This is a genomic window from Sanguibacter sp. HDW7 (genome assembly GCF_011300875.1).
In the GTDB taxonomy this organism is placed as follows: domain Bacteria; phylum Actinomycetota; class Actinomycetes; order Actinomycetales; family Cellulomonadaceae; genus Flavimobilis.
This window is the reverse complement of sequence record NZ_CP049862.1, coordinates 793,848-1,024,533: the sequence shown is the minus strand read 5'-3', so window position 1 is coordinate 1,024,533 and position 230,686 is coordinate 793,848. Positions and strand designations below refer to the sequence as shown.

General features: G+C 72.5%; 196 protein-coding genes and 1 riboswitch (2 of these 197 only partly in view). Of the genes, 90 read left to right on the top strand and 106 right to left on the bottom strand.

Going from position 1 to position 230,686, the window contains the following annotated elements:
- The 5 genes from G7063_RS04670 to G7063_RS04650 all read left to right on the top strand — a co-directional run.
- On the top strand, positions 1–398 hold the 3' portion of the coding sequence (locus G7063_RS04670) for a hypothetical protein (RefSeq protein WP_166413358.1). It extends 133 nt beyond the left edge of the window; 398 of the gene's 531 nt are visible here — the last part of the coding sequence; the start codon falls outside the window, past its left edge; its stop codon occupies positions 396–398.
- Between the two features lie 154 nt (positions 399–552).
- Complete coding sequence (locus tag G7063_RS04665; RefSeq protein ID WP_166413357.1) at positions 553–1,053, top strand: helix-turn-helix domain-containing protein; 501 nt, start codon at positions 553–555, stop codon at positions 1,051–1,053.
- A complete protein-coding gene (locus G7063_RS04660; protein ID WP_240916192.1) occupies positions 1,050–2,309 on the top strand; it encodes a PBSX family phage terminase large subunit in 1,260 nt (419 codons plus the stop codon). Before G7063_RS04665 ends, G7063_RS04660 begins: the two co-directional genes overlap by 4 nt.
- Positions 2,310–2,325: 16 nt before the next feature.
- Positions 2,326–3,873: a hypothetical protein gene (locus tag G7063_RS04655; RefSeq protein WP_166413356.1), complete on the top strand. Its 1,548-nt coding sequence runs from the start codon at positions 2,326–2,328 to the stop codon at positions 3,871–3,873.
- A gap of 11 nt (positions 3,874–3,884) precedes the next feature.
- On the top strand, positions 3,885–4,967 hold the full coding sequence (locus tag G7063_RS04650; RefSeq protein ID WP_166413355.1) for a phage minor capsid protein: 1,083 nt from the start codon (positions 3,885–3,887) through the stop codon (positions 4,965–4,967).
- A 1-nt stretch (position 4,968) separates the two neighbouring features.
- Here G7063_RS04650 and G7063_RS04645 read toward each other — a convergent pair whose 3' ends face one another.
- Positions 4,969–5,127, bottom strand: coding sequence for a hypothetical protein (locus G7063_RS04645; protein ID WP_166413354.1), 159 nt, complete (start codon positions 5,125–5,127; stop codon positions 4,969–4,971).
- 105 nt (positions 5,128–5,232) lie between these two features.
- On the opposite strand from G7063_RS04645, the gene G7063_RS04640 reads away from it, so the two are divergent.
- From G7063_RS04640 to G7063_RS04565, 16 genes are all read left to right on the top strand, one after another.
- Positions 5,233–5,886: a hypothetical protein gene (locus tag G7063_RS04640; protein WP_166413353.1), complete on the top strand. Its 654-nt coding sequence runs from the start codon at positions 5,233–5,235 to the stop codon at positions 5,884–5,886.
- Positions 5,887–5,898: 12 nt separating this feature from the next.
- Positions 5,899–6,903: a major capsid protein gene (locus G7063_RS04635; RefSeq protein ID WP_166413352.1), complete on the top strand. Its 1,005-nt coding sequence runs from the start codon at positions 5,899–5,901 to the stop codon at positions 6,901–6,903.
- A 2-nt stretch (positions 6,904–6,905) separates the two neighbouring features.
- Positions 6,906–7,184 (top strand): hypothetical protein, encoded by a 279-nt coding sequence (locus tag G7063_RS04630; RefSeq protein ID WP_166413351.1) that lies wholly within the window; start codon positions 6,906–6,908, stop codon positions 7,182–7,184.
- Positions 7,185–7,392: 208 nt separating this feature from the next.
- Positions 7,393–7,797, top strand: coding sequence for a hypothetical protein (locus G7063_RS04625; protein WP_166413350.1), 405 nt, complete (start codon positions 7,393–7,395; stop codon positions 7,795–7,797).
- Positions 7,794–8,108: a hypothetical protein gene (locus tag G7063_RS04620; protein ID WP_166413349.1), complete on the top strand. Its 315-nt coding sequence runs from the start codon at positions 7,794–7,796 to the stop codon at positions 8,106–8,108. The genes G7063_RS04625 and G7063_RS04620 overlap by 4 nt, the downstream gene beginning before the upstream one ends.
- A gap of 11 nt (positions 8,109–8,119) precedes the next feature.
- Positions 8,120–8,470, top strand: coding sequence for a hypothetical protein (locus G7063_RS04615; RefSeq protein ID WP_166413348.1), 351 nt, complete (start codon positions 8,120–8,122; stop codon positions 8,468–8,470).
- On the top strand, positions 8,467–8,886 hold the full coding sequence (locus G7063_RS04610) for a minor capsid protein (protein ID WP_166413347.1): 420 nt from the start codon (positions 8,467–8,469) through the stop codon (positions 8,884–8,886). The genes G7063_RS04615 and G7063_RS04610 overlap by 4 nt, the downstream gene beginning before the upstream one ends.
- A gap of 91 nt (positions 8,887–8,977) precedes the next feature.
- Positions 8,978–9,730 (top strand): phage tail tube protein, encoded by a 753-nt coding sequence (locus G7063_RS04605; RefSeq protein WP_166413346.1) that lies wholly within the window; start codon positions 8,978–8,980, stop codon positions 9,728–9,730.
- 77 nt (positions 9,731–9,807) lie between these two features.
- The gene (locus G7063_RS04600; RefSeq protein ID WP_166413345.1) at positions 9,808–10,200 is read left to right on the top strand and encodes a hypothetical protein; all 393 of its coding nucleotides are present in this window, start codon (positions 9,808–9,810) and stop codon (positions 10,198–10,200) included.
- Between the two features lie 324 nt (positions 10,201–10,524).
- Positions 10,525–14,871: a phage tail tape measure protein gene (locus G7063_RS04595; RefSeq protein WP_166413344.1), complete on the top strand. Its 4,347-nt coding sequence runs from the start codon at positions 10,525–10,527 to the stop codon at positions 14,869–14,871.
- Positions 14,872–14,922: 51 nt separating this feature from the next.
- Positions 14,923–15,684: a hypothetical protein gene (locus tag G7063_RS04590; protein WP_166413343.1), complete on the top strand. Its 762-nt coding sequence runs from the start codon at positions 14,923–14,925 to the stop codon at positions 15,682–15,684.
- On the top strand, positions 15,681–18,833 hold the full coding sequence (locus tag G7063_RS04585) for a hypothetical protein (RefSeq protein ID WP_166413342.1): 3,153 nt from the start codon (positions 15,681–15,683) through the stop codon (positions 18,831–18,833). The genes G7063_RS04590 and G7063_RS04585 overlap by 4 nt, the downstream gene beginning before the upstream one ends.
- Positions 18,830–18,994, top strand: a complete 165-nt coding sequence (locus G7063_RS04580) for a hypothetical protein (RefSeq protein ID WP_166413341.1) — start codon at positions 18,830–18,832, stop codon at positions 18,992–18,994. The genes G7063_RS04585 and G7063_RS04580 overlap by 4 nt, the downstream gene beginning before the upstream one ends.
- A gap of 18 nt (positions 18,995–19,012) precedes the next feature.
- A complete protein-coding gene (locus G7063_RS04575) occupies positions 19,013–19,516 on the top strand; it encodes a hypothetical protein (RefSeq protein ID WP_166413340.1) in 504 nt (167 codons plus the stop codon).
- A 69-nt stretch (positions 19,517–19,585) separates the two neighbouring features.
- Positions 19,586–20,431, top strand: a complete 846-nt coding sequence (locus G7063_RS04570) for a M15 family metallopeptidase (protein ID WP_166413339.1) — start codon at positions 19,586–19,588, stop codon at positions 20,429–20,431.
- 14 nt (positions 20,432–20,445) lie between these two features.
- The gene (locus G7063_RS04565) at positions 20,446–20,982 is read left to right on the top strand and encodes a hypothetical protein (protein ID WP_166413338.1); all 537 of its coding nucleotides are present in this window, start codon (positions 20,446–20,448) and stop codon (positions 20,980–20,982) included.
- Between the two features lie 66 nt (positions 20,983–21,048).
- On the opposite strand, the gene G7063_RS04560 is transcribed toward G7063_RS04565, so the two are convergent.
- The 3 genes from G7063_RS04560 to G7063_RS04550 form a co-directional block, all read right to left on the bottom strand.
- Positions 21,049–22,128 (bottom strand): ImmA/IrrE family metallo-endopeptidase, encoded by a 1,080-nt coding sequence (locus G7063_RS04560; RefSeq protein WP_166413337.1) that lies wholly within the window; start codon positions 22,126–22,128, stop codon positions 21,049–21,051.
- Positions 22,125–22,724, bottom strand: coding sequence for a hypothetical protein (locus G7063_RS04555; protein ID WP_166413336.1), 600 nt, complete (start codon positions 22,722–22,724; stop codon positions 22,125–22,127). The genes G7063_RS04560 and G7063_RS04555 overlap by 4 nt, the downstream gene beginning before the upstream one ends.
- 173 nt (positions 22,725–22,897) lie before the next feature.
- Complete coding sequence (locus tag G7063_RS04550; protein WP_166413335.1) at positions 22,898–23,560, bottom strand: GNAT family N-acetyltransferase; 663 nt, start codon at positions 23,558–23,560, stop codon at positions 22,898–22,900.
- A gap of 94 nt (positions 23,561–23,654) precedes the next feature.
- Here G7063_RS04550 and G7063_RS04545 point away from each other — a divergent pair, with 94 nt between their 5' ends.
- Positions 23,655–23,906 (top strand): hypothetical protein, encoded by a 252-nt coding sequence (locus G7063_RS04545; protein ID WP_166413334.1) that lies wholly within the window; start codon positions 23,655–23,657, stop codon positions 23,904–23,906.
- A 71-nt stretch (positions 23,907–23,977) separates the two neighbouring features.
- Here G7063_RS04545 and G7063_RS04540 read toward each other — a convergent pair whose 3' ends face one another.
- The 6 genes from G7063_RS04540 to G7063_RS04515 form a co-directional block, all read right to left on the bottom strand.
- On the bottom strand, positions 23,978–24,232 hold the full coding sequence (locus G7063_RS04540) for a hypothetical protein (protein WP_166413333.1): 255 nt from the start codon (positions 24,230–24,232) through the stop codon (positions 23,978–23,980).
- A 52-nt stretch (positions 24,233–24,284) separates the two neighbouring features.
- Positions 24,285–25,217 carry a type II secretion system F family protein gene (locus tag G7063_RS04535; protein ID WP_166413332.1) on the bottom strand — a complete coding sequence of 311 codons (933 nt, stop codon included), beginning with the start codon at positions 25,215–25,217 and terminating at the stop codon, positions 24,285–24,287.
- Positions 25,214–26,059 (bottom strand): type II secretion system F family protein, encoded by an 846-nt coding sequence (locus G7063_RS04530; RefSeq protein WP_370520742.1) that lies wholly within the window; start codon positions 26,057–26,059, stop codon positions 25,214–25,216. Before G7063_RS04530 ends, G7063_RS04535 begins: the two co-directional genes overlap by 4 nt.
- A gap of 10 nt (positions 26,060–26,069) precedes the next feature.
- Complete coding sequence (locus G7063_RS04525) at positions 26,070–27,293, bottom strand: CpaF family protein (RefSeq protein ID WP_166413330.1); 1,224 nt, start codon at positions 27,291–27,293, stop codon at positions 26,070–26,072.
- Positions 27,294–27,663: 370 nt separating this feature from the next.
- Complete coding sequence (locus G7063_RS04520; RefSeq protein ID WP_166413329.1) at positions 27,664–28,137, bottom strand: Rrf2 family transcriptional regulator; 474 nt, start codon at positions 28,135–28,137, stop codon at positions 27,664–27,666.
- A gap of 68 nt (positions 28,138–28,205) precedes the next feature.
- Entirely contained in the window at positions 28,206–29,429 is a 1,224-nt protein-coding gene (locus G7063_RS04515) for a multidrug effflux MFS transporter (RefSeq protein ID WP_166413328.1), read from the bottom strand.
- Positions 29,430–29,498: 69 nt separating this feature from the next.
- On the opposite strand from G7063_RS04515, the gene G7063_RS04510 reads away from it, so the two are divergent.
- Complete coding sequence (locus G7063_RS04510) at positions 29,499–30,233, top strand: SOS response-associated peptidase (protein ID WP_166413327.1); 735 nt, start codon at positions 29,499–29,501, stop codon at positions 30,231–30,233.
- Positions 30,234–30,374: 141 nt separating this feature from the next.
- Here the strand turns inward: G7063_RS04510 and G7063_RS04505 are convergent, their stop codons facing one another.
- Positions 30,375–31,415 carry an adenylate/guanylate cyclase domain-containing protein gene (locus G7063_RS04505; protein ID WP_166413326.1) on the bottom strand — a complete coding sequence of 347 codons (1,041 nt, stop codon included), beginning with the start codon at positions 31,413–31,415 and terminating at the stop codon, positions 30,375–30,377.
- Between the two features lie 9 nt (positions 31,416–31,424).
- Entirely contained in the window at positions 31,425–32,294 is an 870-nt protein-coding gene (locus G7063_RS04500) for a biotin--[acetyl-CoA-carboxylase] ligase (protein ID WP_166413325.1), read from the bottom strand.
- Between the two features lie 351 nt (positions 32,295–32,645).
- Here G7063_RS04500 and G7063_RS04495 point away from each other — a divergent pair, with 351 nt between their 5' ends.
- The 4 genes from G7063_RS04495 (at position 32,646) to G7063_RS04480 (ending at position 37,179) form a co-directional block, all read left to right on the top strand.
- Positions 32,646–34,334 (top strand): HNH endonuclease signature motif containing protein, encoded by a 1,689-nt coding sequence (locus tag G7063_RS04495; protein WP_166413324.1) that lies wholly within the window; start codon positions 32,646–32,648, stop codon positions 34,332–34,334.
- Positions 34,335–34,547: 213 nt separating this feature from the next.
- On the top strand, positions 34,548–36,176 hold the full coding sequence (locus G7063_RS04490; RefSeq protein ID WP_166413323.1) for an acyl-CoA carboxylase subunit beta: 1,629 nt from the start codon (positions 34,548–34,550) through the stop codon (positions 36,174–36,176).
- Positions 36,173–36,943, top strand: a complete 771-nt coding sequence (locus G7063_RS04485) for a hypothetical protein (RefSeq protein WP_166413322.1) — start codon at positions 36,173–36,175, stop codon at positions 36,941–36,943. Before G7063_RS04490 ends, G7063_RS04485 begins: the two co-directional genes overlap by 4 nt.
- Positions 36,944–36,954: 11 nt before the next feature.
- Positions 36,955–37,179 (top strand): acyl-CoA carboxylase subunit epsilon, encoded by a 225-nt coding sequence (locus G7063_RS04480; protein ID WP_240916189.1) that lies wholly within the window; start codon positions 36,955–36,957, stop codon positions 37,177–37,179.
- On the opposite strand, the gene G7063_RS04475 is transcribed toward G7063_RS04480, so the two are convergent.
- Positions 37,176–38,321, bottom strand: coding sequence for an acyltransferase family protein (locus G7063_RS04475; RefSeq protein WP_166413321.1), 1,146 nt, complete (start codon positions 38,319–38,321; stop codon positions 37,176–37,178). The two genes, G7063_RS04480 and G7063_RS04475, sit on opposite strands and share 4 nt — an antisense overlap.
- 185 nt (positions 38,322–38,506) lie before the next feature.
- Here G7063_RS04475 and G7063_RS04470 point away from each other — a divergent pair, with 185 nt between their 5' ends.
- The 6 genes from G7063_RS04470 to G7063_RS04445 are packed head-to-tail and all read left to right on the top strand — an operon-like array spanning position 38,507 to position 46,229.
- The gene (locus G7063_RS04470; RefSeq protein WP_240916188.1) at positions 38,507–39,958 is read left to right on the top strand and encodes an acylneuraminate cytidylyltransferase; all 1,452 of its coding nucleotides are present in this window, start codon (positions 38,507–38,509) and stop codon (positions 39,956–39,958) included.
- Positions 39,955–40,857, top strand: a complete 903-nt coding sequence (locus G7063_RS04465) for an N-acetylneuraminate synthase family protein (RefSeq protein ID WP_166413320.1) — start codon at positions 39,955–39,957, stop codon at positions 40,855–40,857. The genes G7063_RS04470 and G7063_RS04465 overlap by 4 nt, the downstream gene beginning before the upstream one ends.
- Positions 40,858–40,895: 38 nt before the next feature.
- Positions 40,896–41,945 (top strand): glycosyltransferase family 2 protein, encoded by a 1,050-nt coding sequence (locus tag G7063_RS04460; protein WP_166413319.1) that lies wholly within the window; start codon positions 40,896–40,898, stop codon positions 41,943–41,945.
- Positions 41,942–43,462 (top strand): polysialyltransferase family glycosyltransferase, encoded by a 1,521-nt coding sequence (locus G7063_RS04455; protein ID WP_166413318.1) that lies wholly within the window; start codon positions 41,942–41,944, stop codon positions 43,460–43,462. Before G7063_RS04460 ends, G7063_RS04455 begins: the two co-directional genes overlap by 4 nt.
- Positions 43,459–44,646: a hypothetical protein gene (locus G7063_RS04450; RefSeq protein ID WP_166412507.1), complete on the top strand. Its 1,188-nt coding sequence runs from the start codon at positions 43,459–43,461 to the stop codon at positions 44,644–44,646. Before G7063_RS04455 ends, G7063_RS04450 begins: the two co-directional genes overlap by 4 nt.
- Positions 44,643–46,229, top strand: a complete 1,587-nt coding sequence (locus G7063_RS04445) for a DUF6716 putative glycosyltransferase (RefSeq protein WP_166413317.1) — start codon at positions 44,643–44,645, stop codon at positions 46,227–46,229. The genes G7063_RS04450 and G7063_RS04445 overlap by 4 nt, the downstream gene beginning before the upstream one ends.
- A 116-nt stretch (positions 46,230–46,345) precedes the next feature.
- On the opposite strand, the gene G7063_RS04440 is transcribed toward G7063_RS04445, so the two are convergent.
- Positions 46,346–47,533 (bottom strand): glycosyltransferase family 2 protein, encoded by a 1,188-nt coding sequence (locus tag G7063_RS04440; RefSeq protein ID WP_240916187.1) that lies wholly within the window; start codon positions 47,531–47,533, stop codon positions 46,346–46,348.
- 137 nt (positions 47,534–47,670) lie between these two features.
- On the bottom strand, positions 47,671–48,324 hold the full coding sequence (locus G7063_RS04435; protein WP_166413316.1) for a vitamin K epoxide reductase family protein: 654 nt from the start codon (positions 48,322–48,324) through the stop codon (positions 47,671–47,673).
- 143 nt (positions 48,325–48,467) lie between these two features.
- Between G7063_RS04435 and G7063_RS04430 the strand changes: the two genes are divergently transcribed.
- From G7063_RS04430 to G7063_RS04420, 3 genes are all read left to right on the top strand, one after another.
- On the top strand, positions 48,468–50,219 hold the full coding sequence (locus tag G7063_RS04430; protein WP_166413315.1) for a DUF885 domain-containing protein: 1,752 nt from the start codon (positions 48,468–48,470) through the stop codon (positions 50,217–50,219).
- Between the two features lie 343 nt (positions 50,220–50,562).
- Positions 50,563–51,234 carry a nucleoside triphosphate pyrophosphatase gene (locus G7063_RS04425; RefSeq protein ID WP_166413314.1) on the top strand — a complete coding sequence of 224 codons (672 nt, stop codon included), beginning with the start codon at positions 50,563–50,565 and terminating at the stop codon, positions 51,232–51,234.
- A 245-nt stretch (positions 51,235–51,479) separates the two neighbouring features.
- The gene (locus G7063_RS04420) at positions 51,480–53,255 is read left to right on the top strand and encodes a biotin carboxylase N-terminal domain-containing protein (RefSeq protein ID WP_166413313.1); all 1,776 of its coding nucleotides are present in this window, start codon (positions 51,480–51,482) and stop codon (positions 53,253–53,255) included.
- Positions 53,256–53,457: 202 nt separating this feature from the next.
- Here the strand turns inward: G7063_RS04420 and G7063_RS04415 are convergent, their stop codons facing one another.
- Positions 53,458–57,411: a glycosyl hydrolase gene (locus G7063_RS04415; RefSeq protein ID WP_166413312.1), complete on the bottom strand. Its 3,954-nt coding sequence runs from the start codon at positions 57,409–57,411 to the stop codon at positions 53,458–53,460.
- Positions 57,412–57,666: 255 nt separating this feature from the next.
- On the opposite strand from G7063_RS04415, the gene pgi reads away from it, so the two are divergent.
- From pgi to G7063_RS04380, 7 genes are all read left to right on the top strand, one after another.
- Entirely contained in the window at positions 57,667–59,349 is a 1,683-nt protein-coding gene (gene pgi / locus G7063_RS04410) for a glucose-6-phosphate isomerase (protein ID WP_166413311.1), read from the top strand.
- 416 nt (positions 59,350–59,765) lie between these two features.
- Positions 59,766–60,617: an iron uptake transporter permease EfeU gene (gene efeU / locus G7063_RS04405; protein ID WP_166413310.1), complete on the top strand. Its 852-nt coding sequence runs from the start codon at positions 59,766–59,768 to the stop codon at positions 60,615–60,617.
- Positions 60,618–60,652: 35 nt separating this feature from the next.
- Positions 60,653–61,864: an iron uptake system protein EfeO gene (gene efeO / locus G7063_RS04400; RefSeq protein WP_166413309.1), complete on the top strand. Its 1,212-nt coding sequence runs from the start codon at positions 60,653–60,655 to the stop codon at positions 61,862–61,864.
- A 57-nt stretch (positions 61,865–61,921) separates the two neighbouring features.
- Positions 61,922–63,340, top strand: coding sequence for an iron uptake transporter deferrochelatase/peroxidase subunit (efeB, locus tag G7063_RS04395; protein ID WP_166413308.1), 1,419 nt, complete (start codon positions 61,922–61,924; stop codon positions 63,338–63,340).
- A gap of 117 nt (positions 63,341–63,457) precedes the next feature.
- Complete coding sequence (locus G7063_RS04390; RefSeq protein WP_166413307.1) at positions 63,458–65,491, top strand: endonuclease/exonuclease/phosphatase family protein; 2,034 nt, start codon at positions 63,458–63,460, stop codon at positions 65,489–65,491.
- 13 nt (positions 65,492–65,504) lie between these two features.
- Complete coding sequence (locus G7063_RS04385) at positions 65,505–66,002, top strand: hypothetical protein (protein ID WP_166413306.1); 498 nt, start codon at positions 65,505–65,507, stop codon at positions 66,000–66,002.
- Between the two features lie 223 nt (positions 66,003–66,225).
- On the top strand, positions 66,226–66,924 hold the full coding sequence (locus G7063_RS04380) for an HAD hydrolase-like protein (RefSeq protein WP_240916186.1): 699 nt from the start codon (positions 66,226–66,228) through the stop codon (positions 66,922–66,924).
- A 252-nt stretch (positions 66,925–67,176) separates the two neighbouring features.
- Here the strand turns inward: G7063_RS04380 and G7063_RS04375 are convergent, their stop codons facing one another.
- Positions 67,177–68,634 carry an NAD(P)H-quinone dehydrogenase gene (locus tag G7063_RS04375; protein WP_166413305.1) on the bottom strand — a complete coding sequence of 486 codons (1,458 nt, stop codon included), beginning with the start codon at positions 68,632–68,634 and terminating at the stop codon, positions 67,177–67,179.
- A gap of 81 nt (positions 68,635–68,715) precedes the next feature.
- Here G7063_RS04375 and G7063_RS04370 point away from each other — a divergent pair, with 81 nt between their 5' ends.
- Positions 68,716–69,543 carry a purine-nucleoside phosphorylase gene (locus G7063_RS04370; protein WP_166413304.1) on the top strand — a complete coding sequence of 276 codons (828 nt, stop codon included), beginning with the start codon at positions 68,716–68,718 and terminating at the stop codon, positions 69,541–69,543.
- Positions 69,543–71,297 carry a phospho-sugar mutase gene (locus G7063_RS04365; RefSeq protein ID WP_166413303.1) on the top strand — a complete coding sequence of 585 codons (1,755 nt, stop codon included), beginning with the start codon at positions 69,543–69,545 and terminating at the stop codon, positions 71,295–71,297. Before G7063_RS04370 ends, G7063_RS04365 begins: the two co-directional genes overlap by 1 nt.
- 158 nt (positions 71,298–71,455) lie before the next feature.
- On the opposite strand, the gene G7063_RS04360 is transcribed toward G7063_RS04365, so the two are convergent.
- Entirely contained in the window at positions 71,456–72,202 is a 747-nt protein-coding gene (locus G7063_RS04360) for a DUF4352 domain-containing protein (RefSeq protein WP_240916184.1), read from the bottom strand.
- 202 nt (positions 72,203–72,404) lie between these two features.
- On the opposite strand from G7063_RS04360, the gene G7063_RS04355 reads away from it, so the two are divergent.
- Together G7063_RS04355 and G7063_RS04350 are read left to right on the top strand one after the other, a co-directional pair.
- Positions 72,405–73,748, top strand: a complete 1,344-nt coding sequence (locus tag G7063_RS04355) for a sensor histidine kinase (RefSeq protein ID WP_166413302.1) — start codon at positions 72,405–72,407, stop codon at positions 73,746–73,748.
- Between the two features lie 143 nt (positions 73,749–73,891).
- Positions 73,892–74,548: a response regulator transcription factor gene (locus G7063_RS04350; protein ID WP_166413301.1), complete on the top strand. Its 657-nt coding sequence runs from the start codon at positions 73,892–73,894 to the stop codon at positions 74,546–74,548.
- Here the strand turns inward: G7063_RS04350 and G7063_RS04345 are convergent.
- The 8 genes from G7063_RS04345 to G7063_RS15405 all read right to left on the bottom strand — a co-directional run bounded on the left by G7063_RS04345 (position 74,545) and on the right by G7063_RS15405 (position 80,332).
- Positions 74,545–75,360, bottom strand: a complete 816-nt coding sequence (locus G7063_RS04345; RefSeq protein WP_166413300.1) for a siderophore-interacting protein — start codon at positions 75,358–75,360, stop codon at positions 74,545–74,547. The genes G7063_RS04350 and G7063_RS04345 overlap by 4 nt on opposite strands.
- A 3-nt stretch (positions 75,361–75,363) precedes the next feature.
- Positions 75,364–76,149 carry a siderophore-interacting protein gene (locus tag G7063_RS04340; RefSeq protein WP_240916183.1) on the bottom strand — a complete coding sequence of 262 codons (786 nt, stop codon included), beginning with the start codon at positions 76,147–76,149 and terminating at the stop codon, positions 75,364–75,366.
- Positions 76,150–76,848 (bottom strand): deoxyribose-phosphate aldolase, encoded by a 699-nt coding sequence (gene deoC, locus G7063_RS04335; RefSeq protein ID WP_166413299.1) that lies wholly within the window; start codon positions 76,846–76,848, stop codon positions 76,150–76,152. It lies immediately after the preceding gene.
- A complete protein-coding gene (locus G7063_RS04330) occupies positions 76,845–77,975 on the bottom strand; it encodes an adenosine deaminase (RefSeq protein WP_166413298.1) in 1,131 nt (376 codons plus the stop codon). The genes deoC and G7063_RS04330 overlap by 4 nt, the downstream gene beginning before the upstream one ends.
- Before the next feature lie 175 nt (positions 77,976–78,150).
- Positions 78,151–78,381 carry a hypothetical protein gene (locus G7063_RS04325; RefSeq protein WP_166413297.1) on the bottom strand — a complete coding sequence of 77 codons (231 nt, stop codon included), beginning with the start codon at positions 78,379–78,381 and terminating at the stop codon, positions 78,151–78,153.
- A 116-nt stretch (positions 78,382–78,497) separates the two neighbouring features.
- Positions 78,498–79,514 carry a hypothetical protein gene (locus G7063_RS04320; protein ID WP_166413296.1) on the bottom strand — a complete coding sequence of 339 codons (1,017 nt, stop codon included), beginning with the start codon at positions 79,512–79,514 and terminating at the stop codon, positions 78,498–78,500.
- Positions 79,511–79,855, bottom strand: a complete 345-nt coding sequence (locus G7063_RS04315; RefSeq protein ID WP_166413295.1) for a hypothetical protein — start codon at positions 79,853–79,855, stop codon at positions 79,511–79,513. Before G7063_RS04315 ends, G7063_RS04320 begins: the two co-directional genes overlap by 4 nt.
- A 24-nt stretch (positions 79,856–79,879) precedes the next feature.
- The gene (locus G7063_RS15405; protein ID WP_166413294.1) at positions 79,880–80,332 is read right to left on the bottom strand and encodes a YidH family protein; all 453 of its coding nucleotides are present in this window, start codon (positions 80,330–80,332) and stop codon (positions 79,880–79,882) included.
- A gap of 302 nt (positions 80,333–80,634) precedes the next feature.
- Between G7063_RS15405 and G7063_RS04305 the strand changes: the two genes are divergently transcribed.
- The 5 genes from G7063_RS04305 to G7063_RS04285 all read left to right on the top strand — a co-directional run bounded on the left by G7063_RS04305 (position 80,635) and on the right by G7063_RS04285 (position 85,638).
- Positions 80,635–81,552 (top strand): ABC transporter ATP-binding protein, encoded by a 918-nt coding sequence (locus G7063_RS04305; protein ID WP_240916182.1) that lies wholly within the window; start codon positions 80,635–80,637, stop codon positions 81,550–81,552.
- Positions 81,553–81,602: 50 nt separating this feature from the next.
- Positions 81,603–82,613, top strand: a complete 1,011-nt coding sequence (locus tag G7063_RS04300; protein ID WP_166413292.1) for an ABC transporter substrate-binding protein — start codon at positions 81,603–81,605, stop codon at positions 82,611–82,613.
- 61 nt (positions 82,614–82,674) lie between these two features.
- The gene (locus G7063_RS04295; RefSeq protein ID WP_166413291.1) at positions 82,675–83,574 is read left to right on the top strand and encodes a siderophore-interacting protein; all 900 of its coding nucleotides are present in this window, start codon (positions 82,675–82,677) and stop codon (positions 83,572–83,574) included.
- 22 nt (positions 83,575–83,596) lie between these two features.
- Positions 83,597–84,577 (top strand): iron ABC transporter permease, encoded by a 981-nt coding sequence (locus tag G7063_RS04290; RefSeq protein WP_166413290.1) that lies wholly within the window; start codon positions 83,597–83,599, stop codon positions 84,575–84,577.
- On the top strand, positions 84,574–85,638 hold the full coding sequence (locus G7063_RS04285; RefSeq protein WP_166413289.1) for an iron chelate uptake ABC transporter family permease subunit: 1,065 nt from the start codon (positions 84,574–84,576) through the stop codon (positions 85,636–85,638). The genes G7063_RS04290 and G7063_RS04285 overlap by 4 nt, the downstream gene beginning before the upstream one ends.
- A 168-nt stretch (positions 85,639–85,806) precedes the next feature.
- Here the strand turns inward: G7063_RS04285 and G7063_RS04280 are convergent, their stop codons facing one another.
- The 8 genes from G7063_RS04280 to G7063_RS04245 all read right to left on the bottom strand — a co-directional run bounded on the left by G7063_RS04280 (position 85,807) and on the right by G7063_RS04245 (position 95,805).
- On the bottom strand, positions 85,807–87,117 hold the full coding sequence (locus G7063_RS04280) for a thymidine phosphorylase (protein WP_166413288.1): 1,311 nt from the start codon (positions 87,115–87,117) through the stop codon (positions 85,807–85,809).
- A gap of 116 nt (positions 87,118–87,233) precedes the next feature.
- Positions 87,234–87,638, bottom strand: coding sequence for a cytidine deaminase (locus tag G7063_RS04275; RefSeq protein WP_255454243.1), 405 nt, complete (start codon positions 87,636–87,638; stop codon positions 87,234–87,236).
- A 56-nt stretch (positions 87,639–87,694) separates the two neighbouring features.
- Complete coding sequence (locus G7063_RS04270) at positions 87,695–88,990, bottom strand: ABC transporter permease (RefSeq protein WP_166413286.1); 1,296 nt, start codon at positions 88,988–88,990, stop codon at positions 87,695–87,697.
- Positions 88,987–90,291: an ABC transporter permease gene (locus G7063_RS04265; protein WP_166413285.1), complete on the bottom strand. Its 1,305-nt coding sequence runs from the start codon at positions 90,289–90,291 to the stop codon at positions 88,987–88,989. The genes G7063_RS04270 and G7063_RS04265 overlap by 4 nt, the downstream gene beginning before the upstream one ends.
- A complete protein-coding gene (locus tag G7063_RS04260; protein WP_166413284.1) occupies positions 90,288–91,805 on the bottom strand; it encodes an ABC transporter ATP-binding protein in 1,518 nt (505 codons plus the stop codon). Before G7063_RS04260 ends, G7063_RS04265 begins: the two co-directional genes overlap by 4 nt.
- A gap of 82 nt (positions 91,806–91,887) precedes the next feature.
- Positions 91,888–92,994, bottom strand: a complete 1,107-nt coding sequence (locus tag G7063_RS04255) for a BMP family protein (protein ID WP_206188207.1) — start codon at positions 92,992–92,994, stop codon at positions 91,888–91,890.
- Between the two features lie 371 nt (positions 92,995–93,365).
- A complete protein-coding gene (locus tag G7063_RS04250) occupies positions 93,366–94,559 on the bottom strand; it encodes an amidohydrolase (RefSeq protein WP_166413283.1) in 1,194 nt (397 codons plus the stop codon).
- Positions 94,560–94,635: 76 nt separating this feature from the next.
- Positions 94,636–95,805 (bottom strand): mannose-1-phosphate guanylyltransferase, encoded by a 1,170-nt coding sequence (locus tag G7063_RS04245; protein WP_166413282.1) that lies wholly within the window; start codon positions 95,803–95,805, stop codon positions 94,636–94,638.
- Between the two features lie 216 nt (positions 95,806–96,021).
- Between G7063_RS04245 and sdhC the strand changes: the two genes are divergently transcribed.
- From sdhC to G7063_RS04225, 4 genes are read left to right on the top strand one after another with little or no spacing between them, the layout of a single operon-like run.
- Positions 96,022–96,396: a succinate dehydrogenase, cytochrome b556 subunit gene (gene sdhC / locus G7063_RS04240; protein WP_240916181.1), complete on the top strand. Its 375-nt coding sequence runs from the start codon at positions 96,022–96,024 to the stop codon at positions 96,394–96,396.
- A gap of 2 nt (positions 96,397–96,398) precedes the next feature.
- Entirely contained in the window at positions 96,399–96,851 is a 453-nt protein-coding gene (locus G7063_RS04235) for a succinate dehydrogenase hydrophobic membrane anchor subunit (protein ID WP_166413280.1), read from the top strand.
- A 52-nt stretch (positions 96,852–96,903) separates the two neighbouring features.
- The gene (gene sdhA / locus G7063_RS04230; protein WP_166413279.1) at positions 96,904–98,703 is read left to right on the top strand and encodes a succinate dehydrogenase flavoprotein subunit; all 1,800 of its coding nucleotides are present in this window, start codon (positions 96,904–96,906) and stop codon (positions 98,701–98,703) included.
- Positions 98,703–99,470 carry a succinate dehydrogenase iron-sulfur subunit gene (locus G7063_RS04225; protein WP_166413278.1) on the top strand — a complete coding sequence of 256 codons (768 nt, stop codon included), beginning with the start codon at positions 98,703–98,705 and terminating at the stop codon, positions 99,468–99,470. The genes sdhA and G7063_RS04225 overlap by 1 nt, the downstream gene beginning before the upstream one ends.
- A gap of 181 nt (positions 99,471–99,651) precedes the next feature.
- Here G7063_RS04225 and G7063_RS04220 read toward each other — a convergent pair whose 3' ends face one another.
- The 6 genes from G7063_RS04220 to sigE all read right to left on the bottom strand — a co-directional run bounded on the left by G7063_RS04220 (position 99,652) and on the right by sigE (position 104,719).
- Positions 99,652–100,188 carry a 2'-5' RNA ligase family protein gene (locus tag G7063_RS04220; protein ID WP_166413277.1) on the bottom strand — a complete coding sequence of 179 codons (537 nt, stop codon included), beginning with the start codon at positions 100,186–100,188 and terminating at the stop codon, positions 99,652–99,654.
- The gene (gene trpS, locus G7063_RS04215) at positions 100,185–101,216 is read right to left on the bottom strand and encodes a tryptophan--tRNA ligase (RefSeq protein ID WP_166413276.1); all 1,032 of its coding nucleotides are present in this window, start codon (positions 101,214–101,216) and stop codon (positions 100,185–100,187) included. The genes G7063_RS04220 and trpS overlap by 4 nt, the downstream gene beginning before the upstream one ends.
- A gap of 98 nt (positions 101,217–101,314) precedes the next feature.
- On the bottom strand, positions 101,315–101,719 hold the full coding sequence (locus tag G7063_RS04210; protein WP_166413275.1) for a twin-arginine translocase TatA/TatE family subunit: 405 nt from the start codon (positions 101,717–101,719) through the stop codon (positions 101,315–101,317).
- On the bottom strand, positions 101,719–103,272 hold the full coding sequence (locus tag G7063_RS04205) for a S1C family serine protease (protein ID WP_166413274.1): 1,554 nt from the start codon (positions 103,270–103,272) through the stop codon (positions 101,719–101,721). The genes G7063_RS04210 and G7063_RS04205 overlap by 1 nt, the downstream gene beginning before the upstream one ends.
- Entirely contained in the window at positions 103,269–104,168 is a 900-nt protein-coding gene (locus G7063_RS04200; protein WP_166413273.1) for an anti-sigma factor, read from the bottom strand. Before G7063_RS04200 ends, G7063_RS04205 begins: the two co-directional genes overlap by 4 nt.
- Positions 104,165–104,719: an RNA polymerase sigma factor SigE gene (gene sigE, locus G7063_RS04195; RefSeq protein ID WP_166413272.1), complete on the bottom strand. Its 555-nt coding sequence runs from the start codon at positions 104,717–104,719 to the stop codon at positions 104,165–104,167. The genes G7063_RS04200 and sigE overlap by 4 nt, the downstream gene beginning before the upstream one ends.
- 183 nt (positions 104,720–104,902) lie before the next feature.
- Between sigE and G7063_RS04190 the strand changes: the two genes are divergently transcribed.
- The gene (locus G7063_RS04190) at positions 104,903–105,538 is read left to right on the top strand and encodes an O-methyltransferase (RefSeq protein WP_370520741.1); all 636 of its coding nucleotides are present in this window, start codon (positions 104,903–104,905) and stop codon (positions 105,536–105,538) included.
- Positions 105,539–105,656: 118 nt separating this feature from the next.
- On the opposite strand, the gene G7063_RS04185 is transcribed toward G7063_RS04190, so the two are convergent.
- The 5 genes from G7063_RS04185 to dapE all read right to left on the bottom strand — a co-directional run bounded on the left by G7063_RS04185 (position 105,657) and on the right by dapE (position 110,606).
- Positions 105,657–107,258: a M17 family metallopeptidase gene (locus G7063_RS04185; protein ID WP_166413271.1), complete on the bottom strand. Its 1,602-nt coding sequence runs from the start codon at positions 107,256–107,258 to the stop codon at positions 105,657–105,659.
- A 4-nt stretch (positions 107,259–107,262) separates the two neighbouring features.
- Positions 107,263–107,430 carry a DUF3117 domain-containing protein gene (locus G7063_RS04180; protein ID WP_166413270.1) on the bottom strand — a complete coding sequence of 56 codons (168 nt, stop codon included), beginning with the start codon at positions 107,428–107,430 and terminating at the stop codon, positions 107,263–107,265.
- A 187-nt stretch (positions 107,431–107,617) separates the two neighbouring features.
- Positions 107,618–108,526: a dihydropteroate synthase gene (gene folP, locus G7063_RS04175; protein WP_166415190.1), complete on the bottom strand. Its 909-nt coding sequence runs from the start codon at positions 108,524–108,526 to the stop codon at positions 107,618–107,620.
- Between the two features lie 74 nt (positions 108,527–108,600).
- Positions 108,601–109,434 (bottom strand): TIGR00730 family Rossman fold protein, encoded by an 834-nt coding sequence (locus G7063_RS04170; protein ID WP_166413269.1) that lies wholly within the window; start codon positions 109,432–109,434, stop codon positions 108,601–108,603.
- Positions 109,435–109,487: 53 nt separating this feature from the next.
- Positions 109,488–110,606: a succinyl-diaminopimelate desuccinylase gene (gene dapE, locus G7063_RS04165; RefSeq protein WP_166413268.1), complete on the bottom strand. Its 1,119-nt coding sequence runs from the start codon at positions 110,604–110,606 to the stop codon at positions 109,488–109,490.
- A 125-nt stretch (positions 110,607–110,731) separates the two neighbouring features.
- Between dapE and dapD the strand changes: the two genes are divergently transcribed.
- Together dapD and G7063_RS04155 are read left to right on the top strand one after the other, a co-directional pair.
- Positions 110,732–111,691, top strand: coding sequence for a 2,3,4,5-tetrahydropyridine-2,6-dicarboxylate N-succinyltransferase (gene dapD, locus G7063_RS04160; protein ID WP_166413267.1), 960 nt, complete (start codon positions 110,732–110,734; stop codon positions 111,689–111,691).
- 1 nt (position 111,692) lies between these two features.
- The gene (locus G7063_RS04155) at positions 111,693–112,628 is read left to right on the top strand and encodes a hypothetical protein (RefSeq protein WP_206188206.1); all 936 of its coding nucleotides are present in this window, start codon (positions 111,693–111,695) and stop codon (positions 112,626–112,628) included.
- A 37-nt stretch (positions 112,629–112,665) separates the two neighbouring features.
- Here G7063_RS04155 and G7063_RS04150 read toward each other — a convergent pair whose 3' ends face one another.
- Together G7063_RS04150 and G7063_RS04145 are read right to left on the bottom strand one after the other, a co-directional pair.
- Positions 112,666–112,935: an anti-sigma factor gene (locus tag G7063_RS04150; RefSeq protein WP_166413266.1), complete on the bottom strand. Its 270-nt coding sequence runs from the start codon at positions 112,933–112,935 to the stop codon at positions 112,666–112,668.
- On the bottom strand, positions 112,932–113,555 hold the full coding sequence (locus tag G7063_RS04145) for a sigma-70 family RNA polymerase sigma factor (protein ID WP_166413265.1): 624 nt from the start codon (positions 113,553–113,555) through the stop codon (positions 112,932–112,934). Before G7063_RS04145 ends, G7063_RS04150 begins: the two co-directional genes overlap by 4 nt.
- A 176-nt stretch (positions 113,556–113,731) precedes the next feature.
- Here G7063_RS04145 and G7063_RS04140 point away from each other — a divergent pair, with 176 nt between their 5' ends.
- The 4 genes from G7063_RS04140 (at position 113,732) to hisN (ending at position 117,537) form a co-directional block, all read left to right on the top strand.
- Positions 113,732–114,199: a DoxX family membrane protein gene (locus G7063_RS04140; protein WP_166413264.1), complete on the top strand. Its 468-nt coding sequence runs from the start codon at positions 113,732–113,734 to the stop codon at positions 114,197–114,199.
- Between the two features lie 59 nt (positions 114,200–114,258).
- A complete protein-coding gene (aroA, locus tag G7063_RS04135) occupies positions 114,259–115,602 on the top strand; it encodes a 3-phosphoshikimate 1-carboxyvinyltransferase (protein ID WP_166413263.1) in 1,344 nt (447 codons plus the stop codon).
- A gap of 5 nt (positions 115,603–115,607) precedes the next feature.
- Positions 115,608–116,648, top strand: a complete 1,041-nt coding sequence (gene rsgA / locus G7063_RS04130; protein ID WP_166413262.1) for a ribosome small subunit-dependent GTPase A — start codon at positions 115,608–115,610, stop codon at positions 116,646–116,648.
- Between the two features lie 94 nt (positions 116,649–116,742).
- Entirely contained in the window at positions 116,743–117,537 is a 795-nt protein-coding gene (gene hisN, locus G7063_RS04125; RefSeq protein WP_166413261.1) for a histidinol-phosphatase, read from the top strand.
- Positions 117,538–117,585: 48 nt separating this feature from the next.
- On the opposite strand, the gene G7063_RS04120 is transcribed toward hisN, so the two are convergent.
- The 3 genes from G7063_RS04120 to G7063_RS04110 are packed head-to-tail and all read right to left on the bottom strand — an operon-like array spanning position 117,586 to position 120,133.
- Positions 117,586–118,071, bottom strand: a complete 486-nt coding sequence (locus tag G7063_RS04120; protein WP_166413260.1) for a hypothetical protein — start codon at positions 118,069–118,071, stop codon at positions 117,586–117,588.
- 8 nt (positions 118,072–118,079) lie between these two features.
- Complete coding sequence (locus G7063_RS04115; RefSeq protein ID WP_166413259.1) at positions 118,080–119,426, bottom strand: ParA family protein; 1,347 nt, start codon at positions 119,424–119,426, stop codon at positions 118,080–118,082.
- Positions 119,423–120,133 carry an SAF domain-containing protein gene (locus tag G7063_RS04110; RefSeq protein ID WP_166413258.1) on the bottom strand — a complete coding sequence of 237 codons (711 nt, stop codon included), beginning with the start codon at positions 120,131–120,133 and terminating at the stop codon, positions 119,423–119,425. Before G7063_RS04110 ends, G7063_RS04115 begins: the two co-directional genes overlap by 4 nt.
- A 121-nt stretch (positions 120,134–120,254) precedes the next feature.
- On the opposite strand from G7063_RS04110, the gene G7063_RS04105 reads away from it, so the two are divergent.
- Positions 120,255–120,455, top strand: coding sequence for a helix-turn-helix domain-containing protein (locus G7063_RS04105; protein ID WP_166413257.1), 201 nt, complete (start codon positions 120,255–120,257; stop codon positions 120,453–120,455).
- 80 nt (positions 120,456–120,535) lie between these two features.
- On the opposite strand, the gene G7063_RS04100 is transcribed toward G7063_RS04105, so the two are convergent.
- Positions 120,536–121,084: a hypothetical protein gene (locus G7063_RS04100; RefSeq protein ID WP_166413256.1), complete on the bottom strand. Its 549-nt coding sequence runs from the start codon at positions 121,082–121,084 to the stop codon at positions 120,536–120,538.
- A 94-nt stretch (positions 121,085–121,178) separates the two neighbouring features.
- Here G7063_RS04100 and G7063_RS04095 point away from each other — a divergent pair, with 94 nt between their 5' ends.
- Complete coding sequence (locus G7063_RS04095) at positions 121,179–122,048, top strand: LysM peptidoglycan-binding domain-containing protein (protein ID WP_166413255.1); 870 nt, start codon at positions 121,179–121,181, stop codon at positions 122,046–122,048.
- The gene (locus G7063_RS04090) at positions 122,045–122,590 is read left to right on the top strand and encodes an Rv3235 family protein (protein ID WP_166413254.1); all 546 of its coding nucleotides are present in this window, start codon (positions 122,045–122,047) and stop codon (positions 122,588–122,590) included. The genes G7063_RS04095 and G7063_RS04090 overlap by 4 nt, the downstream gene beginning before the upstream one ends.
- 105 nt (positions 122,591–122,695) lie before the next feature.
- On the opposite strand, the gene G7063_RS15435 is transcribed toward G7063_RS04090, so the two are convergent.
- The 12 genes from G7063_RS15435 to mtrA form a co-directional block, all read right to left on the bottom strand.
- Positions 122,696–125,755, bottom strand: a complete 3,060-nt coding sequence (locus G7063_RS15435; RefSeq protein WP_304610654.1) for a glycosyl hydrolase 53 family protein — start codon at positions 125,753–125,755, stop codon at positions 122,696–122,698.
- A 236-nt stretch (positions 125,756–125,991) separates the two neighbouring features.
- Entirely contained in the window at positions 125,992–126,870 is an 879-nt protein-coding gene (locus G7063_RS04065) for a sugar ABC transporter permease (protein ID WP_166413253.1), read from the bottom strand.
- Positions 126,870–128,501 (bottom strand): ABC transporter permease subunit, encoded by a 1,632-nt coding sequence (locus G7063_RS04060; protein WP_166413252.1) that lies wholly within the window; start codon positions 128,499–128,501, stop codon positions 126,870–126,872. The genes G7063_RS04065 and G7063_RS04060 overlap by 1 nt, the downstream gene beginning before the upstream one ends.
- A 90-nt stretch (positions 128,502–128,591) precedes the next feature.
- Positions 128,592–129,857, bottom strand: coding sequence for an extracellular solute-binding protein (locus G7063_RS04055; RefSeq protein WP_166413251.1), 1,266 nt, complete (start codon positions 129,855–129,857; stop codon positions 128,592–128,594).
- A 68-nt stretch (positions 129,858–129,925) separates the two neighbouring features.
- Complete coding sequence (locus G7063_RS04050) at positions 129,926–131,974, bottom strand: beta-galactosidase (RefSeq protein WP_166413250.1); 2,049 nt, start codon at positions 131,972–131,974, stop codon at positions 129,926–129,928.
- A 250-nt stretch (positions 131,975–132,224) separates the two neighbouring features.
- Positions 132,225–134,987 (bottom strand): preprotein translocase subunit SecA, encoded by a 2,763-nt coding sequence (secA, locus tag G7063_RS04045; protein WP_166413249.1) that lies wholly within the window; start codon positions 134,985–134,987, stop codon positions 132,225–132,227.
- A gap of 100 nt (positions 134,988–135,087) precedes the next feature.
- Positions 135,088–136,344, bottom strand: coding sequence for a winged helix-turn-helix domain-containing protein (locus tag G7063_RS04040; RefSeq protein ID WP_166413248.1), 1,257 nt, complete (start codon positions 136,342–136,344; stop codon positions 135,088–135,090).
- A gap of 170 nt (positions 136,345–136,514) precedes the next feature.
- Positions 136,515–137,132, bottom strand: coding sequence for a ribosome hibernation-promoting factor, HPF/YfiA family (gene hpf, locus G7063_RS04035; protein WP_166413247.1), 618 nt, complete (start codon positions 137,130–137,132; stop codon positions 136,515–136,517).
- Positions 137,133–137,349: 217 nt separating this feature from the next.
- On the bottom strand, positions 137,350–138,072 hold the full coding sequence (locus G7063_RS04030; protein WP_240916180.1) for a ComF family protein: 723 nt from the start codon (positions 138,070–138,072) through the stop codon (positions 137,350–137,352).
- A gap of 106 nt (positions 138,073–138,178) precedes the next feature.
- The gene (locus tag G7063_RS04025; RefSeq protein ID WP_166413245.1) at positions 138,179–140,074 is read right to left on the bottom strand and encodes an LpqB family beta-propeller domain-containing protein; all 1,896 of its coding nucleotides are present in this window, start codon (positions 140,072–140,074) and stop codon (positions 138,179–138,181) included.
- Positions 140,071–141,753: an MtrAB system histidine kinase MtrB gene (gene mtrB, locus G7063_RS04020; protein ID WP_166413244.1), complete on the bottom strand. Its 1,683-nt coding sequence runs from the start codon at positions 141,751–141,753 to the stop codon at positions 140,071–140,073. Before mtrB ends, G7063_RS04025 begins: the two co-directional genes overlap by 4 nt.
- Positions 141,750–142,433, bottom strand: a complete 684-nt coding sequence (mtrA, locus tag G7063_RS04015; protein WP_166413243.1) for an MtrAB system response regulator MtrA — start codon at positions 142,431–142,433, stop codon at positions 141,750–141,752. Before mtrA ends, mtrB begins: the two co-directional genes overlap by 4 nt.
- 138 nt (positions 142,434–142,571) lie before the next feature.
- On the opposite strand from mtrA, the gene G7063_RS04010 reads away from it, so the two are divergent.
- The 5 genes from G7063_RS04010 to G7063_RS03990 are packed head-to-tail and all read left to right on the top strand — an operon-like array spanning position 142,572 to position 148,076.
- On the top strand, positions 142,572–143,816 hold the full coding sequence (locus G7063_RS04010; RefSeq protein ID WP_166413242.1) for a glycerophosphoryl diester phosphodiesterase membrane domain-containing protein: 1,245 nt from the start codon (positions 142,572–142,574) through the stop codon (positions 143,814–143,816).
- Between the two features lies 1 nt (position 143,817).
- Complete coding sequence (locus G7063_RS04005; RefSeq protein ID WP_166413241.1) at positions 143,818–144,486, top strand: DUF4129 domain-containing protein; 669 nt, start codon at positions 143,818–143,820, stop codon at positions 144,484–144,486.
- Positions 144,483–145,691: a DUF4350 domain-containing protein gene (locus G7063_RS04000; RefSeq protein WP_166413240.1), complete on the top strand. Its 1,209-nt coding sequence runs from the start codon at positions 144,483–144,485 to the stop codon at positions 145,689–145,691. Before G7063_RS04005 ends, G7063_RS04000 begins: the two co-directional genes overlap by 4 nt.
- 17 nt (positions 145,692–145,708) lie before the next feature.
- Positions 145,709–146,749 carry a MoxR family ATPase gene (locus tag G7063_RS03995; protein WP_166415188.1) on the top strand — a complete coding sequence of 347 codons (1,041 nt, stop codon included), beginning with the start codon at positions 145,709–145,711 and terminating at the stop codon, positions 146,747–146,749.
- Positions 146,750–146,783: 34 nt separating this feature from the next.
- Entirely contained in the window at positions 146,784–148,076 is a 1,293-nt protein-coding gene (locus G7063_RS03990) for a DUF58 domain-containing protein (protein WP_166413239.1), read from the top strand.
- A 209-nt stretch (positions 148,077–148,285) separates the two neighbouring features.
- Here the strand turns inward: G7063_RS03990 and G7063_RS03985 are convergent, their stop codons facing one another.
- Entirely contained in the window at positions 148,286–149,272 is a 987-nt protein-coding gene (locus tag G7063_RS03985; protein ID WP_166413238.1) for a stage II sporulation protein M, read from the bottom strand.
- 57 nt (positions 149,273–149,329) lie between these two features.
- Between G7063_RS03985 and G7063_RS03980 the strand changes: the two genes are divergently transcribed.
- A complete protein-coding gene (locus G7063_RS03980; RefSeq protein ID WP_166413237.1) occupies positions 149,330–150,139 on the top strand; it encodes an RDD family protein in 810 nt (269 codons plus the stop codon).
- Positions 150,140–150,177: 38 nt separating this feature from the next.
- Positions 150,178–152,913 (top strand): CDP-glycerol glycerophosphotransferase family protein, encoded by a 2,736-nt coding sequence (locus G7063_RS03975; protein ID WP_166413236.1) that lies wholly within the window; start codon positions 150,178–150,180, stop codon positions 152,911–152,913.
- A 73-nt stretch (positions 152,914–152,986) separates the two neighbouring features.
- Here G7063_RS03975 and ahcY read toward each other — a convergent pair whose 3' ends face one another.
- The gene (gene ahcY, locus G7063_RS03970; protein ID WP_166413235.1) at positions 152,987–154,471 is read right to left on the bottom strand and encodes an adenosylhomocysteinase; all 1,485 of its coding nucleotides are present in this window, start codon (positions 154,469–154,471) and stop codon (positions 152,987–152,989) included.
- 187 nt (positions 154,472–154,658) lie between these two features.
- Between ahcY and G7063_RS03965 the strand changes: the two genes are divergently transcribed.
- Positions 154,659–156,998 carry a SpoIID/LytB domain-containing protein gene (locus G7063_RS03965; protein WP_166413234.1) on the top strand — a complete coding sequence of 780 codons (2,340 nt, stop codon included), beginning with the start codon at positions 154,659–154,661 and terminating at the stop codon, positions 156,996–156,998.
- A 78-nt stretch (positions 156,999–157,076) separates the two neighbouring features.
- Here the strand turns inward: G7063_RS03965 and G7063_RS03960 are convergent, their stop codons facing one another.
- From G7063_RS03960 to G7063_RS03930, 7 genes are all read right to left on the bottom strand, one after another.
- Positions 157,077–157,403, bottom strand: coding sequence for a CDP-glycerol glycerophosphotransferase family protein (locus G7063_RS03960; RefSeq protein ID WP_166413233.1), 327 nt, complete (start codon positions 157,401–157,403; stop codon positions 157,077–157,079).
- Positions 157,400–157,597, bottom strand: a complete 198-nt coding sequence (locus tag G7063_RS03955) for a hypothetical protein (protein ID WP_166413232.1) — start codon at positions 157,595–157,597, stop codon at positions 157,400–157,402. Before G7063_RS03955 ends, G7063_RS03960 begins: the two co-directional genes overlap by 4 nt.
- A 30-nt stretch (positions 157,598–157,627) precedes the next feature.
- Positions 157,628–157,783, bottom strand: a complete 156-nt coding sequence (locus G7063_RS03950) for a hypothetical protein (protein WP_166413231.1) — start codon at positions 157,781–157,783, stop codon at positions 157,628–157,630.
- An 81-nt stretch (positions 157,784–157,864) separates the two neighbouring features.
- A complete protein-coding gene (locus G7063_RS03945) occupies positions 157,865–158,506 on the bottom strand; it encodes a hypothetical protein (protein ID WP_166413230.1) in 642 nt (213 codons plus the stop codon).
- A gap of 124 nt (positions 158,507–158,630) precedes the next feature.
- Positions 158,631–158,879 carry a hypothetical protein gene (locus tag G7063_RS03940; RefSeq protein WP_166413229.1) on the bottom strand — a complete coding sequence of 83 codons (249 nt, stop codon included), beginning with the start codon at positions 158,877–158,879 and terminating at the stop codon, positions 158,631–158,633.
- A 46-nt stretch (positions 158,880–158,925) separates the two neighbouring features.
- On the bottom strand, positions 158,926–159,648 hold the full coding sequence (locus tag G7063_RS03935; RefSeq protein ID WP_166413228.1) for a glycosyltransferase: 723 nt from the start codon (positions 159,646–159,648) through the stop codon (positions 158,926–158,928).
- A gap of 110 nt (positions 159,649–159,758) precedes the next feature.
- The gene (locus G7063_RS03930) at positions 159,759–162,416 is read right to left on the bottom strand and encodes a CDP-glycerol glycerophosphotransferase family protein (RefSeq protein ID WP_240916243.1); all 2,658 of its coding nucleotides are present in this window, start codon (positions 162,414–162,416) and stop codon (positions 159,759–159,761) included.
- A gap of 140 nt (positions 162,417–162,556) precedes the next feature.
- Between G7063_RS03930 and G7063_RS03925 the strand changes: the two genes are divergently transcribed.
- Positions 162,557–163,351 (top strand): acyltransferase, encoded by a 795-nt coding sequence (locus G7063_RS03925; RefSeq protein WP_166413226.1) that lies wholly within the window; start codon positions 162,557–162,559, stop codon positions 163,349–163,351.
- A gap of 41 nt (positions 163,352–163,392) precedes the next feature.
- Here the strand turns inward: G7063_RS03925 and G7063_RS03920 are convergent, their stop codons facing one another.
- The 3 genes from G7063_RS03920 to G7063_RS03910 are packed head-to-tail and all read right to left on the bottom strand — an operon-like array spanning position 163,393 to position 166,910.
- Entirely contained in the window at positions 163,393–165,042 is a 1,650-nt protein-coding gene (locus G7063_RS03920; RefSeq protein ID WP_166413225.1) for a stealth family protein, read from the bottom strand.
- Positions 165,043–165,058: 16 nt separating this feature from the next.
- Positions 165,059–165,937: an ABC transporter ATP-binding protein gene (locus G7063_RS03915; RefSeq protein WP_166413224.1), complete on the bottom strand. Its 879-nt coding sequence runs from the start codon at positions 165,935–165,937 to the stop codon at positions 165,059–165,061.
- Positions 165,930–166,910 carry an ABC transporter permease gene (locus G7063_RS03910; RefSeq protein ID WP_240916178.1) on the bottom strand — a complete coding sequence of 327 codons (981 nt, stop codon included), beginning with the start codon at positions 166,908–166,910 and terminating at the stop codon, positions 165,930–165,932. The genes G7063_RS03915 and G7063_RS03910 overlap by 8 nt, the downstream gene beginning before the upstream one ends.
- Before the next feature lie 263 nt (positions 166,911–167,173).
- Between G7063_RS03910 and G7063_RS03905 the strand changes: the two genes are divergently transcribed.
- From G7063_RS03905 to G7063_RS03895, 3 genes are all read left to right on the top strand, one after another.
- The gene (locus G7063_RS03905) at positions 167,174–167,854 is read left to right on the top strand and encodes a 2-C-methyl-D-erythritol 4-phosphate cytidylyltransferase (RefSeq protein WP_166413223.1); all 681 of its coding nucleotides are present in this window, start codon (positions 167,174–167,176) and stop codon (positions 167,852–167,854) included.
- 1 nt (position 167,855) lies between these two features.
- The gene (locus G7063_RS03900) at positions 167,856–168,566 is read left to right on the top strand and encodes an SDR family NAD(P)-dependent oxidoreductase (protein ID WP_206188204.1); all 711 of its coding nucleotides are present in this window, start codon (positions 167,856–167,858) and stop codon (positions 168,564–168,566) included.
- A gap of 93 nt (positions 168,567–168,659) precedes the next feature.
- Positions 168,660–170,444 (top strand): CDP-glycerol glycerophosphotransferase family protein, encoded by a 1,785-nt coding sequence (locus G7063_RS03895; protein ID WP_166413222.1) that lies wholly within the window; start codon positions 168,660–168,662, stop codon positions 170,442–170,444.
- A 78-nt stretch (positions 170,445–170,522) separates the two neighbouring features.
- Here the strand turns inward: G7063_RS03895 and G7063_RS03890 are convergent, their stop codons facing one another.
- The gene (locus tag G7063_RS03890; protein ID WP_166413221.1) at positions 170,523–171,773 is read right to left on the bottom strand and encodes a CDP-glycerol glycerophosphotransferase family protein; all 1,251 of its coding nucleotides are present in this window, start codon (positions 171,771–171,773) and stop codon (positions 170,523–170,525) included.
- A 152-nt stretch (positions 171,774–171,925) separates the two neighbouring features.
- Between G7063_RS03890 and G7063_RS03885 the strand changes: the two genes are divergently transcribed.
- Positions 171,926–173,119, top strand: a complete 1,194-nt coding sequence (locus G7063_RS03885; RefSeq protein WP_166413220.1) for an LGFP repeat-containing protein — start codon at positions 171,926–171,928, stop codon at positions 173,117–173,119.
- 72 nt (positions 173,120–173,191) lie between these two features.
- Here G7063_RS03885 and G7063_RS03880 read toward each other — a convergent pair whose 3' ends face one another.
- From G7063_RS03880 to G7063_RS03865, 4 genes are read right to left on the bottom strand one after another with little or no spacing between them, the layout of a single operon-like run.
- Positions 173,192–174,961 (bottom strand): glycosyltransferase, encoded by a 1,770-nt coding sequence (locus G7063_RS03880; RefSeq protein ID WP_166413219.1) that lies wholly within the window; start codon positions 174,959–174,961, stop codon positions 173,192–173,194.
- On the bottom strand, positions 174,958–176,130 hold the full coding sequence (gene glf, locus G7063_RS03875; protein WP_166415185.1) for a UDP-galactopyranose mutase: 1,173 nt from the start codon (positions 176,128–176,130) through the stop codon (positions 174,958–174,960). The genes G7063_RS03880 and glf overlap by 4 nt, the downstream gene beginning before the upstream one ends.
- 2 nt (positions 176,131–176,132) lie before the next feature.
- Complete coding sequence (locus G7063_RS03870; RefSeq protein ID WP_166413218.1) at positions 176,133–176,984, bottom strand: glycosyltransferase; 852 nt, start codon at positions 176,982–176,984, stop codon at positions 176,133–176,135.
- A complete protein-coding gene (locus G7063_RS03865) occupies positions 176,981–177,949 on the bottom strand; it encodes a glycosyltransferase (protein ID WP_240916177.1) in 969 nt (322 codons plus the stop codon). The genes G7063_RS03870 and G7063_RS03865 overlap by 4 nt, the downstream gene beginning before the upstream one ends.
- 123 nt (positions 177,950–178,072) lie before the next feature.
- On the opposite strand from G7063_RS03865, the gene G7063_RS03860 reads away from it, so the two are divergent.
- Positions 178,073–179,101, top strand: coding sequence for an acyltransferase family protein (locus tag G7063_RS03860; protein WP_240916176.1), 1,029 nt, complete (start codon positions 178,073–178,075; stop codon positions 179,099–179,101).
- A 16-nt stretch (positions 179,102–179,117) separates the two neighbouring features.
- On the opposite strand, the gene G7063_RS03855 is transcribed toward G7063_RS03860, so the two are convergent.
- The 4 genes from G7063_RS03855 to G7063_RS03840 all read right to left on the bottom strand — a co-directional run bounded on the left by G7063_RS03855 (position 179,118) and on the right by G7063_RS03840 (position 181,173).
- Positions 179,118–180,065, bottom strand: coding sequence for a cation diffusion facilitator family transporter (locus tag G7063_RS03855; protein WP_166413215.1), 948 nt, complete (start codon positions 180,063–180,065; stop codon positions 179,118–179,120).
- Positions 180,066–180,211: 146 nt separating this feature from the next.
- Positions 180,212–180,427 (bottom strand): Trm112 family protein, encoded by a 216-nt coding sequence (locus tag G7063_RS03850; protein WP_166413214.1) that lies wholly within the window; start codon positions 180,425–180,427, stop codon positions 180,212–180,214.
- A gap of 94 nt (positions 180,428–180,521) precedes the next feature.
- Entirely contained in the window at positions 180,522–180,794 is a 273-nt protein-coding gene (locus tag G7063_RS03845) for a hypothetical protein (protein WP_166413213.1), read from the bottom strand.
- 1 nt (position 180,795) lies between these two features.
- Entirely contained in the window at positions 180,796–181,173 is a 378-nt protein-coding gene (locus G7063_RS03840) for a DUF3499 domain-containing protein (protein WP_206188203.1), read from the bottom strand.
- An 87-nt stretch (positions 181,174–181,260) separates the two neighbouring features.
- Here G7063_RS03840 and G7063_RS03835 point away from each other — a divergent pair, with 87 nt between their 5' ends.
- Positions 181,261–181,713: a metallopeptidase family protein gene (locus tag G7063_RS03835; protein WP_370520733.1), complete on the top strand. Its 453-nt coding sequence runs from the start codon at positions 181,261–181,263 to the stop codon at positions 181,711–181,713.
- A 15-nt stretch (positions 181,714–181,728) separates the two neighbouring features.
- Here G7063_RS03835 and G7063_RS03830 read toward each other — a convergent pair whose 3' ends face one another.
- From G7063_RS03830 to G7063_RS03820, 3 genes are read right to left on the bottom strand one after another with little or no spacing between them, the layout of a single operon-like run.
- Positions 181,729–183,504: a DUF5719 family protein gene (locus G7063_RS03830; protein WP_166413211.1), complete on the bottom strand. Its 1,776-nt coding sequence runs from the start codon at positions 183,502–183,504 to the stop codon at positions 181,729–181,731.
- Entirely contained in the window at positions 183,501–187,007 is a 3,507-nt protein-coding gene (locus tag G7063_RS03825) for a glycosyltransferase (RefSeq protein WP_166413210.1), read from the bottom strand. The genes G7063_RS03830 and G7063_RS03825 overlap by 4 nt, the downstream gene beginning before the upstream one ends.
- A 55-nt stretch (positions 187,008–187,062) precedes the next feature.
- Positions 187,063–187,380: a WhiB family transcriptional regulator gene (locus tag G7063_RS03820; protein ID WP_166413209.1), complete on the bottom strand. Its 318-nt coding sequence runs from the start codon at positions 187,378–187,380 to the stop codon at positions 187,063–187,065.
- Positions 187,381–187,656: 276 nt separating this feature from the next.
- Here G7063_RS03820 and G7063_RS03815 point away from each other — a divergent pair, with 276 nt between their 5' ends.
- Positions 187,657–188,466, top strand: coding sequence for a TIGR03089 family protein (locus G7063_RS03815; RefSeq protein WP_166413208.1), 810 nt, complete (start codon positions 187,657–187,659; stop codon positions 188,464–188,466).
- Between the two features lie 82 nt (positions 188,467–188,548).
- On the opposite strand, the gene G7063_RS03810 is transcribed toward G7063_RS03815, so the two are convergent.
- The 3 genes from G7063_RS03810 to G7063_RS03800 all read right to left on the bottom strand — a co-directional run bounded on the left by G7063_RS03810 (position 188,549) and on the right by G7063_RS03800 (position 193,136).
- Positions 188,549–190,654, bottom strand: a complete 2,106-nt coding sequence (locus G7063_RS03810) for a DUF6541 family protein (RefSeq protein WP_166413207.1) — start codon at positions 190,652–190,654, stop codon at positions 188,549–188,551.
- A 25-nt stretch (positions 190,655–190,679) separates the two neighbouring features.
- A complete protein-coding gene (locus G7063_RS03805; protein WP_166413206.1) occupies positions 190,680–191,981 on the bottom strand; it encodes a nucleotide sugar dehydrogenase in 1,302 nt (433 codons plus the stop codon).
- Between the two features lie 87 nt (positions 191,982–192,068).
- Positions 192,069–193,136: a glycosyltransferase gene (locus G7063_RS03800; RefSeq protein WP_166413205.1), complete on the bottom strand. Its 1,068-nt coding sequence runs from the start codon at positions 193,134–193,136 to the stop codon at positions 192,069–192,071.
- 39 nt (positions 193,137–193,175) lie between these two features.
- Between G7063_RS03800 and G7063_RS03795 the strand changes: the two genes are divergently transcribed.
- From G7063_RS03795 to rocD, 3 genes are all read left to right on the top strand, one after another.
- The gene (locus G7063_RS03795; RefSeq protein ID WP_166413204.1) at positions 193,176–194,153 is read left to right on the top strand and encodes a glycosyltransferase family 4 protein; all 978 of its coding nucleotides are present in this window, start codon (positions 193,176–193,178) and stop codon (positions 194,151–194,153) included.
- Between the two features lie 20 nt (positions 194,154–194,173).
- Positions 194,174–195,280 (top strand): non-hydrolyzing UDP-N-acetylglucosamine 2-epimerase, encoded by a 1,107-nt coding sequence (gene wecB, locus G7063_RS03790; RefSeq protein WP_166413203.1) that lies wholly within the window; start codon positions 194,174–194,176, stop codon positions 195,278–195,280.
- Positions 195,281–195,416: 136 nt separating this feature from the next.
- Complete coding sequence (gene rocD / locus G7063_RS03785) at positions 195,417–196,601, top strand: ornithine--oxo-acid transaminase (RefSeq protein WP_166413202.1); 1,185 nt, start codon at positions 195,417–195,419, stop codon at positions 196,599–196,601.
- A gap of 10 nt (positions 196,602–196,611) precedes the next feature.
- On the opposite strand, the gene G7063_RS03780 is transcribed toward rocD, so the two are convergent.
- From G7063_RS03780 to G7063_RS03740, 9 genes are all read right to left on the bottom strand, one after another.
- A complete protein-coding gene (locus tag G7063_RS03780; RefSeq protein WP_166413201.1) occupies positions 196,612–197,466 on the bottom strand; it encodes an exodeoxyribonuclease III in 855 nt (284 codons plus the stop codon).
- A 146-nt stretch (positions 197,467–197,612) separates the two neighbouring features.
- On the bottom strand, positions 197,613–204,848 hold the full coding sequence (locus tag G7063_RS03775) for an ExeM/NucH family extracellular endonuclease (RefSeq protein ID WP_166413200.1): 7,236 nt from the start codon (positions 204,846–204,848) through the stop codon (positions 197,613–197,615).
- A 609-nt stretch (positions 204,849–205,457) separates the two neighbouring features.
- A complete protein-coding gene (locus tag G7063_RS03770; protein WP_166413199.1) occupies positions 205,458–206,339 on the bottom strand; it encodes a bifunctional methylenetetrahydrofolate dehydrogenase/methenyltetrahydrofolate cyclohydrolase in 882 nt (293 codons plus the stop codon).
- Between the two features lie 59 nt (positions 206,340–206,398).
- On the bottom strand, positions 206,399–207,679 hold the full coding sequence (glyA, locus tag G7063_RS03765; protein ID WP_166413198.1) for a serine hydroxymethyltransferase: 1,281 nt from the start codon (positions 207,677–207,679) through the stop codon (positions 206,399–206,401).
- An 86-nt stretch (positions 207,680–207,765) separates the two neighbouring features.
- Positions 207,766–207,857, bottom strand: a riboswitch (ZMP/ZTP riboswitch).
- A gap of 66 nt (positions 207,858–207,923) precedes the next feature.
- Entirely contained in the window at positions 207,924–208,832 is a 909-nt protein-coding gene (locus G7063_RS03760; protein WP_166413197.1) for a hypothetical protein, read from the bottom strand.
- A gap of 3 nt (positions 208,833–208,835) precedes the next feature.
- Entirely contained in the window at positions 208,836–209,210 is a 375-nt protein-coding gene (locus G7063_RS03755; protein WP_166413196.1) for a hypothetical protein, read from the bottom strand.
- Positions 209,211–209,502: 292 nt separating this feature from the next.
- Positions 209,503–209,871 (bottom strand): hypothetical protein, encoded by a 369-nt coding sequence (locus G7063_RS03750; RefSeq protein WP_166413195.1) that lies wholly within the window; start codon positions 209,869–209,871, stop codon positions 209,503–209,505.
- 24 nt (positions 209,872–209,895) lie between these two features.
- Positions 209,896–210,060: a hypothetical protein gene (locus G7063_RS03745; protein ID WP_166413194.1), complete on the bottom strand. Its 165-nt coding sequence runs from the start codon at positions 210,058–210,060 to the stop codon at positions 209,896–209,898.
- A 142-nt stretch (positions 210,061–210,202) separates the two neighbouring features.
- Complete coding sequence (locus G7063_RS03740; RefSeq protein ID WP_166413193.1) at positions 210,203–210,691, bottom strand: GNAT family N-acetyltransferase; 489 nt, start codon at positions 210,689–210,691, stop codon at positions 210,203–210,205.
- Positions 210,692–210,809: 118 nt separating this feature from the next.
- Between G7063_RS03740 and purU the strand changes: the two genes are divergently transcribed.
- The gene (gene purU / locus G7063_RS03735) at positions 210,810–211,700 is read left to right on the top strand and encodes a formyltetrahydrofolate deformylase (protein ID WP_240916175.1); all 891 of its coding nucleotides are present in this window, start codon (positions 210,810–210,812) and stop codon (positions 211,698–211,700) included.
- A gap of 53 nt (positions 211,701–211,753) precedes the next feature.
- On the opposite strand, the gene G7063_RS03730 is transcribed toward purU, so the two are convergent.
- From G7063_RS03730 to G7063_RS03715, 4 genes are read right to left on the bottom strand one after another with little or no spacing between them, the layout of a single operon-like run.
- A complete protein-coding gene (locus G7063_RS03730; RefSeq protein ID WP_166413191.1) occupies positions 211,754–212,923 on the bottom strand; it encodes a sugar ABC transporter permease in 1,170 nt (389 codons plus the stop codon).
- The gene (locus G7063_RS03725; RefSeq protein ID WP_166413190.1) at positions 212,920–213,765 is read right to left on the bottom strand and encodes an ATP-binding cassette domain-containing protein; all 846 of its coding nucleotides are present in this window, start codon (positions 213,763–213,765) and stop codon (positions 212,920–212,922) included. Before G7063_RS03725 ends, G7063_RS03730 begins: the two co-directional genes overlap by 4 nt.
- Entirely contained in the window at positions 213,762–214,853 is a 1,092-nt protein-coding gene (locus G7063_RS03720; protein ID WP_166413189.1) for a sugar ABC transporter substrate-binding protein, read from the bottom strand. The genes G7063_RS03725 and G7063_RS03720 overlap by 4 nt, the downstream gene beginning before the upstream one ends.
- Positions 214,850–216,028, bottom strand: a complete 1,179-nt coding sequence (locus G7063_RS03715; protein ID WP_166413188.1) for an ROK family transcriptional regulator — start codon at positions 216,026–216,028, stop codon at positions 214,850–214,852. Before G7063_RS03715 ends, G7063_RS03720 begins: the two co-directional genes overlap by 4 nt.
- A gap of 239 nt (positions 216,029–216,267) precedes the next feature.
- On the opposite strand from G7063_RS03715, the gene G7063_RS03710 reads away from it, so the two are divergent.
- The 3 genes from G7063_RS03710 (at position 216,268) to G7063_RS03700 (ending at position 219,439) form a co-directional block, all read left to right on the top strand.
- Positions 216,268–217,545, top strand: a complete 1,278-nt coding sequence (locus G7063_RS03710) for an ABC transporter substrate-binding protein (RefSeq protein WP_166413187.1) — start codon at positions 216,268–216,270, stop codon at positions 217,543–217,545.
- A 116-nt stretch (positions 217,546–217,661) separates the two neighbouring features.
- Positions 217,662–218,561, top strand: coding sequence for a carbohydrate ABC transporter permease (locus G7063_RS03705; protein ID WP_240916174.1), 900 nt, complete (start codon positions 217,662–217,664; stop codon positions 218,559–218,561).
- A complete protein-coding gene (locus G7063_RS03700) occupies positions 218,558–219,439 on the top strand; it encodes a carbohydrate ABC transporter permease (protein WP_166413186.1) in 882 nt (293 codons plus the stop codon). The genes G7063_RS03705 and G7063_RS03700 overlap by 4 nt, the downstream gene beginning before the upstream one ends.
- A gap of 348 nt (positions 219,440–219,787) precedes the next feature.
- On the opposite strand, the gene pulA is transcribed toward G7063_RS03700, so the two are convergent.
- The 3 genes from pulA to G7063_RS03680 all read right to left on the bottom strand — a co-directional run bounded on the left by pulA (position 219,788) and on the right by G7063_RS03680 (position 229,734).
- On the bottom strand, positions 219,788–227,071 hold the full coding sequence (pulA, locus tag G7063_RS03695) for a pullulanase-type alpha-1,6-glucosidase (RefSeq protein ID WP_240916173.1): 7,284 nt from the start codon (positions 227,069–227,071) through the stop codon (positions 219,788–219,790).
- 309 nt (positions 227,072–227,380) lie between these two features.
- Positions 227,381–228,373 (bottom strand): malate dehydrogenase, encoded by a 993-nt coding sequence (locus G7063_RS03685; RefSeq protein WP_166413185.1) that lies wholly within the window; start codon positions 228,371–228,373, stop codon positions 227,381–227,383.
- Positions 228,374–228,516: 143 nt separating this feature from the next.
- Positions 228,517–229,734: an NADP-dependent isocitrate dehydrogenase gene (locus G7063_RS03680; RefSeq protein WP_166413184.1), complete on the bottom strand. Its 1,218-nt coding sequence runs from the start codon at positions 229,732–229,734 to the stop codon at positions 228,517–228,519.
- A gap of 234 nt (positions 229,735–229,968) precedes the next feature.
- Between G7063_RS03680 and G7063_RS03675 the strand changes: the two genes are divergently transcribed.
- Positions 229,969–230,686, top strand: partial view of an aquaporin gene (locus G7063_RS03675; protein WP_166413183.1) — the 5' portion only. It continues 278 nt past the right edge of the window; 718 of the gene's 996 nt are visible here — the first part of the coding sequence; the start codon lies at positions 229,969–229,971; its stop codon lies beyond the right edge, outside the window.

Genomic DNA, 230,686 nt, shown 5'->3' with positions numbered 1-230,686 from the left:
GCGATGACGAGCGTCGAAGGCGCCGTCGCGCGAATGAGGAACGTCTGTATCGCCAGGCCCGAGCGGTCGCCCTTTGGAATGAAGCCAGAGACGAAGGCCGAGAGCGCGACGAGGATGGCGGCGTCCGGGAGCGCTTCGACTACATCGAGTGGACACTTGAGAACTTCTCTGCCGCCCCGATCTTCGAAGTCGCCTTCCAGGAACGGATCGCCGAAACCGGTGGAAGGAGGGTCGGCAACGCAATACCCGTTCTCCGGCCAGGCGAACGGGCCATCGCCAATGAGCCAGAGACCCCAAGGGTCGACTCCCTGCAGGTCACCTTCCGTGATGTCGCAGGGACGCGATGGACACTCGATAAAGACGGGTTGCGTCTCCGGGACGAGTACGACGCGGATTGACGCGGGTTATCCACAGGCCCTAACATCGGGCACGGCACCCCATGCCCTGAAGGCCCCGTCGAGCACACGCTCCGGGGCCTTCGCCACACCCTCACGCGACCGGCCAGGCGCCACGTCCGCGACCCCAGCGCACGCCCGAGGCAGGTGACCACACGTGGCCACCATCGCCCCCTGGACCCCCGACCACGACACCCAGCTCGCGGCACTCCACGCACAGGGCCTCTCCGTCCGCCACATCGCCGAGCGCATGGGCATGACCAAGACCCGCGTCGCCGACCGCGCCCGCAAGGCCGGCCTCCGCTGGGACCGCGCGCAGACCGCCGCCGCCACCCGCGCCGTCGTCATCGACGCCAAGGCCCGCCGAGCCCTCCTCGAGCACAAGCTCCTCGACGACGCCGAACGCCTCCGCGCGCAGATGTGGGAGCCGCACGAGTACATCGACCACGGCGGCAAGGACTACATCGAAGTCCGCTGGCAGCAGGACGAGCCGACGCCGACGGACAAGCTCAAGCTCATGTCCGCGGCGACGCAGGCCATCGACCGGTCGCTGAAGATCGCCCAGCACGACTCCGACGGCGGCACGCACGAGGCCCTCAGCATGCTCCAGCGCCTGGCCGACGCGATCGGCGTCCCCGAGCCGGGAAGCGTCGCGTGACGACCGTCGAGGCGGGCCTGTCGCCGAAGCAACTCGCGTTCATGCGCGAGTCCTCGGCGCGCGTGAACGTCCTCGAGGGCACGATCCGGTCCGGCAAGACCATCGTCTCCCTGCTCCGCTGGCTGATCTTCATCGCCCGCGCGCCGCGCGGCGGCGAACTCATCATGATCGGCCGCACCCGCGACGCCCTCTTCCGCAACGTCATCAAGCCCCTCCAGGACCCCAGCCTGTTCGGCGCCCTGGCCGCACTCGTCGTCTACACCAACGGCGCACCCTCGGCGACGATCCTCGGCCGCACCGTCCACGTCATCGGCGCCTCCGACGCCAAGGCCGAGAAGATCATCCGAGGCATGACCGTCGCCGGCGCCTACGTCGACGAGATCACCGTCATCCCCGAAGAGTTCTTCACCCAGCTCCTCGGCCGCATGAGCGTCCGCGGCGCGCAGCTCTTCGGCACGACGAACCCGGACAGCCCCGCGCACTGGCTCAAGGCGAAGTTCCTCGACCGCCTCGGCGACCTGCTGGACTGGCGGTCCTGGCACTTCACGCTCGACGACAACCCGTCCCTGTCCGAGCAGTACAAGGCCTCGATCAAGGCCGAGTTCACAGGCCTCTGGTACAGGCGGTTCATCCAAGGTGAGTGGGTCGCCGCCGAAGGCGCGATCTACGACATGTGGGACCCGCAAGCCCACGTCATCGCCTACGACACCCTGCCGCCGCTAGCCGAGCTCATCGCCGTCGGCGTCGACTACGGCACCACGAACCCGACCCACGCCGTCGCGCTCGGCATCACCGCCGAGAAGGTTCAGCGCCTGGTCGTCGTCGACGAGTGGCGGTACAAGGCCGGCGACAAGGGCCACCGCTGGACCGACGCGCAACTCTCCGCAGGCCTGCGCGCCTGGACCGACGACCTGCGCGACACCCTGCACCTCCAGCCCCGCTGGACGTTCCTCGACCCCGCCGCCGCGTCCTTCCACACGCAGCTGCGATCCGACGGCGTCACCGGCCTCACCGCCGCCTCGAACGAAGTCGCGTACGGCATCCGCACCGTCGCGAACCTCCTCGGCCGCAACCGACTCGTCGTCACCGACCGCTGCCCGCACCTCATCGCCGAAGCGCCCGGGTATTCCTGGGACCCGAAGGCGACCGAGAAGGGCGAAGACAAGCCCATCAAGGTCGCCGACCACGGCCTGGACGCCCTGCGCTACGCGGTCGTCTCCTCCGAGCGCTACTGGCACCACCGACTCGCAGCCTGACAGGAGGCACCCTCGCATGGCTCTCCCCGCCTCCGGCAGCGTCTGGCCACCGAAGCCGTTCGACACGGCACTCGCCCTCATCAACGAGCACGACGCCTGGTACGTCGGCGACACGACCCGCCTCGCAGGCGTCTACGGCGGCACGCGGGCCGCGGCACGCGTGCGTTCCTCGCAGCACTCTGGCGGCGTCGTCGGCGTTGTGGCGCGGTTCTTCTGGGGTCGGCCGATCCCGGAGGGTCAGTCGCGCACGCGCCTGCACGTGCCGCTGCCGGCCGACATCGCCACCACCTCGGCGGACCTCCTCTTCTCGGAGCCGCCGCGCATCCTCCTGCCCAAGGACGAGGGCGACAACGACCACGCGGCGCAGGCTCGCCTCGAAGAGATCATGAACACGCCGCTGGTCCACGCCGGGCTGCTCGAAGCCGCGGAGGTCGCGGCCGCACACGGCGGCACGTACCTGCGCATCACGTGGGACACCGACGTCGCCGACCATCCGCTGCTCGGGTCGGTCGCCGCGGACGGCGCGATCCCGGAGTGGCGGCACGGCATGCTCGTCGGCGTGACGTTCTGGACGGTCGTCGCCCGTGAGGGCCAGATCGTGTGGCGGCACCTCGAGCGGCACGAGCCCGGACGCATCCTGCACGGCCTGTACCAGGGCACGAGCACGGACCTCGGCCACGCGCGCCCGCTCGACGAGCAGGAGGCGACGGCGTGGGCTGCCGAGCTCGTCGACGCTGAGGGTGCGATCGCGACCGGGTCGACGCGGCTCACGGCCGCGTACGTGCCGAACATCCGCCCCCAGCGGCGCTGGCGTCGCACCCCGGACCTCTCGCCGCTCGGCCGGAGCGACTTCGACGGCATCGAGCCTGTCTTCGACGCCGTCGACGAGGCGTACTCCTCGTGGATGCGCGACATCCGCCTCGCCCGCGCCCGCGTGTTCGTCGACCAGTCGATGCTCACCAACAACGGCCCCGGCAGCGGCGCGTCGTTCGACGACGAGCGGGAGCTGTTCACGACGCTCGCGGGCACCGGGTCGATGCAGGACGGCGCAACGATCACGGCGCAGCAGTTCGCGATCCGCTGGGAGGAGCACCAGCGCACCATCCAGGACCTCACCAGGGTCGCGCTCCGCAGCGCCGGGTACTCGCCGGCGTCGTTCGGGGACGACTCCGTGAGCGTCCAGGAGACCGCCACGCAGGTGATGTCCAAGCAGCAGCTCTCGGAGCGGACGCGGGACAAGAAGATCCGCTACTGGAAGGCCGCGCTCGGGCCGCTCGCTGCGGCGATGCTCGACGTCGACGCGCACGTCTTCGGCGCGAACCAGTCCGACCCGAAGATCGTGCCCGAGGTGCGGTTCCCCGAGAAGGCCAACGCCGAGCCCGAGGACGTCGCCCAGACCATCGCGCTCCTCGACCAGGCATCCGCGATCTCCACCGACCTCAAGGTCCGCATGTTCCACCCCGACTGGGACGCCGCCAAGGTCGACGAGGAAGTCGAGCGCATCCGCGCCGAGAACACCGTCCCTGACCCGGCGCTCTTCCGTCCGGGCATCGACGGGGCATAGGTTCCCAGGCCATGCCTGCCAGCCCCGACACTGCCGCGCGCCTCGCGTACGAGGCCGTGGAGATCGTCGCGGGCGCCGAGGTCGCCGTCCTGCGCGCCGTCGCGCGGCGTCTGCGCGAGGGGCGGGACGCGGCGGGCTGGCAGACCGCGAAGCTCTCCCAGCTCGCGCTCCTGCGGGCCGAGGTCGCGCGGGATCTGGCGGCGCTCGACGCCGACCTCGCGCGCGTCGTCAACGCGACGATCTCGCGCGCGTACTCGCTCGGGCAGGCGCTCGCCGTCGGCGACCTCGACGACCTCGGGATCGCGCCACGGCTGCCGGACGCGCAGTGGGCGGCCGTCACCAGGATCGCCCACGACGTCTCGAGCACCGTGACCGGGCTGACGCCGGTCGTGCTGCGCACCGTCGCCGACGTCTACCAGCAGGCGGTCGCCGCCGAGCTCGGGTCCGTGCTCCTGGGTGCGCGCACGCGCCGACAGACGGCGCAGCAGGTCCTGAACCGGCTCCTCGGCGACGGCGTCGGCGGCTTCCGGGACCGCGCGGGTCGCGCGTGGCGTCTGGAGTCGTACGTCGAGATGGCCGTGCGCACCGGTGCGGGGCAGGCGATGGTCGACGGGCACGTGCAGACGCTCGTCGCCTCGGGCCAGGACCTCGTGCAGATCATCCCGGGGCCGCGTCCGTGCCCGTCGTGCGATGTGTGGGCTGGTGCGATCCTGTCGCTGACCGGCGCTGGGCTCGACTCTGTGGGTCCGGGCGGGCGGGTGCCGGTGGCGGGGACGCTCGACGAGGTGCGTGGCTCTGGGCACCTGTTCGGTCCGAACTGTCGGTGCTCCACGGGCATCTACGTGCCGGGTGTCTCGAGCACGGGCGTGCAGCGGCCGGACCCTGCCGGGTACGTGGCGCAGCAGGAGCAGCGCGCGCTGGAGCGTGGCATCCGTGAGGCGAAGCGTCGTGAGGCGCTCGCGCTCGACGATGGTGCGCGGGTGGCTGCGGGGCGTCTGGTGCGGGAGCGGCAGGCTTCGCTCCGGGCGCACCTGGTGGCGCACCCGGAGCTGAAGCGTCAGCGGGGCCGTGAGCAGATCGGCCGCGCCATCTAGGTCAGTGCGACTGGCTGGGGTTGCTCAACCAGGCATGCGCCTCGGCCACCCGAGCGGCCGCAGTAGCGAAGTGCTCCGCATGCGGGGCTGCCGACTTCGCCGCGCTCTGCCCAAGCGTCACCACTGCCGCGACCAGAGCCTTCTCCTGAGCGTCATTCATCGTCTTCTCCTGTCGTCGTGCCGCCCGCCCAATGCGTGCGGTCTCGATGCCGCGCACCCTACCGACCACCACCGACATTCCGCACCCATGCCCTGGAGGCACCCCGTGAGCGAGACCAACTCCACCACCGCCCCGACCCCGCAGGCGCCCGCCGAGGGCGCGCCCGCGCCCGTGGCCACCCCGGCGACCGTCGCCGCGCAGATCACCCCACAGGCACCCGCACGGCCCGCCAGCGCGGACGCCGCGCAGGACGTCGCGTCCCTGCCTGACTGGGCGCAGACCCTCGTCAAGGACCTCCGCGCCGAGGCCGGCGCCGCGCGCACCACCGCGAAGGCCAACGCCGCCACCGAGGCCCGCAACACCCTCGTGCAGGACCTTGGTAAGGCCCTCGGCCTCGTCAAGGACGGCGACACCCCGCCCGACCCCGCCGCACTCACCGCGCAGCTCACCGAGCAGCAGACCGCCGCGCGCACCGCGCAGGTCGAGCTCGCCGTCTACCGCGCCGCCACCCTCGCAGGCGCGGACCCCGCAGCGCTCCTCGACTCGCGCGCGTTCCTCGACTCCGTCAAGGACGTCGACCCGGCCGACGCCACCGCCATCACGGCGGCGATCACGAAGGCCATCACCGACAACCCCCGGCTCAAGACCGTCCAGGCGGCGAGCAAGAGCGGGGCGGACCTCACCGGCCGGACCGGCGAGACCACCAGCAAGACCCCCCTCTCGCTCGACGCCGCAGTCGCGGCCTCGCTCGCACAGTAAGGAGGCCACCCCATGGCCGCAGTCACCCTCGCCGAGGCCGGTCGCAACGCGCAGACCGACCTCGACGTCTCCGTCATCGACGAGTTCCGCAAGGGCTCGGCGATCCTCGACGCGCTCATCTTCGACCAGGCGGTCAACCCCGCCGGCGGCGGCGCGACCCTCACGTACGGCTACCGCCGCCAGATCACGCAGCGCAGCGCGGACTTCCGTGCGCTCAACAGCGAGTACACGACCGCCGAGGTCACCACCGAGCACAAGACCGTCAGCCTGGTCCCGCTCGGTGGCGCGTTCGAGGTCGACCGCGTGATCGCGAAGATCGGCCCGGCCGCGTCCGGGTCCGTCGCGCTCAACCTCAAGAACACGATCACCGCCACGACGACCCGGTTCCAGGACGAGGTCATCAACGGTGACGTCGCCGTCGACGCCAAGGGCTTCGACGGCCTCGACAAGGCGCTCACCGGCTCCGCCACGGAGTTCCGCGCCACGTCGGTCACCGACTGGACCGACTTCGACACGGACTCGCGTGCGGAGCACAAGGCGCTCGACGCGATCGACGAGTTCCTCGCGCTGCTCGACGGCTCGCCGACGGTCCTCCTCGGAAACGCCAAGGCGCTCGCCCGGGTCCGGGCCGCGGCTCGTCGTGCGGGCATGTACACGAAGAACCCGGTCGAGGGTCTCCTCGGCCCGAACGGGCGTCCGATCACGCGGGAGGCGTACGGCGACGTGATCTTCGCCGACCCGGGCGCGAAGGCGGGGTCGAACAACCCGATCATCCCGATCGAGAACCGCACGGTCGGCACGGCGCAGACGGGCCTCACGGACCTGTACGCGATCCGTGTGGGCCTCGACGGCTTCCACGCGGTGGCGACGGTCGGCGGCCAGCTCGTCGAGACGTGGATGCCCGACTTCTCGACCGCGGGTGCGGTCAAGAAGGGTGAGGTCGAGATGGGTCCGGTCGCCGTCGCGCTCAAGGCCACGAAGGCCGCGGCGGTCTTCCGCAACATCAAGGTCGCCTGACCGTGGCCGCGCGCAAGGCGCAGGACGCGCCCGCACCGGAGGCCCCGGAGGTCGTCACGCCCGAGGCCGAGGTCGTCACGCCCGAGGTCACGGACCCGGAGGTCCCGACCACCGAGCCCGCCGACGCCGAGCCCGTCGAGGTCGAGGTCCACTCGCCCGCGACCGACTTCACCGGCGACGTCCTCGGCGTCACCTTCACCAAGGGCACCGCCCACACCAGCGACCCCGTCGCCCTGGCGTACTTCACGCGCCGCGGCTACACGGTCGCCCCGGAGGCCTGACCTCCACCCCTGGACTGTCCCCGCCCTCGTGCCCCTGACCGGGGGCGGGGACAGCACTACACGAACTTCGGGGTGGGGCGTCAACCGCCCCCGCCACACACGAGTACAGGGCGGAAGGCCGGCTGGCCGGGACACCGATGGCGGTCTCCTTCCTGGCTGTAGCGCCGCGACCTGCGTCCCACCCCGACACCCCTCCTGGAGGCTCATCGTGCGCACGTACGCCACCCTCGCCGACGTCAACGGGTCCCCGTGGCGACTCGGCCTGTCCGCCGAGGCCGCAGAGGACCTGATCGCGCTCGCGTCCGCCGACGTCGAACGCCTCACGATGACCGCCGTCTACGAAGTCGACACCGACGGACTCCCCACCGACCCGGTAGTGCGCGCCGCGCTGCGGGACGCGACGTGCGCGACCGTGGCGTGGCTCGACGAGACCGGCGACACCTCGGGCGCCGCCGCCCGCTACAACAGCCTCTCCCTCGGGTCGTTCTCCGTCTCCGGTGGCGGTGTCGGCTCCGGCACGAACACCGACGCCGCCGCATCCCTCGTCGCACCGCGCGCCATCACGATCCTCCAGAACGCCGGCCTCATCGGCCGCGCACCGAGGACACCATGAAGCTGCCGCGCATCCTCACCCCGCACACCGTCACCGTCCGCAACGCCGAGGGCACCGGCGCGTACGGCACCGTCCTCGGCCCCGACCGCACGCTCGAGCACGTTCGCGTCGAGGAGACCACGCGCCTCGTGCGCGACCGCAACGGCCAGGAGGTCGTCTCCTCGGCGCGCGTGTTCCTGCGGCCCGAGCACGGCCCCGTGCCGCTCGACTCCGAGGTGGACCTTCCGTCCGGACGCACCGCCGTCGTCCTCGCCGTCGCGCACCACCACACGCCGCCCGCACCCGAGCACAACGAGCTCTCCCTGACGTGAGGTGACCCGGCATGGCCATGCGCTCCACCCTCACCCTCAACCTCGGCGCCACGAAGGCCGCGCTCCGCACCGCGGCGGCGGCGGGCCTCAAGGTCGGCGCGGAGGTCGTCCTCGCCGAGTCCCGCAAGGTCGTCCCCATCGAGGAAGCGACCCTCTCCCGCTCGGGCGCGACGGACGTCGACGAGGCGACGCTCACCGCGTCGGTCTCCTACGACACCCCGTACGCCGTCCGCCAGCACGAAGAGCTCGACTACCGGCACGACGAGGGCCGACAGGCCAAGTACCTCGAGGGCCCGCTGCTCGAGCACCGTGACCAGGCGCTCGCCGCGATCGCGCAGACCATCCGCGGGAGGCTCGCATGACCGTCCCCGCCACCAGCCTCTACACGGCGCTCGCCGAGCGCCTGCACGCCGCAGGCGTCGCCACCTGGAACCCCGCCGGCATCTACACGCCCGGTCAGACCGGCATCACCCTCACGGTCATGCCCGCCGCCCCGGACCGCGCGGTCGTGCTGACGGTGTACGACCGCGACGAGCACGCCGACCCGCGGCTGACGGACGAGCGCGTGCGCGTGCAGGTGCGCGTCCGCGCGGCGAAGGGCCGCCCGGACAGCGCGGACGCGCTCGCCGAGGCCGTGCACGCCGTGCTGCGTGCGCACCACGTGACGTGGTCGGGCGTGGCGATCACGCGGGTGCACCGTCGCTCGTACCTGCCGCTCGGGCTGGACTCGAACGGTCGTCCGGAGGTCTCGATGAACTACGAGGTCCTCCTGCCCTGATCCCCGAGCGCGCGTCCCTGGCGGGCGCGGCCCGGTCCACTGCCTGCCCGCCCGAGGGTCGGCATCCATCCCACACCCCGGAGGCATCCTCATGTCTGTCCCCACCGACCTCGGGCTCTCCTACGAGCTCGACCTCGACATCAACCTCGCCGGACCGGGCGTCACGCCCGCCATCTGGCAGCAGATCCGCTTCACGAGCGCGATCAACCCCCAGCACGCCCCGACGCTCGTCGACGCCGCGACGTACGACGACGAGGGCGCCCAGAACCAGGCCAAGCTTGGCGAGTCGGCGAACCTCGCATTCACGATCCAGTCGCAGCGCAACCCCGACGGGTCGTTCCTGCCGGAGGTCCAGGCGCTGCTCAACGCCGCGAAGCCCGGCACGCGCGGCAACGCCGCCCTCGCCGAGGTCCGTGTCTACGACAGCCTCGGCGCGGACTACGCGTTCCAGGGCATCTACTCGGTTCAGATGGACCGCGGCAACACCGGCAACGCCGACCTCGGCGGCTGGTCGGCGACGCTCACCGGCAAGGGCAAGATCAAGCCGATCGCCAACCCGGCCCCGGCCGGTGGCTCGCCGAGCGCGCCCCCGGTGCTCGGCTCGGCAGCGCCGTCGGCCGCGGCCGCGGGCGACATCGTCACGATCAAGGGCTCCGGCTTCGCCGGCGTCCTGCTCGCCACCGCGGTGAAGGTCGGCGCGACGTCGGCGACGTCGATCTCGGTGGTCGGCGACTCGACCATCGTCGCGGTCGTGCCCGCCGGGTCGGCCGGGTCCGCGCCGATCACGGTCACGCACCCCACGAACGGCGCGTCGAACGCGCTGCCGTACACCCGCGGCGCCTGACCGCACTCGAGCCCGCCCGCCCCGCTGTGGGCGGGCGGGCTCGCCCGCACCCACAACCCAGAGCAAGGAGCACCGCCGTGGCCAAGTCCTTCACCCGCTACCTCCGCCCGAACCTCGACCTCGAGGCGCGCGACGGCAAGATCTACCACGTCCCGCCGCCCACGAAGCACAACGGGCTCGTCCTGGCCGCGATCGTCGCCTACGGCATGAACAAGGCCACGGGCCGCGAGACCGACGACGAGACGATGGCGCTGTGGGAGTCCATCCCCGGCGACACCCCCGTGGGGCACCTCGCGCTCACACAGGCCGTGTACGACCAGATGCTCGCTGACGGGCAGCCGGAGATCGACGTCGACCGGTACGCGCTGTACGCGCAGTACTACTGGACGCTCGGCGAGGACGCCGCCGACCAGGTCATGGAGTTCACCTACGGCCCCGCCGACGACGAGGGCGCGGCCCCAAAAGCCTGAGCGGCCCCGCGGACTGGGCACCGTACGGCATCGGCGAACCCGACGAGCACGGCATCTACCCGCGCTACCGCCGCCCACCCCGCGAGCAGCTACCCACCGCGCCCACCACGGGCCCGACGTGGCGTGACCTGCTCGACCGCTGGGACCTCATCACCGTCGACCTGCTCGCCCTCTACGGCGTCGACCTGTACGACCCCGCGCTCGACGCGCGCCCGTGGCCGTGGCTGCGCGGGCTGATCCTCGCGCTCCTGACGGAGCCGACCTCGCGCCTCGCACGCGACCTGCACCCCTGACCCCACCAGAACCACGCCCTCGGGAGGTGCAATGTCGCTCACCGTCGGCGAGCTCGTCGCCTACATCAAGGTCGACGACCAGGACTCCGCACGCAAGCTCGACGGCGTCGCGCAGGGCATGGGCAAGGTCCAGGCCGCCGCGGACAAGGCCGCGCGCGCTGGGGAGTCGCTCGTCGCGGCGCAGCACGCCGTCGCCCGGTCGGCGGACGCGGTCGCGAAGGCGGAGAAGGCTCTCGCGGACGCGCGCAAGAGCGGTGACCAGGAGAAGGTCGCTGCCGCCGAGAAGAGCCTCCAGCAGGCGCGCGAGCGTCAGGCGGTCTCGGCGTCGAAGCTCGAGCGCGCCGAGCGCAACGTGCGCAGCGCGACGGAGGCGAGCGCCGCGGCGACGGAGGCGAGCGCGGAGGCGTCGAAGAAGGCGACCATCGCGTCGCGCCTGCAGTCCGAGGCGGCGCAGGACCTCGCGAACCGCACCGCGCTCGTCGGCGGCGCACTGACCGCCGCCGCGGGCATCGCCGTGAAGTTCTTCGCGGACTTCGACGAGGGCATGTCCGGTGTCGCCGCGACCGGCGACGACGCCCGCCAGAACATCGACGGCCTGCGCGCGTCGGCGATCCAGGCGGGCGCGGACACGAAGTACTCCGCGACCGAGGCCGCAGGCGGCATCGAAGAGCTCGCGAAGTCGGGCGTGACCGCGAAGGACGTCCTGGCGGGCGGCCTCAAGGGCTCGCTCGACCTCGCTGCGGCCGGAAACCTCGGCGTCGCCGAGGCCGCCGAGTACGCGGCCATCGCGATGACGCAGTTCAAGCTGAAGGGCAGCGACGTCGGGCACGTCGCCGACCTCCTCGCGGCGGGCGCCGGCAAGGCGATGGGTGAGGTCAGCGACCTCGGGCAGGCCCTCAAGCAGGGCGGTCTGGTTGCATCCGCGACCGGCCTGTCCATCGAGGAGACGACCGCAGCCCTGGCGGCGTTCGCTGCGGGAGGCCTCCTCGGGTCTGACGCGGGCACGTCCCTCAAGACCATGCTCCAGCGCCTGTCCGCGCCGATGGGCGACGCCAAGCAGCTCATGGACTCCCTCGGCATCTCGGCGTACGACGTGTCCGGGCAGTGGGTCGGCCTCGAGCAGCTCGCAGGCCAGCTGACGAACGCGCTCGGCGACATGACGCCCGCGCAGCGCAACGCCGCCATGGCGACCATGTTCGGTGCGGACGCGGTGCGCGCCGCAAACGCCCTCTACGAGAACGGCGCGGACGGCGTCCGCGAGTGGACGGCCGCGGTCAACGACCAGGGCTACGCGTCCGAGGTCGCCGCGATCCGCATGGACAACCTCAAGGGCGACCTCGAGACCCTGTCCGGCTCCATCGAGACCGTCTTCATCCAGGCGGGCGGCGGCGCCAACGACGTCCTGCGCGAGATGGCCCAAGGTGCCGGCGCGCTCGTCGACGCGATCGGCGAGGTCCCCGGGCCCGTGCTCGAGGTGCTGACCGTCCTCACCGGCGCGGGCGGCATGACCGCGCTCGGCGTCGCCGGCCTGACGAAGCTCGTCGGCGGTCTCAAGAACGCGAAGAACGCCGCGGAGGGCCTCAAGCTGTCCGCGAAGGGCGCGAGCGTCGCCGTCGGCGCGGTGTCCGCCGCGATCGGTGTCGCGACCATCGGCGTCATGGCGTGGGCCAACGCCCAGGCCGAGTCCAAGCAGCGCATCGACTCCCTGCGCGAGTCCCTCGACGGCGTGACGGGTGCTGTCACCGAGTCCACGCGGCAGGTCATCGCTGCCGAGCTCGTCAAGACCCCTGACTGGTGGACGTTCGACTTCTCCGGCTCGGCTGCGGAGGGCGCAGAGGCGCTCGGGATCAGCGTCGAGACCGTCACGAACGCGATCCTTGGGCAGAAGGACGCGATGGCGGCGCTCGAGCGCTACTACGGTCCCCAGGAGGTCGCGTACGGCAACATCCGCGAGGAGGCCGAGAAGAACGGCCTCTCCATCGGCGACTACAACGATGCGGTCGGTGCGCTGCGCCGCGGCCTCCAGGGCCAGTCGAAGGACCTCGACGCCGCGAAGAAGAAGCACGAGCTCATGGCGGAGGCCACGGGCGCGACGTCCGAGGAGACCGACCGCGCCGCGAAGTCCGTCGAGCTCTTCGCGACGAACCTCGAGGACCAGGCGAAGGCCGCTGACGCCGCCTGGAAGGCCATCAAGGGTCTCGCCGACGGCGTGCTCGGCATGCGTGACGCGGAGCGTGGCTACGAGGCTGCGCTCGACGCCGTCAACGAGTCGCTCAAGAAGAACGGCCAGACGCTCGACGTCGGTACGGAGAAGGGGCGCGCGAACCAGGCTGTCCTCGACGGCATCGCCGACGCAGGCTGGAAGTGGATCGACCAGATGCGCGCCCAGGGCGCCACGGACGAGCAGCTCCAGAAGAAGATGGGCCGCACGCGCCGCGAGTTCGTCGACGCGGCCAAGCAGATGGGCCTCTCGGAGAAGGCCGCGAAGAAGCTGGCAGACGAGCTCGGGCTCATCCCGTCGAACATCAAGACCGAGGTCGACGTCGACACCTCGAAGGCCTCGGCGGAGGTCACGCGCTTCATCCGCGAGCAGATGAAGAGGCAGATCGCGATCAACGTCGTCACCAACTCTGGTGGTGGGGGCAAGACTCACGTCCAGGCCAAGGCCACGGGCGGCGCCGTCGTCGGTCCGGGCACGGGCACGAGCGACGACATCCTCGCGCGCCTGTCCAACGGCGAGCACGTCATCACGGCCCGCGAGGTTGCCGCGATGGGCGGGCACGCACAGGTCACGAAGTGGCGCGCGGCCGCTCTCGCTGGACGCGCGCTGCCGGCCTTCGCTGCCGGTGGCCGAGTCGGCGCCAACGATCCTGTCGTGGACGCGACGGCAGCGGTCAAGCGTGCGCGGTCCGCCGTGAAGCGCGAGGAGCGGCAGGTCGAGTCCGCGCTCAACCGCTGGCGCGACATCCCAGGCGACAAGAAGAACCGCGACCGCAAGCGCACCGCCCAGCGGCAGCTCGACGACGAGCGCAAGGACCTCAAGGCCGCCAAGGCCGCGCTCAAGAACGCGGAGAAGGCGCTCGACGACGCGCGCAAGGAGCGCGCTGAGGAGCGCGAAAAGCAGTCCCGGCTGTCCGACGCGCGCGCCGACCTCGCCGTCGATGCCCGTCGGGGCAACATCACCGACCAGGTGTCCTCGGGTCTGTCGGGTGCGTATTCCGTCGTCGACACGCTGCGCGACCAGTCGAAGAACTCCGACCTGTCCAAGGCGCAGCGGGCGAATCTCGCCAAGACCGCACGCGAGGCCGAGGTCGCGCTACGCAAGCTGTACGCACAGGCCGAGGGCATCGAGAAGAAGCTCGACACCGCCCGCGATCACACGCAGCAGCTCGCCTCGATCAAGGCGTCCGTCGCCGGTGTCCTCGCCGGCGAGTTCAAGCTGTCGGACTCCCTCGGCAAGAAGGACGCTTACGGGTACGACCAGCCCGTCACAGCCAAGGGCCTTCTCGCGTCTGCGCAGAAGAAGGCCGGCGACCTCAAGACGTTCGGCGGCAAGCTCGACAAGCTCGCTGCGGCCGGCGTCGCGGGTGTGATCCTCCAGGAGATCGCACACGAGGGCCTCGAGGGGGGCACCGCGCTCGCGGACGCGCTCTTGGCGGACCCGTCCACGATCAAGGCGCTCAACGGCGCGTACGCGGACATCGACCGCTACTCGCAGGCCGCTGGGGCGTCCGCGACGAAGAACACGACCATCGACGGCCGTTTCTATAGGGGCGGCGTGGAGGCCGCAGAAGCCATCGTCGACGGCCTCGAGGATCAGCTCGGCTCGGTCACTGCGTCCATCGAGGCGTGGGGCGTGACGATGGAGAACGCACTGCTGGCGTCGCTCGGACTCAAGCGGGACTCCAAGGGCAACATCGTCAAGGCGTCCGCCAACAGCTCGCCCATCGCCGTCGGCCCCGATCCGGGCGCGAGCGGCGACATCCGTGCACCCCGTACCGTCGCGGTCGGCCCCGATCCGGGTGCGAGCGGCGACATCCGTGCACCCCGTGCCGTCACAGCTCAAGATGTCGCCGCGCGGGGTGGGGATGGCCGCGCTGGAGGCCTTCGGCGGACTGCGCTCAACGGCAACCTGCCCGGCCTCCGAAACGGCGGTCCCGTGGCCGCGAACATGCCCGTCGCGGCCCCAATCAACGCCCCGACGCCCGCTCCCGTCTACGTGACGATCCCCGACATCTACGTGCGCAATCCGATCACGGGCGAGGACGTCAAGGTCCTGACGCGCCAGGTGGTCCGCGCGGAGATGAGGACACCGACCACGGCAATGGCCGTGACGCGCCTGGGGCAGAACGAGCTCCGCCGCGTCGGAGAGAACTAGGAGAGCGGGATGCGTGACGCAAGGCTGGGCCCGCTCGGGGCACTCAGGTCGATGCCCTCGGTCGCACCAGGGGTGTCTCCAGAGGTGTCGCGAGCCTCGAACGAGCTTGTGACACTCGACGGCTCGCGGTATGTGCAGCGCGCGCCTGGATCGTCCCGAACATGGACGCTCCAGGCGCGTCTGCTGTCGCCGGCAGACCTCGCGTTCCTGGCGGCGTGCGCTGACGGCACGGTGCCGGGGCCCCTGTTCCTGTACACGGACGACGCGGCACGCACGAATCTTCTGCCGAGTGATGTCGCGGCTCCGGGTCGCGCGGGGACGACCGCACTCGGGTCCTCGCTCGGGGTAGTGCTCGTGGGCATGCCGTCTGGCGTAGAGACGGTCACCGGTGCCGTCCAGGCGTCCGCGGCGGGTGCGTGGTCGGCGACAGTGCCGCTGCAAGCGGGCCTGTCGTACACGCTGTCAGCGTGGGCGTCTACGGCCGGAACCGCCCTGGCGTGGCGGACGCTGTCCAGGGCGGGCGCACAGCTCCAGACCGGAGTCGTAACCACCGCAGCTGCCGCAGGTGCCTTCTGCGGTCAGAGCGCGTTCACGCCGGACGCCCTCGCCACGGGCGTGCAGGTCGCGCTTGCTGCCGGCACGGCGACGGTAGGAGGTCTGCGACTGACCGAGGGCGAGCACGAGCCGGTGTGGCTGTCGGGGCGTGGCGTGCCCGTCGTCGTCGTCGACGACCCCGCCGAGACGCTCCAGCTCATCACCGACCGCGAGGTGTTCGCGGACTACACCGTCACGATCCGGGAGGTCGCCAGATGAGCGCGCACGACGCGACTCCGCGCCACGCGGTGCGTGCCGACGTCGGCCAAGGCATGCAGACCCTGCCCGGTATGTCGTGGAGCGTGGACCGCACCCTGTCGGGGGTGGGCCTGCCAGGACAGGCGCGGGCCGCTACCGGGTCCTCGCTCGCCACAGGATCGCTGTCGATCCTCGACTCGCGCACGCCATGGCGGGGACCGGCGATCGCCGCGGGCGGAGCCGTGCACATCGACGCGGCACTCGACGCCGGGGCGTCGCTGACGCGTGTGGCCACGATGCGCTCGCGCTCCGTAGATGCCGCTGGCGCGCGCGTGCTAGAGCGCGGCCTGAGCCTCGAGGACGACGCACGCGGCCTGCTAGGGCCAGTCGCGTCGCCCGCAAGCGTCCCCGCGACCCCGGTGGACCTGTCCACGGTCCTTGTCACCCTGGCGACGTCCCTCGGCCTCGCGCACGACGTCGCGCCCTCGGGTGTGCTCGTGCCCGCGATCCTGCCTGAGGGGCGTACCGGCTGGGAGATCTGCCAGTGGGTCGCGCGTGTGACCCTGGGTGCGTGCTGGCTCTCGGAGACGGGCGTGCTCACGTACCGCGGCCCTGCCGCGATGCGCGGGCAGGGCACGCCGCGGGAGACGATCCACACGCTGCCGCAGGTCGTCGACCTGCCCTGGCAGGTGTCGACGGACGACGTCGCCGACCGCGTGACCCTCACGTACACCCCGCTGCTCGTCGAGCGCGTCACGGACGCCTCCCTGACGGTGTGGGAGTCCACGGAGACGCTCACGGTCGCGGCAGGCGCGACCGTCGTCGTCGAGCAGGACCTCGAGACGGCCGTCGACGGCCTCGCGCCGTGGCTGCCCATCTGGTCGACGGCTGCTCCCGAGGCGCAGCGCTCGCGGTGGGCGGCATCCACGCAGGCCGACGGCGGCGGTGAGCGGCCTGCCGACTCGGCGCTGACGGTGGCTGCGACGCTCGTGACGGCATCGCGCGTGCGCATCACGGTCAAGAACAACGCGGCCGTCACTCTGTACGTGGGGGGCGGCCAGCCCACGCAACTGCTCATCGTGCGCGCGAACGCCCGCGCGTCCCGTAGCGCGCAGGTGACGCTCGCCGCCGGGGTGGAAGCCTCGGTATCCCGCTCGGAGTGCTCGCTCGACGTGGGCACCGGTGTCTCATCTGAGGCTGAGGCGCACACGCTTCTGGCGTGGCTGGCCGCGCAGACCGCGAGCCCACGCGCGACCCTCTCGCAGATCCAGGTCGTCCCCGATCTGGCCCGGCGTCTGGGTGACCTCGTAGAGATCGTCGACCCGATCACGGGCCTGTCCTCGCGGTGCATCATCGCCGGGGTCCACCTGGAGGCCGGCGCTGGCTCGATCACGCAGTCTCTCGACCTGACACTCGTCGACGGCGTCGCCCCGACTCCGCCCGCGGTCATCCCTGTCGTCACCGGCAGCGCTGGCACGTCGAGCTCGGCGGGGATCTCCGCAGTCGAGCGGTCGCGTCTGGACGCGATGGAGCGCGAGGACCGCTCTCAGCCGTCGGTGCCGTCGGCCCCGACCCTCACCGCGCGTCTCGGGGTCCTCTCGATCACATGGGACGGCCTGAGCAACACCGGCGGGCCCGTCTCGGACAACCTCGCCTACGTCGAGGTCGCCCTCGGAGACGCCACCGCCCCGACGTCGGTCATCGACCGGATCGAGCGTGGCGGCGGCACCGTCCACGTCACCGGCCTTCCCTACAACGTCCTGCGCTACGTGCGCCTGCGGGCCGTCTCCCGTAACCGGATCCCCTCCGCGTGGGGTGCCGAGCGCTCCCAGGCTGTCACGCCGCTCGTCGACACCGACCTCATCGGCAAGGTCATCGCCGAGGCCAACCTCGGCGACGACGTCGTCACCGCCCGTACGATCTTCGCGGGCGCTGTCACCGCCGAGGCGATCGCGGCGCTCGCGGTGCAGGCCGGGCACATCGCAGCCAACGCGGTCACGGCCGACACGATCCTCGCGGGTGCGATCACGGGTGTGAAGATCGCCGCCGATGCGATCGACGGCAAGACGATCACCGGCGCGACAGTCCGCACGGCGGCCTCGGGGCAGCGCGTGATCCTCGATGCGGCGGGCCTGCGTGCCCACAACGCTGCGGGCGCCCTGGTCACCTCGATCGCGCTGCCGGGCGGGACGCTGAGCGCGACCGGCGTCTCCCTGACGGGGACCCTGACGACGACCCAGGGCGTGGCAGAGACAGTCATCAGCGCGGGCAAGATCCGCTCGACGGGGCTCAACGGCACCTCGGAACTCTCCGGGTCGCTCGAGTTCTACAACGGTGCCACGAACATCGGAACCCTGTCCCCGCTCAACACCACGAACATGCAGCTCTACGCGTCGGGGAACCTCTCGCTGCGGGGGGCTGGAGGCTCAATCAACCTCCTCTCCGACACCGCTGGGCCTTTTGTCAACATTCCTGATACGGCCGGCAGAGACTATGCCCCAGACGGGTCCGGGCGGAGCTTCATCACGACCCTCGCCAACGGCTCGCTCGGGCGCTGGGTGTCCGGCGCGGCGACGACACCGGGCGGGCTGACCGTCACCGGGTCGCTGTACAGCGGCGCCTTCCGCGCGACCGGGAACTCGTACCACGACGCCTACCTAATCTCGGCGGGCACCTACGCCTACACCGGGGGCTCGGCGGCGAACGTTGGCATCAACACGGCCGGGACATTCTTCCGTTCGACGTCGCGCTCCGATCAGAAGGTCGCCGTCGAGGACGCGCCCGCCGAGTGGGCGGATGCGTTCTGGGACCTGCGCCCGCGGACGTGGATCGACCGGGGCGACGCCGAGCGCCTGGCTGACGCCCTCGCCCGTGAGGCCGGTGTCGACCCCGAGGGTCACATCACGCCGGTCGAGGACGTCGAGTGGGACACCGTCATGGTCGAGCCCCTGCGCAGGATCCCCGGCTTCGTCGCTGAGGAGGTCGAGGCTGCGGGCCTGGCCGGCCTGGTCACCTACGACCGCGACGGCGAGGTCTCCGGCCTGTCCTACGACCGCATGCTCACCGCTGCCGTCCTGGCCATGCGCGCCGAGCGCACCGCACGACTGGAACTGACCGTCGAGGTCACCGACCTCACCGCACGACTCGCCACCCTGGAGGCAGCAGCATGACCGACACCGTCCCGACCCCCGCACCCGAGCCCGTCGACGCACCCGTCGAGGTGCCCATCGACGACGTCCTCGCCCGCTACGGCCGCGAGCTCGCCGCGATGACCCAGCGGGCCGTCCTCGCCGAGGCACAGGTCCAGGCGCTGCTCAACGCCCGCCACTGACGCCGAGAGGGCACCCACATGACCGAGGCCGTCTGGGTCCAGATCGTCGTCGCGCTCGGCCTCGTCGCCGTCGCCGTCATCAACAAGCGCGACTCCCGCGCCACGAGACGCGAGGTCCGCGCCGTCCGCGCCGACACCGCCGCCGTCCGCGAGCAGACCGAGAACTCTCACGCCAGTGCCGAGTTCCCGATCATGCGCGACCAGCAGGACGAGCAGCTCGCGGTCTCTCGCGCGACCCACGACCAGGTCCTCGCCCTCGCAGAGGTCCAGCGAGGCATGGACCGACGCCTGGGCCGACTCGAGCGGCAAGCCTCCGACCTGCGTGCCGCTGACGTCGCCACCGACGACACCCTCGACCGCCACGAGGTCGACCACGCGCGCGCACTCGCCCGCGCGATCGCCGACCGGGACCGCGCCCTGATCGACCTCGCGGCCCACTTCGAGCAGCGCGTGCCCGAGCTCATCGCTGCAGCACTCGACGGCCACGTCGCGGCCTGCCCGCTGCGCACTCCGCGCCCCTGACCGACCCAACCCCTCGACCCCGACGCGCGTCCTGCGGTCGGGGTCGTCGTCATGCCCGAGGAGGCACTCATGACTGCACTCGTCGAGGTCGCAAGCGACCGCCGACTCGCCCCCGCTCCCGCGTCCGACTACCTCCGCGCGCTCGAGCTCGGCGCACCGCCGGGCATCACGTCCGCGACCCGCGACCCGGCTGAGCAGATCACCACGTTCCTCGATCGCTACCGGCCCGCGACGAGCAAGGACGACGTCGGACCCTACGGCGACGTGGGGGTGTGGCGGGGAGTGCGCTACGTGCGCATCTCGGCCAAGGGGACGGTCGCGGTGCCGGGCACGTCCCTGCACGAGCGCGGCAACGCCCTCGACATCCCCGAGCCCGCCCGCGCGTGGTTCCACCAGTACGGCGCCCGCTTCGGCTGGCACAACCCCGCCTGGGCCAAGCACGCGGGCACCTACGAGCCCTGGCACTTCGAGCACACGCCCATGCCTACCCGAGACGAGGACGACATGATCCGCACCACCAAGCACCGCACGAAGAACGTCGCCCTGCCCAAGGGGCAGTGGAAGACCGCGCCGATCGACGACGCCGGCAACACCTCCGCGAGCACGACCGCCGGGCACTTCGACGCCCTCGCGACCCTGCGCCTGCACGGCCTCGCCCGCGGCGCCGAGGTCCAGGCCCGCTTCGTCGTCGTCGAGACCGATGCCGCCGGCAAGAGCGCCAGGATCGTCCACCGCCTCCCGCTCACCGAGATCATCGGCACCTCCGGCGACTCCTTCGGCCAGGTCGCAGCCAAGGGCGTCCTCGCCCTCATCGCAGGCAAGCGCGAGCGCCGCCTCCGCCTGCAGCTGCTCGCGACGACCGCCGGCGTCACCCTCGTCGACCTCGACGTCACCACCGACACGCGCCCCGCCTGAGAGGACCAGCCACGATGACCACCACTGACCTCGACGAGCGCACCGTGCTCTCCGACCGCACCGTCGCGCTCCTGCGCACCGCCGTCCCCGGCCTCTGGGCCGCCCTCGTCACCACCCTCCTGCGCATCATCAGCCCCCACCTGCCCGGCGACGTCGGCACCGCGCTCGCGGCCCTCCTGCGCTCCGAGCTCGCGCTCACGCTCGTCGTCGCGCTCGTCCTGGCGCTCTGGTACTGGCTGTGGCGTCGTATCGAGCACCTCGTGCCCGACTGGCTCGTCCGCCTCGCGCTCGGCTCCGCGCGCACGCCTGGCTACGCGCTCCCGGCTGCGGTCGTCGAGACGGGCGGCGGCAGGCTCGTCACGGGCGTCCTGCCCGTCTCGGAGATCTCCGCCACGACGATCCCCGCGGGTGTGCTCACGGTCGGCAAGATCACCAGCCTCACCCCGTCCGAGGCTGCGCTCGTCGCCGACTACCGCGCACTCGAGGCCCGCCCCGAGCCCGCCGACATCGACGACCCGGACGACGACGTCGACGAGACCCTCGCCGACTGACACGCACCAGCGCACACGACAACGCCCCCACCCTCTCGCGAGGGTGGGGGCGCCACGTGCGTTCACCTATCGGACGATCCCGAGGTGTCGAACGGCGTGGGTGGGCCGAGGCGTAACAACGCTCGGTGCGAAGGCGTCGTTGTGCTTCGCGTCAGAGAAGCCGACCGCGATCGCAAGTTCTCCCTCGCTGAGCCCGCCAGCAACCATCGAATCGGCGATATGCCTGGCGAGTCGAGGCCTCTCCACGGGGATCTCGTCATTCGCAGGCTCGTTGATCCTCCAGCCACGGGCGGAGATCTGTTTGAAGAGCGACGTCTTCTCCGCGTCGCTGATGGCTCCGAGGGAGTGTGCACGCATCACGAGCGCAGCGATAGAGACACCCCAGTAGCGTTTGAGCTCGACGAACCTGGACAAGGTAAGCCGGCCCCGCAGCATCGACCGGATCTCGTGAGCTGGGACGAGGAACTCCGCGGCGAACTCGTTCGCGTCCCCTTCCATGTCATCGGTCGGGTGCTGAGCGTGCATGACGAGATGGCCGAGCTCGTGTGCCAGCGTGAGCCGCTTTCGATCTGGCGACGTCGCGCTATTGAGCAGCACGACGGCGTGGTCCCCTGCCCACTGGGACAGGCCATCGACACGCGCGGCCGGGCCGAAGTCATGTTCGACGATCAGGATCCCAGCCGACTCCATCCACGACGTGACCGACGCGACAGGCCCCAACGGCATCTGCCATTGCAGTCGCACCATGCCCGCGATCTCAGAGGGATCTCGCTCGATCGGGTCAAGGGTCGGCACGGCACGCTCCGCGGTGAGAGACACTTCCTCAGCCAACGTCGAGGTGTGGAGCCTCAGCATGTTGAGCTGCGCCTCGAGCTGTCGCCAGATGCTGACCTTCGCGGTGGCGCGCCGCCGCATGTGCGCTGCTGCCGCAATGCCACCTCGCATGCGGTCGCCTCGAAGCAGTAGCCGCGGGGTGACGCCAAGTGCATCCGCAAGTCTCTGGACGTCGACCTCGTCGGGCTCCCGGAGGCCCTTCTCCCAGCGGGACAGGGTCGCTTGCTGGACGCCGACCATGTCAGCGAGATCTCCCTGCGTCATGCCTCGTGCGCGGCGAGCCGTCTCGAGGACTTCGCCGATGTTGCTCATTCGCTGCCTGCCAGTCCTTCTTCTTCGTCGGCGAGAGCGGCGTCGCGAAGGTCGACCTTCGGGAGCCCGGGCGTGATGTCTCGATATCCCAGCGGCAACGTGGACTCCTGGGTGGGGTCGATCTCGTAGGCCCAGACCACATTCCTCTTGCCCTCGCGGTAAGAGATTACCGGTTCAACGATCTCCCTCAGGTCGCGGTCCCAGCGGTAGCCGATCGCCAGGCCCTTGACCAGCTCCATGCCGTCGAGCGTCTGGACACCTCCACCCCAGAAGTCTCGGTCGGCCGCGGTCTCATAGGACGTGAGTCGATCGTGGATCGAGTGGCGCTTGATGCGCGCCACGTAGCTCCGGCCCGTGGCCGTAGAGACGGTGAGTTCTCGGTACGGCTCACTGTCGCGGATCTGGACACCGGGGCGTCCAGCCATCTCGTCACAGATTGCCACCCAGTAGGCGAAGTGCAGCGAGTTGGCGAGGTCACGCTCGTTACGGAGCATGAACCGGCGCGGGTCTGAGCGCAGTTGCTCAAGATCAGCCCTGGCCGCTGCTGTGGCTCGGATCATCGCTTCGGGCAGCTCAGACCCGAGCTCCTGCAGCACCGCGTGTGAGTTTCGAGGTGAAAACATACCGGAAAATATACCGCTCTCTCTCTGCTTTGCACAACGGTGCAGGTCAGAGTCGTGGGCGAACCCGCGCGGGCACTTGTCACGCCCTCGTCGCTCCTCGCCCGCGGGCCAGTCCGTCAGCCGGTGGATCGCGTTGCGATCGAACCTCACGGACTCACGGGCAGGTCTGGGGCTGCGACCTGGAGCAGACGGCGGCCGCCCTCCGAGAGAGGACCTTCCACATAGGCGATCTTGTGGTTCGCTAGCGCCTCACGAACGAGTCGGGTGCCCACACCACGTCGCTGGCACTGACTCGCCGTCCATACGTGCGCGAGCGCCTCGTAGCGCCCGTCTCTGTCTCGGTCGTAGAGCACAACGAAGCCCGTAAGCGAGCCTGTCCAGCTTTCATCATGGCCCTCGACCGGCTCGATGTGCAGAATCCAGAGGCCGTCTGAGCCAGGTTGCATGTCATATTGACCCGCGCGACTGTAGGCGCGTGCAGCTCGTTGCATCGCGGAGTCACGCCACGAGTGAGCATCGACCTTTACCGGACGCTCCTCGAGTGTCCCCCTGTCGAGGTCGACGGTCTCGATGTAGCCGCCATCAACCCAACGGGCGTCGTCGAACGGTGCCGCAACCACGATCGACGGACCGAAGTCGGCGTCGGCAGCTTCGATAGCCCACTCCACTAGCTTCTCGAGTTCGTCGATCACTACGTGAAGGTCGACGTCAGCACTGTTCGAGACGAGCGCGCCCGGTCGTGCAAGCGCGCGCAGGCCTCGATGGGCATCTCGATATAGGTCCTCGCGTGAGACCTTCGCGTCGTCCATGCAGTGTCCCTTCACTGGCCGACCGATCATCGGCCGTGCGTTGGTTGGCTAGAACCTACTCGAGCGGGAAGCGACGACACCGCACACTGGACCCATGCACCTCGACAAGCGCGGCCGCGACTACTCCGCACTCCTCGTCACCCACCCCGTCGACGGACCGCAGACCGCCTACGAGCGCCCGCGCCGCGCCCTGGTCACAGCGCCCACCTACGCCGGCGACACCGTCACCCTCGAGCTCGACGTCACCGCCCGCGCCCACGGCATGCTCTGCGTCGAGCAGCACGACCCCACCTGGGGCACCTGGCACGCATGGGTCCCCGCCGAGGCATGCGAGCCGCTCGCGTAGAGGCGACGTCGCTTATCTCCGCGCCCGCATAACCCCACCCGCAGGTAGCACCCAGACCACACTCACGAACGTCACGCGCAACCGGCACGAGCGCGAGGGCGAGCGCAGCCACCAGTCATCATCGTCACGAGGACCCATCCGGGCACGTCGCCCCTGTCCGAGCCGTCGGCCGTCACCTCGAGCCAGCGCGCGTGGAGGCGCGCCAGGAGACCGGGGCGCGCCGCCACGGCTCGGTGCGACGCCGCACCGGGGAAGGCTGCGTCAGGTGCGGCGGGGCGAGTGTCGTTCGTGCGGGTCGACGGTCGGGTCTCGAGGTGCGGTGTCATGGAAGTTCCTCCGGGATGTGGCGGACGTGGGTCCTGGTGGTGGTGGGTGCGGTCACAGGCCGCTGACGAGCACGACGGCAGTCGGGTAGAGGGCGAAGACGATCGTGATGGGCAGGACGAGGAAGACGACGGGCACGAGCATCGCGACCTCCTTGCGCCCGCCGATCTCGAGGAGGCGTCGGTGCCCGTCCGCGCGGACGTCCTGGGCCTGGGCGCGCAGGACCTCGGCGACGGGCGTCCCCCGCTCGACCGCGACCGCGATGCCCTCGGCGAACCTGCCGAGCGCAGGGACACCGGTGCGTTCGGCGAGCCTGTCGAGCGCGTCGGAGAGGTTGGCGCCGGCGTGGATGTCGGCGAGGGCGAGGCGCAGCTCGCGGACGAGCTCGCCGTCGGCGATGCGGGCGATGCGCTGGAGCGCCGCGTGGGGGCTCTCCCCCGCCGCGACCGCGAGCGCGAGCACCTCAGCGATCGTCGGGAACTCGAGGAGCATGGCTTCCTCGCGCTGCTTGACCGCGGTCCCGAGTCGCACGTCGGGCAGGATGCCGCCGCAGAGGCCGGCCAGCAGGACGAGGACGACAGCAGCGGGCACGGGAAACGTCCCGAGCGCGCCCGCGGGCACGGCGACGACGAGACCGAGCGCCAGACCCGCGCAGGCCCCGAGGACCTGGCTCGCCCGGACCTGCTCGACGCTGCGCGGGTCGCCGGCACGCCGTAGCCGCCGGGCAAGCTCCTCGCTCCCCCCGAGGATCCTGACGACCGCGAGCGTGAAGCTCCTCAGCGGCTTGCCGAGCGCGTGGCCGAGCACCCCGGTGAGGTGCGGACGGTCGCCCGGGTGCAGGCCGGATCCGAGGCCGGGCCGCGGGACGTAGGGGGCGAGCCGCTGCTCGAACGTCACGCGCCGTGCGCGCGCGTGGGCGCGGAGACACAGGAGGCCGAGACCGAGCCCGAGGCCCGCCCATGCTCCGACGAGGTCCGGGGCCGTCATCGCAGCACCCTCCTGTCGACCGGGAGCCGCCCGAGCCGGACCATCGCCCCGTACGCCCCGACGCACACGAGGCCGCCGACGGCGAGCACGAGCGCGCCCGCAGGGGTCGCGTAGGCCTCGGCGGTCCCGGGGCGTGTCGCGAGGAGGGCGAGCATGACCCACGGCGCGGCGACAGCGAGGCGCGCACCTGCGACGGTCCATCCCTGGCGAGCCTCGAGCTCTCCCCGAGTTCTGTTGTCCTCGCGGAGGAAAGTCGCGAGCGTCCGCAGGAGCCTGCCCAGGTCGGTTCCGCCTACCTGCCGGGTGATGCGGAGCGACTCGACGAGGCGGTCGGCGACCGGGTCGGCGAGCCGTGCCTTGAGGTCGTCGAGACTCTCGTCGAACCTGCCCGACGCTCGGTGGTCGGCGGCGAAGCGCGCGAACTGCTCGCGCAAGTCGACCGGACCGCGGTGAGCGAGCTGCGCGAGCGCCTCGGGCAAGGAGAGCCCGGCACGCACGCCCGAGACGAGGTGGTCGACGACCTCCGGCCAGACCTCACGCATCTCCTTGGCGCGTGACGCGGCACGGGCCCGCACGACCGCTGTCGGCAGGGTCGCCGCGATGAGACCGAAGCACACGCCGAGCGGAACGGCGCCGGTCGCGGCGCTCGCACCGACGATCACGAGGACCCCGAGGACCGCCGAGAGCACGACGAGCCCAGAGGGGCTCGTCCCCGGCAGCCCGGCCCCCGCGAGGTCGTCCGCGAGCCGCCCGAGCAGGCCCGAGCGTCTCCGGGGTGCGGGAGCCTCCCAGCACGCGGTCCACACGAGCAGCAGCCCGCAGCCGAGGGCGAGACCCACCACGACGTCCAAGTCAGCCCTCCGTCCGGAGGATGTGCGCGATGTCGATACCGGCGCCCGCGAAGGGCTCAGTGGTCACGGGATGCCCCGCCCCTCGGACGAGCGTCGTGCCGTCGGTGCGGTACATCTCGGCGAGCTCGACGACGCCACCCTCGACACGTCCCGTGACGAGGGCGATCTCACGAACACGTCGCGCACCGCCGGCGTCGCGGGCGACGTGGACGACGACGTCGAGGGCGGTCGCGACGGATGGCACGACGAAGCCGGCCGTGACGTTCTCGCCGGCAAGCAGGGGCAGCGTGCACATCTTCGCGACGGCCTCGCGTGCCGAGCCGGCGTGGATGGTGCACATGCCAGGGATGCCCGAGGAGAGCGCGATGAGCAGGTCGAACGCCTCGGCCTCACGGACCTCTCCGACGACGATCCTGTCGGGCCGCATGCGCAGCGCCTCCTTGACGAGCCTGCGCAGCGGGATCTCACCCGTGCCCTCGAGGCTCGGCTGGCGGCACTGCATCGCGACGACGTCGCGCCCGGGCAACCTCAGCTCGAAGACCTCTTCACACACGATGACGCGTTCGTGCGCGGGCACCGCCCCGCCGAGCGCGTTGACGAGGGTCGTCTTGCCCGCGTGCGTGGCGCCGGCGACGAGGATGTTGAGACCGGCACGCACGCACGCGTCGAGAAAGCGTGCGGCGGCGGGTGTGAGGGTGCCGAGGGCTACGAGGTCACCGAGGCTGCGGGCGCGCGCGACGAACTTGCGGATGTTGAGGGTCCACTCCCGCGTGACGTCAGGGATGACGACGTGCAGTCGCTCGCCTCCCGGGAGCGCGGCGTCGACGAAGGGGCTCGAGATGTCGAGACGCCGACCCGTCGGCTCGAGCATGCGCTCGACGAGGTCGGCAACCTGCCCGGACGTGAGGACCGTCGGGGTGAGTTCCGTCTCCCCGCCGCGCGCCACGAAGACGCGGCTGGGCGAGTTCACCCAGATCTCCTCGATCTCGGGGTCGTCGAGGTAGCGCTGGAGCGGGCCGAGGCCTGCGACTGCGTCGCGGACCGCGCGCTCGGCACGCGCGAGGTCGAGCAGCGGCGGCACCGAGCCGCGGCCCGCACGCTGCTCGTAGTCCTCGCGAGCGGCGTCGAGGAGGCCGTCGAACGCGGTCCTGTCGCGGACGGGGTCGATGCCGCGGGCGCGCACGAGCTCTCGCACCTCGGACTCGAGGATCGCCACGGCGTCCACGTCCACCTCCGGGTCGAACGGTCAGAACGCCGCCGACACTAGGTGAACGATTCGGACTTCGCCCGCCGAATGTGGATAACCGCCAGGACGGCCCCCTGTGGACAGGACGGACTCTGTCTGCTTCTGCGCGGCGCCGACCTGCAACGACGCGAGGCTGCTCACCCCTTGGACTGTGTCTCGACGTGTGGAACACGAAGCCCTGTCACCCCGAGGCCAGCCCTAACTCACCCCGGACTCACCCTTTGTCGTCGGATCCTGTCCAGCATGCGCGCAGCGCATTCCCGTCGCGCTCAGCGTCGCCGTCGTGGTCCGCACGGCACGGCACCGCACCGCACCGCACCGCACCGCACCGCACCGCACCGCACGAGCCTTACGCCCCCGGCAGCGGACGCGTCACATAGGCGTCGTCGTGCGACAGCAGCTCGCGCGCCACCTCGGGAAGGTTCCCCGCGACGACGTCGGCCAACGTCGTCGCCTCGAGGACCGAACGCATCGCGACCCGCAGCGCGACCCACGCGTCCCGCAGGTGCTCGGATGCGCCCCGGTAGTCGACGTCCTCCGGCTGCACGCCCGCGATGCTCGCGAGCGGCCCGTCGATCGCCCGGATGACGTCCGCGATCGCGACGTCCGCCGGGTCGAGCGCGAGCCGGTACCCGCCGTCCGCTCCCCGCCGCGACTCGACGATCCCCGCGGCCCGCAGGTCGCCAAGGATCGAGAGCATGAACGCCCCCGGGATCTGCTGGGCAGCCGCGATCTGGTCGGCCTTGAGGAGGCCGTCGGCCCTGTGCGCGGCGAGCTCGAGGCACCCACGCACGGCATAGTCGATCTTGGCTGTCACGCGCATGGGGTCAGCATGCCAGCCGCCGCACCCCGCCGTCGGGGACGTTCAGGGCAGCGCGTCGTCGGGAGAGCTCAGGCCGCGCCCCACGCTCCCTCGCGCCGGTACGCAGGAGTGGCGACCGCGAGCACCGTGAGACCCACGAGGACCGACCCCGTCATCACCGCCACCATCGACACCCCGGTGCCGCCGGTGAAGCCGACGATCGGGGCGACGAGACCTCCGAGCGCGGCCTGCATCGCGCCGAGGAACGCCGCCGCCGTCCCCGCCATGTGGCCGTAGTCGTTGAGCGCGAGCACGCTCGCGTTGCCGGGCACGAGCCCCTGCATCGAGAGCATGAGCCAGAGCATGACGCACATGAGCGCCAGCCCGCCGAGCCCGCTGGCCGTCACCGCGACGAGCACGAGCCCGAGGATCGCCTGGACGACGATCGCGACCCGCAGCACCCGCAGCGGCGCGACCCGCTTGACGAGGTACGCGTTGACCTGCGCGCCGCCCACGAGCGCGATGCCGTTGATCGCGAAGAGCAGCGCAAACTGGTGGCCGTCGAGCCCGTGCTCGCGCTGGAAGACGTACGTCGAGCCGACGACGTAGCTCATGATGACGGCCTGCGCCATGCCCGGGATGAGCGCGAGGGCCATGAACCGACGGTCGCGCAGCAGCTCGAGGTAGCCGCGCGCGACGCCGCGCGGGCCGGCGATGCGCCGACGGTCGGCCGGCAGGGTCTCGGGCATGAACCGCCACACGAGGATCGCGAGCGCGACGCCCAGCCCCGCGAGGACGCCGAACACGCCGCGCCACGTCCAGGCCGCCGCGATCGCGCCGCCCACCGCGGGTGCGAACAGCGGTGCAACGCCGATGACGAGCATGAGCCGCGACAGCAGGCGTGCGGCGTCCGAGCCGACGAACCGGTCGCGGATCACGGCGATCGCGACGACGGACGCGGCCGCGTTGAAGAAGCCCTGGAGGACGCGCAGCGCGATGAGCGCCGTGATGTTCGGCGCGACCATGCACAGGAGCGACGTGAGGACGTGCCCGACGAGCCCGACGAGGACGGGCAGGCGGCGACCGAAGCGGTCCGACATGGGCCCGATGAGCAGCTGCCCGACGGCGCCACCGACGAGCATCCCGGAGATCGTCAGCTGCGCGGCGGCCGCGGTCGCGCCGAGCTCGGCGCCGACGGTCGGGAGCGACGGGAGGTAGATGTCGGTCGTGATCGCGGGGACGGCAGCGAGCGAGCCGAGGAGGAGGACGTACTTGGGGCCGGGACGGTACTGCGGTGAGGCCGGTTGTGACACCCCAGGATCATAACGTTTCGATCGCGCCGCGCCCGGGTCGATGTCCGTGGCCCGTGCCACAGTGGACCCATGTGCGGACGCTTCGCCTCGGCCCGGCAGACCCAGGACCTCCTCGACGCCTTCATGATCGACCCCACGCTGCCCGTCGACGACGAGCTGCGCGAATGGCACGCCTCGTGGAACGTCGCGCCCACCCAGCACGTCCGCATGATCGTCGAGCGCGCCCCGCGCGAGACCCCCGATGCCCCGCCCGTGCGCCAGCTCCGCGCCGCACGCTGGGGCCTCGTCCCGTCGTGGGCTCGCGACGCGAGCGGCGGCGCCCGCCTCCTCAACGCCCGCTCCGAGACGCTCCTCGAGAAGCCGTCGTTCAAGCGCGCCGCGGCATCCCGCAGGGCCGTCGTGCCGGCCGACGGCTACTACGAGTGGCGCAAGCTCGGCGACGGACCACGCCCCGCCAAGCAGCCGTACTACATCCACCCCGCCGACGGCTCGGTCGCCGCCCTCGCCGGGCTCTACGAGTTCTGGCGCGACAAGGACCTCCCCGACGACGACCCGGACCGCTGGCTCGTCACGTGCACGATCCTCACGCGCGCCGCCGCCGGCGAGCTCGCCGAGATCCACGACCGCACGCCCGTCATGCTCACGCCCGCAACCCTCGACGGCTGGCTCGACCCGTCGGCCGACGGCCGCGAGGCACTCGACCTCGCCCTCTCCGACGCGCCCGAGCTCGCATGGCACCCCGTGTCGTCACGGGTCAACCGCGTGAGCGAGGACGACGCAGGGCTCATCGACCTCGAGAGCTGACCTTTCGCCCCGACACCGTCGGGCGCTGGTGGCACGTCCAGCAGGTTCAGCCCGCACGTCCAGCGGGTTCAGCCCGCACGTGCAGCGGCGGGGTCTGCCCGCACGCGTAGCGGCGGGCCCGCCGCACAGGGTGGCGCAACGTCAGTCGCGCGCGAAGTCCAGGCGCACCGGCGTGAGCGTGCCGAGCCCCGGCACCTCGCGAGGCTCGAGCGCAGTGAGCGCAAAGTTCGGGTTCGACGCGAGCCGGTGTGCCGTCACCTCGTCGAGCAGGACCGTCGACGGCTGCGCCTGGTCCGTGAGCCGCGACGCGAGGTTGACCGACGGTCCGAAGACATCACCGAAACGTGCGAGCACGCGCCCCCACACGAGGCTCACACGTACCGGCCGGCCCGCGATGCCCTCGACGCCGAGCTCGTCCTCGGTCGCCTTCGCGAGCCCGAGAGCGACGCGCGCACCCGTGACGACGTCGTCCGCGATGAACAGGAGAGCGTCGCCGATCGTCTTGACGACGCGGCCGCCGTTCGCCGTGACGATGTCGCGGGCGCGCGTCTCGAACGCCTGGATGAAGTTCGCGAAGTCGTCGGGCGCCATCGTCGCCGTCATGCGCGTGAACGAGACGATGTCCGCGAAGCCCACGGCGCGCGGCAGCGGAAGGTCGCGCCCCGAGCGGATCGACGCCGTGTCCTGCGCCGCATCCCCGAACTCCTGCGCCATGCGCGTGACGAGAGCCGTCGTCTGCCGCCGCCACGCGTGGACGAGCTGACGCTCGAGCACGGGCGCCAGCCTGTCCATCGACCGGATGACCGCGCGGCGCGCGTCCGGGTCGAGAAGCCCCTGCTGGCGCACCTCGTGGTCGACGAGCGCTTCGAAGTGCCACCACGAGAGGCGTTCTGTCGAATGCCCGACGGATCTCACGAGCGACGCGAGCGTGCGCGCGTCGAGGTTCTCGCGCTCGGCGAGGTCGTGTAGCTCCGCGAGCGCCTCGGCGTCCTCGTGCGTGTACTCGCGCGCGTCCTCGCTCGACGGCGGCAGCCCCATGAGCTGCCAGTATCGGGCGACCCACGCCTCGTCGAGCCCCGCCTCCGCGGCGAGCCCGGGCAGGGTCGACGAACGCTCGCCGCCGAGCAGGCCCGCGACGACGCGTTCGACCTCCTCGGACCACTCGTGCGACACGTCGGCCATCCTAGGGCGTCAGTCCTGCTCGGCCCCGATGACGCGCAGGTGCTGCACGTCGCCGCTGATGATCCGTTCGACGTCGCCGGTCGTCGTGCGCACGAGCAGCGCGCCGTCGGCGTCGAGCCCGACCGTCGTCCCGCGCAGCTCGCGGCCGCCCGCGGCCGTCACGCGGACGTCCGTGCCGATCGACACGCACAGCGCCGTGACCTCCTCCGCGAGTCCCGCCGCGACCGCGTCGCCCGCATGCTCCCGCCAGATCGTGAGCAGCTCGACGAACGACGTCTCGAGGCCTGCGACGAGCATCTCGCGGCGCTGCGACACGCCGTGCGCGGCGAGCGACGACGCCGAGGCGACCGGGAGCTCGTCGGGGCGCTGGTCGACGTTGATGCCCAGCCCGACGACGACACGCTCGTCGTCGACGACCTCCGCAAGGATGCCACCCACCTTGCGCCACGGGCCCCAGCCCAGGAGGTCTGCGCCGTCGGGCGCGGGCACGAGCAGGTCGTTGGGCCACTTCGTGCGGACATCGAGCGCCGTCATGCTGCGCAGCGAGCGCGCCGCCGCGAGCCCGGCGAGCAGCGGGAGCCACCCCCAGGTCTCGCGCGGGGTCCCGGGGGCGATGACGGTCGACGCCGTGAGCGCCGTGTGCGGGGGCGTCTGCCACGCGCGGTCGAGACGGCCGCGGCCGGCGGTCTGATGGTCGGCGACGAGCAGCGACGGCGTGGGCCACGCGTGCGGGGTGTCGCGCGCCTCGGTGACGAGGACCGTGTTCGTCGACGTGACCTCGGGACGTACGTCGACCCGCTGGAGGACCCCGACCGGAGCGCGCAGCAGGTCGCGCAGCAGCTGCGCGTCGAGCGGCTCACGGGGTGCGTCGGAGGTCATGCGCCCATCTTTGCGCACCTTCACGGGCGGAGGCACACGGGCGCGAGGCATGGGACGACGTGACCACGGGCGCACACGGGTGCAACGAGCGCAGATTCCAGTCGTTGCGCGGCGAGCGCGGGTCCGGTCGTGGCGCCGGCATGCCGGCGGGTGCGAACGCGGCGGGTGAGCGCGGGGTGAGAGGCACGTCCACCGCTCGCATCATCGAACGACCGTTCGATATCGTGGAAGGGTCGCTCCGGCCCGGTGCGGGTCTCGCACCTGCTCGGGTCGCCGGAACGGCATCGAGAACCTGGGCGCGAGCAGATCGCGACGAACGTGACGTGGTGGAACAGACGAGGCGGTGACGGAATGACCGACGGCGACGACGCCAGCAACGACACCGGTGAACGCCGCGCCACCGTGATCGAGCTGGTCCCTGCGGCCTGGCCGAGGACCGCCGCTCCCGCGCCCACCGATCTCCTCGGGCTCCTCACGTCGATCGAGTCGCTCGTCGACCTCGTGTGCACCCAGGACCCCGCCGCCGCACCGGGGACCCTCGCGGCCGAGGCATCCGCGCGCACTGTCGCTCTCCTCGACCGGCTCCACGCGCAGCGGCTGGGCTGGCTCGGGCGGGTCGAGGCCGAGGGCGCGTGGAGGGCGGACACTTTCAGGTCGTTCGCGCACTGGGTCGCCTGGAAGGAACGGCGCGGGCTGCCCGTCGCCCGGCGCGAGGTCCTCGCCGCGGCGCGGCTCCGGGACGACCTGCCTGCGACGCTCCGTGCGGCGCGGGCCGGGAGGCTCTCGGCACCGCAGGTCGATGTGCTCGCGCGCACCCTCCCGACGTCCGACTCCCGGAGGGACGCGCTCGCCACGCTCCACGCACAGGTCGGCGGGACGGTCGACGTCACGGACCCGGGTCCCGGCGAGGATCGCGGCAGCGACGCGGGCGAAGGCTGCGACGTTGGAACGCACAGCGACGCAGGAGCGACCGACGACGCGGGAGCGGCCGACGTTCCCGCCGCCGGTGAGACCGCGAGCGATCGCTTGACCTCTCTCGAGGACCGGCTCCACGCGCCGGGCTGCACCGCGGACACGGGACTCTGCTCGTGCCCCCGACAGGTCGTCACCGGCGAGCAGGTGATGCTCGGCCTCGCGGAGCGCTTCGACCTGCGGGACCTCGGCTCCGCGGCACGTCGCTTCGCGCACGTCGCCGACCCGGAGTCCGACGAGCGCGGCTATCGGCTCGCGCAGGACCGCGAGCACCTCGACCTGTCCCGCACGACCGGTGGCTACCACGTCGCCGGATTCCTCACCGAGGAGCACGGGCAGGAGCTCTCGACGGCACTCGCCGCGATCGTCGGCGTGCCGTCAGCGCACGACGGTCTCCGGCCGACGCAGCGACGCGCGATCGCCCTCGCCGGGCTCGCGCGCCGCCTGCTCGACGACGGCGGCCTCGGCACCGGCGCATCGGTGCGACCGCACGTCACCGTGCTCGTACCGTGGAAGGACTTCGAGGCGCTCGCGCAGCGCACAGGTCCGCACGGCGGCACCGGGTTCGGCAGTCGGTCGGCGATGTCTCGCAGAACCACAAGCGTGCCGCCGAGCGCAGAGGACGTGCGGTCCGAGCTCTGCAGCCCCGGCCCGACGTGGCTCGACGGCACCGGACCCGTCCCGCGCCAGGTCCTCGAACGCATCGCGGCCGACTGCACCGTCACGCGCGTCGTCTTCGGGCCCGACTCCGAGGTCCTCGACGTGGGACGCGCGCAACGCACGTTCACGGGCGCCCGGCGCAAGGCCGTCATCGCCCGCGACCGCACGTGGGCGTGGACCGGGTGCGACGCTCCCCCGCAGATCTCCGAGGTCCACCACGCTCGCGTCCACTGGGCCGACGGCGGTCCGACCGCGACCGACAATGCCGCGCTGCTGTGCTGGTTCCACCACCAGCACGTCGACCGGCGCCGGGTCGCGATGACATGGCGCGGCGGCTGGCACTTCGACGAGCCCGGGTCCTACGACGCCCCGACCGCAGCCCCCGAGCCCCGCGCCAGGACGAGGTGACGCACCAGGAGGTGGGGACGCACCAAGACGGGGTGACCTACCGAGACAGGTGATGCGCCAAGACAGGGTGACGCGCCAACGGCCGTGCCCTCGCGTCCTCGAGACCGCCTCGCTTGTGCATCGTCGACATCAACCATGGACGGAGAACCTCCCACGACACCGCCGCGCGACCGGCCTTTGTCGACTCCCGACAACTCCCGCACCGCAACTCGCATGAGACGTACGGCTCCGCCGGGCGCCGTTCGCCCTACCCTCGGAAGAGTGACCGAGACCTCCCGTACCGCCGCCAAGCTCGACGACCTCCGCGCCCGCCGGCACGCCGCGATCGACGACCACGAGGCCGTCGCCCGCGAGAAGCAGCACCCGCGCGGCAAGAAGACTGCCCGCGAGCGCATCGAGGCGCTGCTCGACGAGGGCAGCTTCATCGAGCTCGACGCCTTCGCGACCCACCGTTCGACGAACTTCGGCCTCGACAAGCGCAAGATCGCGGGCGACGGCGTCGTCGTCGGGCACGGCACGATCGACGGCCGCCAGGTCTGCATCTACTCGCAGGACTTCACCACGTTCGGCGGGTCCCTCGGCGAGGTCCACGGCCAGAAGATCACGAAGGTCCAGGACCTCGCGCTGCGCACGGGCGTGCCGATCATCGGCATCTCCGACGGCGGCGGCGCGCGCATCCAGGAGGGCGTCGCGGCGCTCACGCAGTTCGCGGAGATCTTCCGACGCAACGTCGCGGCGTCGGGCGTCGTCCCGCAGATCTCGCTCATCCTCGGCCCGTCGGCCGGCGGCGCCGTCTACTCCCCCGCACTCACGGACTTCATCGTCATGGCGGACGGCACGTCGAACATGTTCATCACGGGCCCGGACGTCATCCGGTCCGTCACGGGCGAGGACGTCGGCTTCGAGGAGCTCGGCGGCGCGCGCACGCACAACGAGCGTTCCGGCGTCGCGCACTTCATGGGAGCCGACGAGGACGACGCGATCGACTACGTCCGCCACCTCGTCGGTTTCCTCCCGCAGAACAACCTCTCGGACGCCCCGTCGTTCGCGGAGGATGCGGACCTCGGGACGACGGACGAGGACCTCGAGCTCGACACGCTCATCCCCGACTCGGACAACCAGCCGTACGACATGCGCACGGTCGTCGAGCACGTCCTCGACGACGGCGATCTGCTCGAGGTCCAGCCGATGTTCGCACCCAACGTCCTCGTCGGCTTCGGCCGGGTCGAGGGCCGCGCGGTCGGCATCGTCGCCAACCAGCCCATGCAGATGGCCGGCACGCTCGACATCGCTGCGGCCGAGAAGGCCGCGCGATTCGTCCGGACGTGCGACGCGTTCAACATCCCCGTCCTCACGTTCGTCGACGTGCCGGGCTTCCTGCCGGGCACCGACCAGGAGTGGGACGGCATCATCCGTCGCGGCGCGAAGCTCATCTTCGCGTACGCGGAGGCCACGGTCCCGCTCGTCACCGTCATCACGCGCAAGGCCTACGGCGGCGCGTACATCGTCATGGGTTCCAAGCAGCTCGGCGCAGACGTCAACCTCGCGTGGCCGACCGCCCAGATCGCCGTCATGGGCTCGGGCGGCGCTGTGAACATCCTCCAGCGCGGCGCCCTCAAGAAGGTCGCGGAGGCCGGCGGCGACGTCGAGGCCGAGCGCCAGCGCCTCACCGACGAGTACGAGGACGCGATCGTCAACCCGTGGGACGCGGCCGCGCGCGGCTACGTCGACGACGTCATCGAGCCGTCGACGACGCGCGTGCAGATCGTGCGCGCCCTGCGGGCGCTTCGCACCAAGCGCGCCTCCCTCCCCGCCAAGAAGCATGGGAACATCCCCCTGTGAGCATCGATGGCGCATCCCCTCAGACTCCGCGGCCCGACGACCGCGACGCGGACGGCACGCCAGTTCCCGACGGTTCCGGTCCCGACCCGTTCGCGGGCGCGTTCGACGGTGGCGCGCTGTCCGACGGCACGTTCGCGGTCGACCCTCGTGCGGCGCGCGGCGGCTCGGCGGCTGGCGACGAGGATCGTGACGGCGAGGATCTTGACGACGAGCTCGACGCCGAGCTGGCGGACGACCTCGAGGCCGAGCTGGACGCTGAGCTCGACGACGCTCTCGACGACGTCGACCCGAAGCATCTGGCCCCGCTCGTCGTCGACCCGGCGGCCCTGCATGCCCACGTCGACGCGCTCACTGCGGCGCTCCACCGGTACGTCGACCTTGCGGTCGGCGCCCGCGCCGAGTTCGACGCGGCGACCGTCGAGGACGACCCGCGCATCGAGGCTGCCGAGGACGAGATCGGCCGGCTCAACGCGGCAGTCTCCGAGGCGTTCGAGACCGAGCTCGGGCTCGTCTCGGGCCACACGACCGAGACGTGGGAGTCGGACGACGTCGACCTCGTCGACGACGCCGAGCACGGGACGCTCGTCGAGCTCACGCTCACGGTGAGCCCCGGGCCGCTCATGTCGGGCGACGATCCGCTCGCGCACGCGCTCGAGATCGTCGAGGACGCCGCGGACCAGGTGACGAGCGCGCTCGAGGGCGCGGGCTACCAGGTCGACGGCTGGTCCGTGAGCCGCGAGCTCGACATCGACGACGACGAGGACTGAGAGCCGAGGACGTGAGCATCGTGACCAACGACATCCCTGGGGTCCGCGTCGTCCGAGGCGCGCCAGACGACCTCGAGCTCGTCGCTCTCGTCGCGGGGCTCGCCTCGACGACGACAACCGACGAGCCCGACGACGCCGAACCCGCCGCGCCCGTCTGGGGCCGGGACCGAGGCATTCGTGGCGCTCGGTCCTTCGGCACGTCGGACGACGCCTGGCGCTGGAGCACGCGCAGCTAACGTTCAGCGCCCGGCGGCTTCGCGACCCACCAGGTGCCACGCGGCTGCACGAGAGGTCTGAGGACGCCGCGCACGGCCGGGCTCGCGAGCACCATGCTCAGCACGACACCGAGGACGGCGAGCCCGACGAGGTCGACCGGCCGGTGCACGGCGTCGAACAGGCCGAGGCTCTTCGCATGCTGCACGAGCAGCGGGTGGACGACGTACACGGTCATCGACCCGGCACCGAGCGTCGTCCACCAGCGCATCCTCGTCGTCGGGACGAGCGCGAGCGCACCCAGCGCACCGAGGACCCCGAGAGCGAGCACGAGCCCGCGCAGCCCAGCCTCGCCGACCTGATGCTCCCAGCCGCCCGCGTAGGCGCCGGCGAACCTCAGGGTCCCGCGCCCGTGACGCTGGGACAGCGCAAGCATCCCGAGGACCGACACGGCGAGCAGCCCCGCCCCGACGAGACGTGCACGCGTCGTGCCGAGAAGGTCCCGCGCACCGCGCTGCCGCAGCCACCAGCCGAGCCAGAACAACGGCAGGTACACGAACGTCCGCGAGCCCGCCATCGCCTGACCGAGCTGCGGCATGAACCCGGCCCCGAGCGCGAGCAGGCACACGAGCACGCCCGCCCCGCGCACGCGGGCGAGCAGCGGCAACGAGAGCCGCCACCAGAAGAGGGCGAGCAGGAACCACATGCCGAACGCGGGGTAGGTCGGCTCGTACCGCCACAGGTCGTCGACGATCCCCCGGCGCAGGAACGCGATCGCGTCCCACACGAGATAGACACCGAGGACGTTGCGCAGCAGGGTGACGGTCCTGCGGTCGTCGAGCGGCCTGGCGTCGGAGAAGTACCCGGCGACGAGCACGAACAGCGGCACGCGCAGCGGCCACGTCGCCCAGTAGAGGGCGGTCGCGCTCTCGGAGCGAGCGAGGACCGGCTCGAGAAGATGCATGACGACGATGAGTGTCGCGGCGACGAGACGCGCGTTGTCGGCCCACGGGTCACGCGGACGTCGTGCAGGGCTCTCGGGCACCGGAGCGTCGCCGGAGGGCACCCGGTCGAGGTCCGTGGGCGCCAGGGCTGCGGGTCCAGGGCCCGTAGGCGCCGGGTCGGTGTCGCCAGGGAGAGCGGGCGCTGGAAGAGCGGGGTTCACGGTCGCACCGTAGGTCTCCGAGCACGCCGCACGGCACGTCCGAGCATCCTGTCCGCCGAACGTTCGAGAACGGTTCAGGCGTCCGTCGTCCCTGGTCAACCTGGTGCCGCGCGGTCCCCTGACCGCCGTCGCACCGTCACCCTCGCCTCACCGTCCCGACATCCGACGCCCCTAGCGTCGCCGACGTGACAGTCAACTCACCAGGTCCCGACGGGCACAGCGTCGGGCACGACAGCATCCGGCAGCGCGTCGACCGGCGGCCCGACCCACGCCCCGACCTCCGCCAGGGCGGCGTGCCGCTCGCGGTCGTCGTCATCCCGGCCCGTGGCGGGTCGCGCGGCATCCCGCGAAAGAACCTCGAGCGCGTCGCGGGCCGGAGCCTCGTCGCCCGAGCTGTGCGCTCGGCGCTCGGCGCGGGCGTCGGCCCGGTCGTCGTGTCGACCGACGACGAGGACATCGCGATCGAGGCCGCTCGCCACGGCGCGCGCGTCGTGCGGCGTCCCGCCGATCTCGCGACGGACACGGCCGGCTCGGAGGGCGTCGTCCTCCACGTGCTCGAGCAGCTCGACGCTCACGCGGAGGAGCTTCCTCCGGTCACGGTGCTGCTCCAGGCGACGAGCCCGTTCGTCGACCCGCTCGACCTCGCGGTCGCCGTGCACCGCGTCGCCGACGGCGCTGCGGACGTCGTGCTCTCGGCCACCGAGGACCACAGCTTCCGGTGGACGCACGACCGGGACGGCGCCGCGTCACCCGTCGGGCACGACGCCTCGCACCGCGCGCGACGGCAGGATCTGCCGCCGCAGCTGCGCGAGACGGGCGCGTTCTACGCGATGCGCACGACGGGCCTGCGGGCGCACCGCAACCGCTTCTTCGGACGCATCTCGCTCCACGAGGTGCGGGGGCTCACGTCGATGGAGATCGACACGCCCGCAGACCTCGCCCACGCGCGAGCCGTCGCGGCCCACCTGCTCGACCCGTCGTCGGCCCCGCACATCGACGTCGACGCGGTCGCGACCGACTTCGACGGCGTCCACACGGACGACCACGCCACCGTGACGGCCAACGGCACCGAGCACGTGCGCGTGCACCGCGGCGACGGGCTCGGCGTGGCACGCGTCCGGCGGGCGGGCGTGCCGTTCCTCATCCTGTCGACCGAGACGGACCGCGTCGTCGCGGCGCGCGGTCGCAAGCTCGGCGTCGACGTCGTCCACGGCACCGACGACAAGGCCGGCGAGCTGCTCGCGTGGCTCGCTGCCCACGACCTCGACCCGGCGCGCGTCGCGTACGTCGGCAACGACGTCAACGACCTCGCACCGATGTCGCTCGTCGGCTGGCCCGTCGCGGTGGCCGACGCGCACCCGGAGGTGCGGGCCGCGGCCCGGCACGTCCTCACCCGCGCAGGCGGCCAGGGCGCGGTGCGCGAGCTGTGCGACCTCGTCCTCGCGGCGCGTGACGAGCATGCGGCCCTCCTCGAGCCGCTCGCCCGCCCCACCCTCGCCCGACCCGCCCTCGTCCGACCCGCCTTCGTCCCGACCCGCACCACCCCGTCGGGGCACGTCGCCGAGTCCGGCACCGCGTCCAGCGCCACCACCCCCACCAGCCCCGCCCTCAGCACCGCACTCAGGAGTCAGCCATGACCACGCACCCCCTCAGCACCACGCCCGCATCCCCCGTCGCGATCGGCGAGCAGCTCGTCGGCGCGGGCCACCCCGTCTACGTCATCGGTGAGATCGGCATCAACCACAACGGTGACGTCGAGATCGCCAAGCAGCTCATCGACGTCGCCGCCGAGGCCGGCGCGAACGCGGTGAAGTTCCAGAAGCGCACTCCGGAGATCTGCACGCCGGCCGCGCAGCGCGATCAGATCCGCTCGACCCCGTGGGGCGAGATGACCTACCTCGACTACCGCTTCCGCGTCGAGCTCGACCGCGGCTCGTACGAGAAGATCGCGCAGCACGCGGCCGACCGCGGCCTGCACTGGTTCGCCTCGCCGTGGGACGTCCCGTCGGTCGCGTTCCTCGAGGACCTCGGCGTCGTCACGCACAAGGTCGCGTCCGCGTCGGTCACGGACCTCGAGCTGCTGCGCGCTCTCGCAGCGACGGGCAAGTCGATCATCCTCTCCACCGGCATGTCGACGATCGAGCAGATCGACACGGCGGTCGAGACCCTCGGCACGTCGAACCTCGTCCTCATGCACGCGACGTCGACGTACCCGCTGCCGCCCGAGGAGGCGAACCTCCGCACGATCGCGACGCTCAGCGAGCGCTACGGCGTGCCCGTCGGCTACTCGGGCCACGAGCGCGGACTGCAGATCTCGGTCGCGGCCGTCGCCCTCGGCGCCGTGACGGTCGAGCGTCACATCACGCTCGACCGCACGATGTGGGGCTCCGACCAGGCCTCCTCGCTCGAGCCGACCGGCTTCAAGAACCTCGTGCGCGACATCCGCATCGTCGAGCAGGCCATGGGCGACGGCATCAAGCGCGTCTTCCCGGGCGAGCTCGCGCCGCTCTCCCGCCTGCGCCGGGTCGACGCCTGAGCATGGCAGCCCACCTGCCCGCGTCGGGACGACCGCGCGTGAGCGTCGTCGTCCCGGCGCGGGACCAGGCCGAGCACGTCGAGGCGGCCCTGCTCAGTCTCACGCGTCAGCTCGACGACCCGCGCGAGCTCGAGGTCGTCGTCGTCGACGACGGCTCGGTCGACGGCACGGGCGACCTCGTCGAGGCCATGTCGGGGCGCTTCGCGCGGCTCGAGCTCGTGCGCAACGACATGCCGACAGGCGTCGCGAACGCCCGCAACGCCGGGCTCGCCCTCGCGCGCGGCCGGCACGTCGCATTCCTCGATCCCGACGACTGGTTCGCGCGCGGTCACCTGCAGCACCTCAGCGACGCGCTCGAACGGCTCGGCGTGGACTTCGTCCGGTGCGACCACGTGCGCGACCTCCACGGGACGAGGTCGGTGCGGGCCGTGCCCGAGCACCGGCGCGGCCTCGTCCTCGACCCGCGCGAGGGCATCGGCCCTGCGCACCTCACGACACCCGTCGACTACCCCTTCGTGCCCTTCGGTCTCTACGACGCCCGCCTGCACGACGAGGGGCTGCTCGGGTTCGTCGCGGGGCTGCACACCGCGGAGGACCGGGCGTGGATCTGGCGCATGCACCTGCACGCGCGGACGTGGGCTGTGGTCGACGGCCTCGGGGCGTTCTACCGTCGCGGGACGCCGACGTCGCTCACGCGCGTCCTCGACCGTCGCCAGCTCGACGTGGTCCACGCGTACCGCGAGATCTTCCTCCTCGTGCGCCGCGACCCTGCGCACGCGCAGCACTGGGCGAAGGCGGTCCGGCAGCTGCTCGCGATGGCGTGCCACCACCTCGCCCGCTTCGAGGAGGCACGCCTCGAGGCGGACCTCCTCGGCGACGCGTCCGACGCGCACGCGCACAGCCTGCTCGCGGACGAGCTGCGCGACGGCGTCGACGTGACGCTCGCGATCGCGCCACCAGAGGTCGTCGGCCCGACGCTGCGCGACCTCTCGCCCCGCCGCCGTGCGCTGCTGCTCGGCGACCCCGCAGACCCGACGCCCGGCCTCGCGCCGGCCCGCACACCGTCCACCTCCCGGAGCCCCCGTTGACGCAGCTGCTCCTCGTCACCTCGCCGCGCCAGATGCTGCTGATTGCCGCCGCGATCGACCACGGCGCCCTGCCGCCCGCACCGCACGGACGCGTCGTCGTCCTCGCCGACACCGTGCCCGTCCCGGAGACGGGACCCGAGCTCGCGACGTCGGTCGCGCTCGCCGCGCTCACGCGGCGCGGGGCGCGCGTCGTCAGCTGGACAGCGACGATCGCACCGCTGCGTCCGGAGTCGTTCGTGCCGCGGCGCGACGAGCAACCGGTCTGGGAGAGGTTCCTCCGCGAACGCTGGCTGCTGACGGACGGGAGGGTCGACCTCGTGCTCGCCGACCCGGCGCACGGTCCCGGGCGGGCGCTCGCGCGCGTCTTCCCGCACGCCCGCCTCGTCCTGCTCGCCGACCGACTCGACGCCTGGGCCCCCGCACGCCGACGGCTGCGTGACGGGCTGCCGGAGCGGATCGACTCGCTCGTCGCACCCGAGCTGCTGCCGGGCCTGCGACCGCACTCTCTCGACGAGCACGGCACACGCACCGTCGTCGTGCCGGTGCGGCGGCTCGTCGACGTCGTCGCGGAGGTCGTGCGCCTCGACGCCCCCGGACGTCCCTCCGCGCACCACGACGCGGCGCTCGTGCTCGTCGATGCTCCCGCGGACCTGGGCCTCCACGACGGCGACTCTGCAGGCGCGCCGACGGGTCATGATCCTGCCGCCCTTGCCGACAGGCTCGCGGGGCTCGTGGCCGACGAGGTGCGCGGGGCGGGACTCGGACGGGCCGTGCTCGTCGTCCATCCGCGGTCCACGCCGGACCAGGTCCGTCGCACGGCCTGTACGCTGCGAGCCGCGGGCGTCGAGGTGACGTTCCTGGACGACGACGTCCCCGCCGAGGTCGTCGTCGTCCGGGACGCGCCACGGCTCGTCGTCGGCACCGCGTCGACCGCCCTCGTCACGGCGCTCGCCCTCGGCGCGCACGACGTGCGCGCGGTCGGGACGGCCGACGTGCTCGACGCGCTCACGCCGTACCACCACCCCGCCCGCACCGGCCTCACGGTGACGGACAGGCTGCTCTCACCTGGCGCAGACCCCTCGGCGTCCGAGGTCGTGCTGCTGCTCGAGGCGGTCATGTACGTCATGCATCCCGACCGGGTGCCGCACCTCCGGCCGGCCACGATCGCGCTGCTGCGCGCCGAGCAGGGCACGGATGCCGAGGGCCGGCCGGCATGGCGACGGTGGATCCGGAAGCGGCGGCTCGAGCGTCTCGGGCTCCTCGGGGCGACGGGCACGGGCGCCGACCTCGAGCACGCCGCTGACCTCGAGCTGGTGTCCGAGCACGAGCATGCAGCTGTGCCCGGGGCGTCGTCGGGCGGCCGCACCGCAGCGGGTCTCGGCCGCCCGGGACCGACACGACCTGAGCACGTCGTCGCCAGTCCGAGGATCACCGACGACCCGCCGCGGCGACCGTACCGGCTCCAGCTGGCGCTCCAGCGGCTGCGGGCGCGTGGCCCCGACCGGAGCGGCGCATGACGGCCGTCGCGATCGTCGAGTCGCCGTTGCAGGTTCTGGGGCTGGTGGACGCGCTGCTCGCGGGAGACGTCGGCGCCGCGACCGTCGTCGTCCGGACCGAGGCCGCGAGCGCGACCCTCCACGCGCTCACGCCGCACGTCGCCGCACGGCTCCGCCTCGACGTGCGCGCCTCGGGGTCCTGGCCAGGCCCCGGCGGCGCGCGGCGCGCTCCCCTCGTGCTCGGCGACGCCCTCTCCGGCGTCGCGCAGACCCACCTGCTCGCATCGCGGCACCGTTCCGACGTCCTCGTGCTGGACGACGGCACCGCAACCCTGCTCGTCGTCGACGCGCTGCTCGGCCGCGCTCCTCTCGTCCGCGCGCACGTCCCCGCCACCGCCCGACGCAGGGCGCTCGCCGCTGCTGCGACCGCGACCTTCCTCCGTCACGCACGGGCAGGCCGCCTCACACTGCGCACCTGCCTCCCCCTCCCGGACAACGACGTCATCGCCCTCGCGCGCGAGGGTGTCACCGTCGTCCGGCACACGCTCGATCACGTGCGGACGCTCGACGTGGGGTCATCCGTCACCGAGGACGTCGTCGTGCTCGGCTCGGCCCTCGCGGACGACGGGCTCGTCGACGTAGGCGCCTACGAGGCCTGGCTGGCACGGACCGTCGACGACGCCCTCTACGACCGATCGACAGTGCGGTACCTCGCGCACCGTCGCGAGCCCACGGCGCGGCTCGCAGGGCTCGCGAGCCGCGGCGTGAGCGTCGACACCGTCCCGCTGCCCGCCGAGCTGCGCCTGCAGGGGGCGGGACTGCGTGGCGTGGGACTGCACGGCGTGGGTCTGCACGGCGCTGGCCGGGACGTCGGCGGGGTGCGACGGGTCGTGTCCCTGCCGACGTCGGTTCTCCTCACCGTCGGCGCCGCCCTCGCCACGGACGGCGTCATGATCGACGCGCAGGCAGTCCCGGACCACTGGTGGACCGCTCGCGCCTCTACGTCGCTCCGTGCGCACCTCGACGTGCCGCGGGCGCTGCTCGCCCGCGCCGTCGCGCAGGTCCCGGCGCACGCCTGCGCAGGCTCGACCCAGCCCGACGCACCGGTCCCGGAGACGTCACCCGCACCCATACCCATACCCACACCCACACCCACACCCACACCCACACCCACACCCACACCCACGGAGGCTCGGCCTGCATGACCGCCAGCAACACCCGACCGCCCGTCGCACGCCCGGTGCGGATCCTCGCTGTCGCCGACTCCGACTCGTACCTCAAGTGGGGTGCAGCGACGCTCGCGACGCTCACGGACGTCGGGGTGCTCGAGCTCGTGCTCCTGCGGTCCCCGATCCTGCCGTCGCCGGACCAGCGCGCCGCCGCGGTCGCGGGGACGCCGTTCGCGCGCGTCGACGTCCCCGTGCTCACCCCGCGCGCGCTGCGCGCGCACCTGCGGATGACGGATCCTGACGTCGTGCTGCTCTCGGCGACCGGGCCGGTCGCCGAGCTCGTCGTCCGGATCGTCGAGCGCGCCGATGCACGCGCCGGGCGACGTCGCCCCACCCGTGCCACAACGGGCTCCGCCGCCGATCGCGCCGTCGAACCCGATGCCGGTCTCCGCCCGACGACGGGGACGGAGCGTGCCCGCGCCTCAGGCGCCGCCGCCCCCAGGAGTCGTAGGCCCGCGCTCGTCGGCGGCCTGCCCGGGATGTCGTACCCGGCCACGCTGCGGGCGCTCAGGTTCCGCGCCGGCCAGGACGCGTTCGTCGTCCACTCCCAACGCGAGCGGCGTGAGTTCGCCGCGGTCGCCGACGTTCTCGGGCTCGACCTATCCGTCGCCCTCGCCCCGCTGCCGTTCCTGCCTGCACCGCACGTGGTCACGCCGAGGACGCAGGTTCCGCCCGACAGTGAACCGCTCGACGCAATGCCGCATGACGCAGCGCCGCGCGACGCCTCGCGTACCGCGACCACGTGCGGTGCACCCGGCCACGACTCCGCAAGCCTCCGCGCGGCTCCGGCCGCCACCCACAGGGCTACCGCCGCCACCCAGGGGGCTCCGCTGTCGCGCGTGGTCTTTGCCCCGCAGGCGAAGATGCCGGTGACACGCCCCCACCGCGTGCAGATCCTGGAGGCGCTCGCGCGTCTCGCCGCGGCACGGCCCGGCGTCGACATCGTCGTCAAGGTCCGCGGTCTCGCGGGCGAGGCGCAGACGCACCACGAGGACCTGCCGTTCGACGCGCTGCTCGCGGACCTCGTCGCGTCGGGCAGCGTCCCGCAGGGCGCGCTGCGGGTTGCGACCGGGCCACTCTCGGACCAGCTCGTCCCGGGGTCCGCGCTCGTCACGGTGTCCTCGACCGCGGCGCTCGAGTCGCTCGCTGCCGGCGTCCCGACGCTCGTCCTCGAGGACTTCGGGGTCAACGAGCGCATGCTCAACGCGGTGTTTCTCGGCTCGGGCTGCCTCGGCACGCTCGACGACCTCGCAGCCGGACGCTTCGGCGTCCCCGACCAGGCGTGGCTCGACGACAACTACCTCCACATGTCGCCGAGCGAGCTCCCGGCGCTCGTCCGCCAGCTCGCTGACGCGCGGCGCGCGGGCTCCCTGGTCCCGCCCGCGGCGTCCCGGCGTGACGGCGTCGTACTGGGGCGCAGCCGACGACGGCTCGCCCGCACGCTCGTCCGGTCGCAGGCCCCGACCCCCGTCCTCACGCTGCTCGCTCTCCCCCGCAGCACGCGTCAGGCGCTCCGTCAGGCGCTCCGCCCCGCAGGCCGGCGCGTCATCGCACGCTGACGACGAGTCGCAGCGACGTGGCGGCGCTTGCTGGCGCAGCGCGCCTCCACGCACCGCAGCTCGACGCGACGTCGCCCCGCACACATTGGTGTGCCACGACCTGACGCAGTGCACCGCTAGCGCGGCGCGTCGATGCCGCGGAGGAACCCCGCGCCCCACGTGAGGTGCATCGTCACGAGCACCGCGGGGAGCCGCAGGACGACGCGCCACGGGTGGCCGCGTCCTGCGACGAGCGTTCCACCGACGACGACGATCCCGTACCCGAGCCACGGCAGAGCTCCGAGCGCGACCAGCCACGTCGCCCAGGTCGCGCCGCCGAGGTAGCGCCCTAGAGCGCCGCCGAGCACGCCCGTGTCCGCGACGACCCCGACCAGCCCTGCCACCCCGAGCACGAGCCCCACGAGCAGTGCGAGCACTGCGAACGGCGGCGCGAGGTACCGCATCGACGCCGTCCCGCGATGGCGTCGCACGACCTCGCGGCGCCAGCGGCCGGTCGACCAGAACTGCCGGGCGAGCGCCCGGTAGGACGCGCGGGGCCGGTACTCGACGACGAGCGCCGGGTCGAACCACACGAGCCCTCCTCCTCGCCGCAGACGGAGGTTGAGCTCCCAGTCCTCGGCGCGCTCGAAGAGCTCGTCGTAGCCGCCGACGCGCTCGACCGCGACGCGTCGGAGGACGCCGAGGTACGCGGTCTCGCTCGGCCCGGCGACACCGCCGACGTGGAAGGGTGCGGGACCGATACCGACGGGGTGGGACATGCCGATCGCGACGGCACGCTGCGTCGGCCCGTCACCCCGCGGCACCATGAGTCCACCGACGTTGTCGGCGCCCGTGTCGAGGAGGATCGCGACCGCGTCGCGCACGTAACCGTCCGGCAGCGCTGTGTGCCCGTCGAAGCGGACGAGGACCTCGGAGCGGTCGTCGCACGCGCGCATCGCGACGTTGAGGCCGTCAGGGATGAGTCCCGTGCGGTTCTCGACGACGCTGACGCGGGCGTCGGCGCGGGCGATCTCGGCGGCGATGCCGTAGGTGTCGTCGCGCGAGGGGCCGACGGCGACGACGACCTCGAGCTCCCCCGGGTAGTCCTGGGTGAGCACGGACGTGAGAGCGCGGCGCAGGTGCTGCTCCTCGTCACGCACGGTCGCGAAGACCGAAACCGCCGGCCAGTCACGGTCACCCGCTGGAGACCGGCGCACGCTGGAGCGAGGGGCTCGCGCGCGCTCCGCGCGCGGCCGGGGCGCGGTCGTCAGGCTGGGCGTGGGCCGCGCGGGCGCGACCCGTGCGTCGGCGTCGGTGAGCGTCACGCTCCGACGCTACGGACGCCGCGCGTCCGCAGGCCGAGCACACGGCGGCGCGCAGGTGAACGCAGGACGAGGAGCGGGGCGCTGCACCTCACGCACTGGCCCGTCGGTCCGGGCCTACCGCCGGCGACAGGTCGACGTCAGCCGAGGACCAGAGCTCCGTACTTCGCGACGATGAGGGTGGCGAGGACGACGACGATCCCCGCCGCGACGTACGCGTCGGCACCCGAGCGTACGAACGTGAGGGCACGCTTCTGGGCTGCCGGCGGCAGGTAGAGGTTGTTCTCGAGGATGTTGTGGTGGAGCAGCGTCATGAAGACGAGCGTCGTGCCGACGGTGATGACGAGGCACCACGGGCACAGGGCGCCGATGTCCCACATCGACTGCGAGAACAGCCAGAACGCGAAGGTGAGGCCGAAGAGGTAGACGACCTGCGCGGCGAACATGAACCAGCGCGGGAACCGCACGCCGCCGAGGCTCGCGACGGCGATCGTGATGACGACGGGCTCGCAGATCATGCCGAGGAAGGCGTTGGGGAAGCCGAAGAGTGACGCCTGCCACGAGACGCCGACGGCGCTGCACGAGAGGACCGAGTTGATGTCGCAGCCGAAGCTCGCGTCGGGGTTGCCCGCCAGGACGATCGCGTCGTAGGACAGCACGAAGGACGCGGTGAGCGAGAGCAGCGCGGACACGAGCATCGTGCCGAAGATCCAGCCGCGGGAGTGGCGGAAGCCACGGGGCTGAAGGTCGTCGGCCAGATCGGCGAGGCCGGCGCGGGAGTCGGTGTCGGTCATGTGCCCTCCAGGGTGTCCGGTCCATCGTCCGTGACGTCCGGCCGGTCCGGCTGGGGACGAAGGTCCCCAGGCGCGGCTCCTGCGGCCGAGGCCCAGGAGGTCCTCGCGTGCGTCATCGCGCGTCTGCACCCTAGTGTGCGGGGATGACCTCCGCCACGCACGACCCGTCCTCGTCCTCCTCCCCCGACGCGTCCGGTCCGGGCCGGACGCCCTCGCCGATCGACGCGCTCGCCGACGCGTACGTCGTGACCGCCTGCCGGCTCGACCCGTTCGTCGCGACGGTCATGGGCGTCCGCGGCCACGACCACGAGGTGCCGGACTGGTCACCTGCGGGTACGGCCGCGCGGGCCGCGGCCGCGCGCGAGACGCTGGCGGCGCTCGACGGGCTCGAGCCTGTCGACGACGTCGACCGGGTGACGGCGGCGGCGATGCGGGAGCGGCTGGGCCTCGAGCTCGAGCTGTTCGAGGCGGGCGAGCTGCGCGCGCCGCTCAGCAACATCGCGTCGCCCGCGCAGGACCTGCGCGACGTCTTCGACCTCATGCCGACGGCGACGCCCGAGGACTGGGAGACGGTCGCGCTGCGTCTCCTCGCGGCGCCGACGGCGATCGACGGCTACATCGAGTCGCTGCGCGAGGCCGTGCGCACGGGCCCGCTGCCGGCGCGGCACCAGGTGGGGCTCGTCGTCGCGCAGGCGCGCGAGCAGGCCGACGCGTCGTCATCGTTCTTCACGTCGTTCGTCGAGGGCGAGGCCGTCGACGCGGCGCTCGACGGCTCGGCCGTGTGCGCGGCGGTCCGCCGCGACCTCCTCGAGGGCGCAGCCGGTGTGCGCGCGGCGTACGGGCGGCTCGCGGACGTGCTCGAGCAGGAGGTCGCGCCGCACGCCCCCGAGGCCGACGGCGTCGGCGAGGAGCGCTACTCCCTGTGGTCTCGCTACTTCCTCGGCGCGCGCGTCGACCTGCGCGAGACGTATGCGTGGGGTCTCGACGAGCTCGCGCAGATCGTCGAGGAGCAGGAGGCCGTCGCGGCCGAGATCGGCGGGCCGGGCACGGGCGTCGCGCGCGCGATCGAGCTGCTCGACGCCGACCCGGCCTACACGCTCGAGGGCACGGAGGCGCTGCGCCGCTGGATGCAGGAGACGTCGGACGCCGCGATCGACGCGCTCGACGGCACGCACTTCGACATCCCCGAGCCGCTGCGTTCGCTCGAGTGCCGCATCGCGCCCACGCAGACGGGCGGCATCTACTACACGGCGCCGTCGGCCGACTTCACGCGCCCGGGCGCTATGTGGTGGTCCGTGCCCGCGTCCGTGACGACGTTCTCGACCTGGCGCGAGCTGACGACCGTCTATCACGAGGGAGTCCCGGGGCATCACCTCCAGGTGGGTGGCGCGGTCGCGCTGCCGCTCAACGACTGGCGGCGCCTCATGTGCTTCACGTCGGGCTTCGGCGAGGGCTGGGCGCTCTACGCGGAGCGGCTCATGACCGACCTCGGCTACGTGTCGACACCGGGTGACCGGCTCGGGATGCTCGACGCGCAGCGCATGCGCGCGGCGCGCGTCGTCCTCGACATCGGCGTGCACCTCGGACTGCCGTGCCCGGCGGAGTGGGGCGGCGGCACGTGGGACGCGGACAAGGCGTGGGAGTTCCTCCGCGCGAACGTCTCCATGGACGAGGACTCGCTGCGCTTCGAGCTCGACCGCTACCTCGGCTGGCCCGGGCAGGCTCCCTCGTACAAGGTGGGACAGCGGATCTTCGAGCAGCTGCGCGACGGCGCGCGCGACGCGGCCGCCGCGCGCGGCGAGGAGTTCGACGCGCGGGCGTTCCACGCGCGGGTGCTCTCGGCGGGCACGGTCGGCCTCGACACGCTGCGGGACGTCGTCCTCGCCGAGGGCTGAGCCGGGTGGGCCCGCGCCGGCAGGACCGGCGGGGCCCACCTGCGCCGCGGCGTTCGTCCTCAGGGACAAGAGGTATGAGCGGTGCCCCGCCCCCGAGCGTTGGAGGGCACACGTGGCGGGGCACCGCGGCAGAAGCGTGGGTACGGAGTTCCGGAGGGGTACGTGACCCCGCACCCACGCTCGACCATGGGGCGACGTCGCTGTCGCCGGGACTTGTCGGCATCCGAGGTGCTCACGAGCACTCCGGGGGTCTCCCGGCGCATGTCCCTTCCCCACATCCTCGCGGCGCGCCCCCGCTGATCCGGGGGACGAACGTCCCCGGTCGCGCGGCTACCCTGGGCGCATGACCCGGCTCGTCCTCGCCTCCGCCTCCCCCGCCCGTACCGCGACGCTCTCCGCCGCCGGCATCGACGCGCCCGTGCGCGTCTCCGGCGTCGACGAGGACGCGGTCCTCGCCGACGCGTCGGACCGGTTCGGTGCGCTCGACCCGGCCGACGCGGTGCTCGTGCTCGCGCAGGCGAAGGCCCTCGCGGTCGCGGAGGACCTCGAGGCCGACGGTGCTCCCGACGCGCTCGCCACGGACGACGTCGTCGTCCTCGGCTGCGACTCGATGCTCGAGATCGACGGCGAGGTCGTCGGCAAGCCTGGCGACGCGGCGACGGCGCGCGAGCGCTGGCGCCGGATGCGCGGCCGGTCGGCGACGCTCCACACGGGGCACTGGCTCGTCGATCTGCGCGACCCTGCCGCGGGCGGGACGGGAGGGACGCTCGGCGCGACGAGCTCGACCGTCGTGCGCTTCGCGGACCTCACCGACGACGAGATCGACGCGTACGTCGCGACGGGCGAGCCGCTCGTCGTCGCGGGCGCGTTCACGATCGACGGCCTGGGCGGACCGTTCGTCACGGCTGTCGAGGGCGACCCGCACGGGGTCGTCGGGCTGAGCCTGCCGCTGCTGCGCGAGCTGCTCGCCGAGGTCGACGTCCGCATCCACGACCTGTGGCGGCCCCGGGTCTGACGGCTCTGCCCGACGACAGCTGGCGGCACTGCTCGACGGTCGCTGACGGCTATGTCCGACAGCTCGCCACGCACCGTGCGCTTGTCGGGCGAGCACAACGCTGCGCGGGGGTGCGTGCGGCTCGACCGGATGCACTTGTAGAACCCCCACAACCCACCGCGGGCGAGGTTGGTCCGCCGTCCAATGTTGTCCCGACACCCGGATGCCCGCCCGCGGGCCGGTGTCGTGAAGCGTTACGGTGAGCCGTGCCCGCACTCACGAAGGTCCTCATCGCCAATCGCGGCGAGATCGCCGTCCGTGTCGCCCGCGCCTGCGCCGACGCCGGGATCTCCTCGGTCGCCGTGTACGCCGACCCCGACCGCGACTCCCTCCACGTCCGGCTCGCCGACGAGGCGTTCGCCCTCGGCGGCGCCCGCGCCGCCGACACGTACCTCGACGTCGCCAAGCTGCTCGACGTCGCGCGCCGCTCGGGCGCCGACGCCGTCCACCCCGGCTACGGCTTCCTCTCGGAGAACGCCGGGTTCGCGCAGGCCGTCATCGACGCGGGCCTCACGTGGATCGGCCCGCCGCCGTCCGCGATCGAGTCGCTCGGCGACAAGGTGAGCGCGCGCCACATCGCACAGCGCGCCGGAGCCCCGCTCGTCCCGGGCACGGCCGACCCCGTGTCGTCGGCGGCCGAGGTCGAGGAGTTCGCGCGCGAGCACGGCCTGCCCATCGCCATCAAGGCGGCCTTCGGCGGCGGCGGTCGCGGTCTCAAGGTCGCGCGCACGTTCGAGGAGATCGGCGAGCTCTACGAGTCGGCGGTCCGCGAGGCCGTCGCAGCGTTCGGCCGCGGCGAGTGCTTCGTCGAGCGCTACCTCGACCGTCCGCGCCACGTCGAGACGCAGTGCCTCGCGGACGCGCACGGCACGGTCGTCGTCGTCTCGACGCGCGACTGCTCGCTGCAGCGCCGCCACCAGAAGCTCGTCGAGGAGGCGCCCGCGCCGTTCCTCTCGGACGCCCAGGTCGCCGAGCTCTACGCGGCGTCGAAGGCGATCCTCTCCGAGGCCGGCTACGTCGGCGCGGGCACGTGCGAGTTCCTCGTGGGGCTCGACGGCACGCTGTCGTTCCTCGAGGTCAACACGCGGCTGCAGGTCGAGCACCCGGTGACCGAAGAGGTCACGGGCATCGACCTCGTCCGCGAGCAGCTGCGCATCGCGGCGGGCGAGCCGCTCGGCTACGACTCCGTCGAGGTCCGCGGCCACTCGTTCGAGTTCCGCCTCAACGGCGAGGACCCGGCGGCGAACTTCCTCCCCCAGCCCGGCACGATCACGGGCCTGAGCTTCCCGTCTGGCCCCGGCGTGCGCGTCGACTCGGGCGTCGTCGCGGGCGACACGGTCTCGGGCCTCTTCGACTCGATGGTCGCCAAGCTCATCGTCACGGGCGCGACGCGTGCGCAGGCCGCGCAGCGTGCTCGCCGCGCGCTGCGCGAGCTGCAGATCGAGGGCATCCCGACGGTCGTGCCGTTCCACCGTGCCGTCATGGCCGACGAGCGCTTCGTGCCCGCCGACGATGCGACGCCGTTCGAGGTCCACACACGCTGGATCGAGACCGAGTTCGTCGACACGCTCGCGACGCTCGTCCCCGCGACGACCGCGCCCGCCGAGGCCGACGCGGCGCCCGCGACCGAGCGCGTCGTCGTCGAGGTCGCAGGCAAGCGCCTCGAGGTCGTCATCCCCGCGGGTCTGGCGGGCGCACGTCGTCCGTCGGGCCCGGGCGCCCGGCCGCAGCGCGCGCGCCGCACGTCGCGTGCCACGTCGGGCACGTCGGGCACGTCCCTGTGCTCGCCCATGCAGGGCACGATCGTCAAGGTCGCGGTCACCGAGGGCCAGGAGGTCGCCGAGGGCGAGCTCGTCGTCGTCCTCGAGGCCATGAAGATGGAGCAGCCGCTCGTCGCGCACCGCGCCGGCACCGTCACGGGGCTGAGCGCCGAGGCCGGTGCGGGCGTGAGCTCAGGCACGGTCATCTGCGAGATCGTCTGACCCGCACGCAGCGAACGTCGAACGTTCCGCACGCGGATCGCTCGACGTTCGCTGCGCAGCGCGCTGCGCGCCGCACAAGTTCGACGGGGTGCGTCCCTCCTGGTGGGAGGGACGCACCCCGTCGTCGTCAGGTCAGCGCGTGGGCGACGGCCGAACCCGCCGCCCACGCCGTCCTCACGCTGACCGGGCCTCGCCGTGCGGGCTACGCACGGGAGCGCGCCTTCACGGTGATCCGCGCGGTCGCCTTGACCGGTGCGACCGTCGACGAGCCGCGGTAACGGACCGTCAGCTTCACCGTGCGCGCACGCGTCGTCACCGCGGACGACAGGCGGATGCGCGCCTTGCCGTGCGAGACGCGAGCAGTGCCGACCTTGCGCGTGCCCACGTAGACGTCGACCCGGCCCGAGACCGTCGCCGACGAGCGGACGCGGACGGTGATCGTCGGGCGCGCCCCCACCGTCGTGCGCGGCGTGGACACCGAGACCTTGGCCGTGGCTCGCACGACCTTGAGACGGCCCTTCGCCGTCGACGGCGCAGCCGTCAACGTCCCGGAGTACGACGCGACCACGGTCCTCGTCCCGACCAGCGCGACGGCCTTGGCGGAGAGACGGACCTTCGCGTAGCCACGGACGACCTTGGCGGAGCCGAGCGTGGTCCCGCCTGCCCGCAGCGTCACGCGGCCGCCGTCGACCTTCCCGGCGGACGTCACGCGGACGTTCCACACGGGCCGGACGCCCGCACGCGTCGTCCGGGTCGTCGGGCTCAGCCGGACCGTGCTCCGTGCGGTGGTCGGCTCGGGGCGCGTCGTGGGCGTCGGGGTGGGCGTGGGCGTCGGGGTCGGCTTCACCGTGGGCGTCGGCGTCGGCGTCGGCGTCGGCTCCGGCTCTCCCGTGACCGGGCCCTCGTCACCCGTGGGCGCTCCGACCCGCAGGTCGTCGACGAGGATCGTGCCCGTCGGCGCCGAGGCGTCGAGGCGGTCGACGCGCAGAACGAGCTCGACGACGGACGCGAGCTGCGCCTTCGTGAGCCGCGCCGCCGCGTCGACGCCCGCCGGGTACGTCACCCGGGCGTCGGTGAACGGCAGGAAGACCGTGTGCGGTCCGCTGCCGACGACGACGGGGAGGTCCCAGAACCAGTCCTCGCCGCCGCCCGCACCCGCGGGGGTGCGGAGCTGGACCACGAGCCGCTGCGTCGAGCCCTGCGGGTCGACGTACATCCCGAGGCCCTCGAGGCCCGCGTACGAGACGCCGCCGAGCCACTGCGACTCGGAGAGGTCCGAGCGCGAGGTGAGGTCGTAGCGGAACGCGCCGGCCTGGGAGCCGTTGCTGCCGCCTGTCGGCGCGAGGCCGAGCTGGACGCCGTCGGCCCACTCCTGCGTGCCCCGGTTGTTCCAGGCGGCAGAGACCGCTGCGTCGTCGGCGTAGCCCTCGAAGTCGTCGAGGGTGCGCGCGGTGGCGTCCTCAGGCTCGGGCTCCGGCTCCGTCGTGGCACCGTCGGCGCGCAGGTCGTCGAGGTAGATCGTCCCGGTGCGGGCACCCGCCTCGTCGTGGAGCGTCACGCCGAGCATGACCTCGTTGATGCGCGCGAGCTGCGTCGCGGTCGGCCTGGCGTCGGGGTCGACGCCCGAGGGCCACGACACGGTCGCGTCCTCGAACGCGAGCGAGAAGTCCTGCCAGCCGTCACCGCTGCCCACGACGACGGGCAGGTTCCAGAACCAGTCCTCGCCGCCGCCGGGGTTCGACGGCGTCCGGAACTGCACGAGAAGGGCCTGCTTCGAGCCGTCAGCGTCGAGGCGGCCCGAGAAGTGGGTGCGGCCCGACCAGTCGGCGCCGCCGAACCAACGGCTGTCGCGCTGCAGGTTCGTGCCCGTGAGGTCGAACCTGAACGCGGCGGCGTTCGAGCCGTCAGTCCCACGTCCCGGGGCGAGCTCCAGCTGGAGCCCGTCGCCCCACTCCTGGAGACCGTTGTTGCCCCATGCGGCTTGGAGCGCCGCGGTGTCCGCGTACGACTCGAAGTCGTCGACGGGTGCGGGCTCGACGGCCCCGGTGCCGGGGTCGACGTAGTCGCACTCGCCGTAGGTCGCGATGTCGTCGACGACGAGCGACCCCGTGCGGGGGGCGTCGCCGCCCGCGTCGTTGAGATACGTGAAGTACTCGGAGACGCGCGCGAGGCGCGTCTGCGTGAGCTGTGCCCCGGCGTTCGCGGTGTCCCACGGCGCGGGCGCGAAGTCGGTCCACGGGATGCGCACCTCGCGCGTGCCCGCGGTCGTGAGCGACGGGTAGGCCTCGAACGTCACGCCGCCGGCCTTGAGCTGGACGACGAGCTTGTGGCCTGAGCCGTCGGAGCCGAGCGTGAGCCCGAGCCCCTCGAAGCCGGAGAGGTTCTGCGCGGGAGAGTAGGCGCGGCCGAAGCCCTGGTACTCGCGCGACGTGAAGTCGTAGGAGTAGGCGACGCCGTGGCCGTCGGCGCCGCGGTCGGCGAGCGCGAGGATCTCGGGGCCGGCGTTGTTCGTCGTCCAGGCGGCGCGGAGGGCCTCGTCGTCGCCGTAGCCCTCGAAGTCGTCGATCGTGCCGCGCGGGAACGTCGGCAGGTCGCCGAGGACGAGGGTCGTGGTGCTCGTGAGGTCCGTGCCGTCGACGGTGCCCGTGAGCGTCACGGTGCGCGTCGCGTTCGTCAGCTGGGCCGGGTCGATCTCCCACGTGCCCGTGAGGTAGCCCGTCGCCGGGTCGAGCGAGAGCGGGACGTCCGTGCCGAGCGCGGAGAACGTCGCGGTCGCGCCGTCCGAGCCCGGGCCGGTGGCCTTCGCGCGGACGGTGACTGTCGTGCCGGTGAGGCGGGTGCCGGCGGCGGGCGAGACGAGGCGCAGGGCGGGGCCGTGCGCGACGGCGGTGACGTCGCGGCCGTAGAGGTCCTCGGCGTCGAGGTCGGCTGCGAACAGCGACGCGGGGTTGGCCGCGAAGGCGGCGAAGTCGGCCCACATCTCGTGCGCCGGGGTGTCGCCGTACGCAGGCGACGGGACGTAGATCTGGCCGGTGAAGTTCGCCCACGTCTGCATGTACGCGATGCGGCGCGCGATGGGGTCGGCCGCGATGGCGTCGAGGAGCGTCGTGAAGAACGTCGTCTCCGCGTTGCCGCTCGGCGTGATCGCGCGGTCGCCGTTACGACCGAACTCGGTGAGCGCCGCGGCCTTGCCACGGGTCTCGGCCAGGTCGGCGATCATGCGGAGGTCCTCGACGACGCGTGCGGACCAGGCTGCGGTCGTGCCGGCGTCGGTGCCCTCGTAGACGTCGTAGCCGAGGACGTCGACGAAGTCGTCGCCCGGGTAGGTCGCGAGGTAGCGGGAGGAGTCGCCGCCGAAGGTTCCGTTGGGCGACCAGGCGTAGAGGAGGTTGTCGACGCCGAGCTCGTCGCGCAGGTGCTCGACGGTGTAGCGGAAGATCTCCTGGATCTCGCCGCTCGTCGTGTGGGCGGCGCCCCACCAGAACCACGAGCCGTTGGACTCGTGGAAGGGACGGAAGATGATCGGCACGCGCGTGCCGTCAGCCCTGACGGCGCCGAGCGCGGCACGGGCGACGAGGTCGAGGTAGGCGTCGTACTCGGCGTTCTTGTCGCCGCCGGGCAGGATGTGGCTGACGACGCGTCCCTCGGCGTCGTTGTAGCGACCACCCGTGACGAAGTTGGGCATGTGCGCGCTGAGCGTCGGGACGGCGCCGAGCGCATCGGCGCGGACGAACGCGGCCGCGAGCGCGTCGGCGTTCTCCGCGCCGGTCGCGCCCTCGGTGCCAGGCTTCTCCTCGCCACGCAGGGCGAGGGTGTCGTAGCCGAAGACCGCGGGGAACGTGCCGAGGCCGGTGAAGACGTCAGAGCTCACGGAGGCGCCGTCGGTGCCCGTCGTCGCGGGGCTGATCGACTCGGTGACGGCGTGCTGCTGGCCGAAGAGGATCCCGCCGCGGGCGGGGTCGGCGAGGTGGTCGAGGAGCGAGAGGGTCGCCGGGGTGGCGCCAGGGTCGACGGCGCGGACCGCGCGCGGCGAGGTGCCGTCGGGCGGGGTGTCGTCCGGTGACGCGGCGGCGGCGCCGACGCCCGTGAGGGCGAGGGCCGTCGCCGCGAGCACGGCGACACCGCGGTGCGCGGCGCGGTGGAGTGCGGGCTGCATGCGTTCTCCTTTGAAGCGCTTAAGCAACGCCACCCGGCGCGGCGGTGCGCAGGGATCGCCGCAAGAGTAGCGACCTTTCGGGAGGTTGGGAACCGTGGCGGCGCCCAATCATCCCCGCGCCGCCTCCCTTCGACTTAAGCGCTGAACTTACGTCGCGGTGAAGGCGCTCCCGCCACCGACCGAGAAGTCCCAGCGCCACCCCGCGTCCGCACCGTACGGTGGGACCGACAGCATCGAACGAGACGAGGAGTCCTCGTGCCCACCTCCCCCATCGACGCCACCACGACGCCCTCCTGGCGCGCGCTCTCCGAGCACCGCGATGCCTTCCGCGGCGACCTCCGTGGCTGGTTCGCGACCGACCCGCAGCGGGCCGAGCGCCTCACCCGCACCGCGGGCGACCTCCACGTCGACCTCTCGAAGAACCTCCTCACCGACGAGACGCTCGCGCTCCTCGTGCGCCTCGCCGACGAGGTCGGCCTGCGCGGCCGCATCGACGCGATGTTCGCGGGCGAGCACATCAACACGACCGAGGACCGCGCCGTCCTCCACACCGCGCTGCGCCGCCCGGCCGACGCCGAGCCCGCGCTCGTCGTCGACGGCCAGGACGTCGACGCGGACGTGCAGGAGGTGCTCGCGCAGGTCGCCGAGTTCGCCGAGAAGGTGCGCACGGGCGAGTGGCGCGGCATCACGGGCGCCCCCGTGAAGACCGTCGTCAACATCGGCATCGGCGGCTCCGACCTCGGCCCCGTCATGGCCTACGAGGCCCTCAAGCCGTACGTCGGCGACATCGAGGTCCGCTTCGTCTCGAACATCGACCCGACGGACGTCGCCGAGACGACCGCGGGCCTCGACCCCACGACGACGCTCTTCATCGTCGCGTCGAAGACCTTCACGACGCTCGAGACGCTGACGAACGCGCGCCTCGCGCGCGAGTGGCTCTGGGAGACCCTCGCGGCTGCGGGCGCGATCGACGGCTCCGAGCAGTCACGGTCCGACGCCGTCGCACACCACTTCGTCGCCGTCTCGACGGCCCTCGACAAGGTCGAGGCCTTCGGCATCGACCCGACGAACGCGTTCGGCTTCTGGGACTGGGTCGGCGGCCGCTACTCGGTCGACTCCGCGATCGGCCTCGCGCTCGCGATCGCGATCGGCCCCGATGCGTTCGGCGAGCTGCTCGAGGGCTTCCACACGATGGACGAGCACTTCCGCACCACGGCGTTCGAGCAGAACGTGCCCGCGCTCATGGGCCTGCTCAACATCTGGTACGTCAACTTCCTCGACGCGCACTCGCACGCGGTCCTGCCCTACGCGCAGCACCTGCACCGCTTCGCGGCGTACCTGCAGCAGCTGACGATGGAGTCCAACGGCAAGTCGGTCCGCTGGGACGGCTCCCCCGTGACCTCGCAGACCGGGGAGATCTTCTGGGGCGAGCCCGGCACGAACGGGCAGCACGCGTTCTACCAGCTCATCCACCAGGGCACGCGCCTCGTGCCCGCGGACTTCATCGCGGTCGCGACGCCCGCGCACCCGCTGCGCGACGGCGAGGCCGACGTCCACGAGCTGTTCCTCTCGAACTTCTTCGCGCAGACGAAGGCGCTCGCGTTCGGCAAGACGGCCGACGAGGTGCGCGCCGAGGGCACGCCCGAGGCGATCGTCCCGGCACGCGTGTTCTCGGGCAACCGTCCGACGACGTCGATCATGGCGCCCGCGCTCACGCCGGCCGTCCTCGGCCAGCTCGTCGCGCTGTACGAGCACATCACGTTCGTCCAGGGCATCGTGTGGGGCATCAACTCCTTCGACCAGTGGGGCGTCGAGCTCGGCAAGAAGCTCGCGATGGAGATCGCCCCGGCGATCTCCGGCGACGACGCGGCGCTCGAGGCGCAGGACGCGTCGACGAAGGGCCTCATCGAGTACTACCGGGCGCACCGCACCCGCTGACGAGCCCGGCGGGGCCGCGCCCCGTCACCCGTCCGATCCGACTCGTAGGTCTGGAGCACCGTTCGACGGTGCTCCAGACCTACGAGTCGTTCTGCTTCTGCGACTCGTAGCACTCCTGCACACTCCGCGATGTACAGAAGCGCTACGAGTCGGACACTTCCAGCGACTCGTCGCGGGGATGCACACCGGATCCCCAGGGGGTGTGACCCACGCCACCGTCCACGCCGTGACATTAGGGCACGACGGGCTCACCTATATGCCCGTCGTCCAGTAACGTCGTCCACGGACTTCGGTAAGGCTTGCCTCACCCACGCGCCGCGACGGCATGGAGCACCGCTCCACCGCCCGACGCGCGCCGCCTCCACCGGGGGCGGGCACGGCAGCGGCACACTCCCGGGTCCCGGAAGGGTCACCCCGTGCTCGCGAACTTCCTCATCGGCCTCCGCGAGGGCCTCGAGGCCTCGCTCGTCATCGGCATTCTCGTCGCCTACCTCGTCAAGGCCGACCGCCGCGACCTCCTCGGCCCCCTGTGGACCGGCGTCGGCGTCGCGATCGCGGCCTCGCTCGCGTTCGGCGCGGCCCTGACCTTCGGCCCCAAGGGCCTGACGTTCGAGGCGCAGGAAGCGATCGGCGGGACGCTCTCGCTCGTCGCCGTCGGCCTCATCACGTGGATGATCTTCTACATGGGCCGCACCGCGCGGTTCCTCAAGACACACCTGCACTCCAAGCTCGACGATGCCGTCGCGGCTGGCCGCGGCGCGATCGTCGTCGTCGCTCTCCTCGCCGTCGGACGCGAGGGCCTCGAGACCGCACTGTTCCTCTGGGCCGGCGCGCAGGCCACGGGTGCCTCGACACGTCCCCTGCTCGGCGCGGTCGCGGGCCTGGCCGTCGCGGTCGCCCTCGGCTGGGCGATCTACCGCGGAGCGCTGCGCCTCAACCTCCGCACCTTCTTCGCGTGGACAGGCGTCTTCCTCGTCATCGTCGCCGGCGGCGTCCTCGCCTATGGCATCCACGACCTCCAGGAGGCCGGGATCCTTCCTGGCCTGCACAACCTCGCGTTCGACGTCTCGGCGCAGATCCCGCCGTCGAGCTGGTACGCGACCGTCCTCAAGGGCGTGTTCAACTTCACGCCCGCGACGACGTGGCTCCAGGCCATCGGCTGGGTCGCGTACGTCGTGCCGACGCTCACGCTCTTCGTGCGCAGCGTGTGGTTCTCCCCCGCGCCCACGCGTCCGGCCGCGCCCACGGCGTCGGCCGTCGCCGCCTGACCCTCCCCGCTCCCCCGCCCTCCCGAAGGACACTCATGCCTCGCGCCACCCGTCTGACCGCCCCGCTCGCCGTGCTCGCGCTCGCACTGCCCCTCGCCGCGTGCGTCGACAACGCGCCCGCCGCCGACCCGTCGGGCACCGCCGCCGGCGGCCCGGCAGCGATCTCGGTCGACTCGAGCGCCGACGCGTGCGCGCTGTCGACCACGAGCGCCCCGTCGGGCAACGTCGTCTTCAAGGTGAAGAACACGGGGGCCGACGTCACGGAGTTCTACCTCCTCGCGGAGGACGGCCTGCGCATCGTGTCCGAGGTCGAGAACATCGGCCCAGGCATCTCGCGTGACCTCGTCGTCGTCGCGAAGCCCGGCACGTACGTCGCGGCGTGCAAGCCCGGCATGGTGGGTGACGGCATCCGCCAGGCGTTCACCGTGACGGACTCGGGCGCGGTCATCACGCCGTCGGGCGAGCTCGGCGACCAGATCAAGGCCGCCACGACGGCGTACATCGGCTACGTCAAGGACCAGTCGGAGCAGCTGCTCACCGGCACGCAGGCGTTCGTCGACGCCTACACGTCGGGCAAGGACGACGAGGCCCGCGCGCTCTACGCGTCGACGCGCCTGCACTGGGAGCGCATCGAGACGGTCGCGGAGTCGTTCGGCGACCTCGACCCGAGCATGGACCTGCGCGAGGCCGACCTCGCCGAGGGCGAGGAGTGGACCGGCTGGCACCTCCTCGAGAAGGACCTCTGGGCGCCGTCGCCCGAGGCCAACGGCGGGAAGGCCTACGTCCCGCTCACGGACGCGCAGCGCACCGACTACGCCGGCCGCCTGCTCGCCGACACGGTGGAGCTCAACACCCGCACGCACGCCGCCGAGTTCGCGACGACGATCACCGCGGACTTCATCGGCAACGGTGCCAAGGGCCTGCTCGACGAGGTCGCGACGGGCAAGGTCACGGGCGAGGAGGAGATCTGGTCGCACACCGACCTGTGGGACTTCCAGGCGAACGTCGACGGTGCACGCGTCGCATACGACGGGCTGCGGGACGTCGTCGTCACCAAGGACCCGGCGCTCGCCGAGGACCTCGACGCGCGCTTCGACACGCTCACGGGCCTGCTCGACACGCACCGCAAGGGTGACGGCTTCGTCCTCTACACCGAGCTGTCGAAGGACCAGGTCAAGGAGCTCTCGGTCGCCGTCGACGCGCTGAGCGAGCCGCTCTCGCGGCTCACCGCGGCCGTCGTGCTCTGACCGCTACCCTGCGTCAACAACCACCTGCAGCACCCGCACGACCGACGTGAGAGCACGATGACCGACGCACGCCCGACCGGATCGCCCGCCCCCGACGAGGGGGCGGGCGCCGCCGTGCCCGCAGGAACCAGCGCTCCCCCGGGCGCCGAAGCCGGGTCGACGGACGCTCCCTCGACCTCCGGGATCTCTCGCCGGGGCCTGCTCGGCCTCGCCGGCGCGGGGCTGGCGGCCGTCGGGATCGGCGGTGCGGGTGGCTGGGCGGCGCGCGGCGCGACCGCGGCAGTGCCCGCCGCCGCGGGCTCCTCCCCGACGGGCACGCACGCGTTCACGGGTCTGCACCAGGCGGGCATCACGACGCCCGCGCAGGACCGGCTGCACCTCGCGGCGTTCGACGTGACGACCGACCGCCGCAGCGACCTCGTCGCGCTCCTGCGCCGCTGGACGTACGCGGCAGAGCGCATGACGCGCGGACTGCCGGCCGGGGACCTCGGCCCGACGGGCGGCGCGTACGACGCGCCGCCGGACGACACGGGTGAGACCGACGGCCTGCCCGCGGCGAACCTCACGGTGACGATCGGCTTCGGCCCGTCGCTGTTCCGCGACGCGGACGGCCGCGACAGGTTCGGCCTCGCCACACGCAGGCCCGCGCTGCTCGAGGACCTGCCGCACTTCCCCGGAGACACGCTCGACCCGGCGCGCACGGGTGGCGATCTCGTCGTCCAGGCGTGCGCGGACGACCCGCAGGTCGCCGTCCACGCGGTGCGGAACCTCGCGCGGCTCGCGTTCGGCGCTGCGACGGTCCGCTGGTCGCAGCTCGGCTACGGCCGCACGTCGTCGACGTCGCAGGCGCAGGCGACGCCCCGCAACCTGTTCGGCTTCAAGGACGGCACCGCGAACATCATGGCTGAGGAGGCCGCTGAGCTCACGAAGCACGTGTGGGTCGACGCGGCCGACGACGCCGACGCGGGCTGGCTCGCGGGCGGCACGTACCTCGTCGCCCGACGCATCCGCATGACGATCGAGACGTGGGACCGCGCGCCCCTGCGCGAGCAGGAGGCGCTCATCGGGCGCACGAAGGGTTCGGGCGCGCCGCTCTCGGGCGGCGAGGAGCACACGGCACCCGACTTCGCCCTCGCTGGGCGCGAGGGGACGCCGCTCATCGACCCGGCCTCGCACGTCGCGATGGCCCACCCCTCGACGAACGACGGCATGCGCATGCTCCGCCGCGGCTACAACTACACGGACGGCTCCGACGGGCTCGGCAAGCTCGACGCGGGCCTGTTCTTCCTCGCGTTCGTCCGCGACCCCGCGCGCCAGTACGTGCCGATGCAGACGCGCATGGCCCGCAACGACCTGCTCGTCGAGTACCTGCGGCACACGGGCTCAGGCCTCTTCGCCGTGCCGCCGGGCGTGCCCGACGGCGCGCGGCTGTCCCCCGTCGACGGGGCGTACGTGGGCGAGAGCCTGTTCGCCTGACGCGCCGTGCATGTCGCCTCCCCCATCTCCACGGTGACTCGTAGACCGCCAGCACAGCTCGACCCTGCTGGAGGCCTCCGAGACGGGAATGTCAGGGGCGGTCGCTAGGCTCCTGCCATGGTCGACGCACCGACGCGCCCTCTCGCGCGCACCGCACTGCTCACGCTGGTCACGGCGCTGACGGTCGAGCTCGTCCGCGCGAGCGGGCCGATGTTCGACCGCGCGTTCGCGGCGGGCGTCGTCATCGTCGCGCTCACAGCGCTCGGTACCTACGTCGCACCGGGTCTCGTGGCACTCGCGGTCGCGCGGCTGCGGCCCGTGACGGGTCGTACGGTGCTCGTGGGCGTCGTGCTGCTCGCGCTCGCACGACTCGCGGTGCAGGCGACGGGCTCGGTGCCGCGGTACTGGATCGCGCTCGGGGCCGCGTCGGTCGCGATCGGCGTCCTCGTGCTCACCGTGCACCTCGTCGCGGGGGACGACGGCGACCCTCACCGGGCTCCGTCCAGGCGCGCCGCGATCGGCGTGCTGACGGGCGTCATGCTCGCGACCGGCCTGAGCATGGCGCTGTCGACGTGGGACGCCGTGTGGCGGCCGGGCCTCGACGGTTGGCTGCCGACGGTCCTCGTCGTGGGTGGCGCGCTGTGGTGCGCGTGGCTGCTGCGCGACGCCGCGGCGACGACTCCACCCCGGCGGGTGTGGGCGCTCGGCCCGTACCTCGCCCTCGCGGTCATGGTCATGGGCAACCCCGCGTACCTCGCCTCGCAGCTCGGCCGGTCCCTCGACGACCTCGTCGTGCCACTGACGTTCGGGTTCATCGCCACCAGCATGTGGCTGTCCTTCGTCCGCGTCGGCGCGGGCCGAGGGCTGGGCCGGCGAGGTCCGGCGCTCGCGCCGGTCCTCATGGCGGTCGTGCTCGTCGCGACATCCGTCGCGGTCTTCGTCCCGACACAGGCGCTCGGCGAACCCGCGACCGGTTTAGGCGTCGTCGTCGCCCTCCTCGCGCCGCTGCTGCTCCTCGTCGCCTCGACGTACGCCCTCGCGGTCGCGTGGTCGGTCCCGCTGCCGGCGCGCGCGCCGCTGCGCGCGGGCCTCGCGCGGGCGGGCACGGCGACCGCCGTCGGTCTCGGGCTCATCCTGCCGCTGCTCGTCTACCAGCTCGACTACGACGTCCCGCTCGGCTTCCCCAACTGGCTCGTCGTCCTCGCGGCGGTCGTCGCGCTCGCGGCGGCCGGTGTGAGGCGGCCGGCGCCAGCACCCCTGGACGCGGACGGTGCGCGGTTCAGGCTCACCCGGCCCGCGCACCTGGCCGCGGCGGCGGTCGCGATCCTCGTGCTCGTCGCCCTGCCCGTGCGGGACGCGGTCGCGCCGCCGCGCGTCGCCCCCGCGATCGACAAGGTCGCGGGCACCGTGCGCGTCCTCGACTGGAACCTCCACTACGGCGTCACGCAAGACCCGGGTCTCGGCCTGGGACGCATGGCCGAGGCGATCCGCGGCACGAGCGCCCAGGTCGTCACGCTCCAGGAGGTGTCGCGCGGCTGGGTCATGGGCGGCGGCGCCGACATGCTCACGTACCTCGAACGCGCGACGGGCTTCCGGGCGGTCGCCGCACCCGCGGCGGACCGCCAGTTCGTCAACGTCCTCCTCGTCGACCCCGCGCTGCTCGGCAGCGACGGCGAGTTCGGCGCCGAGGAGCAGGTCGTGCGCACGCGCCTGCCGTACGGCGACGGGCCTCAGTGGCGCTCGGCCATCACCGCGACGCTCAGCCACGTCGTCCCCCTCGTCGTCACGAGCGCCCACCTCCAGCACCGCGACGAGAACACCCCGACGCGCCTCGCGCAGCTCGACGTCCTCATGGCCGCGGACATCGCCTCACAACCGGCCGCGCTCATCGCCGGCGACTTCAACTCCGAGCCGGGCTGGCCGGAGATCGACCACGTGACGAGCCGCGGCTTCGTCTCCGCGCAGGACGCCGTCGGCGACCCGTCGGCCCTCACGTTCCCCGCCTGGGCGCCGGACGTCCGCATCGACTGGATCTTCGGCCGCGGCATGACCTTCACGGGGGTGCACGTCATGCCGGACGACGGCTCCGACCACCGCGGCATCGTCGCGGACATCGAGCTCGCCCCGGTCGAGGCCGCCGCGACCAGCTGAGAGGACACCTGCCATGGACATCTCGCTCACCGTCCCCGAGCTGCTGCAGCTCGCCGCACCCGACGGGCTCCCGCCCGGCATCGGCACGCCCGTGCTCGTCGGCGACACGCTCACGGTCGACGTCGACCCGCGCGAGCTGCCCGGCCTGCCGACCGCGGCCCGCCTCGCGGCCCGCGCCGCGGGGAGGGTCGTCGTCACCGTGCGCGTCCTGCGGCTCGCGTCGGGCGTCGCCGTGCTCGACGTCGCCGCGTCGGCGCGCTCGCTGCCCGCGCACCGGCTCGTCGGGCTGTTCCTCGGCACGGTCGAGAACACGTTGCGTGGCACGCTCGCGGCGCGCGGCGTGAGCGGCGACGCGGTACGGGTCCGGCCCGACGGTGCACGCCTCGAGGTCCTCGCGGACACGACGGCGCTCCTCGCGCCCGCGCCCCTGCCGCCGCACCTGCGGGGGCTGCGCGTCACCGAGCTCCACGTGGGCGGCGGACGCCTCCACGTGGGGGTCGCGCTGCCCTGAGGGGTCGCATCACGGAGGGCGGCCGGGCTCGTGCGGGAGATTGGCGAGGGTGAGAGCCATGCGTGCGTGAGGGCCGGGCGCGGGTACGTGCCAGGCGCGTGTGGGGACCGGCGCCCGAATGGGCCAGGCGCGTGCGACGGTTCGAGGCCACGCCATCGGTGGCGGGACCGACCGCGTCCGGACGTGACCGCGGTCCTAGGTGCCTCGCGAGACACTTGACCTCGTGACCTTCGCGAACCGCTCTCTCGTCCTGCTCGACCTCGACGGCACGCTCATGGACTCCGCGCCCGGGATCATCTCCTCGGTCGTCCACGCGTTCGAGACCCACGGCGTGCCCGTCCCGTCGCCCGACGCCCTGCGTCGCTTCGTCGGTCCGCCGCTCGCCGCGTCGTTCGTGGCCAACGGCTTCGCCGAGGACGACGTGCCGGAGGCGATCCGCACGTACCGCGCCCACTTCGTCCCGCAGGGCATGTGGACGAACTCGGTGTTCGACGGCATCCCCGAGGTGCTCGGAGCGCTGCGGGCGTCGGGCCGCCGTCTGGCGGTCGCGACGTCGAAGCCCGAGATCTTCGCGCGGCAGCTCACGGAGCGCTTCGGCCTCGACCCGTTCCTCGACGGCGTCTACGGCGCGACCCTCGAGGATGCGGTGACGGGCGCGGGTCCGGACGCCCCGAGGCGGTCGTCGAAGGCCGACGTCATCGAGTACGCGCTCGGCGAGCTGGGCGTCGACCCGGCCGTGGCTGGCACGACGGCGGTCATGGTGGGCGACCGTGAGCACGACGTCGAGGGCGCGGCGGCCCACGGCCTCGAGACGATCGGCGTCGCGTGGGGCTACGCGGACCCGGGCGAGCTGGAGGCGGCAGGCGCAGCAGCGATGGCCCCCACCCCGGCGGCCCTCACGACCCTCCTCCTCACCCCCTGACCAGCCCGCCGGGCCCACCCAGCCCCCGCGGCCGCGCTCCCTCGCGGCCGCGCCACCCCGCGGGGCCGCGCCACCCGCGTTCGACCTAGTCCTCTCGACGCGACCTAGGACCGCAGCGCGACTAGCTCGCGCGGAGCGGACTAGGTCGTGAGGAAGCGACTAGGTCACGAAGAAGCGATCTGCTCGCGTGCGGGCGAACGGCCCGCGACCCGAGGGCCGGTCCCGCACCAGCGGGGCCGGCCGAGGCGGCGTTCAGTCCAGAGTGCGGTGGTGGCCCATGCGGGCCACCTCGGCGATCGAGCCCGAGAGCGACGGGTAGACCGTGAACGCCTCCGCGACGTCGTCGACCGTGAGCCGGTGCTGCACCGCGAGCGTGATGGGGAAGACGAGCTCGCTTGCGCGCGGCGCGACGACGACGCCGCCGAGGACGACGCCCGCGTCGGGGTGGTGGAACAGCTTGACGAAACCGTGGCGCATGCCGAGCATCTTGGCGCGCGGGTTGCGGGCGAGCGGCAGCATCGTCACGGCGTACTTCGAGCTGCGCTCCTGCAGGGCGGTCTCGGAGTAGCCGACGGTCGCGATCTCGGGCGTCGTGAAGATGTTCGCGGCGACGGTGCGCAGTCGGATGGGCACGACGGCGTCGCCGAGCGCGTGCGACATGGCGATGCGTCCCTGCTGCGCGGCGACGGACGCGAGCGGCAGGACACCCGTGACGTCGCCGGCGGCGTAGACGCCGCGCACGGACGTGCGTGAGACGCGGTCGACCTCGATGTGCCCGGAGTCGGAGAGCCTGACGCCGATCTCCTCGAGCCCGAGGCCCTTGGTCGAGGGCACCGAGCCGACGGCCATGAGGACGTGCGAGCCGGAGACGACGCGGCCGTCGGCGAGGGTCACCTCGACGTGCTCGTCGTCGCCGGACCCGACGACGCGCGCGGACTCGGCCCGCGAGCGCCCCATGACGGTCATGCCGCGGTCGCGGAAGACCTCCTCGATGAGGTTCGCGGCGTCGGCGTCCTCGCCGGGCAGCACGCGGTCGCGCGAGGAGACGAGGGTGACGGGCACGCCGAGCGCGTTGTAGGCGCCGGCGAACTCTGCGCCGGTGACTCCCGAGCCGACGACGATGAGGTGGGTGGGCAGCTCGGTGAGCTCGTAGAGCTGGGTCCACGTGAAGATGCGGCGGCCGTCGGGCTTCGCGTCGGGCAGCTCGCGGGGGGTCGCGCCGACGGAGACGAGGACGACGTCGGAGTCGAGCGCCATGACCGTGCCGTCGTCGGCCGTCACCTCGACGCGCGAGGGCGACGTGAGCCGGCCCGTGCCCGTGACAAGGCGCACGCCCTCGCGCTCGAGGCGCGTGCGGATGTCGGCCGACTGCGCGAGCGCAAGCTCGCGCACGCGGGCGTTGACGCGACCGAGGTCGACGCGCGCACGGAGGGCGCCGGGCTCGGCGTCCTCGCCCTCGGGAGCCAGGGAGATGCCGAGCTCGGTCGCGCGCTGGGCGATCGTCATCCAGTCGGCGGTCGCGATGAGGGTCTTCGACGGCACGACGTCCGTGAGGACGGCCGAGCCGCCGAGGCCGCGGCGCTCGACGAGCATGACGTCGGCGCCGAGGCGCCGCGCGACGAGTGCCGCCTCGTAGCCGCCGGGGCCGCCGCCGACGATCGTCACGGTCGTGGCCTGGAGGTCCTGCTGATCGATTGTCACGGCGACCATCGTGCCACCATGCGGACACCAGGACGACCCCGCGCGAGAACACAGGTCCGGATGCTAGGGGGCACCGCTTAGCCTGGGGTCATGACGACTCTCTCGATCGACGACCCCACGACCGACCCCACCGACGTCGCGGCGGCCGCCGCGGCCGTCATCGCGGAGCGCACGGGCGTGGCCCGCCACGACGTCGCGCTCGTCCTCGGCTCCGGATGGGGCGGCGCAGCCGACCTCCTGGGCGAGACCGTCGCCGAGATCCCCTCGGCGGAGATCCCCGGGTTCACCGCTCCTGCTGTCGCGGGCCACGGCGCCTCGATCCGCTCGATCCGCATCGAGGCGACGGGCAAGCACGCGCTCGTGCTCGGATCGCGCACGCACTACTACGAGGGCAAGGGTGTCCGACGGGTCGCCCACGGTGTCCGCACCGCGGCGGCCGCAGGCTGCGACACCGTCATCCTCACGAACGGCTGCGGCGGTCTCGACCTCGCGTGGGGCCCGGGCACGCCGGTCCTCATCTCGGACCACATCAACCTCACCGGCGCCTCGCCCATCGAGGGCGCGAACTTCGTCGACCTCACGGACCTCTACTCCCCGCGCCTGCGCGACGTCGCGCGCGAGGTCGACGGCTCCCTCGACGAGGGCGTCTACGTGCAATTCCGCGGCCCCCACTACGAGACGCCGGCCGAGGTGCGCATGGCGGGCATCATGGGCGGCTCGCTCGTCGGCATGTCGACGACGCTCGAGGCGATCGCGGCCCGCCAGGCGGGCCTCGAGGTGCTCGGCATCTCGCTCGTCACCAACCTTGCGGCGGGCATCTCGCCGACGCCCCTCTCGCACGCCGAGGTCATCGAGGCCGGTCAGGCGGCGGGCCCGCGCATCTCGGCCCTGCTCGCCGACATCGTCGGGAGGATCTGATGACGGTCTCCGCCGAGCTCCGCGCCCAGGTCGAGGCCTGGATCGACGACGACCCCGACGCGGCGACGCGCGGCGAGCTCGAGATGCTCCTCGAGCAGGCCTCGCAGGACGACGCCGAGGCGCACGTGTTCGCGGCCGAGCTCACCGACGCCTTCAGCGGCCTGCTGCAGTTCGGCACGGCAGGCCTGCGCGGCCGGATGGCGGGCGGTCCGGCGCGTATGAACCGCGCGGTCGTCATCCGTGCGGCCGCGGGCCTCGCGGCCTATCTGGTCGAGGCGCGCGGGGGTGCGCGTCCGACGGTCGTCATCGGCTACGACGCGCGCCACAACTCGCGGACGTTCGCTCTCGACACGGCGGCCGTCATGACGGCTGCGGGCGTCGACGCGCGGATCATGCCCCGCGCCCTGCCGACGCCGGTCCTCGCGTACGCGGTGCGCCACCTCGGCACGGACGCCGGCGTCATGGTGACGGCGAGCCACAACCCGCCCCAGGACAACGGCTACAAGGTGTACCTCGGCGGAGAGGTCGTCACGGACGCCGGCCAGGGCGCGCAGATCGTCCCGCCGTACGACGGGCTCATCGCGGAGAAGATCGCCGCGGTCGCGTCGGTCGCGTCGGTCCCCCGGGCCGACGACGGCTGGGAGACGCTCGGCGAGGAGATCCACCTCTCCTACCGCGAGTCCGTCGGACGCCTCGCGTTCCCTGAGGGCGAGACGTACCCGCGCGACCTGCGCGTCGTCTACACGCCGCTGCACGGCGTGGGGGCGGAGACCGCACTGACGACGCTCGCGGGCGCCGGCTACGGCGACCTCTTCGGCGTCGAGCAGCAGCTCGAGCCGGACCCCGACTTCCCGACGGTCGCGTTCCCCAACCCCGAGGAGCCGGGCGCGATCGACCTTGCGATCGCACTCGCCCGCAAGGTGGGCGCGGACCTCGTCGTCGCGAACGACCCGGACGCGGACCGCTGCGCTGCGGCCGTGCTCGACCCGCGGCGCGCGGACGAGCACTCGGACGGCTGGCGCATGCTCCACGGCGACGAGGTCGGCGCGCTCCTCGGCGCTGCCCTCGCGGAGAACGCGTCCCGGCTGCGCATCGTGCCGAGCGCGCTGACGTTTGCGAACTCGATCGTGTCCTCGCGCCTGCTCGGCCGGATCGCCGGCAAGCACGGCTTCACGTATGCGTCGACGCTCACGGGGTTCAAGTGGATCTCGCGCGCAGAGGGCCTCGTCTTCGGCTACGAGGAGGCGCTCGGCTACTGCGTCGACCCGGGCCAGGTCCGTGACAAGGACGGCATCTCGGCGGCGCTCGTGCTCGTGCAGCTCGCGGACCGCCTCAAGGCTGAGGGGCGCACGCTGCTCGACCTGCTCGACGACCTCGCGCGCGAGCACGGCCTGCACCTGTCCTCGCAGCTCTCGGGGCGGTTCAGCGACCTCTCGCTCATCCCGGAGACGATGGAGCGGCTGCGGTCTGCTCCCCCGGCGACGCTCGCGGGATCGCCCGTCGTCTCGGTCGAGGACCTCTCCGAGGGTCTCGACGGGCTGCCGCCGACCGACGGGCTGCGCCTGCTCGCGGCGGACTCGACGCGCGTCGTCGTGCGTCCGTCCGGCACGGAGCCCAAGGTGAAGTGCTATCTCGAGGCCGTCTTCCCGGTCGAGTCCGACGCGTCCTACGACGCGATCTCGCGGGCCCGGATCGAGGCGCACGCGCACCTCGAGATCGTCACGAGCGAGCTGCGCGAGCTGCTCGGGCTCTGAGCCGACGAACGCGCAGGGCGCGGCGGTCCCTGAACCGCCGCGCCCTGCGCACGTCCCCCCGCTCTTCGCACGTCCCGCGTCCGGCGCCGCGTCGAGCGGCACGCGCGGACCGCCCTGTCCCCTGAACAGGGCGGTCCTCCCCGTGCCCGCACCCGGCCTCAGCGCAGGTCGACGACGACCCCGCCCGAGAACACCGAGTCGTGCAGCTCGATGCGCTCCGCGCCGACGCCCTTGGGCAGGTCGAAGACGAGGGTGCCCTCGACGGTGTTGCCCGGGTTGATCTCCTCGATGAACGACGACGAGTCCTCGAGGTAGATGGCGGCCGTCGTGTCCGCGGAGAACTCGCGATCCTCGGAGTCGTAGACGGTCTGGTTGTCGCCGAAGAAGTACTGCGGCTCCTTGCCGATGTTCGTCACGTCGACGTGGACGAGCACGAACCTGCCCTGCGCCTTCTCGGCAAAGCCCTTCGGGCCGATCGACGTCCCGCCGTCGGAGACCTTCGTGACGACGAACTCGAACTTGCCGTCGCGGACCGTGTCGCCGACGCCGGGGTCCTTCTTCTCGTCCTTCGCGGGCTTCTCCTCCTTTGACGCGTCGTCCTTCGTCGCGTCGTCCTTCGGCTTCTCGTCCTTCGTCGCGTCGCCCCCGGCGGTCGTCGTCGAGGTTGCGGTGGGCGCGGCGGCCGGCGTGTCGTCGCCGCCACCCCCGAGCGCGTTCCCGACGACGCCGAGCACGACGAGCGCGCCGACGACGGTGAGCACCTTGTGGCGCGCGAACCAGCTGAGCCGCGGCGGGGCGGGCTGGGGCATCTGCTGGCCGTACGGGTTCGGCTGGCCGGCGTACGGGCCGGGCTGCTGCTCGGGGTGACCGCCGGTGGGCGGCAGGGCGTTGGGGTTCTCGTTCACGTGGATCACGCGTCCTTCGGGTTCCGTCGGTGGGCCGGGTCGTCGGACCCGGTGCTGCGTCCCGCTCAGCGAACCGCGTCGGCGCTGGTCAGCGCGTCGGCCGACCGGGCAGAACGCGATGCCCGACCGGGTGGTCCGCACGGGTCGCGACGTGCCCGGCCGGGCGGTCCCGGGTGTCGGTGGCAGGCCGTACGGTGGGCGCATGTCCCAGCAGATCCCGCCGCAGCAGCAGCCGCACTGGCCGCCGCCCCGGCCCGAGACCCGCCGCGTCGAGCTCGCGCCGCCGCCGGGCGTCACCGTGCACGCCCCGCGGCCGGCACGGCGCCCAGGGGCCGAGATGCGCCGCGTGCGCTCGGTGCTCCTCGCGACCGCCTCGGCGTTCGCGTCGCTCGCCTGCGTGACGTACGGGTGGGAGTCCTCGGGCGGCGAGGCGTTCCTCGGGCTGCTCGGGTACCTGGGCGCGGCGGGCATCGTGCTCCTCGTCCTGCGGCGCGAGACGCTGCCGGGCTGGCTCGTCCTCGCGTCGCTCGCGTTCGGCCTGCTCCTGCGCGGCGACGCCGTCGGCGCGCTCGTCGGGACGACGGTCCTCGTCCGGCGCGGACGGTGGCGGGACGCGGCGCTCGCGTCCCTCGGCAGCGCCGCGTCGATCACCGTGGGTCTCGTGCTCGACGGCAACCGTCCGCCGGACCGGCAGATCTGGGCCATGCCGCTCGACGACGGCGGCTACTCGGTCCTCACGGTGCCCGGCATCGTCGCGGTCGTCGTCGTGCTCGTCGCGCTGCCGTTCGTCGTGGGCTACATCCAGCGGCAGCAGCTCGCGGCGCGCGAGGCGGTCCGCTCGACGCAGGAGACCAGGGTGGAGGCCGACGGGCTGCGGGGCATGCTCGGGCAGGTCGAGGAGCGCGAGCTGCTCGCCCGCGAGATCCACGACACCGTCGCGCACCGCCTCTCGCTGCTCTCGCTGCACGCCGCGGCGCTCGAGCGCGCGTCCGACGACCCCGAGCTCGCCGAGCTCGCCGCGGCCGTCCGCTCGGACGCGCACGGCTCGCTCGACGAGATGCGCGACCTCATCACGCTCATGCGCACGCCGGGCGGCATCGCCGCCGCGCAGGAGGCCCGCCGGCCCGTGACGCCGGATGCTCTCGCGCTTCTCGTCGAGGAGTCACGGCGCGCGTCGGGCGTCCCGATGTCGTTCACGATGATGCTCGACGACGGTGCGTCGATGCCAGCGCCCACGGCGCGGGCGGCCCACCGGGTGCTCCAGGAGGCCCTGACGAACGCCCGCAAGCACGGCCGCCCGGATGCTGGCGAGGCGAGCGTCGTCGGCGGTCCGCGCACGGGCGTGCGCCTCACCGTGACGAACCCGCTCGGGGCCGCGCCGTCAGGAGTTCCCGGAGCGGGACGCGGTCTCGAAGGGGTGCGCGAGCGCGTGACCCTGCTCGGCGGGACAGTGACGACGGAGGTCGCGAGCGGACAGCACACGCTCGAGGCCTGGCTGCCCTGGTCCTCGCCCCCCAGCCCCACCCCCACCTCCCCGACGGATTGACGCGTTCCTCCCATCGAACGGGGGGGAACGCGTCGATCGGTGCGCGAGGCGAGGTCGGTGGGTGTCGGACGGAGTCTCGCGTCAGCCCGTCAGCGTCGGTCCGTCCGCACCGGGATGTCGGTGGCCGCGGATAACCTTGCTGCATGATCCGCGTCCTGCTCGTCGACGACGAACGCTTCTCCCTCACAGCGCTCAAGCTGCTGCTCGCCCCGGAGGCCGACATCGAGGTCGTCGCAGAAGCGACCGACGGCGACGAGGTCCTCGAGGCCGTGCACGCGCACCGGCCGGACGTCGTCGTCATGGACCTGCGCATGGCGCGCGTCGACGGCATCACCGCGACGCGGCGCGTGCGCGCGCTCGCGTCGCCTCCCGCGGTCGTCGCGCTCACGAGCTTCGAGATCGACGACGACGCCCTCGCGGTGCTCCACGCGGGCGCCGACTCGTTCGTCCTCAAGGACCGCGTCCCCGAGGACCTCGCGGCCGCAGTGCGGGCCGCGCACGCGGGCACGAGCGTCCTGTCCCCCGACGTCGCCCGACGCCTCGTCGAACGCATGCGCACCGACCAGGGCCCTGACCGGGCTGCAGCGCAGCGTGCGCTCGCGCGGCTCACCGAGCGTCAGCTGGAGATCGCGGCCGGGGTCCACGCGGGCCGCACGAACCCGGAGATCGCCGCGGACACCTTTATGTCGGCGTCGACCGTGAAGTCCCACCTCTCCGACATCCTCGCGCGGCTCGACCTCTCGAGCCGCGGCGACCTCATGGTCCTCGTCGAGCGCGCGGGCGGCATCCCCCGCGCCTAGCTACGCCCCGCAGCACCGTCGCGAGCCGCACCGTCGTCAGCCGCGACCTCCGCGTCCCACTGCTCGCGCACAGCCTTCCACCGGCCGCCGGACGCCTCGCCGCGCCACCACAGCGGCACGGCCGACACGTCCGCGGGCGCGACCCCGTGCACGTCGACGGCGAGCCTCCGCAACGACCGGACGAGCGCGGCCTCCCCGCGCAGGCACGCCTGGACGGAGCCGTCGGGCAGCCGCGCTGCGCGCACCGCCGCGAGGAGCGCCTCGCCGTACGCCGCGCCCCGCAGCACCCACGTGAGCCCAGCGCCCGCGGGCAGATCGGCTGCGCGTCGTTCGGCGGCGTCCGCGACCTCGACGAACGCACGCGCCGCGACGCCCTCAGGGAGCTCTTCGAGAGTCCGGAGGATCGTCGGCAGCCCGGCCTCGTCCCCTGCGAGCAGGAGCACGTTCCGGGCGGGGTCGGGCCGGAGCTCGCCGTGCCGGCCCAGCACCGTGACCCACGAGCCGACGCCGTACGAGCGGGCCCACCGGGGCAGCTCGGCGCCCGGCCCGTCGTGGAGGTGGATCTCGAGCGTCATCTCGAGCGCGTCCTGGTCCCAGCGGCGCACGGCGCACCGACGCGTGACGACGGTACGTTCGTCGTCGCTGAGGTCGGAGAGCGTGACATGCTCGTCGGTCCACACGAGCGGCTCGGTCCCGGCGTACCCGGGCAGGTGCACGACGAGGCGCGCGGTGCGTGGCGTCGGCCGGTCGGCGCTCACGACGCTCCCGACGACCTTGCCCGGCAGGAGACGAGGCGCGTCGGGCAGGGTCATCGGTCAGCCGGCAAGCGCGGCGTCGTCGCGGGCGACCGCGTCCTTCCACTCGCCCTTCGACGCACGCCACCCCTCGTCGTCGACGCCGAGGCGCCAGTACCCGGAGGCCGAGAGGTCCTCGCGCGTGACGCCGCGGTCGGCGCGCACGTGGCGGCGCAGCTCGCGCACGACACCGGCCTCGCCGTGGATGAACGCCTGGAGGCGCCCCGCGGGCAGTGCGGCGTCGCGGACGGCGCGCACGAGCGCTCCGCCCCACGTCTCGCCCCGCCGCACCCACGTGACGTGCACGCCGTGCTGCAGGGGAACGGCCTGACGCTCGTCGTCCGCGGAGACCTCGACGAACGCGTGCGCCGCGAGCCCCGCAGGTACGGCCTCGAGGGCGCGCAGGATCGCGGGCATCGCGGACTCGTCGCCGACGAGCAGGAGCGCGTCGCACGACGGGTCGGGCACGAAGTCGCCGCCCTGCCCGCGCAGCGTGACCTGCGCCCCGACGCCCACGGTCGCGGCCCACGGGCCCGCGACCCCGGCGTCGCCGTGGACGACGAGGTCGATCGTCATCTCCCGCGCGTCCGGGTCCCACGCACGCACCGTGTAGGAGCGCATGACGAGGCCGTCGGGGCCGGGCAGGACGAGCTTGACGTACTCGTCGGTCCACGGCAGGTCCGCGACCTCGCTGAGCCCGGCCCCGCCGAGGACGACGCGCACCATGTGCGGGGTCAGCCTCTCGACGCGGACGACCTCACCGGTGTGCTCACCGCGGACGCGGGTCGGGGCGTCGAGCAGCGGCACTCAGTAGCCCCCGCCGTCGCCCGCGACGTGGTCGGCCGCGGTCGCGCCCGCGGTGACGCCGTCGAGGACGGCCGCGGTGCCCGAGAGCCCGAGACGCGTCGCGCCGGCCTCGATCATCGCGAGGGCCGCAGCGCCGTCACGGATCGCGCCCGAGGCCTTGACGCCGAGGCGCCCGCCGACGGTCTCGGCCATGAGCCGCACCGCGTGGACGCTCGCGCCGCCGGTCGGGTGGAAGCCCGTCGACGTCTTGACGAAGTCGGCGCCCGCGGCCTCGGCGGCACGGCACGTGCCGACGATCTGCTCGTCGCTCAGCGCGGCGGACTCGATGATGACCTTGAGGATCTTGTCGGCCGGGACGGCGGCGCGGACGGCCGCGATGTCGGCCTGCACGGCGTCGAAGTCACCGGTGCGGGCGGTGCCGACGTCGATGACCATGTCGATCTCGTCGGCGCCGTCGGCGATCGCGCGCGCGGCCTCGGCGGCCTTGATCTCCGTCTTCACCTTGCCCGACGGGAAGCCGACGACCGTGGCGATCTTGAGCCCCTTGGCGTCGAACGGCAGCATCGACGGCGAGACGCACACGGAGAAGACGCCGAGTCGGACGCCCTCCTCGACGAGCGCGGCGACGTCGGCCGGGGTGGCCTCGGGCTTGAGCAGGGTGTGGTCGACGATTCCGGCGACCTCGGCGGCGGTGGTCACAGCTGACCACGCTCCTCTCGGACGACCGCGGTACGCGGCAGGATGAGCTGGGACACGAGCTCCTGGCGCTCGTCGAACGGGATGAACGCGTTCCACGCGGCCGTGAGGGTCACGGCGAGCAGGTCGTCGAGCGTCCAGTCCGCGTCGGTGACGAGGCGGTTCATCTCCGTCGTCATCGACGTGCGCGACATGAGGCGGTTGTCGGTGTTCACCGTCACGGCGAACCCGAGGTTCTTCAGCAGGGTGATCTGGTGGTCACGGACGGACGGGGCGGTGCCCGTCTGCACGTTCGAGAGCGGGCACAGCTCGAGCGCGATGCGACGGTCCCGCACCCACGTGGCGACGGGGCCGAGCTCGAGCTCGCTGAGGTCGGCCTTGCCACGGCGGCGCATGGCCTCCTCGACGCCCGTGATGTCCTCGACGAGGCGTGCGCCGTGGCCGATGCGGGCGGCGTGGCCGTCGGTGAGGGCGGAGCGCACCGAGTCGACGCCGTCGGCCTCGCCCGCGTGGACCGTCGTCGGGAAGAGCCCGTCGTGGAGGAGCTCGAAGGCGGCGGAGTGCTGCGAGGGCGGGAAGCCGATCTCGGCGCCCGCGATGTCGAAGCCGACGACGCGGTGCTGGCCGCGGTTCGCGAGCGTGAGCTCGGCGATCTCGACGGAGCGGTCCGCGTGGCGCATCGCGGTGACGAGCTGGCGGGCGACGATGCGCCCGCCCACGGACTCGACGGCGGCCTCGCCGGCGGCGAGCCCGCGGCCGACGGCCTCGACGGCCTCCTGGAGGGTGAGGCCCTCACGGAGGTGCTGCTCGGGCGCCCAGCGCTGCTCGGTGTAGACGACGCCGTCGGCCGCGAGGTCGATGACGGCCTCGCGCGCGACGCGCTCGAGCGCCTCGGCCGTCTGGAGGACGGCGATCGTGTGGTCGAAGGTCTCGAGGTAGCGCACGAGCGAGCCGGAGTCAGCTGCGGCCTCGAACCAGTCGGCGAGGGCCTCGGGCGTGCTCGCGGGCATCGTGTAGCCGATGCCGGCGGCGAGATCGAGGAGGGTCTGGGGCCGCAGGCCGCCGTCGAGGTGGTCGTGGAGGACGACCTTCGGCAGGACGCGGATCTGGTCGAGGGACGGCGCAGTCATGGTTCCAAGGATAAGCGTCGCGGGGAGGTCGTGAGACGTCGGCGCTCCGGCGCCGGAGCACGTCTCCCTCGCACCCCGAGAGGCGCGCGGGAGCGGTCGAGGACGCTCGTCGGCGGGGGTGGTGGGCAGACGACGGCGATGACCGCACGGAGGCGGGCACCGCCGTCGTCACGGGTCAGTCGACGTTCGTTCCTTCGGCGTCGTCGTCGAGCGGGACCTCGACGGCCTGGTCCGCGACGTCGCTCTCGGTCGCGGCACCGTCCGTGTCGGGGCGCGCGATCGTCGGGCTGTACTCCTCGGGGTCGCCGGGCGGGATGCCCGGGTCCTGGAGGAGGTCGACTGGCTCGCCGGGCGTCGGCGGCTCGAGGCCTGCGTCGGCCCGACCTGCGGTCGGATCGGTGCTCATGAGAGAACTCCTTCCTGCCGTGGCGTCCTCCCATCATGCTCTCGGCAGGCCGCCGCCGCACCTCCGTGCGCGTGCTCGCGCGGCCCCGCAGGTCACGCCGGAGCGCAGGTGCCCGCTCAGCGCGGCAGGACGATCCAGTGCGGCCGGCTCCAGCGGCCCCACGCGTCGCGCCGCTCGGGGACGGCCCACGTGCGGGCGTCGACGGTGAGCACGCGCCCGCGCGAAGGCTCGTAGACGCGCCACGAGGCGCCTGGGGCGCCGGGTCCGGTCCCGCCGTCGGCGCCCGGGGCGACGCCGGTCCAGGCGGCGGCGCTCTCGACGCCCGTGAGCAGCACGACGTGCCGCGGCAGCGCCGTCGACCACCCGGAGCGGCTCGCACCGCCTGTGAACAGCGGCAGCGGTGTGCCCGCGCGCAGGCACACGTCGATGCGCGCGGCGAGCTCGCTCGTCCGGGTGCGGTCGGCCACGTCGACGACGACGTGCCGGAACCGGACATCGGCACAGCGGGCCTCGCGCGCGAGGCCCCACGGCGGCGTGCCGAGGCGCCGCGGCCACGGCAGGAGGCCGAGCACAACTCGGCGGGTGGTCGCTGCGTGCAGGTACCGCTGGAGCGCGTCGAAGCCCTGCGCTGCGGCCGCGACGAGCGGCCCCAGCCGCGGGTCGACGACGCCGGCGAGCACCGTCCCGGTCTCGAGCGCGAGCGCGACGACCGGGTCCCCCGCCGCGGCGAGCATGGCCCCGACGGCCGCGCCGCACGTCGTCCCGTCGACCTGGATGGCAGGTTGACCGCGCCACGTCGGGGCGTCGTCGGCGAGCGGCGCGGCGACCCGGAGCCGCTCCTCCGGCCCGAGCCCGTCCCAGGCCTCTCGCAGCAGGACGACCGTTACGGGCGAGTGCCCCGCGCGCAGGGCACGGGCACAGGCGTCGTCGAGCAGCGCGTCGTCGGGAAGCGCGTCGTCGGGAAGCGCCGGGTCGGCAGTCGCACGCCCGCGCCCACCGCGCGGCTCCGGCCCGAGCCGCGTCCCGAGGCGGAGCGCACCGAGCACGCGCGAGAGCGTGAGCCCTCCGAGCGGGTCCCTCCCCTCGTCGCGCGACGACTCCGGACCCGGCGCTGGGCCGGTGGCCGTCGTCACGGCAGCATCCCGACGACCGAGGCCGTGGCACCGACGACGGCGAGCGCGACGACGAGCAGCGCAGCGCGCCGCAGGAGCGGCCAGCCCTCGCGCACGAGCGCGCCAGCGAGACCGCCGTCGGCGAGCGTCCGGTGTCGGGTAGGCCGCAGTACTCCCGGCCACACGGCGATGGTCGCGAGGACGAGGGCGCCCACGGCGAGCCACCAGTGCCCTGCGTGGAGGGCCGTCGTCCCGGCGACGATCGCGCCGAGGGTCACCCCGAGGACGGTGCGCTGCCAGGCGAGGCTCGAACGCTCGGCGGGCAGGCCCGCGTCACGGGCGATGGGCGGGTCGATGCTCATGCTGCGCCCTTTGTCCGTCGCTGTTCAGACCGCGCGCCCGAGCGCGAAGGCCGCGAGCAGCAGACCGAGGAGGACGACTCCCGCGACGAGCGTCGGCAGCGCACCGGGCACGGGCAGCGGGTGGCCGAGGCGCAGGGCTCGCTCGTTGGCGCGCCAGCGGCGCAGGGCGTAGAGGGCGACGACCCCGCCCGTGAGGCACGCGAGGGCGGCGACGACGTCGACGACGACGTGCGGGTCGGTGAGGCTCGCGAGGCTCGCGAGCGCGATGCCGCCGGCGACGAGGCCGAGAGCGGTGCGCAGCCAGGCGAGGGCGGTGCGTTCGTTGGCGAGCGAGAATCGCGCGTCGGGGTCGGACCCGACGCCGTAGACGGACGAGGGACGACGGCTCGAGGGGTCGGGGAGCGCGGGCGCGGGGGCGTCGTCGGGACGGAGGTCGTCAGCGTCGTCGTCCCGTGCCACGTGCTCGTCACCCGCCATGCCTCGATGGTCCCACGCGACGTCGCTCAGCGGGGCGCGGTGGCTCCGCGGTCGCCCGCGGGCCGGGGCCAGAGCCGGGTGCCAGGGCTGGCTCACTCAGGCCAGAATCCCACGTCACACCTCTGGACGTGGAACGCGTCCCGACCGCACGGCGGTCGATGGTAGGTTCCCCTTACCTAGGCAAGCCTTGCCTAGGTAAGGGGAACCTGAGTAGACCTCGCCCTGAACTTGCCCGACGTCGCGCGCCACCGTGTGCCGCACCGCCCGGGCCCCGCTCCGCCACGACCTCCAGGAGTCTCACCGTGCCGCACCTCCGCTCCCGAGCCCCGGCACCCGCCCGGCCGAGCGGCACGGGTCCGGCAGCCCCGTCACCGGCTCCCCGGCTCGCGTGCACGGGGATCGACGCGACCTACGACGGCCGGACACCCGTGCTCCACGACGTCGCCGTGACGTTCGCGCCCGGGCGGCTCACCGCGATCGTCGGCCCGAACGGATCGGGCAAGTCGACCCTCCTCGCGTGCCTCGCCCACCAGCTCCACCACGACGGCTCCGTGACCCTCGACGGCACCGACGTCGCCCGGGTGCCCCGCCGCCGCCTCGCGCGGCGGCTCGCGTTCCTGCCCCAGTCGCCGACGGCTCCCGAGGGGGTGAGCGTCCGCGGGCTCACCGAACGTGGCCGCACGCCGCACCGGCGAGCGTTCGCACCCCTCGGTGCGTCCGACCACGCGGCAGTCGGCTCGGCGCTCGCACGGCTCGACCTCGAACCCCTCGCCGAGCGTCGGCTCACCGAGCTCTCGGGCGGTCAGCGTCAGCGCGCCTGGATCGCGCTCGTCCTCGCGCAGGACGCCCCGACCCTCCTCCTCGACGAGCCGACCGCGTTCCTCGACCTCGCCCAGCAGGCTTCTCTCCTCGACCTCGCGCGCACGCTCGCGCACGAGGGCCGCACCGTCCTCGCCGTGCTCCACGACCTCAACCTCGCCGCTGCGTTCGCCGACGAGCTCGTCGTCCTCGACCGCGGCCGGGTGCACGCCCAGGGCGCCCCCGCGGACGTCCTCACCCGCGAGCTGCTCGCCGAGGTCTTCGGCCTGCGCGCCGACCTCCTGCCCGACCCGATGACGGGCGCGCCCGTCATCCTGCCCCGCCCGTCCGTCCCGCTCGTCGCCCTGGCAGCGCACGCCGCCAGGAGCGTCGCCGCCGAGAGCGTCGCCGCCGAGGCGTGACACGCATCTGCCCCGGGCACGTCCCGATCCCCCGACCCGAAGGACCCCGCATGACCTCGCGCCACCGTCTCTCCCTCGCCGCCGTCCTCGCAGGCATGCTCGCGCTCGCCGCCTGCTCGGGAGGATCCTCCGACACGGCTGCCCCCACGTCAGCCGCTCCCACTGCGTCATCGACCGCCACGAGCGCCGAGGCTGGCACCGCCACCGTCGCGAGCGCCTTCGGCGACGTCGAGATCCCCGCGGCACCGAAGCGCGTCGTCGCCCTCGAAGGTGCGGTCGGCCCGCTGCTCGCCGCAGGCATCACGCCCGTCGCGACCGCGGACGGCGACTGGGAGGACGCCTTCCTCCCCGCCGAGTTCGACCAGGTCAAGGACCTGCCCGTCGTCCTCGGACCCGACGGCTGGGACTACGAGGCCATCGCGGCCGCCAAGCCCGACCTCCTCATCGGCTTCGTCCGCGCGGGCACCGTCGACGAGATCTCTCCCGAGGCCGTCGCCGAGCACGCACGCCTCTCGGGCATCGCGCCGACCGTCCTCATCCTCGCGGACGGCTCCGCCTCGACGAAGGACGCGACGCTGAAGATCGCCGAGATCGTCGGCTCGGGCACGCAGGCCACCGAGGCCAAGGCCGCGTACGACGCCAAGGCCGCCCAGATCCGCGAGACGTACGCCGGCGCGCTCGCCGCGCACACGTTCGCCGCGGTCGACCACTACGAGGGCATCGTCACGGTCTACACGCCCATCTCGTGGCTCGGCGGCATCCTCACGGACGTCGGCGCGAGCATCGACCCCGTCGCGGCCGACGCGACCGGCACGAACGGCGTCGACCTCTCGACCGAGGAGCTCACGCGACTGAGCCCGGACAGCGTCATCCTCACCGAGCAGGCGCTCGACGGGACGCCGGGCATCGGCGCTGAGGAGCTCGACGCGGTCCCGACGTACACGACGCTGCCTGCCGTCGCGGCCGGCCACGCGTACGGCGTCCAGTACTTCTTCGCCGACCGCTACGAGACGGGCCTCAAGGTCCTCGACCAGCTCGAGACGATCCTCGCCGGGCTCTGAGCACGCCCTCGTCCGCCCTCACCGTCCCGCCCACCGACAGTCCCTCCCCGAGAAGAGAACCATGACCTCCGACACCCTCGTCCCCGCAGGCCCGCGCGGCTGGTGCTCGACGGGCGAGACGCCCGTCACCGAGAACGCGCTCACCGCGACGCACTCCTTCGAGCTGCGTCCCCGCACGTTCAAGGTCACCGCGACGACCCGGCTCTCCGAGACGCTCGTCCGCGTCCGCTTCTCCTCGGACGACGACTTCGAGGGCTTCCCCGCGGTCGCCGCCGAGGACCACGTCAAGCTGTTCTTCGACACCGACGACGCGGGCGACCCCGTCGTCCCCCAGCTCGTCGACGGCCGGTGGAACGCGCGCGGGCTCACCTACCGGGACTACACGGTCCGCTGGTTCGACCCCGTGAACCGTCGCCTCGACATCGACCTCGTGCTCCACGAGCACGGCGTCGCGGGCCGCTGGGCCGCGACGGCTTCGCCGGGCGACCGGCTCGCGTCGCTCGGCCCGCGCGGCTCGTTCCACGTCAAGGACGTCTTCCCGTGGTACGTCCTCGCCGCCGACGAGACCGCGCTGCCCGCCCTCGCTCGCTGGGTCGAGGGCCTGCGCCCCGGGGTGCCGGTCACCGCGTACGTCGAGGTCGACGGGCCCGGCTCGCACATCGACCTGCCGACCGAGGCCGACCTCACGCTCGTCTGGCTCCACCGCGACGGCGCGCCCGCGGGCTCGGGCACGTGGCTGTCCGACGCGATCGTCGCGCACGACTTCCCCGATCGCGAAGGCTTCGTGTGGGTCGCGGGCGAGTCCGTCGGCATCAAGCCCGCCCGACGCTTCGTCAAGGCCGCGGGCTTCGAGCGCGACCACTGGGACGTCGACGGCTACTGGCGTCGCGGAACGGTCAACCTCGACCACCACGAGGAGGACGAGGACGACGACGAGCCCGCTCCCGCCACGGATGCCTGAGGCGCTGCGGCGGACACCCGCGGTGACGAGGACGACGGCCGGCGTGGCCGTCGTCCTCGTCGTCGTCGCCGCGGCCGGGCTCGCCGTCGGCTCGACCCTCGTGGCTCCCGGCGACGTCGTGCGGGCCCTGCTCGACCCGACGGCCTCGGACCCGGCGACCGTCGCGGTCGTCACGGGGCTGCGGCTGCCGCGCACCGTCCTCGGGGTCGTCGCGGGCGCGGCGCTCGGGCTCGCGGGCGCGCTCACGCAGGTCCACACGCGCAACCCGCTCGCCGACCCGGGACTGCTCGGCGTCACCTCGGGCGCGGGGCTCGCGGTCGTCGCCGGGATGGCATTCGCGGGTCTCACCTCGCCCGGGGCGACCGTGTGGTCCGCGGTCGCGGGCGCGGCCGTCGCCGGCGCCCTCGTGCTGCTCGTCGCGGGCCAGGTGCGGGCGTTCGGCCCCGTGACGACGCTCGTGCTCACGGGCGCCGTGACGAGCGCGCTCCTCGGGGCGCTGACGACCGCGATCCTCCTCACCCACGAGCCGATCATGCGCTCGTTCCAGGGCTGGTCGACGGGCGCGCTCGCGGGACGTCCGCTCGACCTCCTCGGCGTCGTCGCCCCGCTCCTCGTCGTCGGCATCGCGCTCACGTTCGTCAACCTGCCCGCGTGGCCAGGGCTCGCGCTCGGCGACCAGGTGGCCGCCGGTCTCGGCCGTCACGTCGTCGCCGACCGCGTCGTCGGCGTGTGCGCGGTCGTCGCGCTCGCGGCCGCCGCGACCGCGATCGCGGGTCCCGTCGGGTTCGTCGGGCTGCTCGCCCCGCACGTCACCCGCAGGTTCCTGCCCGACGCCCCCGTCGCGGCCGTCCTCCTCGCGGCACCCGTCGGCGCGGCGCTCCTCGTCCTCGCCGACGTCGTCGGGCGTGTCGCGGCCCCGACCGGTGAGCTGCCCGCGGGCGTCGCGATCGCGTTCGTCGGCGCCCCCGCCTTCGTGCTTGTCGCCCGGGCGGTGACGCGATGAGCGCGACGCTCCCCACCTCGCACGCCGGGCCGAGCCCACGTCACGCGGCCCGCGCGGTGCTCGTGCGTCGCGCCATCGTCCTGGCCGTGCTCGTCGGCGTCGGATTCACGCTCGCGGCCGTCGCGCTCGCGACGGGAGACGTCGCAACCACGTGGGCCGACGTCCTCGCCGCGCTGCGCGGCTCCGACGCCCCGGGCGCGACGTACGTCGTCGCCGAGCTCCGCCTCCCCAGGGTCCTCGGCGCGCTCCTCGTCGGCGTCGGGCTCGGCGCCGCGGGCGCCGTCACCCAGTCCCTCCTGCGCAACCCGCTCGCGAGCCCCGACATCATCGGCGTGACGGCCGGCGCGAGCACCGCCGCGGTGCTCGCGCTCGCGGGCGGGACCGCGCTCACGACCGCGCAGGGCTGGCTCACGGGGATGCCGGTCGCGCTCGCCGCGCTCACCGGCGGGCTCGTCGCCGGGGCGATCGTCCTCGCGTGCGCCTGGCAGCGCGGCCTCACGCCCCACAGGGTCGTCCTCGTCGGCCTCGGCGTCAACGCGGGCTTCGGCGGCCTCACCTCGTGGGTGCTGCTGCGCGCCGACCTCTCGGGGCTCGCGACCTCGCTCACATGGCTCACGGGAAGCCTCAACCAGGTGCGGACGGCCTCGCTCGTGCCGGTCGCGCTCGGCGTCGTCGTCCTTCTCGTGTGTCTCGGGCTCACGGGGCGCACGCTCGGGCTGCTGCGCTACGACGCGCGGGTCGCGGCGGCTCTCGGAACGCGGGTCGGGGCCGCGCAGCTCGTGCTGCTCGGTCTCGCGATCGCGCTCGCGTCCCTCGTCACGGCGGTTGCGGGGCCCGTGCCGTTCATCGCGTTCGTCGCACCGCAGGTCGCTCTCGTCCTCCTGCGGACCGAGGGGCCTCCGGTCGCGGGCGCCGCGGTCGTCGGCGCGGTGATGATGCTCGGCGCGGACCTCGTCGCGTCCCGCGCGTTCCCCGAGCCCCTGCCCGTCGGCGTCGTCACGGCCTTCGTCGGCGTCCCCGTGCTCCTGCTCGTCCTCCTGCGCGCCCGCAGCCGGGCGTAGGACGCTGACCGTCGCCGTCCTGGCTCAGCGCGGTCCCGCGGCTTGCGCGGTCCCGCGACTTGCGCGGCTATGCAGCCTGCGCGGCTACGCTGCCCCGCGGTCCCGGAAGTCCGGGCCGATGGCTGCTGGGGGGCAGCCATCGGCCCGGACTCTCGGGACCGCAGTCGCTCAGAAGCCGCTGATGCGGTCCATGACGAGCGGCGTCGGCGTGAACCCGGCGCCGTCCGTGACGTCGAACGCACCGTCGAGGGCCTCGAGCGCGCGCCCGAACCTCTCGGGCGTGTCGGTGTGGAGCGTGAGGAGCGGCTGCCCCTTGCGCACGGTGTCGCCGGGCTTGGCGTGCATGACGACGCCGGCGCCGGCCTGCACCGGGTCCTCGCGGCGGGCACGGCCCGCACCGAGGCGCCACGCGGCGATGCCGACGTCGTACGCGTCGAGCCGCGTGAGGACGCCGTCGGCGGGCGCGAGGACGTCCTGGGTCTCCGTGGCCCACGGCAGCTCGGCGTGGGGGTCGCCCTCCTGCGCCTCGATCATGCGGTTCCACACGTCCATGGCGCGGCCGTCGGCGAGCGCGGCGCGCACCTCGTCCTCGCCGACGGGCTTGTGGGCGGCTGCGAGCATCTCGACGGCGAGGGCGACGGTGAGGTCGACGACGTCGCGCGGGCCGCCGCCCGCGAGGACCTCGACGGACTCGCGGACCTCGAGCGCGTTGCCCGCGGTGAGGCCGAGGGGCGTCGACATGTCGGTGAGCAGCGCGACGGTCCGCACCCCGGCGTCGGTGCCGAGGTCGACCATGGTGCGCGCGAGCTCGCGCGCACGCTCGAGGTCCTTCATGAAGGCGCCCGAGCCGACCTTGACGTCGAGCACGAGCGCGCCCGTGCCCTCGGCGATCTTCTTGCTCATGATCGAGCTCGCGATGAGCGGGATCGCCTCGACGGTGCCCGTGACGTCGCGCAGCGCGTAGAGCTTGCGGTCCGCGGGGGCGAGGCCCGAGCCGGCCTGGCAGATGACGGCGCCGAGCCCGTCGAGCTGCGCCATCATCTCGTCGTTCGTCAGCGCGGCGCGCCAGCCGGGGATCGACTCGAGCTTGTCGAGCGTGCCGCCCGTGTGGCCGAGGCCGCGGCCGGAGAGCTGCGGCACGGCGACGTCGAACACCGCGACGAGCGGGGCGAGGGGCAGCGTGATCTTGTCGCCGACGCCTCCGGTCGAGTGCTTGTCCGACGTCGGGCGCGAGAGGCTCGAGAAGTCCATGCGCTCGCCCGAAGCGATCATCGCGGCGGTCCAGCGCGCGATCTCGGGACGGCTCATGCCGTTGAGGAGGATCGCCATGTTGAGCGCGGCCATCTGCTCCTCGGCGACGACGCCGCGCGTGTAGGCGTCGATCACCCAGTCGATCTGGGCGTCGCTCAGCACCTTGCCGTCGCGCTTGGCGACGATGACGTCGACGGCGTCGAACGCCTCGGTCCGGGACGTGGTCATGGGGTCCTCCTACGGTCGGTCGGTGCGGCCCGGTCGGGGCCGCGGGGGTGCGCCGCTGGGACGCTCGGTGCGCGGGTCGCGCTCGTGCGCGCCCCAGGGCGCGGGTCGGTGCGCCGTCAGGCGCGGGTGACGAAGTCGTCGGGCCCGAACGCGTCGGGCAGCACCTCGGTCATGGGGCGGATGCCGGAGACGGAGTCGACGAGCAGCTCGGGGCCGCCGTGCTCCCACAGGAGCTGGCGGCAGCGGCCGCACGGCATGAGCTTGTTGCCGTGGCGGTCGACGCACGCGAACGCGACGAGGCGTCCACCGCCCGTCGCGGCGAGCTGCGAGACGAGCCCGCACTCGGCGCACAGGCCCACGGGGTACGAGGCGTTCTCGACGTTGCAGCCGACGACGACGCGGCCGTCGTCGACGAGCGCGGCGACGCCGACGGGGAACTTCGAGTACGGGACGTACGCGCGGGTCATGACCTCGCGCGCGGCGGCGCGGAGCGCCTCCCAGTCGATCTCAGGTGCGGTCACAGGGTCCTCCAGCGTGACGGACGCCCCGCGGCCTGGTGGCCGCGGGGCGTCGACGGTCATTCCTTGACGTAGGCCGTGCCCGACGCCGCGGGTGCACGCGACCGGCCGATGAGGCCGGCGACCGCGAGCAGCGTGACGACGTACGGGAGCATGAGCATGAACTGGCTCGGCACAGGCGCCTGGACGATCGACATGGCGCTCGCGAGCGCCGTCGAGAACCCGAAGAGCAGGCCCGCGAGAGTCGCCTTGATGGGGTCCCACTTACCGAAGATCACGGCGGCGAGGGCGATGAAGCCGGCGCCCGCGGTCATGTTCTTGCCGAAGCCCGAGACGGAGACGAGCGTGTAGTACGCGCCGCCCATGCCGACGATCGCACCGGCGACGAGCAGCGCGCGGTAGCGCACGCTCTTCACCTTGATGCCGACGGTGTCGGCGGCGAGCGGGTGCTCGCCGACGGCGCGCAGGCGCAGGCCCCAGCGGGTGCGGAACATCGCGAACCAGATGGCGGGCACCGTGAGGTAGAGGAGGTACACGATGATCGACTGGTGGAACAGCGCCGAGCCGATGATCGGGATCTCGCTGAGCACGGGGATGGACACCCGCGGGAAGCGCACCGTGCTGTTGTAGAGGTCGGCCTGCGGCACGAGCACCTGGGAGTAGATGAAGCTCGTGAGACCCAGGACGAGGACGTTGAGGACGACACCGACGATGACCTGGTCGACGCGGTAGGTGATCGTGAAGACGCCGAGCACGAGCGCGACCAGGGCTCCCGCGAACATGCCCGCGAGGAGGCCGGCCCAGGGGCTCTGGGTCATGGTGCCGACGATGGCCGCGACGAACGCCGAGCCGAGGAGCTGTCCTTCGATCGCGATGTTGACGACGCCCGCGCGCTCACCGATCGTGCCGCCGAGGGCGCCGAAGATGATCGGCACCGCGAGAAGGATCGACGAGCCGAGGAGGTTCGAGACCGGGACGTCGCTCGGCGAGCCTGCACCGGCCCAGCCGAGGAACCCTGCGAGGAACACGACGCCGAAGACGACGCCGACGTACCAGGGGGTGCGCCGACCGGAGCGCCACAGGACCCAGCTGAGGACGGCGAGGACGAGGCAGATGACGACGGACGCCCATGCGAGCGGCATCGCGGGGACCTCGAGGCTCGGGATCTGCAGTGCCTCGCTGCCGCCGGAGAGCCGGAAGCGGACGTCGCCCTCGCGCGGCACGAGCCCGACGATCGCGAGGAGGATGGCGGTCGCGGCCGAGAGGACAATCGCGAACTTCGTGCTGATGACCTCGACGTGGCGCAGCTGCCCGGAGACTGACTGCTCGTCGGGGACGGTCGTGGGGGCGCTCATGCCGCCACCTCCTTGCGAACGCGGCGCGCGGCCTTCGCCGTGCCGGGGGCCGGGAGCCTGAAGATGGCCCGGACGAGCGGTGGTGCGGCGATGAAGAGCACGATGAGGGACTGGATGACCGTGACGATCTCGATGGGGATCGTCTCGGCGGCCTGCATCGTGGCGCCGCCGGACTTGAAGGCGCCGAAGAGGATGCCGGCGCCGAGCGTGCCGAGCGGGGTCGAGCGGCCGAGCAGCGCGACGGTGATGGCGTCGAAGCCCATACCTGCGTCGACGTCGGTCGAGAAGCCGGTCGTCGAGGTGCCGAGGACCTGTGCCGCCCCGGCGACGCCGAGCATCGCGCCCGAGACGAGCATCGAGTAGACGGTCGTGCGCTTGACGTCGATGCCTGCGACGCGCGCGGCCTTGGGGTTCTCCCCGACGGCACGGAACGAGAAGCCGAGGCGCGAGCGCTCGAGCAGCCACCACGTCACCGCGACGGCGGCGAGCGCGAGGAGGAAGCCCGCGTGGAGCGGGAACCCGGAGCCGAAGAGGTCCGGCAGGATCGCCGTCTCCTTCATCGGCGGCGTCTTCGGGTTCGCGGACCCGGGAGCCTGCAGGAGGCCGGGGGTCGCGAGGAGGAAGAACAGCAGGTAGTACGCGGTGTGGTTGAGCATGATGGTCGTGATGACCTCGTGCGCACCCGTGGCCGCCTTGAGGAGGCCTGCGACACCGGCCCAGAGGGCTCCGGCCGCGATGCCGACGACGATCGCGAGCACGAGGTGCAAACCCGCAGGCAGGTCGAGCGCGAAGCCGACCCAGCCGGCGCCGATCGCGGCGAGGATCATCTGACCCTGGCCACCGATGTTGAAGAGGCCTGCACGGAAGCCGATCGCGAGGCCGAGACCGGCGGCGATGAGCGGCGTCGCGTACGTGAGGGACGTCGCGAGCGGACGGATGTTCTCGAGGAACGTGTCACCGGCCGGGTTCCAGATCGCGCCGCGCAGGAGCGCGCCGTACGCGTCGCGCACGGTGGTCCACGCGGCGGCGATCATGTCGCCGGGCTTGGAGAAGAAGTAGGTCGCGCTCTGACGGACCGTCTCGTCGGTGGCCGCGATCATCACGGCGCCCGCGAGGAGCGCGAGGATGACGGCGCCGACGGACACGCCCCACGACCCGCCGACGATCTCGCGCCAGGCCGTGGAGAAGCGGTTCTCGGGCTCGCCCACTGGAGCGGTGGGCGCGGGCGCCGCAGAAGCGCCGGGCGTCGTGGCGAGGCTGTGGTCGTCGCCCCCGGGCCGCGGGTTCTCGGTGGTGCTCATGCGGCTTCGCTCTCTTCTGCCGGGATGCCGGCCATCATGAGGCCGAGGACGTCACGCGGGGTGTCCGCGGGGACGATGCCGACGACACGGCCGCGGTACATCACGAGGATGCGGTCCGCGAGGGCGACGGCCTCGTCGAGCTCGGTCGCGACGACGATGACGGGGATGCCCGAGTCGCGGGTCGCGACGATGCGCTTGTGGATGAACTCGATCGAGCCGACGTCGACGCCGCGCGTCGGCTGGGAGGCGACGAGCAGCCGCAGGTCGCGCGAGAGCTCGCGCGCGAGGACGACCTTCTGCTGGTTGCCTCCCGAGAGGCGCCCGGCGTGCGTCGTGATGCCCTGCGTACGGATGTCGAACTCGGCGACCTTTTCCTCGGCGAAGCGGTCCCGCTCGGCGAGCTGGAGCGACCCCGCCTTGACGAAGGGAGGCCCGTCGGTGCGGTCGAGGATGAGGTTCTCGGCGACGGTGAACGTGCCGACGAGGCCGTCGTGGCCGCGGTCCTCGGGGACGAAGCCGATGCCTGCGTCGAGGAACTGGCGGACGTTGCGCCCGACGAGGTTCGTACCGTCGAGGCGGATCTCCCCGGAGGCGGGTGCGACGAGGCCGAGCAGCGCGTCGGCGAGCTCGGTCTGCCCGTTGCCCTGGACGCCGGCGATGACGAGGATCTCGCCGCCACGGACGGAGAACGAGAGGTCGTCGACGAGGACGACGCCCTGGGCGTCGACGATCTCGAGCCCCTCGACCTCGAGGAGCGCGTCGGAGTGCTGCGGCGCGTCCTTGTGGACGACGAGCTCGACGGCACGCCCGACCATGAGTGAGGCGAGGTCGGCGTCGCTCGAGCCGGGCTCGGCCTCGCCGACGACGGCGCCACGACGCATGACCGTGATGCGGTCGGCGACCTCGCGCACCTCGCGGAGCTTGTGGGTGATGAAGACGATGGCAGTGCCCTCGGCCTTGAGCTGGCGCATGATCGCCATGAGCTCGTCGGTCTCCTGCGGCGTGAGCACGGCGGTCGGCTCGTCGAAGACGAGGACGCGCGCGTCGCGCGAGAGCGCCTTGATGATCTCAACGCGCTGCTGCACGCCGACGGGCAGGTCCTCGACGATCGCGTCGGGGTCGACCTGGAAGCCGAAGCGGTCGGCGATCTCGCGGACCTTCGCCCGGGCCGCGTCGAGGTCGAGGCGGCCGCCCGCCTTCGTCTGCTCGTGGCCGAGCATGACGTTCTCGGCGACGGTGAAGACCGGCACGAGCATGAAGTGCTGGTGCACCATGCCGATGCCTGCGGCCATCGCGTCGCCGGGTCCTGCGAAGGTGACCTTCTCGCCGTCGAGGAGGACGTCGCCCTCGTCGGCCGTGTAGAGGCCGTAGAGGACATTCATGAGGGTGGACTTGCCGGCGCCGTTCTCACCGAGGAGGCAGTGGATCTCCCCGGGCTCGACCGTGAGGTCGATGTGGTCGTTGGCGACGAGGGCGCCGAAGCGCTTGGTGATGCCGCGCAGCTCGAGCTTCATCGGTCGGTTCCTTTACGGAGGGTGGAGCTGGGCACGCGTTCTCCCCGGGGCGGGCGCGCCGCCCCGGGGAGAACGCGTGGTGTCACTTCGCGAGGTAGGACGTGACCTTGACCTCGCCGCTGATGATCTGCGCCTTGAGGGCGTCGACCTCGGCGACGAGGGTCGCGTCGACCTTGCTCTCGAAGTTGTGCAGCGGCGCGATGCCGACGCCCGCGTTGGCGAGCGTGCCGACGTACGCGTCGAACGAGAACTCGCCCTTGCCGGCCGTCATGACCGAGTCGTAGACGGACTGGTCCATCTTCTTCTCGATCGACGTGAGGATGTACTTCTCCGTCTTGGGGTCGGTCTTGAAGACGTCGGCGTCGACGCCGATGATCGCGATCTCGCGGCCGGAGTCGTCGATCGCCGGGAGGGCGGCCTGGTAGATCGGGCCACCGACGGGGAGGAGGACGTCGACACCCTGGTTGATGATCGAGTCAGCGGCCTCGCGGGCCTTCTGGTTGTTCTCGAAGCCACCCGTGAACGTGCCCTTGTCGCCGCCCTCGAAGCCGATGACCTGGACGTTGGCGCTCTTCACCTTGTTGTAGTGCTCGACGCCCTGCTTGAAGCCGTCCATGAAGATCGTCACGGTCGGGAAGGGCATGCCGCCGTACGTGCCGACCTTGCCCGCCTTGGAGTAGCCCGCGGCGAGGTAGCCCGCGAGGAACGCGGCCTGGGCCGTGTCGTAGACGAGCGGCTTGATGTTCTCCGCGTCCTTCTTGCCGTCGAAGTCGTTGTCCGCGGCGTCGTCGACGAGGACGTACTGGACGTCCGGGTTCGCCTTGGCGGCCTCGACCGTCGCGGCGGACAGCGCGAAGCCGACCGACGTGATGAGCGAGCAGTTCGCCGTGAGGAGCGAGTCGAGGTTCGGCTTGAAGTCCGCGTCCGACTTCGACTGGACCTCGCCGGCCTTGACGCCGAACTCGGCGGCCGCCTTCTGGAGGCCCTCGAAGGAGAGCTGGTTGAACGACTTGTCGTCGAAGCCGCCGGCGTCGGAGACGATGCAGGGCTTGAAGCCGTCGACGGGCTTGACCGTCTGGACGGGCGTCGGCGCGGCCGACGTCGCGCCGTCGCCGGGGGCCTCGGCGCACGCGGCGAGCGCGAGCGCGGCCACGGCCGCGACGGCCGTGAGCTTGATGGTCTTGTTCACGCGGATCTCCTCAGCAGATCTCTCGGACGTCGCTCGACGATGCAGGCGCGGCGTTTCCGACGGACATCGTCGGCCGTCGCGCCACTTCTCACCGGGAGCGTGGTGAGACGACTCTATCGAGGGGCTGGCACAGGTCCAGCGTCGCGCAGGTCCCCGAGGGCGTTCCGTTACGCAGTCGGTACGGATGGTCTCGCGGGCGGGACAGGGCGTCTCACCCATCGGGAAACTGGCATCCCGAAGACGGGTTCGCCACCGGTCGCGTGACCTGCGTCACGCGCCGGACGTGGCCCCGCCCGCCACAGCAAGACCGCAGACCACACGCGCGGGACCGCGCAACCGGACGCTCACGCCGGCAGCTCGTGACAGCGCCCTCATCGGTCGACGTCGAGCGCGACCGCGGCGAGCAGCCTGGCCCCGAGCGTGATCGCTTGCTCGTCGGGGACGAAATCCGCTTGGTGGAGGTCCCCCGGGCGAGAGCCGGGCGTGCGCGTCCCGAGCCGGGCGAGCGCGCCCGGCACCTTCGTGAGGTACCACGCGAAGTCCTCCCCGCCGAGCGACTGCTCCGTGAGAACGGCGGCGTGCGGCCCGACGGTGGCGCGGACCGCCCGGTCGAGCGCGCGCGTGCACGCCTCGTCGTTGACGACGGGCGGCACGCCGCGGATGTGCGTGAGCTCTGCGGTCACGCCGAATGGCGCGGCCACGTGCGCGACCGCATCCACGAGCACCGGCCCGGCAAGCTCGGCGGCACGCGCATCGAGGCTGCGCAGCGTTCCCCTGAGGAGGCCGCGCGTGGGGATCGCGTTGTGCGCGTCGCCTGCGCGGATCGTGCCCCACGTGAGGTTGATGCCCGAGCGCGGGTCGAGGCGCCGCCCGAGGATGACGGGCAGCTGGGTCGCGAGCTGCGCGAGCGCCGCGACGACGTCGCCCGTGAGGTGGGGCCTCGACGTGTGCCCGCCGAAGCCCTCGACGCGGATCGTGATCTCGTCGGACGCCGACGTGATGGGGCCGATGCGCGTCCCGACGAGACCGACGTCGAGCTTGGGCTCGCAGTGCACCGTGAAGATCCTGGCGAGCCGCTCCGTGACGCCCTGCTGGAGCAGGTCGAGGGCGCCCCCTGGCTGCACCTCCTCAGCCGGCTGGAGCACGAGGCGGACGGGGTGCGGCAGCGGCTGCTCACGGTGGAGCCGCGCGAGCGCGATCCCCGCACCGAGCACGACCGCGGTGTGGACGTCGTGGCCGCACGCGTGCGAGACGCCGGGGACCGTCGACGCGAACGGAAGCCCTGTCGCCTCGGGCACGGGCAACGCGTCGAGATCGGCGCGCAGGCCGATGCGCGGACGCGTGTCGCCCTCCCCCACCGTGCCGATGTCGCACGTGAGCCCCGTGCCGGCGAGCATGCGCGGCTCGAGCCCCTCGGCGCGCAGCCGCTCGGCGACGAGCGCCGTCGTGCGCACCTCGGCGCGAGCGAGCTCGGGGTGGGCGTGGACGTCGCGCCGGAACGAGACGAGCTCGTCGGCGAGCTCGTCGACGAGCTCCGCGAGGCGCGGGACGGCGTGGCTGCTCATGGTCCGAGGTTATCCCCGCGCGCAGGTCGGACCCCGCGACGTCCGCGCCTGCCTGGCGCGGACGTCTTCCCGCACGTCAGAGCAGGTCGTCGCGGCCGCGGTCCCGGACCGCGTCGACCGCGGCCTTGACCTGCTGCGCGCGGGCGCGTGTCGTGACGAGCACGACGTCGTCCGTGTCGACCACGACGACGTCGTCGAGGCCGAGGAGGACGATCTGGCGCCCCGCGGCCGGGACGACGACGGAGCCCGCGCTCTCGATGCGCAGGACCTGGTCGCCGTCGCCGAGGACCTTCGATCCGCTGCCGTCCACCGCGGGCAGGAGCGCCGCGAGAGAGTTGAAGTCGCCGACGTCGTCCCAGCCGAAGTCGCCCGGGACCATCGCGACGCCGCCCGCAGCCGCGACTGGCTCGGCGATCGCGTGGTCGATCGCGATCTTCTCGAGCGTCGGCCACACGCGGGCGAGGACCTCGGCGCGCGCGGGCGTGTCCCAGGCGCGCGCGACCTCGCGGAGACCGTCGTGCAGCTCGGGACGCTCGCGCGCGAGGTGCGCGAGCAGGACGTCCGAACGCGTGAGGAACATCCCCGCGTTCCAGCGGTACTCGCCCGACGCGAGGTAGGTGCGTGCCGTCGCGGCGTCGGGCTTCTCGGTGAAGCCGCGCACGCGCCGCACGCTCGGTGCCCCCTCGAGGCCGAGCGGGTCACCGCCGTGCACGTAGCCGAACGCGACGGACGGGCGCGTCGCCGCGATGCCGATCGTCGTGACGTAGCCCGCGCGCGCGGCCTCGATGCCCTCGCGCACGGCCGCGACGAACGTCGTCGTGCTCGTGATGACCTGGTCGGCCGCGAACGAGCCGAGGACGACGGGACCGTGGCGCTCCTCGAGCACGGCGGCCGCAAGTCCGATCGCCGCCATGGAGTCGCGCGGGCTCGGCTCGGCGAGCACGTCGGCGTCGCCGAGCGACGGGAGCTGGGCCCGCGCCGCCTCGACGTGACGGGCCCCCGTGACGATCGTGACGCCCACGTCGCCGAGGTCGGCGAGGCGGTCGACCGTCGCCTGGAGCAGGCTGCGGCCCGAGCCGGTGAGGTCGTGAAGGAACTTCGGCGAGCCTGCGCGCGAGAGCGGCCACAGGCGTGTCCCTGCGCCGCCTGCCGGGATGACCGCGTGGAACGGCAGGTCGCCGGAGGCGACGCCGTCGGGCAGGGAGGGCACGACAGGGAGGGCCGGCGGGGTGGCGGGGCTCGTCATGACGACGATCCTAGGCGCAAGGGTCAGCAAGCCACGCCGGGCTTGTGCAGTGCGTCACAAACTCGGGGCCCATGCGCACAGTTCCGTCACCGTCGGCGCACGGCTCCCGCCGGAGAACACTAGAGTGGCTCCATGTGGCAGGACTTTCGTCCTCGCCACGTGTCAGGAACGACGACGCCGACGTCGCCGTCCGGAACTCGCCCCCGGGAGGCCATCGTGCCCAAGGCACCAGGCACCTTGTACCGCGGCCGTGAAGGCATGTGGTCATGGGTCGCGCACCGCGTGACCGGAGTGCTCATCTTCTTCTTCCTTCTTGTGCACGTGCTCGACACCGCGCTCGTCCGGGTCTCCCCCGAGGCGTACAACGCGGTCATCGGGACGTACAAGAACCCGATCATGGGTCTCGGGGAGGCCGGCCTCGTCGCGGCGATCGTCTTCCACGCCTTCAACGGCCTGCGGATCATCCTCGTCGACTACTGGGGCAAGGGCGCCAAGCACCACCGCACCCTGTTCTGGGTGGTCGTCGGCCTGTTCGTCGTGACGATGGCTGGCTTCCTGCCGCGTCACCTCATGCACGTGTTCGGAGGCTGACCGTGAGCACCCCCCTCATCACCGCACCGCGCTCCCCGTACGCGCGCCGCAAGACCACCCGGGGCAACTTCGAGCTCTACGGCTGGGTCTTCATGCGGATCTCGGGCGTCGTCCTCGTCGCCCTGATCTTCACGCACCTCTTCGTCAACCTCCTCGCGGGCGAGGGCATCAAGGCGATCGACTTCGCCTTCGTCGCCGGCAAGTGGGCGAGCCTCCCGTGGCGGATCGTCGACCTCATCATGCTGTGGCTCGCGATGATGCACGGCACCAACGGCGTGCGCACGATCATCAACGACTACGCCGAGAAGGACCGCACGCGCGGCGTCCTCAAGGTCCTGCTCTACTCCGCGTTCGTCATCGTCGTCGTCACCGGGACCCTCGTGATCTTCACGTTCGACCCGTGCCCCGCGGGCGCCGATCCCGCGCTGCTCGCGAACTTCTGCAAGCAGCTCTGAGCCCGGCCCCCGGCAAGCCACACCCGTCACGTCCCAGGAGGCATCAGAAGCGATGCAGACCCACCAGTACGACGTCGTCATCGTCGGCGCAGGCGGCGCCGGCATGCGCGCGGCCCTGGAGTCCTCGACCCGCGCCCGCACCGCCGTCATCTCGAAGCTCTACCCGACCCGGTCCCACACCGGCGCGGCGCAGGGCGGCATGTGCGCCGCCCTCGCCAACGTCGAGGAGGACAACTGGGAGTGGCACACCTTCGACACCGTCAAGGGCGGCGACTACCTCGTCGACCAGGACGCCGCCGAGGTCATGGCCAAGGAGGCCATCGACGCGGTGCTCGACCTCGAGCGCATGGGTCTGCCGTTCAACCGCACCCCCGAGGGCAAGATCGACCAGCGACGCTTCGGCGGGCACACGCGCAACCACGGCGAGGCCGCCGTGCGCCGCTCGTGCTACGCCGCCGACCGCACGGGCCACATGATCCTGCAGACGCTCTACCAGAACTGTGTCAAGCAGGACGTCGAGTTCTTCAACGAGTTCTACGTGCTCGACATCATCCTCGACAAGAACCTCGCGCACGAGGACGTCGCCGAGGGCGAGCCCGTCTCCGTCGCGGGCGTCGTCGCGTACGACCTCGCGTCGGGCGAGATCCACATCTTCCGCGCGAAGTCCGTCATCCTCGCGACCGGCGGCGCGGGCAAGATCTTCAAGACGACGTCGAACGCGCACACCCTCACGGGCGACGGCATGGCCCTCGCCCTGCGGCGCGGCCTGCCGCTCGAGGACATGGAGTTCTTCCAGTTCCACCCGACAGGCCTCGCGGGCCTCGGCATCCTCCTCTCGGAGGCGGCCCGCGGCGAGGGCGGCATCCTCCGCAACGGCGACGGCGAGCGCTTCATGGAGCGCTACGCCCCGACCATCAAGGATCTCGCGCCCCGCGACATCGTCGCGCGCTCCATGGCGAACGAGGTCCGCGAGGGTCGCGGCGCGGGCCCCAACAAGGACTACGTCCTGCTCGACCTCACGCACCTCGAGCCCGCGCACATCGACGCCAAGCTCCCGGACATCACGGAGTTCGCGCGCACCTACCTCGGCATCGAGCCGTACACCGAGCCCGTGCCCGTCTACCCCACCGCGCACTACGCGATGGGCGGTGTGCCGACGAACATCACGACCGAGGTGCTGCGCAACAACACCGACGTCGTCCGGGGCCTCTACGCCGCGGGCGAGGTCGCGTGCGTGTCCGTCCACGGCTCCAACCGGCTCGGCACCAACTCGCTGCTCGACATCAACGTCTTCGGCAAGCGCGCCGGCGTCGCCGCCGCGGAGTACGCCGCAGGCGCGTCGTTCGTCGACATGCCCGAGGACGCCGCCGCCGACACGATCGCCGAGCTCGAGGCCATGCGGTCGCGGCCCGACGGGGAGCGCGTCGCCGACCTGCGCCGCGAGCTGCAGGAGTCCATGGACCGCGGCGCCCAGGTGTTCCGCACCGAGGCCTCCCTCACCGAGACCCTCGCCGTCGTCAAGGACCTCCAGAAGCGCTACGGCAAGGTGTCCGTCCAGGACAAGGGACGCCTCTTCAACACGGACCTCCTCGAGGCCGTCGAGCTCGGCTTCCTCCTCGACCTCGCCGAGGTCGTCGTCGTGGGCGCGCTCGAGCGCAAGGAGTCGCGTGGCGGCCACTTCCGCGAGGACTACCCCGACCGCGACGACGAGCAGTTCATGGCGCACACCATGGCCTACCGCCGCGGCGACGCCGTGGCCGCCGACGCGGCCGGCATCCCCCCGCACGAGATCCGGCTCGAGCCGAAGCCGGTCGTGGTTACCCGCTACCAGCCGATGGAGCGTAAGTACTGATGACTGCGACGACCGAGCAGACCGCCCCCGCGACGTCCGTGGGCGAGGTTCCGAGCTTCCAGGTGACGCTGCGCGTGCGCCGGTACCTCCCCGAGGGCCCGCACGGCGACGACTCCTACTGGGACGAGCACGTGCTCACCATGCACGGGACGGATCGCGTCCTCGACGCGCTCCACAAGATCAAGTGGGAGCAGGACGGCTCGCTGACGTTCCGCCGCTCGTGCGCCCACGGCATCTGCGGCTCCGACGCGATGCGTATCAACGGCCGCAACCGTCTCGCGTGCAAGACGCTCCTCAAGGACCTCGACATCCGCAAGCCGATCACGGTCGAGCCCATCAAGGGCCTGCCCGTCATCAAGGACCTCGTCGTCGACATGGAGCCGTTCTTCGCGTCCTACCGCGAGATCATGCCGTTCCTCGTGACGAGCGGGAACCAGCCCTCCCAGGAGCGCATCCAGTCCCCCGAGCAGCGCGCGGTCTACGACGACACCACGAAGTGCATCCTCTGCGCCGCGTGCACGTCGTCGTGCCCCGTGTTCTGGACGGACGGGCAGTACTTCGGCCCGGCCGCGATCGTCAACGCCCACCGCTTCATCTTCGACTCGCGCGACGACGCGGCGACCCAGCGCCTCGAGATCCTCAACGACAAGGAGGGCGTGTGGCGCTGCCGCACCACCTTCAACTGCACCGAGGCATGCCCCCGTGGCATCGAGATCACCAAGGCGATCGCCGAGGTCAAGCGAGCGATGATCACGCGCGCGTTCTGATCCCCGACGCCTGACGCCCGGAAGGGCTCACACGCACGACGCGAAGGCCCCGGTCACCGCAAGGTGACCGGGGCCTTCGTGCTGCCCACGGAGCCCGCCCCTCCCCGGCTCGTAGGTCCGGAGCACCGTTCGACGGTGCTGGAGCCCTACGAGTCGCAGGAGCGGGTCGGGTGGCGCGGGATCAGCCCAGGGGGAACGAGCGGCGCGTGCGCCAGACCCCGTCATCGCCGTGCTCGTAGAGGTCGATCTCGGTGACCTCGAACGCCGCGTCGTAGTCCGCCATCGCGACGAACGCCGCGTCGAGCGCGTCGTCCGCGACCTCGTGCGCGACCGTGACGTGCGGGTGGTAGTGGAAGCGCAGCTCCTGCTCGAGCAGGCCGCTGCGGACGCGTCCCTCGAGCTGCTCGCACTCCGCGATGCCCTGCACCACCTGGACGAACACCACGGGCGAGACGGGTCGGAACGTCGCCGCTCCGCGCAGCCGCAGCGTGAATCGCTCAGCGCCCTGCGCGACGCGCGCAAGGTGCTCCTCGACGGCCGGCAGGTCGTCGATGTCGACGACCGTCGGGCCGAGCAGCGTGACGTGCGGCGGGATGAGGTCCGCGTACTCGTCGCCGGTCGCCCGGCGGGCGTCGACGAGCTCCGTGCCGAACGGCTCAGGGACGGTGAGCGAGACGCCGATCCGCGCCTGGCCGTCGCCGCGCTCGGGGATCCTCATCGGGCCGCCGATGCGGGGCGGACAAGACCGAGGCGGTCGTAGACGCGCTCGAGCGTCGTCGAGGCGACCTCACGAGCCCGAGCGGCGCCGCGGGCGAGGATCGCGTCGAGCTCGGCCGGGTCGTCGAGGTACCCCTGGGCGGTCGCCTGCAGCGGCGTGAGGAACTCGACGACGATCTCGGCGAGGTCGACCTTGAGGTGGCCGTACATCTTGCCCTCGTACTCCGCGACGATCTCCTCGATCGAGCGGCCCGTGAGCACCGAGTAGATCGTCAGCAGATTGGAGATGCCCGGCTTCTCCGCCGGGTCGAAGGTGATGACGGAGCCGTCGTCCGTCACGGCCGAGCGGATGTTCTTGCGCGCCTGCCCGATGTCGCCGAGCAGCTCGATCGAGCCCTTGCCGGACTCGGACTTGCTCATCTTGCGCAGCGGGTCCTGGAGGTCCTGGATCTTCGCGCCGGCCTGGAGGATGTGTGCCTCCGGAACGACGACGGTACCGTCGCCGAAACGCGTGTTGAGCCGGACCGCGAGGTCGCGCGTGAGCTCGAGGTGCTGACGCTGGTCCTCGCCGACCGGCACGAGCGCGGTGTCGTAGAGAAGGATGTCCGCGGCCATGAGGACGGGGTACGTGAAGAGGCCGACGGTCGTGCCGTCGTTGCCGTTCTTCGCAGACTTGTCCTTGAACTGCGTCATGCGACCGGCCTCACCGAAGCCCGTCTGGCACGAGAGCACCCACGCGAGCTCGGCGTGCTCGGTCACGTGCGACTGCACGAAGAGCGCTGCGCGCTCAGGGTCGACACCGCCCGCGAGGTACTGCGCGGCCGTCGCGCGCGTCCGGTGGCGCAGCGCCGCCGGCTCCGGGTTGACGGTGAGTGCGTGAAGGTCCACGACGCAGTAGAACGCGTCGTAGGAGTCCTGGAGCGCGACCCACTGGGACAGGGCCCCGATGTAGTTGCCGAGGTGGAGCGAGTCCTGCGTCGGCTGCATCCCGGAGAGGATGCGCGGGGTCGTCGGCGTCGTTGCGGGCATCTGCCCATCATGACAGGTGAGCACGGCTCGCACGTAATCCGCAGGCCGTCGGTGGACAGCCGCGCGGGGTGTCACGGCGGCCCGGGGAGGCGTCGTCGTCAGGTCGCCTCGTCGTCGAACGGGGCCAGCTCCCCTGCCACGAGCGGGGCCTGCGCGGCAGGCACCGTCACACGTGCCGCGGCCGCGCCCGCGGCGCCTGCAGCGACGCCCGCGCCGGCGCGCCGGGTGGCAGGTGCGGGATCGTCGAGCAGCGCCTCACGCACGATGCGTCGAGGGTCGTACTGCCGCGGGTCGAGCGCCTTCCAGTCGACGTCACCAAGCTCTGCGTGAACCTCCTCGTCGACGCGGTCGCGGACCTTCGTCACCTGCTCGCGCGCCGCGCGCACGAACTTGGCGAGCTGTCGCGCGTACTCCGGCAGGCGGTCAGGCCCGACGACGAGAGCGACGACGAGCAGGATGACGACGAGCTCTGCGCCGTTGACGTTGAAGAGGCCGCCGCCCATCAGTCGGCGTCCGCCTCGTCGAGCACGACGGAGACGTCACGGTCCGTGCTGCCCTCGCGGATCGTCAGCACGATCGTGTCGCCTGGCGCGAGCGCACGGATCGCGACGAGCAGCTCGTCCTCCTGCGTCACGGGTCGGCCGTCGATCCCGACGATGACGTCGCCCGGCTTGATACCGGCCTTGTCGGCCGGGCCTCCGGGCGTGACCGGGACCTCGTTCGCGGGCGCGTCCTCGGTGCGCAGGATGCGCACGCCCTCGCCCTCGTAGCGGTTGTCGAGGAGCGCGCCGATGATCGGCCGCGTCGCCGTGCCGGTCTCGATGAGCTGCTGCGCGGTGCGCCGCACCTGGTTGGCGGGGATCGCGAAGCCGAGTCCGATCGAGCCCGCGGCTCCCTGGCTGCTCCCTGGCGCCTGCGCGATCGCGGAGTTCACGCCGACGACCTCACCCACGAGGTTGACGAGCGGCCCGCCGGAGTTGCCCGGGTTGATCGCGGCGTCGGTCTGCAGCGCGTTGATCCACGATGTCGAGCCCTGGTCGCCGGCGGTGACTGGACGGTTGAGCGCGCTGACGATGCCTGTCGTCACCGTGCCCTCCAGGCCGAGCGGCGCACCGATCGCGATGACCGGGTCGCCGACGACGACAACCTCGGAGTCGCCGAGCGTCAGCGGCACGAGCCCCGTGCGCTCGACCTTGACGACGGCGAGGTCGTAGCCCTCGGTGCGGCCGACGACGGTCCCGGCGAGCTCGGTGCCGTCGGAGAACGTCACGGTGATCGGCGACTCGCCCGACGCACCCGCGACGACGTGGTTGTTCGTGATGATGAAGCCGTCGGCCGAGTACACGAAGCCCGACCCGGTCGCGCTGCCCTGAGAGCCACGGACCTCGAGCGAGACGACCGACGGCAGGACCGCGGCGGCGACGCCCGCGACCGAGCCCGGCGCGCGGTCCGCCGTGCCGCCTGACGGCTTGCCGGGCACCTCGACGACCGTGGAGCCGTTGCCGCGCCCGTCGTTGCGGGCGTCGAGGAGCACGGTCGTCCCGGCCGCGCCGACCGCACCGCTCACGAGGCCGAGGACGATGACGCCGACGACCGCGCCGGCACCGAGGCCACGGCCCTTCGGACGCGGACGGCCGCTCGGGAGGACGCCCGGAGGCGGGCCCCAGCCCTGCGGCTGCGCGACGTGGGCCTGTCCGACGTGCGGCTGCCCGGCCTGGGGCGGCAGCTGGCCGTAGGTCAGAGGTCCGCCCGGGGACGCGTGGAACGGCTGCTGCGGGCCCCCGGGGTGCGCATGGACCGGGCTCCCCTGCGTGCGCCCGTACGCGACGGCCGGCCCGCCGGAGGGCATGGCCGCCGAGGCGGCAGGCGTCGGGTGGCCCGCGGCCGGGTGCGGCGCGTACGGGGATGCGGACCCCGCTCCGGGGGACGACGGCGGAGCGAACGGCGACGCGGGCACCGCCGCGCCCGGGCCGGCGGGCGGCGGCGGCACGGGGGCTGGCCCCGGAGGCACGGGCGGTTGCCCTGGCTGAGCAGGCCCGGCGGACGGTTCGGTCATCGTGAGACCTCCTGGGTGAGCACTGACCAGCCTCGGGTGACACGCTCGAGGATGTCGCCCTGCGCCTCCCCCTCGAGCGACGCGAGCAGGTCCCGCGCGGGACCGTCGTCGACCGCGGCGTAGACCTCGACGACGACGTCGCCCACCTGGGTCGCGACGTGCCACGGCTCGGTCGTGAGCACGTAGACGGTGCGGCCGGCGACCGAGACCGCAGTGTGCTGCGCGAGCTCGGCCGCAAGTGTCCCGCGACGCTCGACGACGACGACGGGACCCGCCGGGGTGTCGAGGTCGAGCTCGAGAGAGTCGTCCAGCACGGTGTGGCTCGCGAGCGTCACGCCGTCGGGCAGCGCCGCCGGCAGCACCCAGCCGGCGCGCTCGAGGCTCGCGAGCACGTCACCCGAACCGGTCGTCGCCGCGACCCCGACCATGCCGGGCACGGGCGCGAGAGACAGCGTGCCGAGCGCGGAGACGCGCTCCGGGTCCGGGTTGACGAGCGGGGGACGGCCGAGCTCGGAGAGCCCGACGACGCCGAGCCCGACGACCGCGACAGAGGCCGCAGCCCACCGCCACGTCCGGTGACGGCGACGGAGGTCGCCCGTGAGCGCGGGGAACGCGCGGCCGCCGGTGTCGGGCCGCAGGTCGGGGTGCTGCTCGCGGCGCGGGACGTGGTGCACGACCGGCTGCGGGCTCGCGCCCGCAAGGATGCGTGCCGCGAGATCGGGACCGGGCGCGACGTCGCGTGCCGCGAGCAGCATCGTGCGAGCACGACGCTCGTCGACGAGCTCGCGCGAGCACTGCGCGCACACGACGAGGTGCGCCTCGAGCCGCTCGGCCTTCGCCAGGGGCAGCTGTCCGTCGACGTATGCGCTGATCCACGCGCCGAAGTGGCTCGTCACGGGCGCGCCTCGAGCGACTCGGCCCCCTCGGGAGCGCGGCGGTGGGCAAGCTCCTTGCGCAGCTGCGCGCGTGCCCGGTGGATGCGCGAGCGCACGGTGCCGAGCTTGATGCCGAGCGTCACCGCGATCTCCTCGTACGAGAGACCCTCGATGTCGCACAGGACGACCGCCGCACGGTACTCGGGAGCCAGCGCGTCGAGCGCATGCTGGACGTCGAGGTCGAGGTTGCCGTGCTCGAAGCCACGCTCGGGCTCGATCTCGGCCGAGCCGGGCACCCGCGCCGCGTCGTCCCCCATCGCGTCCATGCGGATGCGCTGACGGCGACGGGCCCCGTCGAGGAAGAGGTTCGTCGTGATGCGGTGCAGCCAGCCGTCGAAGTTACCGGGCTCGTAGCGGTCGAGCGAGCGCAGCACGCGGACGAAGACGTCCTGCGTGAGGTCCTCGGCATCGTGACGGTTGCCCGTGAGTCGGTAGGCGAGGCGGAAGACGCGCGCCGAGTGGTCCTGGACGATCTGCTCCCAGGTCGGCACGGTGCTCTCGACGTCGCTCACCGAGCCAGTCTCTCAGGAAGAGAGCCGGGACGTGAACCGCGTGCGCCACCGGCGAACATGGAACCGGTCACGAATCCCCCGGTCGCCGCGCCCGTCCGCCCGTGCCTGCTGCGGGCGCGGCGGTAGGATCGGCCCCAGGGCCGGCCGCGTACCGCGGCGGCCCGTACCGCCGACGAGGAGGACATCATCTCCAACGACAGGACACTGGCCTGGGACTACTGCGAGGACTACGTCGTCGAGGACGACGTCCTCCTGCGCGCACGTGAGCGCGCTGCCCAGTACGGCTGCCACGCGATCACGCCCGGCGCGGGATCCGTCCTGCGGCTTCTCGCCGCGACGCTTCGCGCCCGCACCGTCGTCGAGGTCGGCACGGGCACGGGAGTCGCGTCGCTGTGGCTCCTGCGCGGCATGGACGCCGACGGTGTCCTCACGACGATCGACGCGGAGGCCGAGAACCAGCGGGCGGCCAAGGCCGCTTTCACGGAGGACGGCATCCGGCCCGAGCGCGCCCGCACGATCAACGGGCGTCCCCGCGACGTCCTGCCGCGGCTCGCGGACGGCGCGTACGACCTGGTGCTCGTCGGCGCCGGCTCGACGCATGCGGCCGACCACGTCGAGCAGGCGCTGCGGCTCCTGCGCCCGGGCGGTGTGCTAGCCCTCGACGAGGCGCTGTGGCACGGCCGCGTCGCCGACCCCGCGCGCCGGGACGAGGCGACGACCATGGTCCGCGAGATCGGACGCACGCTCCGCGAGGACCCGCGCGTCCTGCCCGCGATGATCCCCTCGGGCGACGGCCTGCTCCTCGCGGTACGCCGCTGACCGTCCCGGTCGCGCACCGCTCCTCCGCGGATGACGAACCCCTCCTGCACCGCGGTGCAGGAGGGATTCGTCGTCGGGCGTCAGTCCGAGGTACGTCAGTCGCGGGCCGCAGGCCGCTTCAGCTTCGTACCGAAAGCCGCTCGAGGGCGTCGAGCAGGAGACGCGCGCCGAATCCTGTCGCCCCCGCGGGGACCTCGTGCGAAGCCTTGTCCGCGTGCGCGGGACCGGCGATGTCGACGTGGGCCCAGGGCACGTCGCCGACGAAGCGTCGAAGGAAGAGCGCAGCGGTGATCGCGCCGCCGCCGCGCTCGTCGTTCGGCACGTTGCGCAGCCCGGTGACGGTCGAGCCGATGCGCTCGCCGTACTCGTCGACGAGCGGCAGGCGCCACACGGCCTCGCCGGTCGTCGCCGCCGCCTGCTCGATCGAGCCGGCGAGCGCGTCGTCGGTCGCGAGCAGCGCCGCTGTGCGCGGGCCGAGCGCGACGGCGGCCGCACCCGTGAGCGTCGCGACGTCGACGATCGCGTCGGGCGAGAACGTCGTCCGCGCCCACGCGAGGGCGTCCGCGAGCACGAGGCGCCCCTCGGCGTCCGTGTTGCCGACCTCGACGCGCGTGCCGTCGACCATCGTGAGGACGTCGGCGCGGCGGTAGGACGCTGCGCCGAAGTGGTTCTCGGCGAGCGGCAGCACCGCGGTGACGTGGAGCGGCAGCCGGGCCTCGGCGGCCGCGAGGACCGCCGCGAGCACGACGGCCGCGCCGGACATGTCGTTCTTCATCGTCACCATCGACGTGCGCGGCTTGATGTCGATGCCGCCCGTGTCGTACGTGATGCCCTTGCCGACGAGCACGACCCGCCGCGCGTCGGCGGGCGCGTCCTCGGGCGCGTAGGTGAGCGCGACGAGCTCCGGCGCGGACGCGGAACCCTGTCCGACGGCCGTGATGCCGCCGAAGCCGCCCGCAGCGAGCGCGGGGCCGTCGAGGCGCGTGACGGAGAGACCCGCGGCGTGCCCGAGGCGTTCGGCGACGTCGGCGAGCCATGCGGGGTTCTTGATGTTCGACGGGACCGTCGTGAGGTCGCGCACGAGCCAGGCGGCGCGCGAGGAGCGCACGGCCTCGTCGACCGCACGCTGCGCGTGGTCGCCGAGGAGCACGAGCTGCGCGGCCGGTTCGGTGCGGGGCGCGACGGTCGCAGCCGTCGGCGCGCGGTACGCGCCGAGCAGGTAGCCCTCGACGAGCGCCCGCTGGTCGGCGAACGTGTCGGTCCCGCTCGCGGTCGTCACGACGCGGCCGACGCCGCGCGTCACGCGCGCGATCGCGGCACCCGCTCGACGGAAGTCCTCGACGCGCGAGCGCCCGAGGCCGAGCAGGACGACACGCTCGGGCAGACCCGCCCAGGGAAGTGCGTCGGCGCCGCGGTGCGCGCGGGGCAGGTCGACGACGAGCGTCTCGCCGGCGCCGCCGTCGAAGCGCGCGCGCTCCGCGAGCTCGGAGAAGTCGACGCCGTACCGGAGCGCCGCGTCGATCATGCCGTGACGCGGCTCGAGGCCGTCCTCCTCCTCGGACCCAGGGGCCACGGGGAGGACGACGACCTCGACCTCGTCCTGCGTGAGGAACGTGCACTCGGCCAGCCGCCCGGCCGCGACGACGACCTCAGGAAGGTCGCGGTCGACGCTCCACGGGTCGACGACGGGTGCGGCCGTACGTGCAGGCGTGCGGGGCAAGGTGTCAGCCCACCACACCGTCGAGCGCGGCGCAGAGCTCGGCAGCCTCGCCAGCGTTGAGCTCGACGACGAGCCGGCCACCGCCCTCGAGCGGGACGCGCATGACGATGCCGCGGCCCTCCTTCGTCACCTCGAGCGGCCCGTCGCCGGTCCTCGGCTTCATCGCTGCCATGAGTGGCTCTCCCTTACGTTCGGTTGCGGCCGCCACCCGGGCGCCCGTACCTTCCCTCCCGCGCCGCAGCGCAGGTCGGAAGGCGTCCGTCAGGCGCCGAGGACGACGGATTCCTCCCCCATCTTAGGTCATGGGAGCGTCATGACGCCCCTCCCAGGGGTCCTGGAGGTTGTGCTGAGAGCGATGCTCACAACCCTCGGACGGCCGCGCGCGGAGCGAGGTCGCCCCGGATCGCGGCGACCATGTCGAGCGTCCGCCGGGTCGCGCGGACGTCGTGCGCACGGAACACGCGGGCGCCGCCCCACGCAGCGAGCGCGGTCGCGGCGAGCGTGCCCTCGAGCCGCTCGTCGACCGGGAGGTCGAGCGTCTCGCCGACGAAATCCTTGCGCGAGAGCGCCATGAGCACGGGGTGGCCGAGCGCGACGAGCGCAGGTGTGCGGCGCACGAGGCGCAGGGAGTCGACGGTGCGCTTGCCGAAGTCGTGCGTCGGGTCGACGAGCACGCCGAGCGGGTCGACGCCGCACGCGACGGCGCGGGCGGCGCCGGCCGCGAGCGTCGTCACGACGTCGTGGACGACGGCGTCGAGCGGGTCGGCGTCCGCAGGGGCATCGGGCGGCAGGTCGAAGCGGACGTCGTGCGGGTCGGTGCGGGGCGGCAGGCCACCCGTGTGGGAGACGACGACGGCGAGCCCGCGCCGGCCGGCGACCTCGACGAGCCCAGGATCGGCTCCCGCCCAGGTGTCGTTGAGGAGGTCCGCACCCGCGTCGGCGACGGCCTCGGCGACCTCGGCGCGCCACGTGTCGACGGAGAGGACGACCGTGTCACCGAGCTCGGCGCGCAGGCGCGCGACGAACGGCGCGACGCGGTCGATCTCCTCCGCCGGCGTGACCTCGGGGCCCACGCCCGCGCGCACCCCTCCGACGTCGATGATCTCCGCGCCGTCGCGCAGGGCACGCTCGACGGCCGCGAGCGCGACGTCGTCGTCGGCGTGCCGGGCCGACGGGAAGAACGAGTCCGTCGTCCTGTTGACGATCGCCATGACGGCGCCGCCGTGCACACCGACGTCCCGCCCCCGCACGCGCAGGGCCGGCGACATCGGTGCGAGCACGTCGAGCGAGGGTGCGAGCCGCTCCCAGGGCACGCCGGGCGCGGCGCCGTCAGGCAGGGCTGTCACGACGCGTCGCGTCGCCCGGCCGCCGCGGCCGAGGACTGGTCCTCGGCGAGGGACTCGAGCGCGGCCTCCTGGGCCGCACGGAGCTCGTGGTCGCGCGCGACGACGATCTCCACGGCGTCCTCGGCCGTGTCGACGATCTTCACGAGGTCGAGGTCCGCGGCCGAGATCATGCCGCGCTCGAGCACGGGGCCGCGCAGCCACTCCATCATGGGCGTCCAGTAGTCCGAGCCCACGAGGACGATCGAGAACTCGGTGACCTTGTGCGTCTGGACGAGCGTGAGCGCCTCGAAGAGCTCGTCGAAGGTGCCGAATCCGCCGGGCAGGACGACGAAGCCCGAGGCGTACTTGACGAACATCGTCTTGCGGGCGAAGAAGTAGCGGAAGTTCACGCCCAGGTCGACCCACTGGTTCATGCCCTGCTCGAACGGCAGCTCGATGCCGAGGCCGACCGAGACGCCGCCGGCCTCCGAGGCGCCCTTGTTCGCGGCCTCCATGATGCCGGGGCCGCCTCCCGTGATGACCGCGTAACCCTTCTCGACGAGGCGGTGGCCGACCTCGACCGCGAGCTCGTAGTCCGGGTGGCCGGGCTTGGTCCGGGCCGAGCCGAAGACGCTCATGGCTGGGCCGAGCTCCGCGAGCGCGCCGAAGCCCTCGACGAACTCCGACTGGATGCGCATGACGCGCCACGGGTCGCCGTGGACCCAGTCCGCGTCCCCGTCCTTCGCGAGGAGCCGCTGGTCCGTCGTCTGCTCGGGGATCTGACCGCGTCGCAGCAGGACAGGGCCCTTGCGGTAGCCGGTTCCGGGCTGGGAGATACCTTCGTCGCTCATGCCGTCCACACTAGGCGCAGCCACCGACGTTCGGGTGGACGTCGGGCGACGGTTCAGCGAGCGGACAGCCAGGCGAGCAGCGCGTCGAACGTCGCGGTCACCTGCGCCACGGGGCACCGCTCGTCGTCCTTGTGCGCGAGCAGGGGGTCGCCGGGCCCGAGGTTGACCGCCGGGATGCCGAGGGCCGAGAACCGCGCCACGTCCGTCCAGCCGAGCTTCGCCGTCGGCTCCCCGCCCGTCACCGCGAGAACCGAGGCGACGAGGTCCGCGACGAGCGGGTCGTCGAGCCCGGGCCGCGCGCCCTCCGCACCGTCGGTCCGCGTCACCTCGAAGCCGTCGAAGACCTCACGCACGTGGGCCTCGGCCTGCGCGAGAGAGAGCTCGGGCGCGAAGCGGTAGTTGACGGTGACGACGCACTCGTCGGGGATGACGTTGCCGGAGATGCCGCCGCGGATCCCCACGGCGTTGAGGCTCTCGCGGTAGGCGAGCCCGTCGACGTCGACGGTCCGCGGCGTGTACGCCGCGAGGCGCGCGAGCACCTCCGCGGCGTCGTGGATCGCGTTGTGCCCGGCCCAGGCGCGCGCCGAGTGCGCGGCGACCCCGCGCGTGCGGACCTCGACGCGCAGCGTGCCGTTGCAGCCGCCCTCGATCCCGCCCGACGTCGGCTCGCACAGCACCGCGACGTCGCCGCCGAGCCAGTCCGGGTGGTTCCGCACGAGACGGCCGAGGCCGTTGAGCGTCGCCGCGACCTCCTCGTGGTCGTAGAACACCCACGTGACGTCCGCCGCCGGGGCGACGTCCGCGCCGAGGCGCGCCGCGAGCGCGAGCTGCACCGCGACGCCCGCCTTCATGTCGACTGTGCCGCGCCCCCACAGCTCGGGCCCCTCCGGCCCGTCGACGACGCGCACGGGCAGGTTCGGCGGGTCCGTGAGCGGCACCGTGTCGAGGTGGCCCGCGACGACGACCCGCCGGCCGAGGCCCAGGTGCGTGCGCGCGACGACCGCGTCGCCGTCCCGCAGCACCTCGAGGTGACCGAGGCCGCGCAGCGCGGCCTCGACCGCGTCCGCGAGCAGTGCCTCGTCGCCCGACACCGACGGGACGTCGCACAGCGAGGCGACGAGCGCGGCGAGGTCGCCGCGCAGGTCGAGGACGGGGGCGGTCTGCGCGGTCATGCCTGAATGCTAGACCTGCGAGCCCCCCTGGATCCGGCGGGCGACCATGATCCGGGACGTGCAGGGATCGCGCAGGATGCGAGACGGCACCGGTCGATGTCCGACCCGCCCCCTAGGGTGGTCCCATGACCCAGACCTCCCGGAACGCCTGGGGTCTCGGCCTGGCGACGATCGCCGCCGACGGCTCCGTCCTCGACACGTGGTACCCCGCGCCGCGCCTCGGCCTGGCGCCGGACGATCCGTGGGCGGCCCCCCTCGCGGAGTCCCTGGGTGGCCTCGCGACGGCCGACGACGCACGACGCGTCCGGCGCGACGTCGTCGTGCGCTCGATCGACCTCGACGCCCCGCCGGCGGATGCGTCCGACGCGTACCTCCGCCTCCACCTGCTCTCCCACCGCCTCGTCGCGCCGGGCTCGATCGACCTCACGGGCGTCTTCGCGCTCCTGGCGAACGTCGTGTGGACAGACCGCGGCCCGTGCGCCGTCGACGGCTTCGAGGAGACCCGCCTGCGCCTCGCGGCGTCCGGGCCCGTCTCCGTGCTCTCCGTCGACAAGTTCCCGCGCATGGTCGACTACGTCCTGCCGACAGGCGTGCGCATCGCCGACGCCGACCGGGTGCGCCTCGGCGCGCACCTCGCCCCCGGCACGACCGTCATGCACGAGGGCTTCGTCAACTTCAACGCCGGCACGCTCGGCACCTCGATGGTCGAGGGTCGCATCTCGCAGGGCGTCACGGTGGGTGACGGCTCCGACGTCGGAGGCGGCGCCTCGATCATGGGGACGCTCTCGGGCGGCGGCACGACCGTCGTCTCGATCGGGCGGCGCACCCTCCTCGGCGCGAACGCAGGCCTCGGTATCCCGCTCGGCGACGACTGCGTCGTCGAGGCCGGCCTCTACGTCACGGCGGGCACCAAGGTGACGGTCCTCGGCCAGGAGTCCCCCGACGGCGGCGAGCTCGTCGTCAAGGCGCGCGACCTCGCGGGCCGCGACGGCCTGCTGTTCCGCCGGTCCTCGCTCACCGGCCGGGTCGAGGTCCTCGTCCGCGAGGGCGTCGGCGTCACCCTCAACGCGGCGCTGCACGCCTGACGTGACGTCACCCCGCACCTCGCGCACGTCGCGCCCCCTCACGAGGGCGCGACGTGCGCGGCGTGCCGTCCGCCGGACCCTCGTCGGCACGACCACCGTCGTCGCCCTCGCGGTCGGCGGGGTGTGGGCCGTCGGGAAGGTCCTCGACTCCCGACGCGCCGAGCCCGAGCCCCGGCACACGTGCTGGGCGAGCGTGAACGGCGACGACTGGTACCTCTCCCCCGAGCAGGCGCAGAACGTCGCGCTCTTCTCCGCGATGGCCACCGAGCGCGGGCTGCCCGCGCGCGCCGTGACGATCGCGACCGCGACCGCCCTGCAGGAGTCGTGGGCGACGAACATCGACTACGGCGACCGCGACTCCGTCGGGCTCTTCCAGCAGCGGCCCTCGCAGGGCTGGGGCACTGTCGAGCAGATCATGGACCCCGTCTACTCGACGGGGAAGTTCTACGACGGCCTCGTCAAGGTCCGCGACTACACGAAGCTCGAGGTCACGGTCGCGGCCCAGACGGTCCAGCGCTCAGCGTTCCCCGACGCGTACGCGAAGCACGAGGGCAAGGCCCGCGCCTGGGCGTCCGCGCTCGCTGCCCAGGACGGCACGACGCTCACGTGCGAGCTGCGACCCTCGCTGCCCGGCGGCGACCCCCAGGCGTTCGCCGCGCGCGCCGACCGCGACTGGCCGTCGGCCTCCGTGACGGCCGACGCGACGACGCGCACCGTCCGCATCTCACCCGGGAAGCTCGGCGCCGACGACGGCCGCACGCTCACGCGCCTCGCGCGCTGGGCGGTCGCCGTCGCCGACGAGGGACAGGTCGTCCAGGTCGCCGTGGGCGACCAGGTCTGGGAGCGCTCGACGTCGTCGTGGCGCACAGTGACGCCTTCGGAAGGCACGTCACCGTCGTCGAAGGCCGACGCGGTCACCGTGACGCTGGCGCCCTGAAGCCGCAGGTTCCCCGCGGCTCAGCAGGAGCCGCGCGTCAGAACCCCGTGCGCCACACCGCGATCTGCGTGCTGATGCGCACGCGCAGCGACTCCGGGGCGCGCTCGCAGCACGAGCGACGCAGGACGACGCGCATGATCTCCTCGATCTCGAGCACGCCGAGCTCGGGCGCGACCTCGGCGACGCTCGCGCGCAGGTCCGCCGCGTCCGCCACGGTCATGCCGGACCTCAGGTAGTCCTCGACATGGCCGATGACCTCGGCACACTCCTCGCCGTCGAGCGGACGCCCGTCGGGAGCCTGGCTCATGACTCCTCCTGCTTCCCTGCGGGCAGGAGCCCGCGCTCGGCCGCGTACCCCGCGAGGAGCGTGCGCAGCTGCGCGCGTCCCCGGTGCAGGCGCGACATGACGGTGCCGATGGGCGTGCCCATGATCTCGGCGATCTCCTTGTACGGGAACCCCTCGACGTCGGCGAGGTAGACCGCGATGCGCCGGTCCTCGGGGAGCGCCGCGAGCGCGTCCTTGACGTCGGAGTCGGGCAGCGCGTCGAGCGCCTCGACCTCGGCCGAGCGCAGGCCCGTCGACGTGTGCGACGCGGCACGAGCGATCTGCCAGTCCTCGATGTCGTCGGTCTGCGACTTCTTGGGCTCGCGCTGCTGCTTGCGGTAGGTGTTGATGAACGTGTTCGTGAGGATCCGGTACAGCCACGCCTTGAGGTTCGTGTCGGGGCGGTACTGGTGGAACGCCGCGAACGCCTTGGCGAAGGCCTCCTGCACGAGGTCCTCGGCGTCGGTCGGGTTGCGCGTCATGCGCAGCGCGGCGCCGTAGAGCGCGTCGAGGTGCCCGAGCGCGTCGCGCTCGAAGCGCGCACGACGCTCGGCGTCGGTCTCGTCCGCGGGGGCGCGGCGGGTGTCGTCGGTCTCGTCCATCAGAGCCAAGCCTAACGGCGGCAGTGCGCGCGGCGCCGTCGGCGGGGCGACGGCGTCCACGACGGGACGGGGAGGGGCGGAGCAGCTCACACCCGGTCAACGTCGCGACACCCCCGGGCATTCCCCGGGGCGATACCGTGGGGTGTCGCCGCACGTCCCGGTCGAAGGAGCCCTCCATGCTGGTCCGTCGTCTCGCCCGCCCGATGCTCGCGTCCTGGTACGTCCACGACGGTCTCGACGCGGTGCGCGCACCTGCCCCGCACGTCGCCGTCACCCGGCCGGTCGCTGACCGCGTGACGTCCGCGCTCGGCCGCGACCCGCTGCCCGACCGCACGCTCGCGTGGGCCGTGCGCGCCCACGGCGCCGCGACGATCCTCGCGGGAGTGGGCCTCGCGCTCGGCCGTGCCCCGCGCTCGAGCGCCGCGGCCCTCGCAGCGCTCACGCTGCCCCTCGTCGTCGCGCAGCAGCCGTTCACGTCGCCGCGCAAGATCGACCGCGAGCGCGTCGGGCCGTTCGTCCACGCGCTCGGCGGCACCGGCGCCGCGATCCTCGCCGCGGTCGACCTCGAAGGTCGGCCCGGGGTCGCGTGGCGCGTCGACAAGGCCCGACGCGACCGCGCGGACCGCGCGACGCAGGAGGACTGAGCCGTCTCGCGGCCCGGCCCCGCCCGGTCCGCCCGTCGCGGCTCCGATAGCCTGACGGCATGACCTCCTCGACGCCGAACGCCCCCGTGCCCGACGCCGCTCGCGACCTGTCGACCGACCCTGCCTGGGCCGCTCCCGTCGCCGTGGCGCCGCTCGACGCGACTGTCGACGTCCCCGGTTCGAAGTCGCTCACCAACCGCTACCTCGTGCTCGCGGCCCTCGCCGACGGCCCGAGTGTCCTCAAGGGCGCGCTGAGCAGCCGCGACACGCTCCTCATGGCGCAGGCGCTGCGCGAGCTCGGCGTCGGCATCGAGGTCGACGGCACGACGTGGCGCGTCGTGCCGGGCGACCTCCGTGGCCCGGTGTCGATCGACTGCGGCCTCGCGGGCACGGTCATGCGCTTCCTGCCGGCGGTCGCGGCGCTCGCCGACGGCGCCGTGCGCTTCGACGGCGACGCGGGCGCCCGCGTGCGCCCCATGGGCCCCGTCCTTGCGGGCCTGCGCAACCTCGGCGTGCCGGTGACGGCCGACGACGGCTCCGTGCCGTCGACCCTCCCCTTCACGGTCGAGGGTCGCGGCGGCGTCGTCGGCGGTGCTGTCGACGTCGACGCGAGCGCGTCGAGCCAGTTCGTCTCGGGCCTGCTCCTCGCGGGCGCGCGCTTCGACCGCGGCCTGCGGCTGCGGCACGTCGGTGCGGCGCTGCCGAGCCTCCCCCACATCGAGATGACAGTCGACGTCCTGCGCGGCGCGGGCGTCGAGGTCGACGACTCGACGCCGTCGACGTGGGTCGTCGCCCCGGGCCCGATCGTCGCGCGCGACGTGCGTGTCGAGCCCGACCTCTCGAACGCGAGCCCGTTCCTCGCCGCCGCGCTCGTCGCGGGCGGCACCGTGCGGGTCTCGGGCTGGCCGACGGAGACGACGCAGCCGGGCGCGCTCGTGCCAGAGCTCTTCGAGCAGATGGGTGCGCGCACGCGCCGCGTGGGCGACGCCCTCGAGGTGACGGGCACGGGCCGCATCCGCGGCCTCGACGTCGACCTTCACGCCGCGGGCGAGCTCACGCCGACGGTCGCGGCGCTCGCCGCCCTCGCGGAGACCCCGAGCCGCCTGCGCGGCATCGCGCACCTCCGTGGCCACGAGACCGACCGTCTCGCGGCTCTCGTCACCGAGATCAACCGCCTCGGCGGTCGTGCGACGGAGACCGAGGACGGGCTCGCGATCGAGCCTGCCGAGCTCCACGGGGGCACCGTCGAGACGTACCACGACCACCGCATGGCGACGTTCGGCGCGATCCTCGGCCTGCGCGTCCCGGGCGTCCTCGTCGAGGACGTCGCGACGACCGCGAAGACCCTGCCCGACTTCACGGGCATGTGGGACGCGATGCTCGCGGCGACGGCACGGGGCTGAGCCGCATGAGCCCACGGCAGCGTGACGAGTCCGACTTCCGCTCGCGCCCCTCGCGGCGCGGCTCGCGGCCGCGCACCAAGCAGCGGCCCGAGCATGCGGACGCGGAGCGCGGCCTCGTCACGGGCGTCGACCGCGGGCGCTACACGCTGCTCCTCGACGAGGACGGCCCCGACGAGCGCGTCGTCACCGCGATGAAGGCGCGCGAGCTCACGCGCTCGCGCGTCGTGTGCGGCGACGCCGTCGACGTCGTGGGCGACACGAGCGGCGAGGACGGCTCCCTCGCACGCATCGTCCGCATCGCCGAGCGCACGTCGGTGCTGCGCCGCACGGCCGACGACACCGACCCCTACGAGCGGATCGTCGTCGCGAACGCCGACCAGCTCGTCATCGTCACGGCGCTCGCCGACCCGGAGCCGCGCCCGCGCATGATCGATCGCTGCGTCGTCGCCGCGTACGACGCAGGCATGGACGTCCTGCTGTGCCTGACGAAGTCCGACCTCGCCTCCCCCGACGCGCTGCTCGCGCTCTACGAGCCGCTCGGCGTCGAGGTCGTCGTGACGCGCCGCGACGACGCCGGCGGCGTCCCCGCGGCGGACGCCGTGCGGGACCGCCTGCGGGGGCGCACGTCCGTGCTCGTCGGGCACTCGGGCGTCGGCAAGTCGACGCTCGTCAACGCGCTCGTCCCGGGCGCCGCGCGTGCGACCGGGCGCGTCAACGACGTCACGGGCCGCGGCCGGCACACCTCGACGAGCGCCGTCGCGCTGCGGCTGCCCGGCGCCGAGGGCTGGGTCATCGACACCCCGGGCGTGCGGTCCTTCGGCCTCGCGCACGTCGAGCCCGCGACGATCCTCGCGGCGTTCGACGACCTCGCCGAGGCCGCCGAGGAGTGCCCGCGCGGATGCACCCACCTCACTGATGCTCCCGACTGCGAGCTCGACACGTGGGTCGCGGCCGTCACCGAGGATCCTGCCGAGCACGCATGGCGTGCGCGTCGCCTCGACTCCTTCCGCCGCGTGCTCGCGGCCCGCACGGGCGCAGCCGAGTAGCGACGCACGACGGCGGCCCCGGGTACCAGGAACGCCTCGGTCCGCACGGCGGGCCGCGGCGCCTGCCGTGGCCGCGTCCCGCTAGCGTGAGGGCATGACTCCGCAGGCCACGTACGACGACGACCTCCGCCTCGCGCACGCGATCGCCGACCAGGTCGACGCGCTGACGATGTCACGCTTCAAGGCGCTCGACCTGCGTGTCGAGACGAAGCCCGACCACACACCGGTCTCCGACGCCGACAAGGCCGCGGAGGACCTCGTCAAGGGCCTCCTGTCGCGCTCGCGCGGCCGCGACGCGTTCCTCGGCGAGGAGACCGGAGCGACCGGCCACAGCTCGCGGCAGTGGGTCGTCGACCCGATCGACGGCACGAAGAGCTACGTGCGCGGCGTGCCCGTGTGGGCGACGCTCATCGCGCTGCTCGTCGACGGCGAGCCCGTCGTCGGCCTCGTGAGCGCTCCCGCGCTCCAGCGCCGCTGGTGGGCCGCCCGCGGCACGGGCGCCTGGTCGGGGCGTTCGCTGTCCGCCGCGACGCGCCTGCGCGTCTCGGGCGTGAGCAACCTCGAGGACGCGTCGTTCTCGTACTCGAGCCTCACCGGCTGGCAGCAGATCGACCGGCTCACGGGCCTGCTCACGGTCTCGGACTCCGTGTGGCGGACACGCGCGTACGGCGACTTCTGGTCGTACATGCTCGTCGCCGAGGGCGCGGTCGACGCCGCAGCGGAGCCCGAGCTCTCGCTGCACGACATGGCGGCCCTCGTGCCGATCGTCACGGAGGCAGGAGGCCGCTTCACGTCGCTCGCGGGCGTCGACGGGCCGCACGGAGGCAACGGGATCGCGACCAACGGCCTCCTCCACGACGCGTTCCTCGAGCACCTCGGCACGGACTGACGTCCTGCGGGTGTGGGAACCGGCCGCCCGGCCGGCCCTCGTCGCGGCTCAGCGCGGGATGTCGTCGAGCTCGGTCCCGTCGTACCAGAGCAGGTCGCGCTCGACGAGCCGCTCGACCGCAGCGTCGTCGCCCGCAAGGGTCGCGACGACGTCGACGGCGGCCTCGGGCTCGTCGACGTGCGCGCACACGAGCGTCGCTCCCACGACAGCCGCGACGAGGTCGACGGCGCTCGGCGTGAGGATCGCCGCGTCGCCGGGCGCGTCGACGACGACGTCGTCGGGCACCTCGAGCGTGAGGACGAGCCGTAGCCTCGGTGCCTGCGGCGCGAGCGCGAGCGCCCCGAGGGAGTCGTCGGCGGCCGCGAGGTGCGCCGAGTACTCGAGCCCCTCCTGGTCCTCCTCGGGCAGCGCCGCCGCGAGCGCGGCCGTCACCGTGTGGGCGCGGCCGGGCGCGAGGTCGAGCGTCGTGCGACCGCCCGCGGCGGACCGGGCGCCGACGAGGTGCTCGAGCGTGGCGGGCAGGTAGATGCGCATGGGTCCAGTCAACCACCGCTGCGGGCACCCGCAGCGGCGGCGTGCCGCTCGAGCCCGGCACGACGCCGTGCCAGCACCTCCTCCGCGAGCGCCACGTACACGCGCCGCACGGGAGAGCCCGGCGCGTGCTCGGCGAGGGTCCCGCCCTCGAGGAGCGCGGTGTCGTGCGCAGCGACGTCGTCAGGCACGACGTGGTCGGGTCGGACCCCGGCGTACCGCGCGAGCGCGTCCCCGAGAACCGAGGCGGGGCGTCCTCCCGTGACCGACGCGCGCGCCCGCGTGAGGACGAGGAGGCGGTCGCGCGTGAGCGCGGGGATCTCCCCGAGGTCGCCGAGCCCGTGGACGAGCCGCTGCACCGCGACCGGGTCCGCGCCACCGACGATGACGATCGTGTCCGCGGCCGCGAGCGCGGAGAGCGTCGCCGCGTTGCGCTGCGGCGCACGCGTATCGTAGCTGAGTGCCTCGTCGTGCTCGAGCGGTGCCGCGACGTCGACGACGACGATGTCGGCGAGCTCCCTCGCCGAGAGCCATACCGCCTCGAGGGCTGCGCCCGAGAGCTCGGGCCAGCGCGCCGCGCGCGCGATGCCGGTCAGGACGTGGAGCAGCCCGACCGGCGGGGCGAGGCCCGAGAGCACCCCCACGTCGAGCCTGCCCTGGCCCGCGGCGCGGACGGCGAGCGCGAGCCCGGAGGACTCGTCGAGCAGCGCGAGGTGCTGCGCGACCGACGGCGCGTGCGAGTCGGCGTCGACGAGCAGGACGCGCGGGGTCTCGTGGCCGATCTGCCGCGGCCTGTGGGCGGCGAGCTCGGCGGCGAGGTTGACGGCCGTCGTCGTGCGGCCGGGTGATCCCGGTGGTCCCCACACGACGACGAGGTGCCCGGGCGCCCGGCGTGGGTCGGCCCCGAGCGCCCCTGACGGGTCGTCGGCCGTCGTCGCGGGCTCGGCCATCGGTGCCGGCGTCGCGGTGCGGCGCGCTGCCGCGCCGAGACGCTCGCCGAGCGCGTCGTCGAGGAGCGTCGTCGGCAGGACGAGGTCGACACCGAGCGCCCATGCCCGCGCTGCCTCGGCCGCTCCGTCGTCGTCGACGGACTCGACGAGCGCGACGACGACGGCGCCGCACGCCTGGGCGCGCGCGACCGTGTCCCGGTCGAGCCGGTCGCCGGCCGACCTCTCGACGCTCACGAGCACGACCTCCCCCGTGCCGGACTCGAGCAGGCCGAGCATCTCGACGAGGTGCGCGCAGCGCCGCACGAGGCGCACGGGCGCTCGCGTCCCCGCAAGAACCGTCGCGACGACGTCCTCGTGGTCCGCGCCGACCGCGCACAGGACGTCGCGCGGGCGCACGGCGCTGCTCACGGCGTGCCCGTCGCAGGGGCTGCCGCGGGTGCGGTGGCGGGGCCCGGCTGCGGCCCGACGGCCGCCGCGACGATCGCGAGGTCGCCCTCCGCCGCGAGCGCACCGAGGACCGTCGGCAGGTCGGCGTCACCGACGCGCACCTCGACCGTGGTCCCGGGGCCGAGGCCGCTGCCGAAGGCCCCGGACTCCGTCGCGACGGCCGTGACGTCGAGCCCCTGCGCGACGGCGTGGGGCGCGGTCGCCTCCTTCCCTGCAGGGTCGGGCGCCGGCAGGAGCCAGACATCGACGAGCCCACCGACCCGGACGTCCCCGGGAAGAGGCCCCGAGAGCGGGATCGCGACGGTCCGCAGGCCCGCCTCGGCCCGCGTGACGAGCAGCGTTCCGGGAACGAGCTCGCCCGCGCGCACCGGGCGGGCGAGGACGGCACCGGCGACCGCGTCGTCGCTGCCGAGGTACCGCTCGCCCGTCGGGCCGAGCGCGACCTCGACGGGACGCAGGTCCGCGTCGGTGAGGACGTGCCCCGCGGGCAGGTCCGTGACGGCGGCCAGCACGGGCACGGTCTGCCGTGCGGCACGGACCGTCCACGACCCGAGCGCGACCGAGCCCGCCACGAGGAGCACCCCGACGACGAGGCGCGGGTCCTTCCACCCGGGACGTTGCAGTCGGGGTGCCTGAGCGGGTACGCCGGTCGCGGCTGGTCGGTTCACGGGACTCCCTCACCGAGGTTGGACATTCGGTGACATCTTTCCCGGAACCGCCGCTCACGCAACCGGGACGGTCGCCTGTGGACAGCCGTGGGACGCCAGGTCCCCATGGTTGGATGTCCGCATGGCACCCCGGTTCATCACCCTCGCGGACGTCGCGACCGAGCTCGCGATCAGCGCCGACCAGGCGTACGCACTCGTGCGGTCGGGCGACCTCCCCGCGATCCAGATCGGCGGACGCGGCCAGTGGCGCATCGAGGTGGCCGAGCTCGACAAGTTCGTCGCCCGCAAGTACGAGGAGACGAAGGCCCGGCTCCAGGGCTGAGCCTGCGCCGGACGGCACCGCCGCCTGGCCCCGCCCCGCCACGGACGGCCTGGGCGCAGCGGCTCCGGGCGTCCTGACGCTCAGCGCACCTGGTCCGCGACGAGCACGATCGCCCCGACGGGGACCACGGTGCGGAGCGCCCCGTCCGGCCCGCCCCGCTCGCCCCATGCGGGCGCGGCGACGAGATCGACGTGGTCCGCGCCGACCCGTTCGACGCGTCCCGCGAGCGACGTGTGGCGCGTCCGCACGTGGACGATCGTCCTGTCCCGCGCGAGCCCCCGCAAGACGTGCCCGAGCGACAGCCGCGAGGCGACCCCCTCGACGGGCCCGGCCGATCCGGGCCCGAGCCCCTGGACGTGGTCGACCGCGTGGAGCGGGACGACGACCTGGTGCCCGGCGATGCTGAGCAGCACCCACTCGAGCGCGACGTCCTCGACCCGGCCTGTCACCGGGTCACCCGAGCAGACGTGGAGCGTGACGTCCCGCCCGGTCGCGCTGCGCAGCCGGTCGACGAGCGTCGACCCGGCCGCGTAGGCGCGCGTGAGCTCGGCGACGTCGGCGTCGCGCACCGCACGGTCGTCGGCATCGAGGCGGGCGGAGAGGTCGGCGATGAGGTGCGTCCAGCGCATGTGGACACGCTAGCGACGACCTCACAGATGCGCGCGGCGTCCACATCGCGGCGTTCGGGTGGACAGGACGAAGCACCCGGTGTTCCATCAAGTCATGCCGACGCCCATCAAACAGCATCAAAACCCATCGAAGCCGATCGACACGCAGCGCCGTCGAAGGTCCGTGCCGGCCGCGCTGCGAGCCGTCATCGTCGCGGCGCTCCTGCTCGTCGTCGCTGCGGCGCTCGCGCTCTCCGTGGTGGCGGCTCTGGGTGCGGACGACATCCCGAGCGGTGCGGTGCGGGCCGCCGTCGGCCTCCTCGGTGCGCTCGTCGCGCTGCGCGCCGCGGCATGGTCGCTCGTCGCCGCCGCCGTCTGCCTCGCCGACGGCACGGGCCGCGCGGCCCGTCGCGCCGAGGCGGCTCTGCGCGCCCGCGCCCCTGTCCTCGCCCGCCAGCTGCTCGTGGGTGCCGCCGGCGCGTCCCTCGTCCTCGCGCCGCTCCCCGCCTCCGCGGTCTCCCTGAGCCCGGACGTCGCGGCACCGCCGCCCGCCGCGGTCGCCGTGGGCGCCTCCGCGACGGACGTCCTCGCCTGGCCGGTCGCCGCCACCCAACGCGCCGCGTCGACCTCGCAGCCTGCGGACCCCGCGGCGTCAGGCCGTCCGCACACCTCGAAGGCCCCTGGCACGTCGGCTGCGCGCAAGCCGCCAGAGGCGCGCAAGCCGTCGGCGGAGCACGGGTCGTCGGGCGGACGCGTCGTCGTGCGTCCGGGCGACACGCTCTGGGGCCTCGCCGCCGCGGCACTGCCCTCCGCGACCGATGCCGACCTCGTCGCGGCCTGGCCTGTGCTCCACGCGCTCAACCGCGAGGCGATCGGCCACGATCCCGACCTCCTGCAGCCGGGCACCGAGCTGCGCCTCCCGACCGTCGACGCCGACGGCCGCACGTTCCGCACGACCGACAGCGACCTCCCGGAGACACGATGACGACGACGATGCTCAGCCCCGCCCGCCACGGCCGGACCTTCGCCCCGCGGGAGCCCGCTCCCCCGCGCGGACGGCCCGCAGCTCCGCCCGTCGTACCGACGACCGCGCCGCGGATCAGGCCCGAACCGTTCTCCGCGACCGCCGCACCGCGCGAGCGCACCGGACCTGCACCTGCGCTCCCCGTCCCCGCCCATGTCGCGGGCCGTACGGCCGGTCGACCAGGTGACCCGACGGCCCTCGCCTGCTCGATCACCCAGGCGGTCGTCGAGGCGCTGCGCGGGGTGCGCCCGCTCGCCCAGCTCACGCGGTGGCTCGCGCCCGAGATCCACGCGGCGCTCGCCCGGCGGTGCAGCGTGACGCTCGCGGAAGGCCCCGGCTCGACGCGACCCGCGCGCGTCCGCAGGGCGCGTGTCCACCGCGTCGACGACCGGGCTGCCGAGGCCACCGTCGTCATCGAGGACCTCGACCGCGTCCGCGCGGCCGCGCTGCGCCTCGAGCACGTCCGCGGGGCATGGCGCGTCACGGCTCTCGTCCTGGGCTGACCGCCCGCGTCCGCCCGTCAGGTCCCGACGCAGGCGGCCCCGCCACCCCCGGAGGGGTGACGGGGCCGGGTCCGTACTGGCAGGGCTCGGGAGCCTCGACCGCGGTCAACGCACGCGCACGACCGTAGGCCTCTTGGTGACCTTCACCTTGACCATGATCGTGCGCTCAGCGACGTTCCTGCTGCTCGGGAGCCGCACGCTGAGCGTGTGCTTCCCCGCCGGGAGGCTCGTCAGCCGGATCTTCGCGACGCCCTTGACGACCTTGGCGCGTCCGATCGTGCGGCCCTTGACCTTGACCGTCACGTACGAGCTCGTCGGCAGACCAGGGGCAGCGACGCGGACGACGAGCCAGTTCGACCTGACAGACGCCGACATCGACGGACGTGCCTTCGCCACGACGAGACGGACCGTGGCAGAGCGGCCGGCGACCGTGGTCCGCGACCCGCTGTAGACCGCGCGGAGGCTGTGGGTGCCGACCGCGAGGTTCTTCGGGAGCCTGACCGTGGCGCGACCCGTCGACCCGCTCACCACGAGGCGTGCCGAGGCGATACGACGCGAGCCGTCATAGATCCCCACCGTGCCCGACGGGGCCGCCGTCGCGCCGACGACCCTGACCTTCACCTGGGTCGTCGCGCCGTAGGAGATGCGTGACCGCGCCGGCACGAGAGACACCGTGACCTTCGACGGGACGACGGGCGGAGCCGTCGTCGGAGGAGCCGTCGTAGGCGGCGCCGTCGTCGGAGGAGCCGTCGTGGGCGGCGCCGTCGTCGGAGGAGCGGTCGTGGGCGGCGCCGTCGCGGGCGGAGCCGTCGTCGGCGGAGCCGTCGTCGGCTCGGGAGTCGTCGGCTCGGGCGTGGGCTCCGCACCGACGACGACGCGCACCGTCGTGCTCGGGGCGGTCGCCGAGTTCGTCGGCACCGAGGCCGCCGCCTGGACGACGAGGTCCTGCGTGCCTGACGTTCGCGCGTCGAAGCCGGTCACGGTGAACTCGCCGGCCGCGAGCCGTCGGGAACCGCCGGCCGCGAGCGTCCCCGTCACCGTGACGGTCGCGGGGTCGAAGGACTCGCCGAACGCGTAGTCCGTGCGGGAGACAGTCGCCGTGATCGCGGTGACGTACCCGACGAGTCCGTCGAGCGACTCGGTGAGCAGCGTCGTCGCCGCGAGGACCGTGGCCTCGTCAGCCGCGGAGCCCGCGAGGACGACGCGGCCGATCTCGAGCGCAGCACCGACGGGCGCGAAGGACGCGACCGTCCAGTCGGCCGCGCGGAGCGCGTCCGCACGTGCGACGACCTCCGCGAGCGACGTCGTGTCGGCGCCCGGCGCCGCGGTCTCGACGAGCGAGGCCGCGTCGAGCCACGCCCACCCGCCCGCGGTGAAGGTGCCGCGCAGCCCGACGGTCGCGGTGCCCGAGTCGCCCACGATGACCTCGACCGAGGGGCGGTCGTACTGCTGCCAGCCGAGCAGGTGCGCGGGGGCTGTCGTCGTCACGCCCTCGGACGTCGCGAAGACCTCCTGCGTGCCGTCGCTGCCGCTGCCGTGGAGCGGCAGGGTGAACGTGTAGCTGCCTGCGGGCAGCCCTGTGACGACCTGCTCGACGCCGTAGGCGCCGCCGGTGGCCGAGTAGAAGTTGAGGGCGTAGGTTCCCTCGATCTGGTTGCCGGCCTCCCGCTTCACCGTGCCGCCCGTCGTCGTCCACGGGGCGAGCGCGCCCGTCTCGAAGCTCGGGTTGGCGAGGTGCTCGGTGGTCGGGTCCGTGAGGGTGATCGTCGCGACCGCGTCGATCCCCGAGGCCGTCGTGCCGGTCACCGTGAAGGTGCCCGCGCCGCGGATCCAGTCCTGTGCACCCGACCACGTGACGTCGACGAGCTCGCTCGTCGTGTCCGCGTAGACGAGCGTCACCTGCGCGGGCAGCTCGACCGGCGTGCCGGCCACGCCCGTGACGGCGACGGGGGTCACCGACTGCGGCGTGTGCGCGGCGACCGCGCCCGTGCGGGCGTAGCGGAAGACGTTGAGCGACTCGAGCGGCGTGCCGTCGTCGGCGAACAGCGACTGGTTGTCCCACGCCGAGCCGCCGAACCACTTCCCGGCGTCGTCCGGGTCGTACTCCCCCGCGTAGCTCGCGGCCCAGCCCGAGCCGTCGCGCTCCCAGAGGACCTTGTTCGCCTCGAGCTGCGAGGCCGGGCCCACGGGCAGCCACGCGGGCTCCCAGTAGAAGACGCCGAGGCCCTTGCCGCCGGGGACGGCGTTGACGGCCGCCACGACGTCGCGCACCGCCGTCGCCTGGCCCTGCACCGAGATCGGGTACTGGGCGAACGCGGTCTTGATGACGTTCTCGTGCCCGTCGCCGTCGGCGAGCGTGCGGGCCCACGAGGTCTCCATGACGGCGACCTCCTTGCCGTACGTCGCCGCGACCGTCGAGAGGGTCGACGTGAGGTTCTCGAGCGACCCGTGCCAGAACGGGTAGTACGAGCTGCCGAAGACGTCGTAGTCGACGCCGTTGTCCTGCAGACCCTTGGCGTAGCCCGGGTACGTGCCGCGCTCGGGGTTCGTGAAGTGCACCGCGACCTTGGCGTCAGGCGTCACCTCGCGCACCGCGCGGGAGCCGGCGCTGAAGATCTTCGCCATGTTCGCCATGCCGGTGACGCCGGCGACGCCGTTGTTCGTCTCGTTGCCGACCTGGACCATGTCGACGTCCGCGCCGGCCGCCTCGATCGTCGTGAGAGCGTCGCGCGTGAACTCGTAGGTCGCGGTCGCCTTCTCGTCGACCGAGAGGGACGCCCACGCCTTGGGCGCCTTCTGCTTGCCGGGGTCGGCCCAGAAGTCGGAGTAGTGGAGGTCGACGAGCAGGTCGAGCCCGGCCGACGTCGCCCGCCGGCCGATCTCGGCCGCGGCCGCGACGTCGTTGTTGCCGCCTCCGTAGCCGTGACCGTCGGCCGTCCACGGGTCGTTCCAGACGCGCACCCGCACCCACGTGACGCCTGCGTCCGCAAGGGTCACGAAGAGGTCCGCCGGCTGACCGGCCGCGTCGCGGAACACGACGCCCGACGCCTCGAGCGCGAGGACGCTCGAGACGTCGACGCCGTTGATGAAGTCCTCGCGCAGGCCGTCGACCTTCGCGACCGTGATGCCTGCGGCGACCGGGCCGTCGTCGGCGGGTGCCGCCACGGCGGTAACGTGTGTGATGAGCAGCGCTGCCACGGCCGTCGTGGCGACGGCCGCCCTTCGGGCAGCTGCTCCGAGAGGTAGCACCATCGCTTCCTTTCGTCGGGGCCCGCGCTGACGGGCCCTGCCGGCCGTGGGGGTTGCCGCCCCCACGGCCGGACTTACCGGATGTGTGGTTGTGGTGGAACGGACGAGCACGGCCGCCCGCGGGATCGCCGGGGCCGGCCGCCTGCGCCTCGTCAGCCCTTGACGGAACCCGCCGTGAGGCCGCTGACGATGTACTTCTGCAGCGCGAGGAACAGGACGAGCACGGGCAGCGCCGCGAGGACCGCGCCCGCCGCGAACGTGCCCCAGTTGGCGTTGAGCTGGTCGGACACCCACGTGAACATGCCCACGGCGAGCGTCCAGGACTTCTCCGACGTCAGCACGACGCGCGCGAGGATGAACTCGCCGAACGACGCGATGAAGCTCAGCAGGGCGACGACCGCGAGGATCGGTGTCGTCAGCCGCAGGACGATGCCCCAGTAGATCTGTGCGTGGGTCGCGCCGTCGATGCGTGCGGCCTCGTCGAGCTCGGTGGGGATCGTGTTGAAGAACCCGTACATGAGGAACGTGTTCGTGCCGAGGGCCCCGCCGAGGTAGACGCAGATGAGCGCGAGCTTCGAGTTGAGCCCGAGCGCGGGCACGACCTCCCCGAGGGTGAGAAGCAGGAGGAAGATTGCGACGAACGCGAGCATCTGCGGGAACATCTGGATGACGAGCAGCGTCGTGAGGCCCGTCCGACGCCCGCGGAAGCGGAAGCGGGAGAACGCGTACGCCGCCGCGGCGCCCATGAGCACCGAGCCGAGCGCCGTCGCGACCGCGACCTCGAGGCTGTTGCCGGCCCACGTCCAGTAGCGGGTGTCGGAGAGCGCCGCGAAGTTCTTCGTCGAGAACGACGTGAACAGCCTCGTCGAGCCGGTGAGCGTGCCTGACTCGGCGAACGCCGCCGAGAGCACGTAGAGCAGCGGGAACGTCGCGTAGCCGACGATGCCCACGGCGAGCAGGTATTTCCAGCCGGGCCAGCGCGTCGAGCGCTGGAGCGACGTGGCGCCCTCGGGCGCTGCGTGCGGAGCCATCAGAGCATCTCCTCGAGCTTGCGGGTCTGGCGGAAGGCGAGGACCGAGATCACGCCGACGATGACGAAGATGAGCAGCGACAGCGCCGACGCGAGCCCGTAGTCGGCCCGACCGCCCGCGACTCCCGAGATCTGGTAGACCATCGAGATGAGGATGTCCGTGTGCCCGAGCGGCGCCGACGTGTCCGTGAACCGCGGCCGCCCGTTCGTCAGCATGTAGATGAGCGTGAAGTTGTTGAAGTTGAAGGCGAACGACGAGATGATCAGCGGCGCCGTCGAGACGAGCAGGAGCGGCAGCGTGATCGCGCGCCAGATCCTCACCGGGCCGGCACCGTCGATCGTCGCGGCCTCGACGACGTCGGCGGGCAGCGACTGCAGCGCACCGGTGCACACGAGGAACCAGTACGGGTAGCTGAGCCACAGGTTGACGCCGAGGATCGCGAGCTTTGCGAGCGTCGGGTCGTCGAGCCACTCGATCCGCTGGCCGAAGAAGAACAGCTGGTTGATGATGCCGTAGTCGGGGTTCGAGTGGAGCATGCCCTTCCACAGCAGCGCCGAGAGGAACGCGGGGAACGCGTACGGCAGGATGAACAGCGTCCGCCAGACCTTCTGCCCGCGGATGCGCGGGTCGTTGAAGACCCCGGCGATGAGCAGCCCGACGAGGAAGCTCGAGAGCACCGTGAGGATCGCGAACGCGAACGTCCACACGAGGATCTTCGCGAACGGCCCGGCGTAGGCCGAGTCCGTGAAGGCCTTCGTGAAGTTCTCGAAGCCGACGACGACGCGCCAGCCGACGCCGAGCGCAGTGCCGTCCTCCGCGACGAAGGACCCGCGGTCGTTCGGTCGGTAGACGACACCCGTCTCGACGTCCGTCATGGTGTCGGCGGCGTCGTCGTACACCAGAACAGAGCGGTAGATCGCGCCGCGCGACCCGTCCTGCGTGCGGATCGACCCGGCCGCGTCGTCCTCGGAGACCGGGACGCGCAGCTCCGAGACCTTCTCGAGGAGCGCAGGGTCGCCCACGAGATCGGTGAGCGCGAGGACGTCCCAGCCGGGGACAGCCGTGATGCGCTTTCCCTCGAGGGTCGCGTCAGGAGCTGCGGCGAGCGGCGTCTCCGCGTCACCGACGCGGACGGAACCGTCGTCGACGATCGCGAAGCCGAGGGTGCCCTCGGCGTCCCGCAGGATCGAGAGCGGGTAGGACGGGGCCTCGGGGTCACGACGCTCGTTCTGGATGAGCAGCGCGTCGATCGCGCGCTCCTTCGTGAGCGTGTGCCCCGAGCCGTAGTTCGTGAAGGCCACGTAGCCCGTGTAGGCCATCGTGAAGATCTGGAACACCAGGAGGAACAGCAGGCCGGGAAGGATGTACTTGAGCGGCACGGTGCGCCGCGAGAAGTACACCCAGTCCGCCGCCGCGAGCAGCACGAGGCTGCCGCCGAGCAGGAACCACGAGCCGGCGGTCCACGCGGACCACGCGATGAAGAGCCCGAGCGCGTTGACGAGCGCCATGAGCACGAGCTTGACGACGTAGCCGTCCGTCGAGTTGAACGTCCTGGCGGGCGACTCGCGCCGGGGGCGTCGCTCCCGGCTGTCCGGGTGCGTCGCGTCGGCCGTCAGCGGTGACGACGACATGGGGTCCTCCTGGTGAGCAGGTCGAGAGACGGGGGGGAGCAGGCGCCCGCGCCCGAACGGGAGCACGAGGGCGGGCGCCTGCTCGTCAGGTCAGCCGAGCTTGGCCTCGAGGTCGGTGACCATCTTGGCCCAGCGCGCGGCCGGGTCCTTCGCCTTGCCGGCGATGATGTCGGCCGAGGCCGAGTTCCACAGGTCCCAGACGTCGCCCATCTCCGCGATCGCGGGCATCGGCACGCCGACCTCGGCCTGCTTGAGGAAGCCGGCGACGACCGGGTCGGACGCGTAGCGGTCGGCGACGACGCGCAGCGCGGGCAGACGCGGGTCGGCCTCCTGCAGCGCGGTGATGCCCTCGTCCGTCGCGACGTAGTTGACGAGGAAGTCGTTCGCGAGGAGCGCGTTCTTCGACGCGGAGGAGACGTAGAACGTCTGGACGCCGACGAACGGGGAGGCGGTCTTGCCACCGGCCGACGGGACGGGGTCGACGGCGACCTTGACGCCGTTGCCCGTGAGCGTCGCGATGGCCCAGGGGCCGGCGATCGTGTAGGCGGCCTTGCCGTCCGCGAACTCCTGGTTGGCGACGTCGTACGTGAAGTCCGTCGAGAAGACCTTGTCGCCACCCATGCCGTTCGCGCCGAGCCACTCGGCGAACTTCGCGCCGTTCTCGCCGCCCATGCCGACCTTGTTCGAGTACGAGCCGTCGTCGTTCTGGACGAAGACGGGGGCGCCGAACGACGTCTGGAGGGCGTAGTACGTGTAGCCGTCGCCCGTCGTGCCGTTCGTGTTGATGGTGAGCGGGTACGTGACGCCTGCGTCGCGGCCCTTCTTCACCATTTCGTCGAAGGTCTCCGGGGTGGAGTCGACGAGCTCGGTGTTGCGGACGACCGCGACGGTCTCCATCGCGTAGGGCAGGCCGTACGTCTGGCCGTCCCACGTGACGGCGTCGACGGCGACGTCGATGAACTCGCCCTTCTTGTCGGTGAAGTCGACGGGGGCGACGACACCGTTCTCGACGAGCGCGCCGAGCCAGTCGTGGGCGCCGATCGTGATGTCCGGGCCCTCGCCGGTGCCGACCTGCGCGATGAAGTCGGCGCGGATGTCCTCGAAGTTCTTGACGACGGTCTCGACCTGGACGCCCGTCGCGTCGGTGTACGCCTTCGCGGCGGACTCGACGGCCGGCTTGCGGTTCTCGTCGACCCAGACGGTGAGCGTCGCGTCGACGGGTGCCGGCGCCTTGCTCGTCGTCGCGGTCGTCGGTGCGGGGGTCGTGGCGCTGGGTGCGGGGTCACCCGAGCACGCGGCGAGGAGCGCGCCGACGGCCAGGACGGCCGGGACGAGCAGGGTACGGGAGGTACGCATGGTTCTTCCTTCCGGTGGTGGTACGGCGCCGTCGTCGGCGACGACGCCGTGGGATCGTCCCGCTGGCCTCAGCCCAGCGGGTCGGGAGTCGGGACGGTGGCGCGCAGGACGGCTCTTCCGCCTGCTGCCAGGTGCACGGCGGCCTCGACCGGATGGTCGGTGAGCAGCTCGTGCACCGTGCCGACGCCGGTCACGGGGACGACGACGTCGGAGTCGGTGTGGTTGAGCAGGACGGTGTACTCGACGCCGTCACCCACGCGGGTGACGGCCTCGACGCCCTCGGGGAGCGCGGGCGGGACGAGGCCCGCGTCCGCGTAGGCGGCGGCGAGGACGGGGGCGAGCCCGTCGACGTCGAGGTGCGCCGAGACGTACCAGCCGGTGCCCGCGCCGTGGGTGTGGCGCGTGATCGCGGGGCGCCCGGCGCCCGGGCCGCTCGCGTAGGTCGCGACGGTCTCGGCGCCGCCGAGGACGAGGTCCTCCTGCCAGACGCGGTGCGGGATCGTCGCGGGCTCTGCTCCCTCGGGGGCCCAGAGCACCTCGGCGGCAGCGCTCTCACGCAGCGGCAGGTACTCCTCGACACCGACGCCGAGCGCGGTGCGCAGCGGCGCGAGGAACCCGCCCTCGTGGACCGTGTCGGCCGCGTCGACCGCTGCGGCGAAGCCAGCGACGACGAGCGTGCCGCCGCCCGCGACGTATGCCGTGAGGTTGGCTGCACCCTCCGCCGTGAGCAGGTAGGACGCGGGGGCGACGACGAGCCGGTAGGCGCCGAGGTCGTCGGTCGGGCGCACGAGGTCGGTCGTGAGGTGGTCTCGCCACAGCCGCTCGTACCAGGTGCGCGTGCGCTCCTTGGCGTCCATGTCGATGCTCGGGCGCCACTCGAGGCCCTGTGCCCAGTGGGACTGCTGGTCCCACAGGAGCGCAACGTCGCTGCGCACCTTCGTGCCCTGCATCTCGCCGATCCGGGCGAGATCACGGCCGAGCTCGACGACCTCGCGGAAGACCCGGGAGTCCGTCCCGGCGTGCGGGACCATCGCCGAGTGGAACTTCTCGGCGCCGAAGCGCGAGGCCCGCCACTGGAAGAACATCACGGCGTCGGCGCCGCGCGCGACGTGGGCGAGCGAGTTGCGCGCCATCTCCCCCGCGCGCTTGGCGACGTTGCGCGGCTGCCAGTTGACGCCCGACGTCGAGTGCTCCATGAGGATCCATGGCCGGCCGGCGCCCGCGGAGCGGGTGAGGTCCGCCGCGAGGGCGAGGCCGACGTGCCCGTCGACGTCTGCGGCGGTGAGGTAGTGGTCGTTGGAGACGATGTCCGTCTCGGGGGCCCACGCGTGCATGTCGATGCCGGGGCACTCGTTCGCCATGAAGTTCGTCGTCACGGGCTGGCTCGCCCGTGCCCGGATCGCGTCACGCTCGAGGACGTAGCACTCGCGCAGCGCGTGGTCGCTGAACCGCGCGAAGTCGAGCTGCTGGGAGGGGTTGCCGATCGAGGCCGTCGGGCCGGGGAGCCCGACCTCGTCCCAGGTGCCGTAGACCTGGCCCCAGAACGTCGTGCCCCACGCGGCGTTGAGGCCGTCGAGGTTGCCGTAGCGGACCGCGAGCCACGCGCGGAACGCGACGAGCGCGTGCGGCGAGAAGTCCTCGCACACGGGTGCGCCGTACTCGTTGTGGACGTGCCACAGGACGACGGCGGGGTGGTCGGCGTAGCGCTCGGCGAGCTGCGAGGCCATGCGGACGCAGGCCTCGCGGTACTGGGGCGAGGTCGGCGCGGCCGCGCCGCGCGAGCCGGGGCCGAGCGGGACGCCGTCGCGCGTGAGGACTCGCGACTCGGGGTAGGTCGCGTAGAACCAGGCGGGCGGTGCGGCGGACGGGGTGCCGAGGTCGACGTCGATGCCCGCGCCGTGGAGGTCGTCGAGGAGGCGGTCGAGCCAGCCGAAGTCGTACTCGCCCTCGCGCGGCTCGAGCAGCGCCCAGTCCCACATGCCGACGGTCACGGTCGTCACGCCGGCCTCGCGCATGAGCACGAGGTCCTCGTCCCGGACGTCCTGCGTCCAGTGCTCGGGGTTGTAGTCCGCGCCGTATGCGATGCGGCGGCCCAGGGGCCAGGCGGTCGCCATCATGCTCCTTCGGTCGGCGCCACGCTGCGCGCCGTCGTGCAGTCGTCCCGGCTGGGAACGTTCACAGTCTGACGCAGACAGCGAAGTCGAGCCAAGTCCTCACGCGCTTCCGTTACGCGACTGTGACACACTGAGCATTGACTGTGAACGTGCGCAGTCCTGTGTGACTCCTGACATGCCACAAGGGGCGGGGTGCCCGGTCATCGACCGGGCACCCCGCCCCTTCACCGTGCCGGGTCACCCCGGCCAACGATCACTTCTTCTTGCGCGCCTTCGCGGAACGTCGCCGCTCCTCGCGGTTCCCCGAGCCGACGGCGCCGCCGTCCTCGTCGGTCGACTCCGCGTCGCCCGACTCACCCGGCGCCGAGTACTGCAGCGGCACGCGCGGCCCCGGACCGTCGAGGCCCTTGGCGACGAGCTTCGTCGCAGGACGCCCCGCCGCAGCCTCCTCGGCGTCAGCGTCGAGCGCGTCGAGATCGATCTCGTCGCCCTCGACCGCGTCGCCGGCCTCGACCGGAGCAACGCTCACCTCGAGGTTGAAGAGGTACGCGACCGACTCCTCCTTGATGGCCTCGGTCATCGACTGGAAGAGCTGGTAGCCCTCGCGCTGGTACTCGATGAGCGGGTCACGCTGGGCCATCGCCCGCAGGCCGATGCCCTCCTTGAGGTAGTCCATCTCGTAGAGGTGCTCGCGCCACTTGCGGTCGAGGACCGACAGGACGACCCGGCGCTCGAGCTCGCGGACGTTGTCCGCGCCGAGCTGTGCCTCACGCGTCGCGTACGCGACCCGCGCGTCGCCCTTGAGCTCCGTCGCGAGCAGCTCGCGCGAGACGAGCTCCCGCCCGCCCGCCTCCTCGACGACGTCGTCGACCGTGATCGACGTCGGGAAGATCGCCCGCAGACCCGTCCACAGCGTGTCGAGGTCCCACTCGTCCGGCGTGCCCTCGGCCGTCGCGCCGTCGACGTACCCGCCCACGACGTCACCGATGAAGTGCTGGATCTGGTCAGCCATGTCCTCGCCCTCGAGAACCCGACGACGCTCGTCGTAGATGACCTCGCGCTGGCGCGACATGACGTCGTCGTACTTGAGGACGTTCTTGCGGATCTCGAAGTTGCGGGCCTCGACCTGGGTCTGGGCCGACTGGATCGAGCGCGTCACCATCTTCGACTCGAGCGGCATGTCGTCCGGGAAGCCCGCGCGCGTCATCATCGACTCGGCGAGTCCCGACGCGAACAGGCGCATGAGCTCGTCCTGCATCGACAGGTAGAACCGGGACTCGCCCGGGTCGCCCTGACGGCCGGAACGACCGCGCAGCTGGTTGTCGATACGCCTCGACTCGTGGCGCTCCGTGCCGAGCACGTAGAGCCCACCGAGCTCGACGACCTCGTCATGCTCCGCCTTGACCGACTCCTCGGCCTCCGCGAGGACCTTCGGCCACGCCTCGTTGTACTCGTCGGCGTTCTCGACCGGGTCGAGACCGAGCTCGGCGATGCGGTCGCGCGCGAGGAACTCGACGTTGCCGCCGAGCATGATGTCCGTGCCTCGGCCGGCCATGTTCGTCGCGACCGTCACGGCACCCTTGCGGCCCGCCATCGCGACGACCTGCGCCTCACGCTCGTGGTGCTTGGCGTTGAGGACCTCGTGCGGGACGCCCTGCTTCTTGAGAGCCTCCGAGAGGAGCTCGGACTTCTCGACGCTCGTCGTGCCGACGAGGACCGGCTGGCCCTGCGCGTGACGCTCGACGATGTCCGCGACGACCGCCGTGAACTTGCCCGACTCGTTCTTGAACACGAGGTCGGGCTGGTCGATGCGCTGCATCGGACGGTTCGTCGGGATGGGGACGACGCCGAGCTTGTAGGTGCCCTGGAACTCGGCAGCCTCGGTGTCGGCCGTACCCGTCATGCCCGAGAGCTTGCCGTAGAGGCGGAAGTAGTTCTGGAGCGTGATCGTCGCGAGCGTCTGGTTCTCGGCCTGGATCGCGACTCCCTCCTTCGCCTCGATCGCCTGGTGCATGCCCTCGTTGTAGCGGCGGCCGGGCAGGATGCGGCCAGTGTGCTCGTCGACGATGAGGACCTCGCCCTTGAGGACGACGTAGTCCTTGTCGCGCTTGAAGAGCTCCTTGGCCTTGATGGCGTTGTTGAGGAAGCCGATGAGCGGCGTGTTGAGCGACTCGTAGAGGTTCTCGACGCCGAGGTAGTCCTCGACCTTCGCGATGCCCGGCTCGAGGACGCCGATCGTGCGCTTCTTCTCGTCGACCTCGTAGTCGGTGCCGGCCGTGAGGCGACGGACGACCTTGGCGAACTCGCTGTACCACTTGTTGACGTCGCCCGAGGCGGGGCCCGAGATGATGAGCGGCGTGCGTGCCTCGTCGATGAGGATCGAGTCGACCTCGTCGACGATCGCGTAGAAGTGGCCGCGCTGGACGAGGTCCTCGGAGGACCACGCCATGTTGTCGCGCAGGTAGTCGAAGCCGAACTCGTTGTTCGTGCCGTAGGTGATGTCCGCGGCGTACTGCTTGCGACGCTCGGCGGGGTCCATCGACGAGAGGATGCAGCCCGTCGTCATGCCGAGGAAGCGGAAGACGCGGCCCATGAGCTCGCTCTGGTACTGCGCGAGGTAGTCGTTGACCGTGACGACGTGGACGCCCTTGCCCGCGAGCGCGTTGAGGTACGCGGGCGCCGTCGCGACGAGCGTCTTGCCCTCACCGGTCTTCATCTCGGCGATGTTGCCGAGGTGGAGAGCCGCGCCACCCATGAGCTGGACGTCGAAGTGGCGCTGGCCGAGCGTGCGGCGCGCAGCCTCGCGGACCGCGGCGAAGGCCTCCGGCATGAGGTCGTCGAGCGTCTCGCCCTCCTCGAGGCGGGCGCGGAAGCGCACCGTCTCCTCGCGGAGCTCCTCGTCGGAGAGCGCTGTGAAGCTGTCCTCGAGCTTGTTCACCTGGGCAGCGACGCCCGACAGCTTCTTGAGGATGCGTCCTTCGCCGAGGCGGAGGACCTTCTCGAGGATCGCAGCCACGCGCCACTCCCGAATCGTTGAGGTTGAGTCCGTCGACCTGGACGACGACGGCATACGCGCCCATCCTATGCGCGGACGGGCCTGCCAGGTCACACCAGGGTCACGGCACTACGCGCAGAGCGGACACGAGATCCCCGCGCGCGCCCTCCGGGACGACGACCCGGTCCGCCCCGAGCCACGCGCCGAGCCGCGCGAGCTCGGCCCGGACGACACCCGGGAGGTCCGCGACCGGGCGGCCCTGGGGCCCCGGGGGCCGGCCCGGCTCGGCGAACGCCCCGAGCACCTCGACGGCCCGGGCGCGGCGGTCGTGCCGCAGGTCGAGCCGCGCGACGAACCTGTCCCCCACGAGCAGCGGGAGCGCGTAGTAGCCGTACGTCCGGCGGGCCGCGGGTGTGTAGATCTCGATGCGGTACTCGACCCCGAAGAGCGCCTCGAGCCGGGGCCGGAACCACACGAGCGGGTCGAACGGGCTCACGAGCGTCGTCGCGCGCGCCGTCCCGGGCAGCACCGCGTCCCGGTGGAGGTACGTCGGCGCGTCCCAGCCGCGCACCGTGACGGGGCGCAGCGTGCCGTCCTCGACGAGCTCGGCGAGGGCCGCGTCGACAAGGGGGCCGCGCAGCCGGAAGTAGTCGCGGAAGCACGCGGCCGTGCCGACCCCGTGCGCGCGCGCCCCGATCTCGAGCAGCCCGCGCACGCACGTCGCGTCGTCAGGCTCGGCCGCGAGGACGTCCGCCGGCAGGACGCGCTCCGGGAGGTCGTAGAGCCGCTCGAAGGTCGGGGTCCGTCCCGCGACCGCGACCCCGCCCGTCGTGAGCAGAAGCTCGAGGCAGCGCTTGGCGACCGACCAGTTCCAGCCCCACTCCGTGCGCGCGCCGCGCGGGTGCTCGTGCTCGATCGCGTCCTGCACGCCTGCCGCCGTCACGGGACCGAGCTCACTGACGAGCTCGCGCACGCGCGCGACGACCTCGGGGTGCGTCCGCGCGACCGACGAGATGCCGCCCCACGCGTACTCCTCGGCACGCCGTCGCCGCATCGCGAGCAGCGGGTACGTGCCGACCGGGACGAACGAGGCCTCGTGCGCCCACGTCTCGACGAGCCGACGCGGTCCCCTGCCGGCCGCGCGGTCGAGCGCCGCGACGTCGTACGCACCGTGCCGCGAGTACGTCGGGACGAGGTGGGCGCGCGCGAGCACCTGGATCGAGTCGATCTGCAGCAGGCCCCGGGACACGACCGAGCGCGCGAGCGCGGCGGGCCCCAGCCCGGGCGTCTCCGCGGGACTGGGGCGGTGCAGGCCCTGCGCGCCGAGCGCGACACGACGGGCCTCGGCGAGGGACAGCGTCTCGCGGGTGATCGGCATGCCCCGATCGAACCACGCGCCACCGACATCGCCGCAGTCTCCGCCCGCGCAGGGCCGCAACGTGTCGCGGCCACCGGCCCGTTCCTCACGCGCACGACGCGGGCGAGGCCCCGGTCCTGGGAACCGGGGCCTCGCCGACGTGCTGTGCGGTCGCGGACGTCCGCGGGGGCCTACTCCTCGGTGACGTCGAGCTCGATGACGCCGTACGACCAGCCGCGGCGGTTGTAGACGGCCGACGGTCGTCCCGTCGCGGAGTTGACGAAGAGGAAGAAGTCGTGGCCGACGAGCTCCATCTCGTAGAGCGCGTCATCGATCGACATGGGACGGGCGGCGTGGACCTTCTGCCGGATGACGACCGGCGAGTCGCCGAGCATCGACTCCGAGCTCTCGCCCGCGGCGAGCGGCGCGGCCGGGGCCTCCGGCTCGGCCGGAGCCTCCTCAGAGTACGGGCGGACGTCGACGGGCGGGGCGACCATGTTCCCGCGGTGGTCCTTGCGGCGGTCACGGACGCGACGGAGACGCTCCATGAGCTTCGCGCTCGCGAGATCGAGCGCCGCGTAGCGGTCGTCCGCCGCGGCCTCCGCCCGGACGACCGGGCCCTTGTCTCGGACGGTGAGCTCGACCTTCTCCCGCACGTCGGCGAGCCGGGGGTTCTTCTCCTCCGTGACCTCGACCTCGATACGCTGCGCGCGCGGCGCGAGCTGCGAGACCTTGCTGAGCTTGTCCTCGACGTGTCGGCGGAAACGCTCGGGCACCTCGGTGTGCCGGCCGACGATCGCGATCTCCATATGAGCCTCCGTTGTGGGCTGGCGAACGCTCCCCTCCGGAGCGCTCGCGGACTGTCGTCTGGGGGTGGGCCTCCTGGGCCTCGAGGTCCGATCACCTCCTTGACGAGTCGTCTGACGTCCCACCGTCACCCGCGCCGGGACACAGATGGTCCGGCGCGAGGTCCAGGTGGGCTGGCTCACGACGAGCCTATCCCGTCCGGCGTCGTGGTCGCAGCCCCTACGTCCCTGGACACGACGGGAAAGCGGGCGCGAGAGTCCCCGGGGCCAGTGGCGTCGCCGCGAGGACGACCGCCCCGAGCACGCTCCTGCCCGCCCGCGCCAGCGTGTCGTGCACCGCGGCGAGCGTCGCTCCGGTCGTGAGGACGTCGTCGACGACGAGGACGGGCACGTCGGACTCCGTCGGCCGGGCGACGAGTGCCCCCGCGAGGTTGTGACCGCGGGCGTCGCGCCCCAGCCCCGCCTGGTCGCGGACGCCGAGCCGACGGCGCAGCACTCGGGCGTCGGGCCGCGCGCCCACACCGCTCGCCCGCAGGCCGGCCGAGAGAGCTGCGGCAAGCCCGACGACGGGCACGCAGCCGCGCCGGAGCGTCGACCGCGGCGAGGACGGCACCGGGACGACGTCGACCCGGCACGTCACCTCCCTCAGGGCGACCGCGAGCGTCTCCCCCGCGGCAAGCATCGACGCCGCGAGCGCGGCGTCGACGTCACGCCGCCCTCCGTCCTTCCACGCGACGACGAGCCCGTGGACGGGGCCCCGCAGCGCCGCGAGCGCCCACACGGGCAGCGGTGGCAGGCCGTCGGTGCGGTCGAGGCGCGGCGCCCCGCGCTCGCACCGCCACGGGTCGCCGAGCAGGGCGCGGCACCCGGGGCACAGCACGACGCCCCGTGCACCGCACCCCGCGCACGCCAGGGGGACGACGAGGTCCCCCAGACGTGCCAAGGGGCGCCACCGGGCAGGGTCCACCCGGAGAGCCTCGGACGCGACGTCCACGGCCGGCGTCCGTCTGTGGACGGCCCGCGCCTCGCACGTGACTGTGGTCGGCGGCTCAGCCCGGGTAGGTGAGGCGCCGGACCCCCGAGACGACGGGCGTCCAGTTCGTGCCCGTCGCACCGCGGCCGAAGACGTCGCCCGACGACGTCTCGACGTACACCGCACGCCGGCCGCGTCCCGACGTGAGTCCCACGACGTCGTCGACGGTCGACATCGCCTCGCTCGTGCCGCCGATCGGCACGACGTACGCCGACAGGTGCGTCCCCCCGGGCGGCGCACCGAGCACGACGAGAGTCGACTCGTCCACCCAGTCGACGTCCGTCACGGTCGTGATCGACGCCCCGCCGCTCACCGGTGTCGTCAGGCCGGTCGGGGTCCCGTCCTCGGCCCGCACGACCCCTGCGACGAACACGCGTGACGCCTCGGGCGCGCCGACGACGACCGCGACGCGCGCCCCGTCGCGCGCGACGCGCAGCGCCACGACCTCGGTGTCCTCGAGCCACGGCGCGTCGAGCAGAACAGGATCCTCGTCGCCCGGCGCGAGGACCATGAGCGATGCGCCGTGCGTCCGGTCGGCCGTCCACACGCGGCCCGTCCGGTCGACCGACGGCACGACGAGGCGATTGCCCTCGACGAGCGTCGTCGGCGGCGCACCGTCCGGCGTGAGCCGGAGGATGCGGCTGTGCCCGTCGCGCGCGACGAGCGTCGCCCCGTCGGCGGAGACGGCGAGCCCCGTGACGTCGACGCCCTCGAGCGGCGCGACACCCTCGACGGGGACGAGCTCACGGCCCTCGAGGCGCACGACGACGGAGTCGGCGGTCCGCAGCCCGACCGGCGCGCCACCGGGCGACGGGTCTCGCTCGATCGCGAGCGGCGACGCCCCCGTGAGGGGCACGCCCCCGACCATGAGGTTGACGCCCGCGATCCCGAGCGTCCGCAGCGTCGCATCGATCTGCGCGGCGAGGAGCGAGCGCTGCGGCTCGTCGGCCGCGAGCACCTGCTGGCTGAGGTCGACGTCGACGCGGCCCGCCTCACCCGTCCGCACGCCCTCGACCGACAGCGTCGTGCCGGCCGGCGCCCCCGTGACGACGACGTCGCGGAGCAGCGGCGACGGCCCGGCGAGGAGCGAGGAGATCGCGTACGAGGCGTGGTTCTCCCGCGGGAACCAGCGCACCTCGGGGACGAGGTAGGCGAGGTCCGTCGTCGCGAAGTACACCGCCGTGGCCTCGTAGGCCGCGCGGAAGTTCGGCTGCGAGACGAGGAGCCCGTCGGGCACCTCCGAGATCCGCCATTCGCCGTCAGCCGTGCGCTCGAGCTCGACCTGGACGTCCTGGACGGCCTCGGGGTCGGCCTCCGTGAGCCGGCCCGTCCCGTCGACGGACGCGGCGACGCGTGCGTGCCCGGTGAGGGCGAGCTGCGTCGCGGCGGCGACGTCGAGCGTCGGCGTGGGCTCCGGGGTCTCCCCCGTGGGCGTTCCCGTGTCAGGTCCGCGCGTCCCCGGCGACCCGCCGTCGGTGGCCGACCCGCGGTCGGTCGTCTCATCGCCGCCGGCGTCGGTCTGCGTCGGGTCGTCGGGGTCCGTCCCGGGCGCGCCCGGGGCCGGGATCTCGGACGGGGCGTCGAACGTCAGATCGCCCGCGAACACCGTGATGCCCGTGCGCGGGTCCCACCCGTCGACCGCCGCCGGGGTGAGGAACGTGCGCGCGGTCTCGAAGCGGTCGACCGCTCCCGCGGCCTGCGCCGTGACGAACCCGCGGACGATCTGCTCGGGCGACGCGCCCGCGACGGGCCCGTCGATGATGAGGTAGATCGGGTCCTGGTCGTCGACGACGCCTGCCTCGCCGCGCGAGACCGGCCCCGAGGTCGGCAGCGACACGCAGCCCGCGAGCGCGGCGGCCGCGCACGCCGCCACCGCCACCGTGCGGGCCCTGCGCCCCGTCGTCGCGCTCATGCGTCCTCCTCGTCGTCGGCGAGCACCGGGACCGAGGCGGCCCCGTACCCGCCCGGCGTGCTGTGCGGGTCGTGATGCACGGGGTCACGCGGCTCGGCGCTCTCGGGCACGAGCGGCACGGGCGACGTCGCGAGCCGGATGCCGGCGCGCCGCGGCAGCGTGAGCCGGAACGCCGCGCCCTCCCCCGGACGGCCCCAGGCCTCGAGCCAGCCGCCGTGCAGGCGCGCGTCCTCGAGCGAGATCGCGAGGCCGAGACCGGTGCCACCCGTCGTCCGGGCACGCGCGGGGTCCGCGCGCCAGAACCTGTCGAAGACACGCGTGGCGGCCTCAGCCGTCATGCCGACCCCGAAGTCTCTCACGTGCACGGCGACGGCCTGCGCGTCCGAGGCGACCGTCACCTCGACGGGCCCCTCCTCAGCGTGCTCGATCGCATTGACGAGCAGGTTGCGCACGATGCGCTCGAGCCGCACCGGGTCGACGTCGGCGCGCGCGGGCGCGTCCTCGTAGTCGACCGAGAGGAAGACACCCTTGGCGCTCGCCAGGGGCACCGCGTTGTCGACGGCGCGGTCGACGATGTCGCGCACGTCGCGGTGCTCCGCGTCGAGGGTCGCGGCGCCCGCGTCGAAGCGTGAGATCTCGAGAAGGTCCGCGAGGAGCGACTCGAAGCGGTCGAGCTGGAGCGAGAGCAGCTCCGCCGAGCGGCGCACGACCGGGTTGAACTCGTCCTTCGCGTCGTTGATCATCTCGGCGGCCATGCGGATCGTCGTGAGCGGTGTGCGCAGCTCGTGGGAGACGTCGGAGACGAAGCGGCGCTGGAGCGCGCTGAGCGCCTCCATCTGCTCGATCTGACGCTGGAGGCTCGCGGCCATCTCGTTGAACGACCGGCCGAGCGTCGCCATCTCGTCGCTGCCCCGCACCGCGAGGCGCTCGCCGAGGTGCCCCTCGGCGAGGCGCTCCGCGCTGAGCGCGGCGCGCTGGACGGGGCTGACGACCTGCCGGGTCGAGACGAAGGTGATGACGACGAGGATCGCGATGAGCGCCGCGGCGCCGACGAGCAGCACGCCCTGGATGAACCCGAGCGTGTCCTGCTCGGCCCCGAGCGAGTACACGAAGTACAGCTCGAACGGGCCCGCGAGCGGGACCTCGACGAGCGACCCGACGACGATGCCGGGCCCGCTGCCCGTCGCGTCCGGCACGGCGACCGACTGCCACTGCTGGCCGTCGCCCCGGACGACGGCCGCGCGCAGGGCATCGCTGATGAGCGGGATGAGGGCCTGCGCCGTCGTGATGTCGACGATCCCGGGCGCGACCTGGGCTGCCTCGGTGCGCAGGAGCACGACCTCGCGCGAGCTCGTGCCGCTCGAGCGCAGCTTGGGCAGCATGTCGTTGAGGAGCAGCTGCACCTGCGTCGACGTCGCGGCCGTCGACGTGTCGAACGTCAGCTGTGCCTGCTGCGTCGTCCGCGCCGAGTCGAGGAGGACCTCGTCGAGGCGCTGGTCGAACACACCGTCCCGGATCGAGCCCGACAGGTAGCCGCCGAGCACGAGGAGCAGGACGGTCCCGACGACGAGAGCCGTCGAGACGACCTTGACCTGGATCGAGCGACGCCACCGACGCGCGAGCCTGCCGAGCGGCCCCGCGAGCGCGGGTCCCTCGGCGACGACGCCGTCCGCGCTCATGCCCCCGCGGCGCCTGCCCGGTAGCCCACACCACGGACCGTCACGACGATCTCGGGGCGCTCGGGATCGTGCTCGATCTTCGAGCGCAGCCGCTGGACGTGGACGTTGACGAGGCGCGTGTCCGCCGCGTGGCGGTAGCCCCAGACCTTCTCGAGGAGGACCTCGCGCGAGAACACCTGCCACGGCTTGCGCGCGAGCGCCACGAGCAGGTCGAACTCGAGCGGGGTGAGGGAGATCGGCTCGCCGCCGCGCAGGACACGGTGACCCGTGACATCGATCTCGAGGTCGCCGATCGTCAGCCGCTCGGCCTCGACCTCCTCGTTGCGGCGCAGGCGGGCACGGATGCGCGCGATGAGCTCCTTGGGCTTGAACGGCTTGGAGACATAGTCGTCGGCACCCGCCTCGAGCCCCAGGACGACGTCGACCGTGTCGGTGCGCGCCGTGAGCATGATGATGGGGACGCCCGACTCGGCTCGGATGAGGCGGCAGACCTCGTTGCCGTCCTTGCCGGGCAGCATGAGGTCGAGCAGCACGACGTCGGGCTTCGACGCTCGGAAGGCCGCGAGGGCGCCGTCGCCGTCGGCGCAGAACGACGGCTCGAACCCCTCCGAGCGCAGGACGATGCCGATCATCTCCGCCAGTGCGGTGTCGTCATCGACGACGAGAACGCGTTCCTTCATGCGCGCCAGTCTGCCATCTGCCGAGGCCACGTGGCACGACCCACCCTGCGCCGATGGGTCGGTTCGTGGCACGATGGCGCGTGTCCGTGCGGCGACGCGTCGCCGGGCACCACGTGACGGGGCTGGGAGATCGCACTGATGACGAGTGGAGACGGGGCCGGTTGGGGCCTTCCCGACGCTGAGGGCAACGGGACTGACGCGCGGCCCGAACCGCGCTACGGCCAGTACGCGCCGCCGCCGGACCCGACGGGCGCCACGCAGCCCCCGTCCGGCCAGCCCCAGTACGGCCAGCCGCAACACGGCCAGCCCCAGTACGGCCAGCCGCAATACGGCCAGCCCCAATACGGCCAGCCGCAGTACGGCCAGGCCGGCCCCGGCTACGGTGCGCCGCAGGGCTTCTCGGGTCCGCCGCCGTCGCTCCGCCCCGGCATCATCCCGCTGCGTCCGCTCGGCCTCGGCGAGATCTTCGACGGCTCGTTCGGCGCGATCCGCACGAACCCGCGGGTCATGGTCGGCCTGACGACGCTCGTCGTGACGATCGCCGCCGTCGTCGGGATCCTCGGTCAGATGCTCCTCGCAGAGATCTTCCCCCAGGTCTTCGGCTCGGGCCTCGCCTCCCTCTTCGGTGACGAGCTCGCCGCGGAGGACCTCGCAGACGCGCAGTCGTTTCTCGACTCGTTTGTCACGATGCTGCTTCTGCTCCCGATCATGACTCTCGTCGTCACGCCCGTGATGACCGGCATGCTCACGGTGTCCGTCTCGCGCTCCGTCCTCGGCCGCAAGGCCTCGATCGGCGAGATCTGGGCCGCGACACGTCCCGCGATCTGGCGTCTCATCGGGCTGACGTTCTTCCTCGGCCTCGCGGCGACGATCGTCAGCGGCGGGGTGATCGCCGCGTCCTTTCTCGCCCTGTCGAGAATCTCTGACCTCGACGGCGGTGGCCTCGCTTTCGGCGTGCTCGTCGTCCTTCTCATCGTCGCCCTCTTCGTCGCGCTCGTCTGGTTCACCGTCCGCACGATGCTCATCGCGCCGTGCATCGTCCTCGAAAGGCTGCCGATCGGTGCCGCGATCGTCCGCGGGTGGGGGCTCACGCGCGGCGGGTTCTGGCGCCTTTTCGGCATCTACCTCCTCGCACAGATCGCCGTGAGCATCGTCGCGCAGATCGTCGCGATCCCCCTGGGGATCGTCGCCGGGCTCCTCGCGGTCGTCGCCCCCGCCGGACTCATGATGACCGGCATCACGATGCTCACGACGATCGTCAGCTACGTCGTGACGATCACGTTCATGAGCGCCCTTCTCGCACTCCTCTACATCGACGTCCGCATGCGGCGCGAGGGCCTCGACGTCGAGCTCGCCGCGGCCGCGGCACGCGAGACCCGCTGAGGTGCTCGCCGCTGCCTGGGCCGCCCTGAGCGTCCCCGTCGACCCCGACGCGCCGACCGCGCGCCGGTGGCTCGAGGACGAGCTGGCCCGGCCCGAGTACCACGAGGGTCCCTCGCTCGTCGAGCGCGTCATCGGGTGGATCATCGAGAAGATCTCCGGCCTGCTCGACGCCACCGGATCGATGAACCCGGTCGTGCTCGTCGCCGTCGTCGGGGTCGTCCTCGCCATCGTCGGCGTCGCGCTCTGGGTCGCGGGCCCCGCACGGCTCCGGGCCAAGCAGCTCGCACCCGGCGCGCTCGCTGCAGCCGACGACTCTCGGACGTCCGAGCAGATGCGTGCCGCCTCCCTCGCAGCGGCCTCCCACGGAGACCTCACGACCGCCGTCGTCGAACGCTTCCGTGCCGTCGTGCGTGCGGCCGAGGAACGCGTCGTCCTCACCGAGATGCCAGGCCGCACCGCCGACGAGGCAGCGGCGGAGCTCGGTGCCGCGTTCCCCGGTGCGAGCACCAGCATCCGCAGCGCCGCGCGCGTCTTCGACGACACGCTCTACGGCGAACGTCCCGCGACCACCCAGCACCTCACGGCGGTCGTCGCCCTCGACGACGAGCTCGGGTCAACGCGTCCGCTTCCGACCGCCGAGCGTGCCACCGTCCCCGGGAGGCTCGCATGAGCACCGCCGAGCAGGACCTCGCTCCCGCGGGCGTCACCGGGGACAGCACCGACCTGCGCTCACGCGTCCGCACCCGGTGGCACCGGTGGCGCTGGCCCGTCGGCATCCTCGTCGTCGTGGTCGTCGCGGTCGCCGCGCTCGTGGTCCTCACCCCGCGCCGCAGCGACGTCCCCCTCGACGTGCGCAACGTCGGCGGCGACGGTGCCCGCGCCGTCGCCGAGGTCCTGCGCAGGCAAGGCGTCGACGTCGCTCGGGCGTCGAGCGCGCAGGACGCCGCACGCCGCGCGGGAAGCGGCGAGACTCTCGCCGTCGTCGGCGGCGCCTCCCTCGACGACGCCGCTCTCGACGCGCTCGCCGGCACACGCGCCGACCTCGTGCTCATCGCCGTCGACCCCGCGGTCGTCGCACGGCTCACGCAGGGCCGCGTGGCCCTGGCTCCGGACGGGACCGTCCCCACCGTGCCCCTCGACGCGGGCTGCGCCGACCCCGACGCGGTCGCAGCAGGCCGGATCGCCGTCGACGGAGCGACGTACACCGCCGACGACGACGCCACGACGTGCTTCGTCCTCCCCGGCGATTCTGCCGCCGTCGTCTCCGTCGTCCTCGACGACGGTCGCCGCGTCGACGTCCTCGGCTCAGCCGGCCTCGTGCGGAACGACTCCGTCACGCGCGAGGGCAATGCGGCGCTCGCGCTGCGCACGCTCGGCCGCCACGACTCCCTCGTGTGGTTCCTGCCTCGGAACCCGGCGCTCGAGGGCGAGATGTCGGGCGCGACCAACCCCGGCCTCCTTGACCTCCTGCCGGACTGGGCCCGCTCGATGACGCTCCTCGCCGCGTTCGTGCTCCTCGGCACCGTCCTGTGGCGTGGACGCAGGCTCGGGCCTGTCATCTCCGAGGAGCTGCCCGTCGAGGTCCGCGCCGTCGAGTCGACTTACGGGCGAGGCCGTCTCTACCGACGCGCCGCCGCGCGCGGGCACTCGGCGGCAGCGCTCCGCGCGGGCGCCGCCGACCGGATGGCCCGGCGCGTCGGGCTGCCGCGCTCGGCCGACGGGCCTTCTCTCGTCGACTCCGTCGCACGCGCGACCGGACGCGACCCGCTCGAGATCGCGTCCGTCCTCCACGGCCCACCACCCCCCGACGACGCGGCGTTCGCCGCTCTCATCCACCAGCTTGACCAGCTCGAGAGAGAGGTTGACCGCTCGTGACCGACGAGACCGTCCCGATGCAGGACCCCACCCTTCCCACGCCCGTGCAGGACCGAGGCGCCGCCGTGCAGCCCCCGCCCGCGCCCGCCGCCCCCGCGCCCACGGGCGACGCCGCGCTGCGCAACGCTCTCGCCGCGGTCCGCGCCGAGGTCGCCAAGGCCGTCGTCGGGCAGGACTCCGCCGTCACCTGCCTGCTCATCGCGCTGCTGTGCCGCGGGCACGTCCTGCTCGAGGGCGTCCCGGGCGTCGCCAAGACGCTGCTCGTGCGTACCCTGTCGGCGTCGCTGTCGCTCGACACCGCGCGCGTGCAGTTCACGCCCGACCTCATGCCCGGTGACATCACGGGCTCGCTCATCTACGACGCACGGACCGCAGAGTTCTCGTTCCGCGAGGGGCCGGTCTTCACGAACCTCCTGCTCGCCGACGAGATCAACCGCACGCCCCCCAAGACGCAGTCCTCGCTGCTCGAGGCCATGGAGGAGCGCCAGGTGTCGGTCGACGGCACACCGCGTCCGCTGCCCGACCCGTTCCTCGTCATCGCGACGCAGAACCCGGTCGAGTACGAGGGCACCTACCCGCTGCCCGAGGCCCAGCTCGACCGCTTCCTCCTCAAGGTCGTCCTGCCGCTGCCCGAGCGAGACCAGGAGGTCGAGATCCTCCGACGCCACGCGGCGGGCTTCTCCCCGCGGGACCTCGCCGGCGCGGGAGTCGGCCCCGTCGCGGACGCGGCGACGCTCGAGGCCGCGCGCGGCGCGGTCGCCCGCGTCCAGGTCGCGCCGGAGATCCTCACGTACGTCGTCGACCTGTGCCGCGCGACGCGCAGCTCGCCGTCGCTCTCGCTCGGGGTGTCTCCGCGCGGCGCGACCGCCCTCCTCGCGACGTCGCGCGCGTGGGCATGGCTCGCGGGACGCGACTACGTGACACCCGACGACGTCAAGGCGCTCGTCACCTCGACGCTGCGCCACCGCGTCGCGGTCCGCCCCGAGGCCGAGCTCGAGGGCGTGACGGCCGAGTCCGTGCTCGCGACCGTCCTCGCGAGCGTGCCGGTCCCTCGATGACTCTCGCCCGTCCCAGCTCCGCCGAGGAGGCTCCGTGGTCGTGACCGGCCGCGCCGTCGCCCTGCTGGCGCTCGGTGCGCTCCCCGTCCTCGCGCGGCCCGAGGTCGCGACCGTCGTCGCGTGGGTCCTGCTCGTCGCGCTCGTGTGGGCGCTCGACGTCGGGCTCGCCGCGTCGCCCCGGCGGCTCACGGTCACGCGCTCCGTGCCCGGCTCGGTCCGGCTCGACGAGCCCACGACGTCGACCGTCGTGCTGACGAACGGCGCAGGTCGTCGGGCCCGCGGAGTCCTGCGCGACGCGTGGCAGCCGTCCGCGGGCGCTGCCGTGCCCGTGCACTCCTTCGACGTGCGCGCCGGCGAGGGCGCACGCCTCCGCACGACGCTCGTGCCCCGGCGGCGCGGCGACCGGACCGCTGCGGCGCTCACGCTGCGCACGCTCGGACCGTTGCGCGTCGGCGGCCGCCAGGTGTCCCTCGACGTCCCCGCGATGCTGCGCGTCCTGCCCCCGTTCCGCTCACGCCGCCACCTGCCGTCGCGGCTCGCACGCCTGCGCGAGATGGACGGTCGCTCTGCGGTGCAGGTCAGAGGCGAGGGCACCGAGTTCGACTCGCTGCGCGAGTACGTCATCGGCGACGACGTCCGCTCGATCGACTGGCGCGCGACCGCACGCCGAGGCGACGTCGTCGTGCGCACGTGGCGTCCCGAGCGGGACCGTCGGGTCCTCATCGTGCTCGACACGTCGCGCACCTCGGCCGCGCGCATCGGCGACGAGCCGCGGCTCGACGCCGGCATCGAGGCGTCCCTCCTGCTCTCGGCTCTCGCCTCGCACGCCGGCGACCGGGTCGAGCTCCTCGCGTTCGACCGCCGGGCCCGTGCACGCGTCGCCGGGGCCTCCGGGGCGCGGCTCATGCCCGCGCTCGCCGAGGCGCTCGCGCCTGTCGAGCCCAAGCTCGTCGAGGCGGACTGGCCCGCGCTCGTCACCGCGATCGGCGAGCGGCTCAGCCAGCGGGCTCTCGTCGTCCTGCTGACGACGACGGACCCGGCAGCGGTCGAGTCAGGGCTCCTTCCCGTCGTCGACGGGCTCGTGCGCAACCACCTCGTCGTCGTCGCGTCCGTGCGCGACCCCGAGATCGACGGGCTCCGCCGGACGCGGACCGACGTCGAGGACCTCTACGACGCGGCGGCCGCAGAGCGCGGAGAGCTCGAGCGCACCTCGGTCGCGACAGTCCTGCGACGTCGGGGCGTCGAGGTCCTCCACGCACCGCCCGAGGAGCTCGCGCCCGCGCTCGCCGACCTCTATCTCGCGCTCAAGCGAGCAGGTCGGCTCTAGGACGTGCGCGCCTGGCGTGCCGCCCGGCACGCTCGGTGACGCGACTCTCAGGCTCTCTCCGGCGCGTGTCTGCGACAATGTGGAGCATGGACGCGCCTCAGCAGACCGACCGTGAACGCCGCAACCGCCGCGTCGCCCTCCTCGTCGTGGGCGCGATGATCGCGAGCGTCGCTATCCCCGCGCTCACGGTTCTCGCGCTCTGAGGGACCTCACGCGTAGAGCTGGACGCCCCCGGCGCGGTCCTCGCTGAGGTCGCCCGTGTGGCCCGCGCGCACGGCGCGCCGGCCGAGGACCGTCACCCACGTCCAGAACCCGGCCAGCACGACCATGCCGATGAGGATCTTCAGCCACCACGGCAGCATGGACCCGGTCACCCAGCCCTCGACGATCCCCGAGACCGCGAGCGCGACGGCGAGCGTCACGACGACGGTGAACGTCGCACGCCCCTCCTGCGCGAGCGCGACGCCGCGCGGCCGACGGCCCGGGTCGACGATCGTCCAGAACAGCTTGAGGCCCGCCGCCCCCGCGGCGAAGATCGCGGTGAGCTCGAGCAGGCCGTGCGGCGTGATGAGCGCGAAGAAGATGTCGAGCCGACCGTGCGCGGCCATGAGCCCGCCCATCGCGCCGACGTTGATCGCGTTGTTCGCGAGGACGTACACGGGCCACACGCCCGTGATGCCGAGCGCGATGCACTGGGCCGCGATCCACGCGTTGCTCGTCCACACCGTGAGGGCGAAGTCGAGGCCGGGGTCGTAGTACTGCGCGAACGCTTGGTCGACGTACTGCTGCCGGTCCTCGGGCGTGCCGAGGAGCGCGAGGATCGAGGAGTCGCGCGCGGCGGCGAACCCCGCGACGACGGCGAGGATCACGCACGCCGCCGTCACGCCGTGGATCCACCATCGGATGCGGTAGACGGCTGCGGGCGCGCTCACCGTCGCGAAGCGCACGACGTCGGACCAGCGCGGGTCGTGCGCACCGGCCAGCGCGTTGCGCGCACGCGAGACGAGCACGGAGAGGCGCTGGACGAGCCCGGGGTCGGGGGCGCTCGAGCGCACGACGGACAGGTGCGTCGCCACCGACTGGTAGAGCCGGACGAGCTCGTCGGCCTCCGCGCCGCCGAGGCGTCGGCGGCGCGTGAGCTCGGCGAGCCGCTGCCACTCGGGCTCGTGCGTGAGTCGGAATGCGTCGAGATCCACGACCGCTACCCTAGCGGGAGCGGCTCGGACGGCGAGCGCAACATCCAAGGAGGACCAGTGCGCGACGGCATCGTCACCGGCGAGGGCGTCGTCGTCGACGCCCGCCCGGCCGCCTTCCTCACGCGGGGCCTCGCTCTTCTCATCGACCTCGTCGCTCTCACCGTCGTCGTGGTCGCCCTGGCGTGGGCCTTGTCCGGGCTGGCACTGCCGGCCGGGTACGAGTCTCCCCTCATCATCGCGGCGCTCGTCACCGTCGCGGTCGTCGTGCCGACGACGATCGAGGCGCTCTCCCGTGGGCTGTCGCTCGGGAAGCTTGCTCTCGGCATCCGCGTCGTCCGGGTCGACGGCGGCCCGATCACGGCTCGCCACGCGTTCATCCGGGCGCTCGTCGCGGTCGGCGAGACGTACCTGACGGCTGGCTCGCTCGCGCTCATCGTCTCGCTACTCAACGAGAAGGGGCGGCGCCTCGGCGATCTGCTCGCGGGCACGTACGTCGTGCGCGACCGGGGACGCAGCACGGTCGACGTCACGCTCGTCATGCCGCCGCACCTCGCGGCGTGGGCACGGACCGCCGACATGCGTCGCCTCCCCGACGGGCTCGCGCTCGCCGCGCGCCAGATGCTCTCGCGCGCGGACAGGCTCGCGCCTGCGGCTCGCGAGAGGCTCGGGCGGTCGCTCGCCGCGGAGGCCGAGCAGTTCGTCGCCCCGGGCCCGCCGCCCGGCACGCACCCGGAGACGTTCCTCATGGCGGTGCTCACCGAGCGCCGCGAGCGCGAGTGGGCGTCGGGCCAGCGTGCGCGGGAGACCGCGCTCGAGCAGGCCACGATGATCCATCGGCTCCCCTACGGAGTCCCGGACCCGTCCTAGAATCGACGCGGCCCACCCCCAGACGCCCGGAGCTGTCCATGAGTTCGTCTCCTTCTGCAGAACAGGCCCCTGCGGCGAACGCTCCGAGCGTCACGGTCATCGTCGACGCGACGACCGCAGGGCTCGCCTCCGCGGCGACGCTGCACAGTGTCGAGGAGGCTGCGGGCACCGTCATCGTCGAGCCGGTCGTGCTCGTCGGGGACGCGACCCCGCCCGCGATCCTCGAGCTGGCCCAGGGGGCCGAGGGGACGCGCGTGGTCGAGGCGGACGGAGACGTCGCCCGTGCTCGCCGCGACGTCGTGGCCAGGTTGGCCTCGACCTACGTCTACTTCCTCGACGGCGGCGACACCCTCGCGTCGAGTGGCCTCGACCTGCTCGTGGAGAGCGCGGCCCGCAACGACGCCGAGGTCACCGTCGGAGGGACCTCGGGGGCACGCGCGGCCCGCAGCCCAGAGTGGCGCACCGTCCTGCAGATCGCGGGACGTCGGCGCAGGTCACGCCTCGCGCTCGACGTGCCACCGATCGTGCTCGACACGTCGCTCGGCAACAAGCTCTTCACCCTGGAACACTTCGCCCCTCAGATGGCTGCGCTCGGGCCGGACCTCGGGGACGAGGGCGTCGTCCTGTCCGCGATCGTCTCGGCCGAGTCGCTGGCATTCCTGCCCCAGCCCGTCGTCGACCTCCGCCCCGGCCCGAGCGACGGCGCGTTCCTCGACCCCCGGCTCACGCTCCCGGAGACGTACGCCGCGGCGCTCGCGTACGTCGAGAGTCTCTACACGCGCCTCGTGCCGACGCTGTCGCCACGACGCGCGACCCTCGTCGACCTCCATGTCGCCGCTCTCGTCTCCCCGCTCGTCGGCGCTGCGCCCGAGGCCCTCGGCCAGGACCGCGCGGACGACTTCTTCGCGCGCCTCGCGCGGCCCTTGGCCGGCCGTCCGCTCGACGGCCTCGAGAAGGGCGGCCTGTCGCTCCTCACGCGTCTGCGCGCTGCCGCGCTCACCGTGCCCGAGCCGATCGCGACGCTCGCACAGGTTCCCACGCTCACCCTGAGCACCGCCCCGGCCCCTGCCGGGGCCCGGAGCGACGAGCCGCGCCTCTTCGCCGACGTCCCGAACCTGACGGGCACGCGGCGCCGGTTCAGCGCCGTCGACCTACGCGCCTTCATCGAGTCCCTCGACACGGACGCGGACGACCAGCACCTCGTGATGTCGGTGCGGATCGACATCGAGGACCTCCCGACGAACACCCTCGTTGCCCACGACGTCGAGGCGTCCGTCCGGGCCGGCCGCCGGACGTTGGTCCGGCTCGAGCCCTCGCCCCGCCGAGGCGACGACGGTCTCGACGACGGCTCGTGGTTCGTCGGGAGGCTCCCGGTCGCCGACGCCCCCACCGGGACGCACCCGCTCACGCTCGAGGTGAGGGCCGCGGGCGGCCCTGTCGTCTCCACGCCGCTGCGCGCGACGCTCGGCTTCCGACGGATGAGCCGTGCGCTCCACCTGCCCGACCTCATCACCCAGGGGCTCGTCACGCGACGACGGACGGTCGACCTTCGCTCGCACCGGGGTCGCCTCGCACGGCTGCGTCACTCGCTCTCGCTCCTGCGCTCGGACGTCGGAGCCGTCGTCCGGCGCCAGCCGCTCGCGTCGAGGATCGTCCTGCGCCGCCTCACCGCCCCCTTCTTCATGGGTCGCCCCGTCGTCGTCTTCGGCGAGCGCGTCGGGACCCGTCAGGACAACGGCTGGGCCGCTTTCGAGCACGCGCGCCGGTCGAACCCACCCTTCCGTGCGTTCTACATCGACGCGGCGAGCAACCCGCTGCGCGGCATCATCCGGTACGGCTCGCTCCTCCACGAGATCGTCTACCTCCACGCCGACGCGCTCGTGTCGAGCCACGACATCGACGGATACATGCGGCCTCCGGCCTGGAGCGGCGGCTCCTACCTCACGTACCTCTCCTGGCGCATCGGCGCCAAGCGGATCTGGCTGCAGCACGGGGTCATCTACAACGGGGTGGCGTCGAACATCGCACGGGAGCGCACGGGCTTCGACGCCGTCGTGAGCTCGCACCCGCGCGAGACCGCCTACCTCTCGGGCACGGCCGGCTACGGCGGGCGGCTCCACGAGATCGGCCTCGCCCGGTTCGACCTGCTGACGCGGACGAACCCGGGCAGCACGATCCTCATTGCACCGACGTGGCGCAGGCACCTCGTCGCCCCGTCATACTCGGACGGCGTCCCCGACCCCGAGACATTCACGGGCTCCGACTACGAGCAGTTCTTCCTCGAGCTCCTGCGTGACCCGCGACTCCTCGAGGCAGCACGCGCGGCCGACGCGGAGATCGTCTTCCTCCCCCACTACGAGGTCGCCCAGCACTTCGCGACGCGCCTCGGCTCGAGCAGCCACGTGCGCATCGTCGCCGACGGCGGCGCCTCGTTCCGCAAGGAGCTCCTGCGCGCACGCATCTGCGTGACGGACTACTCGTCGATCTCGTTCGACGCCGCGTTCCTCGGTGTCCCGATGGTCTACGCCCCCTTCGACGAGGACGTCTTCTACGGGCTGCACTACCGCCGCGGCTGGTTCACTGTCGACGACGACGGCTACGGTCCCGTGGGCCGCTCGGTCGAGGACGTCGTCGGCCACATCATCCAACTGCTCGAGGACACCAGCTCCGTCGAGCCGCTCTTGGCGCGTGCGCGCCACGACTTCGACCCCGTGCGCGGCAACGCACGTGCGCGCACCATGACGCTCATCAGCTCGGAGCTTGCGCACCCCTAGGCCCGCAGCACCGACGCCGATGGCCACCGCCCCCCGGAGGGGACGGCGGCCATCGGCATTCGGGAGTCCCGCGTCAGTACCGGTAGTGCTCCGGCTTGTACGGGCCCTCGACAGGCACGCCGATGTAGTCGGACTGCGCGGGGCTCAGCTCCGTGAGGCGGACGCCGAGCGCGTCGAGGTGGAGGCGCGCGACCTTCTCGTCGAGCACCTTGGGCAGGCGGTGGACGTCCGTCGCGTAGGCCTCGGGCGTGCCGGCCTTCGTGAAGATCTCGACCTGAGCGATCGTCTGGTTGGCGAACGAGTTCGACATGACGAACGACGGGTGGCCGGTCGCGTTGCCGAGGTTGAGCAGGCGCCCCTCGGACAGGACGATGATCGAGCGGCCGTCGGGGAACGTCCACTCGTGGACCTGCGGCTTGATCTCGGTGCGCGTGACGCCCGGGACCTTGGCGAGGCCGGCCATGTCGATCTCGTTGTCGAAGTGGCCGATGTTGCCGACGACGGCCTTGTCCTTCATGCGCGTCATGTGGTCGGCCGTGACGACGCCGAAGTTGCCGGTCGTCGTGATGAAGAAGTCGGCGGTGCCGAGGACGTCCTCGATGCGGGCGACCTGGAAGCCGTCCATCGCGGCCTGGAGCGCGCAGATGGGGTCGACCTCGGAGACGATGACACGCGCGCCCTGGCCGCGGAAGGCCTCTGCGGCGCCCTTGCCGACGTCGCCGTAGCCGGCGACGAACGCGACCTTGCCGCCCATGAGGACGTCGGTCGCGCGGTTGATGCCGTCGGGCAGCGAGTGGCGGATGCCGTACTTGTTGTCGAACTTCGACTTCGTCACGGAGTCGTTGACGTTGATCGCGGGGAAGAGCAGCTCGCCCGTCTCGGCGAGCTGGTAGAGGCGGTGCACGCCGGTCGTCGTCTCCTCGGTGACGCCGAGGACGCCGGGGGCGATGCCGGTCCAGCGCTCGGGGTCGGTCGCGAGGCCGCGACGCAGGACGGCGCGGACGACGTTCATCTCGTCGGAGTGGTCGAGGTCGCCGTCGGCCGTGTCGGCCTCGACGGCGCCGGCCTTCTCGGCGGCGAGGCCGAGGTGGACGAGCATCGTCGCGTCGCCGCCGTCGTCGAGGATCATGTTGGGGCCCTGGACGCCGCCGTCGGCCGTGGGCCACAGCATGATCTGCTCGGTGCAGTCCCAGTACTCCTCGAGGGACTCGCCCTTCCACGCGAAGACGGGGACGCCCGCGGGGGCGTCGGGCGTGCCTGCGCCGACGGCGATCGCGGCCGCGGCCTCGTCCTGCGTCGAGAAGATGTTGCACGACGCCCAGCGGACCTCGGCGCCGAGCGCGACGAGGGTCTCGATGAGGACGGCGGTCTGGACGGTCATGTGGAGCGAGCCTGCGACGCGGGCGCCGTGCAGCGGCTGGGAGTCGGCGTACTCGGCGCGCAACGCCATGAGCCCGGGCATCTCGTGCTCGGCGAGGCGGATCTGGTGGCGACCGGCCTCGGCGAGGGCGAGCGAACGCACCTTGTACTGGCCGGGCACCTCGTCGAACGAGGACATGGGGCTCCCTGGGTCGGGCGGAGGAGGACCCCGCAAGGATATCCCGCACCGCCCCGGCGTTCGGCTCGGTCACCGTCGCGCCGTCCGACGGCTCGGGAGCACGAGGCGTTTCCGGGGTGACTCCTGAGACACGTGGGATTGAACGCCGGTCTTTATTCCATCGGCGTGGTAGGGCAGACTTGCCGTCATGCTCGACCGCACCCACCTTCGCCATCGTCGTCGCTCCTGGGCCGCACCGCTCCTCGCGCTCCTCCTCGCGGTGCCGACGCTCGCCGTCGCCACCGCCCCCGCTGCGAATGCCGCACCCGGCAAGACGACGATCTCCTCGACGGTGAGCCGTGCGTCCGTGACGAAGGGTTCGAAGGTCATCGTGAGCGCGAGCTACCGGCAGGGCGGGAAGGCCGTGACGTGCTGCTCCCTGCGGCTCCAGCAGCGCACGACCGGGGACTGGCGCACGGTTGCGACGCTCAAGCCCGTCAAGGGCAAGGTGAGCCGCACCGTCACCCCCAGCGTGACGACGAGCTACCGGTTCGTCACGACGAGCGGGCGGACCGTCTCCCCCACCCGCAAGGTCACCGTGCGCACGCCGACCGCGGCCACCTCGAAGGTCACGCTCACGTCGTCGGTGAGCGCCACGAAGGCCAAGCCGGGCACGAAGGTGACGATCAGGGGCTACTACCGCGAGGGCACGAAGCCCATCAGCCGCTACTCCGTGCGCCTCCAGCAGCGCACGACGGGTGCTTGGTCGACCGTCCGGACCGTGCGCCCTTCCTCGAAGGGTGCACTCACCGCAGTCGTCACCCCCGCACGAACGACGCAGTACCGGTGGACGACGACGTCCGGCAAGACCGTCTCCCCCGTGCGTACCGTCACCGTGTCGAAGGTGACGAGCGGTGTCACCGTCTCGTCGAAGGCGTCTGCCTCCACCATCACCGAGGGCACGTCGGTGACGCTCACGAGCGCGTACCGCTCGAACGGCGTTCCTGTGACGTGCTGCTACCTGCGGGTCCAGTCCTCGACGTCGGGCCCCTGGCGCACGCTGCGCACTCTCGCCCCGTCGAGCACGGGCAACTTCACCTACCGCGTCTCCCCCAAGGTCACGACGAGCTACCGCTTCATCACGACGAGCGGGAAGACGGTCTCGACCGTCCGCAAGGTCACCGTGAAGCCGCGCGTCACCGCGCCACCGCCGCCCAACGACGGGTCGGGCAGCGACGGGTCGGGCAACAACGGCGCGCCGGAGAACGGCACACCCGGCAACGGTACGTCTGACCCGATCCCGGCAGCGTTCACGATCGACGGCTCGGGCTACGGCCACGGACTCGGCCTCTCGCAGTACGGGGCCTACCAGATGGCGCGCGAGGGGTGGACGTCGACCCAGATCCTCGAGCACTACTTCACTGGCACGAAGGTCGCCGACCACACACTGCCGAAGGACGTCGCAGTGCAGGTCTACGGCGGGAGCGACCCTGCCCAGACCGTCTTCAGCATCGACCGAGGTACGTGGCGGGTCCGCGGCGAGCGCGCCGACGGCACCGGCTTCGACGCCCGCGCAGGGCTCTCCAAAGACATGACCGGCACGCTCAGCGTCGTCGACGGAGAGCCCGTCATCACCATCGCCGGCGTCGAGTACCCGAAGCCCGCCGACCGGCGCGGCGTCCTGCGGCTGCACTGGTCCGGGACCGAGTTCTACCTCGGGAAGACCGGCCCGGACACCGTCGCCCGCCTCACGCGGACCGACGGCGGCGCCGCGACCCACGGTCTCTACCGGCACGGCCGGATGAAGGTCACCGTCATCGACGGCAGGCTCAACATCGTCAACGAGCTGCGCTTCGCCGACGAGTACCTCTACGGGCTCGGCGAGATGCCGTCGAGCTGGTCGACCGCCGCGCTCGAGGCGCAGGCCGTCGCCGGACGCAGCTATGCGCTCGGCCTCATGGGTGTGACGGACGCGGCGCCGCAGGGCGTGCGACGCCCCTCGTGCGACTGCAACGTCGTCGACTCGACCCGCGACCAGAACTTCGTCGGCTGGAAGAAGGAGGGCGAGGGCGCTGACCAACAGTGGGGCAAGCGCTGGAAGGCCGCGGTCGACAACGTCACCACGTCGAGATCGAAGGGCCGCGTCGTTCTCGACGGTGACCGGGTCGCCGTCACCTACTACTCGTCGTCGACCGGGGGCCGCTCCGCGAACAGCGAGGACGTCTGGTCAGGCAAGGTCTCCTACATCCGCTCGGTCGACGACCGGTTCAGCCTGACCGCGCCCGGCAACTCGTTCGCCCTGTGGTCCTCCAACAAGGCGAACCCGCGCACGGTGCAGCTCACCCAGGCCCGTGCATCGTCCCTCTTCGGGCTGCCCGACGTCGTGACGATCGAGGTGGTCGCCCGCTACTCGAGCGACCAGGCGAAGTCCCTGCGTGCCACCTCCTCGACAGGCCGGACCTCGACCTGGACGGCCAAGGCCGACACCTTCCGAACCACGCTCGGTCTGCCGGGTGCGTGGATCAGGTCGATCGAGCCCCGCGGCTGAAGCACTGTCGCTGTTCGCGCGTCGAAGGCCCCGGTCGATGGACCGGGGCCTTCGACGTGCGAACAGCGACAGCGACCGTCAGACCCAACGCACCTTCTTCTCGACAGCCTTGATCGCGGTGACCGTCCGGGCGCAGTTCTCGCCGTCGAGGCGGTCCAGCGTCGCCTCGACGCGGATCGCGTACGGCTCGGCAAGGTCACCGCCCGCGTCCACGACGTCGAGGATGTCGTCGACAACCGCATCCACCGAGCGCGCCACGGGGCCGAACCCATCCTGGGCGTAGTCGAAACAGCCGGGCCGGGTGGTGTGCCCGCCGCCGATCATCTCGTCGCGGTCGAGCTGGAAGCAGACGACCGGCCGTCGGATCGCGGCACCGCCAAACATAACTGACGAGTAGTCAGTCACGTCACGCCAGCGCTCGCCAGCCCGGTCTGGAGGTCAGCCGTCGAGTACGAGAGCACCTCGACGCACGGATCAGGCTCCCAGGCCTCCAGATACGGCATGAGGTTCGGGCGCGGCATGAAGACGATCCGCAGCCCCTGTTCCTCGGCGACCGCCCTCAGTCGTGGGTCCGCGAGGACGGCCCGCCACGAACGCACGTACTCGGTCTCGTGGAAGTCCGGGAGGAGCTACTTCTCGTTCGTCGACGAGACAACCTTTCCGAGCAGGAACTGGCGCCACGTCGGTACGATGACGATCGCGTCACGCTCCGTCGTCCCCGCAACCGACGTCAGCCGGTCGTGCCGCGCAAGTCCCGCACGCCCGGTCTCCCGACGGGTGAACACGAACGGGCTCTCGTCACCGGAGATGTACTGGTGCTCCGGCTTCGTCGTCGTGACGAAGGGGCGGATGGGCTTGGAGTTGAGTCAGCGCGAGATGTCGGTGTGAATCGCACCGTGCTGCAGGAAGACTGACGACCATTGCGGCTTGCCGTAGCGGCTCATCTCCAGCGGCGGACAGAGGTACCCGTCACCGTGCGACGAAACGGTGAACGTCGCGTCGAGCACGAGCAGCTTCCAGAGCAGAGAACCGTACGGGACGATCCTCCGGTAGCCGTCGGCACGCTGGCGGTCCCAGTCTGCAGTGCCCTTGCGCACAACGAACCAACCGTTGACCTCACGCTCGCGCTCGCGCAGATAGCGGAAGATGTGATCAGCGTTGTCCCACGAGTTGTAGTCACGGTCCATGAGCACCCAGGCGTGAGCGAAGTACCGATGCACGAGCCTCGACGCGGCGAGGCTCTTCTCGCGTCGAACGTGTCGACGTTCCCGTGCGTCCTTTGCGACGCGTTCGTCCCACCAGCCGTCGACACGTGCCCCGAGACGCGCACGCATCGCTGCCGCCGAGCGGTATCTCGGGGTATTCCTGAACATGCGATCGAAGCCGGCCGCGCGGGCATGCCGAATCATCCGCCCGTAGCGCCCCTGCGCGAGAGCGACCCGCTCGCCATCGAGCCGGATCTCAAAGGTCCGCGACATTGACAGCCAGAGGATGCGCTGGTTCAGCACCGGTCGCTCCGCGGACGTGACGACACGCCGCGTCGCCGTCGAGTCGCAAGTGGCCTCGCCCTTCGTGACGATCTCCTCGAGAGGCTCGTCACCGCCATACCAGTAGACGACCCGAACGACGCGCTCACCCGAGTCGAGGCGGTCGACATAGACCGGCGACCGCCACGAGCCCCCGAAACTCGTGTGCAAGCGCAACGCGCGTCCTTGGCGACACTCTCGTCAGGCCGAACTCCTCGTCTCGATCGGCGTCGAGGTAGGTGACGATCTCACGCATGAGCATGTGGAACTCGTCAGCCACACCGAGGCTGGCCGCCGTCGCGCCGAAGAGCGACGCGCCGGCACGCAGGACCGCGTTGAGCTCATAGGTGACCATCGTCCGGAGCCAGGCAGGTACCGTCCCGAACGCCTCGCGGGCGTGCTCAAGGGTGCCCGAGGTGACCGTACCGCAGCAGGTCGATGTACCTCTCCAGTTTGCTCGCCGCGACATCGACCAACGAGTCACCGCGCCCCCGCTTGCGGTGGCGGGGCTCGGCTGAAGCCACGACTGCCACCATCTGCGTCTGCCCGCGCAGCACAAGGCGGGACACCAGGCGGCCGTCCTCGAAGTGCGGCACGACCCTCGGGACGTAGGTAAGTCCGTGTTCGACGAAGCGTGAGCTACTCATGAACGTCGCATTGGTCGAAAGGTGGAAGTAGTCGGGGAAGCGATCCAGGTCGACGACGACGTCGCCACGATCGAACCTGAGCCTCAACGGATGGGTGTCGCTGAGGCTCTTCGCCGCCTCCTTGTAGAAGACGATGATCGTGATCGCCACGTCAACAACAGGGTCCCTGTCCAGCGCACGCCGGACCGCCACGGCATACCCCGGGGCCAGCATGTCGTCCGGGTCCGGAGAGTACAGAAACTCGCCTGTCGCGAGTGCGATGCCCGCGCTGCGGGACCTGGAGACGCCACCGTTCTCCTGGTGCACCACCCGCGCGAGGTCGGGTCGACGCGCCGCCCCCTCGTCGAGGATCTCCCCCGACCCGTCGAGGGCGCCGCCGTCGACAGCGACGATCTCAACACCCTGCAGCGAGTCACCCTGTGCCTCGATCGAGGCGATGAAGTCCGGCAGGTACTGCTCGACCTCAAAGGCTGCCACGACGAGGGTGAGCCACGGGGGTTCGTGTCGGATCGGGCGCGTCGGTCGGGCTCGGCTCGTGCTTCACATCGGTCCCCGAGCGTCGTCTCTGTGAGGTGTCGAGGTGCTGGTCAAGCCACCGGCGTCGGCCTGTTGGGTCGAGCGTCCGGAGCCGTGACGTGCGTGCCCGGGGGCTCGACGACGTCGATGCGCTCGATCGCCAAGATGACCCGCTCGCACGAGTGCTCGTCCCGCGCGGGGAAGGCGGCCTCCATGCGCGCCCGGTGCTCCTCGGAGCCGACGAAGCCGCTCGCCGCGATCTCGGCGACCGACTCGATCGCCGCGTCGAGAGTCGTCACCACAGGGCCGAAGCCGTCGTCCGTGTACGAGAAGTACCCCTGCCGGACTGTGTGCGACCCACCGAAGACCTCGTCGCGGTCGAACTGGTAGTAGACGACGGGCCTGCCGATGTAGGCCGCGTCGAAGACGATCGACGACAGGTCCGTCACGACGACCTGCGCCGAGACGAGCACCTCCTGGATGTCGTTCCCGCCGTACGTGAGGACCTCGACGTCCGCGGGCAGGTCGAGCTGGTCGAGGTACGGCTGGATGTTCGGGTGAGGCATGAACGCGATGCTCGCGTCGTGCTGCCGTGCCAGCTCACGCAGACGCGGGTCCGCAAGAAGCTCATGCCACGCAGTCGCGTACCGCGTCGTGGCGAAGTCGTCCAGCAGCTCGCGCGTCCCGTCAGGTCGCAGCCTGCCGAGCAGGTACTCCCGCCACGTCGGGAGGACGAGGATCCGACGCCGCGTCCCGGGCGTCGCCTCACGATCCAGCCGGAAGAGCCGGTCGTGCCGTGGCAGCCCGGTGAGCGCGATCTCGCGGGTCGTGAACCGGTACATGGAACCCTCCCCCGCGATCGACGCAAACTCGTCGTAGGTCGACGTGAGGAACAGGTCGAAGGCGCGTCGGTTGAGCCACCGCGAGAGATCTGTCGCGATGACCCCGTGCTGGAGGAAGACGAATCGCCACGACGGCGTCCCCACCGGCCGCAGCGCTGCGGGGTTGTAGACGTAAGGACCCGCCTGCGACGACACGACGTGGCTCGCGTTCATGCACACGAGCTTCCACCGGACGGATCCGTAGGCGAGAAGACTCTTCGTCCCCTCGGACTTGAGCCGCTTCCAGTCCGCGCTGCCGCGCTCGAGCGCAAACCATGCCCGCACATCCGGACGTTCCCGCAGCAGGTGCTTGAAGAGGTGCTCGGCGTTGTCGTGCGCCGCATCGACACGGTCGATGAGCACCCACGACCCCCCGTAGCGGCGACGCGCGGGCCCCGTCCGGGCCAACGTCCGCACGAGCCGGGCACCCCACCAGCCCGGTGTCAGAAGGCGTCGCAGCACGTCGCCGACAGCGACGTCGCGCCGAGGCTGACGCGAACCGGCGAACGCCCGCTGCGTCGCTGCGGGCTCCCACACCGTCCGCGTGAACGGCGCCCGAGCACGCGAGACGGGGACGTCGCGGCCGTCGAGCCGCACGACGATCGCGGACTCCGAGCTCACCCAGACGATGCGCTCGCGCAGGAGCACCCTGCCCGCGTAGACGACGACGCGCGTCTTCGCATGGACCGGCATACCGACGACACCGTCGAGCAGGAGCTCCTCGACCGGCGCCTCGCCCGTGTAGCGGTACGCAAGACGCACGAGGTGGCGCCTCCGATCGATCGCCTCGAGGACGACCGGAGACTCCGACCAGCGTTCGCCGCGGTACCCGCGCCGCAGCGCGATCCGGCGGTCGAGCGTGAAGGTCTTCGGCTCGAGCGAGTCGAGCACGTGATCGTCGGTCGCCGCGACGATCTGCTCGACGAGCCCGTGGAACTCGTCCGCGACATGGTGCATCTCAGCGTTCATGTTCGGCGAGAGGCTCTCGTCCGAGACGAGGTAGAGACTGAGGTCGTGCAGGACGAGCTGCTGCACCCACACGGGCGCTGCCCCCGAGGTCCCCGCCGCTGCGGCGAGCGTCGCCAGATGTCCTTCACGCAGCACCGTCGTGAACGCCGCAGGCTGGGCGAACCTTGCCCGCAGGTCCGGCACCGTGACTCTCGACGATCGCACCTGCGCCGCGCCGCGCACGAGCGTGATCGTACGGTCGCGGGCCGCGAGCATGTACCGCACGAAGAACGCCTGGTCGGCGAAGCCCGCAGCAAGACGTTCGTCGAACCGCAGTTCGCCCGTGACATCGGTCCGCAGAGCGACGCGCCGCAGCGAGGACGCGACGGGCTCCGCCCTCACCTCGAGGTCCACGAGGTCGCTCTGTGCCGCAAACGGGCCGATCTCGCGCGACGGGTCGCCGACGACGCCGGACGCGTGGACCTTGCCCGGGCGGACGAGCGCGGCAGCGGCCGTCGACCGCGACACCGCAGACCGCAGCGCGGCGAGAGCCTCGGGTGCGAACTCGTCCTGGCAGTCCGGGAAGATGACCCAGCCGGCCGCCGCCTCACGCTCTGCAAGCGCGTCGAGCGCTGCGTTGCGTGCCGCGAGCGGCCCGGCCGAGGCTTCGACGACGACGCAGGGCAGCGGTCCGCCGCGCAGCATCTCGAGGACCGGCGCTGAGGCGTCCGCGGATCCTTCCGTGACGACGGCGACGACGGAGATCCCCTCCAGCGACCCGGTCTGGCCGACCAGCGACCGGGCAAGGCGCGCATCCCCGGCCGTCCCTCCGTCGAGGACGATGACGACGACGAGGTCTCCCGCCGCTGCACCAGTACTGTCCACGCTGCTGGTCTGCATCGTCACTTGAGACTCCCCCGGGCTGTCGCCGGGGCCGCCCCGGACGCACCGACCCGAGTCTAGTCGAACGGCTCCACCGCGTCGTACGGACGCCAGACGGGCATCCAGCTCGCAGAGGACGGCGCGTATGATCAGCGGCCATGACGACAGTGAGGAAGCTCGAGCCCTACGAGGACGATCGCGGGAACCGGATCCTCTACGCGGGACAGCATCCGGAGGCTCGGATCGACATCCTCTTCGTCGGGGAACGCAACACGCTCGTCGTCGACGACTCCGCACGCTTCAAGCGCCTGAGCGTCCGGTTCGACGCCAACGACGGCACCGCACGACTGGGTACGAGCCGCGGCCGTGCGATCGAGACGTCGATCCGCGTCGGCCAGGACTCGACCGTGACCTTCGGGGACGGCGTCTCGACGACCTCCGTCCTTCTCGTGTCCGCGGTCGAGGGAGCCTCCGTGACCATCGGCGACGACGTGATGTTCGCGAGCGGCAACCAGCTGCGCAGCGACGACGCCCACCCCATCTTCGACGTCCGCACAGGGTTGCGGGTCAACCCTGCCCGCGACATCTCGATCGGGTCCCACGTCTGGATGGCCCGTGAGGCCGTCGCCCTCGGCGGTGCCCGCATCGGCTCCGGGTCGGTCATCGGATACCGCGCGCTCGTCACCGGCCGCGTACCCAACAACGCGATCGCCGCCGGCATGCCGGCGCGCGTCCTGCGCCGCGACATCGCGTGGGAGCGCCCACATCTCTCCCTCACCAAGCCCTACTACAAGCCGGACGCCTCGACGGTGACGAGGTCCGAGGAGTTCTGGGCGCTCACCGTGGACGACGAGCGCGGTCCCGACACGGGCTCGATGCCTCACATCACAGCGCGCACGAGCCGAGGAGGAAGCCTCCTCCGCCGCGTGCGTGACGCGATCCGTCCCCGCTGAGGCCTGGGCAGGCGCAGCGCCCCCTCGTGACCGGGGTCGGCTCAGCGTCCGGGTAGCTCGAACGACGAGCGCAGCGGGAAGTACGCCGCGAGCATGTCGTGGATCATCTGCGACCGGTCCTCGCGAACGCCGCTCGGCACGTCCGACTCGTTGAGGCAGAACACGTCGAAAGCCCGCGACCGCGCGATCCGGTTGAGCGTGAGCACGGCGTCCTCGTTCGCGAGGTCGAGGTAGTCGTAGACGATCCGACCCTCGACAGCGCGACCCGTGACGTACGCGTACCAGTGGTGGAGCACCGCGGCGACCGAGTGGTCCGCCGGGTCCCGGAACCGCGACCGGGCGAGATGCGCGAACACCTCGGGATGCTCGCGCTCGAGGTCCTCGAGCACGGCCCGCTGCTGCGGGTGCGGTGTGTGCTTGACCTTGCGCGTCACCGTGCGCCCCGTCATCTGCTCGATGAGCGCCCGGTTGCGCTTCGCGGCCGACATCACCGGAAGGTCACCGACCGACGGTGGGTCGAGGCCGAGGAGCGCCTCCGAGAGGAAGAACCGCGAGATCCCGTTGCCCTCGAAGAACAGCTCCGGCGCGACGGGCCGGCCGAAGAAGACGTCGTCGTTGAGGTAGAGGTAGCGGTCCGAGAGTCCCGGGACCCGGTGAAGCTGGGACTCGATCGCGTGCGAGTTGAACACCGGCAGCGCCGACGTGTCCGCGAAGATCTCGTCGTGCCGCACGACCGACACGCGCGGGTTCGAGGTGTCGAGCCAGTGCGGAACCTGCCGGTTCGTCACGACGTGGATGTGCCGCACCCAGCTCGCGTACATCTCGATCGACCGCATCGAGAACCGCAGCTCGTCATGGCCGAGGAACCTCGAGGGTGCGAGCGCGTTCGGGTTGACCGCCCCCGGTGCGAGCGACTCCTCCGCAGCCTTCCGCTGCGCCTGCCACTCCTCGTCCGTGCCGTCGACCCACGTGTAGACGACGTCGATCGGCTCCCGCACCTCGTCGAGGCGCGATGCCGTGACGACACGGTGCTCGGCCGTGCCCCGTGCGCGCTCCCAGATCCCGGGCGACAGGTGCGACGCGGTGCCGTTATAGCTGGGGGCGACGAGCGTCCCGGGGGCGAGGGGCCCGAGGGCGGGGTCGTAGGTCACCGCGTCGGTGGAATGCGTCCACACCTCGAGGACGACGCCCTCAGCAGGCCCGCCGAGCACGGTGCCGTCGTCCGCGACGAGCGTCCGGAAGAGGCGCTGCGTCGGGCGCAGGGGCGCGCGCAGGTGACGCCGCAGCCGTGCGTCGCGCGAGCGTCCGGGCGTGCGCACAGTCCACCCGGGTGAGTCGAGACCGGCGAGAGCGGCGCGTGCCCGCTCGGCTTCTCCCGCGCGCACGACGACAAGCTCCGGACGGGTGCCGAGCAGGACGTACGGGACGTCGGCGGCCCTCAGCACGGCGACCACCGCGGCGAGCGTCCCCCGACGCACGTCCCACGAGTCGAAGCTCGTGACGACCTCGCCGAGGAGCGGCCGCGTCGCGGGGCCGACCGCCTGCGCCCCCTCAGGGACGGTGCCCGCAAGGGCGGAGCGGACCCCGGACGTCAGCGCCCTCTGCCAGCCGAGCTGGCCGTGCGCGACCTGCGACGCACGCAGGCGCGCGGTCACCGACATATGACCCGCGATCTTCTCCCTGATCCCCATCTCCGTCCTGTCCACCTCAGCCCGTCGCGACGGCGAGGTCGGCCCGGTACTGCTTGTTCTCGCGGACGAACGCCTTGTACGCCTTCGCGACGACGTCGACGGGACCATCCATGACGAGACGACCCTCGTGGACCCACAGGATGCGCGAACAGATCGACTCGATCGTCGCGATCGAGTGGCTCACGAGGAACACCGTCCCTGCCGCCTCGCGCACCTCGTCGATGCGCGCCTTGCTCTTCTGCCGGAACGTCGCGTCACCGGTCGCGAGGGCCTCGTCGATCATGAGGATGTCCGGGATCGCGGACGCCGAGATCGCGAAGCGCAGGCGCGCCGCCATGCCCGACGAGTACGCCTGCATCGGCAGGTTGACGAAGTCGCCGATCTCCGCGAAGTCGACGATTTCGTCGTAGCGCTCCTCGACCTCCTTGAGCGTGAGCCCCAGCGCCAGACCACCGATGACGATGTTTCGCTCGCCCGTGAGCTCACCCATGAGCACCGCGTTGACACCGAGCAACGCCGGCTGTCCCGCGACGTAGACCGCCCCGCCCGACGGCGGGACCAGGCCCGCGACCGCGCGCAGCAGCGTGCTCTTGCCCGAACCGTTGACACCGACGATGCCGATCGACTCGCCGTGGTGCGCGACGAACGAGATGCCGCGCAGCGCCTTGACGTCCCGGATCGCCGACCCGTGACGCCGCAGGCGCCGCGGGAGGAGCGACCGGCGGCCCTCCTTGACGGGGCCGCCGACCTTGCTCGCCCCGAAGACGCGATAGGTGATGTGGAGGTCGTCGACGAGGAGCGACGGCTTGCCGAGCTCGTGAGCGATGACCGGCCCGCCCTCGAGGTCCTCCGGATCGATCTCGAAGTCGATCTCGTTGTCCTGCGCGTCAGTCACGTCCGTACCTCTCCTCACCGCGCCAGAAGATGAGGAACCCGATGACGAACGTGAGCACGGCCCAGCCCGCCCCGAAGAGCCACATCGTGGGGTCCGGCGGGAATGCCGGCTCCTGGAGGACCGCCGACCTCGCGAGGTAGAGGTAGACGGCGACCGGCTGATACTCGAGCAGGACGCCCCACGAGTGCTGCGACACGAACGCCTCGAGGCTGAAGATCACGCCCGATCCGTACATGAGCAGCCGCAGGACGAACGGCAGGACGTTCTCGACGTCCGGCGTGATCGCGGTCCACGCGGCGACGATGAATCCCGTGCCGGTGCTGAAGATCCACAGCAGCGCCACCGCGGGGATCAGCAGCAGCCACCGCCACGTCACGGGCACGTCGCCGTTCCCGGGCATGAAACCCGTGGCCCACGCGATGGCGCACATGACGACGAGCGACGGCACGAGGACGCGCAGCTCCGTGAGGACCGCCGAGATCGGCAGGACCGCACGAGGGAAGTGCACGGAGCGCACGAGGTTGCGCTTGTTCTTGATCGACTTCGAGCCCGACATGATCGAGGTCTCGAAGAACCGGAAGATGAACGTCCCCACGACGATGAACGCCGGGGTGTTCTCGATGCCCTCACGCGCGACCGAGAGGATGACGCCGAAGATGAGGACGTAGACGGCGGCGTTGAGGATCGGCGTGATGATCGACCACGCCTGGCCGAGGAACGTGCTCTGGTTGCGCGCGTAGGCCTGCGACTGCGAGAGCACCCGGATGAACGAGCGACGCTGCCACAGCTCGCGCACGTAGTCGCCGAGCGGAGGCAGGACGCCCATCGGTCGAAGTGTGTTCGCTGCGACGGTCTCCTCGACCCAGCGGGGGTCGAAGGCACGCTCGATCGGCTCGGGAGGACGCGGCGCCGCGGGCGTCGCGGGCGCAGCGCCCGCGCCCTCGGAGGGCGTCGTGGACGGGGTCGCGGTCACGTGCGTCTGCACCCATCTGGACGAGGGAACGGGGGGTCGACGAGAGCCACGGATGCCCTCGTACCTCGAGCCACTATAGCCCTGGACCCGACCCCGCCCGGGCCTCGTGACACGCCTCCCGTAGAGATTCCGTGCACGCGCCGAGCCAGGACCGCGGCGTCCCGACCTGACGGCTAGACTCGGCGGGCGCGGCCCACGCCCGCGACCACCACCGCCCGCCCCGCACTGTGCAGGCGGCACCAGACTCCGCCGGAGGAACTCCTGTGTACTCACTGCTCCTGCTGAACGGGGGTGTGGGGACGCGCGTCGCAGCCGACCAGCCCAAGCAGCTGATCAAGGTGAACGGCATCCCGATCCTCGTCTACTCGCTCATCGCTGCCGACGCGGTCCCCGAGATCGACCAGATCGTCCTCAACTACCCCGAGGGGTGGCGCGAGGACGTCGAGAAGATCGTCACCGACTACGCGGTGAAGACCCCGGTGACGTACGTCGAGGCCGGCGCCAGCCGTCACGAGTCCGTCGCACGCATGCTCGCGCACGTGACGAACGACGACGTCGTCGTCCACGAGTCGGCCCGCCCGCTCGTGGAGACCAGCGACTTCGCGCGCCTCGTCGCCTCCGAGCACCGCAACGTCTCGCTCATGCTCGAGATCCCCTTCACCGTCGCTCCGGTCGACCCCGCGTCGCGCAAGGTCACGGGCTACCTCGAACGCTCGACTCTCCGCAACGTCCAGCTCCCGCAGAAGTTCTCGAAGGCCGACCTCGAGGACGCGCACGCGTTCGCCCTCCGCGAGGACCGTCTCTTCACCGAGGACGCGACGCTCGTCGCCGTCGCGGGCCACGACGTCCGCTTCATCGACGGCTCGGACCGCAACATCAAGGTGACGACCCCGACCGACGTGCGTCTCGCAACGTTCCTCCTCACGCGTGGGGAGGACGACTGACGTGAGCAAGACCCTCATGGTGACGGGCGCGTCCAAGGGCATCGGCCTCGAGACCGTCCGCCGGTTCATGGCCGACACCGACGCAGGCGTCACGACCATCCTCATGCTCGCGCGGGCCTCGCAGGAGTTCGCCGACGCGCTCGCCGAGCTCGGCGCGGACAACCCGCGCGGCGTCAACCTCGTGCCCTACGAGATCGACCTCGCCGACCGTCCCGCGATCATCGAGCTCGTCGGGACGATCATGGCGACGCACGGCTCGGTCGAGATCCTCGTCAACAACGCCGGCTACACGAAGCCCGTCCCGCTCCAGCAGGTCGACTTCGCAGACTTCGAGCGCACGATGGCCGTCAACCTCTACGCACCCTTCACGCTCGTGCAGGACCTGCTGCACCGCGGCAACCAGTTCGAGCTCATCGTCAACATCGCGTCGACCGCGGGCATGAACGGCCGTTCCGGCTGGCTCACGTACTCCGCGTCGAAGGCCGCGATGATCAACATGAGCGAGGTCATGCGCGAGGAGCTCGCCATCTACGGCACCCGCGTCGTGTGCATCTCCCCCGGTCGCACCGCGACCGCGCTCCGCCGCGTCCTCGCCCCCGAGGAGGACCCGAGCACGATCATGCAGCCCGAGCACGTGGCCGCTGTCATCCAGATGCTCGCGTCGCCGGTCGGTCGCTACGTCGACTCGGCCAACCTCGTCGTCAGGCAGTAGCACGAACCGGCGAGGGGCGGGCGCCACGGCGCCCGCCCCTCGCCGTCCCCCGCACCCGCGGCACACCCGTCCGACCCCGGAGCACCAGCCCGTATGAACGCCTTTCTCACTCGTCTCCGGCGCGCGTCCGGCAAGCTGCGGACCCTTCTCGTCGCCGGGCTCTCGTCCGTCGCACTCGTGCTGTCGGTCATCCCCGCGGTGCCCCGCACGATCGCCGCGATCGTGCTGCTCGTCGCGGTCGCCGCCGTCGTCTCACGGCTCGGCAAGCGCATGCTCCGCCCCGGTCTCGGGGCCCTCGGCGCCTTCGGGGCCGCCCGCGTCATCCTCGCCGCGACCGCCGCCGCCCTCGCGGCCCGCGTCGGAGAGCCCTGGCCCGGGCCCGTCGCCGGCGCCGTCGTCGCGCTCGCCGTCACGGTCGAGCCCGCCCTTGCGCGAGCCTGGCGGCAGACCACCCGCTTCGTCACGGGCCTGCCCGGGACCCCCGCCGTCCCCCTCGGCGCACGGCTCGTGCCCTGGCACGTCCACGTCACCCTCGGCGTCGTCGTCATCCTCGCGGCCAGTCCCTGGCTCCCGCCCGCGAGCGGCGTCGTCGCCCTCGTCGCCGCGGTCACCATGCTCGCGACCACCGGCCTCAGCACGCTCGTCACGCCACGCCTGCGTGCGGCCCGTACCCGCGGCATCCTCGACGCCTACGCGGCCTACGACCCCGAGGTCATGGTCTACTTCACAGGCCCGCGGGGTACGCAGTACCAGCTCAAGGCCTGGTCGTCGGTCCTCGACCAGATCGACGCCAGGATCGTCGTCGTCGTGCGCGAGCAGGCCCTCGCCCGCGCGGCCGCCGCCACGACAGACCTCCCGGTCGTCGCCGCCCCGAGCCTCGCGGACCTCGACGCCCTCCAGCGTCCGGGACTGCGCGTCGCGCTCTACGTCAACAACGGCGCGAAGAACGCCCACAACGTGCGCTACCGTGACGTCACCCACGTGCAGCTGCTCCACGGCGACTCGGACAAGCCCGCGAGCTTCAACCCGGTCACCGCGATGTTCGACAAGATCTTCGTCGCCGGCCAGGCGGGCATCGACCGGTACGCCGCGCACGGCGTGCACATCCCCGCCGAGAAGTTCGAGATCGTGGGGCGGCCCCAGGTCGTCGGGATCGACCGGCCCGAGATCCTCGGCGAGGTGCGCGACGCCCTCTACGCCCCGACCTGGACCGGGTTCCAGGCCGACGCCAACTACGGCTCCCTCCCCGTCGGCACGACGATCGTCCGCGCCCTCCTCGACGCCGGCCTCACCGTGACGTTCCGTCCGCACCCGTACTCGCGCGGCCTCGCCGAGTCCTCCCGTCAGATCTCCGAGATCGAGGCGATGCTCGCGGCCGACGCCGCCGCCACGGGACGCGCCCACGTCTTCGGCCAGGATGCGTCGTCCACGATGACGCTCACCGACTGCTTCAACGCGTGCCAGCTGCTCGTCACCGACGTCTCGTCGGTGCCCGCCGACTTCCTCTTCTCCGAGAAGCCCTTCGTCATCGTCAAGATGCAGACCGGACCCGTCGACGCCTTCCTCACCGAGTTCCCGCTCGCCCGCGCCGCCTACCTCGCCCAGGCCGACGTGCCCGGCTCGCTGGCGGCCGCGGTGGCCGACGCGACCGGAACCGACACGCTTGCCGCGACGCGACGCGAGCTGCGGACCTACTACCTGGGAGACCTCCCGTACGACGGCTACGAGATGGCGTTCCTCGACGGCGTCGGGCAGCTCGTCGCCGACGGCCGCGCTGCTGCCGAGGCTGGGCACCACGGCGCGGCTCACCCCGCGCTGCCTGCGGAGGCAGCCACCGGGCGCGAGGAGGCCCCGACCCCCGAGGAGAGCCTCGACTGAGTCCGCGTCGGGACCCCCTGCACGCGGATGGCGCGCGGACCCTCCGGGGTCCGCGCGCCATCCGCGTGAGGTGTGCCGTCAGGCGTCGCGTCGCGGCGGGACCGGCACCCCGAGCGTCGTGCAGTGCCACTCGAGCGCGGCGTCGCACGCGTCGAGGAACCGCGTCGTCGACGCGCCCGGGGTCGTGTCACCCAGGTAGTAGCTGACCATCGCCTCGCGCTCCTTGCGGCCCGGATCCTCAACCGCCTCGCGCGCGAGGAGCTCTGCCACGCCGTCGAGATCCTCGGCCGCAAGTCGCGGCACCGTGCCGAGCATGCGCGTCGACGCCGTCCGGACCCCCGGGTGCCGCGGGTCGGTGACGACGAGGGGACGCCGCGTCGGCAGCCAGTCCATCGCGACCGCCGACACGTCGCACACGAGGAGGTCCGCCGCGTCGAACGCCGCCGAGAGAGACTCCCCCGCCGACATCCGGTGCCCGACCTGCGGCTCCGCGTCGGCCGCGGCCGCGATGAGACGACGCACCGCCGCGTCCGCCTCGCCGTAGGACGGGCTCCGCACTCCCGACAGCGGGTGCGGTCGCGCGACGACCCGGAACCGGCCGTCCGCGAGCAGAGCCGAGACGAGCCGCGGACCCATGAGCTCGGTCGACCCGTACGCGGCCGAGGGCTGCGCGCCCTCCCACGTCGGCGCGTACAGCACCGTCGTGCGCTCGTCGGCGTCGGGCCGCGGGCCGACGACGAGCGGTTCCTCGTCGAGCTGCGGACGCCCTACGGGGACGCAGCGCGTCGTCGCGTCGAAGTGATAGAGGTAGGTGCCCAGACGGTCGACGGCCGCCTGACCGGCGACGAACGACAGGTCGTAGGCCTTGGCCTGGTTCGACACGGAGACGACCTTGTCGGAGTCACCGTGGAGGAGCGAGACGTGCACCATCGACCCGAAGCGCATCATCGAGAAGTTCAGCGGGTTGTGGTTGACGTAGAGCGCGAGCCGCACGTCCCCTCGCGAGACGAGGTCGTCGAGCGTCGCATAGTGCGCGACCGTGACGACCTCGAGCTGGGTCTCCGCGCGGATCGCCCGCGCCGTGCGCGAGTCGCTCGCCACGACGAGGACGCCGCGGCGTGCGTCGAGCGCATGGAGCGGCGCGTACCACTGTCGCAGCTGGTAGAGGCCCTCGACCGTGTCGGGGAAGAATGCGACGACCTGCTGCTCGAGCGTCCGGCCGAGCAGGCGGGCGTCATCGCCGAGACCGTCGGGGATGCCTCCCGGCAGCATGCCCATGCGCCGCATGAACCTGCCTCCGATCGAGCGCACGCGTCGACGGACGCTCACCCCCCGATGATCGCGCGACATCTTCTCTCCTTCACGGCCCACGGCCATCGTCCGACCCAGATCTCCGCCACGTGGGTACTGTCCTAGACTCTGTGGAGGCACCGCCCATAGTTTCACGTCCCGTCGCGACGTCAGAACCCAAGGACGACACCGTGCACCGCAGCATCATCTCCGCGCAGAGCAACGACTCCCAGCGCCGCTGGGCGTCAGGCCTCCTCGTCGCCCTCCTCGTGATGTCCGCCCAGGTGCTCGTCGCCCACCCGGCTGCCGCCGCGCCCGCAGCCACCCGTATCTCGGTGACCGTCTCGTCGACGCGCGTGCTCGTGGGCGAGTCCGTGTGGGTCCGTGCCACCGTGACCCGCAGCGACGGTCGCCCTGCTGCGGGCGCCACCGTGGCGCTCCAGCGGCGACCGTACGGCGGCTCGTGGTCGACGTTCGCCCGTCGCACCGCGAACGCGTCCGGCATCGCACAGTTCCCCAACCGCCCAGGACGCTCATACCACTATCGCGCCGTGCTGCTCGAAGGCTCGGAGCGAGCGAGCAGCCCCGTCCTCACCCGCTCCGTCCGGACTGCCGACCGCCCGCTCGGCACCCGCGAGGCAGAGCTCACAGCTCAGCTGGGACGGCCCACCGGCAAGGTCGTCACCTCCGGCTCGACGACGTGGCGCCGCTACACGCACGGCATGCTCGTGAGCTACGGGAAGGCCGGCGCGCGCAGGACCTGGCACGTCCAGGGCAAGATGCTCTCCACGTACCTCGCTCTCGGCGGGGTCGGTGGCAAGCTGGGGCGCCCCGTCCAGGACATCCGGTGCAGCCTCCTCGAGGGCGGCTGCATCCAGCGGTTCCAGCGAGGAACCCTCTACTACAGCAGCAAGGTGCCCAAGGTCACGGTCGCCCACGGCTCCGGCCGGTGGACGGAGCACGCCGCCGTCGCGCTCTCGCAGGTCGGCTACGAGGAGCCGCGGTGGCGCGTCAACAAGTACAACTCGTGGCTCGGCACGTCGGTCGCCTGGTGCGGCGTCTTCCAGAGCTGGGTGTCCGAGGCCTCCGGGAACTCCCGAGCAGTCCCCCACTCCCGCAGCTACGCGGCGCTGGTCGAAGCCGTGAAGAAGCGCGGGAGGACGACCTCGAAGCCCGCGCCCGGCAGGCTCGCGTTCTTCGCGTACAACGACAGCCAGCCGCGCACTCCGACGCATGTCGGGCTCATCATCGACGTCCTGCCGAACGGCAACCTCGTCACCCTCGAGGGCAACACGACGTACTCCGGGGGATTCACGCCCGAACGCGTCGTCGCCAAGCGCACCCGCAACCCTGGACCCGTCATCTTCTACGCGTCGATCTACTGACGTTCGGACGGCATCGGGCACGGGGCCGCATCCGGGCTTCGTTCCCGTGCTCGGCGTGAACCGGGCTCGACGTCAGGACGCCGAGGATCCGGGCGACGAGGGTGACGTGCCGAGCACCTCGTGCCAGCGCTCCGCGGACGATGCAGGCGGAAGCGCCCGCGCGTACTCGGCCGAGAGCGCGCGCCACCGGCGGGCGAGCCGCCCGTGGAGAGCGAGGGTCCGGCCGAGCGCGGCGCGTGCGCGACGGGGATCCCTCACGAGCGGGTCGCGCGCACCCTCGCCCGCGCCCAGGACGACGGCGTCGCGCCCGAGGCCTTCGGACCACGTGAACGCGGCCGGCTCGACGGCGACGACCGAGCTCCCGCCCGCGGGCCGCACGAGCCCGCCGAGCGCCCGCAGCACGCCGCGCACCGTCCCGAGCGGCTCCGCACCTTCCACCGCCGGACCAGGGACCGCAAGGGCGCGCGGCGCGGAGTCGACGACCGCCTGTGCCCGGGGACGCACGTCGCGCAGGTCCGCCATCAACCAGGCGGGCCCCTCGAGCACCTCGACGATCGCGTCGTCCCAGAGGTCTGCCGAGAGGTACTGCAGGCTGAGCACGTGCTTGATCTGGTGCACGCAAGAGTCGAGCACCGTCGAGAGTCCGGCACCGTACGCGAGGGCCGTCGCGAGCCGGTTGCGGTGCAGCGGCAGCGCCGACCACGACGCGTTCGTGCCCTTCGCCGCCCACGTCGGGTGCCACGTGCCCGTCCCGGGCACCGTCCGCACGGCCATGCCCGCGCGGCTCGCGCGCAGGCCGTACTCGGCGTCGTCCCACTTGAGGAAGTATGGCGCGGCGAGCCCGAGCCGCCCGACCGTCCCCGGGGGCAGGAGCGTGCCCCACCAGCCCGAGTAGTCGGTGCGCGCATCGACACGCGCGAAGTCCCAGGCGGCCGGTGTCGAGGCAGCGAGGTCCACAGGTTCGGCGAGACCGTCCGACGGGCCCCACACGAAGCCGCGCGCCCGCACGCCCTCGGCGAGAGCCTCGAGACGCGTCGGTTCCTCGGCCGAGATGAGCGGCGTACCGAGGATCGTCGGCACCGGGGCCGCCGACTGCAGGACGACCATCCGTCGAAGTCCCTCGGGCTCGACGCGGGCGTCGTCGTCGAGCAGCAGCACCGCGTCCTGCGGGCGCCCGAGCGACTCGAGCATGCCGCGCGAGTAGCCGCCCGAGCCGCCGAGGTTGTCCTGCTCGACGAACGTCAACCGGTCCCCTGCCGCCGCGACGACCTCCGCGGCACCCTCCGCGGCCCGGACGGTGCGGGCCTGATCGATGAGCACGACCCGCGAGACGACGCCGTCGAGCGCCGGGCCGAGCAGCCGCCGCACCTGCTCGAGGGCGTCCTGCTCGCGGCCGTACGTCGGCACGACGACCGTGACCTGCGGGACGCTGGGGGCGACCGCACGGGCCGGCCGCCCGGCGGACCAGCGCACTGCGTCGAGCCGACCACCGTCAGGCCCCGCGGACAGCTCGATCCAGTACCACGCGACCCCGTCGGTCCGCGGCAGGTGAGCCTCCCACGTGCCGTCGACGTCGGCGGCCGCGACCTCGCGGACCTCGCCGCCGACGAGTCCCAGGACGCGCACCGCACCCCGACCCTCGACGACGAGACGCACCCGACCCGCCCCGAGGACCTCGCGCCACCAGGCGACGGGCGCCGCGTTGAACCACGTGCCGAGGTCGAGCGTCGCGCCCGCCGCGACGTCCAGCCCGCCCGCTCGCACGACGGCGTCACCGCGCCAGTACAGCGCCGAGACCGCTGGATCCTCCGGGAGCGCGAGACGCGCCAGGTCGAGGCTCACGCGTCCGCAGCCCCCGAACGGTCCGGGAACAGCGCGTCGAGCCTGTTGTCGACCATCGAGAGCGCCGAGCCGATCGCCATGTGCATGTCGAGATACTGGTACGTGCCCAGCCGTCCGCCGAAGAAGACCTGCGGCTCCGCGTCCGCGAGCTCGCGGTAGCGCAGCAGCCGCTCCCGGTCCTCGGGGGTGTTGACCGGGTAGTACGGCTCGTCGTCGCGCTCCGCGAAGCGCGAGAACTCCCGGACGACGACCGTGCGGTCCGTCGGGTAGTCGCGCTCGGGGTGGAAGTGCCGGAACTCGTGGATGCGCGTGAACGGCACATCCTCGTCGGCGTAGTTCATCACGGACGTCCCCTGGAAGTCGCCCGTCTCGAGGACCTCCTGCTCGAAGTCGAGCGTCCGCCACGTGAGGTCGCCCTCGACGTGGTCGAAGTAGCGGTCGAGCGGACCCGTGTAGACGACCGGCACCCGGCCCACGACCTTGTCCTTCGAGTACTCGTGGGACTCGTCGAAGAAGTCGGTCGCCAGGCGCACCTCGATGTTCGGGTGGTCGGTCATGCGCTCGAGCCACGCCGTGTAGCCGTCGGTCGGCAGCCCCTCGTGCGTGTCGCTGAAGTAGCGGTTGTCGTACGTGAAGCGCACCGGCAGGCGAGAGATGATCGACGCAGGCAGCTCGCGCGGGTCCGTCTGCCACTGCTTGGCGGTGTACCCGCGGATGAACGCCTCGTAGAGGGGCCGCCCGATGAGCGAGACGCCCTTCTCGTCGAGGTTCGACGGGTGTCGCCCCTCGAGCTCGGCCGACTGCTCCGCGACGAGCTCGCGTGCCTGCTCCGGCCCGTGCGCGGACCTGAAGAACTGGTTGATCGTGCCGAGGTTGATCGGCATGGGGAAGACCTCGCCCCGGTGCGTCGTGTACACGTGATGGACGTAGGCCGTGAACGACGTGAACCGGTTGACGTACTCCCACACGCGCTCGTTCGACGTGTGGAAGAGGTGCGCGCCGTAACGGTGCACCTCGATGCCCGTCGACGGCTCGACCTCCGAGTACGCGTTGCCGCCGACATGGCTGCGACGGTCGAGGATGACCACCTTGTGGCCACGCGACGCGACGCGCTCCGCGACCGTGAGGCCGAAGAGCCCCGACCCGACGACGACGAGGTCCGCACCCATGCTCATGACTCCTTCTCGCCTGCGCGCGAGCGCAGGATCATCGAGCGGTACGCCAGCCGGCGCACCGCCTCCGGCACGAGCCGGTACCCGCCGCGCACGATGACGTTGCGCACGGCCTGCGGAGTGCTCGTGAACCCCTCGCGGCGGAGCGTGCCCTGCAGGGAGAGCTCCGAGCGCAGCAGCGCGCGACCGCCACGGCGCGCGTACGAGCCCGCGCCCGTGCGGTACTTCACGAGCGGCTCCGCGAGGTTCGCGACGCGAGCGCCCGCCCCGATCATCCGGGCGAAGAGCAGGTAGTCCTCCATGAGGTGGAGGTCCTGGTAGCCGCCCGCAGCAGCGACCGCCTCGCGACGGTAGACGACCGACGGGTGGTTGAACGGGTCGGCGAAGCGCGCATAGCGCGCGATCTCCTCCGGGTCCGTCGGCAGGACGCGCCGCGCCCCGAGGACGAGCTCGTCGTCGTCGAACTCGACGAGGGCCGTCCCCACGAGGTCCGCGCCCGCCGCGACGACCGGCAGCTGGGCCGCGAACCGTCCCGGCAGCGAGATGTCGTCGGCGTCGGCGCGGGCCACGACGTCGTGCGCGCAGCGAGCGAGCCCCGCCTCGAGCGCACGAGCCAGCCCGACGTTCTCGGCGAGCGGCACGTAGGTCACGGGGACGACCGAACGCTCCTGGATCGAGGCGATCTCCGCCGCAAGCTCGGGGCCCACAGGGCCGTCCTGGACGAGGACCACCTCGTCCGGTCGCAGCTCCTGCTCGACCGTCGCCGAGTCGAACGCCCGCCGCAGGAACGTCGCGTCGTCACCTCGGTAGACCGGCAGGAGGACGGAGAACTCCGGGAGGTCCGCCGTCATCGCGTCGACCGGTCGAGCACGGCGACGTCGTCCGCGAGCGTGAGGCCCGCCAGGACGTCCGCGGTCGCGCGCGGCCTGCGGAGGATGCCGTCGCGCAGACCGCGTCCGCCGGCGCGCAGCAGGACGCCACGCGCCGACGAGCGAGCCACGGTACGCACCCAGCGGCGCAGCGTCGAGGCACCGTAGAGAAGCCGCTCGCGACCCGACAGGGAGCGGGACCGCGTGAACATCCAGATCTTGTTGCGCACCTCGAAATAGAACCGGTCGCCCGGATCGGCGTCGGTCGCGCCGAACGCCTTCGTGCGGTGCTCGACGACGCTCGCCGGCACATGCAGCCCTGTGCCGTCGCGCAGCAGGCGGCACGAGTACTCGAAGTCGTCGTTCCAGATGAAGTAGTCGGCGACGGGCAGGCCGTGCGTCCGGACGGCGTCCGCGCTCACGAGCATCGACACGAACGACGTCGACCGCACGGGCACGGCACCCACGCGGGCCGACTCCGCGAGCGACGCGCGGCTCGCACCGGGCCGACGACGCGGCGTGTTCATCGGGTGGTCGCGGCCGTCCGTCCACACGACGCGCGAGCCTGCGGCGTCGATCGGACCCTCGTAGGCGCGCCACGTGTCGAGCAGCGCGGCGAGCGCCGTCGGCGTCGGGATCGTGTCGTCGTCCATGAGCCACACGCCGTCCGCGTCGAGCGACGCGACCGCGTGCGCCATGCCCGCCGCGAAGCCGCCCGCGCCGCCCGTGTTGCGCTCGAGGGTCACGACGACAGGATGCGACGGGTGCGCGAGCGCGACCTCGCGAGAGTCGTCGGTCGACGCGTTGTCGACGACGAGCACAGCGTCGAGCGGACGCGTCTGCGCGGCGAGCGCGTCGAGCGCGTCGATCAGGAGATCGCGACGGTTGAAGGCTACGAGCACCGCGACGACGCGGCCGCCCGGCCGGACAAGAGGAGAGTCACCCACGGTGAGCAGGATACCGGCCCGCCGGCCCGTGGGTCGGGTCCCGGCCCGGCACGCCCGAGGCACCTGCCCCGCCGGCAGCGCCGCAACGACCGGAACCGCTCCTCCACCGATATCGTCGTGTTCGTGACGATCGCCGCTCCCGCCAGCACTCGCGACCCGTACGTCGACTCCGTGCGCGGTGTGCTCATCGCTCTCGTCGTCGTCGGGCACATGCTCTCGGGCGTGATGTCCGACGCGTCGGGCCCCGTCGTCATGTGGATCTACTCGTTCCATATGCCCGCGTTCGTGCTCCTGTGCGGCTACCTGTCCCGGTCGTGGACGGGCACGCGCAAGCAGGCTGCGGGGATCGTCACGGGGCTCGTCGTCCCGTACGTGCTGCTGCAGGCCGCGCACGCGGCGATCGCGGCCCTCCGCGGCTTCCCGTTCGCGCTCCACCTGCTCGACCCGGCCTGGACGCTGTGGTTCCTGCCCGCGCTCGTCGCCTGGCGGCTCACGACGCCCCTGTGGCGCGCGCTGCGCCCGTCGGTCGCCCTCGGCGCGGCCGTGCTCGTCGCGCTCCTCGCGCCGCTCGTTCCGGACCTCGGGCCGCGCCTCGCGCTCGCCCGCGTCCTGAGCCTGCTGCCGTTCTTCGTCGTCGGCCTGCTCCTCACTCCCGAGGTTGTCGCACGGCTGCGCGACGCCGGGCGCGGCCCGAGCGTCGCCGCCGCCGTCGTGCTCGTCGCCGGCGCGGTCCTCGCCCTGCCGACCACCCGCAGCGTGCCGCTCGCGCTGTTCCTCTACATCGGCCCGTACTCCGACCTTCCGTACCCGACCCTCGTCGCGCTGGCGCTGCGCGTGCTCGTCCTCGTCGCAGCGCTCGTCGCGACCGTCGCGGTCGCGCTGCTCACGCCCCGACGCCGGACGTGGCTCGTCCGCGCGGGCGCCGCGTCGCTCTCGGTCTACCTGCTCCACGGGCTCGTCATCATGCCGTTCCGCAGCACGACGATCCTCCGCAGCCTCGACACCTGGTGGTGGGTCGCCCTGCTCGTCGTCGGCGGGATCGCCCTCACGTGGCTGCTCTCGACACGACCCGTCGTCCGAGCGTTCGAGGCGTGCGTGCGACCCGCATGGCTCTCCCGGGCGCTCGTCGGCAACGTGGAGCGCACCTCCTGACCGGAGGGACGAGGCCTCAGGTGTGGGGCGTCGTCACCGCTGCGTCCACGACGCGTCGCAGGTCGGGCTCGAGGTAGATGACAGCGCGCAGGTCGGGGACGGCAGCGCGCACCGCGGTCTCGGCCGCGTCGATCTCCGCGGCGACGTCCGCCGCGGTCTCGACCGCAGAGACCTCGATCTTCGCGGCGACGAGGATCTCCTCGGGCCCCAGGTGCATGGTGCGCAGGTGGATGACCGACTCGACGCCCTCGGTGCCCTCGAGAGCTGCACGCACCGCGGCGACGTTCTCGGGAGTTGCGGCCTCGCCGATGAGCAGCGACTTCACCTCGATGCCGAGAACGATCGCGATGAGGATGAGCAGGACGCCGATCGACGCAGTGCCCGCGGCGTCCCACAGGCCGTTGCCCGTGACGAGCGTCATCGAGACGCCGACGAGCGCGAGCACGAGGCCCACGAGCGCCCCGAGGTCCTCGAGGAGGATGACCGGCAGCTCGGGCGACTTCGCGCGCCTGACGAACTCGGTCCACGAGAGCCTGCCGCGCACGTGGTTCGACTCGACGACCGCGGTGCGGAACGAGAACGACTCCATGGCGATCGCCGCGACGAGGACGACGACCGGCACCCACTTCCACGACTCGATGCCGTGCGGGTCCTGGAACTTGTGCCACGCCTCGTAGAGGGCGAAGAGCCCGCCGAGCGAGAAGAGGATGATCGAGACGAGGAACGCGTAGACGTACCGGGCGCGGCCGTAGCCGAAGGGGTGCTCGGGCGTCGCCTCCTTGCGGGCCCGCTTGCCGCCGACGAGCAGCAGCACCTGGTTGCCCGAGTCCGCGAGCGAGTGCACCGACTCCGCGAGCATCGACGAGGAGGACGTGAGCAGGTAGGCGACGAACTTCGTCACCGCGATGCCCATGTTCGCGAACAGTGCCGCGACGATCGCCTTGGTACCGCCACCAGTTGACATGCCAGCCGTCCCCTCGACGTCCCAGAGCCCCGGACGGGGCGCGGATCATTGTAGGTCCGCGGGCCCCCGCCGCGCGCGGCGTGTCACGCCACGCACAGTCGACGTCGTCCGCGGCGCGGACGTGCGGCCGACGCGCAGGCCGCGCGTCAGAGCGGGCGCGCGTCGTCGACGAGCAGCACCGGGATGCCGTCGCGCACGGGGTATGCGAGAGCGCCCTCGGGAGCCGTCGACCACAGCTCCGGTCCACCGTCGGGCCCGACACCCTCGACGAGCTCCGCACCCGTCGCGGGGCAGCGCAGGATCGCGCGCACCCACGGCTCGACCGGGACGCCCGCGAAACCGTGCTCGTTCTGCTCGCCCATCGTTCCTCCTACGTGTCGTGGTGGGCGCGTGCGCGCCCTCGTCAGTGCGTGCGCGCCGGTGCGCGCTGCGGACCAGCAGGGCCGCGGTTCCGTCTCAGGTGCCGGGCCTGCGCATGCGGGGCAGCACGTCGTCCGCGTCGAGCACCGTGCCCGCTGCGTCGACCCAGCTCGTCTCCTCGCAGCCGTGGCACGAGACGAAGACGACGTCGGTGCCGTCGGCGAGCGTCATGTCGACCCGGGTAAGCTCACGCCCGCCGCAGCCGGCGCACTCGCGCGTCCCCGGCAGGGAGGGAACGGGCGCGCTGAGCGAGCCGAGGGGCTCGGTCGGACGCGCGCCGCGGCGCTTGCGGGGTGTCGGCTCCGCCACGTCAGCCCTCGCCCCGCAGCACCCGCAGGTGCCCCTTGCGTGCGATCTCCCCGACCTGGACGGGCGCGGGCTCGGCGACGTGCCGGCCGCGGACCGGCGCGGCAGCCGTCCGGCCGGCCTCCCGCACAGCGTCGGCGAGCGCGAGCAGGTCGTCGTGGCTCGGCCCCGTCTCGACGTGGTCCGTGACGAGACGCACCACCTCCCAGCCTCGCGGGGCCGTGAGGCGGTCGGCGTGCTCCGCGCACAGGTCGTAGCTGTGCGGCTCGGCATGCGTCGCGAGGGGCCCGAGGACAGCCGTGGAGTCCGCGTACACGTAGGTGAGCGTGGCCACCGCGGAGCGGGGGCACGCGGTTCTCGTGCACTGACGGACAGGTCTCACAGTTCCCGATGGTAAGCCGCCCGAGGCCCAGCGCCCCAATCCCACGCCGAGGGCCGCCGGGGCCGGAGGAACGCCTAGGCTGGGCTGGTGCGTGCGAACCACCCCGTCCCCCCGCCCACCGCAGGCGTGCGCCGTCGCGACCGTCGCGGACGTGGGCCGCGCGGCCCGCTCATGCCGGCGAACCTCCCCGCCGCGCGCACACGCGCCGAGCGGTTCGACGACCTCGTCGTCGCGACGGTCGTCCGCATCGAGCGCTCGTGGGCGCGGCAGATCGCCGGGCTCGAGTTCGCGGTCGAGGACGTCCCGCCGTCCGACCCGGCTCCGTGGGAGCACCGCCGCGGCGTGCCCATGGGCCGCTACTTCCCGGCCGACGGCGCGCTCGCGCCGCGCGTCGTCGTCTACCGGCGACCTGTCGAGGAACGTGCGAACGACCGCGAGGACCTCGCCGAGCTCGTGCGCACGGTCGTGGTCGAGCAGGTCGCGCACATGCTCGGTCGCAACCCCGAGGACATCGATCCCGGGTACGTCGGCGACTGGTGAGCCGGGCCGCCCCGCTCAGAAGCCCAGCGACGGGCGCACGACGACCTCGCGCGTGACGACGTCGCCCGGCACGGGCGCGAGCACGGTGAGCAGACCGTCGACGGTCCCGTCGCGTCCGTCCGCGCTCGCCTCGAGCGACCACGTGACGTCCGGCCCCTCGCCCGTCGGGCGGACGACGACCGCAGCGACGTCGACACCCGGCGCCCTGGCGTCGAGGCCGACGACGGCCGTCCCCCCGACCGGGACGTCGACGGGGAACGTCGCCGACACCTGACCGTCGGTCCCCACGAGGTCGACCTCGACGCGTCGCGTCGCGAGCGTGAGCGGCTGGCCGTCGGCGTCGACCGGGACACCCGTGCCGAGCGCGGCGCCGGGGACGCCCGCAAGGTCGTCGGGCACCGCCGTGAGCGTGAGCGTGCGCCGCACGCCGGCAGGGCTCGCGGCGAGGCTCACACCTGGTCCCGGCGCGGGTCGGCCGGCGAGGAGTGCCCTGTCGTCGCCGTCCGTCCCGGGCCGCACCGACGTCACGGACGCGACGAGGGGCGAGGGAGCGTCGACGACGAGCGTGTAGCGACCGGCCTCGAGGGCGTCGAGATCGAGCGAGACGACCTGCCCCGGAACCGTCTCGAACTGCTCGGCGCCGGGCACGAGCACCCGGCCCTGCGGGCCGAGGACGGTGACGGACACCGCCACCGGGTTGGCGGCGGTCGTGGTCGCGTCGGAGCCCGCCGCGAGGGTCGGGTCGGAGCCGTCCGGCACGAGCACGTCGAGCCGCGCCCCGGCACCCGGTCCCGTCGTCGTCACACCCGTGACGACCTGGCGTGTCGCCGGCGTCGTCGCAGCGGCGAGGTCGACGCCGAGCGGCCGGATCCCGTCGAGCACCCCGACCTGCAGGTAGGACGTGACGAGCGCGCCGCGCGCGACGACCCGCACGCCGAGCAGCCGCTGCTCGGGCGCGACGGCCTCGAGCAGGCGTGCGGACTGACCGCCGGCCGGCACGGTCATGGTCGTGGGGCCCGCGGCGTCGATGCGGCCGCCCGGCCCCCACAGCTCGACGTCGACGACCGCCGCGGTGCGCGACGGGTTCTGGACGACGAGCCGCGTGCTCGAGCCGCGCGTCGTCGTCCCGCCGAGCAGCCACTGCTCGGCCGACGGCGTCGCGCACGACGCACCGGCGAGGCCCCGCAGGTCGCCCGCCGTCGTCGACGAGACGACCGAGGCCCCGAGAACCGCCGCGCCGTCCGAGGCAGGCGCAGCGGTGAGCGTCGTCGCGCCCGGCACGGCGCCGCGCGCCACGACGAGCGACCGTCCCGCGGCCGTCGCCACCGCGGGCGCCGCGGAGCCGTCGAGCAGCGTCACGGGCGACGGTCCGACGGTCGCGGGGGCGAGCACGACGCCGCCGAACGAGGTCGTCGTCCCGACCGGGGACGGGTCGAACGCGGGGTCGGCCGACGCGTCCGGGTCGGCGAGCTGCACGGGCCCGGGGCACACGACGTCGACGGCCGACGGCACGACCGCGAGCTCCTGCGCCGCGACGCCCGCGGTCTCCTCGACCGGCAGGAGGTCGGCGGCCCACGCCGTCCCGCCCGCGAGGCCGAGGACGAGCAGGCCCGTGACGCCGCGCAGCGCCGTGGCTCCTCGGCGGCGGGCGCGCGACGGCGCGACGGGCTCGTCGCGCACGGGGCGCGCCTCGGCCGGCTCTGTCTCGGCCGGCTGCACGTCCTGGGGCCGAGTGCCGTCCTGCCCCTCGCCCTGCACCTCGTCGTCGCGCACGTCGTCCTCGCGGTTCACCGCTCCACCACCCTGCGTCGGACGGGCACGACGAGCAGCCCGTAGATCACTGCCGTCGCGACGAGCACGACGCGCCACCACGTGCCGCCCGGCGACTCGTACCAGACCTCGAGACTCCCGCCGCCGTCGGCGGGGAGCGCGAACGTCTGCTGCCACGCCCCCTCGGGGAGCCGCTGGGCGGTCTCGAGCCTGTGGCCGTCGAGCGTCGCGCGCCAGCCCGGCGCCGCCCGCTCGGCGAGCACGAGCGTCCGCGTGCCCGGCTGGACGTCCCAGCCGAGGCCCGCCGTCACGCCGAGGTCGCCCGTGCCGGTCGACGGCAGGCGGACGTCGATGCCGCGGCCGTCGGACGGGACGACGACGCCCGCGCCCGAGCCGTCGAGCAGACGTGCCCAGCCCGTCACGGTCGTCGTCCCCTCGGCGTCGCCAGCTGCGACCGCGACGCGCCACACGGTGCCCGTCGGGCCGTCCGCGACGCGTTCGAGGACTCCGTTGGCGTCGAGCCGAGCGACGAGCGCACCCCTCGCGTCGTCGTCCGTCCCGGGAGCGACGAGCACCGCGCCGACGCCGAGGTCGACGAGGGCCGCCCCGTCGTCGACGACGCCGCCGACGAGCCGGGCGACGACGCCCGCAAGCTTCTGGGCCGGGGCGTCGGTCCCCGCCGTGAGCGCACGGTGGTCGCGCACGACCGACACGTCCGCGAGCTGCGGGCCGTCGCCCCGGAGGAGCTGGAACGTCGTCGTCGCGCCCGCGTCGAGCCGCAGGACGCGCGCGGAGCGTGGCGGTTCCTGCATCTGGCGGCCGACGGCCGGCACGACGTCACCCTCGAGAACGTGCAGACCTTGGGGGTCGCGCAGATCGACGAGCGCGGCACCGCGGGCGAGTGCGAGCCCTGACGCACCGACGCCCACGACGACGAAGAGGACGAGCGCGAGCTGACGCCACCCGAACGCGTGCGACGCGACCCGGTCGGTCACGTGGTCGAGCCCGACGAGCGCCGCACCGAGCAGCGCGAGCACGACGAGCGACACCGCTCCGCCGGCCGACGCGCGCACCTCGCCGAGGTCGCCCGCGCCGACGACGACCGTCGAGGCCGCGGCGCCCGCAGCGAGCGCCAGGGCTGCGACGAGCCAGGCGCCGCGCACGGCGCCCGCACGGTCCCGGCGCACGAGCGCGAGGAGCGCGCACACGACGACGAGCCCGCCGAGGACGAGCGGGACCGCGGCCTGGACCGCGTCCGGCAGCGGCAGCCCCTCGGCCCACGGCCACCTCGGCAGGACCGTCGGCTCGCCGAGCAGCAGGCGCCAGCCCGCGGGTGCCTCGGTCGGGACGGGACGCCCGGGCGAGGCGAGCAGGAGCGGCCAGGCGTCGAGGCCTCGGCGCACGACCTCGGCGACGAGCGGGACGACGACGAGCACGGGCGGCACGGCGACGAGCAGGAGGTGGCGCCGCGCGCCGCGCGGACGCGGGCGGCCCCGCAGGAGACCGACGAGGGCGAGGGCGACGAGCGCAGGCACGAGCAGGACGGGCGCGCCGGCGACGGCCACGGCGAGCGCGAGTCCGCCGAACGCGGCAGCGGGCACCGAGGCGTGGGCGACGGGACGCGCAGCGGGCATCGTGGCGTCGGCCACGGGGGTCGCGGCTGCACCAGCGGCGGCGAGGTACGCGTCCTCCCCGTCGTCCGACGCCGCGGACTCGCGCTCGAGGCGGCGTGCCTCGGCGCGCCGCGCGGCAGCGACGACAGCGCGTTCGACGGGCGGCCGTGCGCCCAGGCCGACGCCCTTGAGCGCGCCCCATACCGCCCAGGGCAGCGCGACGTGGGCGAGCAGGTCACCGAACCGTCCGGCGCCCAGGCCGGCTGCGAGCACGGGCGTCGCGACCCACGCGAGCGCGGCCGCCGAGCGCAGCAGGAGCGACTTCGTCGCGGTGCCCGCGGCGAGCCAGGCTCCGAGGCCCGCGACGACGAGCGACGCGAGGAGCGTGAGGTCGACGACCGTCTGCAGGTTGCCGCCGAACGGCGTGACGAGCGCGACGAACGGCAGGAGCACGGTGAGGAGGGGGTCGGCCGCGACGGCGTCGCCGACGCCCGCGCGCACCCAGCCGTCGGCGACCTCGGCCCACATGTCAGCGAGCGATCCTCCGGCCAGCGGGAGCGCCGGCGACACGAGGCGCGCCCCGGACCCTGCTGCCGACAGCGCGGGACCGAGCCACCACAGGGTGAGCCCTACGAGCCCGACGGCGGTGAGCGCGACGCCGAGCACGCGACGACGCAGGTCGGCGCGTCGTTCCGCGAGCGCGAACGCGTCTCCCCGCGCGCGGGCCCGTCGCTGCTCGGTGCGCGCGAGGCGCCGGTCGCGGCGCGCGACGAGCACGTCGCGCCACGAGGCCTGGAGCGGGACGAGCGCGGAGCGCGGCAGGACCCGCGCGCGGCGCACCCGACGCCGGGAGCGCCACAGCGCGACAGGGCGCAGGATCGTCCATGCGGTTGCCGTGATCTCGGCCCGGGCGCGGCGTCCGCGCTTGGCCCCGAGCTGCCACAGCGCACGCGGCAGCGCGAGGAGCGCGACGACGACGAGGTGCAGCCACACGAGGCCCGTCGGGGCACCCGTGAGGCGGTACCAGAGCTCGGCGCGACGGCGGAGCGCGAACGAGCGCTCCTCGTCGGGCTCGTGGTCCGGGACGGTCTCGCGACGGCGCAGGTCGAGGTAGGTCGCCCGCGCGTGCGCGACGACGGCGCCCGGGACGACGATGACGCGATGCCCGGCGAGGCGGGCGCGGCGGGAGTACTCGAGGCCGTCGCCGACGTTGCCGTACTCGGGGTCCGGGCCGTCGAGCGCGGTCCACACGTCGAGGCGCGCGATCGCGCCCGCGAACCCGACGCCGAGGACGTCGACGGTGCCGTCGTGCTGGCCCTGGTCGGTCTCCCCCGGCTCGACCGACGACATGCGCCGGCCCGCTGGGGACGTCGTGAGCCCGACCTCGACGAGGCGCCGCCGGTCGCCGGGCTCGACCTGCTTGGCTCCCGCGAGGACGACCGACGGCGCGTGCTCGACGGCGCGCACGAGCGCGTCGAGCGCGCCGGGCGCGGGCGTCGCGTCGTCGTGGAGGAGCCACAGCCAGGTCGTCGGGTCCGGCGCGGGCGCCTGACCGAGGTCGGCGAGGTGCTCGAGCCCCGCGCGCACCGCGGCGCCGAAGCTCGTGGCACGCGGGACGTGGACGAGGACCGTCGCGAGCGTGTCGTCGTCCGCGGGTGCGAGCCGCGCACGCCGGTCGGCGTCACGGACGACGTCGACGACGAGCAGACGGTCAGGAGCGTGCTCCTGCGCGCGCACGGCGGCGATCGTCGCGTCGAGGTAGGGGGTCGCGCCGCGCGTGACGACGACGGCCGTCACGGTCGTGGGCGCGTGGGCGACCGCGGTGCGGGTACGCGGGGAGCCCGCGGCCCCACGCCCGGCGGGGCGGGCGGGGCGCGGGATGCGGTCACGGGGGGTGTCGGGAGTCGTCATGCTCTCGCCATCATGCCCCGCTGCCACAGAGCGGCCCCGGAGGACCGCCGGTGTGTCAGACCGCCGCTCGCTTGAGCTTGCGACGCTCGCGCTCGGAGAGCCCGCCCCAGATGCCGAAGCGCTCGTCGTTCGCGAGGGCGTACTCGAGGCACTCCGCGCGGACCTCGCAGCCCGTGCAGACGCGCTTGGCCTCGCGCGTCGAGCCGCCCTTCTCGGGGAAGAACGCCTCGGGGTCGGTCTGTGCGCACAGCGCGCGGTCCTGCCAGGCGAGGACGGTCTCGTCCGAGTCGATGCCGAGCGTGAGGATGTCAGCCCCCACGGGACGGCTCGCGTCGGACGGGAACGGGCCGTCCGTCTCGAGCAGGTTCCACATGGTGCTCCCCCTTCAGTCGCTGCGCATGTTGCCGGACCTGCGCCCCGGCAAGATCCCGGGCGTCGTTGCCCGTCACCTACGCCGTGGTCGACGCCCGCACGGTGCCTGGCGAAGATCCGTTACCTAAATTACATGCGTGTCATGCGGGTTCGTCAAGCCGCGGTGTGCTATCCGGTGGGTGAGGAACCTCCCACGGCCCCGTCAGCACCCGCCACGGGAGTCGCACGGAGGTCACGGACGGTCACGACGCAGGCAAAGGCTCGGTAGGCTCTCCCCATGACGTCCTCTCCCGTCGCGGCGATCCTCGCGACCCTCACCCAGGATCCCGGCAGACCCCGCCTCACCTGGTACGGCCCCGACGACGAGAGGATCGAGCTCTCGGGCGCCGTCCTCGCCAACTGGGTGACGAAGACGTCGAACCTCCTCGTCGAGGAGCTCGACGCGGCGCCCGGCACCGTCGTCGCGCTCGACCTCCCCGCCCACTGGCGCACGCTCGTGTGGGCGCTCGCCGTGTGGCGCACGGGCGCGACGCTCTCGCTCGTCTCCCCCAAGGACGACGAGGTCGAGGCCGACGTCGCGATCACGCACCGCCCCGAGGCGTGGGCCGGCTACGACGTCCCGCTCGTCGCAGTCGCCCTGCCCGCCCTCGCCCGCGCCTTCGACGACACGCTCCCCACGGGCGCGATCGATGCCGCAGGCGCCGTCATGACGTACGGCGACGTCCTCGGCCCCGTCGTCGACCCCGTGCCGGACTCCCTCGCGATCATCACGGGCGCCTTTCGCGGCGCGGTGACCGTCTCGTACAACGACCTCGTCGACTGGGCCGAGTCCGCTCGCGTCGCACCCCAGGGCGACCGCATCCTCCTCACGTCCGACGCCGACTGCGTGACGTGCGCGGACGAGCCGACGACGCACCACGCCGACCACCTCGGCCGCCGCGGCAAGCTCCTGCAGACGCTCCGCTCCTCGCTCAACGCGTGGTCGACGGGCGGCTCCGTCGTCCTGCTCGATCCCACCCAGACGCAGCGGATCGCGACGCGCGAGGCCCGTGCGCACCTCGTCGAGATCGAGCGCATCGGGCGCTGAGCGCCGCCGCCGCACAGCAGCGAGCCCCGACCACGTCCGCGTGGTCGGGGCTCGCCCGCGTCCTGGGGCCCACATCTCACGGTCAGTCCTGGCAGGCCGTGATCCGGTAGACCGTCGCGGTCCCCTCCGCATCGACGACCTCGACACCCTCCGTGGGCGCCCGGTGCAGGCCCGGTGCTCCCGCGTCGACCTTGGCGCCGTCCGCCGCGGTCGCCGTGTCGACGTAGAGGTGCGTGATCCCCGTGCGGCGCACGGCGTCGCACACGTCCGGGTTCGTCATGAGGTCGGAGAACGACGCACGCAGGAGCCGCTGGTCCGCCGTGAGGTTGGACACCGACAGCTGCGGCAGGAAGACCCGGCGGTCGGCGACCGCCCAGACCAGTGCGGCTCCGTTCGCCGGGTCGCCGATGACGAGAGCGTCGGACGGCAGCACCCTGTCGAGGCGGTCGAGCAGCACGACCTCCTCGGGCGAGAGCATGTGACCCCAGCGCGTCGCCCCGGCCTCGTACGCCTCGCTGAAGCGCTTCGCGGTCGCGGTACCCGCCCACGGCACCGACACCACCAGCGCGAGCAGCGCGACGCCGGTCGCGGCACGCGACGGCGTCGAGAGCACGACGGCGCCACGCGGACGCGTCCCGCCGCGGACGTCAGCCCGCTGCGCCCATCGGCGCGCGACGACCCCCCCGATCGCGAGGCAGCCGAGCGCCGCGAGCGGCACGACGACGACCGGGAGGACAGCCTGGATGCGCGCCGCCTGCGAGTACCAGAGGCCCGTGAGCACGCGCAGCGGCGTCTGCGGTCCCGCCGCGAGCGCCGTGAGCACGAGGACGAGCGCCCACGCCCCGACGACCCACGTGAGGCCCTGGAGGTCACCGCGGCCGCGCTCGGCCCGTGCGGGCGAGCCCCCCGGGGTCATGGCCGGCACGGCCCCGATGCGCGACCGGAGGATGATGACGACCCCTGCGACCGTCGCGACGGCGACGACGACGTCGCCGAGGGGCCCGGAGAGCGGCTGGTCGAGGAGCGAGCCGAGGACCGTGCTCGGGTAGAAGGCCCTCGACTCCCGTGGGTAGGACAGCATGTTGCGGATCGTCGGGTTCGTGAGGACGACGACGAGCCCCGCGACGACGCCCAGGGAACCGAGGACGGCGCCGGTGACGACGCGCCCGCGCTGGCCCGCGTCCCACCGCCGTGAGGCCGCGTGCGTGAGCGACGCGAGGGCGAACGGGCCGAGGACGAGCCCGAGCGAGAACACGCCCGAGCCGTGCGCGAGCGCGACGCCGCCCGCCGCCGTGAGGACGACGAGGAGCGAGCTGACGAGCCGCGCCGGCGCCGTCGCCGCGACCCCGCCGTCGACACGCGCGCGGCTCGCGACCGCGAGCGCGACGGTGCCCGGTACGAGCGCGATCGCCGTCGCGAACGGCCACTGCGCGAGCGTCGAGAGAAGGACGGCCGGGAACGCGCCGAACGTGCCGACGAGCAGGAGCGCGAGCGGCGTGGTGGTCCACCAGCGCCACAGCAGCACACGCACGAGCGCCGCGAGGCCGAGCGGCCAGACGAGCCCGCCGAGCACGAAGGTCGACGCGTTGGCCGCGAGCGTCACCGAGCCGCCTGCGGGCAGGAGCGAGACCATCGCGTGCCACACGGCCGGGTAGTAGACGCGGTCGCCGATCGCGCCGTAGAGCGGGCGCATCGCGCCGCGGTTCGAGGCGAGGCCCGAGTCCTGGACGGCCCGCAGGCCGTTGAGGTGGAAGACGGCGTCCCACTGCTGGAGCACGGCGTCGGGACGTCCCATGCCGATCGCCATCGGCACGGCGAGGAGCACGACGGCGACCGCGAGCGTCGCGGCGACCCACGGCCAGCGGGCACCTCCGAGCTCGAAGCGCCTCGCCCACAGGCCCGCGGGCCGCAGCCCGCGTACGCGCTGCTCGTGGACGACACACCGGCCCAGGGCCCACGCAGCGACCGCCGAGGCGGCGAGCGCCGCACCGAGCGGCCCCCAGCCCCACGGCACGCCGAGCATGCCCGCCGCGAGCGCCGTGACGCCCACGAGCGCGACCGAGACCGGGGCGGCGCCACCGAGCGCGAGAAGCCCCCGGACGCCGGCGAGCCGCAGGAGCACCCACCCGGGCACGACGAGGAGCGCCATGAGCACTGTCGCCGGGGCGACGACGGCCGCCCAGCTCATGCGCGTCGGGCGTGCGGGTCGGCTGTCATGACGGCGATCCCTGCCCGACGACGACGCGCGGCGTCCCCGCCCACAGCGCGGCGTCGGTCACCCGGCGCCCGTCGACGAGGAGGCGGACGCCGGGCACGTCGGCAGGCGTGAGCGTGCGGTAGTCGGCGTGGTCCGTCTGGACGACCGCGAGGTCCGCGGCCTCACCGAGGTGGTGCGCTGCGAGACCGAGCGCCGCGAGCTCGTCGTCGGCGTAGAGCGGGTCGTGGACCGTCACCGTCGCACCGCGCGACGCGAGCGCGGCGACCGTCGCGAAGACGCCCGAGAACGCCGTCTCCTTGACACCGCCGCGGTAGGCGGCGCCGAGGACGACGACGCGCAGGCCGTCGAGGCTGCCGAGGAGGTCCGCGGCGCGCGCCACGGTGCGCTCGGGCATCGCGGCGTTGACCGCGCGTGCCTCGCGCACGACCGACGCGTCCGGGTCGACCGAGAGGTACAGGCGCGGGTAGACGGGGATGCAGTGCCCGCCGACGGCGATGCCCGGGCGGTGGATATGCGAGAACGGCTGGGAGTTGCAGGCGTCGATGACCGCGTAGATGTCGATGCCCGCCTTCTCGGCGAACGCGCCGAACTGGTTGGCGAGTCCGATGTTGACGTCGCGGTACGTCGTCTCGGCGAGCTTGGCCATCTCGGAGGCCTCGGCCGAGCCGAGGTCCCACACGCCGTTGGGGCGCGGCAGGTCGGGGCGCTCGTCGAACGTGAGGACGGCCTCGTAGAACGCCGTCGCGCGCGCGGCACCTTCCGCCGAGAGACCGCCGACGAGCTTGGGGTACTTGCGCAGGTCGGCGAAGACCCGCCCCGTGAGGACGCGCTCGGGCGAGAAGACGAGGTGGAAGTCCTCACCCTCCGTGAGCCCCGAACCGGCCTCGAGCATGGGCTTCCAGCGGCCGCGCGTCGTGCCCACAGGGAGCGTCGTCTCGTAGGAGACGAGCGTGCCGGGCGTGAGGTGCTTCGCAAGCTCGGCCGTCGCGGCGTCCATCCAGCCGAAGTCCGGCTGCGCGGTCGTCTCGTCGACGAAGAGCGGGACGACGAGGACGACCGCCTCGGCGCCCGGGACGGCGTCCGCGTAGTCGGTCGTCGCGCGCAGGCGCCCCGCCGGCACGAGCTCGGCCAGCCGCTCGGCGAGCTCGGCCTCCCCCGGGAAAGGCTCGCGCCCCGCGTTGACCGCCTCGACGGTCCGCGGGTTGACGTCGACGCCGACGACGTCGTGCCCCATGCTCGCGAACTGCACCGCGAGCGGGAGTCCGATCTTGCCGAGGGCGATGACAGCGATGCGCATGGGGGTCCTTAGGACGAGGTCGAGAGGGGCGGGCGGCGCGCGGCCGCCCGCCGTCCAGCATATCGACGGGCGCTGGTCCTGGCTGCGTCAGCGCACGAGCACCGACGCGGCCATGAGCCGCAGCGGGGCCTCGCGCGCGAGGACGCGACGCAGGTCGCGCGGGACGAGCGTCGTGGGCGTGCCGTGGCGGCGGCGCCGGTCCGAGAGCTCGACGAGCCGTGCCGACGCAGCACCCGCGCCGATCGCGTCGAGCAGGTCACGCTCGGCGCGCGAGAGGACGTCGAGCACGCCCGGGGCGAGCGCGACGACAGCGTCCGCGCCGGCCGCGAGCGCGGCGCGGTCGTCGTCGTCGAGCCCCGTCGTCCGACGGTTGTGGACCGCCGCGAGCACGTGGATCCGTACGAGCTTCGCGGCGACGGCGAGGCGCACGCGTGTGTCTGCGCCGCGCAGCTCAGGCCGGGCGAGCAGGTCGTCGACGGGCGCGAGGTCGGCCGCGACGGGCCGCACGGTGAGCGTCACGCGCTCGGCCGCGTCGGCCCCGATGACGTAGGCCGGCCCGCGGCGGTCGAACGCGACGCCGCGCGCGCCGGCCCACAGGAGCGTCGAGGGCGCGAGGTCCTCGCCCGACGGCAGGCCCGGCGTCATGCGCAGCCCGAGGCGGTCGAGCGCAGCCCGCGACAGCAGCCCGAGCGGCGCGGTGCGGTACGCGAGACGGTCGCGCACGATGTCGAGGTCCCGCGTCCGCCACGGCCGCGCGGGAGGCGTCGGCACGACGGCCCCGGAGGCGTGCCGCAGCCGCGGCAGGACCGCCTCGGAACCCGTGCGGGCCGCGAGCGCGAGCCACGCGTCGATGGCACCGACCTCGAGCGCGTCGTCCGATCCCATGACGGACACCCAGGGCGCGGTCGCGGCGTCGAGGCCCGCGTTGAACGGCCCCGCGGGGCTCGGGACGCCGTCGACGTGCGGCAGCAGCCGCACGCGTGCGTCGTCGGCGAGCGGACCGAGCCGCTCCGCGATGCCCTCCGGGGGCGTCCCGTGGCACACGACGGTGACGCGCACGTCGACCTCCGTGAGCAGGACGGAGAGGACGGCCCGCTCCACGCGCCGCTCGGGCGTGTGCACCGCCACGACGACGTCGACCTCGGGCTCGCTCACGCACCCAGGGTAGGACGCCGCGCGGGCTAGTCTCGTGACGTGCCCACCAGCCCCGCCACGTCCGGTCCGCGCGCGCTCCACGTCAACGACGTCGCGGGCGTCGCGACGACGCTCGTGACGACGGCCCGCGCACGCGGGCTCGCGTGGAACCTGCGACGCATCCCCGCGGGGCGCGGGGCGCCGGCGCCCGTCGTCGCGGCGCGCCGCGCGCTCGACCTCGTCCGGGCCGTCCGCCCGCTCGCGCGCACCGACGTCGCCCACCTCCACTACGGCGTCACCGGCTACTACGGCTGGGTGACCAGGCGACCCGTCGTCCTCCACCTCCACGGCACCGACGTGCGGGTCGACGCGCGCTCGCGCTGGCTCGGGCCCGTCGTGCGCGCGGCGGTCCGGCGCGCCGACCTCGTCCTCGTCGCGACGCCCGACCTCCTCGACCTCGCGCGTGAGCTGCGCGACGACGCCGTCTACCTGCCCAACCCCGTGCCCGACGCGCTCTTCGCCCCCGCTGCGGGGACGCCCGATCCCGCGGGGGCGCACCGCGGCACGCGCGTCGTGCTCAACATGCGCTGGGACGACGCCAAGGGTGGGATGTCGCTCGTCGCGGCTGCGCGCACGCTCGCGGCCGACGGCCTCGACGTCGTCGGCCTCGACTGGGGCGCGTACGCGACCGACGCTCGCGCGGCGGGGGTTCGGCTCGTCCCGCTGCAGGACGCGGCCGGGTTCCGTGCCCTGCTCGCGGGGGCCGACCTCGTCGTCGGGCAGCAGCGCGCGGGAGCGCTCGGCATCTCCGACCTCGAGGCCCTGGCGCTCGGGCGACCGCTCGTCGCGCACGTGCGCGGGGACGAGCCCGTCGTGCGTTCGGACGAGGGGTCGCTCGTCGACGTCGTCCGCGCGACGCTCGCCGCGGGACCCGACGACTCCCCCGCGGCGCGTGCCGCGCGGACGGCGTGGGTGCGCGAACGCCACGGGGCCGACGGCGTGCTCGACCGCCTGCTCGCGCTCTACGCGACGCTCTGAACCGCCGGTAGGCTCGCCGCGTGAAGATCCTCTCCGTCGTCGGTGCCCGCCCGCAGTTCGTCAAGCTCGCCCCGGTCGCGCACGCCGCGGCAGCCGCGGGCGTCGACCACGCGATCGTCCACACGGGTCAGCACTACGACCCGATGCTCTCCGACGTCTTCTTCCGCGACCTCGGCATCCCGGCGCCGGACCGTCACCTCGGCGTCGGCTCGGGCGGGCACGGCGCCCAGACGGGGCAGATCCTCGCGGGCATGGACGACGCGATCGAGGCGCTCGCCCCCGACGTCGTCCTCGTCTACGGCGACACGAACTCGACGCTCGCAGGTGCCCTGTCCGCGGTGAAGCTCCACGTGCCCGTCGCGCACCTCGAGGCCGGCCTGCGGTCGTTCAACCGGGCGATGCCCGAGGAGATCAACCGCGTCCTCACCGACCACGCCGCCGACCTCTGCCTCGCACCGACCGAGGTCGCGGTGGCCCACCTGGCCGCCGAGGGCCTCGCTGCCTCGACCGTGCTCGTCGGCGACGTCATGACCGACGTCCTCCTCCAGGTGCGCGAGCGTGCGCTCGCCGACACGTCCGCGGTCGACGCCGTCCTCGCCGCGGCGGGGCTCGCCCGCGGGGAGTTCCTCGTCGCGACGCTCCACCGCGCCGAGAACACTGACGATCCCCTGCGCCTGCGCGCGATCGCCGCCGAGCTCATGGCGCTGCCCGTGCCCGTGCTGTTGCTCGCGCACCCGCGGCTCGTCGCACGCTCGGCCGAGGCCGGCGTCGAGTGGTCGGGCGCGGTGCACCTCCACGCGCCGCTCGCCTACCCCGAGCTCGTGGGTGCCGTCCTCGCCTCGCGCGGCGTCGTCACCGACTCGGGCGGCCTCCAGAAGGAGGCCTTCCTCCTCGGCGTGCCCTGCACGACGGTCCGCACCGAGACCGAGTGGGTCGAGACCGTCGAGCTCGGCTGGAACGTCCTCGTCGACCCGCGCGACCCGTCGGGCACGGGTGGCGGGACGTCGCTCGGCGAGGCCGCCTCGCGGCCCACGCCCGAGACCACGGACGCGACCCCGTACGGCGACGGTCACGCCGCCGGCCGCACGATCGAGGCGCTGCGGACGCTCGTGGGGCGCACGGCCTGACCCTCGGGTGCCCGCAGGCACCAGCGGGCAGCCCGGCCCATGCTCTGAGGATTCCCGGCCCGCCGCCGGAGGCGCCGCGCTACGCTCGGGTGACCGGGCGTCGGTCCACCGGCTCCCCTGGTCCGGGAGGTCGACGATGTCCGCGCTGGTCCACAACTACGAGTCCCTGAACGTCGTGCTCACCCGCGGCGAGGGCGCCTGGGTCCACGACACCTCGGGCCGCCGCTACCTCGACATGCTCGCCGGGTTCTCCGCCCTGAACTTCGGGCATCGTCACCCCGCGCTGCTCGCCGCCGCGCACACGCAGCTCGACCGGATCACTCTCACGTCACGCGCGTTCGAGCATCCGCTGCTCGAGCCGTTCGCCGAGGCGGTCACCGGCCTCACGGGCACGGAGCGCTACCTGCCGATGAACACGGGCGCCGAGGCCGTCGAGACCGCGATCAAGGCCGTGCGTCGCTGGGGCTACCTCGTGCGCGGCGTGCCGGACGGCGAGGCGACGATCATCGTCGCCTCCGGCAGCTTCCACGGCCGCACGACGACGATCACGTCGTTCTCGACCGATCCCGACGTCCACGACCACTTCGGGCCGTACACGCCCGGGTTCCGCGTCGTCCCGTACGACGACGTCGAGGCGGTGCGCGCCGCGATCGACGCGACGACCGTCGCCGTGCTCGTCGAGCCCGTCCAGGGCGAGGCGGGCGTCGTCGTCCCTTCCTCCGGCTACCTGCCGGCGCTGCGCGCGCTCTGCCACGTCACGGGCACGATGCTCGTGCTCGACGAGGTGCAGTCCGGCCTCGGCCGCACGGGCACGACGCTCGCCGCGCAGCTGAGCGACGTGCGTGCCGACCTCACCTGCCTCGGCAAGGCGCTCGGCGGCGGGATCCTGCCCGTGAGCGGCGTCGTCGGGCGGGCCGACGTGCTCGATCTCCTCACGCCCGGCACGCACGGGTCGACGTTCGGCGGCAACCCGCTCGCGTGCGCGGTCGGGCTGGCCGTCGTCGGGCTGCTCGAGCCCGGCGACCTCCAGGAACGTGCACGCACGCTCGGGGTGAGGCTGCACGACGGTCTCGACGAGCTGCGCCGCGCCGGGCTGCTCGACGCCGTGCGGGGCGTCGGGCTGTGGGCCGGCGTCGACGTGCCGGACGCCTGGGGCGTCACGGGCCGCGCAGTGTGCGAGGCGATGGCAGGGCGCGGCGTCCTCGCCAAGGAGACGCACGGGCGGACGCTGCGGCTCGCTCCGCCCCTCACCATCCACGCCGAGGACCTCGACCACGGGATCGCGGTCCTCGGCGAGTCGCTCGAGGCGCTCAGGCCGTAGCGGCCGGACCTCAGATGTCGTAGACCGCCGTGAGCGGGGCGTGGTCCGACCAGCGGGTGTCGTAGCTTGCCGCGCGCCCCACCTCGATCGACGTCGCGGCGTCTGCGAGCGCGGGCGTCGTCATGTGGTAGTCGATGCGCCAGCCCGAGTCGTTGTCGAAGGCCTGGCCGCGGTTGGACCACCACGTGTACGGGCCGGGCACGTCGCCCGCGAAGCGCCGGCCGAGGTCGACGAAGCCGAGCTCGCCGAACCACAGGTCGAGGTACGCGCGCTCCTCGGGGAGGAACCCGGCGCTCTTGAGGTTGCCCTTCCAGTTCTTGATGTCGTTGTTGGCGTGGGCGATGTTGATGTCACCCGCGACGACCGCGTAGCCGCCGGCCGCGGCGAGCTCGCGCATCCGCACCGTGACCTTCTCGAGGTGCGCGTACTTCTCGTCCATCTTCGGGGTGCCGGCCGTGCCCGAGTGGATGTACGTCGAGACGACCGTGAGCGTCCCGCCCGATGGCAGCTCGACGTCGGCCTCGACCCAGCGGCCCGTGTCGACGTCCGGCTCGAGCTCCGCCAGGCCGATGCGTGCGGCCGACAGCGGCAGCCGCGACGCGATCGCGACGCCCGCGCGTCCCTTGACGGTGCACGCCTGGTGGACGACGTGCCAGCCGTCGCCGATGAGGTCGTGCACGATGTCGTCGGGCGCCCGCACCTCCTGGATGAGCACGACGTCCGGGGCCTCCGTGGCGAGCCATGCGTCCATGCCCTTGCGGTAGGCGGCGCGGATGCCGTTGACGTTGACCGTCGTGACCTTGATCGACACGGGTTCTCCTGCGGGTGCGTACGGACGAGGCCGGGGTTGCCCGGCGTCCTCCATCCTCCCCCATGCCTCCGACATCCCGCACGGGCGTCGTGGCACGGCACAGCGTCGTGGCACAGCACCGCATCATGGCCAGCACCGCGTCGTGGCACAACACAGCGGGGCCGTGCGCTTCCGCGCACGGCCCCGCTGCAGGCGGAACGTCAGCGGATGACGCGGGTCACCTTGACGGTCTTGCTCTCCGTGTCCCACGTGCCCGAGTAGCTGACCGTGTAGACGTGCTTGCCGCGGCGCGGCTTCTCGAGCGTCACCTTCGTGGTGCCCTTGCGGAGCGTCACGACCTTGGTGCGGCCCTTGTCGACGCGCACCGAGACCTTGCCCGTCGGGGTGAAGCCCTTGGCGCTCACGCGCACGGTGATGCTCCGGCCGTCACGGGCGACCGAGACGGTGACCTTCGGCTTCGCCTTGACCACCTTGAGCGACGTGGCGCTCGACGTGCCCGCGAGGGTCGTCGACGTCCCGCCGTAGCGTGCCGTGAGGCGGTGGGTCCCGGTCTTCAGGGACTTCGGCAGCGTCACGGTCACCTTGCCCGTGCGTCCCGACACCTTGAGCGTGCCGAGAGCGATGCGCTTGTTGCCGTCGTAGATCCCGACGACGCCCTTGGGCGCCGCGGTCCTGCCCACGACGGTGACGGTGGCCTTCGCCGCCGTGCCGTAGGCGACGCGCGACGGGGAGACCTTGATCGACACCGAGACCGCGGACTTCACCACAGGCCGTGCGGCGATCGTCACGACGCTCGTCGCCGAGGTCGATCCCAGGTAGGCCTTCGGGTCCGTCGGCACGAACCGCGCGGCGAGGCGGTGGACGCCCTTCGCGAGGCTCGACGTGCGGAGGGTCGCGGTGCCCGAGGCCACCGTGACGCGCCCGACGACCTTGCTGCCGTCGAGGAACTCGACGACGCCGGCCGCGGCCGGGGTCACCTTCGCCGTGAGCGTGAGCTCGCGACCCTCGACGCGGTCGCCCGTGACGGTGAGCGTCGTGCTGGTCCGCACGGGGTCGACGACGACCGGGGCCGTCACCGTGAGCGGGACCTCGACGACGGTGCCCGACGGCACGGCCGTGAGGCGGAGCACCGTCGCGGTGGCGGCTGCCGCCGGGACCGTGCCCGCGACCGTGGCGACGCCCTCGGTCACCGGGATCGTGCCGAGCGCGACGCCTGCCTGCGGGAGCGTGCCTCCGTGGAAGGTCGCCGTCATCGACGTGTTGCGCTTCGCGCCGAGGCTCGTGAGGTCGAGACCCGCGACGCCGAACGAGAGCGCCGTGCCGGCGACGACGGTTGCGGGGTTGCCCGTGACCTCGACGGCACGCTCCGCGAACGACGGCTCGAGGCCCTGGTTCGCGGTGAGGTAGGCCATCCACGCGTCGCGGTCGATGAGACCGGAGTCGACGGTGCTCGTGCCCTCGGTGAAGACCCGGAAGTTGTCACCGCCGGTCGCGAGGAACGAGAACGTGCCGACGCGGAAGGTGTCCGCCGCCACAACGCTCTTGCCGTTCACCGTGATGGACGTGATGCGGTCGCCGAGCGCCCGCGTGGAGTCGTAGGTGTACGACACGTTGTCGGACAGGCCGAGCTGCAGGTAGGACCTCGACGGGATCGTGCCGTCCGCGTTGGTCTGCCACTGCTGCTCGAGCATCGTCTTGAGCTGCGCACCCGTGAGCGTCGTCGACCAGAGGTTGTTGACGAACGGGAGCACCGCGTTGGCCTCCGCGAAGGTGACGATGCCGTCGGTCGCCTCGTCGCCGCTCTTCGCGAAGAGGAGGTCGGACCGCAAGCCGCCCGGGTTGACGACGCCGATGTCGGCGCCGGCCTGGACGCCCGCGAGGGTGTCGCGCAGCGCGTTGGCCACGAGGTTGCCGAGGGTGGACTCAGCGCCGCGGTTGTCACGACCGTCCGTGACCTTCGGTCCCGGGCCGACGAAGCCGTCCGGGCCGTAGCTGCCGCCCGAGTAGGCGGTCGTGATGTCCGCCTTCACCGTGCCGACCTGCTGCTTGCCGACCTCGTTCGCCGCCGCGAGGGCGTCGTCGACGATCTGCTTGACGTTCGCGACCCGCGGGTAGGCGGAGACGAGCGAGGCGTCCGACGCCGAGGTGCGCGCGACGTTCTCGACGGTCGCCGAGACGACCGCGTTCGTCGCCGTGTCGACGTTGAGGACGACCTTGCCGATGTTCTCGCCATAGCTGCCGGTCTGCACGACGGGGCGCGTGCCGCCGCCCGTCACCGGTGCGAGCCACGCGTACTTCTTGTGGGTGTGGCCCGTGAAGATGACATCGACCAGGGGCGACGTCTCGGTGATGATCTCGGCGAACGCGCCGCCCTTGGCCAGCTCGGCCTCGAGCGTCGTGCTCTCCGTGTCGCCGGCGGACGCGCCCTCGTGGAACTCGGCGACGAGGACGTCGGCCTCGCCGTTCGACTCGTCACCGTCCGAGAGCTGGGCCGCGACGCGGTTGACGGCCTCGACGGGGTCACCGAAGTCGAGGCTCGCGATGCCGGCCGGGGTGACCAGCGTCGGGGTCTCCTGGGTGACGACGCCGATGACGCCGACCTTGAGGCCGTCCTTCTCGACGATCTTGAACTCCGGCAGCGCCGGGTTCGTCGTGCCCTTGGCGTAGACGTTCGCGCCGAGGTAGGCGAAGTCCGCCTCGGTGTCCACGCGACCGGTGAGATCCGCGAAGCCCTGGTCGAACTCGTGGTTGCCGACCGCCGAGGCCTCGAGCCCGAGCGCGTTGAGCACCTCGAGCGTCGGGGTGTCCTTCGCAAAAGCCGACGCGAAGAGCGACGCGCCGATGTTGTCACCGGCCGAGAGGAAGAGCGTCGAGCCCTCCCCGCCAGCCTTGCGCAGCTGCTCGACCGTCCCCGCGAACTTCACCGTGTTGGCGTCGATCCGCCCGTGGAAGTCGTTGATGTTGAGCAGCGTGAGGTTCTTCTGCCCCGTCGGCACGGCGACCGCCGCGTCGAGGTGCAGGGTGACGACGGTGCCCGAGCCCGCGACCGCGAGCCGGACCTGCGTCGCGCGTGCCGCCGAGGCCGGGACGGTCCCGGTCACCGTGGCCGCACCGTCGGTCACCGTCGCGGTGCCGAGAGCGATGCCCGTGGCCGGCAGGTTGCCGCCGTGGAGCGTCGCCGTGATCGACGTGTTGCGCTTGGCACCGAGGCTCGTGAGGTCGAGGCCCTTGACCCCGATCGACACGGCGTCGCCCACCGAGAGCGTCGTCGGTGCACCCGTGATCTCGACCGCAGCCTCCGCGAAGGACGGGGCGAGCTTCGGGTGGGCCGTGAGGTACGCGATCCACGCGTCGCGGTCGATGAGACCGGAGTCGACGGTGCTCGTGCCCTCGGTGAAGACCCGGAAGTTGTCACCGCCGGTCGCGAGGAACGAGAACGTGCCGACGCGGAAGGTGTCCGCCGCCACGACGCTCTTGCCGTTCACCGTGATGGAGGTGATGCGGTCGCCGAGCGCCCGCGTGGAGTCGTAGGTGTACGACACGTTGTCGGACAGGCCGAGCTGCAGGTAGGACCGCGACGGGATCGTGCCGTCGGGGTTGGTCTGCCACTGCTGCTCGAGCATGACCTTGAGCTGCGCGCCCGTGAGCGTCGTCGACCAGAGGTTGTTGACGAACGGGAGCACCGCGTTGGCCTCGGCGTACGTGACGATGCCGTCCGCGGTCTCCTCGCCGCTCCTGGCGTAGAGGAGCTCGCCGCGCAGGCCGCCCGGGTTGACGACGCCGATGTCAGCGCCGGCCTGGACACCCTTGAGGGTGTCGCGCAGCGCGTTGGCCACGAGGCGACCCATGGTCGACTCGGCGCCGCGGTTGTCGCGACCGACGGTCGTGCCCGGCGTCGAGCTGACGTAGCCGTCGGGGCCGTAGGTACCGCCCGTGAACGCGGTGGTGATGTCCGCCGTCACCGAACCGACCTGCTGCTTGCCGATCTCGTTCGCGTCGGCGAGCGCCTTGTCGACGATCGTCTTGACGGCCGCCACGCGCGGGAACTCCGCGACGAGGTCGGTGTCCGCGGTCGTCGTGCGGGCGACGTTGCGGGCGGACGCGTCGGTGACGTCGCCCGACGCGCGGTCGACGGTGATCTCGACGACACCGACGTTCTCGCCGTAGTTGCCCGTCTGGACGATGGGACGCGTGCCGCCGCCCGTCACTGGTGCGAGCCACGCGTACTTCTTGTGGGTGTGGCCCGTGAAGATGACGTCGACCAGCGGCGACGTCTCCTCGACGATCTTCGTGAACGCGCCACTCTTGGCCAGCTCGGTCTCGAGCGTCGTGCTCTCCGAGTCGCCCGCCGAGGCACCCTCGTGGAACTCGGCGACGAGGACGTCGGCCTCGCCGTTCGCCTCGTCGCCGTCCGAGAGCTGGACCGCAACACGGTTGACCGCGTCGACGGGGTCACCGAAGTCGAGATCCTTGATGCCCGCCGGGGTGACGAGCGTCGGGGTCTCCTGCGTGACGACGCCGATGACTCCGACCTTGAGGCCGTCCTTCTCGACGATCTTGAACTCCGGCAGCGCCGGGTTCGTCGTGCCCTTGGCGTAGACGTTCGCGCCGAGGTAGGTGAAGTCCGCCTCGGTGTCCACGCGACCGGTGAGGTCCGCGAAGCCCTGGTCGAACTCGTGGTTGCCGACCGCCGAGGCCTCGAGCCCGAGCGCGTCGAGGACCTCGAGCGTCGGGGTGTCCTTGGCGAAAGCCGACGCGAAGAGCGACGCGCCGATGTTGTCACCGGCCGAGAGGAAGAGCGTCGAGCCCTCCCCGCCGGCCTTGCGCAGCTGCTCGATCGTGCCCGCGAACTTCACCGTGTTGGCGTCGATCCGCCCGTGGAAGTCGTTGATGTTGACGAACGTGAGCTTCGACGTCGCCGAGACGGTGTTCGCGCGGAACGCCGCGATGACGGGGTCGTGGTCCGACGAGCGGAACGGGGTCTCGTCGTAGAACAGCGTGCCGTGGCTGTTGTAGCGCGAGTACTCGAGCGCGATCGCCTCGGGCGCGTTGATGTTCCAGATGTCCGCGCCGGTCGTGCGCGCAAGCATCGAGTCGTTGAGCAGCACGTGGTCGAGAGAGCCCGACAGGCCCGAGAACGAGTACGAGTGCTCGGTCGCCGGGTTCTTCGTCTGCGAGTCCGTGTAGCCCGCGTCGCGGAGGACCTTCATGGGGTCCTCCTGCGCGTAGGAGTTGAAGTCTCCGAGCAGCGCGACGTCCGCGACCTGGTGGCCGTCGGTCGCGAGGTCCGCGAGGACCGTCGGCACCCAGTCCTTGAGCGCCGTGGCCTGAGCGACGCGCGACGCGTTCGACGCGCCCTGCCCGTCACCCGTGTCGGCGTCGCCCGTCAGCGGTCCCGCCGAGCCCTTCGACTTGAGGTGGTTGACGACCGCGAGGAACGGCGCACCGCCGGCGGCGGGCGCGAACGCCTGGCCGATCGGCTCACGCGCGTTGACGAACGGCTCGCCCGAGCCGGACAGGTCGCCCAGCGCGACGGACGCGCCGACCGGCGTGACCTTCGCCTTCTGGAAGATGATCGCGTTCGTGATGACGTCCTGCTCCGCGACGGGAGGCAGGTCGGCCGACGACCGCACGTAGTCCCAGCGCTCCGAGCCGGCCAACGCGTTGAGGGCCGCGACGAGCGTCACGACGGCCTCGTCGGCGTTCTCACCGAGCTTCGCGGAGTTCTCGATCTCCATGAGGCCGACGACGCTCGCGTCGAGCGCGTCGATCGCCGCGACGATCTTCGCCTGCTGGCGGGCGAGGCTCGCGCCGTCCCACGCACCGCGCGGCCCGTCTCCGGTGCACTCACGGACCGTGATGCCGGTGCCGGCCCGGTCCTCGTAGGACGTGCAGCCGGGGACGTCCGCGCCGAGCGTCGTGAAGTAGTTGAGGACGTTGAACGACGCGATCGTCAGGTCGCCTGCGCCGAGCGCGGTGGCCGACGGGGCGTCGGTCCGCGTGTTCTCGAAAGTCGCGGACTCCTGGCCCGGCGTCACCTGTGACGTCGGGTTGAGCTTCCACGTGTTGTTGCGGTAGTCGACGACGAGCGGGGCGTCGAAAGTCACCTTCGCTCCCACGCGCACGGGCTTCGAGAGCGAGACGTACGGCGGGGTCTGCGACTGGTTCGCGGACGACGTGAAGTTCGTCGAGGCGCCGTCGTCGAGGACGACGCCGCGCGCGGCGTTGTCCGCCGCGACGTCAGCGGCCTCGGGGGTGCCGGGGCGGGCGACGTCGGTCGGCTGGAGCAGCGGCGTCGTGCCGACCGCGAGGCCGACCTCGCCGTACTGGCCCGTCGAGTACGTGTTCGTCACCGTCATGTCGCCCTGCGGGGCGATGAGCATGGACTCGACCGCCTCACGGTCGGTGTCCTTCTCGGGCCACTCGATCGCTAGCGGCACCGCGGCACCCGTGCCCGCGGCGTCGGCCGCGACGACGAGGCCGGGGCCCGTGATCTGCGTGAGGCCGTTGAACTCGGCCGGGGTGCCCGTCACGGTGACGTGGTCGCCGATCGCGTGACCGCCCGCGCCGTTGCCGGAGCCGAGGTAGACGAAGATCGCGTCCGACGCGCCCGGGGTCGTGTCGGCTCCCGGGGTCTGGACGACGATGCCGTTGAAGCCGCCGGTCGCGTAGGCCGCCGTGACGACGCCCGTCGTCCGCACGAGCTTGCCCGCGAGCGGCGTCGCGTCGCCCGTGCCCTGGATCTCGGCGATCGTCCGCTCGAGCGGGTCGTCGCCCGGGTCGGGGTCGGGGTCGGTGCCTGGGGTCGTCTGGCCCGCCGCGTTCGTCGGGGTGGGGGCGCCCGCGGTGAAGTCCGCGGCGTTGTTCGCCGTGTTGACGCCGTTCGTGCGGCTGATCGAGGTGGAGGCCGAGGGCGCCGGCGCGGGGGCTCCGGCGGAGCCCGCTCCGGTCGCGACGAGGTCGACGACGGCGGGGTCGGCGGCGCACGTGGCACCGCACGTGAGCGGGGTCGTCGAGGAGACGAGGGCGACCTTGAAGCCGGTGCCGCTCATCGGGATGCTGCCGTTGACGTCGACGGCCGGAAGGTCGACGGAGCCACCGGCTCCAGCGGCCTGTCCGACGAGGAAATAGCCCTTCGCGGGTATCGACCCGGTGAGCGCCGTCACCTGCCACGACGCCCCGGCCGCGCTCGCGTACTGGACGGAGTACCCGTCGAGCGCGATCGGCGCGGTGCCGGGGTTGTACAGCTCGACGAAGTCGCGGCGCAAGGTCGCGCCCCCGTTACCGCCACCTCCGTACGCCTCGTTGATGACGACGGGCGCCCCGGGCGAGACCGCGGCTGTGGCCGCTCCCGCCGTCACGAGACCGATGGTCCCGATCATCGAGGCGCTGGCGAGCGTCGCGACGACGCCTGCCCGCACCGGGTGCTTGCGCATGAAATCCCCAATCTCGCACGTGCGCCGTTGCACGTGCTGGTCGACGGTGGGGACAGGCTCAGCCCGTTCCACATCCGTCGCCACCGCTCCCGGCGCCCTGGACGCTCCCAGGGAACCGTCCCGAGGTGTCCGTGCCGGGGTGGTGCGGTGAACGCCACCGAGCGACCGCATGTCGGCTCGGCGGCGTCGTGGCAGGTCAGGGGTGGTCGTCTACGGGGGCGCCGCGGGAGCGTTCCGAGGCGCGATCGGGTGCCCGCCGCGTGGGGTGAGTCTCGGGGTGAGCGGTCGCGTCTTCCCGCCATGCGGCCGACGATCTCGCGCCCTGGGACGACGTGCGTCGACTCAGTGCGGTGCCGGCACGGCGCACACCGATCGGATCCGTGACGCCGACGCGGAAGCGGAAGCGGACGCGGACGCGGACGCGGACGCGGAAGCGGAAGCGGAAGCCCTCGATAGCCGATCCGGACAGCTCACACGTACCGATCCGCTATCGAGCAACGCCTCACATGTTCCGATAGCCGATCGAGCCACTACACGCGCACGGATCGGCTATCGGAACACTGCGGTCGAGGGGCGCTCAGTCTGGGGGGCGCTCAGTCTGAGAGGGGCTCAGACTGCGAGGCGCTCCGCAGTGTCGACGACGTTCGCGAGCAGCATGGCGCGCGTCATGGGGCCGACCCCGCCGGGGTTCGGCGAGATCCACGACGCGACCTCGGCGACGTCGGGGTGGACGTCGCCCAGCAGGCGGGCCTTGCCGGTCTCGGGGTCCTCGACGCGGCTCACGCCGACGTCGAGCACGATGACGCCCGGCTTGAGGTCCTCGGCACGCACGACGTGCGCGACGCCCGTCGCCGCGACGACGACGTCCGCGCGGCGCAGGTGCTCGGCGACGTCGACGGTGCCCGTGTGCGTGAGCGTCACGGTCGCGTTGACGTCCTTGCGGGTGAGCAGCAGGCCGATCGACCGGCCGACCGTCGTGCCGCGTCCGAGGACGACGACGTGCTTGCCCGCGAGGCTGATGCCGTGGCGGGCGACGAGCTCGAGGATGCCCGCGGGCGTGCACGGCAGCGGCGAGTCGATGGTCTCGCTCACGCGCAGCACGAGCCGCCCGAGGTTCGTCGGGTGGAGGCCGTCGGCGTCCTTGTCCGGGTCGATGAGCTCGAGCACCCGGTTGGTGTCGATGCCCTTGGGCAGCGGCAGCTGGACGATGTAGCCGGTGCACGCCGGGTCGGCGTTGAGGCGCCCGATCGCGGCCTCGACGTCGGCCTGGGTGGCGTCGGCCGGGAGGTCCTCACGGATCGAGGCGATGCCGACCTCGGCGCAGTCGCGGTGCTTGCCCGCGACGTATGCCTTCGAGCCTGGGTCCTCCCCCACGAGGACGGTGCCGAGGCCGGGCGTCACGCCGCGCACCCTGAGTGCGGCGACACGCTCGGCAAGCTCGGACTTCAGGGCGGCCGCGGTGGCCTTCCCGTCGAGGATCTGTGCGGTCATGGGTTCTCCTCCCACGCGCGACCGCCCGGCCGGGTGACCCGGCCGGGCGGTGCGGTGCGTCAGTACTGCTGCAGGTCCGGGTAGAGCGGGAAGTCGTCCGCGAGACGCTGCACGCGGGCGCGCAGCGCGTCGATGTCCGCGCCGCCCTTGAGGGCCGTCGCGATGATCTCGGCAACCTCGGTGAACTCGGTGTCACCGAAGCCGCGGGTCGCGAGCGCGGGCGTGCCGATGCGCAGGCCCGACGTGACGCGCGGGGGGCGCGGGTCGAACGGGACGGCGTTGCGGTTGACCGTGATGCCGGCCGCGTGGAGGAGGTCCTCTGCCTGCTGGCCGTCGAGGTCCGACTTGCGAAGGTCGACGAGCACGAGGTGCACGTCGGTGCCGCCCGTGAGGACGTCGGCGCCGGCCGCGCGGACGTCGGCCGCCGTGAGGCGGTCCGCGATGATGCGGGCCCCCGAGAGCACGCGCTCCTGACGCTCCTTGAAGCCCTCGGACGCGGCGATCTTGAACGACACGGCCTTGGCGGCGACGACGTGCATGAGCGGGCCACCCTGCTGGCCCGGGAACACGGCGGAGTCGATCTTCTTCGCGTACTCCTCGCGCGAGAGGATGAAGCCCGAGCGCGGGCCGCCGATCGTCTTGTGGACGGTCGAGGAGACGACGTCCGCGTACGGCACCGGGTTGGGGTGCAGGCCCGCGGCCACGAGGCCCGCGAAGTGCGCCATGTCGACCCAGAGCTTCGCGCCGACCTCGTCGGCGATCGAGCGGAACGCCTCGAAGTCGAGGTGACGCGGGTAGGCCGACCAGCCGCCGATGATGACGTCGGGACGCTCGGCGAGCGCCTGCTCACGGACCTTGTCCATGTCGAGGCGCATCGTCTCCGGGTCCACGCCGTACGCGGCGACCTCGTAGAGCTTGCCCGAGAAGTTGATCTTCATGCCGTGCGTGAGGTGGCCACCGTGCGCGAGCTCGAGGCCCATGATCTTGTCGCCCGGCTTGATGAGCGCGTGGAGGACGGCCGCGTTCGCGGTCGCGCCCGAGTGGGGCTGCACGTTCGCGTGCTCCGCGCCGTAGAGCGCCTTGGCGCGGGCGATCGCGAGGTCCTCCGCGATGTCGACCTGCTCGCAGCCGCCGTAGTAGCGGCGGCCCGGGTAGCCCTCGGCGTACTTGTTCGTGAGGACGGAGCCCTGCGCCTGCAGGACGGCGCGCGGGACGAAGTTCTCCGACGCGATCATCTCGAGGGTGCCGCGCTGACGCGCGAGCTCACCGTCGAGGACTGCGGCGATCTCCGGGTCGACCTCGGCAAGGCCCTGGTCGAGGACCGGCTCGTGCTGGCTCATGGGCGTGTCTCCTTCAGACGTGGTGGACGTGCAGTCAGGTGCATGTCTGTACGGGTGCCGGGCGGGCACGCGCACGACGGTGCGGTGACCGGGGCCCAGGCGAACGACCCGAAGTCGGAGAAGAAGATGTCGCTCCCCGGTGGTGACCCACCTGAATGCGCCAGTCGCGACCCGCACAGCCTAGCAAGATCGAGGACCACCGCGGGGTGTGGCGTGGAGCACGTCAGCGCGAGGCGGCTCACGTTCACCGCTTGGCGACGGGACCAATGCTCCAGTCCCGTGAGCGGGCGACGGGCGAGTCTCGAACCTCGGGACTGAACGGGCTCTTCGGTCTCGCGCACACATCTTCGGGGAACTCCCTCGTCAGGATGTCCGGGACATCAACCGAACGCACGGACTCAAGGATCAGCATCTCGAGCCGACCGAGACCCACTGATCCAAGCCCCACGACCGACCGGATAGGTCCGAGCTCCAGGTGCGTCAGGTCGCGCATGTCGCCCAACGCAGAGACATCGAGCTCCGTGCCGCCCGCAACGACGAGCGACCGCACCCCCCTGAGGCTCTCCAGCAGCGGCACGGAACGACGTCCACGCTGGTCGAGCATCACCACTGAGCTGAAGGACCCGGACTGCTCCTCGAACCAGGCCCACTCCGCCCCCACCAGGTGAACCTCTCGCAGCGAAGCGACCGGCATGAGCATCCGACGCCACGCGTCGCTCCCGTCGCCGGCGAAGGACCTGAGCTCGCGAGAAGCAATCTCGGCGTCCGGAGGCACGTCACCGTGCGCAGCGAGTCCCTGGAGCCGAGGGAAGGACGCCACGAAGCGGTTGGCTTCGGGATTGAGACCGCTGGTGACGAGTGCCGTGACAAACCCGGCGACCGGCTCGAGGAAATCGACGTTGCCGCCGGGAGGGTCTACCACCACAAGCCTGCTCGCCGCCCGCGTCAGGCGTATCAAGAGCTCCGGCTCGAGCGTGCAGCGCCTGATGTACGCCCCACCCTCATCGATGTCGAGGTCGCCCTCGTAGTAGAGCCTGCTGCCGGCAATCTCGGCCAACGCCGTCTCCCACGCCTCCATGCCCATCATGCACTCCTTCCACCGCGGGGCACGCCTAGGCCCGAGGGGGCTCAAGGCCGCGGCGTCGACGCCCATTCACTAGTCTCGAAGTGCCTTCTGCTGCTCATGGATCGACCCGCCGTCAAACAGCTCACCGATCTGATCAGGAGAGCCGCCGTAAAAGAAGCGCCATCGGCCTTCGTCGCTCTCAGCGGGTCGCCTGAGCGCGAACTCACCCACCCGAAGGGCCACGCTCGCGACAGAAGGAGATACGTCGAAGAAGTGATCGCTATGCGCCGCCACGAAGATCTCTTCCGGCATGTCGTCGACGTCCGAGAGCAGCGCCCAATGGTCGATCGCAATCCTCACGACCGCAACAACCTGCGCCTGCTGGTCGAAGACCCGTCGATCGCCCATCACAGGCTCTCCGGGCGGGATCACCCGCCGCCGGCGTCCCCGCATGCCTGACAGCATCACATCCTTGGCCCCTTCATCCGCACACCTCACGGGCCAACCTTCGGCCGCCCCTGGGCCTTGGTGGACCTTCTGAGCTTCCTTCACAGGCTACCGACCACTGCCGACAGCATGAAGTCGTAGCGCACGGTGTCGGTGCACGCGTGCAAACCTGCAGCACACACGGCCCACGCCGCGAAGAGTGCGGTCCCGGCGATCGGAAGCGCTACGCCTGCCACCGTCTACGCGAGATCCCACCAACACTTCCCGAGGAAGCAGCCTCTCGCCTGTGCCGCGTCCCTCGCCGAATACATCAGCTCGACCAGTCAGCCAGCACCCTCTGGGCCACGTCGTCTGACTCGATCAACAACGCCTTCCGTCGACGCAACCAGTCGAACGCAGATTCCAGATCCGCCATCTTCAGCCGACGCACCCGCCCGCGTCGGGTGACGACCGAAAGCTCAACGTCGTCGCCGACGCGCCGTAGCGAGAAGAATCTCCTGTGCGTCAACAGCCCACAGATCAACCGAGGTCCCGGCGCGTTCACCAGCCTGCTCTGAGCGCGGTCGATCGGATCCAGCTCAGCCGTGAGCCGGGCTTCGTACCACCCAACACGCGCATCACCCTCATCCGTCCAGACGGACGCCCAGTGGAGCTGAAACGCCAAGACGGTCAACACCACCGCAAGAAGCCAGAGCGAGAAGACCTAGTCCCCTTTGGCAAGGATGAAGAGGCAGACCGGCAATGCGATCACATGCGGCGCGTACGTCGTGAACGAGCCATGAATGTCGCGATAGAAGCGCATGAGCGCGAGCACGCGCTGCACCTCGCTGGCCACACCCACCTCCTCGCGCATGACGCGAAAGCTCATTCGGGACTGCTGCTCGGTGACGTGAACGTCAGCTACCGCTTCGAGCGCCCGCCGACCGAACTCCCGAGCGTCGCGCGTGACCGGAGCCGGTCCGCAAACACGACCGTCCGCAGGTGCGTGAAGCAGACACCCCGCGAGGACCTCAGCCCTCGACGTCCTCCCCGAGGATGCGGCGCAGGTAGGCGTACGTGAGGTCGCCGACGGTCTCGTCGAACTGGTGCTCGTAGCCCTGGTTCTGGTACATCGCGAGGTTCTGCTTGGAGTCGCGGCCCGTGAAGACCCAGATCTCCTCGGTCTCGTCGGGCAGCATGGGCGCGACGGTGAGCATCATCTGCGTGCCGATGCCCTCGCCCTGACGGTCCGGGGCGACGGCAAGCCGGCCGAGCGTCGCCTTCGAACCCTCGAGCTCGACGCGCACCGAGCCGATGAGCCGCGGACCGTCCCACGCGCCGAGCGTGATGACGCCCTCGGCCTCGAGGTCCGCGCGGAGCTCGGGCAGCGTCTGCGTGAGCGGCGGGATGAACGGGTCGTCGTACGTCTGCGCCTCCGTGACGAACGCGGCACGCCGCAGCGTGAGGAGCTCGCCGGCGTGCTCGAGGGTGACGGGACCGATGCGGAGGGCGTCGTTCATGGCCCCATGGTGTCAGGTGATGGTGAGCGTCGCACGTGTCGTCCACGACGCGTCGCGCCTCGCGTCCGGCTGGTGCCCATCCGTGCCGCTGCTGCGGCTGTTGGACTACCCTCGGCCCGTGACCACCGCCGCCTCCAGCGCCCTCGGCGCGACGCCCGCGCCCGACCCGACGCACTGGGTCCTCACCCTCTCCTGCCCCGACCGCCCGGGCATCGTCCACGCGGTCTCGGGGCTGCTTGCGGAGCACGGCGGCAACATCACCGAGTCGCAGCAGTACGGCGACCCGGAGACCGACCGCTTCTTCATGCGCGTCCAGGTGCGCACCACGGCCGACGAGGCCGTCCTCAAGGCGGCTGTCGCCGACCTCGCGGAGCGCTTCGGCATGACGTGGTCGCTCGACGTCGTCGGACGTCCGGTCCGCACGCTCGTGCTCGTCTCCAAGGCCGCGCACTGCCTCAACGACCTGCTCTTCCGCGAGCGCGCGGAGGGCCTCGAGATCGACGTCGTCGGCGTCGTCGGCAACCACCCCGACCTCGCGCCGCTCGCCGAGTTCTACGACAAGACCTTCCACCACGTGCCCGTGACGAAGGAGACGAAGGCGGAGGCCGAGGCCGCGCTGCTGCGCCTCGTCGACGAGCTCGACGTCGAGCTCGTCGTCCTCGCCCGCTACATGCAGGTGCTGTCCGACGACCTCTGCCGCCACCTCGCCGGCCGCGTCATCAACATCCACCACTCGTTCCTGCCGTCGTTCAAGGGCGCCAAGCCGTACCACCAGGCGCACGCGCGCGGCGTCAAGCTCATCGGCGCGACGAGCCACTACGTCACGGGCGACCTCGACGAGGGCCCGATCATCGAGCAGGACGTCGAGCGTGTCGACCACGCGAGCTCGACCGAGCAGCTCGTCGCGCTCGGCCAGGACGTCGAGCGACGCGTCCTCGCGCGCGCCGTGCGCTGGCACTCCGAGCACCGCGTGCTCCTCAACGGGCACCGCACGGTCATCTTCCGCTGACACGGGGCCGGGGCGTCCGCGCCCCGGCCCCACCGTGGGCCCACGGGTCCCGGCTACACGCGTCCCCGGCCCGCCTCGCGCTTGCCCGTCGCGTCGATCGCGACCGCGACGACGAGGACGACGCCGAGGATGAGGTAGCGCACCGACGACTCCGCGCCGAGCATCGCGAGGCCCGACGAGATCGACTGGACGACCGCGACGCCGAGCACCGCGGACCACGCGCTGCCGCGCCCGCCGTAAAGGCTCACGCCCCCGATGAGGGCGGCGGCGATCGCGGTGAGGCTCAGCTCGGCGCCCCCGGTCCCCTGGTTGGCGGCCGCGAGGCGGCCCGCGGCGAGGACGCCGCCGAAGGCTGCGAGCGACGAGCACAGGACATAGACGGAGATGACGGTGCGGTCGACGCCCAGGCCCGCACGTCGTGCCGACTCGGCGCTGCCGCCGATCGCGCGGACGTGCCGGCCCCACCGGGTGCGGCGCAGGCAGACGTCGAGCACGGTGACGACGCCGAGGAACAGCGCGAACATCCAGCCGACGCCACGCGCGGTCGAGAGGTAGAGGGTCCCGCCGAGCAGCAGCGCCGCGAGCAGGCCCGTCCGGACGCCGAGGCGCACCCACGTCTCCGCAGCCAGCCCCGCGCGGTCGCGGCGGCGACGCTCGTGGACGCCGAGCGCCCCGACGCCGAGCACGACGAGCACGCTCACGCCGAGCGCGACCGGCGTCGGCACGTAGGCCTGCTGCGCGAACCTCACGAGGCTCGTCTCGAACGGCAGGTTGACCGCGCCCGTTCGGCCCAGCACCTGGAGCTGGAGCCCGAGCGCGACGAGCAGCCCGGCGAGCGTGAGGACGAAGCCGGGCAGCCGCAGACGCGTGCTGAGCAACCCGTACGCGAGGCCGAGGACGACACCGGTGAGGATCGCGAGACCGATCGCGAGAACCTCGGGCACCCCGTGCTGGACGACGGCGACGGCGACCGTCGCCGACCCGAGACCCGACACCGCGCCGACAGAGATGTCGAGGTGGCCGATGAGCATGACGAGCACGACGCCGAGGGTGAGCATGCCGGTGATCGCCGACTGCTGCGTGACGTTGACGAGGTTGTCGGACGAGAGGAACCGCGGCGTCGTGATCCCGAGGACGATCCACACAACCGCGAGCGCGGCGAGGCCGCCGGCTGCGCGGCGCCCCGCGAGCGCGCGCAGGCGGGAGAGGTCGAGACCGGTCATCGGGCAGCCTCCGGCGCGCCCGTGCTCGCGTCCGCGGTGCGGTCCACCCCACGCGGCACGGTGTCCGACGGCGCCGTGACCGACGACGGCAGCGGGCGCCGCGCGCCGGTCACCGCGGCGAGGAGGTCCTCGTAGCTCGTCGTGCGCGCGTCGAACGTCACGGCGTGCCGACCGAGGCGCAGGACCGCGATGCGGTCGGCAACCGCGTGGACGTCGGCCATGGAGTTCGAGACGAGGACGACGCCGAGCCCGCGGTCGCGCAGGCGCTCGACGAGCGTGAGGACCTCGGCGGTCTGCGCGACACCGAGCGCCGACGTCGGCTCGTCGAGCAGCACGACGCGCGGCGTGCCGTGGAGCGCCCGCAGGATGGCGACGGCCTGGCGCTGCCCGCCCGAGAGCGTCCCGACGGGGACGCGCACCGAGGGCAGCCGCACGGCGAGCTCGCCGAGCAGCTCCCACGCGAGGCGCTCCATCTCGACCTCGTCGAGGAGCGCGCCGGGGCGGCGAGGCGGCTGGAGGACCTCGTGGCCGAGGAAGATGTTCTCGACGACATCGAGGTTGTCGCACAGCGCGAGGTCCTGGAAGACGGCGGCGACGCACGCGGCACGCGCGGCGCCCGGCGTGGAGAACGCGACGGGGTGGCCGTCGAGCTCGACGGTGCCCGTGTCGGGGCCGAGGACGCCCGCGAGGATCTTCACGACGGTCGACTTGCCCGCACCGTTGTCGCCGACGACGGCGAGCACCTCCCCGGGGTGCACGGCGAGGTCGACATCGACGAGAGCGCGCACCGCCCCGAACGTCTTGGACACGCCTCGCAGGGCGAGGACGGGGGCACGGGTCATGGGTTGCTCCTCGGCAGGAGGCCTGCGTCGGTGCAGGCCAGGGCGAAGGTAGGGGTGCAGATGTCGTCGACGGCAAGGACGCCGCCGCCGACGAGAACGCTGGCGATGGCGTCGCGGCCTACGCCCGTCGGGGTGAGCAGCACCGCGGGGACACCGTCGACGCGGCTCGGCGCGACGGGCGAGTCCCCGCGCGAGATGAGCACCGCGATCTCTGCGGCCGTCCGGGCCTGCTGGGCGATCGCCTTGTACACCGTCATGGTCTGCTGACCTGCGACGATGCGCTGGACGGCGGAGAGCTCGGCGTCCTGCCCGGTGACGACGGGAAGCGGGTCGGCGCCCGCGGCGAGCAGCGCCGAGATCGCGCCGGCCGCGAGGGCGTCGTTCGCCGCCCACACACCTGCGACGTTCTCGGTGCCGACGCGCGCGAGCTGGTCGGCGACCCAGTCTCGCGCGAGGTCGGGGCTCCAGCCGGGTACGTCGGTCTCGGCGAGGACGCGGTGGTGCGTGCCGGAGAGCGCGGCGTCGAGGCCCGCGCGCATGTTGACGGCGTTCGGGTCGGTCGCGGCACCCCCGACGAGGAGAATCCCACCGTCGGGCTCCCCGCGCTCGGCGAGCTCCGCGACGAGCGCGTCGCCCTGGATGCGGCCGACGCGGCGCGGGTCGAACGACACGTAGAACGCGACGTCCGGGGACGCGAGAAAGCGGTCGTAGGCGATGACGGGCACGCCGCGCGACGTCGCCTCGGCGACGATCGAGAGCGCGCTCGCACCGTCGACCGCGGTGAGGACGAGGACGTCGGCGCCGTCGGCGAGGAACGACTCCGCCTGCTCGCGCTGCGTGAGCGAGTCCTCACGCGCGTTGGCGTAGCGGAACGTGCACGTCGCGCAGCGCTGCTCGACGACGTGCTCCATCGTCGTGCGGTCGATGCTCTCCCAACGCTCCGTCGTCGCGTCGGGCATGAGGAACACGATGGTCGCGCCCTCCTCGGCGGGGGCGCAGCCTCCGAGCGCGAGCGTCGTGGCGGCGAGCGCTGCGACGACGCCGAGCAGCGCACGGACGCGCGAGGCTCGACGGGTGGCGCGGATCATCGCACTCCTCCCCGCGCGATCTCGACGTTCTCGAGCGCTAGCAGCACGGCCCCGCGCAGCTCGGACTGCGCCCCGAACTCCGCGGGGACGACGGGCACGGGGCCCTCGTCGGACGGGACGGCGCGCCGCGCGAGCGACGCGCGCAGGGGTTCGAGGAGGAGCTCGCCCGCAGCGGCGACCTGCCCGCCGACGACGACGATCTCGGGGTCGACGAGGTTGCAGAGGTTCGCGATGGCAACACCGAGGTGCCGGCCCGAGTCCTCGAGGACACGCACGCATCCGAGGTCGCCTGCGGCCGCGCGGTCGAGCACGCCCTGCATGGAGAGCGTGCCGTGCGTCGGCTCGAGCATCGCGAGGAGCGAGGGAGCGGCGACGTACATCTCGAGGCAGCCGCGGTTGCCGCAGCGGCACACGGGTCCGTTCTCGTCGATCGTCGAGTGCCCGATCTCCCCCGCGGCTCCCGAGCGACCGTGATGGACGCGCCCGCCGAGCACGAGGCCGGCGCCGACGCCGTTGGAGACACGGATGTAGACGACGTCGCGGAAGTCGCGCGCAGCGCCCTGGCGCGACTCGGCGAGGGCGCCGAGGTTCGCGTCGTTGTCGACGTCGATGGGGACGGCGAGCTGCTCGCCGAGGATGTCGGCGACGCGGACGCCGTCCCAGCCGCGCAGCAGGCCCCGGGTCGTCACGCGGCCGTCGGACGGGTCGATCGGGGCGGCGACTCCCACGCCGACGCGCAGGAGCTCGTCGTGCGTCGCGTCGACCTGCTCGAGCATCTCCTCGAGGAGGAGCGCGACGCGGTCGAGGCCGATGTCGGCACGGTGGTCGGGAGCGAGCGGCATGCGCTGCTCGGCGACGGTGCGGCCCGAGCTGTCGGCGAGGGCGACCCGCAGCGTGCGGATGCCGAAGTGGACGCCGGCGACGAGCCCGAGGGTGCGGGCGAGCGTCACCTGGAGGGCGCGGCGGCCCGAGCGGGACGTCGGGGAGGTCGCGAGGACCCCCGCGGCCGTGAGCTCCTTGACGATGTTCGACACGGTGGCCGGGGACAGCCCTGTGACGCCAGCCAGCTCGACCTGGGTCAGGGCGCCGCGCTGCTGGACCGCGTTCACGACCCGGGCCCGGTTGGCTTCACGCAGTGAAGTCTGCGAACCCGGCGTCAGCCGGTCGATGCTCACGGCTCGCGATCTTACGGCATTCGCTCTTGTCTGCTCCGAACGACGCAGAGCGGCGGACGTCGCTCCCACCACCGCATTCAGACCCCGAAGCCATGATTACGATTCGGCATCCCTTGCGTTCAAGACTTGACGCCAACATGAGAGGGAGACTTGTCTTGGGACCAACGGCCCGGGCGCGACGACGCACCCACCCGACGCGACGATGCGCCGGAGGCCACTCACAGGAGGTCACCACCCTCATGCGCAGAGTCAGCAAGGTCCTCACCGCGGCGGTCGCCGCCACGGCACTCACGTTCTCCCTCGCAGCCTGCTCCGACGACGACAAGAAGCCCGGCGCCAGCGGCGGCGGCAGCGAGGTCGAGGTCTTCACCTGGTGGGCGTCCGGCTCCGAGAAGCTCGGCCTCGACGCGCTCGTCAAGGTCTTCAACACCCAGCACCCCGACGTGAAGTTCGTCAACGGCGCCGTCGCCGGCGGCGCCGGATCCGCGGCCAAGGAGCTCCTCCAGACCCGCCTCCAGCAAAAGAACCCGCCGGACACGTTCCAGGCCCACGCGGGCGCCGAGCTCACCGACTACATCAAGGCCGGCCAGCTCCAGGACGTCTCGAACCTCTACGACGAGTTCAAGCTCCGCGACGCGTTCCCCGCCGACCTCGTCAACCGCCTCACGGTCGACGGAAAGATCTACTCGATCCCGTCGAACATCCACCGCGCCAACGTCGTCTGGGCCAACCCCGCCGTCGTCACCGGCGCCGGCCTCGACGCGACCGCCACCTACGCGAACATCACGGACTGGATGGCCGCGATGGACAAGATCAAGGCGTCCGGCAAGACCGCGCTCTCCGTCGCGACGACGTGGACCCAGGTCCACCTCCTCGAGACCGTCCTCCTCTCCGAGCTCGGCGTCGACGGCTACTCCGGCCTCTGGGACGGCACGACCGCATGGGACGGCGCAGAGGTGACGGGCGCGCTCGGCACGTTCGAGAAGCTCATGTCGTACACGAACACCGACCGTGACGGTCTCGACTGGCCCGAGGCCACGCAGCTCGTCATGGACGGCCAGGCCGCGTACAACGTCATGGGCGACTGGGCCGTCGCCGCGTTCGAGGAGGCTGGCAAGAAGGCCGGCACCGACTTCACGTACTTCCCGGTGCCCGGAACGGACGGCGTCTTCGACTTCCTCGCCGACTCCTTCACCCTCCCCGTCGGCGCCCCGCACCCGGACGGCGCCAAGGCATGGCTCGAGACCGTCGGCTCGCTCGACGGCCAGACGGCCTTCAACAAGGCCAAGGGCTCCATCCCCGCCCGCACCGACGCCAAGGCCTCGGACTTCTCCGAGTACCAGCAGACGGCCATCACGTCGTTCGGCAAGGACAAGATCGTCTCGTCCCTCGCCCACGGCGCGGCGACCCCCATCGCGTGGCTCAACAAGATCTCCGAGGCCACGAGCAAGTTCACGACCGGCGCGACCGACCTCGCCGGTTTCCAGGCCGAGCTCGCCACCGCGGCCAAGGGCTGACCCCACGACGGGCGGGGCGTGCACCGCACGTCCCGCCCGTCGTTCCGCTGCCCCAGGCCCACCCTGCCCCGCCAGGCCCACCAGGCCGACCCAGCCCGACCACGGAGGCGACGCTCGTGCGCACGCTCAACCGGTGGCTCCCACCGATCCTGCTCATCTCACCGACGCTCGTCCTCCTCAGCGTCTTCGTCTACGGCCTCCTCGCCGTCAACATCAAGACGTCCATGACGGACAACCACACGTCGGCCCAGGCGGCCGGCGTCGAGCCCTCCTCGTTCGTCGGGCTCACGAACTACATCGAGCTGCTGAAGTCCGACTCGTTCCAGCACTCCCTCAAGAACCTCCTGCTCTACACCGTCGTCTTCCTCGTCGGCACCATGGTCTTCGGGTTCCTCTGGGCCTGGCTCCTCGACCGGCCCATGCGCCTCGAGGGCCTCTTCCGCTCGGTCTACCTCTTCCCCATGGCCGTCTCGTTCGTCGCCTCGGGCGTCGTGTGGCGCTGGCTCCTCAACTCCAACCAGGGCGAGCAGGCGTCCGGCCTCAACCGGCTCTTCCAGATCGTCGGGCTCGACTTCCTCCAGAACAACTGGTGGAACAACAACTCCGTCGGCATCGCGGCCATCGCCATCCCCGCGATCTGGCAGCTCTCGGGCTACGTCATGGCCCTGTTCCTCGCCGGCTTCCGCGGCATCCCCGAGGAGCTGCGCGAGGCCGCGCGCGTCGACGGCGCGACCGAGTGGAAGCTCTACCGCCACGTGCTCTTCCCGCAGCTCGGCCCCGTCGCCCTGTCCGCCGTGGTCATCATCGGTCACATGTCGCTCAAGGCCTTCGACCTCATCATGGCGATCTCGAAGCCCGCGAACTACCAGACCAAGGTGCCCGCGATCGACATGTACCAGCTCAAGGCGAGCTTCGACTACGCGAGCTCCGCCGCCGTCGGCTCGATCCTGCTCGTCATCGCCGCCGTGCTCATCATCCCGTACCTCATCCACCTCGCCCGGGAAGGCCGACGATGACCGCCACGACCCTCACCGGGGCCCTCGAGCGCAAGGCCACGCCTGCCGCACCCCGCGCCCGCTTCTCCGTCGGGCGCACCGCCCGCTACGCGCTCCTGCTCTTCTTCCTCCTCCTCGTGCTCATCCCCGTCTACGTCCTGCTCGTCACGAGCTTCAAGGGCTCGGGCGACGCTGCACCGTCGCGCGCGTGGAACCTGCCGCAGGAGTGGACGCTCGACAACTGGAAGCTCGCATGGGACACGCTGTCCCCCGCGATCCTCCGCACCCTGCAGATGGTCGTGCCCGCCGCTCTCATCTCGTCGTTCCTCGGGTCGATGAACGGGTTCGTCCTGTCCCGCTGGCGGTTCCGCGGCGCCGACCTCGTCTTCACGCTCATCCTCTTCGGCATGTTCATCCCGTACCAGGCCGTGATGATCCCGCTCTCGCAGCTCGTCATCGACCTCGGCATCCCCTCGGGCATCCCGTCGCTCATCCTCCTGCACGTCGTCTACGGCCTGCCGATCACGACGCTCATCTTCCGCAACTACTACCAGTCGGTGCCGAACGAGCTCATCGAGGCCGCCCGCATCGACGGTGCCGGCATGCTGCGCACCTACGGGTCCGTCGTCCTGCCGCTGTCGATCCCCAGCTTCGTCGTCGTGCTCATCTGGCAGTTCACGTCGGCGTGGAACGACTTCCTCTTCGCCGTGTTCTTCTCCTCGAGCCAGAACGGCCCCGTGACGCTCGCGCTCAACAACCTCGCCAACGGCGCGCTGCTGCAGAACTACGGCGTCTCGATGTCCGGAGCGCTCCTCGCGTCGCTCCCGACGCTCGTCGTCTACATCCTGCTCGGCAAGTACTTCGTCGGCGGTCTCATGAGCGGGTCCGTCAAGGGCTGATCCGCGCACGGACAGACGCAGGGTGCGACCCCCGGGGGGAGGTCGCACCCTGCGTCGTTGCGCGGGCAGGGGTGGGTGCGGTGCAGCGGCGTCGGCACTGCCCGACGGTCCCTGCCCGACGAGCTCTGCCAGACGAGCTCTGCGCGGTGAGCACTGCGCGGCGGGCTCTTGGTCGAGACGCACTGCCCAGCCGCGCAGGCACCCAGAGAACCACTCCCCCGGAAGCGGTTCTCTGCCATCACGCACGGCCCAGCCACGAGGTCGCCCGCACGGAGAACCGTCAGCGTACGGCGCAGGGCGCGCCCTCCGGGAAGGAGGACGCGCCCTGTGCCGTACCGCCGTGCGGGATCAGCGGACGGTCATCGTGGTCCGCGCGCTCGCCTTGGCGAGCCGCTTCGACCCCTCGTAGGTCACCGTGATCGTGCGGTCGCCGGGACGGAAGGCCACGACACGCACGCGGAGCGACGTCGAGGCCGTCCGGCCCGTCAGGCGCACGGTCGCGATCTTCTTGCCGTCGAGCCGCACCGTGAGCAGGCCCTCGGGTCGGGCGTGCTCCGTGCCGCGCACACGCACCGTGACGTACGCCGAGCGGTGCACGCGCGCGTCGGGCGCCGAGACGCTCACCCGCGCCCGAGCCTTGACGACCTTGAGGGTCGCCCGGGCCGAGGCCTTCGCGACGGTCGTCGAGCCGGAGTAGCGGACGGTGAGGCGGTTCTTGCCGACCTTCGCGGACGCGGAGCGCGGCAGCACCACCTTCGCGGTGCCCTTGACGACGCGCGCCGACGCGATCCGGCGCGTGCCGTCGTAGACGGTGACCCGTCCGGCGGTCGAACCGGCCGGCGCACTCACCTTCACATTGAGGACGGCCTTCTCGCCGGTACGGACGGTCGTGCCCGTCACCTTGAGACGCGCCTTCGCGCGCTGGACGACGAGCCTGCCCGTCGCGGAGCGCGACGCGGCCGCCGTCGTCGTGCCGGAGAAGCTCGCGACGACCGACGTCCGTCCGACGCGTGCGACCGCCGCCTTCGAGAGCCGGACCTTCGCGACGCCCTTGGTCACCTTGGCGGACCCGAGCACCCGGGTGCCCGAGCGCAGCGTCACCGTGCCGCCGTCCTCGCGGCCGGCCGAGGCCACCCGCACGGTCCACACGGCCCGCGAGCCGAGCGTCGTCGTGAGGGTCGTCGGCGACAGGCGCGTCGTCGACGGCTTGGCCGCAGGGGTCGTCGGGGCCGGGGTCGTCGGCTCCTCGGTCGGCGTCGACGTCGACGGGGTCTCCGTCGGCTCCTCCGTCGCGGGCGGGGTCGTCGGCTCGGTCGTCGAGTGCTTCTCGACGAGGAGCGCGACGGTGCGTGCCGGGATCGTCACGGTGCCCGTGCGGGCGTCGAACCGCGTGCTCTTGACCACGGCGTCCGTACCCTTCGCCTGGATCGGCGAGAGCGTGAAAGTCCGGCCCTTGAGGGACGCGACCGTCGTCGTGATCGGCTCGGGCGACGCGTTGAACGCGACGAGCGCGCCGTCGAGCGCCGTGTCGACGTCCGTGCCGACCTTGTCGTCGACCTGCATGAGCAGCAGGCCGGGCACAGCGTCCGCACCGGATCCCGGGAACGTGACCTTCTGCTTGATGAGGTCCGCGGATCCGAGGCGCAGGAGCGACGTCGAGTACCGCAGGCGGAGCAGGTCGAGCGCCTGGGTGTTCGCGGTCGCGATGTCCGCGGCCGACGGCTTGAGCGCGGGGTCGGACAGGAGAGGCGTCATGATCGACCACTTCTCCCCGTTCTTCTCCTCGGGCGGGAGGCCCACACCGAAGTTGTTGGACTGCCCGGTCCAGTCGACCGCGTTGAAGTGGTCGCCCGAGTTGTAGCTGTCACGGTCGAGGGACTTCGACCGCAGCAGGTCCGTGCCGGCGTGCCAGAACGTGGGCGTCTGGGCGAGCGTCGTCGTCGCGAGCGACAGCGTGTTCATGCGCACGCGGTCCGCCATCGACGTGTCCGTCGGCAGCTTGAGCGTGAGGATGTCGAAGAGCGTCTCGTTGTCGTGCGCGTCGACGTACGTGACGACCTCGTCAGGCTGGCTCGCATACCCGGCGGGAGCACCGCGGTAGTCGAGCTCGTCACCCCGCTGCGCCGTGCCGGCGGACGTCGCGAACGTGTAGTCCGCGAGGTTGCCCGCGAGCCCCAGGCGCACGAGGTCCGTCTGGTGACGCAGGTCGGCGACCTCGTCGGCCGCGCCCGTGTTGGTGCCGCCGTCGCCGCGCTTGCCGCCGTTCGGATCGGTGCCGAGCCCGGTGCCGAAGCCCTGGACGAACGTCGAGCCGCCGTCGACCGGCGAGCCGCCGTGGACCGCGTCACGCAGGCGGTCGGAGAACGTCCCGATGCCCGTGCCGTTCAGCTGACCCTGCGTCGCCTGCTCGAAGCGGGCGTTGTTCGCGACCTCGCCGAAGTTCCAGCCCTCGCCGTAGAGGTAGATCTTCGAGCCGTCGACGCCGTCCTTCGCGACCGTGAGCGCGTCGAGCGCCGCACGGACCGCAAGCATGTTCGCCTTGGAGTGGTGTCCCATGAGGTCGAAGCGGAAGCCGTCGATCTTGTACTGCGTCGCCCACGTGACGACGGAGTCGACCATGAGCTTCTGCGCGAAGGCGTTCTCCGTGGCGACGTTCGAGCAGCACGTCGAGTTCTCGACGCCGCCCGTCGCCGAGAGGCGCTGGTAGTAGCCGGGCACGACGCGGTCGAGGACAGACTTCGGGTCCTGGCCGGACGCAGCCGTGTGGTTGTAGACGACGTCCTGGACCACCTGGAGGCCGTTCGCGTGGAGCGCTCCGACCATCGTGCGGTACTCGGCGACGCGCTTGCCGCCGTCCTGGTTGCCGGTGGTCGCGTACGAGCCCTCCGGCGCGGTCCAGTGCATCGGGTCGTAGCCCCAGTTGAAGCCGTCCTCGTCCTTGATCGCGGTGACGGCGGCCTGCTGCTCCTCGGACGCCGGGCCGAAGCCGGAGAGGTCCGCGGTCGTCTTCTGCTTGGTGCGGTCCTCCTCGATCGTCGCGATGTCGAAGGACGGCAGGAGGTGCACGGTGTTGAGGCCCGCGGCAGCGAGCTTGCGCAGGTGCTTGACGCCGTTGCCCTCGCCCGCGAAGGCGAGGTACGTGCCGCGCTGCGCCTCGGGGACCGACGTGTCGGTCATCGAGAAGTCGCGGACATGGAGCTCGTAGATCGAGCGGTCGACGGGCCGCGCAATCGTCGGCGAGGTGGCCGACGTCCACGCAGCGGGCCGGAACGCCGCGTCCGCGAGGTCGACGAGCACGGAGTGCGTCGAGTTGAGCGTGAGCGCGACGGAGTACGGGTCGGTGACGAGGTTGTGCTCGACCTTCCCGGTCGTCGGCACGTAGACCTCGACGTCGTAGCGGAAGGCCTTGCCCTTCCACGCTGCCGTGCCCTGCGTGACCCAGGTGCCGTCGGCCTGGCGGGTGGCCGCGACCTCCGTCATCTCGCCGGTCGCCGTGCCGGCGCCGTCGAGCCAGACCTGCGTCGTCACCGAGCGGGCGGTCGGCGCCCACAGCGTGAGCGTCGGGACGCCCGCGGCGAACGTCGCGCCGAGGTCACGGTCGAGCGCGGCCGCGTAGACGTCGTCGAGGACGCCAGCGAGCTGGACGCCCGTCGCGTACGCGACGGCCCCGTCCTTCTCGGCGGACAGCAGGAGCTGTCCCTGGAGCGCGGCCTCGACCGCGGCGCGGTCGACGCCGGCCGGGAGCTCGAGCGCGGCGTACGTCGCGAGATGCGGGTACGCGGCGCGCAGCGCGGCCGGCAGGCCCGACGAGAGCGCCGTGAGCGTGAACGCGTCGGTGCCCTCGGGCGCCGAGACGCCGGTCTTCGACGCGGTCATGCCGCCGTCGGCCGACGACCGCAGCGTCCAGGTCGCGCCCGCGGCCGCGGAGGCCGGGACGGCGAGCGTGCGCTCGTCGAGCCAGGAGGCGCGCGCGCCCTCGCCTGCGACGGAGGTGTCGGCCGCGGCCGTGAACTCCCCCGTGGAGAGGTCGAGTCGGAAGTTCATCGTGGCGTAGTCCTTCGGGACGGTGAAGCTGAGGTCGGAGCCCGGGTAGGCCTCGGCCCAGCCGAGGTCGAGCGCTGCCTTCGCAGAGTACGACCCCTTCTTCAGGCGGTTGGTCTGCAGAACGTAGACCTCGCCGCCGCGGTCGTGGTTCTGGAGCCACGATCCGAGGCACTTGGGGTCCCAGACCCCGGCGCAGCCGAGCTGGTCCTGGATCGTCCCCGCGACGACGGCGATGCGGCTCGGGCCGCCCGCGTAGATCGCGTCGACGAAGTGCGAGGCGTCGTCGTAGACGAACGTCACCGCGGTCTCCTTGGCGAGGACGAGCGGGATGTTGCCGGAGCCGACCGTGCGGTCGGTGCCGTAGTTCTCGTCCCACGAGCCGTCGATCGTCACCTTGTACTCGTAGCTGCCCGCGGGCAGCGTGAAGGTCTGCGAGAAGACCGAGCCGACCTGCTGGGTGAGGACCGCATCGGCGCAGTCCGCCGACCAGTCGCCCGCACAACCCATCTCGGAGTTGAGCGAGCCCGCGATGTTGACGGTGATGTCACGCTGCGGCTCGGGGCCCTCCTGGGGCGCCGCGCCCGTCTCGACGGTGACAACGTTCGTCGTCGGGTCGAGCGTCACGACAGCAGCGGGGTTCTCCGCCGTGATCTCGAACGCGACGTTGCCGCCGGCGGACGTCCCGAACGACGTCGACCAGTCGAGGTTCTCGATGACCTTGAGCTCGTAGGAGCCCGGGGTGAGGCCGTCGAGCACGTAACGGTACGTACCGTCCTCACGGAGCTCGAGCTGGCCGCCGAGGCAGGCGTCCGACCAGGCGGCCGCGCAGCCGAGCTGCGTCTGGAAGTCGCCCGCGACCGTGAGGACACGGCCCTCAGCGGTGTACGCGCCGAGCTTCGTCACCGGGTCGAAGAAGAAGGTCACGGGTCCGCCCGCGTGGACGTACGAGTAGTTCTTCTGCCCCGCCTGCGAGCCTCCGGGGCCGTAGTCGTTGCCCCACTCGGTGCCGAACGCGAACTTGAACTCGTAGGTGCCCGCCGGGATGTCGAAGGTTCCCTGGAAGGTTCCGTCGGACTGCTTGGTGAGCGCCATCGACTCGCAGCCGAGCGTCCAGTCGGCGCAGCCGCCGATCTCGGTGCCGTGCGAGCCGGGGATCGTCAGCCGCTGGGAGGCGTCGCTGCCCTCGGCGTAGCCGAGGCCGTGGTCGTCGCCGACGACGGCCGTCATGACGGTCTGCGTGAGGTTGCCAGCCGCGTCGCGCGCGACCGCGCGCAGCTCGAGGAGCGAGCCCTGCGCGTAGCCGTCGGTGTCGAGGTAGATCCGCGGGGTCGTCGTGTCGTCGGTGCCGAGGAGCGTCCAGTCGTCCGCGCCCGCGAGGCGGGCCCAGAACGTCGTCTCGGCGTAGCGCGCGGTGCCGAGGTCGACCGAGATCGCGCCCTCGTCACGGACGCCGCCGCCTGCGACGGGCGACGTGAAGACGGGGACGACGGGAGCGTCGTCCGCGACGAGCGGGCTCGTCGCACGCAGGACGACCGCGGACAGCGCCGGGACCGTCACCGTGACCGTGCCGTCGGAGGCCGACGTGACGCTCGCGTCGGTGCCGTAGAGCCCCTCGAACGTCGCGTCGGGCGTGAGCGCCGTGAACGTCGCGCTCTGCTCCGTCGTCGCGTTGTTGACGGCGACGACGTACTCCTGGGGGGCGGACGCCTTCTCGTCGACGCGCGAGAACGCGTAGATCCCGGCGTTCGAGTCGGCGGACTGCTCGATCTGGGCGCCCGCGGACAGCGCGCGGTGGTCAGCCCGAAGCTTCGAGAGGCCCGCGATGTGCGTGTAGAGCGCCGCGTCCGTGTCGTAGCGGTCGACGGCTCCGGCCGTCGTCCCGTCGAGCAGCTTCTGCGTCGTGAACTCCGTGACCTGCGACGCGAAGAGCGACTGGCGCGCGTTCTTGTCCTTGCCGTCGCCGGCGGCGCCGACGAAGCCCTGCTCGTCGCCGTAGTAGACGACCGGCTGGCCGCGCGTGAGGTACATGAGCGAGTGCGCGAGCTCGGAGCGCTTCTCGGCGTCGTCCTTGTCCTTGACGAAGTAGCCGATGCGACCCATGTCGTGGTTGCCGAGGAAGGTCGGCAGCGAGTGGGCGTTCTTCGTGGCCGTCGTGTAGCGGTCGTCGCCCCCGAAGAGGGTTGTGAGGTTCGAGGCCTTCCCGCCCTGGGCGAAGACCGCGGCGGCGTCCTGGAAGGTGAAGTCGAGGACCGCGTCCATGTCGGAGTCGCGCAGGTACGGCGAGAGCTTCACGGGGTCGGCGTCGTAGACCTCGCCGAACATGAAGAAGTCGGGGTTGTCGGCCGTGGCGGCCTTGATCGCCGTCGTCCACTGCTCCCAGAACGAGAAGTCGACGTGCTTGGCGGTGTCGATGCGGAAGCCGTCGATGCCGCTCGTCGCCCACTTCTCGTAGATGTCGATGAAGCCCTGGACGACCTCGGGCTTCTTCGTGTCGAGGTCGTCGAGGCCGTCGAAGTCGCCGAGCACCGCCGACTCACCCTGCCACGTCGAGTTGCCGCGGTTGTTGTAGAGCGACGTGTCGTTGAGCCACGCCGGGACCTTGGCGTCCTCGAGCCCGACGGGGATGAACGGCGTGTACGGCTCGCCCGGCGTCGGGCGGTACGTGTAGACGCCCTCCTCGTAGTCGATGATGTCCGCGGTGTGGTTGACGATGATGTCGAAGTACACCTTGATGCCGCGCGCATGCGCCTCGTCGACGAGCGCATCGAGGTCCTCGTTCGTGCCGAGGTGCGGGTCGATCTGCGTGAAGTCGGTGATCCAGTAGCCGTGGTACCCGGCCGACTGGTCCGCGCCCGTGCCCTGGACGGCACGGTTCTTGAAGGAGGGCGTGAGCCAGAGTGCCGTCGTACCGAGGCCCTCGATGTAGTCGAGCTTGCTGCGCAGGCCCGCGATGTCGCCGCCGTGGTAGTACGCCTTGTCGGACGGGTCGAAGCCGTTGGCGGAGCGGTCGCCGGCGATGCCGCCGAGGTCGTTGCTCGTGTCGCCGTTGGCGAAGCGGTCGGTGAGGACGAAGTAGAACTGCTCGTCGGAGCCGGCCTGGCGCACGGGGCGGGGGGCGTCGGCGTCCGTCGCCGGGATGACCGTCGTGCCGGTCGGCACGACCTGGACGCGGCCGGTCGCCGTGTCGAAGACGAAGCGGAAGTCTGCGTCGCCGCCCGTGGTGAGGCGGATGTTCGCGGCGCCCTCGGCGCTCGAGCCGGCGCGGCCCCACGCCTTCGCGGTCCATGCGTCGCCTGCGAGAACCTTGAACTCGTACGAACCGGCCGGAAGCTCCGCGTCGAGCGACCACGTGGTCGTGTCCGCGACCTGGGTGAGCGCTCCCGCGTCGCACGCGGGGAGCCAGTCGCCCCCGTCGTCGCCGGTGCAGCCAAGCTCTGACTGGAGGCTGCCGACGAGCCGGTAGGCCTCGGGTTCGGCGGCGAGGGCGGGCGCGGCTCCTGCCACGATGCCCGACGCCGCGAGGGCGAAGGTCGAGAGGTAGGCGGCGGTCCGCTGCCTCCCGACCCGTGTGGGACGACGTTCCTGCATGTCACGACTCCTTCGTCTGCGCAACCACGGTGTTGGCAATCACATCTGCGGCAGAGGGTAGTCGTTGCTGAAACTTGCTGCAACGGCAGAATCACTGGTCTCAACATGGGATGACATCGGCGCGCCAAAGGCCTCGCCCGGGGGCAAAAGCCACCATCTTCTTGCAGGTCAGGTCACGTTTCCGCAACGCCCGTGGACGGACCGTCCCACGGGCGGTGACGCACTCGTCGAAACCAGGGAACGACGACGCCGCCCCGCCGACCGAAAGGTCGACGGGGCGGCGTCGTCAGTGTGGGGTCAAGCCCCCGGTCAGACGAGCCCGAGGCCCGCGACCGCGTCACGCTCCTCGAGGAGCTCCGCGACCGACGCGTCGATGCGCTCGCGCGCAAGATCGGAGACGTCGAGGCCCTCGACGACCTCCCACTCCCCGCCGCGCGACGTCACGGGGAACGACGAGACGATGCCCTCCGGCACGCCGTAGTGCGCGCCGTCCGACATGATGCCTGCGCTCGTCCATGTCCCCTCGGGCGTGCCGAGCACCCAGTCGCGCACGTGCTCGATGGCCGCGTTCGCCGCCGACGCCGCGCTCGAGGCGCCGCGCGCCTCGATGATCGCCGCACCACGCTTGGCGACCTGCGGCACGAACTCCTCGAGGTACCAGCCCGTGTCCGCCGCGAGCTCGGCGCCCGGGCGGCCCGCGACGTCCGCGTGCGCGATGTCCGGGAACTGGGTCGCCGAGTGGTTGCCCCAGATCGTCACGTTGCGCACCTGCCCGACGGGCACCCCGCCACGCGCCGCGAGCTGCGAGAGCGCGCGGTTGTGGTCGAGCCGCGTCATCGCCGTGAACCGGCTCGCAGGGACGTCCGGCGCGTGCTTGGCCGCGATGAGCGCGTTCGTGTTCGCGGGGTTGCCGACGACGAGCACGCGGACGTCGTCCGCAGCACCCGCGTTGATCGCAGCACCCTGCGGACCGAAGATCCCGCCGTTCGCGGAGAGCAGGTCGCCGCGCTCCATGCCCGCCGTCCGCGGCCTGGCACCCACGAGCAGGCCGACGTTCACGCCGTCGAACGCAGCCGTCGCGTCATCCGTCACGTCGATCGAGGTCAGCAGCGGGAACGCGCAGTCGTCGAGCTCCATCGCGGTGCCCTCCGCGGCGCGCACGCCCGCCGGGATCTCGAGCAGCCGCAGCCTCACCGGGGTGTCCGGCCCGAGCATCTGCCCCGACGCGATCCTGAAGAGCAGCGCGTAGCCGATCTGGCCAGCCGCTCCCGTCACCGTCACCGTCACGGGTGTCGCAGTCATCGTCCCAACTCCTTTGTCGTCAGCTTCCTGCGTCGTACGTCCCATCCTGCGTCACCAGCAGCGACGCAGCACAGGACCATCGTGCACGACGGCCCGCCAGGATCTCTCCTGACGGGCCGTCCACATCATGCGTCGAGCACTTCTCAGCCGAGGCGGGCCGCGAGGTTCTCGTCGAGCGCTGCGAGGAACTCCTCGGTCGTCAGCCAGGGCTGGTCCTTGCTGATGAGCAGCGCGAGGTCCTTCGTCATCTTGCCGGACTCGACCGTCGCGACGACGACGTCCTCGAGCGTCTGCGCGAAGTTCACGACCTCGGGCGTGCCGTCGAGCTTGCCGCGGTGCATGAGGCCACGCGTCCACGCGAAGATCGACGCGATCGGGTTCGTCGACGTGGGCTTGCCCTGCTGGTGCTGGCGGTAGTGACGCGTCACCGTGCCGTGCGCGGCCTCGGCCTCGACGGTCTTGCCGTCGGGCGTCATGAGGACCGACGTCATGAGGCCGAGCGAGCCGAAGCCCTGCGCGACCGTGTCCGACTGGACGTCACCGTCGTAGTTCTTGCACGCCCAGACGTAGCCGCCCTCCCACTTCATGGCCGAGGCGACCATGTCGTCGATGAGGCGGTGCTCGTACGTGAGGCCTGCAGCGTCGAACTGCTCCTTGAACTCCGCGTCGAAGACCTCCTGGAAGAGGTCCTTGAACTGGCCGTCGTACGCCTTGAGGATCGTGTTCTTCGTCGAGAGGTACACGGGGTACTGGCGCTGGAGGCCGTACGCGAACGACGCGCGCGCGAAGTCCTTGATGGACTCGTTGAAGTTGTACATGCCCATCGCCACGCCGCCGTCGTCGCCGTACGTGACGACCGTCTGCTTGATCTCCTCGGAGCCGTCAGCAGGCGTGTACGTGAGCGTGAGCGTGCCGGCGCCGGGAACCTTGAAGTTCGTCGCCTTGTACTGGTCGCCGTGCGCGTGGCGGCCGATGATGATCGGCTTGTTCCAGCCCGGCACGAGGCGCGGGATGTTCGAGATGATGATGGGCTCGCGGAAGACGACGCCACCGAGGATGTTGCGGATCGTGCCGTTGGGCGAGACCCACATCTTCTTGAGGCCGAACTCCTCGACGCGCGCCTCGTCGGGCGTGATCGTCGCGCACTTGACGCCGACGTTGTACTGCTTGATCGCGTTCGCGGCGTCGATCGTCACCTGGTCGTCGGTCGCGTCGCGGTTCTCGATCGACAGGTCGTAGTACTTGAGGTCGACGTCGAGGTACGGGTGGATGAGGCGGTCCTTGATGAACTGCCAGATGATGCGAGTCATCTCGTCACCGTCGAGCTCGACGACCGGGTTGACGACCTTGATCTTGCCCATGGGCGCAACGCTCCTGTGCTGTGTGAGGGGTGTCCGCCCGTCAGGCTACCGGATTTCTTGATGTCAAGATAGTTGCCCAGTGCGTGACGGAGACCTCGAGACCGACTCCCAGGAGTGGCACACTCAGGGATCGTCCAGGCAGTGCGGGGAGGATCCTCGCGAACGCCCCTCACGGGGCCCGGACCACACCGACGGCGTCCGGCCGCCGGTCCTCACGAGACGGACAGGACCACCATGTCGCTCACCGACGCCCCCGCGTACGACGCCGCGGACGCCACCTTCGACGAGCTCGCCCTCGAGCCCGCCCAGCCCTCGCTCCTCCTGCGCGCGGGCGCCGAGCTCTTCGGCACCTTCGTGCTCGTCCTGCTCGGCGTCGGCGCCGGAATCTATACGAGCCTCGTCGGCGGCAATGCCCTCGCGACCGCGCTCGCCTTCGGCCTCGGCGCGACCGCCGCAATCGCGATCATCGGCAGCGTCTCCGGCGGCCACATCAACCCGGCCGTGACGCTCGGCGCCGCGATCGCCGGTCGCTTCCGCTGGGCCGACGTCCCCGTCTACATGCTCGCCCAGGTCGTCGGCGCGACGATCGCCGGCGCCATCCTCCGTGCGATCCTCCCGCCCACGCTGCCCGCCGCGATCGGCAACGACGCGACCGCGGGCTCGCTGTTCTCCTCCGGCGCGAACGGCTACGGCGCCCACGCCGGCCTCGGCGCAGCCTCGGGCGGCGCTGTCGACATCACCCTCATGACCGCGCTCATCGTCGAGATCGTCCTCACGATGATCCTCGTCGCCGTCGTCCTCAGCGTGACGACCAAGCGCGCCGCAAGCAACCTCACGCCCCTCTGGGTCGGTCTGACGATCACGGTGACGCTGCTCGTCGCGACGCCGTTCACCGGCGGCTCGGTCAACCCCGCCCGCTCGCTCGGCGTCGCGTTCTTCGCCGACCCGTGGG

Bases quoted from the DNA above. Each gene is read 5' to 3' on its own strand.
- G7063_RS04655 (WP_166413356.1), top strand. From the start codon at position 2,326: ATGGCTCTCCCCGCCTCCGGCAGCGTCTGGCCACCGAAGCCGTTCGAC.
- G7063_RS04650 (WP_166413355.1), top strand. From the start codon at position 3,885: ATGCCTGCCAGCCCCGACACTGCCGCGCGCCTCGCGTACGAGGCCGTG.
- G7063_RS04645 (WP_166413354.1), bottom strand. From the start codon at position 5,127: ATGAATGACGCTCAGGAGAAGGCTCTGGTCGCGGCAGTGGTGACGCTT.
- G7063_RS04635 (WP_166413352.1), top strand. From the start codon at position 5,899: ATGGCCGCAGTCACCCTCGCCGAGGCCGGTCGCAACGCGCAGACCGAC.
- G7063_RS04620 (WP_166413349.1), top strand. From the start codon at position 7,794: ATGAAGCTGCCGCGCATCCTCACCCCGCACACCGTCACCGTCCGCAAC.
- G7063_RS04615 (WP_166413348.1), top strand. From the start codon at position 8,120: ATGGCCATGCGCTCCACCCTCACCCTCAACCTCGGCGCCACGAAGGCC.
- G7063_RS04610 (WP_166413347.1), top strand. From the start codon at position 8,467: ATGACCGTCCCCGCCACCAGCCTCTACACGGCGCTCGCCGAGCGCCTG.
- G7063_RS04605 (WP_166413346.1), top strand. From the start codon at position 8,978: ATGTCTGTCCCCACCGACCTCGGGCTCTCCTACGAGCTCGACCTCGAC.
- G7063_RS04595 (WP_166413344.1), top strand. From the start codon at position 10,525: ATGTCGCTCACCGTCGGCGAGCTCGTCGCCTACATCAAGGTCGACGAC.
- G7063_RS04590 (WP_166413343.1), top strand. From the start codon at position 14,923: ATGCCCTCGGTCGCACCAGGGGTGTCTCCAGAGGTGTCGCGAGCCTCG.
- G7063_RS04585 (WP_166413342.1), top strand. From the start codon at position 15,681: ATGAGCGCGCACGACGCGACTCCGCGCCACGCGGTGCGTGCCGACGTC.
- G7063_RS04580 (WP_166413341.1), top strand. From the start codon at position 18,830: ATGACCGACACCGTCCCGACCCCCGCACCCGAGCCCGTCGACGCACCC.
- G7063_RS04575 (WP_166413340.1), top strand. From the start codon at position 19,013: ATGACCGAGGCCGTCTGGGTCCAGATCGTCGTCGCGCTCGGCCTCGTC.
- G7063_RS04570 (WP_166413339.1), top strand. From the start codon at position 19,586: ATGACTGCACTCGTCGAGGTCGCAAGCGACCGCCGACTCGCCCCCGCT.
- G7063_RS04565 (WP_166413338.1), top strand. From the start codon at position 20,446: ATGACCACCACTGACCTCGACGAGCGCACCGTGCTCTCCGACCGCACC.
- G7063_RS04560 (WP_166413337.1), bottom strand. From the start codon at position 22,128: ATGAGCAACATCGGCGAAGTCCTCGAGACGGCTCGCCGCGCACGAGGC.
- G7063_RS04550 (WP_166413335.1), bottom strand. From the start codon at position 23,560: ATGGACGACGCGAAGGTCTCACGCGAGGACCTATATCGAGATGCCCAT.
- G7063_RS04545 (WP_166413334.1), top strand. From the start codon at position 23,655: ATGCACCTCGACAAGCGCGGCCGCGACTACTCCGCACTCCTCGTCACC.
- G7063_RS04540 (WP_166413333.1), bottom strand. From the start codon at position 24,232: ATGACACCGCACCTCGAGACCCGACCGTCGACCCGCACGAACGACACT.
- G7063_RS04535 (WP_166413332.1), bottom strand. From the start codon at position 25,217: ATGACGGCCCCGGACCTCGTCGGAGCATGGGCGGGCCTCGGGCTCGGT.
- G7063_RS04520 (WP_166413329.1), bottom strand. From the start codon at position 28,137: ATGCGCGTGACAGCCAAGATCGACTATGCCGTGCGTGGGTGCCTCGAG.
- G7063_RS04510 (WP_166413327.1), top strand. From the start codon at position 29,499: ATGTGCGGACGCTTCGCCTCGGCCCGGCAGACCCAGGACCTCCTCGAC.
- G7063_RS04505 (WP_166413326.1), bottom strand. From the start codon at position 31,415: ATGGCCGACGTGTCGCACGAGTGGTCCGAGGAGGTCGAACGCGTCGTC.
- G7063_RS04500 (WP_166413325.1), bottom strand. From the start codon at position 32,294: ATGACCTCCGACGCACCCCGTGAGCCGCTCGACGCGCAGCTGCTGCGC.
- G7063_RS04495 (WP_166413324.1), top strand. From the start codon at position 32,646: ATGACCGACGGCGACGACGCCAGCAACGACACCGGTGAACGCCGCGCC.
- G7063_RS04490 (WP_166413323.1), top strand. From the start codon at position 34,548: ATGAGACGTACGGCTCCGCCGGGCGCCGTTCGCCCTACCCTCGGAAGA.
- G7063_RS04465 (WP_166413320.1), top strand. From the start codon at position 39,955: ATGACCACGCACCCCCTCAGCACCACGCCCGCATCCCCCGTCGCGATC.
- G7063_RS04450 (WP_166412507.1), top strand. From the start codon at position 43,459: ATGACGGCCGTCGCGATCGTCGAGTCGCCGTTGCAGGTTCTGGGGCTG.
- G7063_RS04445 (WP_166413317.1), top strand. From the start codon at position 44,643: ATGACCGCCAGCAACACCCGACCGCCCGTCGCACGCCCGGTGCGGATC.
- G7063_RS04435 (WP_166413316.1), bottom strand. From the start codon at position 48,324: ATGACCGACACCGACTCCCGCGCCGGCCTCGCCGATCTGGCCGACGAC.
- G7063_RS04430 (WP_166413315.1), top strand. From the start codon at position 48,468: ATGACCTCCGCCACGCACGACCCGTCCTCGTCCTCCTCCCCCGACGCG.
- G7063_RS04425 (WP_166413314.1), top strand. From the start codon at position 50,563: ATGACCCGGCTCGTCCTCGCCTCCGCCTCCCCCGCCCGTACCGCGACG.
- G7063_RS04415 (WP_166413312.1), bottom strand. From the start codon at position 57,411: ATGCAGCCCGCACTCCACCGCGCCGCGCACCGCGGTGTCGCCGTGCTC.
- efeO (WP_166413309.1), top strand. From the start codon at position 60,653: ATGCCTCGCGCCACCCGTCTGACCGCCCCGCTCGCCGTGCTCGCGCTC.
- efeB (WP_166413308.1), top strand. From the start codon at position 61,922: ATGACCGACGCACGCCCGACCGGATCGCCCGCCCCCGACGAGGGGGCG.
- G7063_RS04390 (WP_166413307.1), top strand. From the start codon at position 63,458: ATGGTCGACGCACCGACGCGCCCTCTCGCGCGCACCGCACTGCTCACG.
- G7063_RS04385 (WP_166413306.1), top strand. From the start codon at position 65,505: ATGGACATCTCGCTCACCGTCCCCGAGCTGCTGCAGCTCGCCGCACCC.
- G7063_RS04375 (WP_166413305.1), bottom strand. From the start codon at position 68,634: ATGGTCGCCGTGACAATCGATCAGCAGGACCTCCAGGCCACGACCGTG.
- G7063_RS04370 (WP_166413304.1), top strand. From the start codon at position 68,716: ATGACGACTCTCTCGATCGACGACCCCACGACCGACCCCACCGACGTC.
- G7063_RS04365 (WP_166413303.1), top strand. From the start codon at position 69,543: ATGACGGTCTCCGCCGAGCTCCGCGCCCAGGTCGAGGCCTGGATCGAC.
- G7063_RS04355 (WP_166413302.1), top strand. From the start codon at position 72,405: ATGTCCCAGCAGATCCCGCCGCAGCAGCAGCCGCACTGGCCGCCGCCC.
- G7063_RS04350 (WP_166413301.1), top strand. From the start codon at position 73,892: ATGATCCGCGTCCTGCTCGTCGACGACGAACGCTTCTCCCTCACAGCG.
- G7063_RS04345 (WP_166413300.1), bottom strand. From the start codon at position 75,360: ATGACCCTGCCCGACGCGCCTCGTCTCCTGCCGGGCAAGGTCGTCGGG.
- G7063_RS04330 (WP_166413298.1), bottom strand. From the start codon at position 77,975: ATGACTGCGCCGTCCCTCGACCAGATCCGCGTCCTGCCGAAGGTCGTC.
- G7063_RS04325 (WP_166413297.1), bottom strand. From the start codon at position 78,381: ATGAGCACCGATCCGACCGCAGGTCGGGCCGACGCAGGCCTCGAGCCG.
- G7063_RS04315 (WP_166413295.1), bottom strand. From the start codon at position 79,855: ATGAGCATCGACCCGCCCATCGCCCGTGACGCGGGCCTGCCCGCCGAG.
- G7063_RS15405 (WP_166413294.1), bottom strand. From the start codon at position 80,332: ATGGCGGGTGACGAGCACGTGGCACGGGACGACGACGCTGACGACCTC.
- G7063_RS04300 (WP_166413292.1), top strand. From the start codon at position 81,603: ATGACCTCGCGCCACCGTCTCTCCCTCGCCGCCGTCCTCGCAGGCATG.
- G7063_RS04295 (WP_166413291.1), top strand. From the start codon at position 82,675: ATGACCTCCGACACCCTCGTCCCCGCAGGCCCGCGCGGCTGGTGCTCG.
- G7063_RS04285 (WP_166413289.1), top strand. From the start codon at position 84,574: ATGAGCGCGACGCTCCCCACCTCGCACGCCGGGCCGAGCCCACGTCAC.
- G7063_RS04280 (WP_166413288.1), bottom strand. From the start codon at position 87,117: ATGACCACGTCCCGGACCGAGGCGTTCGACGCCGTCGACGTCATCGTC.
- G7063_RS04270 (WP_166413286.1), bottom strand. From the start codon at position 88,990: ATGAGCGCCCCCACGACCGTCCCCGACGAGCAGTCAGTCTCCGGGCAG.
- G7063_RS04265 (WP_166413285.1), bottom strand. From the start codon at position 90,291: ATGAGCACCACCGAGAACCCGCGGCCCGGGGGCGACGACCACAGCCTC.
- G7063_RS04260 (WP_166413284.1), bottom strand. From the start codon at position 91,805: ATGAAGCTCGAGCTGCGCGGCATCACCAAGCGCTTCGGCGCCCTCGTC.
- G7063_RS04250 (WP_166413283.1), bottom strand. From the start codon at position 94,559: ATGAGCAGCCACGCCGTCCCGCGCCTCGCGGAGCTCGTCGACGAGCTC.
- G7063_RS04245 (WP_166413282.1), bottom strand. From the start codon at position 95,805: ATGACGAGCCCCGCCACCCCGCCGGCCCTCCCTGTCGTGCCCTCCCTG.
- sdhA (WP_166413279.1), top strand. From the start codon at position 96,904: ATGCAGACCCACCAGTACGACGTCGTCATCGTCGGCGCAGGCGGCGCC.
- G7063_RS04225 (WP_166413278.1), top strand. From the start codon at position 98,703: ATGACTGCGACGACCGAGCAGACCGCCCCCGCGACGTCCGTGGGCGAG.
- G7063_RS04220 (WP_166413277.1), bottom strand. From the start codon at position 100,188: ATGAGGATCCCCGAGCGCGGCGACGGCCAGGCGCGGATCGGCGTCTCG.
- trpS (WP_166413276.1), bottom strand. From the start codon at position 101,216: ATGCCCGCAACGACGCCGACGACCCCGCGCATCCTCTCCGGGATGCAG.
- G7063_RS04210 (WP_166413275.1), bottom strand. From the start codon at position 101,719: ATGGGCGGCGGCCTCTTCAACGTCAACGGCGCAGAGCTCGTCGTCATC.
- G7063_RS04205 (WP_166413274.1), bottom strand. From the start codon at position 103,272: ATGACCGAACCGTCCGCCGGGCCTGCTCAGCCAGGGCAACCGCCCGTG.
- G7063_RS04180 (WP_166413270.1), bottom strand. From the start codon at position 107,430: ATGGCAGCGATGAAGCCGAGGACCGGCGACGGGCCGCTCGAGGTGACG.
- folP (WP_166415190.1), bottom strand. From the start codon at position 108,526: ATGTCGCCGGCCCTGCGCGTGCGGGGGCGGGACGTCGGTGTGCACGGC.
- G7063_RS04170 (WP_166413269.1), bottom strand. From the start codon at position 109,434: ATGAGCGACGAAGGTATCTCCCAGCCCGGAACCGGCTACCGCAAGGGC.
- dapE (WP_166413268.1), bottom strand. From the start codon at position 110,606: ATGACCGCGCAGACCGCCCCCGTCCTCGACCTGCGCGGCGACCTCGCC.
- dapD (WP_166413267.1), top strand. From the start codon at position 110,732: ATGACCCAGACCTCCCGGAACGCCTGGGGTCTCGGCCTGGCGACGATC.
- G7063_RS04150 (WP_166413266.1), bottom strand. From the start codon at position 112,935: ATGAGCCAGGCTCCCGACGGGCGTCCGCTCGACGGCGAGGAGTGTGCC.
- G7063_RS04145 (WP_166413265.1), bottom strand. From the start codon at position 113,555: ATGGACGAGACCGACGACACCCGCCGCGCCCCCGCGGACGAGACCGAC.
- G7063_RS04140 (WP_166413264.1), top strand. From the start codon at position 113,732: ATGCTGGTCCGTCGTCTCGCCCGCCCGATGCTCGCGTCCTGGTACGTC.
- aroA (WP_166413263.1), top strand. From the start codon at position 114,259: ATGACCTCCTCGACGCCGAACGCCCCCGTGCCCGACGCCGCTCGCGAC.
- rsgA (WP_166413262.1), top strand. From the start codon at position 115,608: ATGAGCCCACGGCAGCGTGACGAGTCCGACTTCCGCTCGCGCCCCTCG.
- hisN (WP_166413261.1), top strand. From the start codon at position 116,743: ATGACTCCGCAGGCCACGTACGACGACGACCTCCGCCTCGCGCACGCG.
- G7063_RS04120 (WP_166413260.1), bottom strand. From the start codon at position 118,071: ATGCGCATCTACCTGCCCGCCACGCTCGAGCACCTCGTCGGCGCCCGG.
- G7063_RS04105 (WP_166413257.1), top strand. From the start codon at position 120,255: ATGGCACCCCGGTTCATCACCCTCGCGGACGTCGCGACCGAGCTCGCG.
- G7063_RS04100 (WP_166413256.1), bottom strand. From the start codon at position 121,084: ATGCGCTGGACGCACCTCATCGCCGACCTCTCCGCCCGCCTCGATGCC.
- G7063_RS04095 (WP_166413255.1), top strand. From the start codon at position 121,179: ATGCCGACGCCCATCAAACAGCATCAAAACCCATCGAAGCCGATCGAC.
- G7063_RS04090 (WP_166413254.1), top strand. From the start codon at position 122,045: ATGACGACGACGATGCTCAGCCCCGCCCGCCACGGCCGGACCTTCGCC.
- G7063_RS04065 (WP_166413253.1), bottom strand. From the start codon at position 126,870: ATGGCTCCGCACGCAGCGCCCGAGGGCGCCACGTCGCTCCAGCGCTCG.
- G7063_RS04060 (WP_166413252.1), bottom strand. From the start codon at position 128,501: ATGTCGTCGTCACCGCTGACGGCCGACGCGACGCACCCGGACAGCCGG.
- G7063_RS04055 (WP_166413251.1), bottom strand. From the start codon at position 129,857: ATGCGTACCTCCCGTACCCTGCTCGTCCCGGCCGTCCTGGCCGTCGGC.
- G7063_RS04050 (WP_166413250.1), bottom strand. From the start codon at position 131,974: ATGATGGCGACCGCCTGGCCCCTGGGCCGCCGCATCGCATACGGCGCG.
- G7063_RS04040 (WP_166413248.1), bottom strand. From the start codon at position 136,344: ATGCCGATCACCCGCGAGACGCTGTCCCTCGCCGAGGCCCGTCGTGTC.
- hpf (WP_166413247.1), bottom strand. From the start codon at position 137,132: ATGGAGATCGCGATCGTCGGCCGGCACACCGAGGTGCCCGAGCGTTTC.
- G7063_RS04025 (WP_166413245.1), bottom strand. From the start codon at position 140,074: ATGAGCGCGACGACGGGGCGCAGGGCCCGCACGGTGGCGGTGGCGGCG.
- mtrB (WP_166413244.1), bottom strand. From the start codon at position 141,753: ATGAGCGCGGACGGCGTCGTCGCCGAGGGACCCGCGCTCGCGGGGCCG.
- mtrA (WP_166413243.1), bottom strand. From the start codon at position 142,433: ATGAAGGAACGCGTTCTCGTCGTCGATGACGACACCGCACTGGCGGAG.
- G7063_RS04010 (WP_166413242.1), top strand. From the start codon at position 142,572: ATGACGAGTGGAGACGGGGCCGGTTGGGGCCTTCCCGACGCTGAGGGC.
- G7063_RS04000 (WP_166413240.1), top strand. From the start codon at position 144,483: ATGAGCACCGCCGAGCAGGACCTCGCTCCCGCGGGCGTCACCGGGGAC.
- G7063_RS03995 (WP_166415188.1), top strand. From the start codon at position 145,709: ATGCAGGACCCCACCCTTCCCACGCCCGTGCAGGACCGAGGCGCCGCC.
- G7063_RS03975 (WP_166413236.1), top strand. From the start codon at position 150,178: ATGAGTTCGTCTCCTTCTGCAGAACAGGCCCCTGCGGCGAACGCTCCG.
- ahcY (WP_166413235.1), bottom strand. From the start codon at position 154,471: ATGTCCTCGTTCGACGAGGTGCCCGGCCAGTACAAGGTGCGTTCGCTC.
- G7063_RS03965 (WP_166413234.1), top strand. From the start codon at position 154,659: ATGCTCGACCGCACCCACCTTCGCCATCGTCGTCGCTCCTGGGCCGCA.
- G7063_RS03940 (WP_166413229.1), bottom strand. From the start codon at position 158,879: ATGGTCACCTATGAGCTCAACGCGGTCCTGCGTGCCGGCGCGTCGCTC.
- G7063_RS03930 (WP_240916243.1), bottom strand. From the start codon at position 162,416: ATGCAGACCAGCAGCGTGGACAGTACTGGTGCAGCGGCGGGAGACCTC.
- G7063_RS03925 (WP_166413226.1), top strand. From the start codon at position 162,557: ATGACGACAGTGAGGAAGCTCGAGCCCTACGAGGACGATCGCGGGAAC.
- G7063_RS03920 (WP_166413225.1), bottom strand. From the start codon at position 165,042: ATGGGGATCAGGGAGAAGATCGCGGGTCATATGTCGGTGACCGCGCGC.
- G7063_RS03895 (WP_166413222.1), top strand. From the start codon at position 168,660: ATGAACGCCTTTCTCACTCGTCTCCGGCGCGCGTCCGGCAAGCTGCGG.
- glf (WP_166415185.1), bottom strand. From the start codon at position 176,130: ATGGGTGCGGACCTCGTCGTCGTCGGGTCGGGGCTCTTCGGCCTCACG.
- G7063_RS03870 (WP_166413218.1), bottom strand. From the start codon at position 176,984: ATGACGGCGGACCTCCCGGAGTTCTCCGTCCTCCTGCCGGTCTACCGA.
- G7063_RS03855 (WP_166413215.1), bottom strand. From the start codon at position 180,065: ATGTCAACTGGTGGCGGTACCAAGGCGATCGTCGCGGCACTGTTCGCG.
- G7063_RS03850 (WP_166413214.1), bottom strand. From the start codon at position 180,427: ATGGGCGAGCAGAACGAGCACGGTTTCGCGGGCGTCCCGGTCGAGCCG.
- G7063_RS03825 (WP_166413210.1), bottom strand. From the start codon at position 187,007: ATGACGACTCCCGACACCCCCCGTGACCGCATCCCGCGCCCCGCCCGC.
- G7063_RS03820 (WP_166413209.1), bottom strand. From the start codon at position 187,380: ATGTGGAACCTGCTCGAGACGGACGGCCCGTTCCCGTCCGACGCGAGC.
- G7063_RS03815 (WP_166413208.1), top strand. From the start codon at position 187,657: ATGACGTCCTCTCCCGTCGCGGCGATCCTCGCGACCCTCACCCAGGAT.
- G7063_RS03810 (WP_166413207.1), bottom strand. From the start codon at position 190,654: ATGAGCTGGGCGGCCGTCGTCGCCCCGGCGACAGTGCTCATGGCGCTC.
- G7063_RS03805 (WP_166413206.1), bottom strand. From the start codon at position 191,981: ATGCGCATCGCTGTCATCGCCCTCGGCAAGATCGGACTCCCGCTCGCG.
- rocD (WP_166413202.1), top strand. From the start codon at position 195,417: ATGTCCGCGCTGGTCCACAACTACGAGTCCCTGAACGTCGTGCTCACC.
- G7063_RS03780 (WP_166413201.1), bottom strand. From the start codon at position 197,466: ATGGAGGACGCCGGGCAACCCCGGCCTCGTCCGTACGCACCCGCAGGA.
- G7063_RS03775 (WP_166413200.1), bottom strand. From the start codon at position 204,848: ATGCGCAAGCACCCGGTGCGGGCAGGCGTCGTCGCGACGCTCGCCAGC.
- G7063_RS03770 (WP_166413199.1), bottom strand. From the start codon at position 206,339: ATGACCGCACAGATCCTCGACGGGAAGGCCACCGCGGCCGCCCTGAAG.
- glyA (WP_166413198.1), bottom strand. From the start codon at position 207,679: ATGAGCCAGCACGAGCCGGTCCTCGACCAGGGCCTTGCCGAGGTCGAC.
- G7063_RS03760 (WP_166413197.1), bottom strand. From the start codon at position 208,832: ATGGGCGTCGACGCCGCGGCCTTGAGCCCCCTCGGGCCTAGGCGTGCC.
- G7063_RS03755 (WP_166413196.1), bottom strand. From the start codon at position 209,210: ATGCTGTCAGGCATGCGGGGACGCCGGCGGCGGGTGATCCCGCCCGGA.
- G7063_RS03745 (WP_166413194.1), bottom strand. From the start codon at position 210,060: ATGAGCTTTCGCGTCATGCGCGAGGAGGTGGGTGTGGCCAGCGAGGTG.
- G7063_RS03740 (WP_166413193.1), bottom strand. From the start codon at position 210,691: ATGAACGACGCCCTCCGCATCGGTCCCGTCACCCTCGAGCACGCCGGC.
- G7063_RS03730 (WP_166413191.1), bottom strand. From the start codon at position 212,923: ATGACCGGTCTCGACCTCTCCCGCCTGCGCGCGCTCGCGGGGCGCCGC.
- G7063_RS03725 (WP_166413190.1), bottom strand. From the start codon at position 213,765: ATGACCCGTGCCCCCGTCCTCGCCCTGCGAGGCGTGTCCAAGACGTTC.
- G7063_RS03720 (WP_166413189.1), bottom strand. From the start codon at position 214,853: ATGATCCGCGCCACCCGTCGAGCCTCGCGCGTCCGTGCGCTGCTCGGC.
- G7063_RS03710 (WP_166413187.1), top strand. From the start codon at position 216,268: ATGCGCAGAGTCAGCAAGGTCCTCACCGCGGCGGTCGCCGCCACGGCA.
- G7063_RS03700 (WP_166413186.1), top strand. From the start codon at position 218,558: ATGACCGCCACGACCCTCACCGGGGCCCTCGAGCGCAAGGCCACGCCT.
- pulA (WP_240916173.1), bottom strand. From the start codon at position 227,071: ATGCAGGAACGTCGTCCCACACGGGTCGGGAGGCAGCGGACCGCCGCC.
- G7063_RS03685 (WP_166413185.1), bottom strand. From the start codon at position 228,373: ATGACTGCGACACCCGTGACGGTGACGGTGACGGGAGCGGCTGGCCAG.
- G7063_RS03680 (WP_166413184.1), bottom strand. From the start codon at position 229,734: ATGGGCAAGATCAAGGTCGTCAACCCGGTCGTCGAGCTCGACGGTGAC.